We start from the raw sequence: 230686 nt of genomic DNA, 5'->3' as shown, positions 1-230686 counted from the left end.
TCGGATGGAGGGCAGCATGTTGGCTTAGATAGCGCCCTGCGTCATGCTGAGCAAATGCTGGCGGAAGGCGCGGCGATAATCGATGTGGGAGGGGAGTCAACCCGCCCTGGAGCCAGCTTCGTTTCAGAACAAGAGGAGTTAGATCGTGTACTCCCTGTGGTTGAAGCGTTGGTGCGCGAGCTAGATGCACTAGTTTCCGTTGATACGAGCAGCCCCGCTGTTATGCGTGAAGTAAGTGCGCTTGGCGCAGGTATGATTAACGATGTGCGTGCATTAGAGCGAGAAGGTGCGTTAAGTGCTGCGGCAAGCAGTAGCCTGCCAATTTGTGTAATGCATCGCCAAGGTGAGCCTCAGGACATGCAGCAATCGCCGCATTACGATCAGCCTATTGAGCGAGTGGTGGTTGACTATCTGGCTGAGCGCATAGCGTTGTGCGAGCAGGCCGGAATTCGCCGTAGCCGTTTGCTGGTGGATCCTGGCTTTGGTTTTGGCAAAACCATTGAGCATAACTTGCGGCTCTTGAAATACATGAATGAGCTTCAGGCACTCGGGTTGCCAATGTTAGTAGGTATGTCGCGGAAAAGCATGATTGGCAAAGTGTTAGGTCGCCCGGTGGAAGAGCGTCTGGCCGGAGGTCTCGCGCTAGCCGCCATGGCAGTTGAACGTGGTGCTAACATTTTACGTGTGCATGACGTTGGCTCGACAGTAGATGCTGTGAATATGGCCTGGGCGGTGCTTCAAGAAGGCTGTGAGCCGCTCCTAAATAGAGAGGTTACGTCATGACGCGACGTTATTTTGGTACCGATGGTATTCGCGGTACGGTGGGGCAAGCGCCCATTACTGCCGATTTTATGCTAAAGCTAGGCTGGGCAGCGGGTCAGGTGCTGCGTCGTGAAAAAGGCCGTACCCGCGTATTGATTGGTAAAGATACACGCATTTCCGGCTATATGTTTGAGTCGGCGCTCGAAGCTGGGCTATCCGCTGCGGGTGTAGATGTTTCACTGTTAGGGCCAATGCCTACGCCAGGTATCGCTTATTTAACACGCACCTTTCGTGCCGATGCTGGAATTGTGATTTCCGCTTCCCATAATGCGTTTGACGATAACGGCATTAAGTTCTTCTCAGCGGAAGGTAAAAAGCTACCCGATGCAATCGAGGATCGCATCGAGGAAATGCTTGAGGCGCCACTAACAACCGCTGGGGCAGCTCAACTGGGTAAAGCAACGCGTATTGATGATGCTGCTGGGCGCTATATCGAGTTCTGCAAATCGACGTTACCTGATCGCCTTAGCCTGCATGGTCTAAAAGTTGTATTGGATTGTGCGCATGGTGCTACCTATCACATTGCGCCAAACGTATTTCGTGAGCTAGGTGCCGATGTTAGCGTGATTGGCGCTGCCCCTGATGGGTTGAATATTAACCATCAGGTGGGCTCTACCCATCCTGCTGCACTGCGAGCAGCAGTCATACAGCAAGGTGCTGATTTAGGCGTTGCCTTTGATGGGGATGGTGATCGGGTGCTGCTGGTAGATGCTGATGGCCGTGAGGTAGACGGTGACGATATTCTTTATCTGATTGCCCGAGACCGTCACGAGCGGGGGCTGCTTGAAGGTGGCGTAGTGGGCACCCTGATGAGTAATTTCGGGCTTGCTATGGCGCTGGAGCGGCTGGGAATTCCTTTTCAGCGCGCGAAAGTAGGCGATCGTTTTGTCATGGAAATGATGGCGGCTAATGGCTGGGAGCTAGGCGGCGAATCATCGGGCCATATTGTATGTGGACATGTTCAAACGACCGGTGATGGGGTTGTGTCGGCGTTGCAGGTGTTGGCGTTGATGGTGCGAGAGCAAAAGCCACTGCTATCACTGCTTAAGGGGTTAGAAAAGGTTCCGCAGTCCTTGGTCAACGTTAGGCTGCCTGCGGGCACCAATGCAAAAGATGTCATGACAGCACAGCCGTTACTGGAAGCAGTTACTGCGCTTGAAAGTGAACTAGGCGACCAGGGCCGTGTTTTACTTCGACCATCGGGCACTGAACCGCTTATTCGTGTCATGGTAGAAGGCCGGGCTCACCTAGATGTTGACCGTTTGGCACATAAACTTGCTGATCAGGTTCAGGCGTTGCTCAGTTAGCTTGCTAAGCTAGCTTAATAGGCAGTCATGCTCAATTAGCGTTCTCAACTAATTAAGCTGTATAACAGCGGTTGTCTTGACAAGGCCGCTCCTATACCATTTCGCTCCACCTTGAGTGAGGATAATCGATGCGTACGCCATTAATTGCCGGTAACTGGAAAATGAACGGTTCTACGGCGTTGATTCAAGCGTTTGGAGACGCTTTCACCGCGGCTAAGCTGCCTAATAGCATTGATGTTGTGGTTATTCCGCCGTTTCCCTATTTGGAAGCAGCCCGCATTGCGTTCCAAAATACGCCGCTGCAGTTAGGGGCCCAAACGCTTAATCCTCAGCACTCAGGCGCGCATACGGGTGAAATCAGTGGGCGTATGCTTAAAGAGTTTGACGTAGCTTATGTGCTGGTCGGCCACTCTGAACGTCGGCAGCTTTATAAAGAAGGCGACGAGCAAGTGTTTGACCGCTTAGTAGCCGCACTCGATGTTGGCCTAACGCCAATTCTTTGTGTTGGTGAAACCCTGGAAGAGCGCGATGCAGGAAGCACAATGGATGTTGTGTTGCGGCAAGTTGGCTATGCAATGGCGCGTTTAGAGCCAGCACAGCGGCTTAAGATTGTCATTGCCTATGAACCGGTATGGGCAATTGGCACAGGGCGTACAGCAACGCCTGAACAGGCCCAAGAAGTAATGGCGGGTATTCGTGCCTACCAAGCAGGGTTTGATAAAACGCTCGCCGAGCAGCTTAAGTTGCTTTACGGCGGCAGTATGAATGCAAGTAATGCGGCTGAGTTACTTGCTCAGCCGGATATCGACGGCGGTTTAGTGGGCGGCGCTTCGCTCAAAACCGATGATTTCTACGCTATTTGTCAGTCAGCAGGATAATCCCATGCAAGTTGCAATTCTTATGGTTCATGTGGTGATTGCGATCGCCTTGGTTGTGCTCATCCTGCTTCAGCAGGGAAAAGGTGCCGACGCAGGTGCCTCTTTTGGTGGAGGTGCATCGCAAACGGTCTTTGGTTCGCGGGGGAGTGGTAACTTTCTGTCTCGTGCAACAGGCCTTTTAGCCGCTGGCTTTTTTGTTACCTCCATGGCGCTGGCTTATTTTGCAACGCAGGCCGGACAGGCTCCTGAAGCGGGTATTCCCGACTCTCGCCTGATTGAACAACAGCGCAATATTCCAACGCTTGACGATGGCCCTGCAAGTATGGATAATACCGCGCCAGTGCTAGAGGAAAGCAGTGAGTAACATATTGATACTGCTTCTTTAGCCTCCCCTGTTGCCGAAGTGGTGGAATTGGTAGACACGCTATCTTGAGGGGGTAGTGACCGTATGGTCGTGCGGGTTCAAGTCCCGCCTTCGGCACCATCTGTTTTGCTGGCTAGCCAGCTTCCCAGAGTTTTTCAGAAAAAAGCGTTCTGCCATATAGAGTAAATCAGGGTTGGCACCTGAGGCGAAAAAGAGTTCTTGACGAAAGCGGATCAAGTGTCTATTATCGCTCTTCTAGATTGATGCGGGGTGGAGCAGTCTGGTAGCTCGTCGGGCTCATAACCCGAAGGTCATCGGTTCAAATCCGGTCCCCGCTACCATCTTCTAGTAACATGAAAGATTTATGAATAAAGCGTCTATTTAAGCACCTGGTGCATGAAAGCCGCTGATCATGTTGCTAAAGTGGTACTACAGGTTTCTTTCGAAAAGCCCCTTCCTGTGAAGGGGCTTTTTGTTAGTAGCTTTTTTGTTAGTAGCTTTTCGAGAGCCAAGAGTGTCTCCAGAGCGGATGTCTTCCGAATTGCCAGAGACACATTTCCGGGTAACGCCAATCAGCCACCTAGCTTTTCATTCAACTCCTGGCCAGGTGCCTGATGCAACGGCTATAGGAGCTTTGTCTGTGGCCACAAAACACGCTGCGCTTCATGCGCTGATCGAACCTGTCGTAGCCGCTATGGGTTTTGAGCTATGGGGTATCGACCATCTTTCCCAGGGCAAGCATTCGCGGCTGGTAATTTATATCGAACGCGAAAGCGGCGTCAGCGTGGAAGACTGCGCTGATATTAGTCGCCAAGTTAGTGCCGTTATGGATGTGGAAGACCCTATTCCCGGCGAATACCGTTTGGAAGTCTCGTCGCCCGGTATGGCACGTCCCTTATATACCCTGGATCAATTTATTCGCTATCAAGGCCATCACGTTGCACTCAAGCTACGCGTTGCTTTTGATGGGCGGCGTAAATATCAAGGTCTTCTCGCCGGTGTCGAAGGCGATGAGGTACTGCTACAGCTGGATGGCGAAGAGTACTGTTTTCCAATCGAAAGCATTGATTCTGCGCATGTCGTCCCGCAATTCGACGAATAAACGGGTGGCGGCTTCCGGCAGGCTGCCGGGATGATGCACAAAAGGACAGGTTTTCTGGCGAGGCAAACGCATGAGTAAAGAAATTTTAATGGTCGTGGACGCGATCTCTAACGAAAAAGGCGTCCCCCGCGATGTTATTTTTGAAGCGGTTGAAGCCGCGCTAGCCAGCGCGTCACGCAAGCGTTTTGATCAAGAAGAAGCCAATGTGCGCGTCCATATCGACCGTCGCACGGGCGACTACGACACGTTCCGTTACTGGACCGTGGTCGAAGATGACGAATTTGAAACACCGGATTATGAAATTAAAGAAACCATTGCCGAGCAGCGTGATCCGCCGCTTAAACTAGGCGATGTGGTCGAGAAGAAAATTGAAAATGCCGTGTTTGGACGTATTGCTGCGCAAACAGCTAAGCAAGTTATCGTCCAGAAGGTACGAGAAGCTGAACGTGCAGAAGTTGTTCGTCAGTACGCTGACCGTGAAGGCGAGTTGGTGGCGGGTATTGTTAAGAAAACCACCCGCGATGGCTTGATTATTGACCTGGGTGAAAATGCCGAGGCGTTCTTACCGCGTAACGAAATGATTCACGGTGAGCGCTACCGCATGAATGAGCGGGTTCGTGCATTGTTAGTGAAGGTTGATCCAGATGCACGTGGTGCGCAGCTACAGCTGTCACGTACCTGTCCTGAGTTCATCATTGAACTATTCAAAATTGAAGTGCCTGAAATTGCTGAACAGCTAATTGAAATTAAAGGCGCCGCGCGTGACCCAGGCTCACGAGCCAAAATCGCCGTTAAAACTAATGATCGGCGTATCGATCCTGTTGGGGCGTGCGTTGGTATGCGTGGTTCGCGCGTACAGGCAGTGTCGTCAGAGCTGCAAAACGAACGTGTCGATATTGTGCTGTGGGACGATAATCCGGCCCAGCTGGTGATCAACGCAATGGCACCTGCCGATGTGGCGTCTATCCTGGTTGACGAAGATGCCCATGCGATGGACGTGGCTGTTGCGCAAGACAACCTAGCTCAGGCTATTGGCCGCAGCGGTCAGAACGTACGTTTGGCCTCTGAGCTAACTGGCTGGCGTATTAACGTGATGACTGAAGATGAAGCTGAGTCAAAGCGTGAGCAGGAAATTGATAGCCTGGTGGACTCCTTCGTTCAGCACCTCGAAGTGGACGAAGATGTTGCCCGCCTATTAGTAGAAGAAGGGTTTACCACCCTGGAAGAAGTTGCCTACGTGCCGCTTGAAGAGATGCTCGAAATCGAAGAGTTCGATGAAGATTTGGTGGAAGAGCTGCGGGCACGAGCGAAAGACGAGCTGCTGACGATGGCGATTGCCTCGGAGGAAGCGCTAGACGGTGCCCAGCCAGCAGACGATCTGCTGGACATGGACGGCATGGAGCGCCATCTGGCCTTCATTCTGGCTAGCCGTGGCATTGTCACCATGGAAGATCTCGCCGAGCAGTCTGTCGACGATCTGGTCGATATCGAGGAGTTGGACGAAGCGCGCGCAGCGGCACTGATCATGACTGCCCGTGCGCCCTGGTTTGAAGACGATGGCGTATCGGATTCAAACACACAGTAAAAGGTCACGGGCTGAGGAGGGTCACTATGTCAGATATGACAGTTAAAGATTTTGCAGTGAAGGTGGGCCGTGATGTGCCCCGCCTATTGGAACAGATGAAAGAAGCAGGTTTAAAGCATGCGTCAGAAAGCGACGCGGTATCTGAAGACGATAAGCAAACGCTGCTAAGCTTTTTGAAAAAAAGCCATGGCGGCGGCGACAGCGATCCTAGTAAAAACCGCATTACGCTGACGCGTAAAACCCGTAGCCGGATTAAAACCGGTGAGCGTGGAAAAACGATTGAAGTGCAAGTACGTAAGAAAAAAACGTACGTTAAAAGCGCCGAAGAAGATAAGCCGAAAGCTGCTGAGCCTAAGCACTCTGGCCCGCGCCAGTTAGTGGGTGATATGGCAGAAGCGGAAGCCGAGCGAAAAGCACGTGATGTTCGCGAAGCAGAAGAGAAAGTAGTCGCGGCGAAAGCGAAAGCGGCAGAAGACGCTGCACGCAAAGCCGAGGAAGAAAAAGCCAAGGCGAAAGCGGCTGAAGTGCCCAGTATCCCTGTGCCTGAGCTGCAAATCGACGACACGCCGACGCCTGATGATCTTCCGCCCGCACCGCCGAAAGAAGGCCGTACGGATCGCCGTACTGCGCCGCCTAAAAAGGCAGCAGCGAAGAAGAAAGGTCGTGATGACGAGGATGATCGTGGTGATCGCGAAGAGCGTAAGCGCGGTGGCGGCGGTAAGAAAGTAAAACGCGCCGAGCGCCGTGGCGGCCGCCGTGGTGGTGCTAACCAAAGCGGTAACGGCAAGCATGCGTTTCAAAAGCCAACCCAGCCGATCGTGCGTGAAGTTTCGATCCCTGAGTCGATCAGCGTTGCTGATCTAGCCGACAAAATGTCGATCAAGGCCAATGAAGTCATCAAAGCCATGTTCAACATGGGCGCGGCAGTGACCATCAACCAAACGATTGACCAGGATACAGCGGCCATCGTAGCGGAAGAGATGGGCCACAAGGTCAAGCTAGTGAAGGACGACGCGCTGGAAACGGAAATGCTCGAAGGCATCTCCTATGAAGGCGAAGAGATCACGCGTTCTCCTGTGGTTACCGTCATGGGACACGTTGACCATGGTAAAACCTCGCTGTTGGATTATATCCGTCGCGCTAAAGTCGCCACTGGCGAAGCGGGTGGTATTACCCAGCATATCGGTGCTTACCACGTGGAAGACAACCACGGCGGCGTTACCTTCCTGGATACCCCTGGCCACGCAGCGTTTACCGCGATGCGTGCTCGTGGTGCCAAGGCAACGGACGTGGTTATTCTGGTTGTTGCTGCTGACGACGGCGTGATGCCACAGACAATCGAGGCGATCGAGCACTCCAAAGCTGCCGAAGTACCGATGGTTGTGGCGGTGAATAAGATCGATAAGCCGGGTGCTGATTTCGACCGTATTCGTAATGAACTCTCCCAGCATGGCGTGATTTCAGAAGAGTGGGGCGGCGACACTCAGTTCGTACATGTGTCCGCCAAAACTGGCGACGGTATTGAAGAACTGCTGGAAGCCATTCAGCTCGTTTCTGAAGTACTTGAACTCACCGCTGTGCCGTCAGCTCCTGGTAAAGGCGTTGTTGTTGAATCGCGTCTTGATAAAGGCCGCGGCCCGGTTGCCACGGTGCTGGTGCAAAACGGTACGCTGAAGAAAGGCGATATCGTTCTTGCGGGTCTGCACTATGGTCGCGTTCGTGCGCTGACCAACGAGCTGGGCAAGCAAGTTGATACTGCAGGCCCTGCGATGCCGGTCGAAATTCAGGGTCTGGATGGTACTCCGGATGCGGGTGATGACTTCATGGTCGTTGCCGACGAGAAGAAAGCCCGTGAAGTGGCTAACTTCCGCCAAGGCAAATACCGTGAAGTGCGCCTGGCGCGTCAGCAGAAAGCCAAGCTGGAGAACATGTTCAGCCAGATGGGCCAAGACGAAGTGGCCAAGGTCAACATCGTTCTGAAAGCTGACGTTCAAGGTTCGTTGGAAGCGATCAAAGGCGCCTTGGAAGAACTCTCCACGGGTGAAGTTGAAGTTGCTGTTGTGTCGTCGGGTGTTGGTGGTATCACCGGTACCGATGCCAACCTTGCGCTTGCTTCTGAAGCGATTGTGGTCGGCTTTAACGTCCGTGCTGACGCTGCTGCTCGTGAAATCATCGAACGTGAAGGTCTGGATCTACGCTACTACAGCGTTATCTACCAGCTAATCGATGAAGTTAAGCAGGCAATGAGCGGTATGCTTGCTCCCGAGTGGAAAGAAGAGATCGTCGGTGTGGCTGAAGTGCGCGACGTGTTCCGTGCGCCGAAAATTGGTGCAGTGGCTGGCTGTATGGTTGTCGAAGGCACCGTATCGCGCAGCAAGCGTATCCGTGTACTGCGTGACAACGTCGTCATTTACGAAGGTGAACTCGAATCGCTGCGCCGCTTCAAAGACGACGTTCAAGAAGTGCGTAACGGTATGGAGTGTGGCATCGGCGTGAAGAACTACAACGATGTTCAGGTCAACGACAAGATCGAAGTCTTTGACCAAGTGAAGGTCGAGCGTAGCCTGTAAGGCCGCGAGGAGCAATCATGCGCGAATTTAAGCGTACCGACCGAGTCGCCGACCAGCTCCAAAAGGAGCTGGCGGTACTGATCCAACGCGAAGTAAAAGATCCGCGTTTAGGGATGATTACGGTAAGCGGTGCCACCGTTAGTCGTGATCTTGGCTATGCCGATATCTATGTCACCCTATTGGGTGAGCAAGATCCCGCGCGTATTAAGGAAAACCTACAAGTGCTGAAACGCGCTGCGGGTTTTCTGAGAAGCCAAATTGCTAAACGTATCAAGCTGCGTCATGTACCTGAACTGCGCTTTCATTACGATGAAAGCGTGGTGCGTGGCCAGCACCTCTCCTCATTGATTGACGAAGCGGTGTCAACTGACCGTGCTCGCCAGCATGATGATGAGGACGGTAGCGATAACGTCAGTGGTGAGGAGACGCGCTAATGGCACGTCGCCGTCGTGGATTGCCGGTTAACGGCGTACTGCTGCTGGATAAGCCTAAGGGCATTTCTAGTAATCATGCGCTGCAGCGTGTGCGTCGTCTGTTTGAGGCGCAAAAAGCCGGTCATACTGGCACGCTGGACCCCATGGCAACAGGTTTATTGCCTATTTGTCTTGGGGAAGCCACTAAGTTTTCCGCGCACCTGCTAGAAGCCGACAAGATGTACCGCACCCGCGTAGAACTGGGGGTGATCACCGACACCGGCGATGCCGAAGGCACGGTCATTGAGCAGCGAGAGATTCCCAGCTTAACGGCTGAGGATGTCGAGTCAGTCTTAGCTCGCTTTCACGGCGAGATTGACCAAGTGCCGCCGATGTATTCGGCATTGAAGCATCAAGGCAAAAAGCTTTATGAGCTTGCCCGTGAGGGTAAGCACGTTGAGCGTGCAGCGCGGCGAGTAAGCGTGTATGATGCGCGGCTGCTTGCTTTCGAGGGCACTGCCTTTGAACTGGAAGTTAGCTGTAGCAAAGGCACTTATATTCGCACCTTGGCTGAAGATATTGGCTATGCCTTGGGCTGTGGTGCCCACATTAGTCAGTTGAGAAGGCTCAAAACAGGGCCTTTTACCGGCGATGCGATGTGGACGCTGGAAGGCCTTGAGGCCTTGGCAGACCAGGCCACCCGCGAGGCTGAACTAATGCCTGCGGATGTGCTGGTTGATCATTTGCCGTCGCTGACGGTAGATGAAACGGCTTTTGGGCGTCTTGCACACGGTCAGTCGGCTAGTTTAGCGATTGATACGCTTGAGCCTGATGCGCTAGCAAGACTTTATTACGCTGAGACGTTTATCGGCCTTGGCGTTGTAAAAGGAGCTCAGGAAGTAGCTCCCAAGCGGCTGTTAAGTACCGTCGCTATCTCGTAAAGCGTTGCAAGGATGTAGCAATTTGCGCGAAAATTGTACGTGAAGATAGTCGCCTGAGACTGCAAATATGCGTGGTCTCAACCATTCATTTTTTAGGCATATTGCTTACTGGAGAGACAGATGGCATTAACCGCTGAGAAGAAGGCCGAGATCGTCAACGAATACGGCCGCGGCGATAACGATACCGGTTCCCCTGAAGTTCAGGTTGCACTGCTGAGCGCCAACATTAATGGCCTGCAGGACCACTTCAAAACCAACAAACAGGATCACCACTCTCGTCGTGGTCTGATCCGCATGGTAAACCAGCGTCGTAAGCTGTTGGATTACCTAAAGCGTAAAGATTTTGAACGCTATCAGTCTCTGATTCAGCGTTTAGGTCTACGTCGTTAATCATTAACGACAGCGATCAAAACGGGCAGCCCCTTGTGGGCTGCCCGTTTTTTTGTTTCTGGTAGCCGTATGGCGCTACAGCGCCTAGAATGGTGACGAGTCAAAACGACCCAAGCGAAAAGACAAGTAGATATTAATGTTAAAGGAAGTCGCCGTGAATCCGGTAAAAAAAACGTTTCAATACGGTCGTAGCACCGTCACCCTAGAAACTGGGCGTATCGCTCGCCAAGCCACTGGCGCCGTTATGGTGACCATGGATGAAACTGTCGTACTGTGTACGGTTGTGGCCAAGAAAGAAGCGAATCCTAATCAGCCCTTCTTCCCGCTCTCGGTACACTACCAAGAGAAAACCTATGCAGTGGGTAAAATTCCCGGCGGCTTCTTTAAGCGTGAAGGGCGTCCTACTGAGAAAGAGACCCTTACCTCGCGTCTGATTGATCGCCCGATTCGTCCGCTGTTTCCTAAAGGGTTTATGAATGAAGTACAGATAATCTGTACTGTGCTATCGACGGATCGTAATCATGACCCAGATATTGCGGCACTACTGGGCACCTCGGCAGCGTTGGGGATTGCAGGTGTGCCGTTTAACGGCCCAATTGGCGCAGCGCGCGTTGGCTTTAATGAAGAGCAGGGTTACTTCCTCAATCCTACTGTTGAAGAGCTGACCACCTCTGAGCTGGATATGGTGGTTGCCGGTACCGAAAACGCCGTATTGATGGTGGAATCGGAAGCCCAAGAACTGCTTGAAGACGAAATGCTCGGTGCCGTGCTGTTTGGTCACCAGGAAATGCAGGTTGCCGTTAGCGCGATTAAAGAGCTGGTCGCGGAAGCGGGCAAGCCGCGCTGGGACTGGCAGCCAGCTGCAGAAAATGTCGCGCTGAAAACGGCTATTGCCGACGCTTTTGAAGCCAAAGTGGGTGATGCTTACCGCATTACTGACAAAATGGCGCGTCAAGATGCGCTGTCAGCGCTGAAAGATGATGCTGTTGCGCAGCTAGTAGCTGCTGAAGGTGAAGAAGAGACAGAAGGCAAGTTCAGTAAAGATGACGTGAAAGGTGCGTTTTCTGCCCTTGAGAAGCGCGTTGTGCGTTCTCGCGTCGTAAAAGGCGAGCCACGTATAGATGGCCGCGACAACACCACAGTACGCCCGCTGGCAATCGAAGTCGGCGTACTACCTAAGACCCATGGTTCAGCAGTATTTACCCGTGGCGAGACCCAGGCAATCGCGATTGCTACCTTGGGCACCCTGCGTGACTCACAGCTAATCGAGTCTCTGGAAGGCGAGCGTAAAGACCGCTTTATGCTGCACTACAACTTCCCTCCCTACTGCGTTGGTGAAGCTGGCTTCTTTGGCGGGCCAAAGCGTCGTGAAATTGGCCATGGTCGCTTAGCACGCCGCGGCGTTCAGGCGATGCTGCCATCAGAAGACGTCTTCCCCTATACCATCCGTGTGGTATCGGAAATCACTGAATCTAACGGTTCTAGCTCCATGGCGTCAGTGTGCGGTTCCTCACTCGCGCTGATGGATGCTGGTGTGCCGTTAAAAGCACCGGTGGCAGGTATTGCCATGGGCTTAGTGAAAGATGAAGACGGCTATGCGGTATTGACCGACATCTTGGGTGACGAAGATCACCTGGGCGATATGGACTTCAAAGTTGCTGGTTCTGAAGAGGGCGTTACTGCTCTGCAGATGGACATTAAGATTGAAGGCATCAATGAAGAGATCATGGAAAAGGCGCTACAGCAGGCCTATGACGCCCGCATTAGTATCCTTGCTCAGATGAATGACGTTATTAGCCAAAGCCGTACCGATGTGTCAGAAAACGCGCCGTCCATGGCGACGATCAAAATCGCTCCGGACAAGATTCGTGACGTGATCGGTAAAGGCGGCGCAACAATCCGCAAAATTTGCGAAGATACCGGTGCCTCTATTGATCTGGATGATGACGGCACTGTACGCATCTACGCAGAAGACAAAGCGGCAGCCAAAAAAGCCATTGATACTGTGCTGGCAATTACCGCAGAAGCGGAAATTGGCAAGCTTTACAATGGCAAAGTAGTTCGTATTGCGGACTTTGGCGCTTTCGTCAACATCATGCCGGGCACTGACGGCCTGGTTCACATCTCGCAAATTGTTGCTGAGCGCGTTAACAACGTGCGCGATTTCTTAAATGAAGGCGATGATGTGATTGTGAAAGTGTTGGATATCGACAACCGCAACCGAGTGAAGCTCTCAATTAAAGAGATCACTGAGGAAGAGAAAGCAGCGTTCGCCGCTGCCGAGGCGGACGTCGCTAACTAAAGCGATATAGACGTAACGACCGCCCCCGCAGCTTCCAGTTGCGGGGGCGGTGTCGTTTTATAGGCAGTATAGGAAAAGAGAAGAGAGCCATGGAGCAGGAGCAAGCGCCGCGCTGGTGGGCGGTGGTGGCCGTAATGATCGGCATTTTTTTATTGGTGACGGCTGAGCAATTGCCTATCGGGCTATTGTCACAGGTAGCTTCCTCGATGGGCGTCACGCCAGGTATGGCGGGCCTGATGGTGACCGTTCCTGGTGTGGTGGCTGCTTTCTCAGCACCGCTGTTGCCGGTAGCGGTGGGCCGGTTAGATAGACGCATCATGCTCACCTTGATGATGATTGTGATGGTGATTGGCAGCGCACTTTCAGCTGTGGCCAGCAATTTTGGGTTACTACTGGCAGCTCGTGTGTTGGTGGGTATTAGTATCGGTGGTTTTTGGGCCATAGCGGGAAGCATTGCCCCAAGGCTAGTGCCCAGCGATCAGGTTGCCAAGGCCATGACGATTATTTTCGGTGGTGTAGCCGCCGCGTCAGTATTGGGGGTGCCGTTAGGCACATTGCTAGGGGACCTGAGCAACTGGCGAGTAGCCTTTGGGGCGTTGGGTGGGCTAAGCCTGTTAACCGCCATTGCACTATGGTGTTGGCTACCACCACTGCCGCCAAGAGAGCCAGTACGATTGCGTATGTTAGCGCAGCAGTTTAGCAACCGAGGTGTGCGAGTCGCGGTGTTAACCACGGGGTTTGTGGTGGTGGGGCACTTTGCTGCTTATACCTTTATCAGCCCCATTCTTCAGGAGATTAGCGGCGTAGCTCAGCGTCATGTTGGCAGTTTACTGTTGCTATACGGGGCGGCCGGCATCCTGGGTAATGTCGCGGCAGGTATCTTTGCTGGGCGTCACCCTTATCGGGCGGTATTGGCCATTCCTAGCCTTTTATTGTTAGTTGTGGCTATTTTCCCGCTACTGGGTGTTCAACCTACCAGCGGCGTACTGCTGCTAATGATATGGGGGGCTGTTTTTGGCAGCGTGTCAGTCAGTATTCAAACCTGGATTATACGTACGGCACCTAATACCGAGGCTGCTACCGCGCTGATGGCATTTACCTTTAATATGTCGATTGGTTTAGGGGCAATGTTTGGTGGGCGTATCGTCGATGGCACCAGCTTGCCAATTGCTATGTGGGCGGCATCGGTACTGTTTTTGCTTGGGGCTATACTGGTATGGCGAACGCCTTCGAGCATTGTAGGAGAGAAACGTCGCTAGCCCTTAAAAAAAGCCGTAAAAAATAAGCTATTAAAAATGCCCCCGCTAAGTAGCGGGGGCATGACGTTTAAGCGCACTAAACGTGGGGCTTAGGGACGTTCAATCGCTAGTGCAACACCTTGGCCACCGCCAATACACAGGGTGGCAAGACCTTTTTTGGCATCACGCGCAATCATTTCATGCAGCAGGCTGACCAAGATGCGGCAGCCAGAGGCCCCAATCGGGTGACCGAGGGCAATCGCACCGCCGTTAACATTCACCTTGCTGACATCCCAGCCTAGCTCTTTATTAACGGAAAGTGCCTGGGCGGCAAAAGCTTCGTTAGCTTCTACTAGGTCTAGGTCATCTAAGCTCCAGCCCGCTTTTTCGAGGCAGCGGCGAGTGGCCGGTGCCGGGCCAATGCCCATGATCGCGGGATCAACTCCAGCGTTAGAGTAAGCAGCAATACGCGCCAGTGGCTCTAAGCCAAGTTCTTTGGCCTTTTCTGCTGAGCAGAGCATAACGACAGCGGCGCCATCGTTTAAAGATGAGGCGTTACCGGCGGTAACGGTACCGTCTTTCTTGAACGCGGGGCGCATACCGCCGAGTTTTTCTGCGGTTACTTCCCGTGGGTTTTCGTCAGTATCAAACACCACTGGATCGCCTTTGCGCTGCGGAATTTCCACAGGAACGATCTGGCCTTTGAATTTACCGTCGCGAATAGCTTGAGCGGCTTTTTGCTGAGAGGCCGCTGCGAACTCGTCCATCGCTTCGCGAGTGATGCTGTATTTTTCCGCTAGGTTTTCCGCGGTAATCCCCATGTGATAGTTGTTGAACGCATCCCACAGGCCATCGTGAACCATGGAATCAATCGCTTTCCAGTCGCCCATACGTTGGCCGTTACGCGAGTTGGGCAGGATGTGGGGGGACGCAGACATGTTTTCCTGTCCACCTGCGAGAATAACGCTGGCGTCACCGCAACGGATTGCCTGGGTAGCCAAGTGTAGGGCCTTGAGGCCTGAACCACATACTTTGTTGATCGTCATGGCTGGAACGGCATCAGGCAGGCCAGCTTTGATAGCTGCTTGGCGGGCCGGGTTTTGGCCGACGCCAGCGGTTAGCACTTGGCCTAGCAGTACTTCATCAATTTGCTCTGGGGCAACACCGGTAGAGGCGAGAATGTCTTTAATAACCAGTGCACCTAAATCGCTTGCTGGAATACCGGCGAGTGATCCACCAAAGCTTCCTACGGCGGTGCGGCGAGCGGCGACAATAACCACGTCTTGCATATGATGACTCCTTGGGTAAGTAACGCAACGTTCTGAGTGAGGATAGAAAGGCCAATGAGGCGCTGCCTACCCATTGTTATTAGCATGTTGTGTCAAACTTATCTATCAGCATAGGGGAAGGTTGTGCGTTGCGGCAATACGCTTTTTAGGCAAAAAAAACGGGCCGATCAACGGCCCGTTAAATAGGTGCTTATAAATAGGTGCTTACTCAACTGTTTAAGTTACGCTAACTGAACAGGAATCGCGTTGCTGGTGTGGCTAACGTGGTTGCCTTCTTGCAGATAAACAAGCGCCGGCTGATGGTTTTCAAGCTCTGCTTCGGAGTAGTGGGCGTAACTGCAAATAATGATTCGATGTCCTGGCGCAGCTAAATGTGCGGCTGCGCCATTAATAGAAATTAGTCGAGAGCCTTCCTCGCCACGAATCGCGTAGGTGGTGAAGCGTTCGCCGTTTTCTACATTATAGATTTGGATCTGCTCGTTTTCGCGAATACCGGCCATATCCAATAGGTCGCCGTCGATGGCACAGGAACCTTCGTAATTGAGTACCGCGTGGGTAACGCGAGCCATATGCAGCTTGGCTTTAAGCATAATCGTGTGCATAGAAACTCCTAAATAACGTAACTAGCCTACTGGCTAGCATCAGTGGCAGCGCTTGGCAGCTGCACGCTGAGATTGTCAATAAGTCGGGCAGAGCCGAGTTTCGCTGCCGCTAGCAGCATGGCACTGCGAGTTGAACTGCTGACTGCAGCAAGTGTTGCATCACGCAGCTCAAGGTAATCAGGCGTAAAGCCAGCATCATACAGGGCTGTTCTACCCTGTTGTAGTACTTGTTCGACAGGGGTTCCATGCTCTAATGCATCGCGTAGCTCGCATAAGGTGCGATATAGCAGGGGGGCCTTCACACGCTCATACTCGCTTAAATAACCATTACGAGAGGAGAGTGCTAGACCGTCATTGGCGCGCACAATCGGTACACCGATAATGTCGATCGGCATGTGTAGGTCACTCACTAACTTTCGAATGACCGCTAGTTGCTGATAATCTTTTTCGCCGAAACAGGCGACATCTGGCTGCACCAAGTTAAACAGCATGCTGACTACGGTAGAAACGCCATCAAAGTGTCCTGGGCGTGAGCCACCGCAGAGTCCTTCACCTACCTCAGGCACATGTACACGGGTCTGAGCGGCTAAGCCATTAGGGTAAAGCGCACTGACCGTAGGAGCGAAAAGAATATCGCAGCCTGTTTCTGTTAACTGTGCCTGATCTGCTTCAAACGTACGTGGGTAGGCATCTAAGTCTTCACCTGGGCCAAATTGCATCGGGTTCACGAACAGGCTTGAAACAACGATATCCGCGTGTTGGCGGGCCGTGGTCACAAGTGCCAGATGGCCTTGGTGGAGATTGCCCATCGTGGGCACTAAAGCAATACGTCGCCCCTGCTGACGATGCTCGCGGAGCGTGCTGCGTAATTCATTGATATCTCTTAACGTGCGCATAAAGGGATCGCTGTTGTTCCGGGTGGCACTTAAAAACAGTGCTCAGCTGCTGGAAAAGCACGTGTTTTAACCGCTTCATGGTAGTGTTTGAACGCCTCTTGAATGCTGTCGGCGTCGACCATAAAGTTTTTGACGAAGCGCGGTGTACGGCCATGAGTGACGCCTAATACGTCGTGCATCACTAGAATCTGACCATTGGTATCCGGGCCGGCACCAATGCCGATAACGGGTACGTCCAGCGCGTCTGTTACCGCTTTACCGAGGCTGGCTGGTACACACTCCAGTAGAATCACGGAAGCGCCTGCCTCAACAAGTACTTTGGCATCGTTGATGATCTGTTCCGCATGGGCCGCTTCGCGGCCTTGCACTTTATAACCGCCTAACTGGTAGACCGTTTGTGGGGTTAGCCCCAAGTGGGCGCATACTGGAACACCGCGGCGGGTCATTTCACGGATACCGTCGGCCATCCATGCTTCGCCTTCAACTTTTACCAGTTCAGCGCCTGCACGCATTAATGCAGCAGAATCTTCTAACATGCGTTCCGTGGTAGCGTTGCTCATAAACGGCAAATCCACCATTAGCAGGCTATGGCCTTTACCACGCGCTGCACAGCGCGTGTGGTAGCAGATATCCTCAATGGTCACGGGAAGCGTACTGCTGTGCCCTTGTAAGACCATGCCCAAGGAATCGCCGACTAGCAGAACATCGATTCCTGCAGCGCTGGCGGCATGAGCAAAAGAAGCATCGTAAGCGGTCAGGCAACTGAACGTTTCGCCGGCGCGCTTAAACGCCTGCAGAGTGCTCAGGGTGACGGTTTTCATGGCGTGCTCTCGTAGTGTCTAAGTGGGCCGATGCGACGTGGGCAGCCGACCATTATTAACGTTGCATCCTTGCAAGCGTGAAGTGGCGTAGCTGGCAATTGTTACCTGAATGGGGGCTTGGTGTCGAGATTTGTGTCAGACGGTAGCAGTAGCGGTGACATCTGCCTCGCTCAACCGTTGTATATCGCATTGCTCAAGATGTTTTAGCCACTCGGTAAGCGGCTGTTGGTAAAGCAGTATTGGCTCAGAGTGCGTAGCTGACACCAGTTCTTCAAGAGGCGCTAGTACAAAGGCGCGTTCATGCATATGAGGATGAGGAACTTGGAGCCTAGGGTGCAAGATCGTACTTTGACCGTAAAGCAGCAGGTCCAAATCCAGCGTGCGCGGCCCCCAGTGACGCAGCCGCCGACGGCGGTGTCGCTGTTCTAGTCCTTGCAGCTGGTCAAGCAGTGCTAGTGGCGAAAGCGAGGTTTCAAGGGCTGCCACGGCATTAATAAAGTCGGGCTGATCTTGTGGCCCTATTGGCCGCGTTGCGTACAAGGACGATTGAGTCACAAGCTGGCAAAGCGGCAGTTCGTTAAGCTCTCGCAAGGCTTGGCAAACATGAGCAACAGGATTATCCAGATTGCTGCCTAGACCAATATAAGCAAGCGACATTGCGTTCTCACTGCTCTGTTTTACGCGGTTTACGGCGTTTTTTACGGCGACGGTCGCCTTGGCTTGCCGGATCACTACCCACTTTTTGTAGAAGCCGAAGCTGTTCGTGTTCATCGCCTTGTTGGAAGGCGTTCCACCAATCACCTAAACCACGCGGTATTTCGCCCGCTTGTTCACGTAATAGCAGCAGGTCATAGGCAGCTCGGAAGCGTGGATGTTCGCGAGTTTGAAATGCCCGCTTGCCACGTCGAAGAGGAAGGCGTGCTTGTAACTCCCAAATATCGCGCATAGGCATGCCAAAGCGCTTGGGTATCGAAATATGCTGTAACTGACGTGTAACTACCTGCTGCGCAGCGGTTTGCAACGCTGGAATCGAGGGCATGCCTTCTCGCTCAAGCTCTGCTTGACGGTGCGCCACTGGTGCCCACAAAAAAGCGGCTAGCAGGAAGGCGGGCGTGACTGGCCGTCCTTCTGCAATCCGCTTGTCGGTGTTGGTGAGCGCTTGTTCTATCAGATCTTCAGCCCAGGCCGCATCCGCCATGGCTTCTTCCGCTTCGGGAAACAGCATGCCAAACAAGTTGTAATGGCTTAATAAGCGGAAGGTAATTAGGCCATGTCCCGACATGAATAACTTAAGCACTTCATCAAACAAACGGGCGGGCGGAATTTGCAGTAACAAAGGTGCCAAATCATACATCGGCTCTTCGGTAGAAGGCTCAATGGTGAAATCAAGCTTGGCTGCAAAGCGCACTGCGCGCAGCATGCGCACTGGGTCTTCTCGGTAACGGGTAACGGGGTCGCCAATCAGACGCAGGGTACGCGACTCAATATCACGCGCGCCGTTAGCAAAGTCATGAATCGTGAAATCAGCGATATTGTAGTACAGCGCATTTACGGTGAAGTCGCGGCGTAGAGCGTCTTCTTCGATGCTGCCCCATACATTGTCTCGCAACAGCAGACCGTCATCAGACTGCTGGGCGATATGATCGCCGTGCTCGTCCTGTGGTTTACCCCGAAAGGTCGTGACTTCAATGACTTCGCGGCCAAAGCGCACATGCACAATGCGAAAGCGCCGACCAATCAGCCGCGAATTGCGGAACAGATCGCGCACCTGTTCCGGCGTTGCATTTGTGGCAACATCGAAATCTTTCGGCATTTTGCCCAGCAATGCGTCACGAATACAGCCACCGACCAGATAGGCATCAAAACCAGCACCATTGAGGCGGTAGAGTACCTTTAACGCGGCCTCACTGATTTGCTGACGAGAAACTGGGTGCTCGGAGCGCGGAATAATACGGGGACTGAGCGCATCAGCGGCGCTCTCTGGGGAATCGAGCAGGGATTTCAAGTGCTCTCCCGGGCTATGTAGTAAACGGGTAAATCCTTTAAACATGCGGCGATATCGACTCGCAAGGTATCGAAAACAGTATCGATAAACGGTATCGAGAAACGTAGCGAAAAAATGACCGCATGGTTCGCGGTAAGTTGCTGAGTGTAGCCGACCCCTTGAGGCTTGCAAAGCACTCGAATAGGGTTTGTAAAAGACGACTGCTTTAAACGCGGAAAGGGGAGGCTACAAGAGCCTCCCCTATAAAGCAGACAATCAGCGTCCATGCTGCTGTTTTTCTTCATGATGGCACATCGCCCTGAATACGCACCGCAGTCGGTAGGCGTAAGAACCAGTCTGATTCCGACCGCCTCGTATTCAAAACAATAATCCAACCGCGAACTTTTTCTCCCGGCGAATTGTTATTGGTTCCGGGGTGTACACACATGCTGCTATTATTTTTGTTTGAAAGCAGATTCTTTGTGTACGTCGCGTCCTTTTTGGGCACTTGCTGGCTGTTATTATTGTTCGCTGCGCTTATTCTTCTTAGCGCTAGCAAGGTATGAGACTCAAGCCTATTGTTTTTGTTTGTGCTGTTATCTCTACCTGGCCCTGTTGTTTTTGTTTTGGCTCAGGTTGGGGCGGTGTCGTATTGTTTTTGTTAGTGACGTCCGCGCTGCCCATTTTGTTCTTCTTACCCAGTAATAGTGCACTTGCTGTGCCACTCATTGTTTATTCTTTTATTTTCATAGACTTGAAATTTATTGCCCATGACAAGGAACTAATCACAGCCGATAGTGTTACCCATTTTTAACCGATTCTGAGTGCGTGTTGTGTGGGAAGGTAACAGTGTCTAACGTGAGAATTCTGGATATTTCTTATGCAAATCAATCTATTGGACGTTAGTCGTAGAGAGAGTTGGTAGAGTGGTTTATCAGCAAGCTGTGCCGCCGCCTAAGTGGGGCGGCGCGCGGTTTTTTTACGTGGAATGCCTAGGCGCTGGCGCCTCTCCCATAAATTTTTACGACTGATCCCTAATTTTTGGGCTAATTCGGTTTCACTCATTTGATCCTGATGCTCTAGCACAAAATGCTGAAAATAGTCCTCAAGGGAGAGGTCGTCGTCGTCACCGTTTGGCGCTGACGATTCATTGGCTAATGTGGAGCCGTTACCTGTAGAGGAGTGAGGTCGGTTGGTAACAGGACCAAGGCCTAGGTCATCTGGGTGAATTAAATGGCCTTCAGCGAGAATCACGCCTCTTTCTAACGCATTTTCAAGCTCGCGAACGTTACCTGGCCAAGGGTAATCGCGTAGATCTTGTCGGGAGGCTCGTGACAAGCGAAGACCTTGGCGGTCATGACGCTTGCAGGCTTTATCTAGTAGGATATCGGCTATCTTCAACACGTCTTCTTCACGGTCACGCAGTGGTGGCAGTTCTATCTGCATAACATTGAGACGGTAGTAGAGATCAAGCCGAAATTCTCCGCTTTTTGACAGTGCGCGCAAATCCCTGTGAGTGGCGGCAATCAATCGCACATCTACATGGCGTGTTTCTACGGAGCCAATTTTACGGATTTCGCCCTCTTGCAGCACTCGCAGTAGCCGCGCCTGGGCATCTAGCGGTAATTCACCAATTTCATCTAAAAACAGCGTGCCACCGTCGGCAGCTTCGACTAGCCCCGTTCGGGCAGCGCTAGCGCCAGTAAACGCTCCCTTCTCATGCCCAAACAGTTCTGACTCAATTAGCGTTTCAGGTATTGCCGCGCAGTTGACACAAATTAGCGGTGCTTTTGCGCGCTTGCTTTGCTGATGGATGGCACGAGCAACAAGTTCTTTACCTGTACCAGACTCTCCTTGAATTAGTACGGTAACGTCTGCGGGGGCGGTCTTACGAATGCGGGTATAAACCTGCTGCATAGCGGTGCAATCGCCAATCATGGTTTGGCGACCACCCCCTTCATCGGTGATGTCTGGCGGCGTGCCTTGTTGCATCGACTGTTTGTGTAGAATGCGTTCGACGGTTTCTAACAGCTCGGTGTGATCAAACGGCTTAGCAACATAGTCCACAGCCCCTTGCTTAAGAGCATCGACTGCTGAGCGCATGCTGGCATAGCTTGTCATAATGAGTACTGGCGCGGGTGCAGCGGCCTCAATTAGTGCGGTGCCAGGATCACCGGGCAGTCGCAAATCGCTAATCACTAGATCAAATTCGCTAGGAGCCAGCTCACGTGCCTCTTCTGCGCTGGCCGCTTCGCTGACGATATAGCGGTGACGTTCGAGTAGACGCTTTAACGCGCTGCGAATAATCGCTTCATCTTCAACAATCAGTATCCTGGGCATGAGGTAGGTGATCATCCTGTTGGTAAAGCGGTAGCCAAAGCGTAATGGCAGTGCCGCGAGGCTTTCCTGGAGGCGGTGACGCCACCTCTATTTTGCCTTGGTGCTCATTGATAATTTGATAGGCCAACGAGAGCCCAAGCCCAGTTCCTTGGCCCGCAGGCTTGGTCGTGGTGAACGGCTCAAAAAGGCGATGTTTCACGCTAGGGTCAATCCCGTGGCCACTATCGGTAACCCGCCACCACGCATGGCTTGCCTGTTTGCCTGCTTCAATATGAACCGTGCCCTGAGCGTCGCAAGCGTCTTTGGCGTTGCTCAGTAAGTTAACCATGACCTGGGTTAAACGCTGGGCATCGCCACGTACCACGATGTCATCCGGGCAAGCGTTGGTAAAGCTTACATCCTCTCCCGAGCGCGCTAAATGGATCAAGTGCAGCGCATCTGCACTAATGGTGGAAAGCGAGGCAGGAGAGGTTGGCAGCGGCAAGGTCTGTCGGCCACCATGGGCAAATCCAACCAGCGAGTTCACGATTTTGGTAACCCGCTGGGTTAACTGTTGAATTTGGTCGGCCGTTTCCAGCAGCGCAGGATTATCCGTGTCATAACGTAGATTTTGCGCCAGCGATGAAATTCCGGTAATGGGGTTGCCGATTTCATGCGCCACGCCCGCTGCAAGTTGTCCTATAGATGCCAAGCGCGCTGCGTGTACAAGCTCCTCTTCTAGCCACTTCATTTCCGTATGGTCTTCCACCAGAATCACGCTGCCGCCACGGCTGTCGTGGCCGCTTAACACCGCTTTATGCAGGGTGAGGAAGTAATCCTTGCCATGCAGCGATACCGCTTGTTTATACAGCGGTGTTTGACTGGCATTAAGCACGCTTCCCAGCAAATTAGGCCAGGGTGAAGGCAGGCTGTCGCGGCGTGAGCCAATCACGCTATCGCCGCTAATACCGGAAAGTAGCGATAGCGCCTGATTCCACATTAATAGTTCATCATCGTCGCCTAGCACGCACAAACCTACGGGCAGATAGGCAAGCGTTTGCCGGTGATGACGGCGCAAGCCATCCAACTCCCGAGCCAGTCCAGTGAGCCGCGAACGATAGGCTTCAAGGCGGCTTTCAACAAAATGAATATCGTCAGTGACGGGCGCATCGTCATGGCGATAGGGCAAGTAGCGATCAACAATATCCCTTGCGACAGAAGGCCCCATTAAACCAGATAAGTTCGCCTGAATCCGATCGCGCAGGCGGCGTAGGGCATAGGGGCGGCGCTCTTGGGGTGTTAGGTTTAGCGCTGTGAGTGCGCGGTCAACTTCGCGGCTGGCAGCCTCATCACCCAGCGCTTGGGCAAGATACGTGGAAAAATCTCCCGCTGTTGCTGCTTCCAGTGGTAGGCGTTTTGAACGAATGACGGCATCGACGGAGCACGCTTCCGCCGCAGAGCGCTCGCCTTCTGAAATGCGGGTAAATAGCGACACAATGATCAGCAGTAAAATATTAACTGCCAGAGAAACCAGCGTAACGTTGTACCAAAGTGGCGCGTTCACGGACATCAGCGGGGTTAGAGATAGTGAGAACGTGGGGATATCAAACAGTAGCGGCAGCCATAGACCCCACAGCCAAATGATGATGCCTCCCATTAGCCCAGCAACCATGCCCTTACGGTTCGCGCCGGGCCAGTACAGCAATGCCAGCATGCCGGGTAGGCATTGTGCCATGCCGACAAACGCAGCAAGCCCCAGGTTTGTCAGCGAGTGGTACCGGCCGACGCTTTCTGCAAATAGCCATCCGCCTGCAATCACAGCAACGACTAATCCGCGACGTAGCCATAATAGCCAGCCATATAAGTCGCTGCGTGCTTCCGGTGGGCGCGCCACAAGTACCACATGGTTGAGCACCATGCCCGAAAGAGCCAGTGCAATCATCATCATGGTGCCGCTGGCGGCGGCTAGGCCACCGATAAAGGCTAAGGCGCCCACCCACCAGTGTTCTGACATCAAAAAGGCAGCGTAGGCCGCGACGGGAATTGTCTCGTTTACCGATTGGGCGGCCCACCAGATTAAGGGTACTGGAAGCGCCATCAGCATGAGAAACAGCGGTAGTGTCCAGCTGGCTTGAAGTAGGGTGTGGCGAGACAGACTTTCTGCAAAGGTAATCTGAAACAAGTGCGGCATCATGAACGCGGCGGCAAAGAATAGTAGTAACAGCGTGCGCCACTGCGGGGCTTCGAGTTGGGGCGTTGCGGCTTGAACAGCGGCTCCTGGTCCTTCTAACCACTGCTGTAAACCGCTTGGCCCGTCAAACACCCACCAGAGAGCAATGGCACCTAGCCCTAGCATCGCCAGTAGTTTGATGATTGATTCAAACGCAATCACGCTGAGGAGTGTGTCGTGACGATGACGGTGGCTATGTCGCGCTCCAAATAGCACCGCGCAACCTGCAATCACGCCGCAGAATAACAGAGTGACCGCCGCGCTGTAGCGGCTACCGGTGAGTAAGAAGACGGCATCGCTTAAGGTCTGCACCTGTATTCCCAGCAGCGGCATCACCGCTAACAGGCTGATCAAGGTTACCAGGGTGCCCGCCCAGCGGGACCGGTAGCGAAATGCAAATAGATCCGCAAGCGAAGAGAGTTGGTAGGTGCGGGTGATGCGTTGTATGGGTACCAGTAGAACAGGGGCTAGCAAAAAAGCTCCGGCTGCGCCTAGGTAATACGCTAAATAACCAAACCCTGCTTTTGCCGCAAGTTCCACACTGCCATAAATTGCCCACGCGCTGGCGTATACGCCTAGTGCTAGGGTATACACAATAGGGTGGCGGGTAATGCGTACGGGCACCCAGCCACGCTCAACGGCCATGCCGCAGGCAAATAGTAAGGACAGATACCCTAAGCCCAGTAGCACAACCCCCAACAGCTCAACGCTCATCTAACTTCCTTTTTTGCTCAAGCCATAGCGTTAGCGCAATCAGACCGCCCCAAATAGCAAACGGGCGATACCAGGCAACGCTTGGATCTCCCCAGCCGTCCATCAACAACGGCGAAAGCAAATATCCGCCAAAAACTAAAAACAGCATAATCCGATAAACGTACATATTAAGACTCTAATTAATAACGGCGATGGGCGTTGGCAACGAGCCGTTCAACAGACCAATGTGCCATTGCCCAGCGTAGCTGCGTTTCTGGCGACTCTTGAGCCAGTGTGTCAGGTGGCGCTTGATCGAGTAGTTGCAGTGCTTTAAACAGCTGTTGGCGAATACCGGCAGGATCTTCGGCTAATGCAGGAGCCAGATTTTGTTTAGAGAGCTTTTGGCCATCGTGCGTAACCACGAGCGGTAAATGCAGGTAGCGAGGTATTGGTAAGCCAAGCGCTTCTTGTAGCTGGCCTTGCCATGGTGTGTTATCAAGCAGGTCATAGCCGCGCACTATGTCGGTAATGCCTTGATCTGCGTCATCCACGACGACAGCAAGCTGATAAGCCCACAGCTGATCTTTTCGTTTGAGTACAACATCACCCAAAGCGTTAGGGTCTAACTGTTGGAAACCAAAAAGCCGATCCTGCCAAGTAATTGGGCGCTTTGCCAGATCGCTGCGCAGTCGCCAAGCAACCGGCTTGGTAGGATCGCTTACCCCCTCATGGCACCACCCAGGATAAACGGAAAATGCCTGCCACTGTTTGCGCGAACAGCTGCATGGGTAAGCTAAGCCTTTGGCCACCAGTTCATCAAGCGCCTGCTGGTAAGCCTCATAACGGTTATGTTGCCAGCGAATTTCTTCATCCCAATGAAGCCCAAAGGCATTAAGCTGACGTAGAATTGTATCGCTAGCGCCAGGGGGGCAGCGTGGAGGATCACTATCCTCGATACGAACCAGCCACTGGCCGCCTGCAGCGCGGGCATCTAAGTAGCTGCCTAGAGCGGCAACGAGCGAGCCAAGATGAAGCGGCCCTGACGGTGTGGGAGCAAAGCGGCCCCGGTAGTGCGAGGTATGGGTCATGACAGCCCGAATTGGTTGTTCAATTAGCGCTAGCAGTTAACAATGATGATAGGTATAGAGATAAAGGCAAGATGACAAACAAAAACGGACACCTCAAGGGTGCCCGTTGGACGCTTTAGCTTGCAACAAACTAGCTTGTAATAAACTAGCAGCTTGTAGCGTATTAGCGTCGATGGTTAGCCACCGAGCTGTTTTTCTTTTAGCTCTGCCAACGTTTTGCAGTCAACGCATAGCGTTGCTGTGGGCCGGGCTTCAAGACGGCGAATACCGATTTCAACGCCACAGGCTTCACAGAAACCGTAGTCGTCTTCATCGATTTTTTCGATGGTTTCGTTGATCTTTTTTAACAACTTGCGTTCGCGATCCCGAGTACGCAGCTCCAGGCTGAAGCCCTCTTCTTGAGTCGCGCGGTCAGCGGGGTCGGCGTAGTTGTTAGCGTCTTCTTGCAGGTGGCGTACGGTACGATCCACCTCTTCCATGAGATCCTGTTTCCAGTCTAGAAGGAGCTGGCGGAAGTGCGCGAGCTGCTTCTCGTTCATATACTCTTCGCCCGGTGCTGGCTCATACGGGGTGAAGGACTTGGACGCTTCCGGTTTCTTTTCCGCTACTGGCATGGGAGTGCCCCTTACGTATGTGACTGCTGATCGACCATGAGCGTGTGCCACGATCGCACGCCAAAGGGATGCTTGTTTAGCTGAAAACTGCGCGCGATGCAAGCATAATAGTGCATTTTCGACCATGGTCTCGCCTCTTGTGCGGCCTGCGTCATGTTTTTTCTACTGTTAAGTGAAGGAACCGTTATGGGTTGGAATTCACGTGTGAATCACGTTGCGCCTTTTCGTGTGATGCATTTATTAGAAATGGCCCAGGCCCGAGAGGCTGAAGGCCACGATGTAATTCACCTGGAGGTTGGTGAGCCTGATTTTTCGACGCCAGCACCGATTGTCGAGGCGGGCCAACAAGCGTTGGCCTCTGGGAAAACCCGTTATACACCAGCGGCAGGGCTAGCGTCGCTGCGGGAAGCCATTGCAGGCCATTACGCCGAGCATTTTAATGCCCATGTTGATCCCGCACGTATTCTGGTAACTCCAGGGGCCTCTGGTGCGCTGCTGCTGGCTAGTCAATTACTGGTCGAAACAGGTGACCGCGTGTTGATGGCTGACCCTAACTATCCGTGCAATCGTCACTTTATGGCCCTAGCCGGCGCAGATATTGATGCTATTCCCGTGGGACGCCAAAGTGGTTGGCAGTTAACGGCGCCGCTGATTGAACAGCACTGGCAAGCTAAAACGTGCTTAGCCATGCTGGCCTCTCCGTCTAATCCGACGGGACACACGTTAGGCGCTGAGGCCTTAACCGCAGTATTTAACACCGTTGCTGCGAAAGGCGGTGAGGTGATTGTTGATGAGATTTATCAAGGCCTAAATTATGATGATGCGCCGCTATCGGCGACATCACTGTCTGACCAAGCCTTTGTGGTTAACAGCTTCTCAAAATATTTCGGTATGACGGGCTGGCGCTTGGGGTGGTTGGTGGCACCTGAACATGCTGTCGAGCCGCTTACCAGACTGGCGCAAAACGTCTTTCTTGCCGCGCCTACGCCTTCCCAGCATGCGGCGTTAGCTGCCTTTACTCCCCTGTGTCGAGACATTCTTGAAGCGCGCAGAGCAACGCTCAAGCAGCGACGCCAAGTGTTGTTGGATGGGCTAGCGCGGCTGGGGCTTGCGCCAGATATGCCGCCCCAAGGGGCATTTTATCTGTGGTTGGATATTTCCCATTATAGCCGTGACAGCCAAGCGTTCTGTGAACGACTGCTGGTAGAGGAGAACGTGGCGATTACCCCAGGCATTGATTTTGCGGTAGAGGGTGGTGAGCACCATGTACGCATCGCCTTTACTAACAGCGTTGAACGCTTGCAAGAAGCCGTAGAACGCATAGGTCGTTTCGTGAGCCGACTATGACGACTTATCCTGAGTTGGTGCCAGGAGTGCTGTTGCGTCGTTACAAGCGCTTTCTAGCCGATGTGCAGCTGGAGAGTAGAGAGGAAGTGGTTGCCCACTGCCCCAATACCGGATCGATGAAGGCGGTGAATGTGCCTGGTTGTCGAGTGTGGCTGTCGCCGAGTGATAACCCCAAACGCAAGCTGGTTTGGACCTGGGAATGGATTGAGTTGCCGCAGCCAGATGGCTCCCTAGCCCTGGCTTCTGTTCACACCGGTCGCGCCAACCGCATCGTGGAAGAAGCAATTTTAGTCGGTGACATTACCCCCTTGGCAGGCTATCAAACGCTTAAACGGGAAGTGAAGGTTAGTGATGCACGGCTTGATTTCCGGCTGAGCGATCCTGATAAGGGCGAGGCTTTTATTGAAGTTAAGCAGGTCACCCTTAAAGAAGCCGATGGTCATGGTTATTTCCCTGACTCGGTCAGCGTGAGGGGCACTAAGCATTTGCATACATTAACTGCGCTTGCCGAGCAGGGTAAAAGGGCCGTTCTGCTATTTTGTGTTGCCCATGAAGGCATTCACGATGTAGCTCCAGCGGCCCACATTGATCCCATCTATGCGGTAGCGCTAGCTGAAGCGGTAGACGCTGGGGTGGAGGTGCTAGCTTACGGTGTTACGCTGGATTGGAAAGCAGGAGTGCCGGTAGCGGTGCGCCTAGCGCGGCCGCTACCGATGCGAATTTAACGCTCAATATAAAAACGCTGAATAAAGCTGACCCGTTCAGGGCTGGCATTGCGGTCGTAGCGAACGTCCAAGTTAAATCGCATGGGTTCATCGTGACGAAGAGCAAAAGTGGCTAAATGATACGTGGCATCGCCGTCGTGTACCGTGCGAAAGCTTAGCGATTCTTGGGCATCGGCAAGACCTGTCACATGCCCTTGCACGCTGGCATTAACGGCGCGGGTGCCACCATCCTCTTGGCGCTCGCGTACGCTCACATTAACCAGCCCGTGTCCTGCGCTGCGCTGAATGCCGTGCGCTTGGGCAACTTCTGGGGTAAGAAAACTAGTGGCCACGGCGCTGTAATGGATTTCGTAGTCACCTATCCGTGTTAGCTGCTCGGCTGCCGTATGGGCGGCGAGGAGCAGCGAGAAAAGCATTGTGACAAGTAAGGTAGTGCTGCGTAACACTTGATAAACCATGGCAGGCTTCCTCTGTTAGATAGCGTTAGCGGGACGACGTAGGCTAAATTAGCGGCGGCGCACCCTAAAAATGGCAATCTCACCGAACAGGTTAGGCCACCACTTTGATGTCCAGTGTCCTTTGTGATCACCAACCCCTACCGCGCGGTCAACAATCACTAATCCTTTTTCACGGCACAGATGCTCGAAATCGTTAAAGGTGGAGAGGTGGATGTTGGGCGTGTCATACCAAGCATGAGGCAGAGATTTAGAGACCGGCATATAGCCACGTAGGCCAAGATGAATGCGGTGGCGCCAATAAGCAAAATTAGGAAAAGTGATAATGCCTTCTTCTGCAACGCGCAGCATTTCATCGAGCATTTTATCCGGACGACGTAGCGCCTGAAGCGCTTGCGTCATAATGACTTGATCATAGCTGTTGTCGCAGAAACTACCCAGGCCATCATCGAGGTTATGCTCAATAACGTTCACGCCCCTGGCGACACACTGTGTAATGCCGTCGGGGTCGATCTCTAAACCGTAGCCAGTAACACTTTTTTCCTGAGCTAAACGTTCAAGTAGGGCACCATCGCCGCAGGCTAGATCCAGCACGTGTGCGCCCTGTGGCACCCAGTCGTAAATCAGTTCAAGATCTGCGCGCATTACACTCTCTCCTCCCCAGCTGTTTCGACGATATTCAGCTCTCGGGCTACGCGACTCATAAAAGCGCTGAACAGGGCGTGGTAGCGCGGTTCGGGTAGTAAGAACGCATCATGTCCGTGAGGTGAGTCAATATTGGCATAGCTAACGGGCTTGCCTGCGCGGGTAAGTGCATCGACGAGTTCTCGAGAGCGAGAAGGCGGGAAACGCCAGTCAGTGGTGAAGCTAACCACCAGAAAGGGACACTGCGCCGGTGCTAGCGCGTTGGCTAAGTCGCCTGCCTGAGTAGCTGCGGGGTCAAAGTAGTCAAGGGCTTTCGTCATCAACAGATAGGTGTTTGCGTCAAAGGCGGTAGAGAACGTATCGCCCTGATAGCGTAAGTACGACTCCACCTGAAACTCGACATCAAACCCAAAGTTTAGATCGTTGCTGCGTAAGTCTCGGCCAAATTTACTGCCCATGGCATCTTCAGAGAGATAGGTAATGTGGCCCACCATACGGGCTAGTTTCAAGCCGCGTTTGGGAACCGTGTCGTGCTCTGCATACCAACCGTCGAAGAACTCTGGGTCAGAACGAATTGCCTGACGAGCCACTTCATTAAAGGCAATATTTTGCGCGGAAAGCCGGGGGGTGGCGGCAATCACTACTGCATTGGCCACACGCTCAGGATAAGTCATTGTCCACTGAAGCACCTGCATGCCCCCCAGGCTACCGCCCACTGCTGCAGCCCAGCGCTCAATACCCAAACGGTCGGCTAAGCGAGCTTGGCTGGCTACCCAGTCACTGACGGTGACCATAGGGAAATCTGGTCCCCACTGGCGCCCTGTTTCAGGGTTGTGGCTAACGGGACCTGTGCTGCCATGGCAGCCCCCCAGGTTGTTTAACGACACAACAAAGAAACGATTGGTATCGATCGATTTTCCGGGGCCGATATGGGCATCCCACCAGCCTGGCTTGCGGTCTTCGGCTCCATGGTAACCCGCTGCATGGTGGTGCCCTGATAACGCATGGCAAATCAATACAGCGTTACTGCGCGCTGCGTTAAGTGTGCCGTAGGTTTCGTAGATAAGTTCGTACTCAGGCAGCACTTTGCCACAGGCAAGCGGAAGCGGCGTATCAAATTTCGCTACATGGGGTGTGACGAGACCGACGGAGTCCGTCGGCCGGTCTGCAAAAGCGAGAGTGTCTGAATCAGGCATCGAAAGCGCTAGTCCTGCAAAAAATAAATCCTGCTAAAAGGAACCCAAGGGGGAGGGTGCGCGGTTAAAGTCCAACCAACGCGCCAGAGATGCCGGCAGCGCGTATCAATGCCCCCACCACTAAGCCATCCACTAAGTTAATCGCAATAAACACCACGATGGGTGATAAGTCGATCATGCCCAATGGCGGAATAACTTTCCGAACAGGTGCCATAATGGGTTCGACTAACTGCATCACCAACAGTGCACCTGGGTGACTAGCATTCGGCGCTACCCAGCTCAAAATGATCATCACAATCATGGCAAAGAAATAGATCTTTAATATGGCATTGGCTAGCGCAGCAATGCCCGCGATCAGCAAGCCAGGAATAGGCGGCATACCAACGCCAATCACCATAAAAATGGCCACCATACTAACCACTTTCAGCACAAAGCCAGCGGCTAGCGTGGCAAGGTCAAAGCGACCAGCCACAGGACCCAAGAAGCCTTGAAACAGCCCCACGACAGGCTGGGTGATTTTAACCACTGATTGGCTAAGCGGGTTGTAATAATCGGCCCGCGATGCCTGCAGCAAAAAGCGCAGCATCAGTAAGAATAAGTAAATATTAATTAACGAGTTAACGAGCATTAACCCGGCACTGCCCACTTGACTACCCATTGCTGCCTCTCCGTTGCAAAGTTGCGTATTTAGTTGGCGCTCAGTTCCTTGGACATGGCGTCTGCGCGTTGGGCACAGGCTTGCATAGCGTCGGCGATGGTAGCGCGTAGCTGTGCATCTTCCATATGCTGAATTGCTCGTTCTGTTGTGCCACCGGGCGACATAACATTTTGTTTAAGTGTGGCTGGGTCTTTATCGCTGCGCTGGGCCATGGTAGCGGCGCCTAGCGCCGTTTGAATAGCTAGACGTCGCGCCGTGGCAGCAGGCAGGCCAAGTTTGACAGCGGCTTCTTCCATCGCCTCAAACATTAAAAAGAAATAAGCCGGCGCGCTGCCTGAAACGGCCGTAACGGCGTCAAGCAGGCGCTCTTCTTCGACCCACTCAACAATGCCAACGGCTTCCATAAGCTGTGTTGCTAGCGCGCGCTGTTCCTCACTCACCGCGCTATTAGCATATAAGCCGCTAGCACCGATGCCGACTAATGAGGGGGTGTTGGGCATGCAGCGAACCAGCGCGTTCTGGCCGCCTAGCCACTGATCAATGGTGGCTGCATCTAAACCTGCGGCAATGGAAATAATCAGTGGCGCTTGTTGTTGCACACTATCGCGCATTGCTTCACATACACCGCGCATAATCTGTGGTTTTACCGCAAGTACTACCACGTCAGCGTTTGCAATGGCTGCGTTGTTATCGGTATTAGTGTTAATTCCTAAACGCGCTTTAAGGGGCGCTAACTCACTTTCGCTAGGGGCGGTGGCCGTGATGTCGCTAGGAGACACACCACTATCGATGAGGCCGCCGATAATGGCGCTGGCCATGTTGCCTGCGCCAATGAAGGTAATCTTGCTCGCCATGTGGGTATCCTTTTTTCGCAAAAAAGCTGCATTGGGCAGCATGGGGTGTCAGTCGTGGTAACGCTCTTTCAAGCACGCTACTGAGCAATACGCTGTGTGCTACGTGCGCCAAAGATCGCGGTTCCCAAACGTACCAGCGTTGCGCCTTCTAAAACAGCGGCTTCTAGGTCGTCGCTCATCCCCATTGATAGCGTATCCAAGGGGGCGTTAGGTAGTGCTGCCTGAAGGTCTTTCAAAAGTTGGCGCAATGCTGCAAGTGGTACCCGCTGCTCTTCAAGGCTTTTGGCTGGAGCAGGTATTGCCATGAGCCCACGCAGTTTAATATGTGGCAGGGTGGCTACTTCGCTTGCAAGAGACATGACTTCATCAGGCATTACACCCGATTTCGAGTCCTCGCGGCTAATATTGACTTGCAAGCAAATATTGAGCGGAGGTAAATGCTTCGGGCGTTGTTCACTAAGCCGTTTGGCGATTTTTAAGCGGTCAACGCTATGCACCCAGGCGAAGTTCTCTGCCACTGCGCGTGTTTTGTTGGACTGTAGTGGACCAATAAAATGCCACACAATAGCCTCTAAATCAGCCAGCTCAGCTTGTTTTTCAAGTGCTTCTTGTAAATAGTTTTCGCCGAATTCACGTTGCCCATGCTGCCAGGCTTGGCGAATCATGGCGGCGGGCTTTGTTTTACTAACGGCTAGCAGCGTTGCACTATTGAGGGGGCGTTCAGCCATTTTTAATGCGTTATTCAGGCGTTCGCGTGCCTGGTCGAGTGACGTGGGAAGCGCATTGTCTGTCATACTCAAGCACCTTACCGCTGCTGGGAAAAGAGAGATGGATATTACCGAACTGCTAGCATTCTCGGCAAAGCAGAATGCATCTGACCTGCACCTTTCTGCCGGTCTTCCTCCTATGATACGTGTTGATGGCGATATTCGTCGGCTTAATGTACCCGCGATGGACAATAGTGACGTTTGCCGCCTGATTTTTGACATTATGAATGAGCAGCAGCGTCGAGACTATGAAGAGCATTTAGAAGCCGATTTTTCATTTGAAGTATCCGGGGTTGCTCGGTTCCGTGTTAATGCATTTCATCAAGCTAGGGGGGCTGGCGCGGTGTTTCGTACTATTCCTAATGACGTGCTTTCAATGCGCAATTTGGGAATGGGAGACGTGTTCGAGCGACTGGCCATGCTGCCAAGGGGGTTAGTGTTGGTGACTGGGCCGACGGGCTCAGGCAAAAGCACCACACTGGCGGCCATGATTGATTATATTAACGACCACCGGTTTGAGCATATTTTAACCATCGAAGACCCTGTCGAGTTTGTGCATACCAGCAAGCGCTGTTTAATCAATCAGCGTGAAGTGCATCGGGATACGCGCAGCTTCACTGCTGCATTGCGCGGTGCGTTGCGTGAAGATCCGGATGTTATTTTGGTTGGCGAACTAAGGGATCTAGAAACTATTCGTCTGGCGCTGACGGCTGCTGAAACCGGCCACTTGGTGTTTGGTACGCTGCATACAACATCTGCGGCGAAAACGATTGACCGCATTGTCGATGTGTTTCCCGGCGAAGAGAAATCGATGGTGCGCTCAATGTTGTCTGAGTCGCTGCAGGCGGTAATCTCCCAGACATTATTAAAACGCCAGGGTGGCGGGCGTATCGCTGCGCATGAAATATTAATTGCCACTGCTGCAGTACGAAACTTAATCCGTGAAGATAAAGTGGCTCAAATTTACTCTGCTATTCAGACCGGAGGCAATCTTGGCATGCAAACGTTAAATGCATCGCTTGCGAAGCTTGTTAAAGAGGGTGTGGTGAGTATGGAAGATGCGCAAGCGCAGGCCAAAGGCACACTCGCGTTAAGCGATGACTAACATGCGTGTGCCATGTTGGGTAATGCTGACCCAGGTTAAGAGGCGTAAATGCCACCCAAAACCCGCGGACCGTTGGCGCCGGTGACGGAAGGTAAATTGCCGGGCAGGCCGTGTAAACGTTGATGGGCTAGCCAGGCAAAAGCACCTGCCTCGATCCAGTCTTCGGGCCATCCAAAGTCGGCAGAAGACTTAAACACCGCGTTAGGCAGCTGAGTTGCAAGTCTTGCCATTAAATACGTGTTGTGAGCACCGCCGCCGCAAGCCATTAATGTGATGTCATTGTGGCTTAACGGCAGTTGCTGGATTCCCTGGGTAACGCTTATCGCGGTTAGCTCTGCCAACGTTGCTTGTACGTCGTTAGCCATTTCATGGCCCGTTAACTGTTTTTCTAGCCACGCCAAGTGGAAAAGCTCCCTCCCGGTACTGCGCGGTGGCAATTGTTGAAAAAATGGCTCGCTAAGCAGGCGATTTAATAGCGCTTGGTCAACCTGTCCGCTAGCCGCCCATGCGCCATCGTGATCAAAACGTCCGTTGTGATGCTTTGCAAACCAGGTATCCAGCAGCACATTGGCAGGCCCTGTATCAAAACCAATCACAGAAATGTGGATGTCGCTGGGTAGCCACGTCAGATTGGCAAAGCCCCCTAGGTTTAAAACAAGCTGCTCACCTTCTTGGCGACCAAACAGAGCTTGATGGAAGGCTGGTGCTAACGGTGCGGCTTGTCCGCCTGCGGCTAAGTCTCGTCGGCGAAAGTCAGCCACCACGGTGCAGCCGGTTAACTCGGCCAGCAGGCTAGGGTTATCAAGCTGCAGCGTATAGGCGGGGCCACCATGATGGCCACTTGGAGCATGTTCGATAGTCTGACCGTGGCTACCGATGGCGTGAATGTGTTCAGCGGTGATGCCCTCTCGGTCCAACAGTGCTTTTACGGCGTCAGCTTGTAGCCTGCAAAATGCGCTTTCAGCTTGTGCAAGCTCTGCAAAGCTCACCCGCTCAGCATGGCACAGGGTTAATAATAGGTGATGGAGCGGCGGTGGCATTGGTGCCGCATGTGTAGCAATAAGCACAGGAGGTGAATCAGGCCCTATCGCAACCAGTGCGGCATCGACACCATCCAGGCTAGTGCCCGACATTAAGCCAATATAGTACGACGGCAGTGCAGTGGGGGGCATTTTCATAAAGCGGTTCATCCAAAACGTAGTGAAGGCTCAACCAGCGCGATAGGTCATGGTAACATCGCCTATTACTCAATAACTGACGCCTATAACGGCTATATATTACATGGAGAGAGGCAATGAGTGAGGTGGATCAGGCGTTAGCGCTACTGTCGCGAGGTACGCATGAAATCCTGGTAGAGGATGAGCTAAAGAAAAAGCTGGCGTCTGGCCGTAAGCTACGTATTAAAGCAGGGTTTGATCCGACAGCCCCTGATTTGCACCTGGGCCACAGTGTACTACTGACAAAAATGCGTCAGTTCCAGGATCTCGGCCACACGGTTATTTTTCTGATCGGCGATTTCACCGGACGTATAGGTGACCCCACGGGAAAGAACGTCACGCGCAAACCGCTCACCGAAGCTGATGTAAAGGCTAATGCCGAGACCTATAAAGAGCAGGTATTTAAAATCCTTGATCCCGAAAAGACTGAGGTGCGCTTTAACGCTGAATGGTTTGGTGAGCTAAGCGCCGCCAAAATGATTGAGCTAGCGGCGCAAAGCACGGTGGCACGGATGTTGGAACGTGATGACTTTGAAAAACGCTATAAGGCGAATCAATCAATCGCGATTCACGAGTTTCTCTACCCGCTCGTCCAAGGCTACGACTCTGTCGCGCTTGAAGCAGATGTTGAGCTTGGCGGCACCGATCAGAAATTTAACCTGCTGATGGGCCGGGAAATTCAAAAGCACTTCGGGCAAGAGCCTCAGGTTGTGATTACCATGCCGTTGCTCGAAGGGTTGGACGGCGTACAGAAGATGTCCAAGTCGTTGGGTAACTATGTAGGTGTCGATGAAGCGCCTGGCTCTATGTTCAATAAATTAGTATCGATGCCCGATAGTTTAATGTGGCGCTACTTTGAGCTGCTTTCTTTGAAATCCAACGAAGAGATTGAGGCACTCAAGCAAGGCGTAGAACAAGGGGCTAACCCGCGTGACGTGAAAATGGAGCTAGCCCGTGAGCTTATCGCTCGTTATCACGGAGAGGAAGCGGCCGCTAATGCGCACAAGTCAGCGGGTAATCAGTTAGCGGAAGGCGAGTTGCCGGAAGACCTGCCTGAAGTAGAGGTGGATTTTGAAGGCAATGAGCAGGCGCCTATCGCGGCAGTACTCAACCGCTCTGGCCTTACCAAGAACAGTGCCCAAGCCAAAGATATGTTGAAAAACGGTAGTGTGAAAGTAGATGGGGATGTTGTTGCCCAAGACACGATGCTGGCGACGGGTAGCGCCTACGTTATCCAGGCAGGTAAGAAACGTTATGCTCGTGTGACGCTTACCTAACGTTTTCGATAACTTTCTCAAAAAACCACTTGCCAAGACGGCAGCGAATCCGTAAAGTACGCATCCGCTGCCGGGGACGCACAGCGTTACCAGCGGTGATAGAAGGTGAAAACCTTCGGTTTGTCAGGAAGTTAGCGCAATAAAAGAGAAGGCATCGTTATCTCGCTTTCTTAACCCGCCCGCTTCACTCACTGAAAACAGTGATTGACAAACACCAGGAAATGCGTAGAATACGTCTTCCTCGCTGAGGCAAACCAGTTCATCGGTTAGCCGGCTGATAAGACAGCCTCACAGCGAAATAGCTCTTTAACAATTTGATCAGGTAATTCATGTGGGCGCTTGCCGATGAGGGTGATAAATCACCAAATATCAAGGCAAGCGGTCATGACAATGTAAATTGAAATGAATTCGTTTGAACCTTGAGCCAAGTTTGATGCGCTTTTGTTGTTCGTCAACATTATGTTGTCGGGTGACGAGTAAGCATCACAATGATTTTAAACTGAAGAGTTTGATCATGGCTCAGATTGAACGCTGGCGGCAGGCCTAACACATGCAAGTCGAGCGGTAACAGATCTAGCTTGCTAGATGCTGACGAGCGGCGGACGGGTGAGTAATGCATAGGAATCTACCCGGTAGTGGGGGATAACCTGGGGAAACCCAGGCTAATACCGCATACGTCCTACGGGAGAAAGGGGGCTCCGGCTCCCGCTATCGGATGAGCCTATGTCGGATTAGCTAGTTGGTGAGGTAATGGCTCACCAAGGCAACGATCCGTAGCTGGTCTGAGAGGATGATCAGCCACATCGGGACTGAGACACGGCCCGAACTCCTACGGGAGGCAGCAGTGGGGAATATTGGACAATGGGGGGAACCCTGATCCAGCCATGCCGCGTGTGTGAAGAAGGCCTTCGGGTTGTAAAGCACTTTCAGCGAGGAAGAACGCCTAGTGGTTAATACCCATTAGGAAAGACATCACTCGCAGAAGAAGCACCGGCTAACTCCGTGCCAGCAGCCGCGGTAATACGGAGGGTGCAAGCGTTAATCGGAATTACTGGGCGTAAAGCGCGCGTAGGTGGCTTGATAAGCCGGTTGTGAAAGCCCCGGGCTCAACCTGGGAACGGCATCCGGAACTGTCAAGCTAGAGTGCAGGAGAGGAAGGTAGAATTCCCGGTGTAGCGGTGAAATGCGTAGAGATCGGGAGGAATACCAGTGGCGAAGGCGGCCTTCTGGACTGACACTGACACTGAGGTGCGAAAGCGTGGGTAGCAAACAGGATTAGATACCCTGGTAGTCCACGCCGTAAACGATGTCGACCAGCCGTTGGGTGCCTAGCGCACTTTGTGGCGAAGTTAACGCGATAAGTCGACCGCCTGGGGAGTACGGCCGCAAGGTTAAAACTCAAATGAATTGACGGGGGCCCGCACAAGCGGTGGAGCATGTGGTTTAATTCGATGCAACGCGAAGAACCTTACCTACTCTTGACATCCTGCGAACTTGTGAGAGATCACTTGGTGCCTTCGGGAACGCAGAGACAGGTGCTGCATGGCTGTCGTCAGCTCGTGTTGTGAAATGTTGGGTTAAGTCCCGTAACGAGCGCAACCCTTGTCCTTATTTGCCAGCGGGTAATGCCGGGAACTCTAAGGAGACTGCCGGTGACAAACCGGAGGAAGGTGGGGACGACGTCAAGTCATCATGGCCCTTACGAGTAGGGCTACACACGTGCTACAATGGCCGGTACAAAGGGTTGCGAGCTCGCGAGAGTCAGCTAATCCCGAAAAGCCGGTCTCAGTCCGGATCGGAGTCTGCAACTCGACTCCGTGAAGTCGGAATCGCTAGTAATCGTGAATCAGAATGTCACGGTGAATACGTTCCCGGGCCTTGTACACACCGCCCGTCACACCATGGGAGTGGACTGCACCAGAAGTGGTTAGCCTAACGCAAGAGGGCGATCACCACGGTGTGGTTCATGACTGGGGTGAAGTCGTAACAAGGTAGCCGTAGGGGAACCTGCGGCTGGATCACCTCCTTAAACGATGCATCATCCCTCGCGGTAAGCGCTCACAATGAATTACCTGATCAGAATGCTGTGTGATACGCAGTGATAAGCGTTTTCTTCATATTGAAAAAAGAGAAAAGATCTTTTTTTAAAGAGTTCTTTTAAAGAGTTCTTTTAAAGAGCTTTGTTTTAAAGACCCTTCTTTTTTTAACGTGAAAAAAGCAACCGCTTATCACTGCGCATAGCAGTCGCTCTTTAACAATGTATATCATGCTGACATAAACGTTTTAAAACGTTTATACGTAATTGTTTTGTGATACGTCTCAAGCGTATCCGGCAATCGTTATCATTGCGAACCCCAGACTCCTTCGGGTTATAGGGTCAAGCAATGAAGCGCACACGGTGGATGCCTAGGCAGCCAGAGGCGATGAAAGACGTGGTAGCCTGCGATAAGGCTCGGCGAGGTGGCAAACAACCTGTGACCCGGGCATCTCTGAATGGGGAAACCCACTCATCATAAGATGAGTATCTTACGCTGAATATATAGGCGTAAGAGGCGAACCAGGGGAACTGAAACATCTAAGTACCCTGAGGAAAAGAAATCAACCGAGATTCCCCTAGTAGCGGCGAGCGAACGGGGACCAGCCCTTAAGCATGTGACTGATTAGACGAACGAGCTGGGAAGCTCGGCCGTAGCGGGTGATAGCCCCGTAGTCGAAAATCTGATCATGTGAAATCGAGTAGGTCGGGGCACGAGAAACCTTGACTGAAGACGGGGGGACCATCCTCCAAGGCTAAATACTCCTGGCTGACCGATAGTGAACCAGTACCGTGAGGGAAAGGCGAAAAGAACCCCGGAGAGGGGAGTGAAATAGATCCTGAAACCGTGTGCGTACAAGCAGTAGGAGCAGACTTGTTCTGTGACTGCGTACCTTTTGTATAATGGGTCAGCGACTTATATTCAGTGGCGAGGTTAACCGTTTAGGGGAGCCGTAGGGAAACCGAGTCTTAACTGGGCGACACAGTCGCTGGATATAGACCCGAAACCGAGCGATCTATCCATGAGCAGGGTGAAGGTTGAGTAACATCAACTGGAGGCCCGAACCAGGATCTGTTGAAAAAGATTTGGATGACTTGTGGATCGGAGTGAAAGGCTAATCAAGCTCGGAGATAGCTGGTTCTCCTCGAAAGCTATTTAGGTAGCGCCTCACGTATCACCGCCGGGGGTAGAGCACTGTTTCGGCTAGGGGGTCATCCCGACTTACCAACCCGAGGCAAACTCCGAATACCGGTGAGTGCGAGCGTGGGAGACACACGGCGGGTGCTAACGTCCGTCGTGAAAAGGGAAACAACCCAGACCGTCAGCTAAGGTCCCGAAATCCTGGTTAAGTGGGAAACGATGTGGGAAGGCTCAGACAGCTAGGAGGTTGGCTTAGAAGCAGCCATCCTTTAAAGAAAGCGTAATAGCTCACTAGTCGAGTCGGCCTGCGCGGAAGATGTAACGGGGCTAAACCAGGTACCGAAGCTACGGGTTCATCCTCTGGATGAGCGGTAGAGGAGCGTCGTGTAAGCCAATGAAGGTGAATTGAGAAGTTCGCTGGAGGTATCACGAGTGCGAATGCTGACATGAGTAACGATAAAGGGAGTGAAAAACTCCCTCGCCGGAAGACCAAGGGTTTCTGTTCGACGCTAATCGGAGCAGAGTGAGTCGGCCCCTAAGGCGAGGCCGAAAGGCGTAGTCGATGGGAAACGGGTCAATATTCCCGTACCGGACATGATTGCGATGGGGGGACGGAGAAGGCTAGGTGAGCCAGGCGTTGGTTGTCCTGGTGAAAGTGAGTAGGCTGGTGTCCTAGGTAAATCCGGGATGCTCTAAGGCCGAGACACGAAACGAACTGACCACGGTCAGGAAGTCATTGATGCCACGCTTCCAGGAAAAGCCTCTAAGCTTCAGATCATGTGCGACCGTACCCCAAACCGACACAGGTGGTCAGGGTGAGAATCCCAAGGCGCTTGAGAGAACTCGGGTGAAGGAACTAGGCAAAATGGTGCCGTAACTTCGGGAGAAGGCACGCCGGCGTAGGGTGACGAGACTTGCTCTCCAAGCCCGAACCGGTCGAAGATACCAGGTGGCTGCAACTGTTTAGTAAAAACACAGCACTCTGCTAACGCGCAAGCGGACGTATAGGGTGTGACGCCTGCCCGGTGCCGGAAGGTTAAATGATGGTGTTAGCCGTAAGGCGAAGCTCTTGATTGAAGCCCCGGTAAACGGCGGCCGTAACTATAACGGTCCTAAGGTAGCGAAATTCCTTGTCGGGTAAGTTCCGACCTGCACGAATGGCGTAATGATGGCCACGCTGTCTCCACCCGAGACTCAGTGAAATTGAAATCGCCGTGAAGATGCGGTGTACCCGCGGCTAGACGGAAAGACCCCGTGAACCTTTACTATAGCTTCACACTGGACGCTGATGTTGCCTGTGTAGGATAGCTGGGAGGCTTTGAACCTCGGACGCCAGTTCGAGCGGAGCCAACCTTGAAATACCAGCCTGGCATCATTGGCGTTCTCACTCAGGTCCGTTATCCGGATCGAGGACAGTGTGTGGTGGGTAGTTTGACTGGGGCGGTCTCCTCCCAAAGAGTAACGGAGGAGCACGAAGGTACCCTCAGCACGGTCGGACATCGTGCAGTGAGTGCAAGAGCATAAGGGTGCTTGACTGCGAGACAGACACGTCGAGCAGGTGCGAAAGCAGGTTCTAGTGATCCGGTGGTTCTGTATGGAAGGGCCATCGCTCAACGGATAAAAGGTACTCCGGGGATAACAGGCTGATACCGCCCAAGAGTTCACATCGACGGCGGTGTTTGGCACCTCGATGTCGGCTCATCACATCCTGGGGCTGAAGTCGGTCCCAAGGGTATGGCTGTTCGCCATTTAAAGTGGTACGCGAGCTGGGTTTAGAACGTCGTGAGACAGTTCGGTCCCTATCTGCCGTGGGCGTTGGATGTTTGAGAAGGGCTGCTCCTAGTACGAGAGGACCGGAGTGGACGCACCTCTGGTGTTCCGGTTGTCACGCCAGTGGCATTGCCGGGTAGCTATGTGCGGACGGGATAACCGCTGAAAGCATCTAAGCGGGAAGCCCCCTTCAAGATGAGACATCCCTGAGGCCTAGAGCCTCCTGAAGGGCCCAGCGAGACCAGCTGGTTGATAGGCACGGTGTGGAAGCGCTGCAAGGCGTTGAGCTAACGTGTACTAATGGCCCGTGAGGCTTGACCCTATAACACCCAAGGGGTCTGGTCGCAGTGATAACGAAACGAGTGTGACAACACTCAGAAAACCGGATACGCGGATTAAGCCCACCGTGACACACGACAGGCTTAAGACAAAAGAGACGACACAAAACACTGTCAGCATGATATGCATTACCTGTTACGCCTGACGACCATAGCGAGCGTGAACCACCTGATCCCATGCCGAACTCAGCAGTGAAACCGCTTAGCGCCGATGGTAGTGTGGGGTCTCCCCATGCGAGAGTAGGTCATCGTCAGGCACTTATTAAACAAAAAACCCAGCCACCCGGCTGGGTTTTTTGTTGGTGCCTACCACACCGTCATTCCCGAGTCACCACACCGTCGTTCCCGAGTGAGGTTATCGGGAATCCATCTTGACCTTGGCTTGCTGAAGCCCAAAACCCCAACTCAACATGGATTCCCGCTGAGGGCCTGCGGGAATGACAAGGGCAGTTCACTCACGCCTTGGGGGGCTTTTTTGCGTAATAATTTCCTGCTTCTTTCTTATTTATTCCTTTAAACAGCTGTTTTAAAAAATTAAATAACAAGAGGTTACTGTGCTGAGCTGGCATGACTGGCGCCTAGCACCTACTATATTGTGACATGTATAGTGAAGCACCATCTCAGGAGGAGAAGCGATATGAGTACCCCGTTAATGAAGAAGCTTGCAGTAGCATTACTAATGGCCTTAATGATGGGCGGTCTGGCTGCTTGTGACAATCAAGGCCCTGCAGAAGAAGCAGGTGAAAATATCGATGAGAGTATGGAAGATGCAGGCGAAAGCCTCGAAGATATGGGCGAGAATATCGAAGAATCTGCAGAAAACTAAGCAAGCTATTGGCTTACCCTAAAGCAGTGTGTCGATCTTTGCTGATAAAAAAACAGCCGCTATTTAAAAGCGGCTGTTTTGCATTTTGAAGTAATTAAGCAATGCGCTAGATTTAGGGGATTAGGCTTCAGGATTTTGCTCAATGCCTTGAAGGTACCATGGTGCCTGATCACGCATAGTGCGCGTGAGATGCCATGTTTCATTAAACTCAGTCTGTTCGCCGTTCTCTTCTAAAATACCGTGGAAAATAACAGTCGCTTCTGCATGACTGTCGTATTCGCTAATGTCGCCTAGTTCTGCAAACAGCTTAATAACCTCAGTGCGGTTATTAGCAGGCTGCTCGGCGCGTTCTTGACGTAGCAGGTTGTATAACTCTGGCGTTACATATTCTTGGATTTGGTTCAGATCATTATTGTCCCAGGCACGCTGTAGTGTCATAAAGTGCTCTTTTGCGCCGCCTAGGAACCGTTCTTTATCAAACCAAGCAGGCGTGCTTTGCAGGCCACTGGCTAGGCTGCCAGGCGTAGCTGAGAAGTTAGATGGAGCTGCTGCTGTTTGTTGTTCCCGCTGATAGCCTGCTGCTGTTGCCGGGGCTGGCCGACGCTGCCTCATAAAAGCGCGTAAAGCAAAGACCACCAAAGCAATAATGCCAGCCATTAGCAGCAAATCCATAAGGCGTAGCTCGTCAAAGGCGCCGCCGAAGAAGAGCGCAGCCAATAAGCCACCTGCTAACAGGCCACCTATCATACCTCCCATTCCACCACGTCGTGCGGCGGCAGCTGCTTGGCCTTGCTGTTGAGTGCCCTGCGCTTGTTGTTGCGTAGGAGTGCTAGCGGGCTGATCTGCAGAGCGTGATACGCTACCCATATTACTACCGCCGCCCAAGCGACGCGCTTCAGCGTACTCGACGGCTGCGCTAAAGCCCATAACGCTAACCAGTAGCATGACAAAAAATTGCCGTAACATGTTGATTCTCCATTAATGGTGCAAAGGCAAGGTTATGCGCCCAACCAGCGGCGCGTAGAAAAAAAGAAGTGGTTAGTTTACCGTGTAAGTAGGTAAGTAAGTTATTCTGATAACACATATAAAGACAAAAATAGGAATAAAAAGTGCGCCTACATCATGATCGAAGTCTGCTGTTAATCGTCGACTTTCAAGCTGGTCTGTTACCTGTCATTGAGGGCGGCACAGCCGCAATAGAAGAGGCGTCGTGGTTGGCGGGTATTGCCAATGCGTTGCATATCCCTGTTTGGCTAACCGAGCAGTACCCTGAAAAACTTGGCGGTACATCAGCCAGGCTATTAGACGAGCTGGGGGAGCACAAAATATGGCAAAAGCATCACTTTAGTGTGATGGAGGAGCCACCCTTTGCTCAGGCGTTAGAAGCACTCTCACCGAAGCAGGTGGTCATTTGTGGGACAGAGGCACATATCTGCGTGCTGCAGAGTGCGCTTGGTTTACTAGAAGCGGGCTATCAGGTGTTTTGGCTAAGTGAGGCGACGGCGAGCCGTCGTAAGGAGGAGGCACGCCTTGCCCGAGAGCGTGCCTGTGCCAATGGTGCAGTGGCTGTCAGTGCTGATATGGTGGCTTATGAGTGGCTTTATCAGTGCGATACGCCACTATTTAAAGAGGTTCATCAACGCTTTCTCAAGCCGCGATCAGCGCGCCCTGTGACATTCTTCTAACAGCCGCTATATTCGACGCTTACCATGTTCAGCGGTCGCTTTCTCGCCGAGTGAAAACTAGCGTGTCGCCTTGAGAGGCCGCTGGATCAAACCGATACCCAGCTACATCAAAGGCAGTGAGCTGGTCAGGATCGTTTATGCGCTGCTGAATAATCCATGCACTCATCAAGCCGCGCGCCTTTTTGGCGTAAAAGCTGATGATTTTGAAGGAGCCGTTTTTCTCGTCTTTGAAGACGGGTGTAATGACGCGTGCGCTTAATTTCTTCGTATCGATCGCCTTAAAGTACTCGTTGGACGCCAGATTCACCAATACGTTTGAGCCACTTTCCTCAATGGCGTTATTAAGCGCGTGCGTTAACGTTGGTTTCCAGTGCGCATAAAGGTCGTTACCAGCGTCGTTGGGTAGTTTGGTGCCCATCTCCAGCCTATAGGCTTGGATTAAGTCTAGTGGGCGTAATAAGCCGTATAGCCCTGATAGAATGCGCAGGTGCTTCTGGGCAAATCGATTATCGTCATCACTAAAGGTGTTGGCTTTTAGTCCTGTGTACACATCCCCTTGAAACGCCTGAACCGCTGGTTTGGCGTTATCCAACGTGAATGGTGGCTGCCAGTCGGCAAAGCGTGCAGCATTTAAGCCTGCCAGTTTATCGCTTATGCCCATTAAGTCGCTAAGCTGTTGAGGAGAGTAGCCGCGCAGAATATCAATCAACGGCTTACTGTGCTCAAGGAAGTCAGGTTGGGTGACTTTTTCTGTGGTTGAGGGGGTTTCAAAGTCCAGCGTTTTGGCGGGGGAAATAACGCTCAGCATGGCGTGCTCCTTATGCCGTGACAGAAAATAGAAAAGCATTATACCAAGCCTCGGCGATGGCCGAGGCTATCGGCTTGATAGCGGAACACGTGATTAGGGGCAGGGGTTAGGCATCCGACGGTGAATGTCGTCGATAGCGGCGAGCACTTCTTCATCCAGCTTAAGGCTCTCGCTGTCGAGGTTGCTTTCAAGCTGATCCATTGTAGTGGCGCCAATGATGTTGCTAGTTAGAAAACGGCGGGAGTTGACAAAGGCCAATGCCATTTGGGCAGGGTCTAGGTCATGCTTCTTAGCAAGTTGAACGTAAGCCTGCGTTGCCGCTTCTGCTTCTGGCGAGGTATAGCGTTGAAACCGCTCATAAAGCGTCAAACGCCCTTTGGGCGGCTTAGCACCGTCAAGGTACTTGCCTGACAGCACGCCAAAGCCTAGCGGCGAGTAGGCGAGTAAACCCACGTCTTCACGGTGAGCGATCTCAGCGAGCCCGACTTCAAACGTACGGTTAAGCAGGTTATAGGGGTTTTGAATAGACGCTACCCGAGGCAACCCTAACTGCTCTGATAGCTGCAGCATGCGCATGACACCCCACGGCGTTTCATTGGAAAGGCCAATGGCGCGTATTTTACCGGCATCTACCAGTTCCTTCAGCGCTGACAGCGTTTCTTCAAGCGGCGTCGCATCTTCTTGTTCAGCGTGGGTATAGCCCAGTTTGCCAAAGAAGTTGGTTTTACGGTCTGGCCAGTGCAACTGATAAAGGTCGATATAATCCGTGTTGAGTCGTGCAAGGCTGGTATTAACGGCCTGATGCAGATGGTCGCGGCTCATTTTAGGGCCGCCACGAATATGATCTAACCCAGGGCCTGCGGCTTTGGTGGCAATAATGACATCGTCTCTAGCGCTACGTGCTTTCAACCAGCTGCCAATGTAAGTCTCTGTTAGCCCTTGCGTTTCAGCCTTTGGTGGTACCGGATACATTTCAGCGGTGTCGATAAAATTGATGCCAAAAGCGACCGCGCGATCAAGCTGCTCATGGGCCTCAGCTTCACTATTTTGTTCGCCGAAGGTCATGGTGCCTAAACAGAGCCGGCTGACTTCAATCCCGGTTCTACCCAGTGGTCGGGTTTGCATTATCGTCTCCTCAATGAAGCGAAATTGCCTCAGGATATTCACTGATGAACGCCGTGAATAATGGCGCGTGAGAGGCATGTTAGCGAGGCGCTACAAAAGCAGCAAATCAATAGGGTTGAGTCGGCGCAAAGGCAGGCGTATGCTTGCCAGCCCATCGACCAGCCTAGTGCTGGTTAATCGTATGGTTAGCGGTCAAAAAGCGGGAACGATAGCTAGCCGAAGATCTCAACAGATAGGCAGGGTGGTTTGCCATGCCGCAGGCATCAACTTTGTTTACCCGGTTAGAGTTTCGCCTAGCCGAGCAGCTGTTTCACACGCGTTGGTTATTGCCGCGTTCGCCGCGCACACAGCGTTTGACGATGCGCTTGCTTAAACGCTGCGCAGAAGCGGGACACCCCGATGCTCAGTCGATCTATGGGCATATGCTGTTTCATCGCAGCCTGTCGCCGCAGGATAAGGCGCGTGGCGCGCGTTATGTGTTAGAAGCGGCTCAAGCTGGCGATATAAAATCACAGTACCAGGCAGCGCAGATTCACGAGCACGGCTGTGTTCAGTACCCACGGCGTGAGGATTACGCGGTGACATGGTATGCCCGTGCCGCCCAATCGGGCCATTATCTGGCCGCAGAACGGTTGGCGCGCGCCTATCGGTTAGGTGAGCTAGGCTTGGCAATAGACGACGAGCAGGCGGCCTATTGGCAACGCTTGGCGGATCGTCAGGCAACAACGGGAATGGCGGCAGCCTAGTAGAGACGTCAGTGGTCTGGCCGCTGAGATCAGTGAATGAGGAAATCAGTGTCCGAGACGCTACCTACAGTGCTAGATATTGAAGCGTCCGGATTCGGTCGCGGCAGCTACCCTATTGAAGTTGGCATTGCTCGTGCCGACGGTAGCTGCTGTGCGTTTCTTATTCAGCCACTGGATGAGTGGGTACATTGGGATCCTAAAGCTGAGCTTTTGCACGGCATTTCCCGTGAGCGTTTACAGCGAGAGGGCTATCCTGTACGTCAAGTGGCACATTGGTTAAATGACGAACTCCGTGAACTTGGAAAGGCCTACAGCGACAGCTGGGGCTATGACAATACGTGGTTGTCGCTGCTGTTTCATCATGCGGGGATGCTGCCGCGCTTTCGTTTAGAGGCATTACGTATTTTGCTCAGCGAAGAGCAGCAAGCGCTATGGAGCAGCACAAAAGAAGCCGTCATCGCTGAGCGTGGTATCCATCGTCATCGCGCTGGTGAAGATGCACGTCTGTTACAACTCACCTATCAACGTACGCTTGTGCTGACGGAAGACGCTAAGCGCTAATCGGCTGCTTTTTAATGCCGCTGTCAGAGAAGCACATTATAGTGCCTATCTTTTTAGGCCAAACTAAGTTGGGCTTCTAATGCAGCCAATAGTTGGCTAGGTGTGGATGCATCCATCAACATATCGCGGGTCGTTTGAGCTAAGAAGCCGTGGCTGACGGTGCTGTCCAAAAAGGTAAGAAGTGGGGCATAAAAACCATCGGTATCAAGTAGACCCATGGGTTTGTCGTGAAGCCCTAAATAGCCCCAGGTCCAAATTTCAAACAGTTCCTCAAACGTACCTATCCCGCCAGGTAAGGCAATAAAAGCATCAGCGTTGGCCGCCATAGTGGCTTTGCGTTCGTGCATATTTGGCACGCGTATGAGTTCCGTTAAACCAAAGTGTGCCTGCTCGCGCTCGACAAGGTGGTCTGGCATTACACCAATTACCTTGCCGCCTGCTTCCAGCGTCGCGTTAGCAAGCTCACCCATTAAACCGATGCGCGCACCACCATAAACAAGGGTATGGCCGCGGTCTGCAATGGCAGTGCCAAGCGTATTGGCGGCCTGGCGAAAAGCGGTTGTATTTCCTTCTCGCGAGCCGAGATATACACAAATTCGTGCCATAGTAAGCATCCTTATTACTGATCAGCTGCTGATGAGTAAGCGGTTAATGTTAAGCCGTTAGTGAGAGGAGTGTTAACTTAGGCAGCGCTGAACATCGTAGTGTTCGTCCATCCATTGTCCGATGACGTTATTGCCGCATAAATGGTGAGCATATTGAGTATGCAGGCAGCGAACCTGTTGCCAGTTGCTAATGCCGCCGACGCCGCGTTCGGTCAGCACGTCGGTATAATCTAACTGAGTGACCTCATCCCGCTGTGCATCGCTCATATATGCCCAGCGTGCTTTAACGTAATCACGATGGCTTTGCTGGTAAGCGTCTAGAAATTCGGGCTCCTCCTGAAGGCGTTGTTCTAGTGACTTAATGACACCAACGGCTTCAATGCGGGAAATTTCGATTTTCAGCAGATCAGAGCATAGCCAGTAAAGAGTTGGAAACGGTTTGCCATCGACAATGGGGGCCATGCGCAGCACTAGCGGAGTGCCTTTAGTGTCGGTCGCAGCAACGGCTTCAATACCGCGCGGGGCACGTCCAAGTTGTTGAGTGATAATAGCTAGCTGGCGCTCATTGGGCGCCTGGTCGGTACGAATTACCATTGCGGTGATGTCTCACTTTCGGTCATCTTGGACAAACTTATTTGAGCGGCCAACGGCGCGGAAAAAACAACGGTTTAACTGCTCGGGGGTGGCAACATAACGCCACTTCTCTTCGCAGTATTCTGCAGCTCGCGCCATTAATACATCATAAAGTCGGTTGAACGGGGCATCATAATCGTAGGGGTCTGCGCCGAACAAGCGGATATGCGGGTAGTCAGCAAAGCGATCTATAAAGTAGCGCTCAAGGTCGGCTTCAACGGCGCGATGCTGCGCCGTATTGTCAGGGTCGATCCAAAGGTTATAACGGATTGCCATGAAAATCTCCCAGCGCCCCGCCAAGCAGAGGGTGTCTTAAGCAGGCGTTGGCGCGCTGTGTAAGTGGGCGGATAGCGCATCGCGCAACTCGCCTTCAATAGGGACCGCGCGTTTTTCATGATGGTCGTATTGTACCAGTACGGTATGCCCTAGATTAGTAAGCGTACCATGCTGCCGGGCTTCTTGAGTCACCGTAAACGAGCTGGTACCTAAACGCGTCAAGTAGGTACGTAGTTCGATGTCGTGGCCGTAGAACAGTTCAGCGCGATAGTCGACTTCCATCCGGGCCATAATCAAGCGCCACTGTTTGGGGTTGAGGTCTGGCGTAAACAACCTGAATAAGTCGTTACGTGCTAGCTCAAACCAAGCGGGCAGACGGGTATTGTTAATATGGCCTAGGGCATCGGTGTCGTAAAAAGCCGGCTCAATCATACGGGTGAACATCAGGGTATCCTTATTGTTTGTTAGCTTGTTTATTCGCCATTTAGGCTAACCAGAATTACCCCTAGCGAGCGCTTGGTCAAGTAGCACGACGCTGATACCAAGCGGTTAATTGCATCCATCCCAGCAACCATAGGGTCGCGGCAGCAAAGCCTGCCAATGTGCCCCACAAAAGCCCTAGTGTGTTGTACGTATAGGAAACACATAGCGTATAACTCAGCAGCGAACCCAGCCCTATTGGGTAGTGTTTGATAACCGTTGCTACGGGAGCCACCCCATGATTGAGGTGCAGGATAAGCAAAAATGGCAGCATCGTGACAGGAAAGGCCGCCAATGTCCCTGCCCAAGCGGGTGGTAGCCAGTGTGCAAGTCGTGTAATCACGAAAATAATGACGGTGGCCAAACAGGCGCGCGCCGCTAAGGCGGATAGTGAAAAAGCACGACTGGCAGGGCTCTTTACATCAGGAATAGTGCGGAATAACACACTAAACACGGCGATGGCACATAGGGTCACAAGAGTGCCACTTAAACGCGTAAAACTGAATTGAGCAAGCACCGTGCTGACCGCGAACCATGCGATAAAGCCGCCGAATAAACCGCCCACAACGCCTTTAAATCCTGGTTGTCGGCCTGCCACCAAATAGCCAGCCCCAAGTGCCATTGTTGCAGTAAACCCAGCGAGTGTATGCACTGCGCTTTGGGTCGCAAAAAGAGGGGAAATTTCTAAACCAATAAAAAACAGGGCTAACGCCGTTCCAAGCGGATAGCCCGCTAACAGACCCGCTATACGTGGGCTGGCGCGCACTGCAATAGCGCCTAGCCCTAGTACCATGCTAATTGATAGGCCTAGTTTCGCCAGCTGCCAAGTGAGAGGAACCTCTATCATGGAGTGTTTTCCTTGCGGCTATTAAACCGTTACTATTGTTGTACAGTTGTTTGATCGACCTGCTTTGGCGCTACCGCTATTTAACTAATACCAGTTTACTATTAACAGACTAACTATTGCCTGTATGAGAGGCTGTTTCTCCCGTGACGCGATCAATCGATTCACGCACACACGCGCTTTCCCCACCTCCCAAGCCTGCCGGCTGTGAGCTGTGCCAGCGGGCGTCGCCACTGAGCAAACACCACTTAATACCGCGCACCCTGCATAACAAGCCGCGTTATCAAAAACGTTACAGCCGTGAAGAGCGTCTAACCGCGATAGTGTGGCTTTGCCACCCGTGTCATAAGCATATACATCGTCTGTATAGCGAGCGCGAGTTAGCAGATCGTTTTGCCAGTCTAGAAGCGCTAATGAGTGATGATGACATACGCGCGTTTGTCGATTGGCTAGCCACCAAGCCCGCAGGCTTTAAGCCAAAGTCGTCGGTGCGCAAGCGCCATTAACTGCCCCAGCGCCAACTACACTAAGCGGAGCCCTTGTTGATCACGCCAGGCAGCTTCCAAGGCATTTTCTAGCGGCGCTTTTAGATGGGTTGGCAGTGCATCATGCGCAGCTTGAAGTGTCTCAAATGACCGATTACGTAGCCAACAGTAGGCCCAAGCACAGGCTTCGGCGTCGCTTTGCGGGGTGGGACGAGCTGGCATTTGGTTGAGCAAAAACACCGCAGTGCGTGGTGCCCAAAGTGGCATTTCGCCTTGCTCGTCGAGACTCCACTGCTCAAGTGTGGCACCGCTTGGCGTTGCATCTGGAGTACCTAACTTTGCGACCCGTGCCGTTTCAGCCAAAATAAGCGCTAGTTGATCAGTGTCGGCTTGGCCGAGCGAACGCCACTGCCGCAACAACGCAGAAAGCCCGGCGCGCATCTTGGTATAAAAGTCATCTTGCGGCATGCTCAGTCGTTACTCCCGAGAAGATAAGTGAGATCAGTTATGGCGTTTGATTTTGTCACGCCCATTGAAAGGCGCTCTCCCAAAGGGCGCGCTTCCAAAGGGCATTATGCCTCGCAAAAGTGGCACCGCTACGATGCAAATGTACTGCCGTTGTGGGTAGCGGATATGGACTTTCGCTCACCGCAGGCGGTGATTGATGCGCTACATGACCGCGTTGAGCACGGTGTCTATGGCTATGGTGAAGTGCCTGCTACATTAACAGATACTCTTTGCCAATGGAGCGCTCGCCACTATGGATGGTCTATTCAACCCGAATGGCAGCAGTGGCTGCCAGGGGTTGTGCCTGCGTTGCACTTTGCAGCCATGGCGCTAACCAAACCTGGTGATGGAATCCTCACGATTGCCCCGATTTACCCACCATTCCTGGCCGTTGCCGAGCGCACAGGACGGCAGGCCCAGCAAGCGATGTTAGCTGAGCCGACCACCCCTGGCGAGCCTTGGCAGTTGGATATTGACGCGTTAGAAGCCGCAATAACACCGCAAACCCGCCTGTTGCTGTGGTGTCATCCGCATAACCCAACAGGGCGCGTATGGAGTGATCATGAGCTGACCAAGTTGGCCTCGGTCATTGAGCGGCATGACTTATGGGTCGTCTCTGATGAGTTGCACTGCGATCTGCTGTTAAACGAGGGAGCTTCTCATCGCCCCTTGGCTGTCATGTTCCCTGAACTGGCCAAACGAATCATTACGCTGTGGGCGCCGTCAAAAACGTTCAATCTTGCGGGGCTGACCAGTGCCTGTGCGGTAATCCCGGATGCTGCGCTGCGTAAGCGCTTTGCGGCGGCCACAAAAGGCTTTTTGCCGGACGGAAATGTGTTGGGGCTAGTGGCGGCTGAAACGGCTTACCGCGAAGGTGAGCCATGGCGTCAGGCGCTGTTAGCAGTGCTGCGAGAGCATCGCGCTACGCTGCAAGCGCGAGTAGCGCTATGGCCTGGGGTGACCATGAGCGCGCCGGAATCCACCTACCTTGCGTGGCTGGATATGCGCGCAGCAGGGCTAGGCGATTCGCCCGCCAAGGCGTTATTGGAGCGGGCGGGCGTAGCGCTTTCTGATGGGGCGGCGTTTGGCTGCCCTGGTTTCGTGCGGCTTAATTTTGGAACCACTGCTTCTCAGTTAGAAGCGGCATTGGCGCGCATGGATGCGTTGTTAAAAGTCTGATCAGTACGAATCAGTACGAATTCATCAGTACGAATTCATCAGTACAGCAGAGCAAATAGCTTGCGCCGATAGGTAACGGTTAGCGGATGATCGGCACCCAGAGCGTCGAAGACTTGCAGTAAGGTTTTACGGGCCGCGTCGTCGTTATAGGCGCGGTCATCCTTCATCAAGCCCAGTAGCCCCTCAAGGCCGGCTTCGTAATGGCTATCGGCAACTTGACGCAGAGCACGCTGATACCGCGCCTCACTGTCGTTGCGATCACCTAACGCGGCGATGTCTTCGACAGAGAGTGCCTGCTCGCTAAATTCGATGCTGGCTCGTACGCCGCGGGCGGGTGCCGCATCGCGCTCTTCAGGGGGTAAATTGTCGAGCACGCTGCGGGCATCATCGCCGCGTTTCTCAGCCACCAGTGCACGTGCAAGGCCAATCTGATAGGCGTAGTGCTCAGGATACTGGCTAATTAAGGTTTGATAGATTTCGCGCGCGCCTGCTGCATCGCCCGCTGCTAATGCCTCTTCGGCTTGATCTTCTGGACTAGGCGGTGCTTCACCTGGGGCAGGGAAGTAACGGTTTAACCACTCGCGCACTTCCTTTTCAGGTAATACGCCTTGGAAACTATCGACCAAACCACCTTGGCTAACGAGCTTAACATCGGGTGCTGAGCGTACGCCTAACTGACTAGCGATTTCCGGATTAACGTCAATATCCAGTTTGCCAAGCAGGAAGGCACCCGCGTACTCAACGGCTAACTTTTCCAACACCAATAGCAGGGCATTGCCACTGGCGTTTGAAGGCGAATAACAGCCCAGTAGCACGGGCACTTGCATTGATGCTTCAAGCACTTGCTGAATATTGCCAGCGTTAAGCTCAATAATCACTTCTTCGGGTGTCACGGAAGGGCGAGCTGTGCCCGCTTCTTCGTTGCCGGTATTAGCGGGTTCCGTAGTTAACGGATTGCCGGTACGGGGGTCAATAATGGACATGGCTAAGCTCTGCATCGCTTGAAAAGGATTACTACATGATATGCAGGCAATAGAAGAAGGATTCAAGGAAACGAAGGCAAATAAAGTAAGGCAGGTCGATGATCATTGGTACAGAAGCATCATGATGAAACGTAAATGCTCGCCAACTTGGCTACCCCTTTTGGCTAGTGGCAAAACGTCGCAGGTGTTTTTATATCTTTTCAGCTACTCTAATCGCATGAGGTTATTTGCTTAGAGGTTTTTGTTATGAAAAATAGTATGAATTATAGGTCTGGGTTTTCCTTTCGTGGGGCAGCTCTGGTCACGCTAGCAGGCTTAGCCATGAGTATGGCCACTATCGCTCAAGGGGAAGAAGCAGAAGCCTATCGAGAAACACAGCTTGGTTTGTATGTAACAGCCAAAGAAGCTTATGACTTATTACAGCAAGACGAGAATGCACTGTTAATTGATGTGCGTGATCCTGTCGAAATCAAATTCACAGGGTTTGCCGCTCCTACTGATATTCATGTGCCTTGGGTGCTAGCAGACCGCTCTGAATTCGACGCAGATAAAAAGACATGGCCTATGGTGCGCAACCCTGATTTTGCTGAACAAATTAAAGCTGCACTTGAAGCGCATCAAGCAAACGACGATACCCCCATCATTGTGATGTGCCGTTCAGGAGCAACACGCAGTGCACCAGCCGCTGATCTCATTGCAGAAATGGGGTTTTCAGACGTGTACTCCGTCAGCGATGGCTTTGAGGGTGGCACGCTGGCTGAAGGCGATTCAAAAGGCGTGAGAGCACGTGATGGTTGGCGTAATTCGGGGCTGCCCTGGAGCTATGAAATTGACCCAGATGTGGCATGGCACGAATGAAAAGCGGGTAAAGACAGGCACTTTAGTCAAGATCACACCCTATAACGAAAGACAAACAACGAGCAATCTACCTTCAAGGAGATAACGATGCGTAAAACATTACTCATGTCAGGTGCATTCGCGTTAGCGCTACCCCTGGTTGCTGTTGCAGATAACCATGGTGATGAGGGCGAAAAAGCTCTAATGATTCTCACCAGTGATGCACTGCAAACCCAAACGATGGCGATGATTTTAGGCAATGCTATGCGACAGCAGGGCACAGATCTCCACATTTTATTGTGTGATGCTGCTGGTGACCTGGCCGTAGATGGCTATGAAAGCGAAGAAGCAGTAAATACCCCGCCGAGCAACCCAGCAGGGCAAGTTAAGCCAGAAGGTATGCTGAAAATGCTGATGGGCGAGGGTGTTGGTGTGGATGTCTGCGCCATTTACCTGCCTAACACCGATCACAGCGAAGAAGACCTGTTAGAAGGTGTTGGTGTGGCTGCTCCTGGCCCGATAGCTGAAATGATGCGCGACCCTGCTATTCCGGTTTACAGTTTCTAACTATTAGCGCTATCGCTCGCAATAAAAGCCGCTGTTATCGAAAGATAACGGCGGCTTTTTTATTAGTGTGGCAGCTATAAGCATGCCGCCCGACCCTTCGATGTCAATGCAACTCCCCGAAACCACCGTACTGACGGCTTGGTCTCCTTTTGCAATACAATAAGACTTAACACAGTAAAATTGTCACCATCTATGACATTCACGGCAAATGGCTTGCCCTATGCTGGCATGGATAGCGTTATTAGCATAAGAAGAGTAAAAGCTAATATAAGTAGTGCGTTTTAAATAGCGTGTTAATAGTTCTGGATCGTTTGTTAAGCTTGCTAATAAGATATGTATAACAGACGTATGTCTGTTAGCCATACGTCAATGTTATTTACGTCTTCCTCAAATTACCGTTTTCTCTGTTTCATGTTTCAACTCGATTTCTACCACGCATTTTCGCTCGATAGAGGGCTTCATCAACTCGCTGGGCGATTAATTGGGAATTTTCTTGGGGGGCTCGTTCTGCGACACCAAAACTGGCGGTGACAGTTCCAATTTTTTCAAAATGGTAGGCAGCGACTGCCTGCCTTAGCTTTTCAGCAATATTTTTAGCGGCCTCCAATTGGGTTTGCGGCAGTATTATCATGAACTCTTCTCCTCCCCACCGACCATGAAGATCAATGCCGCGAATAGTGTCATTGACTAGCTTTGTAACCGTTTTCAAAACCTCATCACCCGCGTTATGACCAAATTGATCATTGACCTGCTTGAAATGGTCGAGATCGTACATAATCAGTGAAAACGGCGTGTCGTAGCGGGCTGTGCGTTCTACCTCATACGCTAATAAACGGCTGATCTCTTGCCGGTTGGTAATGCCGGTAAGGCCGTCAGTAATCGCCATCGTACGGACACGCTCTTCAGCTAGCTTGCGCTGAGTGATATCTAACAGTATCCCTGTCCATAAAATGGAGCCATCGACTTCCTTTTTGGCTGCCGAGCGGCTCTCTATCCAGCGAATAGAGCCATCTCCGTGGAGAATGCGGAACTCTGACTGAGCGTGCGCTAACTGCTTGGCGGTTTTTTGAATATTGGCTTCTACCATCGCGGCATCTTCGGGAAGTATGCGCGACATAATGGGGGCTGCTCCTGAACGATAAAGCTCCTCTAATGAAAGGCCTCCCAGCTCGACAGCCCCTTCACTAAAGTAAGGGAAGCTGCGTGTACCCTCTGGGGTCATGCGGTATTGATAAAGTGCGCCAGGAACCTGAGAGGCGATGCTTTGAAGCAGCTCTTCTTTATGCCGCAATCGTTCTTCCGTTAGTTTGCGTTTTGTAATATCACGAGCAATGCAGAAAATCAGGTTTTCTCCCTGATAAAGAACGCTATTGTTGCTGAGTTCTACATCGATAATAGCGCCGTCTTTGCGACGTTGCTGCGTATTAAAATGTTCGCCTGAATTATCGACAGTTAGCAACATCTGCTGTAGTTCACACTGGGAAAATTGTGTATCCCAGTCCCATACATAAAGTTCTTTCATCGCTTCGACGGTATAACCGAGCATATCGGCATAACACTGGTTCACACGGTACACGCTACCATTTTGTCTGAGTACCACCATGCCATCCCCAGACTGTTCAAACAGCGCGGACCAAAGTACAGCTTCTTCTGTTGGTTTTTTCATACTTAGATTCTGAATAATAAAGACTTTAATATTTGAATAATAAAAAAAAGTTTAATCTTAAATGGACGTCATATCAGCATATTATTGACGAAGCGTGTCATTTATTACGCTTGTCAGTGTAGGCACTTTTAATTAATCATGTGAAAAAAATTGCTTATAAACTATTCAGCAACAATCATCGACAGTATTGCCTAAAGTGATTTACCACTCTCCATTATCGATACGCATCTTATCTTTGACACCATAGTTGTAGAGGTAGCACCAAGCGCTGCCATGCCGAGTCTGGAAGATCTCACGGCAATAGGTGCCTGTTAACGGGGCGTGATGGCAATACTCTTCTAGCTGGTCAAGCAATGCCAACTGGTCGCTGTTAATTGCATAGACTTCTACTAATGCACCTTGGGAGGCTTTCTGCTTCGCTCCTGGGTAGGGGCCAAGGTCATACAGTGTCAGAGCGGTCAGGTAGTCATGACCTAACAGCGCTGCGCCGCCCAACCAGTGGTGGTTGCGTTGCCCACGTTTCAAGGTGCCATATACCGCGACGCGGGGGCACCGGGCTATGTCGCGCTTTAAGTTATCCATAAGAGTGCTCTTCAATGTAACGCGACCTGAAAAGAAAGATATAGCTGCTATTCATTCATGAGTTCCTTGCTTGTCATGCTGGCGTAGAGGATAAGATGCTAAGAATAAATTATGTGGTGCCGCCTGCTTTATGGAAATTAAATGATGAAAAAATTGATTAATCGTTTGCCCATGTACGTGAAATTTGCCCTAGTACTGACGTTACCACTGCTTGCCTTGGCGTGGTTTACAGTAAACGGGGTGCTTGACCGGCAAGCGGCGGTAAAGGAACTGCAACGGCTGCAAACGATGACAGCGTTGGCACAACATGCCGGTGATTGGATACATGAAATGCAGCGTGAACGGGGTATGTCATCCGGCTATTTAGCAAGCGAAGGTGAGGCGTTTGGGGAGCGCTTGAGCCAGCAACGTGCCGCAACCGATGTGGCTGCTGAGGCGTTTATTCAACAGCGTGAGGAACTAGACGGCAAAACGTTAAGTACAGCCGCCAGTGGCCAGCTTGATCAACTTATTCAACAGTGGCAGCGAACGGCTGAATTACGCCGTGAGGTCGATCAGTTATCCGTAGGGATGACATTAGCACTTAATCATTACACGGGTATTAACCACCAGCTGATGAGCTTAGTGGGATCACTTGCTCAGCAAACCAGTGAGGGGGAGATCAGTCGTCAACTTGCTGCGTATTTTAACCTTCTTCAAGCGAAAGATTTAGCGGGCATTGAACGTGCCATGCTATCGGCAGCGTTTAGCGCGGATGGTATGAGCTTTGAAATGCTGAACCGTTATCTCTCCTTATTGGGTGAAGAGGTTGCCTTTCTAACTGGGTTTCGCGCATTTGCTGCAGCAGAAACTCAAAAGCAGCTTGATGATGCCTTGAGCGGCCCGGAGATTGAGCGCTTGATTGAACGACGTGAGCTGGCTATTCAGCAGTACAACGTGGGCGGTTATAACGTTGATCCTAACGAATGGTTTGAGTGGCAAACTGTTAAAATAGGTCGCCTGAAAGCGCTTGAGAACAGCGTAGCCGAGGGAATAATTACAACTACAGCGGACATGCAACGTGCCGCTCAAAATGCCCTGTGGCGTTATATTATCATCTCGCTCTTAGCCACCATACTGGCTGTTGTGATGGCGATATTAATAGTGCGTACCCTGACTCGCCCTTTAACTGCCGCCCTGGCTAATATCTCTTCGCGCGGCAATGATTTAACGCAGCGGCTAGCGGTGCCGGGTTCAGACGAGCTTTCTCGACTTTACCGAGCCTTTAATGATGCTTCGGGAGATACGGAAGCGCTCATTGGAGAAATTAAGCGCAACGCGCAGTCGGTGGAGCTGGCCAGTGGTGAAATCGCCCAAGGTAACCAAGATTTAGCTCAGCGCACGGAAGAGCAATCGGCCTCGTTGGTGCAAACGGCTTCTAGCCTTGAAGAAATTACCGCCACCGTTCGTCAAACCGCTGAGAATGCCCATGAAGCGCAACGCATGACGAAGGAGGTTGCATCAGAAGCTGAAGACGCCTCTTCCATTGCGCAAAGAGCCCAGGAAGCCATGCGGCATATCCATGAATCCAGTGACCAAGTAACCACGATCATCGCGGCGATTGACAATATTGCCTTTCAAACTAATTTGTTGGCGCTGAACGCGTCTGTGGAAGCTGCCCGTGCCGGTGAGCATGGCCGTGGGTTTGCGGTTGTTGCCAGTGAAGTGCGCAAGCTAGCCAGCCGTAGTGCAGAAGAAGCGAACCAAATACGCCACTTAATTGATAACAACATCGCTAAAATTAACGAGGGCGAAAGCTTAGTAACGTCTACTAGCAGTACCTTGACGACCATTTCTGAGCGTGTTCAAAAGGTTGCACGGCTGATGGAAGAGATGGCTTCCGCTACGAATGAACAGTCCGCCGGTGTTGAGCAAATTAATAGTGCCATGGGTCAGTTAGAAGAGGTTACCCAGCAAAACGCAGCGCTTGTGGAAGAAGTCGCCGCTGCTAGCCGCTCGCTAGATGAACAAGCAGAAGAAATGTCCGGGAGAATCAGTAAGTACCACGTCGGGTCAGCCCCTTCGGAAAGCACCCCGCTTCTCAAGGCTGACTATCGTACCCAGCAGGCTTTTTAGTATCTCCTATACTCTGGGTTCATTTATTGTTTTTTAAGGTAATTTGCTATGAAAAAAAATGATTTACCCTCGGCAGCGGGCGATGTAGCGGAGCAGTATCCTGACATTTGGGAGGCTTATGCAGCGCTAGGTAAGGCCTGTGCTGAAGTTGGCCCGCTAGATGCGCGCAGCCGCCGCTTGATTAAGCTATCGCTGGCGATAGGTGCCCGTTCCGAAGGGGCGGTCCACTCCCATGTTCGCCGTGCCCTGGAGGAGGGTTTAAGCTCTGAAGAGCTTAAACAAGTTGCCATGTTGGCGATTCCTACGGCTGGGTTTCCGGCCGCTGTGGCAGCCTTGACCTGGATTGAGGACATTACCGATCCTCAGTAGCGGTTCCCCGCAATACTCGCCATGTGCGTATGTACATAAACACACAACCCGGGCCTAGGCCCGGGTTGTGTGCGTTTGTGACAGGATTGATGAACGTTGAGATTTTCCTGTTCTATAGATCTTACTGTTCTTTAGGTCTTACTGTTCTTGAGAGATTGCGTTTCGATATCTCTGTCGACAGAAGAAACATAGTACTCGTCGTCGAAGGCCCCTTCAGGTTCCTTGAGCCACACTAGGCAAATCACCCAGCTAATGAACGCGCCAGCAGCGATGATGTAGAAGAACTGCGAGGGGGTGACAAATGTAAAGATAGTCAGGTACACCACAGCACCCACGTTGCCGTAGGCACCTGCCATGCCTGAAATTTGCCCTGTGATGCGGCGTTTGATGGAGGGAATAATACCGAACGTCGCTCCTTCAGCTCCCTGCACGAAAATCGACGTGCCGATGGTCACTGCAATGGCCAGAATCAACGGCCAGCTTGAATTGAGCAATGCCATCATTAAGAAACCTACGCTAATGCCGAACATGTAGCACAGCATCACAAAACGCCGGTTACCCATGCGGTCAGACACCATACCGCCCATGGGCCTAGCCACAAGATTGACGAACGCAAACGATGCTGCGATCAGGCCAGCCGTGGCGGCATTGAGTCCCCAAGTCTCCTCAAAGAACATAGGCAGCATGGATACGACTGCCAGCTCCGCGCCGAAGTTTGCAAAGTAAGTGCTGTTAAGCGCAGCCACACTATTGAAGGAGTACTTATCATCTTCAGGTACTCCCTTGCGCAAAATTGGCAGGTTAACCCGCAGAATTTGTACAATTTGGTAGATCACAATCACGACGATAACGAGGTAGGCGATGGTGGCGCCAGTGACCGATAAGTAGCCCATGTACTGGATACGCCACACCAAAATGGCGAGTACGCCAACGAGTGGAATGGTCCAGATGATCAGCTTGATCATATCGGCCCAAGAGCTCACTTCCATGGCTGCCGTTTTACGTGGTTTGCGATGGGAGCTGGCATCAGGACCATCAGTGATCGCGAACCAGTAATAGACGCCGTAAGCCGCCATCACGATGGCACTTTGAGCAATTGCCCAACGCCAGCCGTCGGGCCCGCCGTACATGCTTAGAGCAATGGTCGGGAGCGACATGGCCGCTACTGCGGAACCAAAATTGCCCCAGCCAGCGTAAAAGCCCTCGGCAAAGCCGATGTCCTTGGGCTTGAACCACAGCGCGGTCATATGGATACCTACCACGAAGCTGGCACCGATCGAACTCAGCACTAAGCGGGCGACCAGTAGCTGGGTCATGCTATCCCCGAAGGCGAATGCCAGTGCCGGTATCGACATTGTCACCATTAGCACTGAAAACACGCGACGCGGACCGAAGCGGTCCAATGCCATGCCAACAATAATACGCGCAGGGATGGTCAACGCGACGTTGCAAATGGCGAATAGCTTGAGGTCGTCCGGGGTCAGCCAGTCGACGCTCTTGAGCATACTCGACGCCAGCGGCGCCATGTTGAACCACACGTAAAAGGTAATAAAAAAGGCGATCCAGGTCAGGTGCAAAGCCCGGATTTCAGGGCTGCGAAACTTGAATACAGAGGAAACTTTCATGGGCGTCTCATCCTGTGTCCCAAGGGTGGTTTAGGGCTGCTCAAGGACTGGGCAGGATCAATAAAGGACATTCGGCGCGTCGAGCCAGGAAAGAGCTGACACTGCCGAACGTCATGTAGTCGAGTTCATCGACAAAATACGTCAACGACTTGGCGATGATGCCACCGTCTGGTTGATGGCTATGACGGGCAATCACCAGCAGGTCTGGCGAGAGTTTCTGAGTTGCTTGCAGCAGCATCTTGCGGGCATCTCCCTCGGCTAGCAGCAGCTCTGCTTCGAAACCCTCGCCGGTAGCGAATGTCACGCCTTCTTGAAGGTGCTGTTTAAGCTCGTCACGCTCTTGTTGAAAGAGCGTTTCGTTGTTGTCGGTAGCGTCGAGAGGGTTTTCAACGACACCGACGAGTACCAGCAGGGGTTGGTTACAGCGGAACATATTGACGACTTGAGCAAGCGCCAGCTTAGCGTTTCGCGAACCGTCGTAGGCGATCATGATTTTCATGGTGTCCTCCCGCAGTGGGGTAGGGGATCAAGACCCGGCGCTTAGCGCCGGGCGTAAAGATTAGGGGTTCTGAACATAGGTCAGGGGTTTTTAACGTAGGCACCCTTGCGCAGGTAGAACCACCAGTTAATAACAAGGCAAATCGCGTAGAAGGCCGCGAAACCATACATAGCCAGTTCCGGTGTGCCGGCTTGAATTTGTTCGCCCATGACCCGAGGGGCGATGAAAGCGCCATAGGCGGCAACGGCAGAGGTCCACCCCAGTACCGGGCCTTTCTGTTGCTGATCGAAAATCACGCCTATGCTGCGGAAGGTTGAACCATTGCCAATGCCGCTGGCGGCGAATAGCACAATGAACAGCAGAAGGAATATCCAGAAGAATTGGTTGGGGTCAGTGGCGTTATAGGCCAGCATCATCACATAGCCGGTGGCCATAGAGGCGACCACCATAACCGCAGAGATAAGTTGGGTGACGATTGAGCCGCCCACCTTGTCGGAAATCCAACCGCCCAACGGGCGTATCAGTGCACCTACAAAGGGGCCTATCCAAGCCCATGTTAAGGCGCTGGGGGCCTCTGGATTGGCTACGCGGGTGAGTGAGCCATCGGCGGCCACTTCCATCATATTGCCGAAGATAACGTTAATAGAGAGGGGCAGTGCCGCAGAGAAGCCAATAAAAGAGCCGAAGGTCAGGATGTAGAGAACCGTCATTGACCAGGTGTGCTTATTGGAAAATATCGCGAACTGCTTCTGAATATTGGGCTTAATGTCGCCTGGAATCAGGCGCAGCAACACCAGAGTTAGCACAATGGTTAGCGGCAGAGCAATCCACATATTAAGCCAACCGAGAGCCAGCATGCCGATGATCGCAGTCACTAAACCTACGCCATAGAGCCCTAATATTTTACTGAAAGCCGCCAGCGGAGAGCCGGGGTTGGGGGTAATGGTGCGCAGGTTATTCATTCCAAACCAGCCGGCGAACGCTAAAGGAATCAGGAATACGAGCCAGATAAAGCCAGCATTCTGAATCCATGTGTCGGTACCTGCTTCGATGCGGCCAATTAAGGTGCCACTGGCGCTTTGCAGCTCTAGCGGAGCACCAGCAAGAGCGCCGAAAATACCAACGGTCATTACCAGCGGGATGACGATCTGCATGGTGGTAACGCCAAAATTGCCTAGCCCCGCATTCATACCCAGGGCATAGCCTTGCTGCTTACTGGGGTAGAAGGTAGAAATATTGCTCATTGAGCAAGCAAAGTTACCGCCCCCGATGCCAGAGAGTAGTGCCAAGGCTTGGAATACCCAGAACGGCGTGCCTGGGTTCATAAGTGCAAGCCCAGTACCCGCGGCAGGGATCATCAATAGGGCGGTCGTTAAGAAAATGGTGTTACGCCCGCCAGCAATACGGATCATAAACGACGCTGGAATACGCAGTGTGGCACCAGCAAGTCCGGCAAGCGCCGTTAGGGAAAAAAGTTGATTAATCGTAAATGTAAAACCGAGGTTTTGCATTTGAGTGGTGATCATTCCCCACATCATCCAGACAGCAAAGCCCATCAGCAGGCTAGGGATGGATATCCACAGGTTGCGGTTAGCGACCCGTTTGCCTGTTTGTTCCCAGAAGTGGGCGTCCTCGACATCCCACTTCTCAATGTCGGCGTTTCTTTTGCTCATGGCGGTTTCCCCTTGGCATTAAACCTTTCTGCAAACAGCTATTAACCGGCAAGATACGCCTGAGAGGAGAGTAGGGAAACCAGGGGAAAAGGCTCGAAAATCAGCGACATACCACTTGAGAGGTAGTCGCTGAGAGAGATAAGCTAATTGATTTTAAAGAGAAAAAATCAGAGGGGGTAAAATTAAAACAGTGTAAAAGTACCCAAGAAGTCTTTGGAGGTAACCACTCAGAGTCGGCTAGTGATCCAGTCCTTCTTGCACTGCCCAAACAGCGGCTTCGACACGAGAGCGTAGGTTAAGCTTTTTGAGTAGATGCTTAACGTGGACCTTGACGGTTCCTTCGGTAATATCCAATTTGCGTGCGATGAGCTTATTAGATAACCCGCCCGCCAGTTGCTGGAGAATTTCTCGTTCGCGCTGCGTCAGGCTGTGAACGTCGGGGGTAGTGGGCGCATTGCGTTGATTACGCAGCGCTTCGGCCAGCAATGCGGTTAGGCTTTCACTAATCACCATACGTCCTAGGGCTGCTTGGCGCAGTTGGCGAACCATGTCTTCTGGTTCCATATCTTTTAGTAGATAGCCGTCTGCCCCGGTGCGTAGCGCAGAGACAACATCGTCTTCGTGATCAGAAACAGTAAACATTACCACTCGGCCGCTGTAGTTAGCTTCTCGTAGGCGGCGTAAAGCCTCTAACCCGTTCACGCCCGGCATGTTTAAATCCAGTAATACCAGGTCGGGTTCCATGGAAAGCGCCAGCGCAATGCCCTCTTCAGGGTTGCCTGTTTCGCCAACTAACTCAAGGTCATCTTCAAGCTCTAGCAGCTGAGCTACGCCACGGCGTAGCAGTGGATGGTCATCGATGATCAGCAGACTGGCAGGTGAATCGTTAGCGGTTGTCAGCGTCATTATGAAGCCCCAGTACCAAAATGAGAGTCGGAGTCAGCCGCAGTGGGCTGCTGTTGGATCAAGCGAGCAGTTAATGGGGTAAAGACAAGCTCTATGCGGGTCCCCCCGGTGGGGCGGTTAGCAATGCTTAGTTCTCCATTCAGGGTGGTCGCTCGGTCACGTATAATCACCAACCCATAGTGCATCGGTGGCGAGCTATCGTCTTCCAGCCCGATACCGTCATCTTCAACACGTACAAGCAGCTGAGCATCGGCAAAGCGCACGGTAACCGCCGCCCAATGAGCTTGGGCATGCTTATGAGTATTGGCCAGCGCTTCACGAATGATTTGCAGCACGTGAATATCTTCATTGGGGTTCAGTAAATAAGGCGGTACATCGTAGTTCAGTTCTACGGTCGCCCCCATTCGCTGGGTAAATTCATCAACGGTTTGACGCAAGGCAGATTGAAGGCCTGGCCCTTCAAGCTTAAGCCTGAAGGTAGTTAGCAGTTCACGCAGTTGGCGATAGGCGCTGTTTAAGCCGACACGTAGTTCATCAAACACGGCTGCTTGAGCCTCTTTTGTGGCATCTTTTTGCTGCATGCGTTCGAGTCGAGCGACCTGCATCTTGAGGTACGATAACGACTGAGCCAATGAGTCGTGCAGCTCTCGGGCGATGATGGTTCGTTCGTTAATCAGCGTGACATGCTGCTCCTCTTCGATGCGTCGCTGAAGGTACACTGCCGTGGCGAGCTGGTCGGCTAAAATAGTGAGCAGCCGACGCGTACTATCGTTGAGGCGTTCGTTTGGATACCACACCTCCAGAGTGCCTAGCAGCGTGTCACCTACGCTGATAGGTAACAGCAAGCATTGTGCTTGGTCGCTGGCCATGATCTCTAGCGGGCGGGGGTCTATCAGACAAGCATGGCAATGTTGATCGCGACAATACTCTGGCCGAGTGCGTGAATGGGTTTCTAAAACGGGCATTTCCCGCTGATCAAAAGGGTCGTTCAGAGATAGTCGTATCGGCCCAAGCGTCAGCAGTTCTTCTAATTCACGTAGCATAGGCGCTGCGCTGGAACACAGGTCATTACCGCCACCATAAAGTGAACGACTGGCATCATGCATCACCCGCATCGCCTGGTTGCTGCGCTCAAGCTCCAGTTTCTTGCGCGATACCTTGTCTTCCAGCGCGGCATAGCTAGAGGCCAACTCAGCAGACATCGTGTTGAAGGTGTCGCCAAGTAAAGCCAGCTCGTCGCTGCCGCGAATCTGCGAGCGCGGTGTAAAGTTACGTTGTGCTGCCTCCCTGGCGAGCACCATCAGCTGACGCAATGGCAACACCAAATTGTGGCGAACGTCGTAAAGTGAAATCAACACCACAATGGCGATCAACACAAGAAAGAGCACTTGCATCAAGCCCAGCAGCCTTACCTTCGCTTCGGTGCTGTTCTCAAGCTGCGTTACGAGGATCTCAATGTCGCTGACTAGGGTGGCGATCATGCTATGGAAAGCATCCAACGCGATACCATCACCAGTAGGAGCATCTTCAAGAGCAGGGCTAAGCGTGCGTTGCCAGTAGGTCTGAATTTTTTCTAGCTGATGACGAGCCTCATGGTGCTCATCAAGGGGGATGCTTTGTTCCAACGCGGCGCTGTATAACCGCTGATCGAAACGGGCCACTAAAGTTTCGAGCTGTTCTACGCTGTTGAGCCGCTCTTCATTCGTCTCTTGTGGGCCATACTCAACGCGCTGCAATGCTCCCATAATCTGGTAGGCGTTCATGCGTAAAGACCCAGCAACGTTAATGGCAGCAGCATCGCCACGGGTACTGTTGGACATTGCCATGGTTAGGGTGATGCTAATTAGTGCCATCCCGCTAATTGCTAACAGAGACGCAATAATGCGAGCTACGAGGGAGCGTTGCAGTAATTTCATGACGGTTTCGAAAACGCACAAGTGCTAGAAAAGTGTGGCATTGACTGGCTCTCGATATGGGGGCTATTACTTTGGGGTTAGCCCGTCTACCTCCGATGCTTTTTGACCTAAACCCGGCATTTAACGACAATTCTGGCACGTCTTCTGATGTCTTCATACCCTCGCCGGGAAACACCATGCTTTCACCTACGCCACCTTCGTCACTGAAGACATCAAAAGAGCCAGTCAATGGCTACCAGATGCTGGTAGCCATGCTATTGATGCCGCTGGCCAGCGCGTTAGCGGTAGCCAGCTGGACACTGTATACCCTGCTCGCTATTCATCCTGTCTACGTGCTGTTACCGCTGGGTAGCGGTGCCCTATTGGCCTGGCCTGCATGGCGGTTGGCTCGCCGCAACAGCACGTGCCGCCTGATGCAATGGCTGCTGTTGGGGCTGGCGCTGGTGCTCATTGGGTTTGGGGTGGCCAATCAACCTGGTGAATTTCTGCTGGTAGGAGGGGGGTTAGGGGTGGGAGGTGCTGTTATTGCCACTGGCATCGCCCATGCCAACGGTTGGATGCCTGGCTGCCTGAAATGCTTATTAATAGGACTCTTCCTGGCCATCGCGGCAGGCGTGGGATTTTCTTTACGCATGGAACCCTTAGTGGTTCAAGCCTATGGTTGGCGGGCCGCACCTCTGAGCCTGCTCATTCCATTAATCATGATAATGCTGCTGTTATGGCTGTTTGTCGAGTCACCTGAATAATGCCATCAACTCATTTAACCAACTAACGATAAGGCGCTTTTTATGACCATAGCGACATTTTCCGATCTACTGCAAGAAGCGCGTCAGCAAGCGAAGCCCCAGCGGTTGCTATTTGTGTTCGTTCACGCTGAGCTGCCCGATTTTCCTGATGCTGAACAGCGTCGCCGTTTCGAACAGGGCGAGGGCGGTGTGCTGGTGCCTGTCGTCTGCGTGGACAAGTCGATAGATGAACTGAGCAGTATGGCGGCGTTGGTTGAGGAGTCTCGGCGTACTGGGTTTGAATGGGATTTGGTATTTGCGGCGGCCATGGACGACCCTGCCGATGATGCCGACGTTGAACGTCAGCTTCAGCGAATGACCGAGTCGTTACAAATGGGCAACATTACCTCGTTCATTGCTTTCGATCATCAGGGCGATGCCGTTAACGTTGGCTGAGGATGTTCCGTGGAGCACTATTTTGTCATCAAGCATCTGCATGTCACGGCTGCGGTGTTGAGTATTACGCTTTTTGTCGTGCGCGCATGGTGGTCAGTGCGAGAAAGCCCTCGGCTCAACGCGCGCTGGGTTAGGGTGCTGCCCCATCTCATCGATACTGCTCTGTTGGGGCTGGGGGTCACCTTACTCATGCTGCTCTCTATATGGCCCTGGCAGCTTCCTTGGCTTGGCGCCAAACTGCTGGCATTACTGGCGTATATCGGTATTGGTACCTTTGCGATTAAACGTGGGAAAACACCCCAAACGCGCGCGGTTGCCGCCCTGGTAGCTATCGTTTTATTTGCCTATATGGTGGGGGCCGCTATTCGCCACAGCCCACTTTCCTGGTTAGCGTGACGTTATCCGCGCCTCTCCTGATGCATATCAGGGTTAAGCGCCCTCACAGTGCTTAGCATCGAACTCGGTCGTTTACATAGACCCCTGTGGTGTTCGCCATTGATTCCTTTATGTAGGAGTGCGTTTAGTGTCATTGCTACCGTTTGCTGTTCCAAGGCCATCTGCAGTGCTGCCGCTACCGATAAACCTTGAACATTTGATTCGTCTTCTTGATCCGAAGGTGCCTTTTATTATCAAGCAGCGTGTGGTCGAGTCTTTACTTAACCATACGTTTGCTGAGCCTCTTCAAGAAGGGGAGTTCGATGTTTTAGAAGGGCGGCGTATTACGCTAGCCATTGCCGATTTAGGGATAGCGCTCAGCTTGACGTTGGAAGCCCAGCGTTTGGTCGTGTGCCGTGAACTTGGCGAGGCAACTATTCGTGGTGGCTGGCGCGAATTTTTGTGTCTGGCGACGCGTCGCGAAGACCCCGATAGCCTGTTTTTTCAGCGCCGCTTAGTCATTGAAGGCGATACGGAGCTGGGACTGACGCTGAAGAACCTACTTGATGGACGTGAAGAGAGTTTCGCCCAAGGGCGCTTGGGGGAGGTGTTAATAGGGCTAGAGAGGTTTGCGCGCAGGGCATAATGTCATCGTCTCCAGCCTCGCTGGATGTTTAATAGGTGGCCTCGGTCCTTCGCCAAGGCCACTTGTTATCAAGCCGCGTCGAGGGGACGTGAGGGGCCGAAGTGCTCAAAGTGGCGGCGGTCTGCGCTAATGCCCAGCTCAGACAGCGCACTATTAATGGCGGTCATGAAACCCTGGGGGCCAACAAAATAGCAGCGTGCCATAGGCCCAGGCAGGTAGTCGGCTAATAAGGAGCGGTCAATACGTCCGTTATGATCGGCACGGTTTCCGCGTTCATGAATAGTGACCGCCTGAAGACGTTGGGGGTAGGCCGCTTTTAAAGCGTCAAGCTCGCCATTGAAAGCGTGGTGATCGGCGTCTAGGGCAGCGTGTAAATAGACAACCTGACGCCCTAGCGCCAGCGCATGGCGTGCTATGGGTAGCAGGGGTGTTTGACCGACGCCTCCGCTGGCAAGCAGCAGCGGTTCGTCACCTTCTACCAGCGTCAAATCACCTGCGGGGGGAAGCAGCTCTAGGCTATCGCCTAGTTGCAGGACATCGTGGAAATGACGGCTGGCTTGCCCCTCTGCTTCGCGTTTAATCGAGATGCGATAGCTCCGACCATTGGGAATATCCGATAGGCTGTAATGGCGATAGACCTGTTCACCGTTGATGGTCAGGCGCACACCGATATATTGGCCAGGCTCATGGTCAGCCACGCTGCCACCATCTTCGGGTTCCAGAATAAACGAGCGGATTAAGATGCTCTCCTGCTGGGTGCTGGCAATCTTAAACCGGCGTGTGCCCCGCCAGCCGCCGGGTCGTTGCTCGAATTCACGGTAACGCTGGTCTTCAAGATCGATTAAAAGAGCAGCGAGTTCGTTATAAAGTGCTCCCCATGCATCGGCAATGGCGGGGGTAACGGCATCGCCAAGGACATCACCAATGGCTGCTAATAAGCATTCACCCACAATGGGGTACTGCTCTGGAAGAATACCCAAAGAAACATGTTTACTGACCACAACGGCCAACGTGGCGCGTGCTTGAGCAGGGTTATTGCGTAGTTTTACATAGGCCAATACCGCGTTAGCTAAGGCGCGTGGCTGGCCTCCGCTTTGCTGATGAGTCTCATTAAAGAGCGGTTTGACCTCAGGGTAGCGGGTAAACATTAACGGATAAAAATGCTGAGTAATGGCGTCCAGATGTTCTGCAACCACGGGCGCCGTCGCATTAATCAGCTTTTCCTGTTCAAGTGTTAGCACGGGTAATACCTCTTTTCTTTAAGATGCTTTATAAATGCATCTTAAGGTCTAGAAGGAATAAATGCCACCTGTGTCGCCAAAAGATGCATTTTTGATACCTGTCATGGTTTTTGAAGATTGCAAAGCGCACAATGCTATTTCCAAGTAATTCAGTCGGGATTCTGCCATGCCAACGATTACCTCATCCCAGCCAGCCTCCACGTGTAAGCAGCTCCCCTTGGTGCGACTGGCGTTTCGTCCTTTCTTCCTACTGGCCGCGCTGTTTAGCGTGCTATCTCTGCTGGTGTGGTTAGCTTTTTGGCACGGCAATATGTTGTTACGCCCCTACGGCGGGCTGATTTTTTGGCATCAACATGAAATGCTATTCGGCTTTGCGGCAGCAGTGGTTGCAGGTTTTCTCTTGACCGCTGTGCGCAACTGGACCGGGATACCGAGCTTAAATGGCGGCCCGTTGATCGCGTTAGTGGTGTTATGGCTGTTAGGTAGGCTGCTAATGGCCTTTCCGATAGTCTTTTCTGTAGCGTTACCGAGGTGGCTGATAGTGATCGTCGACCTCGCCTTTCTTCCCGTCGTTGCTATCGTTATGGCGACGCTAGTAGTGACCGCAAAACGTTGGCGTAATTTAATTTTTGTCCCCGTGCTTATGCTATTTGCGATGGCGAATCTGGCGATGCACGTGGGGGTGGTCAACGGCGATCCCGAGATGATTCGCCAGGCTGCCTACTTAGCGGTGCTGTTGATCACATTGATGATGACCTTAGTGGGCGGGCGGGTCATTGCCATGTTTACTGCTAATCGTCTCAAGCGCCCCAAACCAGCGCCTATTCCACTACTTGAAGTGGCTACACTGGGCAGTACCGGCGGTGTTGTACTCTTGCAACTGGCCATCTTGCTAGGTGTTGCCGTTCCTGTTGCATTCATGGGTGGAACAATGCTCTTCGCGGCCTTGGCTAACACGCTACGGATGGCACGCTGGGGTGGGCTGCATAGCTGGCGCGAACCGTTGCTATGGGGATTGCATGGCAGCTATGCCTTCATCCCGTTGGGGCTTGTCATGTGGGTGTTAGCACTGATGGGGCTAATACGCACTGAACTTGCGATTCATGCCCTGAGCATTGGGGGAATGGGTGTCATGATGCTAGCCATGATGGCTCGGGTGTCACTCGGCCATACCGGTCGGCCAATACGCACCTTGCCGGGCATCGGCGTAGCGCTAGGGTTAATGCTAATAGCGGCCGTTATGCGCTCCCCTGTGTTGGCGCTGTTTCCCCAGATCACCCACTGGACTTATACGCTAAGCATCACCTTCTGGTGTGTGGCCTACGTTATCTTTCTGGCGCACTACACGTTGCCGTTAATGCGGGCGCGCGTCGATGGGCAGGAGGGCTAGGTTTTCAAAGGCTGGTTTTCAAGGACTGGTTTGTAAGGACTAGTTTTGAAGGACTGGTTTTGAAGGACTAAGCGCTGAGGGTAGGAATACGCATAAGACGCGCCAGTTCAGGTTGCTGGTTGCCCAGCAGGTCAGCCAGCGTATAGCGGTCGAGGACGTCTAGAAACGCGGATAATGCCTCTTTAAGAATCGGTTGAAGACGACAGGCGGGAGTAATGATGCAGGCATTATCGCTATGAAAGCACTCGACTAATGCCATGCCATGCTCCATCTCGCGCACCAGCTCTCCCAGACCAATAGTGGCGGGGTCACGCGTTAACAGTAAACCGCCATTTTTGCCACGAATAGCCGTGACGTAGTGTTTCTGGCTAAGCTCCTGAACGATTTTCATCAAATGATTGCGCGAAATTTGAAAGGTGTCGGCAATTTCATGAATGGTGGAGCGCTCTTCTCCCTTAGCGGCAAGAAAGATCAATACGCGTATTGAATAATCAGTAAATCGAGTGAGCTGCATGGAGGTTACGTGGCTCCGAGAGTAGTCAAGCTGATAAAGAGTATGTTGTATGAATGTTCAGTAGGTTGCAATCTTGTTGAGGTGAAATGTCGGGTGGCCCTGCCATACGGCAAGGCCATTTAAACGGAAAAGCGACCTTGGCGTGATGGCGCTTTTCCGTTGCGTTAGCTAGCGACGGTGCGGGTATTGTCCATGCCTGGTCGGCCATACCAGTAGCCGTCGCAGATCTCTGCATCCACCACGCTTAATGGGTCAGGGGGAGGCAGCCTATTTTGGCGGGCTTGGTCGAAGGCCTTAACTATCTCTGCCATACCTTCCGCCCGTGGGCTAAGGCGTGCTACTGACACGCCCATGGCGGCCATGTCCGGTAGTTCGTAACGAAGATCCTGACAGGCGCTTGAGAGGGTTTGTATGCCGTTGAGGGTGAAAACATCGCGAGACTCTTGGGAACGTAGTACTAAGCCTTCAGGATACTTTTGGCAAACAAATTTGCAGCGATCTTTGGGCGTTTGATGGCGTCGCGCGGTAAAACAGCGTGATGACCAGGCGAGTGGCAAGTGGCCGTAGGCAAACACCTCGCAGGGCTGGCTGACACCTGCCTGATGGCAGTCGGCGATCAGCTGGGCCAAGTCCTTTTTAGACATTTCTACCGGTGCTTGCCAGCGCTGCATCCCAGTGCGCTTCATAACGCCCAGCGTTGCGGGGTTATAAAGATTCAGCGCAGCCCCAGCGATAAACGGTAGCCCAGCACACGAAAGGCGTTGTAAGGCGCTTTGGTCGTTGGCTTCTACGATGAAGTCGCCGTTGTCGCAGAGCTTGCGCAAGTCGCGCAAATCGGCCTCAGATTCAATCAATGTTTGGCTGGCGAGCACCACTTGCTTGCCCGCTTGGGTAAGCTCGCGCCCAATGCCAAGCCAGTCGTCCAGTTTCATATCGCGACGCCTGGAGCAGACGGTCTCGCCTAGGGTAACGATCTCCACCGGCCAGTCGGCTGCTTCGCGGTAGAAATTGGCGTAGCGCTCTCGTGTCCAGTAGAACAGTACCGGGCCCAGGGACAGTTGCAGAGTCGGGGTAGACATGGAGAGCTCCTATTTCCAGCGTCGCTCGTAGGCGCCTAAGGTAGTGGTAGCACCTTCGGAAAGCTCGGCAAGGCCAGCCATCCAGGCATGTTCTGGTTGAAAGCGTCCAGGCGCATCTTCAAGACGGTCCAGTGCTTGACGCCAAATGCCGGCTACTTTAGACACATACGCGGGACTGCGCTGGCGGCCTTCAATTTTAACTGCGCTAATACCCAGTTCACGCAATTCGGGCAACAGTTCCAGGGTGTTGAGGCTAGTGGGTTCTTCAATGGCGTGATAGGTCTCACCGCCCACCTCAAAGCGGCCTTTGCACAGGGTGGGGTAGCCTGCGCGTTCACCTTCCGCGTAGCGGTCAATAAGCACATTGTTAAGCCGCGATTCTAGACCTTGGGGCGTCTCTTCCCAGCGAACATGCGCCGCAGGTGAGCAGACGCCTCGCGTGTTGGGTGAATCGCCGGTGAGGTAGGAAGAGAGGTAGCAGCGGCCTTCCGCCATAATGCATAAGCTACCAAAGGCAAACACTTCGAGTTCCACTGGCGTTTGCTTGGCTAAGTCACGTACCTGGGTGATAGATAACACTCGGGGCAATACGGCACGCGTGATGCCAAAGTGGTCATGGTAGAAACGTAGTGCTTCATGGCTGGTTGCCGACCCTTGTACCGACAGGTGTCGAGCCACGTTAGGGTGGCGCTGGGCAGCGTAATCAAGTAGCCCCATATCGGCTAGAATTAAAGCATCGACGCCTAGGTCGGCCGCCTGATCCACGGCGCGGGTCCACTGTTGCCAGCCATCGGGTTGGGGGTAGGTGTTAATCGCGCAAAGTATTCGTTTGCCGCGTTGATGGGCGTAGTCGATCCCTTCGCGGGCGCGCTTGTCGGTGAAATTTAGCCCAGCAAACTGGCGCGCATTCGTCGCATTTTGAAAACCGAAGTAAACGGCATCGGCTCCTTCATCCACCGCACGCTTCAAGGCGGGCAAGTTGCCAGCAGGGCATACAAGCTCCATTGCGAAGACTCCTTAAGATGAAAACCTGAGCATAGTAGTCGCCTATTGTTTGCCTCCCTTTGACTCAGGTCATTATGAGAAGGCTTTCAAAGGGGACGGAACGCCGCAGGGCCATGCGATGGATGCAGGTTTTTTTAAAAACGTATACTGTATGAATATTAACCAGCGCTTGCTGCGCCTACCGCTAGAGACCCCGTTAATTATGCAAGACGAGCCGTTGTTCAACCGCCCCCTGGTAGAAAAGTATGACCGGCCAGGACCCCGCTACACCTCCTACCCGACGGCGCCACAGTTTCATGCGGCGTTTGCCGAGGATGACTATCGCAGCGCCGCCGAGCGCAGTAATCAGGCTGAAGAACCAAAGCCACTGTCGGTTTATGTACATATCCCGTTCTGCAAAAGCCTGTGCTACTACTGCGCCTGCAATAAAATCATTACTCATAACACCGAGCGGGCAGCGGAGTATCTTCAGTGGCTAAGGCAGGAGATTAGCGTTCAAGGAGCGCTGTTCGATAGCACGCGACGAATGACGCAGCTTCACCTAGGGGGCGGCACGCCCACTTATCTGAGTAACGCTCAGTTGGGCGAGTTGATGGCGACATTGGATGATGCCTTTCATTTTGCCGCGCCTGAAGAGCGCGAGTTTTCGCTAGAAGTAGACCCGCGCACAGTAACCCCCGAGCAGGTGTATGAACTGTTCGCACTAGGGTTCAATCGGTTGAGCTTCGGTGTGCAGGATTTCGATCACGAGGTGCAGCAAGCGGTCAACCGCGTGCAGAGCGAAGAGCAGGTGGTCTCGCTGGTTAAGGCCGCCCGTGACGCTGGCTTTGAATCAGTCAGTGTGGATTTGATCTATGGCCTACCGCTACAGACGGTGGCCAGTTTTGATACCACGCTGAGCAAGATTATTGACCTACAGCCAGATCGCATAGCCGCTTATAGCTACGCTCATTTACCGGAATTGTTCAAGGCTCAGCGATTGATCCGCCCTGAGGATATGCCGCCGCCAGAGCGCAAGCTGGAGCTGTTGGAGCTAACGATTAATCGCCTGACCGCTGCTGGTTACGTCTACATCGGTATGGACCACTTCGCTTTGCCGGATGACGAGCTGAGCGTGGCCCGTGAAAATGGCACGTTGCAGCGTAACTTTCAGGGCTATTCGACCCACGCCGACTGCGACATGATTGGGTTAGGCATCACCTCCATCGGCAAGGTGGGGGATACCTACAGTCAAAACGTGAAAGAGACGGCCCAGTACCAGCACCGACTGGACGAGGGGCGTTTACCGGTCTTCCGTGGCTATCGCCTCAGCGATGACGACATCCTACGTCGTGATGTCATCAATACCCTGATGTGTCACGGCCATCTTGAGTTCGCTGCTATCGAGGCTCGCCACGGCATTGAGTTTGGCAGTTACTTCGCCAAGGCATTGAAGGAGCTGGAAGAGATGGCCGACGATGGCTTGATTGCCTTGCGCAACGATGAAGTCGAGGTGTTGCCGGCGGGCCGGTTAATGATCCGCAATCTCGCCATGGCGTTTGATGCTTACCTGACGCCGAAGGAAAATCGCTACTCGCGGACCGTATAATGACATGGGTAGCCAGTGTCTATTCCTTAACGTTTTCTGCTCTATCACCTTGGGGGTAGATGGGGTGTATATGGAGGTAATCACGCAGTAATTCTAGTGTCGATCGCGCAGACTCCTCTCTATGGAACCCGCCTGACGGGTAATGCAAATTTCCGAGGAGCCTGGAGATCGACCATGAGTCACTTCATAGATCGGCTGAATTTCTTCCGCAAGGCCCGCGAGCCCTTCGCCAACGAACACGGTGAACTGCGCAGCGAATCCCGCCAATGGGAAGATAGTTATCGTGCCCGCTGGCAGCACGACAAAGTGGTCCGCAGCACCCACGGTGTTAACTGCACCGGTTCGTGTAGCTGGAAAATTTACGTTAAAAACGGTCTGGTAACCTGGGAGACCCAGCAGACCGATTACCCCCGTACCCGCCCCGACCTGCCCAACCATGAGCCGCGTGGCTGCCCGCGCGGTGCCAGCTACTCCTGGTACATGTATAGCGCTAACCGTCTTAAGTACCCATTGGTTCGTAAGCCACTGCTGGCGCTATGGCGCGAAGCGCTTAAGGCACATCCCGACCCGGTCGATGCGTGGGCGTCGATTGTTGAAGACCCCGCCAAGACCAAGCAGTACAAGCGTGCTCGCGGCATGGGTGGCTTTGTGCGTGGTGACTGGGACGAGCTAAACGAGCTGGTGGCGGCTTCGAACGTTTACACCGCCAAACAGTATGGCCCTGACCGGATCATCGGCTTCTCGCCAATTCCCGCCATGTCGATGGTCAGCTATGCGGCTGGCAGCCGCTACCTGTCGTTGATCGGTGGCGTCTGCATGAGCTTCTATGACTGGTACTGCGACTTGCCGCCCGCGTCGCCCATGACCTGGGGCGAGCAGACCGACGTACCTGAATCTGCCGATTGGTATAACTCCGGCTACATCATCGCTTGGGGTTCCAACGTCCCTCAGACGCGTACCCCGGATGCCCACTTCTTTACCGAAGTGCGCTACAAAGGCACCAAAACCGTCTCGATTACGCCGGACTACGCTGAGGTCTCCAAGCTCACCGACGAGTGGCTCTCTGCCAAGCAGGGCACCGACGCCGCGCTAGCTATGGCCATGGGGCATGTCATTCTCAAAGAGTTCCACCTCGACAACCCCAGTGCCTACTTCACTGACTACGTGCGTCGCTATACCGATATGCCGTTCCTGGTGGAACTAGAAGCGCGTGCGGATGGCAGCTTCGCGCCGGGCCGCCAATTGCGGGCCAGTGATTTTGATGCCGCCCTGGGTCAGGAAAACAACCCTGAATGGAAAACCGTTGCCTGGGACGAAACCCGCGATCAGCTGGTAGTGCCGCGTGGCTCTATTGGTTTCCGCTGGGGTGAAACCGGTGATGAAATCGGTAAATGGAACCTGGAATCGCTGGATGCTGCGGGCACTGAGATCAAGCCGCTCCTCAGCTTAGCAGCTCACCACGATAGCGTTGCACGCGTGGCGTTCCCTTACTTCGGTGGCATTGAGCACGAGCACTTTGAGCACGTCAAAGGGTCTGGTGTTGGCGCTGCCGATGACCTGCTGTTCCACAATTTGCCCGCCAAACGTTTGAAGAAGGCGGATGGCAGCGAGATGCTGGCGGTCACCGTCTTTGACCTGATGTGTGCTAACTACGGCATCGACCGTGGCTTTGCCGGTGATGGCGAAGATGATGGCGCGACCTCGTTTGACCAGGTTCGTCCCTATACCCCCGCATGGCAGGAAAAAATCACCGGTGTTTCGGCAGAGCAGTGCACCCGTATTGCCCGTGAATTTGCTGACAACGCTAACAAAACCAACGGTCGTAGCATGATCATCGTCGGTGCCGGTATGAACCACTGGTACCACATGGACATGAACTACCGTGGTCTGATCAACATGCTGGTGATGTGTGGCTGTATTGGTCAGAGCGGTGGTGGTTGGGCCCACTACGTGGGTCAGGAAAAACTGCGCCCGCAGACTGGCTGGACGCCACTGGCCTTCGGCCTAGACTGGCAGCGCCCGCCGCGCCACATGAACTCTACCTCATTCTTCTATAACCACTCTTCCCAGTGGCGCTATGAAAAGCTTGAGATCAAAGAGATTCTTTCACCGTTAGCCAAGGCTGAGGATTACCCAGGCAGTTTGATCGACTTTAACGTGCGCGCTGAGCGTATGGGTTGGCTGCCGTCAGCACCTCAGTTGGACACTAACCCGCTACGCCTCGCCAAAAAAGCCGAAGCTGCGGGTATGTCTACCGCCGACTATGCGGTGCAGCAGCTCAAGAGCGGTGAACTACGCTTTGCAGCGGAAGATCCGGATGCGCCAGAGAACTTCCCGCGCAATATGTTCATTTGGCGCTCGAACCTACTGGGCAGCTCCGGTAAAGGCCACGAGTACATGCTCAAGTACCTGCTGGGTACTCGCCATGGCATTCAAGGCAAAGACTTGGGCGACTTCGGTGGTCAGAAGCCTGAAGAAGTCGTGTGGCGTGACGAAGCGCCAGAAGGCAAGCTCGACCTGCTGGTGACGCTGGACTTCCGCATGTCCACTACCTGCCTGTACTCGGATATCGTATTGCCCACGGCGACCTGGTACGAGAAGGACGACCTCAATACCTCTGATATGCACCCGTTTATCCACCCGCTGACCGCCGCCACTGATCCGGCGTGGGAATCGCGCAGCGACTGGGATATTTACAAGGGTATTGCTAAAGCGTTCTCTAAAGTGTGTGTCGGCCACCTGGGCGAGGAAACCGATCTGGTTACCCTGCCGATGCAGCACGACTCGCCAGGAGAGTTGGCTCAGCCAGCGGTGATGGACTGGAAAAAGGGCGAATGCGCGCCGATTCCTGGTAAAACCATGCCCTCGCTGATCGAAGTTAAGCGCAACTACCCCGAAACCTATGAGCGCTTTACCTCTGTAGGGCCGCTGCTGGAAAGTATTGGCAATGGCGGCAAGGGCATTGCCTGGAATACCGACGATGAAGTCGAGCTATTAGGAAAACTTAACCATCGCAAGCTGGATGGCCCGCATAAAGGGCGGCCGCTGATCGACAGTGCGATCGATGCCGCTGAAATGATTCTGACCCTCGCGCCGGAAACCAATGGTCAGGTGGCGGTAAAAGCCTGGGATGCGCTCTCCAAAATTACCGGGCGCGATCATACCCACCTGGCAACGCCGAAGCATGACGAGAAAATCCGTTTCCGCGACATCGTTGCTCAGCCACGCAAGATCATTTCCAGCCCCACCTGGTCGGGTCTTGAGGATGAACACGTCTCCTATAACGCGGGCTATACCAACGTCCATGAGCTCATTCCATGGCGCACCGTGAGCGGCCGTCAGCAGTTCTATCAAGATCATGCCTGGATGCGTGCTTTCGGCGAAAGCCTGCTGGTCTATCGTCCGCCTATCGATACCAAGGCGGCCAAAGGCTTCACGCTGCCTGCTGATAACGGCTTTAAGAGCAAGGCGCTGAATTTTATTACGCCGCACCAGAAGTGGGGCATCCACTCCACGTATTCCGACAACTTGATGATGTTGACACTTAACCGTGGTGGCCCGGTGGTGTGGCTGTCCGAGGCAGACGCTGCCTCGATTGATATTGAGGACAACGACTGGATCGAGGTTTATAACGCCAATGGCTCTATTGCGGCGCGGGCGGTAGTCAGCCAGCGCGTCAAAGACGGCATGGTGATGATGTATCACGCTCAGGAGCGCCAGGTAAACGTGCCCGGCTCTGAGATTACCGGCACCCGTGGCGGCATCCATAACTCGGTTACCCGGGTGTGCCCCAAGCCCACCCATATGATCGGTGGCTACGCGCAACTCTCTTACAGCTTTAATTACTACGGCACTGTCGGCTCTAACCGCGACGAGTTCGTGTTGGTACGCAAGATGAAACACGTTGACTGGCTGGATGGCGAAGGCAATGACAGCGTTCAGGAGGCCGTGAAATGAAGATTCGTTCCCAGGTAGGCATGGTCCTCAACTTAGATAAGTGTATCGGCTGCCACACGTGTTCGGTGACCTGTAAAAATGTCTGGACCAGCCGCGAAGGTATGGAGTACGCCTGGTTCAATAACGTTGAAACCAAACCCGGCATTGGCTACCCCAAAGAGTGGGAGAACCAAGCTAAATGGAAGGGCGGCTGGATGCGCCGTACCGATGGTCGGATTGAGCCACGCATCGGCGGCAAGTGGCGTGTATTGGCGAATATTTTCGCCAATCCTGATCTGCCCGATATGGACGACTACTACGAGCCGTTCACGTTCGATTACCAGCACCTGCATACCGCCAAAATCGGTGAGCATCAGCCGGTGGCACGCCCTCGTTCGCTGATTTCTGGCGAGCGTATGAAGAAGATCGAATGGGGTCCCAACTGGGAGGAGATCCTCGGTACTGAGTTCGCCAAACGACGTAAAGATGCCAACTTCGACAAGGTGCAGGCGGATATTTACGGCCAGTTTGAAAACACCTTCATGATGTATCTGCCGCGCTTATGCGAGCACTGTTTAAACCCCACCTGTGTAGCTTCGTGCCCAAGCGGTGCGATCTACAAGCGGGAAGAGGATGGCATTGTTCTGATCGACCAGGACAAGTGCCGCGGCTGGCGGATGTGTATTTCTGGCTGCCCCTATAAAAAGATCTACTACAACTGGAAAACCGGTAAGTCCGAGAAGTGCATCTTCTGCTATCCGCGTATTGAGGCGGGTCAGCCGACCATCTGCTCTGAGACCTGTGTCGGCCGCATTCGTTACCTGGGCGTGCTGCTGTATGACGCTGACCGTATTGAAGAAGTCGCCAGCTCGCCGGACGAGCGCGACCTTTACCATCGTCAGTGCGACATCTTCCTTGATCCCCATGATCCGGAAGTCATTGCCCAAGCGAAAAAAGATGGCATTCAGGACAACGTCATCAAAGCGGCTCAGGCATCGCCCGTCTACAAGATGGCTATTGACTGGGGGTTAGCGCTGCCGCTGCATCCTGAATACCGCACGCTGCCGATGGTGTGGTACGTGCCGCCGCTATCGCCGATTCAGTCTGCCGCTGAAGCCGGTCACGTAGAGTTCGACGGCATCCTGCCCAAGATTGAATCGCTACGTATTCCAGTGAAGTACCTGGCGAATTTATTGACCGCCGGTGAGGAAGAGCCGGTAGTGCTGGCGCTCAAGCGCTTAATGGCGATGCGCGTTTACATGCGCGGTAAGCATGTGGATGGCGCGCCGAATGCCGAGGTATTAGATGCGGTGGGGCTCAGCGTTGCTCAAGTGGAAGAGATGTATCGCTACTTGGCGATTGCCAACTACGAAGATCGTTTCGTTATTCCCACCAGCCACCGCGAAATGGCCACCGAAGCCTTCCCCGAACGGGGTGGTTGTGGCTTCACCTTTGGTGATGGTTGCCACGGCGAGAGCCAGCCGAACCTGTTTAATGGCCGTAAGCAGACCAGCGTTTTGGTGAAACCGGCAGAGGTCTTCGACCCGCAGCCCCAATTTGAGGAGACTCGTCATGACTGATGCTGCCATTCCAACGCCAGTCTCATCGGCCCCGCTAGAGGCAATGTTAGACGCACCGAGCGAGCCTTTGCAGGGCATGCGTAGCCTACGGGTACTTGCCCGCCTGCTCGACTATCCGACTCAAGCGCTGCAGGACGCCTGCGGCGAACTCATCGAAATTCTCAATGCTGAGCGCCGCCTGGGAGCGGCCCTCAAGTCCTCATTGATGGAGTGGTGCCAGCGCCTTCATGAAGGCGATCTGCTGGAGCTGCAGGCCGAGTACGTGGCGATGTTCGACAAAGGCCGCGCCACGTCTTTGCTGTTGTTCGAGCATGTGCACGGTGAATCCCGCGACCGTGGTCAAGCCATGGTGGATCTCATGGCTGAGTACAGCGCCGCTGGTTTTGAATTGGACGCACGGGAGCTACCCGATCATTTGCCGGTGTTTCTTGAATACCTTTCGATGTGTGACGACGCGGAGATTGGCCGCTGGCTGGGCGAAATACGTCATATCCTGGCGTTGCTTACCGCTCGGTTGGAAGAGCGGGGGTCTGATCACGCCCTGGTGCCGCTATCGCTCTTGGCGTTAGTGGGCGCTGAAGGCGATGTAGAAGAGCACCGTCTCCAGGTCAAAAAAGAAGCACCCGACAACACTCCCGAAGCGCTAGATGCAGTATGGGAAGAAGAAGCGGTGCGCTTCTCTGCTAGCTCAGACGAGGATTGTGCACTGCAGTCTGCCGAAGGCCGTCGTCTGGCCGAGCGCAAACATACGGTTCAGAGCCAGCCGGTACGCATCATGCCTGCTACCAACGCACACCATGCCAATCGTTAAAGGAGAATCATCATGTTAGACGCGATTGCGCTTTATCTAAATCACCTAATCTACGGTTACTACCCTTATCTGGTGGGTACGGTGTTTTTGATCGGCAGCCTAATGCGCTACGACCATGGTCAGTTCACGTGGAAGACCGGTTCTAGCCAAATGCTGTCATCAAAAAACATGCGTCTGGCTAGCAACCTGTTCCATATCGGCATCATCGTCATCTTCTTCGGCCATTTGGTCGGCATGCTGACGCCGCATTGGGTCTACGAGCCTTTCCTTCATGCTGGCACTAAGCAACTGCTGGCCATTGTGATCGGTGGTATTGCCGGCGCCATGTGTGTAGTGGGAGGCGCTATGTTGCTGTATCGCCGTATCGCTAATGCTCGGGTGCGCGCCTCTTCCAGTGTGATGGATACCGCCATCCTGGGGCTGATTGTTTTCCAGGCGTCATTAGGCATGGTCACCATTTTCTTCTCGTTGGGCCATATGGACGGTGAAATGATGGTCACGCTAGCCAGCTGGGCCCAGGCAATCGTCTTCTTCGGCGGCGGCGCTGCCAGCTATATGGAAGAGGTCTCTTGGATCTACAAGCTGCATATCTTCGTGGGCCTGACCATCATCCTGCTCTTCCCCTTCACCCGTCTGGTTCACGTCTGGAGCGTGCCGTTCGGTTATATCACCCGTCGGTACCAGCTGGTTCGCCGTCGCGGCTGAAAACTGGCCTGTGTTTGCCCAGGCGTAGAGGAGAAACAATATGCAGATGATTGATATTGAACAGCTACCGGGGGGCGTTACCCCACCGCCGGTGCGTGTCGGCAACGTCGCTATCGATGAAGAAACGATAGCGTTAGAAATGCAGTACCACCCCGCCGATACGGCGGGGGAGGCCCAGGTTCAGGCTGCCCGTGCCCTGGTGGTTAAAGAATTGCTGCGCCAACGCGCTATTGAACGAGGTTTGCTGTCAGCTGAAGACCACGCAGAAGCTCAAGAAGACGCTGCGATGGCTGCCTTGCTTGAACAGGAGCTACCGGTTCCTGAACCGGAAGAGGCCGATTGCCGACGCTTCTTTGATACCCATCGTGAGCGCTTTAGCGAACCATCCCAGCTGCGCGTTAGGCATATTCTGCTGGCAGCGGCGCCCGATGATTCACAAGGGCGCGACGATGCCTGCCAGCTGGGTGAGAAGCTGATTAAACAACTCACGGAGATCCCAGAACGTTTTGCTGAGTTTGCCCAACACCACTCCGCGTGCCCCTCGAAAGAGATGGATGGCGACTTGGGCTGGCTGGTGACGGGGCAGACCGTCCCAGAACTGGACCGAGCTTTACAACACTTACCCGAAGGGCTTCACGAGCGCCCCTTAGCTTCCCGTTATGGCTGGCACGTTGTCAGTATCGACGAGCGGCGTGAAGGGCGAGCGTTACCGTTTGAGCAGGTGGCTGACCGGGTACGTCATAGTTTGCGTGAGCAGGCGACCCGACGGGCGTTACGCCACTATTTGCTGGCGTTGGAAAGCGAGATCGGCGTCGAAGGCATTGTTCTGGATGACGATGCCGGCGGCAGTTTGATGCAATAGAAAAGCAAGAGGAGAGTGTGATGTCCCATGTGCCTGTCGATGCCCTTTTTAGCCCGCTTAACATCTCGGTGCTAACAATTTCTGATACCCGCGGGTTTGACGAGGATGGCAGCGGCGATTTGCTGGCTGCGCACCTGAGTGAATGTGGCCACAACTTAATGGAACGGCGCATCGTACCTGACGATATTTATCAGGTTCGCGCGGTAGTGTCGGAGTGGATCGCAAGGGCTGACACCCAGGTAATCCTGGTTAACGGCGGCACTGGCTTCACCCCCAGGGATACCACCCCAGAAGCGCTGACGCCGCTGTTTGATAAAGCCATTGACGGATATGGCGAGCTGTTTCGGCATTTCTCTTTGCAGACGATAGGAACGGCCACCATCCAATCGCGGGCGGTCGCAGGCGTTGCCAATCAAACGCTGATATTTGCGATGCCTGGCTCACCTAAAGCGTGCGCTATGGCGTGGGATAAAATTATCTCATTGCAATTGGATTCCCGTACTCGGCCCTGCAACTTTGCCGCGATGGTCCTACCTTTAGCGACGCCATGTAGCAGCCGTCATGCTACGCATAATGAGGCGGAGCGCGTATGAACTGTCAGTGTGGCGACATCGTAACGCCAGGATTGTTAGCGCTCTTTGAAGCACGCCAGCGGCTTATTGACGCTGCTACGCCACTTAACGGCGTAGAAACGGTTTCTCTTGAACAGGCGCCAGGGCGCGTGCTTGCTGAGGCAGTCGTTGCGCCTCTTGATATGCCTGGGGTCGACAATAGCGCGATGGATGGTTATGCGCTGCGCTTGGCTGACTACCCATCGGCTCGCCAGGGGGAAGGGTTGCCCATTGTTCAGCGCGTACCGGCCGGGGCAGGCGTGATGTTGCTTTCCCAAGGCGGCTGCGCGCGTATCTTTACCGGTGCACCGGTACCCGTTGGTGCCGATGTTGTGGTGCCGCAGGAGCGCGTCACGCTTGATCATCACGGGCATATTCATATCGAAGGCACGTTGGCTATGGGCGCTAATATTCGCCGCCAGGGCGAAGAAACCCGTGAGGGTGACCTGCTACTGGCAGTAGGCGAGTACCTCACCCCGGCATCGATTGCGCTGTTGGCAAGTCACGGAATAAGTGACGTTACTGTTAAACGACGTTTGCGTGTGGCACTACTCTCCACCGGCGATGAGCTGATCGCCCCTGGTGCCCGACGATCGCCTGGGCAGGTCTTCGACAGCAACCGGGCAATGCTCAAGGCACTGCTAGCGCAGGCGCAGTGTGAGGTAATTGATCTTGGCGTCATTGCGGATTCGCCCGCGCCGCTACATCAGGCGTTTGATGATGCACAGCACGCTGCAGACGTGCTGATGTGTACGGGGGGAGTGTCGGTAGGCGAAGAAGACCACGTTCGGCCCGTTATCGAACAGCGTGGTGGGCTGCATTTTCATGGTGTCGCGATGAAGCCAGGCAAGCCCTTTGCGTTTGGCTATTTAGGTGCCGATCCTTTAGCAGCTACCCCACTAATCGCGTTACCTGGCAATCCCGTCGCTTCGTTGGTTGGTTGGCAACTATTGGCATTACCGTTTGTTCACGCCATGCAGGGCAGAAAAGTAGCGGCGTTGCAGTGTTACCCAATAAAAGCCGGTTTTGCCCAGCGCGGCCCCCGGGGGCGGTGCGAGTTATTGCGCGTGGTGGTGGACGGTAGTAGCGGGGAACCTGTCGCGACATTAGCGGGTGGGCAGGGGTCGCATATGCTCACTGCCGCCAGCCAAGCCGACGGCTATCTGATGATTAACCCCGACACAGAGGTAACGGAAGGGAGTACCTACCACTATTACCCCATTAATCAGTTCGCCGCGTGAGCTTTGCTACCGTCTGCGGCGGCTGAGGTTGTTTGCTTGCTTATTCAAGGAGAGGGCATGTCGTTACGTCAAAAACCGCGCACCTTGGTCTATGCCTGCTCTGGCTGCTCTGATGTTGCGCAACTGGCCAATAGTGTTGCACTGCGCCTTGATCATGCGGGGGAAGCGGAAATGTCCTGCATTGCAGGCGTTGGCGGCGGGGTGCCCGGTCTTGTACGAACTGCCCAAAGTGGACGACCGATCATAGCGATTGATGGCTGTCAGATGCACTGCGCTAGCCATTGTCTGGCGAATGCAGGGGTGTCGCCCACCAAACATGTGAAGCTTTACGAGAGTGGCCTTCGCAAGCGACGCGGCCAGTTTTATGACGAGCAAATAATCGACGACGTCACCGCAGAGGTGCAAGCACTGATTGCTCGGTTCCCCGTTAATGCCAACGCCCACGTAGAGGAGCCTAAAAAATGAGTACGTTAGTCGATGGGTTTGGCCGCACGGTAAGCTATCTTCGCCTATCGGTGACTGATCGCTGTGACTTTCGCTGCGTTTATTGTATGGCGGAGGAGATGACCTTTCTACCCCGTGCCAAACTGCTCACCCTGGAGGAGTTAGCGACCCTTTCTCAAGCGTTTGTCGAGCTGGGGGTAGAGAAAATCCGCCTAACCGGGGGGGAGCCACTGGTACGTAAGGGCATACTCACACTAGTCGAAAAGCTGGGCGAGCTTGAAGGCTTGCATGAGCTAGCCATGACCACCAACGGTTCAGGGCTGGTAAAACATGCTGGAGCGTTGCGCCAAGGTGGGCTCGATCGGGTCAACATCAGCCTCGACTCACTCAAACCCGAGCGCTTTAAGGCGTTAACCCGGACGGGAAATCTGAACCACGTCATCGACGGTATCCGAGCAGCCCGCGAGGCAGGGTTCAGATCCATCAAGCTCAATGCCGTATTGCTGAAGGGGCGCAATGACGATGAAATTCTAGATCTCGTCAATTTCGCACGTGATGAAGAAGTGGATATTAGCTTTATTGAGGAGATGTCGCTGGGCGCAATTAGCGAGCATCATCGCGGCGAAACCTATCTTTCCAGCGATGTAGTACGCGAGACGATCGAACAGCACTACCCGCTCCTGCCGACCACTGAAACGACCCTGGGGCCCTCCCGTTACTATCGCATGCCGGGTAGTTCGTCGCGCATTGGGTTTATTTCTCCCCATAGCCATAATTTTTGTGGCACCTGTAATCGGGTGCGGGTGACAGCGGAAGGGCGTCTGCTGCTTTGCTTAGGTAATGAGCACTCGGTAGACTTGCGCGCCATCATGCGCCGCTATCCGGGCGACACCCAGCGCCTAAAAGCGACCATTGTGGCGGCGATGACGAAGAAGCCTGAGCGTCATCACTTTACGACTGATGGTGACGTTCAAATAGTGAGATTTATGAATGCCACCGGTGGCTAGGGTCGCCTGGCCCGCCTTCCATCTTCCTTGTGTGCTAACCCGCTTTCCTGTGTGCTAACCCGCTTTCCTGTGTGCTAACCCGCTACTCACCGCAACGTCTCCGCCCTTCCTTGTCAGCCCTTCATGACGCTTGATTCGACTGCTCCTGTTTAGAGTGCTAACAATATTATACTTTAGAGTGGTTTTTCATAAAAATTTTGCTATTTCAATTCGTTAAGTTGTTAAGGTGCCCTGTTACTGGGCAAGATCAGTTAATAGGCGTTTTAGTTGCGTATACATGGTAGTGTCATTTATATCTACGGCAGCTTAGGTGGGACGAAAGCGGCTTGCTTGTACAGCGATCGACGTTAATGCTGTTTATTACGCATCACCAGAATTAATAACGTTGATATTAATTATTACTATAAAAATAAACGGGCAGTCAGCTTATTCATGCTATTCAATGTTTTGTCTGATCCCCAAGCGCTCAATGCCATTCAGGGCAAGCACGATATTCTGCTTGTTTTTATTTCATGGTTAGTCGCATTGGCGGCATCTTATGCAGGTTTGGATACCATCAAACTGGTACGCAAGGTGACTCATTCACTTTGGCGTAGCGTATGGCTGTTTGCAGGTGCCAGTGCCATGGGGTTAGGCGTCTGGAGCATGCACTTTATTGGTATGCACGCCTATCAGCTTGATTTTCCAGTGACTCATGCGCCAGTAGCTACTCTACTTTCGATACTACCCGCTATTTTAGGTAGCCTGAGTGCTATGGTGGTGCTTTCTCGTCCTGCACCTTCCCATCATTCTTTATGGTTGGCGGGGGTGGGGTTAGGGATGGGTATTGGGGCGATGCATTATAGCGGCATGGCTGCGATGCGCATGCCGGCCGAGCTGTATTACTCTTTGAATCTCTTCTTAATATCACTACTTGTTGCGGTTGTGTTGGGTATGGCAAGCGTCTATGTATACAGGCTTTGCCAGCAGGAGTGGGGCATACAGCGTTCAAGGCGCTGCGCTTTCATTGCAGCGCTTTGTGTCTCTATTGCAGTGAGCGGAATGCACTACGTAGCCATGCAAGCTGCTTGGTACGTACCGGATGGCCGTGTCTTAGTGTTGCCCATGCACTCGCACTCTCGGTGGCTTATTTATCTTATCGGTGTCGTGGCGGTATTAACCGCACTACTCACCCTGGTAGCAACCGGGGTTCAGCGCCGTCTGCATGCTAGTCAGCGCCATGAATATATGACGCAAACGCGGCTGCTAGAGGTAATATCTGCCCTTCAAGATAGCGTCGTTTTGCTTGATAACCGGGCACGCGTACGCTTGTGTAATGCAGCCTTCGAGCGGTTGGTAGGTAGTACTACTAATCAGTTGGTAGGAGCATCAATTGCGCATCTTAACTACGCTCAAGATAGTCAAACACTGAACGTGGAGATTCGCCAAGCGCTTGAGAAGCATGGCGAATGGAGTGGGATGATTAAGGCGATACGGGCTAATGGTCTAGGGTTTCCCGCTTGGCTGAGCGTTACGTGTGTGAACTATGCTGATAGCAATGAGCGTGATTATGTGGCGCTTCTTAGCGACCGCTCAGAAGAGCAACAGGCAGAGCAGCGTATACGCTATCTTGCCTACCATGACATGCTGACAGAACTGCCCAACAGGCGAGCTTTGCAGGCGCGGATTGAAGAGCTTGGTGCTGCTGAAAAAGCCGTTCATCAACAAGCATTTTTAGCGCTGCTGGATATTGACCGCTTTAAACTGCTGAATGACAGTTTAGGCCAAGATATTGGTGATGAGTTGCTGCGTCAATTGAGCAAGCGACTTCAGCAGTGGGCAGAGAAGGGGCTATACGCCGCGCGGTTAGATGGTAACGAGTTTGCTTTATTGGGGGCATGTTCAACCAACGATGGCGCTATCGCCCAGAGTGAAGTCTGCTCTCTAATAGATAAGGTGCTGGCCTCGTTGACCGCCGACTATGACCTACAGGGGCATACCTACCCTTGTAAGCTTAATGTAGGTGTACTGATTTTTAACCCCGTTAAGCGTGAGGGCAGCGCCCCCCTGTTTAAGCGAGCAGATCTTGCTCTCCTGGTAGCGAAACGTCTTCGTGACAGTCAGCCGCAGTTCTTTCGTGCGGAGCAGGAGCGAGAACTTGAAGAGCGTCTGATGATGGAGCGTGAGTTACGTTTTGCAATCGAGAATGATGAGTTATGTCTGCATCTACAGCCGCAAGTGAACGGTCAGCATGACGTCATTGGGGCCGAGGCCTTGCTGCGGTGGCAACACCCTCAGCGGGGGTTGGTGTCACCCGGTCATTTTATCGCGTTGGCCGAGGAGACCGGACTGATCTTGCCCCTAGGAGAGTGGGTGCTGAAAGAGGGCTGCCGCTTGCTAGGCAAATGGCATCAAGACGCGCAATTACAGCACTTGAAGCTTTCATTGAATGTTAGCGCGCGCCAATTCCAGCAGCCTGACTTTACTGACCAGGTGTTATCTATCATCGAGCAATATGATGCGCCACCAGCGCGGTTAACGCTGGAGTTGACCGAGTCGCTCCTGCTGATTGACCCAGAGGGGACGATCAATAAAATGCAGCAGCTACAGCGCATGGGTGTCAGCTTTGCATTAGATGACTTTGGCACGGGATACTCATCACTCTCTTATCTAAAACTTCTACCGCTGGATACGCTGAAAATCGATATCGCTTTTGTCAGGGATTTAACCCTTAATAGGCAGGCGAGACCAATTGCTGGGACGATAATTACATTGGCAGAAAGCCTAGGGTTGGGAGTAATTGCAGAAGGTGTAGAAACAGAAGATCAGCGCTTAGTGCTAGCCAACTTGGGGTGTCATGTTTATCAGGGTTTTCTATTCGGCCGTCCCACTCCTGTGGATGTATTTACAAATACATTAACGCGCCCGCTAACCCGCTTTTTAGATTAGTGTTCTTGAAGCTTGTTTACTAATGTTTTTTCTGTGTAGCGCTTTACTCTTAGATTTGAAACATGACCACTTTGTTTCTGCCATCTCGCTTGCCGACGTAAAGCATTTGATCTGCCTGTTTGATCAGCGACTCAAGTGTGGTCTTTTCGTTATGCGCCACTGCAATACCAATGGTGATGCTCAAGCACAGTTCACTCATACCTTCCTTTAGCGGTAGCTCGGCAACCTGCTTTTTTAATTGCTCCGCCACCATTTGAGCATCCTCAGGTCCTGTGTTGGGTAAGGCCATCACAAATTCTTCACCCCCGAAGCGCCCGATCACATCCATAGGGCGAAGAGACTGCGAGCACACTTCTGCAATTTTAGTCAGTACCCAGTCGCCATGGCTGTGGCCCCAGGTATCGTTGATCTTTTTGAAATGATCGACGTCGATCATGAAGAGACTGAACGGCATGTTTTCATGTTGCGAGCGGTGTAACAACGCGGTAGCTAGCTTAATAAAATGGCCTCTATTATTGAGTCCCGTTAAAGCATCGCGCTCAGCGAGTGTGCGCAACTGGGTTTCCAGGGATTTTCGGTGGGCTATTTCCTTGAGCAACTTGCAGTTTTGATGGCGCTCTTCGTGAAGTAGCGAAAACTGCTTGCGCTGGAGGCTCTCTAAGCGCAGTAGAGCAAAGAAGCCCACCGCATTGGCCATAATCAGCAAAAGTGCGATACGAAGCGTGGTCATGGGTGTGATGTCTGCAAATAACACCGCAGAGACGATAAAGCCTGCACTTAAATAGAGGCTTGCAAGTGTTACTACTTTCAGCAAATTGGGAATTAAGAGATAGAAAGCCATGGTAGCTACTACCACCGCTGTTGTCTGAGTAGACAGGCTATCGGGACGTAAGGGAACGATTAAAATAATGCCTGTTGCCAATACCCATAGTGGTAAAGCGTGTAACCAAGCGCTGTCTGCATAACCTCCCCAACGATAAATGATTAAAGCCAGCGACAGGCATAAAACCACCACCACACACCGCATGGCGACCAACAGATAATATTCTTTGGTTAAGCCAAGCAGGCTGTAGTCAGAGATAGAAAACATACCAAAGATACAGGCTGCAACAATTAATGAAAGGCAGGCTTCAAACTGTACCCTTGAGGTGATGGATCTTTGGTAAGTTACTTCTTTGCTATCTTCGCAAAACTGGCCAGTCAGCCAATGTACTTGATCTGGCGTCGGTCTTGATGCCAAGGCTCGGACTCCCTTTATAGAAAGCGATTTCTTCAGAATTCGCCCCGCGTTTTGCTGATAAGGGGTCGTCTGAAACCGTCTATGGTAATTTGCTGCTTCGTCTAAATTAACCTGCTTCCATCGGGAAATAACAGTATTTCAGTGGTTGGTTTCATGGTTTCCCCAAAATAGTGACAGCCCCTGACCCCAGTGTAGCTCCTGGCAATCATTTGGTGGTGAAACTCGGCTCTATGCCTATGAGATAAAGCGATGAAAAAGTGTGATTGGTTTGTATAAAGTTATTGGTAACCACTAGAACGATCTTTATGCCCTCACATTGTTAGGTGTGGCATAGAAAAAGTACGTTTAATGAATTACTTAAGATTTGAAGAAGAGGCCTAGGTAAGTCTGGCTTGTTAGGGGCGCATCAAATTTTCCAGTTCATCCGCTCGTTGGGTAGTTTCGTTGAGCAAGCATGAATTGGCGCTGATGCGTGCCATTGTTCCTCCTTCTGGGTCGGCATAGAAACCACAATTAGCTTCTTTGTATGTAATCCATGCCCGTTGGGCGGTGAGCAACTGGTCGCGCCGTTCACTGCTCAACTGGCGACGAAGCTGCTGGTAGTTGTCATTGAGCCTCTGATCTTGATGCTCATATTCGTTCGATATGCAGGTGACCATATCGAGCGTGCTAATGGCTTGCTGCATACACACCTCATACGAGTGCGATTTTTCGTTACTGACTGCGACAGTGCTCACTAGTAGTAGTGTCGCGATGAGTAGGGGGCGACGGATGTCTAGACATTGCATAGCACTATTTATCTCTTTTGATGATGGAGTGTGTTTATGGCTAGAAGAGAGCGTTATCTTTAACAGCCACAAGACGCTTGAGGAATGAAAGGCTCAGCGCTTTGCTGCGGACGACGGTTCAGTGAAAGACGTCGGCTGGATTAATCCCACAGCTTCTATTATTAAAATAGCCAATTATTCTGAGGCTGGTACATAGTTATTTTGAGGCTGGTGCATAGTTTAGTGATCAACAGGCACGCCATCGGCGCAGCTTTAGGGCAAAAAAGAAAAATGAATGGGGTGGGGAATAAAATGGGGTGGGGAATAAATCGCCTGACGGTCGTTAGAAGAAATTGTTCATAAAATAGAGAAAGCTAATGTATTGCATGCTCGTCACAAATGTGTCGCGGGGAATTAGCAGGCAAACAAACACGAAAAAGGCAGATCAGTAAGTAACTGATCTGCCTTTCAAAATATTGGTAGCGGGGACCGGATTTGAACCGATGACCTTCGGGTTATGAGCCCGACGAGCTACCAGACTGCTCCACCCCGCATCAACGTGCTGCGTATTCTACGCATATTTGGCGCGAAGTCAACCCCATGCATAAAACGCTTCTATGCTTGCTTGCGACTTTCATCGTGCTGCAACATTGTCATAGTAAAGCTATGCTTCCAATAGGGATAAAAAAAAGCTTACTGTCAGTGTGTCGTCATATTAACAATACGATGCGCTGTGAATACTAAAGCGCTACGGCGCTTATTTAGAAGGGTTTGTGACACCACGCTAGTGCTCAGTGTCCAAGCTTTTCGTCATGTCAGGGAGGTAGTCAATGGCTAATCAAGTCCCCGTCGCCTGGGTAACCGGTGGAACTGGTGGAATCGGAACGTCAATTTGTCATTCGTTGGCGGATGCGGGTTATTTGGTGGTGGCGGGATATCATAATCCCGAAAAAGCCAAAACCTGGCTGGAAGCTCAGAAAGCCGCCGGTTATGACAACATTGCGTTATCGGGTGTTGATCTTTCCGACCATAATGCCTGCTTGGAAGGCGCCCGCGAGATTCATGAAAAGCATGGGCCGATCAGTGTGTTGGTCAACTGTGCTGGTATTACTCGTGATGGAACTATGAAGAAGATGTCCTATGAGCAGTGGCATCAAGTAATTGATACCAACCTTAATAGCGTCTTCAATACATGCCGCAGTGTGATTGAGATGATGCTGGAGCAAGGTTATGGGCGCATCATCAATATTTCTTCTATAAATGGGCGTAAAGGTCAGTTTGGGCAGGTGAACTATGCAGCTGCTAAAGCGGGCATGCATGGGTTAACCATGTCGTTGGCGCAAGAAACTGCAACCAAAGGCATTACCGTCAATACGGTATCGCCTGGTTATATTGCGACCGATATGATTATGAAAATTCCTGAGCAGGTGCGTGAAGCCATTCGTGAAACCATTCCAGTGAAGCGTTATGGCACGCCAGAGGAAATCGGTCGGCTGGTAACGTTCCTGGCAGATAAAGAGTCTGGCTTTATTACCGGCGCTAATATTGACATTAACGGTGGTCAATTCATGGGCTAAACCGCCCTGGGCTATGACGCTGTTTTCTTCACAAGAGTTGTATTTAAAGGGGAGGCTGATCGCCTCCCGTTAACGTCTTTGGGTGATAAGAAGCTATGGGTGAGGCACCCTTGCGAGGTGATTAAACAGGTGATTAAACTCCTCTGCTTCTTTACGCCACAGTGGGTCAGGCATCGGGCCTAGTGCCATTAGTGACGCTAATATATCTATAATCTCATCCGAGCGGTTGCGTTCGTTATTGATTCCCTCATTTAACCGCTCTACTTGAATAGCCAACCTGAGTGGTTCATCACGCTGTTTGACACTGCCAAGTGCCAGCAGTGACAAGTGCACTCTTAAACGCGCCAGGCTATCTTCCAATTCGGCATGTTTTTCGGCCGATAGGGGGATTGAGGTGGTTAGCCGTGCATGATTGCGCTGTTGATGTGCCTCCGTAAAGATAGTGGGCAGCCCCTCGCTCAATACTTCTTTGGCATCAATTGCGTGTGGCTGTTCGCCAGCCAGCGCTTGTTGATCAGCAGCAAGATGGGCATTTATCAGCGGTAACGCGGTTTGCCATTGTTGCACGGTATGGGCAATTTCCAGACGGCTTAAACGTTCACGCTTGGCTCTTATAATACCGCTGAGACGGCGCTGCATGCCGTCACTGCGCCGGTTACGCGGCAACGGTTCAAGCTGGCTAATGCTGTTGAGGTAGGTGTCAAGGATCGCAGACTCTTTAGCTTGGGTCGGCTGCCAGCTATCCATTTCGTCAATCAGTATTTGCAGTTGATCAAGTGTTTGCTGCTGTCGCGCTGCCTGCTCATGCTTGTGGGCGTCACGCTGAGCAAATAACTGGTCGCAGGTATGGCGGAAGGCTTTCCATAGAGCTTGTTCTTCGCCTTTAGGGGCGCGGCCTAGTGCACGCCACTGCTGCTGTAGCTGTTTTGTATGCGTAATGCGGGCAGCCAAGGGCTGCTCGGTGTCGTCTAGTAAGCGTTTCGCTTGTTCGATAAGCAGGCGCTTTTGGCTAGCGATCTGTTCCGCTCGCTGGTCAATCAGCGCTTGAAGACGATGACGAATGGCGCCAAAGCGACGGCCAACGGTTTCTGACTGATCTCGCGGCACCGGGGAGTAGTGGCGCCACTGATGGCGGGCTTTGTCTCGGATTTCGCGCAATATGTCAGGGTCGGCATCTTCTGCGGGCTGATCAAGCAGTGTTTCAAGCTGTTCGCACAGCGCTTCACGGCCTTTAAGGTTGGCGTCACGCTCTTGATTCAGCTGTTCTCGCCAGGAAGCCAGTCGTTCATGAATGCGATCAGAGGCTGCGCGAAAGCGTGCCGACTGTTCGCGGTTAGCAGCGGCGTCGCCGAGGGATTTCCACTCTTTTACCAACTGGCGATGATGGCGATCTAAAGCAGCTTCCGCCATGTGGTGATCGTCAGCCAGTGCTTCAATACTCGCGCAGAGCTGCTCGCGTTTAGGGCCGGCCACAAAGCCGCGCCAATCACGCAGTTCTGCTAACCGTGCGCTTAGCTGTTTCACGCGTGCTTTTAGCGGCTTGGCTTCTTCACCCGTTAGTTCCTCAACCGATGGCTTGAGACGTTGATAGAGGCGGCTGGCGCTCTTGAAGGCGCCGCGTTCTAGCAAGTGCTCAAAATTGTCCACGTCGGCGCTGAGCGCATTAAGTGTCGCGGCTGGACTGGGCTTGCTAGCGTCGTCAGCAACTTTTAATGCTTTTGCATGTGTCAGTAGTGCCGGCGGCGTTAAGTGCTTAGGCCAAGCGCACTGCTTGACGTACTTGGCAACGGCTGCATTATCCTGATTGGCAATGGCTGTTTCTATGTCTGAGCTAACGGCCTGCCAGCGCTGCCATGCTTCCATGCACGCTTCGTAGCGTTTCAGTGCGTTACTATAGCGTTGCTGGGTGGTGTCGCCTGGTGGGTGTTGGTCTGATAGGGATTGCCAGCGTTGGCTTAATAGTTGGCGCTGCGCCCGCAAACTATCGATATCTTGAACCGTGAGTTGTTCTGCGTGGGTTAGTCCTTCTAACGTTTCTTCAATGCCTTCTAGCAATTGGTCACGGGTACGCTCGATCTCTTCACGATGAGCAATACTCTGTAGGCGCGCTTGTTCTTGTGTCTCATGATGGTGCAGTGTTTTTCGACAGCTGAGTAATGCTTGATGGAAGCGCTGCTCCTGATCCACGCTAGGCGGATGAGAAAGACGCTGCCATTCCCGCTCTAAATGACGGAAACGGCCGCCATACAAGGGTTCCCAAGGTGCTCTGGCGTGCTGCTCAAGCTGGGCGAGCAGATGTTCTCGCTGTGCCTGCTGTTCCGCTAGCCACTCCGCATCATTGCGCAACTGGGTGAGCTTTTCTCGTGCGTGACGAATGACTTGACGGTCACGCCGTGCTTCCTTTAGCAGTTTTTTGAGGTTCTCCTCACTTTCTATACGTTGGGCCGCTTGATGGCGCACTGCGGCCACGCCATTATGGCAGGCTTGATGAACAAGGTCGTTCTCATCGGTTAATTGTTCTAATGCGGTGAGCCGCAGATTGAGATTATCTCCCTGAAGCGCTATTGCGTTAAGCAGGCGTGGCTCCGATAGTTCTGCCACGATGGCCTGCCGTTTTTGCAGATCGGTGTGTCCCTGAGTGCCGCATAGGCGCTGGCAAATAGCATTAAACCAAGCCTCATCTTGATGATGCTTCGGCAGCGCGTTGACGAGCTCCGTTAAGTCATCAAGGGCCAGTAGGGCAGCAAGTTGGATAGTGCTGTCGTTATCCTGCGCTAGTTGTTTTAGCGCGAGTTGCTGTTCTGGTTGTTGCGGGTCAAGCTGGTCGAGTGCCTTGAGACGCACCTCGGGATCTGGGTGTTGCCACCGAGGAGCGAACAGGCGTCTTAACAGTCCGTGCATGGATCATCCTGCAGAGAGGCGCGTAACGTGAAAAAAATGAACTGCCGATGACAGATAGTTGCAGTCATCGGCGCTGTCGCTTAGCTTTGCTGTAGGCACTGTGATGGTTAATACTTCTTCACAGCGCCTAGCGCGAGATTGCGCTACCTTTATCTTACCTGAACATGACATGGAGTTCGGCCATGAGCCTCAACGCCAATAGTGCCGACATTGCCTTCACCTTTAAAGGTGGCATGCTGCCAATGACCGTCATGGAATTGAGCAGCGCTGACCCAGAGCATATACGGTGTCAGCTAGCTGGCAAGTTGTCACAATCTCCCGCCTTCTTTCAGCATACACCGGTTGTGCTAAGCGTGGAAAAACTCGATGAACCTCACTTAGCGCTTGAGCGCATTTGTGCGGTGTGTCGCGACCACAAATTGCTTCCCGTTGCGGTACGGGGCGGTGCGGAGCCAGTACGTCAATCTGCTTGGGCATTAGGGCTTGGTTGGTTTGCCCCCGTTGAAGAGGGGCGAAATAGGGTGTTGGAGAGCGTTGGTTCTTCAGCAGACCCCAGTGCCTCAGTAGGAAAAAAAGCGCCGTCTGTTGAGCAAGATGCCAGCGGGGCGATAGCAACACGCTTATTTCGTGGAACAGTTCGCTCTGGCCAGCAAGTAAGTGCGTCAGAGGGGGACCTGGTGGTGATCGGCGCAGTCAATGCGGGAGCTGAAGTATTGGCGGCCGGTAGTATTCACGTTTATGGTGCGCTCCGTGGCCGTGCTTTAGCGGGTATCCACGGCAATACCCACGCGGGCATCTATTGCCGAGAGCTAGAAGCAGAGCTTCTTTCAGTGGCAGGTAACTATAAACGCTTAGAAGACATCGACTCTCAGTTACTTGGTCGTGCGGTTGAAGTGCATTTTGCTAAAGAGCAGTTGGAAATCAAGCCGCTGGGATAGCCCGAACGCATGAGTATGGATTGATGCTTCATGCCTAGCGACGTCGCAAGCGCTATACGTTACAGTGTTGTGTTGTTGACATTGATGTTTCCGTTGTGCGTGAAGCGACCCTTGAAACGCGCTCGCGATGAACGACTTCAAGAAGGAAGTGACTCTTGGCCAAAATTATTGTAGTGACCTCCGGCAAAGGGGGGGTTGGTAAAACCACCAGTGCTGCTGCCATTTCAACAGGACTTGCCCTGCGTGGTAAAAAAACCGTGGTTATTGATTTCGATGTCGGTTTGCGAAATCTTGATCTGATCATGGGGTGCGAGCGCCGCGTTGTTTATGACTTAGTGAATGTCATTCAGGGCGAAGCCGGTCTTAATCAGGCACTGATACGCGATAAACGCGTTGAAAACCTATTTATTCTGCCCGCCTCGCAGACCCGTGATAAAGACGCACTAACACAAGACGGTGTTGAGCGAATACTGGAACAGCTCAAGCAAGATTTTGACTTTATCTTGTGCGACTCCCCGGCGGGTATTGAGCGAGGCGCGCAGCTCGCCATGTATTTTGCCGATGAGGCGATTGTGGTGACCAATCCTGAGGTTTCCTCAGTACGTGACTCTGACCGTATTTTAGGATTGCTTGGTTCCAAGACGCGGCGCGCTGAACAAAGTTTGGACCCTGTTAAAGAACATCTGCTTATTACCCGTTATAACCCTTCCCGTGTTACCTCGGGGGATATGTTAACGCTTGATGATATTCGTGAAATTCTTGCCATTGACTTGCTCGGACTGATTCCTGAATCCGAAGCGGTACTGCGTGCATCGAATCAGGGGGTGCCCGTGACCCATGATGATTCGAGCGATGCTGGGCAAGCATATCTCGATACTGTCTCGCGATTGTTAGGGGAGGAAATGCCATTACGTTTCCATGAAATGCAGCGTAAAGGCTTGCTAAGCCGCATGTTTGGGGGTAGTCGTCGATGAAACTGCTGGAGTTCTTGAAGCGTGAGCGCAAGAAATCCGCCTCGGTGGCCAAAGAACGATTACAAATCATCGTGGCGCATCAGCGTAGTCAGCGTGGTCAGCCTGACTATATGCCGCTGCTTGAGCGCGAACTGCTAGAAGTTATTCGTCGTTATGTCCATGTTGATGACGACGCAATTCAAATTTCGCTTGATAGTGAAGATAATTGCTCAGTGTTGGAGCTAAACGTAACGCTGCCGAAAAGCTGATCGCAATCCCGTCAGACGCGACAGCATAGGCGATACTCTAAGAGGAGCGGCGAGAGGCACTGTGGGTATGCTAGGCTTGGGTTTTTGTACCCCCATCTGGCAAGTGGTTGGTCGCTTGTCGGTAGGAAATCACGCTCAAGGGAGTATCCATCCATGGCGCCACCTAATGCCGCCCCTGTCAGTTTTCTCTGGCATGACTATGAGACATTTGGTGCCGATCCGCGTCGCGATCGGCCCGCTCAATTTGCCGCATTACGCACTGACGCCGAGCTAAATGAAATCGGTGAGCCTATAGAGCTCTACTGCAAACCTGCCGATGACTACCTGCCGCATCCTGCTGCTTGCTTGATTACGGGTATAACACCGCAAAAAGCGCAGCGGAAAGGCTTGCCTGAGGGGGAGTTTGCCCGCCAAGTTCAAGGCTTTATGAGTGAGCCAGGCACCTGTGTGGTGGGCTATAACAGCCTTCGCTTTGACGATGAAGTTTCCCGCCATCTATTTTATCGCAATCTTCTTGATCCTTATTCCCGTGAGTGGCAGAACGGCAATTCCCGTTGGGACTTGATTGATGTTGTGCGCGCGTTTTATGCCCTGCGGCCGGATGGTATTGAGTGGCCGCAGCGGGAAGATGGTGCGCCTAGCTTTAAACTTGAACACTTAACAGCGGCCAATAATATTGCCCATGAAGGCGCTCATGATGCGGTGGCAGATGTACGTGCTACGATTGCCCTGGCGCGCTTGTTGAAAGCTCGAAATCCACGGCTTTTTGACTATCTGCTGGGGTTGCGCGGCAAACGTGCAGTAGCTAAACACCTGGATTTGCCCAGCGCTAAACCGCTTTTACATATTTCTCGTCGCTACCCAGCTAGCCGTGGTTGCAGCGCGTTGGTGATGCCGTTGGCCGAGCATCCCACCAACCCTAATGGGGTTATTGTTTACGATTTAAGCGTTGATCCTAGTGATCTGCTAGCCATGAGTGCTGAACAAATCCGGGAGCGTGTCTTTGTCAGTCAGCAGGATCTTTCCGAGGGAGAGGTGCGTATACCGCTGAAAGTCATCCACATTAATCGCTGCCCGGTAATCTTTCCGGCGACAGCATTAAAAGATGCGGATGGCCCACACAAAGGCGGCTACGGCACGATTGTTGAGCGGTTAGCGATTGATATTGATGCCTGCCGCGCGCATTGGAAAATACTGCGTGAGGCCAGCGGCGTGGCTCAAAAAGTCGCTGAGGTGTTTAACGCGGGATACGAAGAGGAGCCTCAAGACCCTGACTTAATGCTTTATTCCGGTAGCTTTTTCTCTGCCGCTGACCGCCAGCAGATGGAGCGAGCTCTGGCGATGAATCCTTGGGATTTAGTCGGTCAACGCTTTGCTTTTCAAGACCCGCGCCTAGAAGAAATGCTATTTCGCTACCGTGCGCGCAGCTACCCTGAAACGCTTGAGGGGGAAGAGCGTGAGCAGTGGGAGGCGTTTCGCTGGATGCGTATTAATGATCCGGCCTTGTCAGGCTTTACGCTGAAAGCATTTGCGCGTGAAATAGAGCGTTATAACCAGCAGCCCTTGTCAGATCATGAGCGCCAGGTGTTGGAAGAGGTGGTGATGTACGTTGAGGCAATGATGCCAGCTCAGGCATTTGATGCCTGAGCTGGTGGGTTTGGTTTAGCTAAATCAGTACTTAGCGTGGGTCGGTAAACGGCACGCGTGCTTCTCGGTAGGGAGTGATATCACTGGGCGAATCGCCAGGGTTATAGCGAATATCTAACTGGTGTGATTGAAGAGTAGGCCACAGTGCTTGCAGTTCTCGCACGCTAACATCCAACGCTAGTGTGGCAAGTTGTTCACGGCGATCAAAGCGCACGTCCTCCAGTGCTGTGGCTTGCCAGTAGCGGTTTGCCATGCCCTGTAAGCTCGTGTCTCGTTGGGTCAAGCGAGAATGAACGGCTTGACGATGTGGTGCTAACGCTTCCTCGGTTAGTGTGTTCAGGCGCTCGCCTGCTGCTGCCATAAAGGCGTCCATGCGCTCGGCGATCACACCGCTTTCAACATCCGGCGACTGCACTACCAAGGCAATACCCGGCGCTTCTAGCAGGGGGGAATAGCCCGCATTAACAATATAGCCAAGCTGCTCCTCGGTACGCAGTTGCTGATAAAAGGGTGTGTCCAACCACTGAGCCAACACGCTAAGGCGTGCCTGCTCTTCAGCGGTCTTGTCGCGGCCCTGCAAATAACGCAGCACAAGTGACTCCTCACGGGTGCTGTGCGGGTGGAGCACGGCAGACTCATTGCTTACCTGGAGCGGTTCAAGCGTTGGAATGTCTTCACGAGTGAGGCGCGGCGTTAACGCTCCGCGTATTACATTAGCTTGCTTACGCGCTAGATCTTGGTCCAGATTACCAACGGCCATTGCGTCAATGTATAGCGCATCTAAAAACCGTTTTCGGAAGTTTTCCAAATGGTGACGCTCTAACCGCTGGCTGGCGTCAAGTAATTCAGCCGTTGACCACTGAGGGGTCAATAATGCTTCGCCCAGTGCACGGCTTGCTTGGCCATAAAGCGATGCTTGGGGAGCATTGCGCCACTCGCGCTGAAATTGATAACGCACACGTTCAAAAGCGCTGGGGGAAATATCGGCGTGCTTAAGCTGCTCAATCGCCTGCTCTATCAGTGGCGTTTGGCCATCCCGCCAGCCTGAAAACGACAGCGTCATACCACGTCCGTGAGCATAGGCACTGAACGATTGGCCAGCCAACCAGGCTGGATATAACGACTCGTTTAGACTGTCATTTAACCAACCCGCTAAGAGACGGGTAAGGACCGCTTCTTCTGGTGAGTAGCTGGCGCTGGGGTGTTGAAGGCTTACTCGCCACTCAACGCTTGGGGTGTTAAAGCGGCTATCTTGCATGTGCCATGCGGTAAACGAAGGCACATCAATCAACGTCTCAGGGCGCTCGTCTTGCCCCGCCTTGAGGGTGAGGTCGCTGGCGATAAAAGGGTTGGGTTCAGGTAGCGCTAAACCACCAAGTGTTTGGCCTGGCTGGGTGGGGGGGAGTTCTTTCCACTGGGTGTTGAACCAGGGGGAGATGGTGTCACTTTCTACATCCGGCGCCGAGTAGAAGCGCAGAATGTTGTCTGGTGTCAGCGCATCGAGATACACCTGCTGGCGCTCACTATCCATGCCATCCATCCGATAAGGCGCATACTGCACATCATCCACTGGATAGCGAGAAAGACTCATGGCTAAGCGAGTGGCTTCCTGCTGCGGTGCGCCATGCTGCTGAAAACGAAATGCTTGTTCATTTAGGTTTTGTTGTTCTTCGTAACGCCATTCAGCCAATCCTTCCTTACGTATTTGCTCAATGGCAGCAAACAGCGTGGCCTCGATATCGTCCAGCCGCTGCGCACCAGCAGGCGTTAAGCTAATGGAAACAGTAAACAGAGCTTCATTGCCGTCTCCTCGGCCCACTCCCGCCGAAAGTGCATCTGCAAGACCTTCTTTGCGTAGCGCTGCCAATAAACTGCCGTCACCTTCATCGCCAAGCAGATGAGAAATTAGCTGAGTTGGTTTGGTACGGTAGTCGTCGGTAGGATCAGGAATCGGGAAATAGAAGCGTAGCTGACGGCGATCCTGTAATGACTGACGTTCAATGTAGCGAGGCAGCGTGTCTGGATCGACCAGCGGTGCGTCAATGGTTGGAACGCTTAGGTCGTTATCAGGAAGGCTGGCAAAGCGTTCCACTACCAGTGCTTCAAGGGTATCAAGCGGCTGAGGGGCAACAATAGCCAACTTCATTACGTTGGCATCATAGTAGCGATGATAAAAATCAATCACTCGCTCGCGCAGGGTGGCCTCACCTTCCGGTGGGCTTGCCAGCGTGTCACGGCTGCCAACTGCAAAGCCCGTGGTGGCATTATCTGGGTTGAGTAACTGGTTCAGTACATCGTTTTCACGGCGGGATTCATCGCGAATGCGAGCCATGTACTCAGAGTGAACAATATTCCGTTCGCTTTCCAACTGGTCGGCGTTAAACAGCGGTGAAAGGAAAAATTCGCTAAAACGATCCAATGCGCCCGGCAGCGCTGAAGGCTCAATATCAAAAAAATAGTTGGTATCTTGCTGGGCGGTAAACGCGTTGTGGGAGCCTGCATTATCCGAAATATAGCGCTGATAGGCATCAGACTGAGGGTACGGTTCAGTGCCCAAAAACAGCATATGCTCTAAGAAGTGGGCTAGCCCTTGCAGGTCGTCAGGGTCTTGAGCGCTGCCAACGCGAACGTTCATCGAGGCAGCAGCTTTATCGGCGTCTGGGTCGCTCACAAGTAACGCTTGAAGGCCATTTTCTAGCGTCAGCACGCGGTAGTCGCGTTCATCAAAAGGGCTGACGATAGGGGTAATGGCGTCTTTTACAGGGGTGTCTGGAGTAAGTGCCGTATTTTCAGCAAAGGCGAAAGAGGGCACGTACCAAGCAACGCCTATGACAACGCCGATAAGGGCCTGCCGTGCAGCGTAGTGGTTGGGCAGAGGTTCATTAGATCGCAACATTACGGCTCCTATGACACAGCCCAGCGCAGCATTGGACCCACCGGATGGGCGCAAGACAATGACTGATAGGCAGGGTTATTAACATGTTTTGATACCGGAAAAGCGCCTAACAGTTCCAATGGCGCGGGCATTAATAATGAATTGAGTGATTCAGCAGGGGTTGTTGGATCCAGCCAGCGCGTTAGGGCGTCTGGGGGGATGACAACGGGTAAGCGGTCTGTAAGTGAAGAAAGGCAAGCGTTGGCTGGCACGCTGATTAGCGCCGTCGAGTCAGTAAAGGCGGTGAGCGTTGTGTGGTAGCGGCACCATAACGCGCCCAATAAGAGTGGCCCCCGATTAACGTGGGTGACTAAATAGGGTTGTTTGCTGTGTGCTTGTATTTTCCAGATATAAAATCCGCTAACGGGAATGACGCAGCGTCGAGCGCTAAACGCTTCGCTAAACATGGCACGTTGGTTAAGGGTTTCTGCTCTGGCGCAATGGGGGGCGTGGTCGAGTACTTTTAGCCAAGGAGGGGTAAGCCCCCAGAATAATGGCTGAAGCTGGTGGCGGCCCTGTTCAAGGCGTATTGCCGAGACAGGCTGGCGGGGCGCTAGGTTAGGCGATTCGATCAGTGGTTCAGCATTAGTAAGCGAGGGTACAAGGCGTGATAGCGCGAGGCGCTGTACGTGAAGGCGTCCCGTCATGCCTGTCTCCTTATGCGAAATAGGGGGAGTGATGGTGCAAAATGGCGGGGTGGCACAACATTAGGTTAAATGTCGTGTTTTAGTGTCGAAAACAGTGTTCGATGTAAGGTATCCTAGCGTATCCCTTGCTCACGCTAAAGCGCGATGAGGCCTCCTCCTGTTTGCCGCTGACCTTAAGAGATCGCCATGGCCCGTCCTAGACAGCATGCGCCCGATGCCCTTCACGCGCAGGTCATGCACGCTTGTGATGAGTGGTTGGCTAAGCAGCCAGTCCATGGTTTATCACTGCGTGCCCTGGCCAGAGAAGTGGGTTGCGCGCCAAGTACGCTGCTGAAATTATATGGCAGCTTTAATAACTTATTGCAGTACGTCAACGTTGAAACGCTGGCACGCTTACAGCATACCATTACTAGCCTGGCAGAAGATGATCCGGAGCCATGGCTGCGCTCGTTAGCACTTGCTTATTGGCGTTTCGCTGAACAGGGTTGCTATCGCTGGCAACTGTTATTTGATTATCCTCTCGCCCAAGAAGGTGAATTGGACCAGCGCCAGAGCGACCTGATTGAAGCGCTGTTCACTCAAGTAGAAACATCGCTAAAACAGTATCAGCCAGCATTAGACGACCTGGAGGCACGACGCCTTGGTCGTACTCTTTGGGGAAGTGTGCATGGCTTGGTACAACTTGGGCTAAATGAGCGCCTAGGTTATTGGCAAGGGCAGCAGCTAAAGGTGGATGAACTACTGGATCAGCTAATGAGCACAGTGCTGGCTGGCCTTCGCCACCGGGAGGCAGGGACGTGACGTGGTGGTTGAAAATGATTCGCTGCTTACTGCGTCGCGTTATCTATGTGGTTATGCGGATATGCTACCGCTTCTCTGTTCATGGGCAAGACTATCTGCCTAAAAACGGCGCGGCGTTAGTGGTGTGTAATCATGTCAGTTTTATGGACGCGCTGGTGCTTGGCGGCGGTAGCCCCAGGCCGCTGCGGTTTGTGATGGATCAGCCTATTTTTGAGTCTCGCTGGCTAAAGTGGTGGTTTCAGCTAGTGGGCGCGATTCCGATTGAGTCAGAGCGGCACAGCCCTGGGGCGTTGCGTCGGACGCTGGATGAAGTAAGCCAAGCGTTGCGGGCAGGTGACGTTGTGATGGTCTTCCCTGAAGGGCGGATAACCCCTGACGGCGAAATTCATAACTTTCGGCGCGGACTCGAAACTATTCTTGCCCGCGATAATGTGCCGGTAATTCCCGCTGGTTTAGCGGGGTTGTGGGGGTCTTGGACGTCACACTACGGTGGCAAAGCGCTCAAAAAATGGCCATCGCGTTTTCGTGCCCCGGTCAGTCTTCACTTTGGCCCACCTGTCTCAATTCATGAGGTAGAAGGTGTTTCGTTGCGTCGCTATTTAGAAACCCGGGTGAGGGCGCTGAAGGCGGCAGGCGATAGCGAAATCGCCCACCGTTAAACGATATCTGCTATATCACCTCTGTCTCAGCCACAAAGTCGCACCGTCTGGCGCAATAGTAGATTAGCGACGTGTAAGGCGCAGCTTTTGCCAGCAGCGTGCCGAGGTGATTAGGTTGTCGCGGATTTCTAAAATCTCCATCCGCGTATTGCCGATCTGTAAACAGGCAGGCCCTTCCGGAAATGCTTCCAGGTGCTCAAGAATTAAGCCATTCAGGGTCTTAGGGCCATCGGTAGGCAGTTGCCAGCCCAGCATTTTATTGATTTCTCGGATGTTGGCCGTGCCTTCAATCACATGGCTGCCATCATCTTGCTGATGGATCTCTTCATCCTCTGAGACGTCGGTAGTAAATTCCCCGACAATTTCCTCAAGAATATCTTCGAGCGTTACCAAGCCTTCTACGTCGCCGTATTCATCTACCACGATGCCAATGCGGCGCTTCTGTTTTTGGAAGTTCAACAGTTGGGTATGCAGCGGCGTGGATTCTGGAATGAAATACGGTTCCCGCGCTTCTTGGACAATTGCCGCTTTGGTGACTTCGCTGCGCGATAAAAAACGCGCTGCGTTGCGTAGGTGCAACATGCCAATAATATTGTTGATATCGCCTTTGTATACGGGTAATCGAGTGTGCTGACTGGTGCGGATCTGGGTCAGGATATCTTCCAGCGTGTCGTCGAGGTCGATGCCCAGCACTTCGTGCCTTGGCACCATGATGTCGTTAACCGTGACATTCTCAAGGTCAAGAATCGACAGCAGCATAGCACGGTGACGATAGGGAATAAGTGTGCCTGCTTCATGGACGACGGTGCGTAGTTCATCGCGGGTTAGGCTGTCACCACCGTTCTCAACGCTTTTAACGCCCATCAGGCGCAACAGGCCATTAGAGATAACGTTGACTAGCCACACCAAGGGATAAAGTAGTTTGAGCAGTGGCTCCAGACCCAGCGAGGTGGGGTAAGCGATTCGCTCAGGTTTGATGGCCGCGTAGGTTTTAGGCGTGACTTCGGCAAAAATAAGAATCGTAATCGTCAGCAGTGCAGTAGAAATAGCGGGGCCTGAAACATCACCAAAGAAGTGAATAGCGATGATGGTAGCAATCGAGGCGGCTAAATTATTGACGAAGTTATTGCCAATTAGGATAACGCCAATCAATCGGTCGGGGCGTGTTAACAAGCGCATAACACGTTTGGCGCGGCGATCACCGCTGTTCGCTTGGTGGCTAAGTCGATAGCGGTTTATCGACATCATGCCTGTTTCAGAACTGGAGAAAAAGGCAGACAGCAGTATCAGTATGGCTAGCAGGCCGAACAGTAACCCCAGGGGGAAGTCGTCGCTCAAGTCGAAAGTTCCTTTGTGGCGTATTAGGCTCGATTTGTAGAAGTATGGAAGTGGCCTGTCAAGACCACTGTTATCAACGCCAAGCTAAGTCAGTGCTGATAATGCGATAAGCATGTGTTTAGCGATTGAGCAATATTTCCAGTACAAACTTACTGCCAAAGTAAGCAAGCAGTAACAGTACGCACCCACCTAGCGTCCAGCGCACAGCACGCATGCCGCGCCAGCCAAAACGATATCGACCCACTAAAAGCGTGGTAAAAATAATCCAGGCGCCCAGCGAAAGTACCGTTTTATGTACCAAATGCTGAGCAAACATATTGTCGAGGAAAATGAGCCCGCTGATGATCGAGAGTGTTAGCAACAGAATGCCCGACCATACCAGTTCAAACAGTACTCTTTCCATGGTCGTCAGCGGTGGTAACGATTGCACAATGCCGCGAATATGGTGATGGCGCAGTGCTTGGTTCTGCAAGCCGACTAATACCGCTTGAATCGCTGCAATCGCCAAAACGGCAAAGGCCAGAGCAGAGCTGACGGCGTGTAGTAAAATGCCGGGTGTTAAGCCGCTGTGACTGCCCTGGCTAGGAAGCCAAGTGGCAACAATAAGCGCGATACCCGCGAGAGGGAATAGCACAATGCCAGCGTTAAGCACAGGCTTAAACAAGCTGGCGACCAACACCACATTAACAGCCACAGCCATCAAAAGCGTAGCGCTGGTAGTGAAGCCGGGAAGTAGCCCCGGGGCTGCACTAACAAGCTCTACAACCACTGGGATATGCAGCAAAAGTCCCAGTGCACCGAGTAAGCGCACCATACCCTGGCGGGGTGGTACGCGGCGAAATAAAGTCATGCCCTGCCAAATAGCAGCGGCAACATAAAGAATAAAAGCGATCGTGGCGAAAGGGAGCGCCTGCATGATGCTATCCGTGCGCCTTGCAGCGCGTTGTTGAGATCAATGTTGTAAAGACAAGGCTATAAAAACCGGCATTGTGAAAATCAGCAATGCGAAACCGTTCAATCTAGAACAGTCTGCCTACTATAACCAATCATAGCGGCGTCGCACAGCCATCGATAACCAACGTTGACGACCATGGAGACTCGCGCGGCGAGCGCGTATAATCGCTTACACATTCGTCCGGTGAGACCGCCCGGCGACAACGACGGAGGCAGAGGCCCCATGTTTCAGAATCTGAGTGAGCGTCTTTCCCAGACGTTGAAGTCGATCAAAGGCCAAGCGCGGCTAACTGACGACAACATTAAAGACACCCTGCGCGAGGTGCGTAAAGCCCTGTTAGAGGCCGATGTTGCCTTGCCGGTGGTGAAAGCATTTATTGAGCGGGTACGCGAACGTGCTGTTGGTCAGGAAGTCTCGAAGAGCCTTTCGCCAGGCCAACAATTTGTCAAAATCGTCCAGCAAGAGCTGGAAGCGATTATGGGCGAAGCCAATGAAGGCTTATCCCTGAAAAGTTCGCCTGCGGTTGTGTTGATGGCCGGCCTGCAGGGGGCGGGTAAAACCACCTCTGTTGCCAAGCTGGCGCGTTACCTGCGCGAGCGCGAAAAGAAAAAAGTGCTGGTAGTCTCTGCCGATGTCTACCGCCCAGCGGCCATCGATCAGCTTGAGACGCTGGCAAAAGAAGTTCAGGTGGATTTCTTCCCCTCTCGTTCCGATCAAAAACCGGTGGATATTGCCACGGCGGCGATCAAGCACGCCAAAATTCAGTTTCATGATGTTGTCCTAGTCGATACCGCGGGGCGGCTAGCCATCGATGAAGCGATGATGGCCGAAATTCAGGCCCTGCATAAGGCCATTTCACCGGACGAAACGCTGTTTGTGGTTGATGCCATGACCGGCCAGGATGCGGTGAATACAGCGAAAGCATTTCACGATGCTCTGCCGCTGACCGGGGTGATTCTTACCAAGGCTGACGGTGACGCCCGTGGTGGTGCGGCGCTTTCGGTTCGCCATATTACTGGCAAGCCGATCAAGTTCATGGGGGTTGGTGAGAAGGTAGACGCCCTTGAGCCTTTCCACCCGGATCGCGTGGCATCACGGATTCTGGGTATGGGCGACATGCTGTCGCTGATCGAAGAAGCCGAACGCACGGTAGATAAAGATAAAGCCGCTAAACTGGCCAGTAAGGTCAAAAAGGGCGATGGCTTTGATCTGGAAGATTTTCGTGATCAGTTACAGCAGCTCAAGAAAATGGGTGGCATGGGCGGCCTGCTTGGTAAGTTACCCGGCATGGGGCAAATGGCAGAAATGGCCCAAGGCCCCGGCCCGGAAAAAGAGCTTGGCAAGCTAGAAGCGTTGATTAACTCTATGACGCCAAAAGAGCGCCGCAAACCAGATATTATCAATGGTTCGCGCAAACGTCGTATTGCTGCGGGTGCTGGCCTGCAAGTGCCGGATCTAAATCGTCTGCTAAAACAGCATAAGCAGATGCAGAAAATGATGAAAAAAGCGGGCAAAAAAGGCGGCATGCAGAAAATGATGCGCGGTATGTCCGGCATGATGGGCGGCGGCGGGCCGGGTGGATCAGGTGGTCCCGGTGGCATGGGCGGTATGGGTGGCCCTGGCGGCCTTCCTTGGCGTTAAGCCACTGTTGGCAATGTCGCAACGTGCTTGGCAAGGTTGACGGCTTATGAGTTTTCTGGCTGTCAGGCTTTCCAAGCCGAGCGCATTTGCGTAGAATGCGGCCTCTTCATGCGTGGGTGTTGGCAAAAAATGCGCAAGCATCGGCTTACTATCTGCCAGTGAAGATCCTGATGGTACGCAGCAAATCACTGATTTTGATCTGCGGTACCGAGAAAATAGTATGACGAGTGTTCTGTTAGCGATCTGCGCTATTTCACACTCTCGTAACCTCAACCGAAGGATAGTTATCGTATGGTTACCATTCGTTTGGCACGTGGTGGCGCCAAAAAGCGTCCCTTTTATCACCTGACTGTTACTGATTCACGCAACGCCCGTGACGGTCGTTTCATCGAGCGTATCGGTTTCTTCAACCCGGTTGCCCGTGGTCAAGAAGAGCGTCTGCGCGTTGATCTTGAGCGTGTTACTCACTGGCAGAGCCAAGGCGCACAGCTGTCTGGTCGCGTTGCTGAGCTGGTTAAAGAAGCGCGTAAACAGGCTTAAGCCTTTTAGTGCGTGGCTGTCAGTAAGTGATAGTAGGTGATGTTGTCGTTGTAATTTGTTGGAGCGGTCGTCGATGACGCGTTTTGAAACTAGCCATACAGACGACGCACATGTGGTGCTTGGTAAGCTAACTAGCCCTCACGGGATTAAAGGTTGGCTTAAGGTCTACTCCTATACCAATCCCATAGACAGCATCATGGAATACCCCGAGTGGTGGGTGCGCCAAGGTGAAACCCTTACGCGCATGACCGTTATTCAGGGTCGTCGGCAAGGCAAAGGTCTTGTGGTGCAGCTAAAAGGTATTGATGACCGAACGGCAGCCGAAGCGCTGGCGCAAACGGACATCGTGATGCCGAAAGAAGCATTGCCTACGCTTTCCGATGATGAGTATTACTGGCATGAGCTTGAAGGCTTAACCGTCTTTACTCAGTCAGGCGATCGGCTAGGGCAGGTTAGTTACCTGTTTGAAACCGGCGCAAACGATGTCATGGTGGTGCGCGGTGATAACGACGCAATCGACAAGCGTGAGCGACTGTTACCTTTCTTACCCGACGATGTGATTGTTGAAATCAGCCTCGACGATGGCCGTATGGTCGTTAATTGGGACCCTGAGTTTTGAAAACAGGCCTGAGTAAGCAGTTGTTGAGCGAGCTCACAGTAACTGATTCAACCGTTACTGCAGCAGACGGCGAAGAAAGCAGCCAGACGGATGCTCCCGCGATGTGGATTGGCGTGGTGTCGCTGTTTCCAGAAATGTTTGATGCGATTACTCAGCAAGGTGTGGTCGGTCGAGCGGTAGAGAAACAGCGTATTGCCCTGGAGTTTTGGAATCCGCGCGACTACGCCACTGATCGCCACCGCAGCGTGGACGATCGCCCTTACGGCGGCGGCCCCGGTATGCTGATGAAGGTAGACACGCTACGTGCGGCTATCTTTGATGCTCGGCAACGAGCAGAGCAAGCGACGGGACAATCGCCCACCGTGATCTATCTCTCGCCCCAAGGGCGTAAGCTGGATCAGCAGGGTGTTCAAGCGCTCGCCTCAGCAGGCCCCTTAGTTGTGGTCGCTGGTCGTTATGAAGGCATTGATGAGCGCGTGGTAGAGAGTGACATTGATGAAGAATGGTCAATTGGTGACTATGTGCTGAGCGGCGGTGAGTTGCCTGCAATGGTGCTAATTGACGCGGCGGCACGGCTGGTACCCGGTGTATTGGGCCACCAGGATTCCGCTATCGAAGACTCGTTCAATGACGGTTTGTTAGACTGTCCGCACTATACCCGTCCTGAAACGATCGACGGGCGACAAGTGCCTGATGTGCTGTTAAGCGGTAATCATGCGGCTATCAAGCGCTGGCGGTTAAAACAGTCATTAGGCCGTACATGGCAACGCCGTCCTGATCTGTTAGCAGGACGCACGCTTGATGCCGAGCAGCAGCGGCTTCTAGACGAGTTTATCGAGGAACACGCTTTGTCAGCGAAGTAGCTGTTTGTCAGCTAATCAAGACAGAGCGGCGGTGCAGGGCGAATAAGGCAGATCATCTACTAGATAGAGACAGTCAGCCTACGTACCTGCGTCACCCATAACGACTCCCGCGTGGCTCGTTTCGAGCGCCGGGATCACGGTTTGCCCCTCCCACAACTGCGTGGCAAGCCATTACGTTATTCAGGAGTATGAAAATGAGCAGCAAGAACAAGGTGATCCAGGCGATCGAATCCGAGCAAATGGGTAAAGAGATTCCGGCCTTTGCACCGGGCGACACCATTGTCGTTCAGGTTAAAGTAAAGGAAGGTACCCGTGAGCGTCTGCAGGCGTTTGAAGGTGTGGTCATCGGTAAGCGTAACCGTGGCCTGAACTCCGCGTTCACCGTACGTAAAATTTCACACGGTGTTGGTGTTGAGCGTACCTTCCAGACCTACAGCCCGCTGGTTGACTCTATTGAAGTCAAGCGTCGCGGCGACGTTCGTCAAGCCAAGCTGTACTACCTGCGCGAGCGCAGCGGCAAGTCGGCGCGTATCAAGGAAAAGCTGGCTTAACGGCCACTTTTTCACGGGCGCACGCTGTTTTTGACAGGCGTTGTGCTCGGATACTAAAACCCCGTCACCGCTTTGCGGGGCGGGGTTTCTGTTTGTGTGGTGCCACCGTCAAGAGGCCATTAGCCTATGAGCGTGATTGATGCCTATCTGGATGCCTTATGGTTAGAACAGGGGGCAAGCGACCATACGTTAGCGGCTTATCGTCATGATTTAACCGCTTGGCAGCAACAGCTCGAAAGCGCTGGGGAAACACTGTTAACCCCTTCGCCTGAGCGTTTCAGTGAATGGTTGGAAGCGCGCCGAGAGCAAGGTTATCAACTACGCAGCAATGCACGGCTGCTTTCGTCGCTGCGCAGCTTTTATCGTTGGGCGCGGCTTTATGGGCATATTGCCAACGACCCATTAGCTAATGTAGCGCTACCGCCAGTGCGACCCAGCCTGCCGAATACCTTGGAAGAGGAGGAAGTGGAACGTCTCTTGCTTGCTCCTGATACCAATACTTTGCTTGGGATACGTGATCGCACCATGCTTGAACTGCTGTATGCCTGTGGGCTGCGTGTGTCGGAATTGGTGGGATTGACGGGCGATGCGATCAACCTTCGCCAAGGGGTTGTCCGCGTAAGAGGCAAGGGCGATAAAGACCGGCTGGTCCCGATGGGAGAAGAAGCAGCCGAGTGGATCGAGCGTTATTTGAAGACGGCGCGCCCTGCATTGATGCAAGATCCTACGCGGCCGGCGCTATTCCCTGGCCGAGCAGATGAAGCCATGACCCGGCAAACGTTTTGGCACCGTATTAAAGTTCATGCGATAACTGCAGGAATTACCCGTCCTCTGTCGCCGCATACGTTGCGCCATGCGTTTGCGACCCATTTATTGAATCATGGGGCTAATTTGCGGGTCGTACAGCTGTTGTTAGGTCATAGCGATCTATCGACAACGCAAATTTATACGCATGTTGCCCAGGCGCGCTTGGAGCAGCTGCATGCCGAACACCATCCGCGAGGTTGAAGATACAATGCATCAACGTAGGTCTTTAGTTGCTAAATCCTGTGTTCCCTGGCTGGCGTTGACGGGCTTGTTACTGCCCGTTGTGGCCAGTGCCGACGCCGTTGCAGAACGTTTGGCGGAAACTTTACAAGTTAATGGCCAATCAATGCCGGTGGAGCAAGTAAACGCAACGCCGATGGATGGGGTGTACCACGTTATTCTTGATAGTGGGGAGTCTTTCTACTCCAATGCCGATGGCAGCCACTTTTTGGTAGGGGACCTCTACCAAAATGCGGATAATAGGTTGATTAACTTAACCGAGCAGGCGCAAAACCAGGAAAGAGCGGAGGTGCTTGCTTCTATTCCAGCGAGCGAGCGAGTCGTTTTCCAAGGCGTAAATGAGCCTAAAGCCACGGTTATTGTATTTACTGATCCAACCTGTCCTTACTGCGTGCGTCTGCATGAGGCGATTCCAGAGCTTAACGAACGTGGTATCGCTGTACACTATATGGCGTTCCCGCGTGCAGGTATGGGCAGTGGTGCCGCGACGACGCTTGAGCAAGTATGGTGTTCAGAAAATCGCAGCGAGGCTATGACGCAAGCCAAACAAGACCAAACGTTAGCAGCTTCGGCTAACTGCGATAACCCCGTTGCCGAACAGTACGAATTAGGTAAAGTGCTGGGGGTGCAGGGTACGCCCGCCATTGTGTTGCCTAACGGGCAAATGGTACCTGGGTTTGTACCCCCCGACCGGCTCGTTAGCATGTTAGGCTTGAACGACGAATAACGTCACTTAAGTGACGAACGATAGCGCTGAGACACTGATTTAAGAGGCGGCACCTGGAGTGCCCATCACGAAAGGGGAAGTATTTTGAAACCGGTAAGAGTAGGCATTTGTGGGTTAGGTACGGTCGGTGGCGGTACATTCAACGTATTAACACGTAACGCTGATGACATTAGCCGTCGTGCAGGCCGCCCGATTGTGATTGAGCAGGTTGCCCACCGCAGTATTCATCCTGACTGCGATATTACCGGCATTAATGCGACCTCTGACGTGTTTGAGGTGGCTAACAACCCCAATGTGGATGTGCTGGTAGAGTTAATCGGCGGTTATGACATCGCCCGTGAATTGGTGCTGACCGCTATTGAGAACGGCAAACACGTCGTGACTGCCAACAAGGCCTTGATTGCGGTTCACGGTAACGAAATTTTCCGTGCCGCTCATGAGAAAGGCGTTATTGTTGCCTTTGAAGCAGCCGTTGCGGGCGGTATTCCGGTCATCAAATCGTTACGCGAAGGCCTGGGTGCTAACCGCATCGAGTGGGTAGCGGGCATCATTAATGGCACCGGCAACTACATCCTCACGCACATGCGTGATGAAGGCCGCGCGTTTGAAGATGTGTTGGCTGAAGCGCAGGCGTTAGGTTATGCCGAATCTGATCCCACCTTTGATGTGGAGGGTATCGACGCTGCCCATAAGTTGACCATTCTGGCATCCATTGCCTATGGCGTGCCGCTGCAGTTTGAAAAAGCCTTTACCGAGGGGATTTCCCGCATTACCGCCGAAGACGTTGAGCAGGCCGATAACCTGGGCTACGTGATTAAACACCTGGGCATTTCTAAACGAACTGATCAAGGGCTGGAACTGCGGGTTCACCCGACGCTGATTCCTAAAGAGCGCTTGCTGGCCAATGTGCACGGCGTTAAAAATGCGATTGCTGTGATGGGCGATGCAGTTGGCCCAACGCTTTATTATGGCGCTGGGGCTGGCGCTGAGCCAACGGCTTCTGCGGTGGTCGCTGACCTGCTAGACGTGGCGCGTGACATCACTACCGATCACCACTACCGGGTGCCATATCTGGCCTTTAGCGGCATTGATGAAGATGTGAGCCAACTGCCTATTATGCCGATGGAAGACATCACCACGGCGTATTATCTGCGTCTGCTGGCGGTGGATCGTCCCGGTGTATTGGCACGTGTCGCCACCATCCTGGCTGAGCAGGGCATCTCTATTGAGGCGCTGATCCAGAAAGAAGCGACCGAAGGTGAACTGGTGCCGATCATTCTGCTGACGCACCGCACCAAAGAAAAGCAGATGAACGAAGCGATTCGTGAGATCGAGTCCATGGCGGATATTGCTGGCCCGGTGACCCGTATCCGCGTTGAAAGTCTGGACGAAGGAGAGTAACCCATGCGTTATATCAGTACGCGCGGCCAAGCGCCCGCGCTCTCCTTTGAAGAAGTAGTATTGACGGGTATGGCCAGCGACGGCGGGCTTTACGTGCCGGAAACACTGCCCGAGTTTTCCAAGGAAGAGCTGGCCAGCATGGCCGGTCTTTCCTACGCCGAGATTGCGTTTCGGGTGATGAAGCCGTTTGTAAATGGCGAAATTGACGATGAGACGTTCCGTCGCTTAGTGACAGAAGCCTATGCCACGTTCAACCATGACGCCGTCGTGCCGCTTAAGCAGCTAGATGCTGGTCACTTTCTGCTAGAGCAGTTCCACGGCCCGACGCTTGCGTTTAAGGACGTTGCGTTGCAGCTGCTTGGGCGGCTGCTAGACCACTTTTTGAAAAAGCGTGACGAGCGTGCCGTAATTATGGGCGCGACCTCTGGAGACACGGGTTCAGCGGCCATTGAAGGCTGTCGCCACTGCGATAACCTCGACATTTTTATTCTTCATCCACATAACCGTGTATCAGAAGTTCAGCGCCGCCAGATGACCTCGGTGCTGGCTGATAACGTGTTTAATATCGCCATTGAAGGTAACTTCGATGACGCCCAGGCAATGGTCAAGGCCAGCTTTGCCAACCAGGACTTCCTGAATGGCACGCGCTTAGTGGCTGTGAACTCGATCAACTGGGCGCGCATTATGGCGCAGATCGTTTACTACATTGCTGCTGGCGTTGCATTGGGTGCACCCCAGAGGGAAGTTAGCTTCTGCGTTCCGTCGGCTAATTTCGGTAACGTGTTTGCCGGTTATATGGCCTATAAAATGGGCTTGCCGGTTAAGCAGTTCATTATCGCCACTAACTCCAACGACATTCTGCATCGTACGCTGACGGCCAACGACTTTTCCAAAAAAGAGTTGGCAGCGACGCTTGCGCCTTCGATGGATATTGTTGTCTCGTCAAATTTTGAGCGTTTACTGTTCGATGCTTACGACCGTGACGGTGCCGCTGTGGCAGCGCTGCTAGAGCGTTTCCAGCAAGAGCCTACGGCGCTTGCCGATGCACCGCTGGCCAAGCTGCGTGAAAAGTTTGCCAGCCACAGTGTGGATGATGCGACCATTCTTGAAGTCATTCGTGAAGCTCACCACCGTACTGGGGAAATTCTTGACCCCCATACGGCGACTGGCTACCGCGCTGCAGAGCGCGCACGAGTAGATAACACGACGCCGGTGATTACACTGGCGACCGCGCATCCAGCGAAGTTTGCTGAAGCCGTGGTCAAAGCAGGCTTCCAGGGCGTGCCGTTGCCCACTCATATGGACGACCTGCTGGAGCGCGAAGAGCGTTACACAGTGTTGCCCGCTGAGCTAAGCGCCGTGCAGCAGTTTGTCGCTGATAATCGGCGCTGAGGAGTCATGGCCGACGAACCAGCACTCGCGCAGCAGAACGCCAATCAGCCACGCTTAGAGCCTCGTCCACTGGACGAGGCCGTGTATGTACGTGCCCAGGCGGAAGGCTTAAGCGAGCTACAGGCACGGCTATTGGCCTCACGCCTACCGGGTTACACGGGAGAGCTTGCACCGTTGGTGGCGCCAAGCCTGCGTTACTTAGCGCACCCCGAAAAGTTAGCCGATGGCCGCCGCGCCGCTGAACGGATCGCCCAAGCAGTGGCAGAAGGGGAGTCTATCGGCATTCTCACCGATTACGACGTGGATGGTATCACCTCCCACGTGGTGATTCGGCGCACGTTAGTGGAGCTGTTTGGCGTACCCGAACACAAACTACATAGTTTGATTGGGCACCGTATCCACGATGGTTATGGCATTAGCTTGCCGCTGGTGGAACGCACGCTTGGTTTAAAGCCGCTGCCCACGCTGGTGATTACCGCCGACTGCGGTAGCTCAGATGAGCCGCGGATTGCACGACTCAAAGCCGCCGGTATTGATGTGGTGGTCAGCGACCATCACGCGCTGCCGTTGGAAGGCCCGCCGCCTTCCGCCTACGCCTGTGTTAACCCAACACGCAGTGATTGTGACTATCCCGATAAAACCATTGCGGGGTGCATGGTGGCGTGGCTTTTGATGTCGCTTGCCCGCGGGGTATTGATTGAATGGGGAGCGCTGCCTGACGCGACGCCCAAGCTATCGCCGTGGCTCTCTTATGTCGCACTAGGCACCGTAGCGGACTGTGTTTCACTGGGCGGTAGCCCCGCTAACCGTGCCGTGGTGAGCCACGGGTTAACACTGATCAACCGCATGGATGCTGCCTGTTGGCGTGCCATGGCAGCGCGGCTCGGGGCGGATAGCGTGCCGTTTAATGCCGAAACGCTGGCGTTTCAAATGGGGCCCAGAATCAACGCCCGTTCGCGGCTAGATGACCCCTACGCGGCGCTGCACTTTATGCTGGCGGAAAGCGACAGTGTCGCCAATCGCCAGCTAGAGGTGCTCGACCAGGACAATCAGTCCCGTAAGGCGATCGAGGCGGACATGGCAGAAGAGGCACGTACGCTTGCTGCTCCTGCGCTGGAAGCCAATGAGCCTGTGGTGGTGGTGCTGCTAGAAGACGGCCACCCAGGCGTACAGGGAATTGTCGCTTCACGGCTGGTGCAGGCCTATGGCCGCCCTGCATTGGTGCTGACTCGCGCGGCGGCGCCCAATATGTTGACCGGCTCTGGCCGCTCGATTGATGGCCTGCATCTGCGCGATGCGTTGCAACGCACCTTTGAGCTAGCCCCCGAGGCGTTACCACGCTTTGGCGGCCACAGTGGGGCGGCCGGTGTCGGCGTGCCAAGAGAGCAGCTAGCGGCCTTTAAAGCCGCCTTTTTACAGGCAGTTGGCGAGCAGCTGGGCGATACGCCGCTTTACCCGCGGCTGTGGACAGATGGCGAGCTTTCTACCGCTCAGCTGTCTCTGGTAACGCTTACCCAGGTCGAAGCCCTTGGCCCTTACGGGCGTGAATTTGACCCGCCCCTGTTTGAAGGGCGATTTATTGTTGAGGCGCTACGCCCGGTCGGCGCTGAAGGTTCGCATCTGATGATGGAGCTTTCCATGGGCGCGGTGACCAGTAAAGCGATCTGGTTTCGCGCGTTAACGCCAGGAGAGCTGCCCTCGTTTGGCGTGGGCGATACGTTGCACTGCGCCTATAAGCTTAATCGCAATCGCTGGCGAGGGCGTGAAACTCTCCAATTGATGGTCGAGCACGCTAGCCCAGTTTAATCTTCTTTGCTATTCGCGGGTTTTAGTCAGTGGGCAACATCATTTGATGGTTGAATAAGACAGGAAACTTGGTATGTCAGGCTTACTTAGTGGTAGCAATGTGGCTGCCAAACCGTCACGTATCCTGTTTTTTCCCTTGGGTTGGGTGCTTGCGCATACTGTGCGTTGTATCGAGATAGCCAACGTGCTGCGTCAGCGCGGGCACGAGGTGTTTTTCGCCGGTGATGACCCTAACCATCCCAGTTCTCGCTTGGGCCTTGTTCAAGACGCGGGGTTCCCTCTTCTCTATGCTCGGGAGCCGAATCTTCCCGACATATGGTCACGCTTTCAGCGTCTTGGTTGGAAAGCCTCCTTTTGGGATATGGTGCACCTACGCTATTGGGCGCCTCTGAGCAAGATTGTTGAGTCCCAGCTGCAGGCTATCGAAAAGGTCAAACCTGATCTAGTGGTGGGTGATGCCACGGTAAGTGCCAGTACCGCTGCGTACATTGCCGGCGTACCGTGTGCTGGTGTCATGAATGGCTATGCCGCGAGACTGCTAACGCCGCCAACGCCGACCTACTATGCTGCTAAAGGCTTAGATCGCTACTTATTATCTGGTATCCGACGGCGACTTTATCAGAAGTATCAGCGGCCAGACCAAAATGCCTTTGACATGCTCTATAACATGCCAATGATTTCGCCTGATTTACCAGGGCTCTACAGCTTGCCTAAACGGTTTCGCGACTATCATATGGTGGGGCCGATCTCACCTGATCTAGCGGCGCCGTTACCTGACTGGTTTGATGAACTCCAAGATGGTACGCCCAATGTTTATATCACCATGGGTTCAACAGGATTGTTGGAGCACTTTTTGTGTAGCACTTACCCCACGTTGGGAGCGCTGCCCTATCGTTTTATGGTGACCACTGGTGGTCAGGTGAGCGAAGAGGTGATGAACGCTGCCCCGAGTAATTTCCGTTTTACGCGCTATGCGCCTGGCTCGCAGCTTTTGGCTCATGCCCGAGCAATGCTATATCACGGTGGGAATGGCAGTATGTATCATCAGTCATTAGCGGCTGGTGTGCCAATGCTGGCGCTGCCCGCCCACTATGAGCAGCGTCTCAATGCTCAAATTGGCGTGCGCCAAAAATTCGGCTTGCAGATGTCAGTGCGTAGAATTAATCCCAATAAATTGGTGCGACAACTAGAGCGATTAATGCATGAACCAGTATTTCGTCAATCTGCTCAACGCTTTTCAAGCGCCGTACAGAACGCAAATGGGGCAGCCAATGCCGCCAATGTACTAGAGAGTGTTATGGGAGGTTGATGAGATAAGAGCCATTGAGCGTCGGAAATACGTTCTCCCTTACCGGTGATGCCTTTTAAGGCCACTGACGTTGCAGAGTCTCTTGGAATCAGTGCTCGAACAATTCTACAAAAGGACACCCTCATGCGGGACGATCTTCCTAAAGATCCGCATAAATACTATGAAGATATGATGGCCATGCTACTTGGCACGCTGTTTGTTGCTTTAGGAGTGGCATTTTACACCCATTCAGTATTGATTACTGGCAGCACCGCGGGGCTGGCATTACTGCTGAATTACGTGACTGGTTGGGGATTTGGCTTCTGGTTTTTTGCCATTAATTTGCCGTTTTACTATTTGGCGATTAAGCGTATGGGGTGGAGTTTTACGCTGCGCACGTTTGCGGCGATTGGCTTGGTGTCGCTGTTTTCTGAACTCACCCAAGGCTGGGTACAGTTTGCCAATGTTCCATCGCTGTACGCTGCGTTGATGGGGGGCGCTTTAATGGGCATAGGCATGTTGATGCTGTTCCGGCATCGAACCAGCCTAGGGGGAATTAATATTCTCGCGCTCTACCTGCAAGAAAAGCACGGCCTGCGAGCAGGCTATGTGCAGTTGGGCATCGACGGACTAATTCTGCTGGTGGCACTAACCCAACTTCCGTTAGACCGCGTGGGTTACTCTGTGTTGGGGGCTCTGACGCTGAATTTGATTATTGCCTTGAACCACAAACCAGGGCGGTACATCGGAGTTAGTTAAACAGAACCAATGATAGTAAGCCGCTGAAGAGTTTTTGCAAAACAGGGTAGATAGCCTCCGATGCCTCAAACCGCCTATTCCTGTTAAAGTAGGCGTCGTTAAATTTAGTTAAAAAGTATGTCCCGCGAATAAGAGTCGATTTCCAAACATATAAATAGTAGGGCAGGGGACAATGCACCACGATAGTGTTTTATCCAAAGCGATAACAACAAACAACTCGAATGGCCACCAGGGGCTTTCTGAGGCATTGAACAGTGCTAAGTGTTTGGAACCTCCGGTCAAGGTAACGCCTGTTTCAGCCAGCAAAGGCATCGTGCATCGGCTGCGTTTGGCGCAGCACAATTTACTTTCTGTCTGGCGGGAAGAAGATTACTCAATACGTACCTCGCGCATGTCGTTGATGAAGCAAGACTATGTCTTGTGTAATAGCCCCGATACGGTTCGTCGTGTTTTCCTTGAACAACATGACAACTATGATCGTAAAAGTCCGCAAATGCGTCGTGCTCTGGAACCGCTACTTGATGATGGGTTGTTTGTCAGCGATGGCGATTTGTGGCGCCAGCGTCGACGCCAGTGTGCGCCATCGCTAACGAATGGCCTGTTGCCCGGTTTCTGTACCACCATGACCGCCTCGGCGGAGGAGACTGCCAAGCGCTGGGCCCAACATCCATCGGACGCGCCCATTGATATGCTGACTGAGATGGCTCATTTGACCGCGCGTATCATTGGCCGAACGATTTTTGGGGATGACACCACAGACGAAGAAGCTGAGCAGGTGGTGGCTGGTTTTACCGAATACCAGCGTCATTCTGAGCACTTAGATATGGCCAATATGCTGGGATTGCCATTTTTAAGTTTGCTAGGTAATCCACTACGAAGAGCACGTACGCGTTATTCGGCAAAACAAGTGCATGAAATTATTGACCGCATCATTGATCGTCATACGTATAGATCAGGGCAAGGACAGCATAGCCTGATTGAGAGCTTTATGACGTCTATGAAGGATGGTGGAGATAATAGCTGCCCGATGGGCCGAAAAGCAGTGCGTAATGAAGCGATTGTCATGTTTATGGCAGGACATGAAACAACCGCCAATGCACTAGCATGGTGTTGGTATTTACTCGATTATGACCCTCATGCTATGGCGCGCCTGCAGCATGAACTTGATGAAGTGCTCGATGGTAGAACACCGTGCTACGAAGATGTCGCTAATCTGCCCTACACCATGGCGGTATTTGAAGAAGCCATGCGGCTATATCCGCCTGTACCTATGCTAAGCCGACAAGCGCGGGGAGACGATAAGGTGCGCAATCGAGATGTGCGTCAAGGCACCGTTTTGTTGGTGTCTCCTTGGTTGTTGCACCGGCATCGTAAATTATGGGAAGCACCCGATCATTTTGTGCCAGAGCGTTTTCTTCCAGAGTCTCCACGTCCAGACAAATTCGCCTATCTACCCTTTAGCGTAGGCCCTCGGGTTTGTCTCGGAAAACGCTTCGGACTTTATGAGGGGGTTCTCTGCTTAGCGACATTGGCACAGCACTTCACGCCAAAACTAGTTTCAGGCCACCAAGTGAGCATTGAATGTCGGCTGACATTACGCCCACAAGGCGGCCTACCCATGATGCTACAACCACGGTGATATTGCTTATCAAGCGTTAAGCCAGAACCACCAGACGATGGCAGCGATCAGGCCAAAACCAGCCAAGTTAACCAGAATACTCATACGCTTTGCTCCTGTGTTGCAGTGGTGTCTGAGTGGCTGGCAGCGCTTTTGCGCTGGGTTTTCCACAGCCGAAGGCGGTTGGCGTTGCTGACCACGGTAATCGAGGACAGCGACATGGCCGCCCCGGCAATCATCGGCGAGAGCAGCATGCCGGTCAGCGGGTAGAACACCCCGGCGGCAATCGGGATGCACAGCACGTTGTAGCCAAAGGCGCCGACCAGGTTCTGCTTGATGTTGCGCAGAGTGGCCTGACTGATCTCGATGGCATCTGCCACCCCATGCAGCGAACCGCGCATCAGCGTCATACCGGCACTTTCAATCGCCACATCGGTTCCCTGGCCAATGGCAAAGCCAACGTTGGCACGTGCCAGGGCAGGGGCGTCGTTAATGCCGTCGCCGACCATGCCGACCACTTCACCGGCCTGCTGCAAACGCTCGATTTCAGCGTGTTTATCTTCTGGCAATAGTCCGGCGCGGTAGTCATCAATGCCCACCTCGCGGGCAATCGCAGCAGCCGTGTGCTGATTATCACCGGTCAGCATCACGACTTTGAGGCCATCGTTTTGCAGCCGTTTGATGGCCGCCTTGGTGTCGTCGCGCAGCGGGTCGCTGATGCCGAACAGCGCCGTTAGCTGGCCGTCAACCGCCAAATAGACCAGAGTGCGTGCCTTATCTTCGAGTTCGCGAGCAGTGTCCTTTCCACCGGTCAGGTCGATGCCCGCATTCTCCAGCAGGCGTGCATTGCCTAGCAGTAAGGCCTTGCCGTCGGATGTTTCGGCCTTGACGCCACCGCCGGTGACGCTGTCGAAGTTGCGGATCTCAGCTGCTTTTGCGTTGGCGTCTTCGCCATGGGCGGTGAGCGCCGCTGCCAGCGGGTGCTCCGAGCCACGCTCCAGTGCCATCACATAGCCAAGCGCGGTCTCTTCATCGCCCTGAAGGGTATGCGCCTCGGTGACGCTGGGCTTGCCTTCAGTCAGCGTGCCGGTCTTGTCGACCACCAGCGTGGTCAGCTTGCTGGCGGTTTGCAGGGCTTCGCCATTGCGCACCAGCACGCCGTGCTCAGCGGCCTTGCCGACCCCTATCATGGTTGAGATAGGTGTGGCCAGACCCAGCGCACAGGGGCAGGCGATAATCAGTACTGTGGTGGCGGTGACCAGCATATGAATTACCCGTGGCTCGGCACCAAAGTTAAACCATACCAACGCCGTCAGCACGGCGATAATCATCACCGAGGGAACGAAAATACTCGATACCTTGTCGGCCAGTTCACCAATCGGTGGGCGTGAGTTCTGAGCGTTGGCCACCTGCTCGGTGATCTGCCCAAGCCGAGTGTCAGCACCCACTCGGGTAGCCTGATAAACAAGCCCGCCCTTGCCGTTGACAGTGCCTGCACTGACTTCATCTCCGGCTGCTTTTTTCACTGGTACCGGCTCGCCGGTCAACATGGATTCATCAATATGGCTGGTGCCTTCGAGCACCTCGCCATCCACCGGCAGGCGCTCGCCAGGGCGCACACGGATATGGTCACCGCTGCGTACGGCGTCAATCTCGATTTCCTGCTCCTCACCGTCGCGGATCACCCGGGCGGTACGGCTTTGTAGATCCAGAAGGCGCTTCAACGCATCGCTGGTGCGGCCACGGGCTTTCAGCTCCATGGCGTTGCCCAGCAGAATCAGGCCAATCACCATGGCTGAAGCTTCAAAGTAGATGCCGTGAGCGACCTCTGGCAGCCAGGGTGCAAAGGCAACCACGGCCATAGAATACAGCCAAGCGGTGCCGGTACCCATGGCGACCAAAGTGTCCATATTGGCCTGGTGATGCTTGAAATTTTTCCAGGCGTTAACAAAAAAGTGACGACCAGGAAAGGCCATGACCGCGAGGGTAAGAAGCCCGATCACCAGCCAGAAAAGCCGCCCACCACCCACAGGGTGAGGGTGGTAGACAAACATGCTGAGCATCAGGGGCAGAGCCAGTGCCAGGGCATAAGCGCTGCCTTTCAGGCGTTGCTTATACTGCTTGGCTTCCTGTTCGGCGCGGGTTTTTTCCGCTTCGCGCATATCGACAATCGGCTCAGCGCTATACCCGACGGAATCCACCGCATCAACCAACGCCTGTGAATCTGCATGGCCAAATACCTGCGCAGTATGAGTGCCGAAGTTGACGCTGGCGGTTTCAACCCCTGGGGTGTTTTCCAGTGCTTTCTGCACGCTTTTGACACAGCTGGCGCAGGACATGCCGCTGATGGCTAGACGAATCTGCTGGTTACCTGAGCCACTGCGTGATGTCTCTGTCGCTCCCTGGCGACTATCAGCATCAACGCGAGTGTCGCTGTCAACAGCGGTGTCAGCTTCGCTAGGTGAGACGCTGTTTTCATCTGCCGCTTTTTCCAATGACACGTCGCCAGGCGGGTAACCTGCGTCGTGTAGCGCGCTGTTAAGCGTTTCATCCGTTAGCGTGCTGACGACTTCCAAGCGCTTGTCAGCGGGGATGCCGACTACCTCTGCATTAGGGTCCTTGGCCTGGATCGCTTCGCGCATGCGTTTTACACAACCCTGGCAGTTCATGCCTGGCACGGTACGAATCAGCGTTTGTGGTTGCAAGTCGTGTGACTGCATGGTGCCTCCTCGGGAAAGCTTTCGATTAATCGGCACAGGCTATGTCCGTCTGGGGTACCGTCTGGCATGTCCTGCCAACTTTCGAGTGCCTGTTCCATTCGCTGGGCTAGCGCCTCTAGCTCAGCAATGCGCTCACGAATTTGCGGTAGCCGGTGAGAGAGTAAATCGCGCACCAGTGGGCAAGGTGAGTCACCCTGATCAGCGTGAGCCAGAATGTCGCGAATCTCTGCCACGCTAAAGCCAAGCTTACGCGCCCGTTGGATAAAGTTCAGACGCTCTAAGTCAGTCGCTGAAAATAGCTGGTAGCCGTTATCAGGGTGCCGGGTTGGCGCCAGCAACCCCTCGCGGGTGTAATGACGAACCGTTTCAGCGGTAACGCTGCCGCGTTTGGCAAGCTCGCCGACCTTCATCGCTCCAGACTGCATAACGTCCTCTGCGTGGAAGTAGGAATGTTTTTTAGTGTAAAACCTATGGGTAACACATAGGTCAAGCGGTATCGGGACCATCAGTCGGAATGACTAAAACACTGATTTAAAACACTCGTTCGACTAATGTATAAGACAAAACCGAAATAAAACGCTCGTTTGCCCTTGATCCCAAGCGGTCATTGGGCGAAAACTGACGTGGTAAAACAAAGAAGGTGGATGGATGTATCCATCGGATCATTGGGAAGAGAGGCCCACTATGCATAATAAATTTAAAAAGCTTACCTTGGCGGCCGCAGTCGCATCCGTCGCTTTTGCCAGTCAGGCGCAGGCCGGTGGATATCAAATCAACGAACAGAGCGTTAGTGGCCAAGGCTATGGCCATGCTGGGCGTAGCTCAAATGTGCATGATGCAACCATTGTGTACGGTAACCCGGCGGGTATGTCGTTTTTAGACCGGGCCCAAATCACGGCGGGTGGCACGTTCCTCAACGTAAATAGTGACATCTCTAATGTACGTGCTTCACAGAGTAGCCCTGCTTTCCTGCAAGCAACAGGAGGCGCAACAGATACGTTGCCAGTGGCAGGTTCTAACGACGGCGATATGGTGCCAGGTACGCTAATCCCCTTTGCCTTTTATGCCCATCCTGTTAACGAACAGCTAGCGTTTGGTTTTGGGGTATATGCACCCTTCGGCTCGAAAACTGACTATGAAGATGGTTTCCAAGGCCGTAACCAGGGTAATTACACCGAAGTGAAAGTGATGACGGCTCAGCCAACGGTGTCTTATCGCTTCAACGAGCAGTGGTCTGTGGGGGCTGGCCTTACCTATAACCGAGTAGAGGGTGAACTTCGCCGTCAGGTGCCCGTGGCAACACCGCTGGGCCTTTCTGAAGTGGATTCACGTGTGGAAGGCGATGATGAGGCCTGGGGTTATAACTTGGGTGTTATCTACCAACCTGCACCTGAAACAACATTTGGTTTAACGTACCGCTCTAAAGTAGATTTCAATCTTGAGGGCAGCTTTACGGCGAACTCACCCGTGCTGGATCAATTAGGCATAGGCACAGTGACGGATACCGCGGCGCTGGATTTAACAACGCCGGAAACTATCAACTTCTCGCTTACCCAGCAAATGAGCGACAACCTCAAACTGATGTTTGGGGCCTCTTGGGCACGTTGGAGCCGCTTTGACCAGATTCTGGTTACTGGCACTGAGCGTGGTGAGATTACTAACGAGCAGCAGAACTACTCCAATGCGTGGGCATTTTCCACCGGTGGTGAGTACCAGTTAACGCCGACGCTGGCACTACGCGCTGGGGTGGCGCTAGACTTTACGCCCACCCAGGATGAAACTCGCAGTGTGCGTATTCCCTCTGACGACCGTCGGATTTTCTCGATTGGTGCAGGCTGGAGCCCCACGCCTGATCTAACCTTGGACGTTGCCTACTCGTACCTTACCGAGCGCAGCACCCAGATTGATCAAAGCAAAACTGACAGCTTCACCGTGGCCGGTCAGCAAACGCCACCGATTACCTCCAACTACTCAGCAGACTATAAAAACGAAGCCCATGGTTTCGGTGCTCAGCTTACTTATCGCTTCTGATAGACGGTGCGTTAGCGCTATTTTGTAGATCGTTAAGAGTGACTAGCCCGGCGTAAGCCGGGTTTTTTGCGTGGCGAGCTTTTTCGGGATGGGTGCGGTAAGCGTTGGCTTTCGTTACAATGCGTCTCAGAATTCCGCCGCTGGGGCGGCTGGCGTTGGCATTTTTTAAGCCTGGGCGTCTAGCTGTCCCAGCGGCGCCTGTCTCTTTTGAACCGTGCGATACTGACCAAGGCTAGGCGATCCATGTTGGAAACAAATCCGATTCATAACCAGATCAAGGACCTGTCTGAGCGGACAGACGTTCTTAGGGGGTATCTTTGACTATGCCGAACGTAAAGATCGGTTAGAAGAAGTCTCCCGCGAGCTTGAAGATCCCAACGTTTGGAACGACCCAGACTACGCTCAAAAGCTGGGTAAAGAGCGTGCATCATTAGAAGCCATTGTGGCCACCATCGATGAGCTTGACCAGGGCTTGGCTGACAGCCGCGACCTGCTCGAACTTGCTGAGATGGAAGATGACGAAGGCACCGTTGATGAGGTGCGCAAAGAGCTTGATGGCCTGCAAGCAGCACTGGAAAAGCTCGAATTTCGCCGCATGTTTTCTGGTGAAATGGATGCTAACAACGCTTACCTCGATATTCAGTCCGGGTCGGGCGGCACCGAAGCTCAAGATTGGGCGAATATCCTATTGCGTATGTACTTACGCTGGGCTGAGAGCCACGGTTTCAAAGCAGAGATTGTCGAAATTTCCGCAGGTGAAGTGGCGGGTATCAAATCAGCGTCGCTGCATATACAAGGCGACTACGCCTTCGGCTGGCTGCGCACCGAAACTGGTGTTCACCGTTTAGTGCGTAAGAGTCCGTTTGATTCGGGCGGCCGTCGTCACACCTCATTTGCATCGGTATTTCTGTCGCCGGAAATCGACGATAGCTTTGAGGTTGATATTAATCCCTCTGACCTTCGGGTAGATACCTACCGCTCCAGTGGTGCGGGTGGTCAGCACGTTAACACCACCGACTCAGCGGTGAGGATTACCCACGAGCCTAGCGGCATTGTGGTGGCGTGTCAGAATCAGCGCAGCCAGCACGCCAACCGCGACTTCGCTATGAAGCAGTTAAAAGCGAAGCTGTGGGAACATGAAATGCAAAAGCGCAATGCGGCTAAGCAGGAAGCGGAAGACTCTAAAGCTGATATCGGTTGGGGTAGCCAAATTCGCTCATATGTACTGGACGATCAACGCATCAAAGACCTGCGCACCGGCGTTCAGTCCAGCAACTGCGACAAAGTGCTCGACGGCGATTTAGATCAGTTTATCGTCGCCAGCCTAAAGCAGGGTTTGTAAGAAGCCTCTGATTAATGTGATGAGCGCAGACCAGACAAGGCAAAAATCAACGAAAAAGCGCAGTTTACGGGTTGTAAATGAGCATTTTGAGGCGATTTTTAACGCAGTATGGTCAAGCGCAATAGTTAATCAGGGGGTTCGTCATCTTTTTAGCGTTTGAACATGAACAGGGTGCCCAATGGCTAACCAAGACGCGTCTTCTCTCGATAACGAAAACCACCTAATCGCTGAGCGCCGTGCCAAGCTCGCGGCTCGCCGTGAGCGCGCCGCTGAGCAGGGTAAGAGCGCTTTCCCGAACGATTTTCGCCGTGACAGTCTCACGGTTGAGCTACACAACCTGCTAGGCGAAAAGGATAAAGCGGAGCTTGAAGCGCTTGATCATCAAGCGTCGGTGGCTGGGCGCGTCATGCGTCAGCGTGGCCCATTTATCGTGATTCAAGACGTGGCCGGCCAGATCCAGCTGTATGTGGACAAAAAAGGGCTGCCTGCCGACCTGCTTGAGGACATCAAGGGATGGGATATCGGTGACATCGTCGCCGCACGTGGCCCTGTGCATAAGTCGGGTAAGGGCGATTTGTACGTGATGATGAGAGAGGCGCAGCTGCTGACCAAGAGCCTACGCCCGCTGCCGGATAAGTTTCACGGCCTGACTGACCAGGAAGCGCGCTATCGTCAGCGCTACGTTGACCTGATCATGAACCCGCAGTCACGTAAGGTGTTTGAGACCCGCGCGGCGGTGATTAGCTCCATGCGTCGTTTCTTTGAAGCCCGCGGCTTTATGGAGGTTGAAACGCCGATGCTGCAGCCAATCCCAGGCGGCGCGGCGGCACGGCCGTTTATTACCCACCATAATGCGCTGGATATTGATATGTATCTGCGCATTGCGCCTGAGCTTTACCTCAAGCGCCTAGTGGTGGGTGGTTTCGAGAAAGTGTTTGAAATAAACCGTAATTTCCGTAACGAAGGGCTATCTACGCGGCATAACCCTGAGTTCACCATGGTCGAATTCTATTGGGCCTACGCGGATTATCGCGATCTGCTCGATATGACTGAAGCCATGCTGCGCACTGCGGCCCAAGAAGTGCTGGGCACCACCACTATTGTGTATCAAGGCGCTAGCTACGACTTCGGCCAGCCTTTCCATCGCCTGACGCTACGCCAAGCGATTTTGGATCATGGCGACGGCATCACCGATGCAGATCTGGAGTCGCTGGAAGCCGCACAAGCCGTTGCAGCAACGCTGGGTATTAAAGTAAAGCCGAGCTGGGGGCTGGGTAAAATTCAGACCGAGATCTTCGAAGAGGTGGCTGAGCACAAGCTGGACCAGCCGACGTTCATCACCGAATACCCAGCAGAAGTAAGCCCGCTGGCGCGCCGTAATGACGCCAACCCATTTGTTACCGATCGGTTTGAGTTCTTTGTTGGTGGCCGAGAAATTGCTAATGGCTTCTCGGAGCTTAATGACGCCGAAGATCAGGCTGAGCGCTTCCGTGAGCAGGCAGCCGAGAAAGATGCCGGTGATCTGGAAGCAATGTATTTTGACGCTGACTACGTGCGCGCGTTGGAGTATGGCTTACCGCCAACGGCGGGAGAGGGAATTGGTATTGATCGCTTGGTGATGCTGTTTACCGATAGCCCCTCTATTCGGGACGTACTGCTGTTCCCAGCGATGCGTCCCGAAGTCAGCGAGTAACGGCTTCGCAGTCTACCGAAAGACGCCTTTAGACAATGGCGTGCGGCACAAAGCAGCTCGAGTCCTTGGTAATTCTGCCAACGTCTTCACGAATACCAATGCCGCACGCCCTGTCACCCACTACCCAACTGCCGATCAGGGCATGCCGTTCGCCAAAGCGCGGTAGTGGGTGGTAGGCCTGCAGAATACGCGGGTTGTCGGTATAGGGGCCATCAACGGCTTCGTGCTGGCCACTCGTGGTTATCAGCTCAATATTGCTCCCTTCCCGAGAGAAAAATGGTTTGCGCACCCAGCCGGGGGCCAGCGACGTGCCATCACTGGTGTCAAAATACGCCGGTAGCAGATTAGGGTGGCCCTCATTCCATTGCCAGAGCAACGGCAGAATACCCTTATTGCTGAGGATCGCTTTCCACGGTGGTTCGAACCAGTGGGTTTTCATTTTGGGTAGCAGCTCACCAAAAGCGTCATCACTCATTTCTTCCCAAGGGTAGAGCTTAAACAGCGCACGGATGGGCCGATTTTCCAAGTCTACAAAACAGCGGTGATCTGTGTCGGGTTGATAGCCGATATCTTCGATATGAACAAAAGGAGCGTTAAGACCTGCCTGTAAAGCACAGTCTTGCAAATAGGCAACTGTAGCGCGATCTTCTTCATGGGCTTTGATAGAGGCGAAGTGTAGTGACGGAGGTGCCGATGTGTCCCGCTCAAGGCGCTGCCCAATGTGGGCGAAGGCTGCAATCAGACGCTCTTGAATCGAGTTGAATTGATCGGCATGAGCAGGCAGCAGGCGTTGTTCGATCACCTGCTCAAGCCACAGCCACTGAAAGAAGCCAGCCTCGTAAATGCTGGTGGGCGTATCGTAGTTAAGCTCTAGCAGTTTGGCAGGCCCATTACCGCTGTAGGCAAAGTCCATACGCCCATACAAGTGAGGTTGTCCACTGCGCCAGGAGTCACGAATAACACCCCACATCCTTTCAGGAATGTTCAGCTGATGGAGAAGAGCATCGGACTGACAAACCCTGTCCACGGCATCCATACACATCTCGTGTAGCGCTTCGGTGGGGTCTTCGATGTCTTGTTCAATCTGTTCCAGCGTGAACTGGTAATAGGCATCCTCGGTCCAGTAGGGCTCCCCTTCAATCGTATGGAAGTGAAACCCTAGCTGGTGCGCCAGCTCGCGCCATTGAGGGCGTTCAGGGATGGCAACGCGCAACATAAAGCGGCTCCTTGCTAGCACAGGTGAGGGCGACGGAAGAGGTTAAGCGAACTAAGGTTAGCTTAGGAGCCAAATCCACCCCGTGCGCTGGAGCGCGAACCGAACCCAGAGCGTTGAGTCGCTCGCTGATTGGACTGCATTGTCGATGATCGGAAAGCCTGATTACGTTGTTCCACCCGTGACGAAGCGGAAGACGATGCAGCGTTCCAGTCGCCGCGATTCTGGCGGGTGCGGTAGACCGGCTCTTGATACAGGCTTTGTACCCTTGCGCCATTGCGGTTAGCCATCATGTTGCCAACCATATAGCCCATCAGCGCGGGGCCAAACCAACTGCCACCTTGGCCCTGCTGAGCCGATTGAGGTGGTGGCTCACAGGCCCCTTCGCCATGTACCTGTTCGCAAGCTTCTAAGGAATCAAAGCGCGGAACCGCTTCAACGGCTGCGGTAAACGCCGCCTCACAAGCGGTACGCGTGTAAAGCTCGTCTGCTACGCACTCATCTACGTTCTGGTAGGCCTTAGGTTCGGAGAAGTTGACGTCCGACAGCGTGTCTTGCGGCGCGGATGACTGCCCGCAGCCGGCTAACGCGGCTGTGCCGGCCGCGCCCATTAAAGCCAGGGTCAGCCGAGAACTGCGTTTGCGGCGAGGTGGCTGGTTAGATGATTGCATTGAAACCTCCCGTTACCAGATCATGGACGCTGCGTTGAGCAGGCCAACCGCGATAGCGACGGTAGCCGCGAAAATGCCGTATGCCATATGGCCATCGGTAATATGTCCGGAAAGGCTCTGACCTTTGCTTTTCAGTACCAGCTTGATAGCAAAGAAGGTAACGATTTGTACGATAAAGGCGATGATGCCCCAGGCGATAAAATCAATGAAGCTCACGCTGTTCGCCATAGCGCTGTAGAGCGGTATGGTAAAGCCTAGTGTGGCGCCACCAAAGGCGGTTGCTGCAGCGGCGTTGCCTTCTTGAATCAACTTCCATTCGTGATGAGGGGTAATCTTGCTGTATGCGACCATGAACGCTACCAGCAGGATGGCCGCGGTGATCAGGTAGGCGAAAAACGCTGGTAGGCCTGCCAAGTACATACCGATATTGCCCATTATCGTTTCCTTTTTTAGTCGTCAATCGTAGGTGGTAAATCGTACGCCGTGGTTCGCAATCAGTGTGCTTCGATAATCAGCGCACTGATATCAATGCCCAGGCTAGTGACTAACTGATAGCTGCCTTCCAACTCATCGGCTTCAGCGCTTAGTAGGATATATTCAAAGCGCTCTGAGGCTTGATCATGGCGCTCATAAAGCATGCAGTGGTGCATGACGTGGGATATACCGCTGCCATCGGCGCGGGTCACCGTTTCTTCAAGCACTACCGGTGCTGACCATTCGCTATTTTCAGCGCCCCAGACGCGTTGATAGCGTTTCAGGTCGTCTTGAGTCTCACTGTCGGTTTCCAGCGTAAAGCGCTGTTGGCCGAGTGGATGAGACGGCCTCTGGCTATCCGGTTGATTGATCAAACCATCAAACTCAAGGTTAGAAACGTGTTGCGACGACAAGAAGTCGAACAGTTTGTATTCAAACACCTTGCCATTGGCAATAGAGGCCTGAATCCAGGTGTCATTTTCCAGGTAAAAGCGCGCGAGCTGTTCACCTTGGCCGAGTTCGACGACGCCGACCGCGGCTATTTCTTGGGTCTCACCGCTCCAGCTGGCATCAAAATTCAGGCTATCAAACGCTTTCAGCGACAGCATATTGAGCGACACCATGCCACCAAGCCGCAGGCCGTTAAAGTCGTCTGGGGTCATGCCTGCTGGCAGGCCGCTAGAACGCTGGGCAGTTTCGCTGGTGTGTTTTTGTTGCACGCTTTTACTGTTGGCACGAAATAACGATTTAAGTGAACCAAGCATGGTAATAAATCTCCATAAAGCGGCTGGGTGTCATGACAGCAAAGATGAAAAGTGGGCCGACGTCAGACGCTCATAGGCCATGTAATACAGCACATCGCCGTCACTCAGCTCACGGGAAGACGGTGGGTTGAGCATATTCGCTTCGTCACTAATGGAGGTGACGCCAAGCAAGGTGGCATTATGCGCTTCCTTGGCTAAGGCGAATAATTGGCCAAACGTGCTGCCTTTGGGAATGTCTTGCAGCTGCGTTTGGTACTGAGTGGCCCCATGGTTCACGGCGAGCAGCTCATTAACGACGCGGCTAATGCCAGCATCGGTGGCTGATCGCACCAGCATTTCTAGCGCCATGGCTTCAGTGCATTCGATGCCAGGTAGCGTGCGCCGCAACATCGCTGCGGTATTAGGGTTTTCGCAGTGGGCAACGATGTGGCAACCAGGAGATTTCAGGCTATAAGCGGAAAGCGCTACGGTGGCCACGCGTTCATCGCTGCCATCATAGATAATAATACGGCTAGCATTTTCAACACCGGCGCGTTTGAGCAGCGCCATATTGGCGAAGCTATCACCCTTGACGAATTTTAGATCGCCCGGGCGTGGGTTGTTGATGTCTTTGGTGACACACAGCACGATTTCATCGGGTAGCTGCCGATCAGCTTTGAGAATATCAATGATCTTTTCAGTGGTTTCTCCATGCCAGCCGAGCACTACCGTGTGACCAGTAAGATCGCTGTAATCGCCTTTTCCTTGCATTTGCTGCCTCCAAAAGTTGCCCACCGTAACGGTTGCCTTACCGATCAGGGCAGCAAATAGTGAAATGCCGCCCGGAATTAGGTAAAACACAGCGATCAGCTGTCCAGCAGTTGAGCTTGGTGAGAAATCCCCATAGCCCACGGTAGACGCTGTAACGACGTAAAAATACAGCCACAACGACAGTGAACCCGTGACCTCTTCGCCGGTGAGCCCCATGAGCAGCCACGAGGTTGTCATATGAGCCAGCGCCAACAGCAGCAGAAACGTCCAACTGACGTTAATAGTAGAGGCTTTTAAAACTTTCAGTAGCCGTTGTAGCACTGGCATGGCGTCACTCTTCCTTGTGTTCAGGCGGTAGTGTTAACGCTGGCACTCAGTTGCCAGCATTTTGCTTGGCTTTTAGGCGAGCAAGTACATCGCTTCCTGAGGTTTGCTGTTTGCCGATACCCGCTTGAGAAAGACGCGCTTCCAAGTCGGCCCCAGACTCCTGGGCTTGCAGTGATTCGCCAATTTTGAGCTTTTCAGCCTGCAGTGCCTGGCGCTCTTTAATGCGTTCCAGAGAGGCAACAGCGCTGCTCATGCTGGCATTTTGACCAGCGTGTTGAGATGCCACGGCAGCCTGCGCCTTTTGTGCAGCTTCAGTCGCCTTAACGTGAGACATCTGCTGCTCAACGCGGCGGATTTCACCTTTCGATTTAGCAATAGTCGACTTTAATGCTTCGATGGTGCCATCGTACTGGGTGACATTGGCCTGAGCGATTTCGCGCTCACTTTCCAAGCGGGCAATTTCGCCGGCAACTTCCTCAGCTAGGCTCTGTTCACCTTTCTCAAGTGCAGCCATAGCGCTTTTTTCATACTCAGCCATCTTATCGGACAGTGCATCGACTTCTTTTGCAGCAAGATTGCGTCTGGCCATGATGGTAGTAAGCTCTTCATTAGCTCGATTCATTGCCGTTTTAGCGTCACGTAGTTCTTGTTCCATGATACGAATCCCCTGACTATCGACAATCGCTTCGCCGGTTTCAGTGGCTTTGCCGCGTAGGGCGGTAAACATTTTGCGTAGTAACATTGGGTAACTCCTTAAGACGAACCAATCCGACGCTTGCACGCAGGACGAACAACCGGTTGATACTGAATCACATGAGCAATCAGTCGATTAAATCGGCAATTTCCAGTGCGGCCTGAGCACAGGCTTCAACTTCCGCACTGATCGCTTCGAGCTTGCAATCTGCAAATAGTTGGCCATAAACCACGTAGTAATCTTCGTCACCAAGGGTGTGAATGCCAACACTGACCAGAGGTAAGGCCATGCCCAAACGTAGCAAAGCATCATTGAAGGTGTTGATATCTTCAACAGCGCTGGTAGGGGCCACTTCGCTCATTACCAGCCACTCTTCGTCGGAATACGTTAGGGTAACAGGTAAGTCACCGTAGTCCTTGAGCGTAAACACCAGTGAGTCATTATCTTGGTCGAGTGCGATATCAGCGTTAGGCCAATTCAGCTCATTCTGTTCCACGCTGAGTTTAATCGCTTCGAGTCGTGTTTGAGTGTTCATTGAGCGTATCCTAATTTGCTTTCCAACACAGGCTTGTAACGGCCTGTGTTGCTAAGTAACAGTATGTCGTTAAACCTAAATACTGCCTCATTTTACGCATTGAAACGATATTGCGTCTGCACCGATGGCAAACTAATCCGTTAGCACCCATAATGATCAACGTTTCGACGGCGAGGAGAATCCCATGAAACTGCTAAATCGCTCTGCCCTGAGCGTCAGGCCGACCCAGACCTTCGTGGACTGGATCAATGCGCTCGAACCCACCATGGGAGACGACGACCTGACCCTGGACGACGTCGAACGTGAAAGCACGGTGTACCTTATCCCCGAGATGGATACCCCAGAAGCGCTTGAGACGTTCGTGCGTGAGCGCTACGCAGAAATCCTGGAGACCGAGCTGCGTGCTTGGGAAGAGGATGAGCGCCAATGGCCGGAAAAGCTCGACTGGTCACTGTTTCAAGCATTTGTTCGCATTGAGCATAGCTATCTTGCGATTGATCTTGACGATGAAACCGCACTTGAGATTTCTGACGTTGATGACGCACTGCTGCTCGATAACGAGCAAGACTAGCGTATTGGCGTCTTGATATATGCGCATTGTAGAACCGGCTCCGGCCGGTTTTGCTGTTTTTAATGGTGCTGTTTAGGAACTGTCCACCATGAGATTGTTTGAAACTCGTGCCGGTGACGATGGTTTGCCAGGGTCTGCGCGTGCGCTAGCCGTGCTGGCGCTAGTCACAGGCACGTTGATGGCGGTGGTTGATACCACCATGATCAACCTAGCTCTCCCGACGATAGCCGCTGATCTTAATGTGCCTGCCTCCAGAGCGGTATGGATCACTAATTTATTCCAAGTGGTCTGCGCGGCGTTCTTATTAGTGTTTGCAGGCATAAGTGAGCTGATTACCCGCAGGCGGCTCTATTTGTTCGGTTTGGCTACCTTTGTTTTCGCGGCGTTAGGGGCGGCGCTGTCGCGTAATTTAGAAACGCTACTGGTATTTCGAGCTTTACAGGGGTTAGGGGCGGCGGCCACCCTGTCCATTGGCCCGTCGCTGTATCGGGCAATTTTTCCGTCACGCTTGTTGGGCAGCGCGCTGGGGCTCAGCGCGTTAGTGGTGGCCGGTGGCTACGCGGCAGGGCCAACATTAAGCGGCGTTATCCTCTCGTTTGCCGACTGGCCTTGGTTGTTCGCACTTAATGTTCCCCTTGGCGTGTGCTCCTTATGGCTTGCCTATCGCGCATTGCCCCGCGATAAACCGCGCCAGGGCAGCTTTGATGTGCTGGGTGCGTTGCTCTCTATGCTGATGCTAGCGAGCTTCTTTCTCGCCATGGATGCGGTGGGCCACGCTGCACCGCTATGGCAAAGCGGTGGCTGGGCAGTGGTAGCTGTGCTGGCTTGTGCGCTGTTTATTCAACGCCAGCGCTACGCATCTTATCCGCTGCTGCCGCTGAGCATCTTTGCTGAAAGGCGCTTTACATTAGCCGTTTCAGCCTCGGGCTTAGCGTTTATCGGCCAAGGGTTAACGTTTGTTGCGCTGTCATTTTTTTACCAGGAGCAGATGGGGTTCTCGCCGCTGGAAACGGCGTGGTTGTTCACCCCTTGGCCGCTAGCGATTATGGTGGTCGGCCCCCTGGCAGGCCGCTTAGCTGACCGAGTCAATCCCAGTGTGCTTTCAAGCGCAGGCTTAATGCTGCTGATGATGGGATTAGTGGCGCTCGCGCTGGTGGATGAATCCACTGGAGTAGCAGGCAGTCTGTGGCGCACCGCTTTATGTGGTATTGGGTTTGGTCTATTTCAGCCACCGAATAACCGCGAAATGATGGGTAGCTTGCCGCCTGAGCGTAGCGCTAATGTCTCTGGCGTGATGAGCACCACTCGTACCGTTGGCCAATCGTTTGGCGTGGCATTGGTGGGGGCAGCACTGGCGTTGGGTTCTCCAATGCAAGTTACCCTATGGTTAGGGGCGGGCACCACGCTGCTAGCGCTGGTAGCCAGCCTTTCTCGAGTGGCGTTAGCTCAGCGTGCTCTCAATGAGCGGCGGGCATCGTCTGTTAGCAAGTAACGGCGTACAATAAGGCAATGGCTGACTGAAGGAGAGAGTACTCATGGCGATGCAGACACAGATTGAGCAGAAGTTAGCGGCGTTAACGCCCGACGTGCTGCACGTAGAAAACGAAAGCCACATGCATAACGTGCCGGCTAATTCTGAGACGCACTTTAAAGTGACGCTAGTCAGCGACAACTTTGATGGCATGATGCCGGTAAAGCGGCATCAGCAAATTTATGCACTGCTCGCCGATGAGCTGTCTGGCCCAGTACATGCGTTGGCGCTACATCTGTACACCCCAAAAGAGTGGCAGGCACGTGGTGGCGAACGCCCTAACTCGCCTAACTGCCGTGGCGGTGGGCAGTGACACCAGAGGCTGTTCGCAGACAATATTTGGAGGCGATGGGCATCACTGTCTGGGCATCCAAATATCAGCTACCCCATGCGTGCCCCACAGAGGCGTGCGAGTGGGAGGATGCGCCGGTTGCCACTCCACCACGAGAGCGGCTTCACGCGCTATTGGACGATGCACCTGCACCGCGCCCGCGTAGCCAGTCACCGGTTATCAATAGCGCTTCCAGAGCGGCTAGTACTGGCTCCTCTTCGGCCCCTGCGGCAGTGCGCGCGCTGCTTGGTCAACCGCCTGTACCTGACAGCAAGCCAGCCGTAGCCACGGTTACTTCGACACAGGAAAATTTTACGGCTGAAAGTTCTGTGCAGGAAAGTTCTGGGCAGGAAGGTTCTGTGCAGGAAGGTTCTACACAGGAAAGTTCTTTACAGATAAGTTCTGTGCAGGGGAGTTCTACGCAGCAAGAACAGGCTGTTAGCAAAGCTAAACCGTTAACATTCAGTCTTTCTTGTGTTTGTGTGGGCGGGCGCTGGTTAAGTCTCCATGAGGGTGAAATAACGCCTGTTGAGCAGCAGCTACTGGCCAATATGCTACGAGCGGCGGGAGTGTTGAGCGGCGAGATGCCTGTGGTGACATACTTTAAATGGCCACCGATGGCGAATGCCTTTACACCAGAAGAGCCATTGGAAGAAGCACAGGACGGGATGGCTGCCTTTATTGCAGGTGCTGCAGGCAGGCAAGGGTGGCAGTTGGAGCGCCTGCTATGGTGGGGCGCTGACGAATTACCCGACGATTCACCCCTGGTGCGGGTTATGGCGGTTAGCCAGCAGCATAGCCAAACGTTGTCGCTGCCCGTGTGGCAAGGTCCTGCTCTGAATACAATTGCCCAGCATGGGAGTACCAAACGTGAGCTTTGGCCTGAGCTTGCCTCGCTTGGCAAACAGTGGCGTAGTGAGGCCAACTGCTAGTGATACGCCAATTAAGTATTGCTGACAGCGCTGAGCTACAGGCATTAGAAGCACAAGCTAACAGTGGTATAGGCTTGCCGCATCTTCGCAATGCGTTAGCAGACGCGAATTCACAGGTAATTGGTTACTGGCAGCAAGAACCATTGATTGGCTATGCCATGGTGGCTCGTTTGCCGTTTGAAGCAGAGCTTCAAGCGATTGGGGTGCTTCCCCAGGAGCAAGGCCAGAGAGTCGGCTATAAACTGCTTAGCGAAGTGGTTGCCTGCGCAAGGCAGTGGCAAAGCGAGCGCTTATTGCTGGAAGTGCGGGTAAGTAATCAGCGCGCAATAAAGCTCTATCGACATTATGGGTTTCATGAAGATGGACGTCGACGAAACTACTACCCGGCTGCACAGGGCGGGGCCGGGCGAGAAGATGCGTTATTGATGTCGCTGTTGCTTTAAGAAATGCTATCGCTGTCCATGTTTTCAAACTTGCTGAGCACGCCCTGTAGCCGACGCTCCCACTCCTCACGCTCCTGTTTAAGCTGGGCGTTTTCGCTACGCAGCTCTTCATTTTCAAGCTTCATCAATTCCAACGCCTCTACGGTGTCGGTGACTTTCTGTTCCAACTGGTTAAATAACTCAAGGCTCATGCCTACCTCCAGCAATGTCGACAGGCACATTGCCTGTCATAACGGGGATGAAATCGTAATTCAGTTGGGCGAGCGTAACGCCGCTGCAAGATGGCGGCAAGCGCAGTTTACACGGGTTTACGAACGTAGAGCCGGGCAGCGCTTTCCCCAGCTTGAGTTTCTCGGTACAGCTGCCAATTAGCAGGCACCTCCGGAGAGAGCGAATTTTCAGTTTCTAGGTAGATCATGGCTTCGTCGGTCAGCCAGTTATTTGCTTCTAACATAGCGCAGCAGGACGCTGCCAAGCCTTGATAGAAGGGCGGATCAAGAAAAATCACGTCACTAGGTTGACTAGGTTGATCAAGAAATATCAGAGCATCGGAATTGACCACCCGGCCATTGCTAGCTCCAAGAGTGATAATATTTTCACCAATTAGCGCGGCTACCCGAGCATCACGCTCGATAAACGTAACGTGATTAGCGCCTCGGGAGAGGGCTTCAAAGCCGAGTGCTCCCGTGCCTGCAAAGAGATCTAACACACGTTTGTTAAACAAGTGTTGGCCAAGCCAGTTAAACAGCGTTTCACGCACGCGATCAGGGGTTGGGCGTAGCCCCGGGTGGTCAAGCACTGGCAGTTGGCGACGACGAAAATCACCGCCGATAATGCGTAGCTTACCTGGCGGCTTGGCAGGCCCACGCCGCGCTGCTGAAGAGCGAGAAGTAGCGGAACGAGAAGAAGTAGAGGAGCGAGAAGAGCGTTGTCGTTTCATAACATGGATTGTAGCGGGCTACTTATCCAAAGTCTTGGTCTGCGATGGTAGGATAATCGCAATGTTCACCTATTAAGTCGGATGACACCTATGTTCGGTTTTTTCAAACGTAAGAAAAAGCACGACTCCCAGCAGGAGCAGCAAGATCAGCAAGCGCTTTCACAAGAGGCGCATGGTGACGCAGAGCCTACTAAAGAGTCTAAGCTAGAGCATAAAACAGAGCAGGGCACGCCAACGGAGGAAGCCGTTGCTTCAGCAACATCAGCCGCTGAGCTCGCGACGACTGTCGAAGAAGAGGCTGAAAAAGCATCTGCTAGAGAGCAGGTGCAAGAGCCTGAGCCTGAGCCTGCAGTAGAGGCTGTTTCAGAACCAGAACCAGAACCAGAACCAGAACCAGAACCAGAACCAGAACCAGAACCAGAACCAGAACCAGGACCAGAACCAGAACCAGAACCAGAACCCGCCGCAATGCCTGCACCTAAACCGGCTCTTCAAGAGAAGCCAGTGGCAGAAAAAGGGGAAAAGAAAGGCTGGTTCGCTCGTATTAAATCAGGGCTAGGCAAAACCCGCGCCAATCTAACGGATGGCATTGCAGATCTGTTTTTAGGCAAAAAGCAGATTGATGATGAGCTGTTGGAAGACCTTGAGACCCAACTGCTTATGGCGGATGTCGGCATTGAAGCCACTAGCGAGATTATTGAGCGCCTTGAGGCGCGCGTTTCGCGTAAAGAACTGAATAATCCTGAAGCGCTATATCGTGGTTTGCAGGAGGAGCTGGCAACAATGCTAGCGCCGGTAGCGACACCGCTAAATTTTGAAAAACAGAGCGATGGGCCTTTTGTCATCCTCGTGGTAGGTGTTAACGGCGTAGGTAAAACGACGACAATCGGCAAGCTGACCCAACGTTTTCAACGTGAAGGTAAAAGCGTCATGCTCGCTGCCGGTGACACTTTCCGGGCAGCGGCGGTTGAACAGCTTAAGGTGTGGGGTGAGCGTAACAACGCGCCGGTAATTGCGCAGCATACTGGTGCTGATAGCGCGTCAGTGATCTACGATGCGGTGGCAGCTGCCAAAGCACGTGGCGTGGATGTGCTGATTGCCGATACAGCAGGGCGGCTGCACAACAAGAGCCATCTGATGGAAGAACTAAAAAAAGTGCATCGGGTCATGCAGAAACTGGATAGCACCGCTCCCCATGAGGTGATGTTAGTGCTGGATGCGGGCACTGGGCAAAATGCCATTTCTCAGGCCAGTACATTTAACGACGCCGTGCCGATCAGTGGTATTACTCTGACCAAGCTGGACGGTACCGCTAAAGGTGGGATTATTTTTGCATTGGCGAAGCAGCTAAAAACACCGATTCGCTTTATTGGCGTGGGCGAAGGGCTTGATGATCTTCGCCCCTTTGAGGCAGATGACTTTGTTAACGCGCTGTTTGACCGGCAAGGGGATGATGGCCGCGCATGATCGCTTTTGAACATGTGGGTAAGCGCTATGGAGGGCGCTTTGAGGCGCTGGCACACCTAAACTTTCGCGTTGCAAGAGGCGAAATGGTGTTCCTGACGGGGCATTCTGGTGCTGGTAAAAGCTCGCTGTTGCGACTAATAATGCGTCTCGAAAAGCCTAGCCGTGGTCGTGTAGTGGTGGCTGGGCATGATATTGCCGAGCTTCATGCCAGCCAAGTGCCGTTTTACCGTCGGCAGATTGGTGTAGTGTTTCAAGATCATCAACTGCTGTTTGATCGCAGCGTGTTTCGCAATGTATCTCTGCCGCTGGAAATCCAAGGAGTAGAGCCACGTGAAGCAGCGCGGCGCGTTCGTGCAGCTTTGGATAAAGTCGGGCTTTTACACCGTGAAAAAGCGTTACCGGTAGAGCTTTCCGGCGGTGAGCAGCAGCGAGTGGGAATTGCGCGCGCAGTGGTTAATAAGCCAGCTCTGCTTCTTGCTGATGAACCTACCGGTAACCTTGACCCACAGCTTTCTGCCGACATTATGGCGCTGTTTGAAGACTTCAATCGTATTGGAACTACTGTGATGATTGCCAGTCACGACCTGGCGTTAATCGCACGGCTGCGCCACCGTATTTTACGCCTGCGCGATGGACGTTTGGTGGCAGATGAGGGCGCCGTATGAAACGTGCTGCGACACCCCGTTCTACAGGTGTAGCTCCCAAGGGTAAGCGACAAGCGGCCAGAACCTCCAGTGAGCCATCCGCCGAGCGGCGTGGGGCGCGTTCACATCAAACACGCTTTAGCAGCCGCTTACGCGCCTGGGGGCGCCATCATCGTGCCATGGCGATGGATAGCCTTTATCGCCTGATACGTTACCCTGTGGGCAATCTGCTCACCATGCTGGCCATTGCTATTGCGTTAGTCTTACCCGCGGCACTTTGGTTAACCTTAGATAGCGCCAAACTGCTAGACGCAGAGCTGGATGAGAGTGCAACCCTCACGGTTTATCTGGAAACGACCGTAGACGCTGCGCAATCTGCGCGTATTGACGAAGCCGTTAGGGCAGATGAGGGCGTCGCAACGACGCGCCTTATTAGTGCAGCACAAGGGATGGCTGAGTTTCAGCAGTCGCTAGGGATTGAAGATACCTTAGCGGGCCTTGACGATAATCCCTTGCCTGCCAGTATTGTCATCTACCCGCAGAGTGTTGAGCCTGCGGCTATGGCGCAATTGGCACAGCGGTTGGAAGCTTTCTCTGGGGTAGACGAGGTGCGTGTAGACCTCGCATGGGTAGAGCGTTTACGTCATTTAGCAGACCTTGGGCGACGGGTAGCGCTCGCGCTTGGTGTGCTGTTTGGCTGTGGAGTGCTGCTAGTAGTGGGCAACACGATTCGCCTAGCAGTTGAGAGTCGGCGGCGGGAAATTGAAGTGGTGATGCTGATAGGCGCAACTCATGCGTTTGTGCGCAGACCCTTTCTTTACAGCGGGGCCTGGTACGGTGTGGGTGGCGGTCTTTTGGCGTTGGGATTGTTGGGGCTTGGTAACCACTGGCTGTCGTTGCCTGTGGCGGCCTTGGCTGCAAGCTACGGCGCGAGCTTCGTATTGCCGCAGTTAGACGTGACAGGCTCTACAATTCTGCTATCTTGCAGTACACTACTGGGCTGGCTGGGAGCGTGGCTGGCAGTTACACGCCATCTCTCTAGCATACGCCCGCGTTAGTTATGTTTGTTATGCGGTCATTAACGGGAATTTCTACCCCGTTTTGTGTCTTATGCAGTGAATGCATCGGTCATATGAACCTTATGCTTAGGCTAAGGTCTTAGAGTTAACAGTACACCAACCACGATAGGTTTTAAGGGAGACCACCTGCACATGAGCACTAGTCTTCTACCGGTGGGTCAGCTCTCTCCAGGTCACGATCTGGGCGGCTACATCAAGGCGGTTAACGGAATTCCCGTACTAAGCATTGATGAAGAGCGTGAGCTTGCATTCCGCCTCCACGATGAAGGTGATCTGGAAGCTGCGCGTCGTCTGGTGCTTTCGCACCTGCGTTTTGTTGTGCATATTGCTCGTAGTTATTCAGGTTACGGTTTGCCACAGGCTGACTTGATTCAAGAAGGTAACGTTGGTCTGATGAAAGCCGTTAAGCGCTTTGACCCCAATCAAGGGGTTCGCTTGGTGTCTTTTGCCGTGCATTGGATCAAAGCGGAAATTCACGAGTTTGTGCTTCGCAACTGGCGAATCGTCAAAATTGCCACTACCAAAGCGCAGCGCAAGTTGTTTTTTAATCTGCGTAGCGCCAAAAAACGTTTAGCCTGGCTGAATAATGATGAGGTCAATGCGATTGCAAAAGATCTCGATGTGAAGCCAGAAATAGTGCGCGATATGGAAGGACGTTTGTCGGCTTACGATGCGGGCTTTGATGCCTCTCCTAGTGACGACGAAGAGAGCACCTATCAAGCACCGGCGTACTTTTTAGATGATGCTTCAGCCGATCCGGCAACGCTGTTAGAAGACAGCAACTTTGAAGAGGATTCAACGCGTCGCTTGCAGCTAGCTTTGAAGGGGCTTGATGAGCGTTCGCGGGATATTTTGCAGCGTCGCTGGCTGACCGATAATAAAGCGACACTGCACGACTTAGCTGATGTGTATGGCGTTAGCGCTGAACGCATTCGTCAGCTCGAAAAGAACGCTATGAAAAAGTTGCGTCAGAAAATGGGCGACGCTATCGCCGCTTAATTTAAGTATATATATTGGGTAAGTAGGCTAGATAAACGCCCCGAAGGCAGAGCGCTTTCGGGGCGTTTTTATTGGTTGGCTGGCTGGCTTGATATGTCAACGCTTGCTAAGCCGGTTGCACGGTTTCTCGTAACAGTTGGCTAGATAGAAGTGCCCACTGATCTTCCCAATACTCTGTTGGTAAGCGTTTGAAGTCACTACGCACATATTGAGAAATACGTCCTTCTGCCTGGGCGATCAGCAGGTTAGCTGCGGCGGATGCAGGAATGCTTGTGCGCAAGCCTTCACGCAGTTCAGCCTCCCGTAGCACCTGTTTTAGTTGAGTTTCCAGGCGCTCGAAAAGCTGGTGTACCCGCTGGCGTAGCCGCGCCGTTTCGCCGGTAAGAACATCGCCACCCAATACCCTGGCAAGCCCAGGGTTTTTCTCGGCAAAGCCCAGTAGTAAGGTCAAAATCGTGCTGCAGCGCGATGTAGCATCGGGGATATCTTCCAGGATGCGGGTAATGCGCGCAAAAATGCTTTCTTCAATAAAGTCGATTAGACCCTCAAACATACGCGCTTTACTGGGGAAGTGGCGATACAGCGCTGCTTCGGAGACGCCTACCTGGCGGGCAAGTGCAGCGGTTGTGATGCGTTTACCGCTATCCTCTTCCAACATAACGGCTAAGGCTTGCAGGATTTGCTCGCGGCGGCGAGGTTTTTGTTCGTCACTCATGACGTTATCCCTCCGTCGCGGTTAACCTGCGTCAGTAATCAGGGTGCCTACCCCAGCATTGGTAAAGATTTCCAGGAGTACGGCATGGGGAACGCGACCATCAATGATATGGGCGCTGTTGACGCCGCCTTTCACCGCGTCCAGCGCGCAGCGAATTTTCGGCAGCATGCCGCCGTAAATAGTGCCGTCAGCGATTAGGCTATCGACTTGAGTGGTTGAAAGACCAGTCAAGACTCCCCCCTCGCTATTCATTAAGCCTGCGACGTTGGTTAGCAGCATTAGCTTTTCAGCGTTCAGCGCTTCGGCCAGCTTGCCTGCTACTAAATCGGCGTTAATGTTGTAGCTATTACCTTCACCGTCAACGCCGATAGGCGCGATTACCGGAATAAAGTCTCGGGCAGCGAGCATCTCGATAAGGTCGGTGGAGATAGACTCCACTTCACCCACGTGACCAATATCGATGATTTCCGGTGCGGTCATCTCAGGGCTTTGGTGCTCTACTTTTAACTGGCGGGCGCGAATTTGTGCGCCATCTTTTCCGGTTAAGCCAATTGCTTTGCCGCCGCTTTGGTTGATCAGGTTAACAATGCTTTTATTGACCAAGCCTCCCAGCACCATCTCCACAACGTCCATGGTTTGGGAGTCGGTCACACGCATGCCGTTCACAAAGCGTGATTCAATATTCAATTTTTCCAGTAGGCTGCCAATTTGTGGCCCACCGCCATGTACCACGACTGGGTTAATGCCGACTTCTTTCATAAGCACGATGTTACGCGCGAATGAATCGATCAAGGTGTCTTCGGTCATGGCGTTGCCGCCATATTTAACGACGACCGTTTTGCCCGAAAACTGTTGGATGTAGGGGAGGGCTTCTGACAAAACCTCCACAACGACCTGGGGGTCGCGGCTAGTTGAACTCATGACGTTGTCCCTTTTGCTTTTTTCCGTCGCTACGTTTATCGCGACCGTTATTACAGCGCGAGCATTGGCTTTTCCATGCGGCGTGTTGTTTTGCGTTTTATCTCGTTTTACTTATGTCGTGTTCATCTTGCTGTTTATCCACCCTGTTATGTGTACTTACCCTGCTGGGATTTCAGGGATCGTCAGTGCTGGTGAAATCTCCGCCAGCGCATTGGCAAACCGCGCTTTTATTCGGCTAAGTGCCGCGGCATCGCTACCCTCAAAGCGCAGTACTAGTGCAGGTGTGGTGTTGGAGGCTCGACACAGTCCCCAGCCATCGGCATAGTCCACGCGAATGCCATCAATCGTGGTTTTGATACCTTCGCCGAAGTCGCCCTCTCTAGCAAGCTTCTTGATAAGCGCAAATTTTTCTTCATCAGCGACCGCGATATTAATTTCAGGTGTACTGATATCTTGTGGAAACTGCTCAAATAATTCATCAGCACTGCCGGGGTAGCGGGCGAGAATTTCAAGCAGGCGAGCCGCCGCGTAGAGGCCGTCGTCAAACCCGTACCAGCGCTCTTTGAAAAAAATATGCCCACTCATTTCACCGCCCAGCGCAGCACCGGTTTCGCGCATACGCGCTTTGATGAGTGAATGGCCAGTTCGCCACATCTCTGGTTCGCCGCCAGCGTGGCTAATGGCACGCGCTAAGTTACCGGTGCACTTAATGTCGAAGATCACCTTAGCGCCTGGGTTGCGTGACAACATATCTGCTGCGAACACCATCAGTAGGTGATCAGGGTAGATCATGCGGCCACTTGGCGTGACAACCCCTAAGCGGTCGCCGTCTCCGTCAAAAGCCAAGCCAATATCGGCACCTGTTTCATTAACGCTGTGGATCAAGTCGCGTAGGTTTTCAGGTTTGCCTGGGTCGGGGTGGTGGTTCGGGAAGTGGCCATCAATCTCGGCAAATAACGGGGTAGTTTTTACCCCCAGGCGCTCGATAAGCTGTGGGCCAAGCTCTCCGGCAACCCCATTGCCACAATCCACCACGGCACTCAGTGGGCGCTCAATGTGAATATCGCTAATAATTCTTTCAAGATACGCTGCGCGTAGGTCGTGCTGGCGAACACTGCCTTGGCCGCTGGTTAGGTCGCTTGCTTGAATTCGCTCATAGAGGGCGGTGATAGCATCGCCGGAGAGCGTTTCACCCGCTAAGACGATTTTAAAGCCGTTGTAGTCAGGTGGGTTGTGACTGCCGGTTAGCATTACCCCGGAGGAGCTTTCAGGCAGTGTGTGGGTGGCGAAATAAAGCACAGGTGTTGGCACCATGCCGATATCAATAACATCCCGCCCAGAGGCTGTTAAGCCGCGAATCAGCGCTGCTTGCAAATGTGGCCCGGAGAGTCGTCCATCACGCGCAACAATGACCGTTTGCTCACCACGAGCGGCGGCTTCAGAGCCAATAGCCCGGCCAATGAGTTCAGTGGTGGTCTCACTCAGCGTATCGTCCACAATACCGCGAATGTCGTAAGCACGAAATATCGACGCAGGTACGTTCATTGTTGCTCCTAGATTGACGGTAAAACAGCCTTGGTTTACTGGCGACCTGTGCTACCAAAACCTCCGCTGCCGCGGGTGGAGTCGTCAAAGGCATCGACAATGGCAAGCTCCGCCTGCACGACCGGGACAAGCACATATTGAGCAAGGCGCTCAAAGGGCGATAGCGTAAAGCTGCTTTGCCCACGGTTCCAAACCGATACCATTAGTTCGCCCTGGTAATCAGAGTCGATCAGTCCAACAAGATTACCCAGTACGATGCCGTGCTTATGGCCTAGCCCGGAGCGAGGCAAGATCATGCCTGCTAAGCCAGGATCTTCTATGTAAATGGCAAGGCCTGTCCGCACGAGCTGACAGTCGCCGGGAGCAAGTACCAGTGGTTCATCTAGCAGTGCTCGCAAATCCATCCCCGCTGAGCCTGTTGTTGCGTAAGAGGGGAGGTAGTCGTGCAGGCGTTCATCCAAAACTTTGCACTGCAAGCGTGGGCGAGAACCGCTCATGATAATTCTCCGGAGGATTGAGAAGGTGGTTGAGAAGGTGGTTGAGATAGTCGTTGAGATTGAAGCTGGGATAGTCGTTGAGAAGGCAGCAGTGATAGGGCGTGACGAATAATTAGCGCGGCTAGCTGCGTTTTAGGCTGCGGTGGGGCGTCCAGTTGGTTGGTGCCCGTCGCTGTGCGCCACAGCAGTAACGCCGCATTGTTATCGCTACCAAAGCCAAGACCCTGCCGGGAAACATCGTTGGCTACGATCATATCCAGCCCTTTGCGGGTTAGCTTATCTTCTGCGTAGTGCGCGACCTCCTGGGTTTCAGCAGCAAACCCCACTACCAAGGGGCGTTGGTCAGTAGGCAGCGCGGCCACATCGGCAATAATGTCCGGGTTTTTGACCAGCGTCAGCGTTAGCGTATCGCTGTCGTCAGTTTTTTTGATTTTGTGCTCGGCCGCGCTGGCGGCGCGGTAGTCGGCGACCGCAGCACAGCCAATAAATAGGGCTGCATGAGGCGCTAGTGTTAACGCTTCATGGTGCATTTGCACGGCGGTTTCCACATCAATCCGCTCAACGCCATTGGGGGTGGGTAGAGTAACCGGACCGCTTATCAGCGTCACCCGTGCCCCCTGGTTTGCTGCTTGCGCGGCTAGCGCATACCCCATCTTCCCCGAGCTGTGATTGGAGAGATAGCGCACAGGATCTAGCGCTTCGCGGGTAGGACCTGCGGTGATGACGACGTGTGGCGCAGAAGTTGGCGCTGGTGATTTTGCAGCAGAAGCAAAGTGCTGAGCTAAGAAATCAACAATAGCGTCTGGTTCGCTCATTCGTCCGGGGCCTACGTCGCCACAGGCTTGGTCGCCTGCAGCGGGACCAATGAGTTGCCAGCCGTCGGTGGCTAACTGATTCACGTTGCGCTGGGTTGCAGGGTGACGCCACATGGCCTGATTCATGGCTGGGGCGATCAGCTTGGGGGCTTCCGAGGCCAGACACAGAGTGGTCAGCAGATCGTCTGCCATGCCATGCACCAAGCGTGCGATTAAGTCGGCTGTGGCTGGGGCGATCAGAATCGCATCTGCCCAGCGGGCTAGCTCGATATGGCCCATGCCTGCTTCCGCCTCAGGATCAAGTAGCGAGGTGCGTACGGGCTCCCCTGACAGTGCTTGAAGCGTTAACGGCGTGATAAACGCTTGGGCACCCTCGGTCATCACCACGCGAACCTCACAGCCCGCCTGCTTTAGTAACCGAACAATCAGCGCGCTTTTGTAGGCCGCAATACCGGCGCTAACACCGAGCAGCAGGCGTTTGCCAATCAGCGATGTTGATGGACTTGGCGATAATAAGGCCATGATGGGCAGTCCCATGTAGCGTTTGTTAAAGGTGTGTACCATACCATTTGGCCAGTTATTTTGGCATGCTCAGCCAGACGTTGGAAAAGCCAATAAGGGTGCGCAGTGGCAAGCGCGGGCGGTGCTGTCAGCATGGGCAGGGAGGCGGCGATGGGGATCAATCACTGGCCAGAGGGTGAGCGGCCACGAGAGAAGCTGTTGAACATGGGTGTGCAGGCGCTCTCAGACGCTGAGCTTCTGGCCATTTTTTTACGCGTCGGCGTTCAAGGGCGCTCGGCAGTCGATTTGGCCCGGGACCTGCTGGCCAGCTTTGGTGGGTTAAGGCAGCTTTTGGAAGCAGATCAGGATCAATTTTGTGCAGCCAGGGGGCTTGGAAGTGCCAAATTCGCTCAGCTTCAGGCGACCCTTGAGCTTTCCAGGCGGCACATGGCGAGCCAGCTTGCCCGCGGCAATGCGCTCACCTCTCCGGCGTTGGTGCGTCATTACCTAAGCTCTCAGCTGCGTCATTTGGGTCATGAAGAGTTTGCGGTGCTTTTTTTGGATACACAGCATCGAATTATTCGCTATGAATCCCTATTTCGCGGTACCCTAGACAGCGCATCCGTTTACCCCCGCGAAGTTGCCAAGCGTGCGCTCGAACTACACGCTGGTGCTGTCATCCTGGCACACAATCACCCGTCGGGTGTTGCTGAGCCAAGCGATGCTGATCGACGTATCACTGAACGCCTAAAAGATGCCCTCGCGCTTTTTGATGTGCGGGTACTTGATCATTTTGTGGTGGGGGACGGTGACGTGGTTTCGTTTGCCGAGCGCGGCTGGCTATAGCAATTAATGAAAATAGTGCGACGTCAAATTCTCGCTGTTTATCTAAGTAAATTGTCCGAAAAGTGCCTTTTTTGGCATTTTTAGGCGTTTTTGCTTGCTGGTAGCCGGGTGCTCTGGTATAAAGTGCCACCTTTAAACTTGGGTTGAATAACGGATTTGGGTACAGCTAGGCGGTTAACTGCGTCGACTCCCTCCCTGCTCCGGTCTGCCCGACAGTTTTGAACAACTCGCCAAGCGGTTGGAGGCTCTCATGTCCAAAGTATGTCAGGTTACCGGCAAGCGTCCGGTAACTGGTAATAACGTTTCTCACTCCCAGCGTAAGACACGTCGTCGTTTCTTGCCGAACCTGCACACCCATCGTTTTTGGGTTGAAGCTGAAAACCGCTTCGTCAAGCTGCGCGTTTCCTCTAAAGGAATGCGTATTATTGACAAGAAAGGTATCGAAACGGTTCTGGCTGATATCCGCAAGCGCGGCGACGCCATCTAAGCTAGCATTTTGGGAGAGTTAAACCATGCGCGATAAGATCAAGCTGGTGTCTAGTGCCGGTACAGGCCACTTCTACACCACTGATAAGAACAAGCGGAACACACCGGATAAGTTCGAATTTAAGAAATACGACCCGGTCGTCCGTAAGCACGTTATCTACAAGGAAGCCAAGATCAAGTAATCGCGATTACAATGATCGGCTTTCACCGCAGGCGAGTGCCTGTTGAAAAACCCGGCCCTCAGCCGGGTTTTTGCATGTCTGATAGTTAGCCACTTATTGTGTATGATTGGTTACACATGCCCCTATACCCCAGCACTGCACTGGCGACAGTGTGGTTGTCACTGTGCTGTCATCATAGGCTTTCATCATGCCCGAATTGCCTGAAGTTGAAACAACGCGGCGTGGCGTTGCCCCTTATATCGAAGGGCAAGAAATTACCGAGGTGTTGGTAAGGCACTCTCGTTTGCGCGTACCAGTGCCCGAGGATCTAGCCGATCGACTAATAGGCGCGCGGATTGGCGTATTAAAGCGCCGTGCTAAGTACCTGCAAATTCCCGTGATGCGGTCTGAGCGTGAGGCCACGTTGCTGTGGCACTTAGGCATGTCGGGTAGCCTGCGGATTGCCAAGGTTGGTGATTTGCCCAAAAAACATGACCATGTTGATGTGGTGACGGCCAATGGCCATGTGCTGAGGTATCACGACCCGCGGCGATTTGGTTTTGTTGACTGGCAGCAGGGCGATGGTAGTTTGGATACGCGCCTAGCGCACCTTGGTCCTGAGCCGTTAGATGATGCGTTTAACGGGCGTTGGCTCTATAACGCCTCCCGTAATAAACGCGTTGCGGTAAAGCCTTTTTTAATGGATAACCGCGTGGTGGTGGGTGCGGGTAATATTTACGCTGCTGAAGCGCTGTTTATGGCAGGTATCGACCCGCGTCGCGCCGCCGGGAAAATTTCCCTAGCCCGTTATCAGCAGCTGGCCATTGCGGTAAAAGAGGTGCTGTCGGCGGCGATTACTCAGGGCGGTACCACGCTGCGAGATTTTGTCAGTGGCCAGGGCGAGCCAGGCTACTTTGCCCAGCAACTGAACGTTTATGGACGCCATGGGCAACCCTGCCTGCGCTGTGGCGTTGAGCTGCGACGTATCACGCTTGGTCAGCGGGCCAGTGTATTTTGCCCTGGATGCCAGCGGTAGTAGCTACTCTTTGATGTTAACTGTTTTGCCTATGTTTTCAGAGTCTATGGGCTTTCAGAGTCTATGGGCTTTGTAAGATTGCTCTTTTGGAGATTGTTGTGACTCAACGCCTGCGCCTGAATAAAAATGCCGATCGCCGTCTGAAAGCGGGCCATCTGTGGATCTACTCCAATGAAGTAGATATTAAAGAAACGCCGTTGAAAAACTTTGTTGCGGGTGAGTCTGCGCTGGTCGAAGCCTCAAACGGCAAAGTCCTTGGGGTAGCCTACATTAACCCGCATTCACTGATTTGTGGTCGAGTAATGTCGCGTGACCCAGAAATGCGCCTGGATCGATCGCTGTTCGTGCACCGTTTCAATCAGGCGTTGGCGCTGCGTCAGCGTCTGTTTGATAAGCCGTTCTACCGTTTGATCCACGGTGAGGGCGACTTGCTACCAGGGCTGGTTATTGACCGTTTTGGCGATGTGCTGGTGGTGCAGCTGAATACCGCAGGTATGCAGGCGTTAGCGGAAGAGATTGTCGATGCGTTGGAGAAAGTTGTAAAGCCCAGCGCCATTGTATTCCGCAATGATACTGGCGGTCGTCGCCAAGAAGGCCTGGAAGCTCACGTTGAAGTAGTAAAGGGCATCCTTCCTGATGAGGTTCTGTTGGAAGAAAACGGGGTCACTTTTGCGGTACCTGTGTTGAATGGTCAGAAGACAGGTTGGTTCTTTGATCATCGCGTTAATCGCGCGTGGCTGAATAGCCAAGTGGCTGGTAAGCGTGTGCTAGATGTATTCAGCTACGTGGGCGGCTGGGGGGTGCAGGCGGCTGCTAGCGGTGCCTCGGAAGTACTATGTGTCGATGCTTCTGCCCCCGCACTGGATCAGGTAGCTCGCAATGCCGAGCTAAATGGTGTGCAAGAACAAGTTGCGGTAGCAGAAGGTGATGCTTTTGAAGCGCTAGCGGCACTGAAAGCCGATGGCGAACAGTTTGACGTTGTCATTCTTGATCCACCGGCGTTTATCAAAAAGCGTAAGGATATTCCCAATGGGGAACGCGCTTACTCACGCCTGAATCGTGAAGCGATGCGTCTGCTGGGCCGTGATGGCTTGCTGTTATCGGCCTCGTGCTCCATGCACCTTGCACCTGAGCGTTTGATTGATGTGGTTCGTGGCGCCGTTCGCCACCAAGACCGCCACGGCCAGGTGATTTTTCAGGGCCACCAGGGGCCCGATCATCCCGTCCATCCAGCGATCCCGGAAACATCGTATTTGAAGGCGTTGGGTGTGCGGGTATTCCGCGATTAAGTCGAAGACACTTCTTAGCGAGCGTGTGAAAAATAATCGATAACATCAAGGAGTAACCACAAGGAGCAGCACTATGGAGTGGGCATTGCCGAATCCCTTTGTGATTGAGCTTAAGGTGACGCCGGAGGCCATTGATGCCTACCAGCACGTCAACAACAGCGAGTATTTGCGCTGGGTAGAGCAGGTCAGTTGGGCTCACTCTGAAGCTCTGGGGCTATCCCTTGATGATTATCAGTTGCTAGATCGTGCCATGGTGGTTCATCGCCATGAGTTGGACTATCTGGCTCCCGCGTTTGTCGATGACAAACTGCAGTTGGCGACGTGGATTGTGGCTTGCGATGGGCGTTTTAGCCTCACTCGTCGGTTTCAGCTTAAACGTGTGGAGAGCGGTAAAACGCTGCTAAACGCACGCACCCGGTTTGCGTGTGTGGCTCTCTCAAATGGGCGGCCTACACGGTTACCCGATGAGTACCAGCGTATTTACGGGGCAGCGGTGGTGGCAGAGTAGGCTGTACCATCACGCTTGTGACGCGGCATTCGTTGATTACCACTCTCTGGGCATTGTAGGCAGTAGCGACTACCCAAGGCTATCTGTGTCGTGTATGTGTCTAAATCCGACGTGGTGACTTCTTTTCGACGTGATTTATCATGTTTAAGCCTAACTCCCTTCCCGAGCGCCATGGTTCGCATAAAGTTCAACCCACCCGACGGCGACAGCAGTCAGCGGCTGACCGGCATCGAGCTGATTCAACATCGCAGCGCCTAGGAAGTCTAGCAATGGCAGCACACGCTCACCGCCACACCGAGTGCCAGACAGTTCGGCGAGCCACCGGCCCTTAACGGGTACACCTATGGCATCGCATGGCCAAAGCATCCCAGCCTCAACCTGGAAATCGCCCTGGGTCGAATTATCTTCTAGCGACTAGGTAGCTAAGATCATTGCATATTGGCAAGCTACTCATGGCGAGAAAAATATCCGAATGCAGAACAATATTCTTAAAAAGCATATGCACTGCTGAATAAAGAATTTCCAGCGGTCTACCGCCAGCGTTAGGCTTAACACCATTATTCATATTGGCCAAGCAAGCGCCTGTTTCTAACAGGCGCTTTTGGCGTTGCTAGAAGGTGAGCTATGTCCACGATTTCTGCAGTAGCACCGGCAAACTACCGCGTGCCATTGTTTTCAACAGCAGCCATCGTGCTGGGCGCGGTGATCATCGGTGTGGTATTTGGTGCCAATGTCGGCCTGTTGATGATTGTTGGAGGGTTGTTGGGGCTGGTGCTGTATCACGCGGCATTTGGCTTTACGGCTGCTTGGCGGGTGTTTATTACTGAGCGGCGAGGCCGTGGTTTGCGCGCCCAAATGGTGATGTTAGCGATCGCTGTCGTGCTGTTTTTTCCTGCATTAGGGGCGGGCACGCTGTTTGGTACTGAGGTGCGAGGCTTTGTATCACCGATTGGTATCTCGGTGATTTTTGGGGCCTTTATATTCGGTGTTGGCATGCAGCTGGGTGGCGGTTGTGCATCGGGCACGCTGTTTACTGCGGGGGGCGGTAATGCACGGATGTTGATCACGCTACTGTTCTTTATCGTTGGGTCGGTGATTGGTTCGGCGCATTTTACATGGTGGCAGAGCTTGCCAGCGTTTCAGCCTGTTTCGTTGGTAAAGGTGGCAGGTGCTGGCGGTGGAATCGCGATTAGCTTGGTGCTATTTGCAGCGATTGCGGCGTTTACCGTGGTCATGGAAAAGCGTCGTCATGGTCACCTAGAGCAAGCGCCATTAGTCGATAAGCCTGGTAGTCAGCGCTGGTTAACTGGCCCATGGCCGTTGATCGCTGGTGCAGTGGCGCTAGCGCTACTCAATTTCGCGACATTAGCTTTGGCTGGTCGCCCCTGGGGCATTACCTCTGCGTTCGCGTTGTGGGGTGCGAAAGGGTTTGAACTCGTTGGTGGTGATGTTAGCCAATGGGGCTACTGGCAAGCACCCGGTAATGCAGCAGCGTTAGAGGCCAGCGTGTGGAGCGATATTACGACGGTGATGAACGTTGGCATTATGTTAGGAGCACTGGCCGCTGCGAGTTTAGCGGGTCGTTTTGCGCCTAATTTCCGTATTCCGCTTAAATCTGTTCTGGCGGCGGTGATTGGTGGTCTGATGCTGGGCTACGGTGCGCGCTTGGCGTTTGGTTGCAACATTGGCGCTTACTTCAGTGGTATTGCCTCTGGCAGCTTGCATGGCTGGGTTTGGATGGTGGCGGCGTTTGCCGGCAACATGGTGGGCGTAAAACTGCGCCCGTTCTTTTTTGATGGTGTTGAAGGGCGGAGACCGGTTGCCAAAACCTGTTAGAGGTTGATCAGATACGATGCTTTTTGTAGGCGCCTTGGTAGTCACCAAGGCGCTTTTTTGTTGTCTTTAGTTATGTCCCTCCCACCTTTGTCGTACTAGCATGTTACATTACGCACAAACGCCGCCAACGCCCTGCGTTGCTGCATTGCAATAGCAATCGACATAAAAAGAGAGTGCCTATGTCCACGATGAGTAAACGCCCCTTATACATTCCTTATGCCGGTCCTTCTTTGCTTGAAATGCCGCTATTGAACAAAGGCAGCGCGTTTACTCAAGAGGAGCGACTAGCCTTTAACTTGATCGGTTTATTGCCACAAAAAGTTGAGTCTATTGATGAACAGCTGTCGAGGGCATATCGCCAGTATCAGCAGTGTCATAGTGATCTTGAAAAGCATATCCATCTGCGTGCTATTCAAGACGATAATGAAACGCTTTACTTCCGTTTAGTTTCCCAGCATCTGGAAGAGATGCTACCGATTATTTACACCCCTACGGTCGGGCAGGCGTGTCAGGAGTTCTCTAATATTTATCGCAATCACCGGGGGCTGTTTATCAGCTATCCAGATCGCGAGCACATGGACGATATCCTGCGCAGTGCCACCAAAGATAACGTGAAAGTCATTGTTGTCACTGATGGGGAGCGGATTCTAGGCTTGGGTGACCAAGGCATCGGTGGAATGGGTATTCCTATTGGTAAATTAGCGCTTTACACCGCTTGTGGAGGTATTAGCCCCGCCTATACGCTGCCGATTATGATTGATGTGGGTACTAACAATCAGGCATTGCTGGACGACCCTATGTACATGGGTTGGCGTCATGAACGGGTTAGTCAAGAAGAGTATGATGCGTTTATGGCGGAATTTATTACTGCTGTAAAACGTCGTTGGCCGAACGTATTGCTTCAGTTTGAAGACTTTGCCCAAGCGAACGCAGTGCCGCTATTAGAACGCTACCGAGATGACTTGTGCTGCTTTAATGACGATGTGCAAGGTACTGCCTCGGTGGTGGTCGGCACCTTGATGGCGGCATGTCAGGCTCGTCAAGAAACCATCGCTCAGCAGCGTGTGGTGTTTGTAGGTGGCGGTTCGGCGGGTTGTGGCATTGCTGAGCAGGTAGTTGTGTCTATGCAGGCAGAGGGGCTGACTGAAAGCGAAGCTCGAGCGCGGATATTCGTTGTCGATCGAGATGGGTTGATGACTACTGATCAGCCCTGGCAACGAGACTTTCAACGCCGCTTGGCACACTCGCCTGAGCTGGTCGCTAGCTGGAATAGCCAGGGGCTTGAAGACACGATTGCCCAGATCAAACCGACAATTCTCATTGGTGTATGCGGTAAGCGCGGTATTTTTACCGAACAAGTGGTGCGTACGATGCACGCTGGGTGCGAGCATCCAGTGATTATGCCTCTTTCCAACCCTACCTCTCAGGCAGAAGCGGTTCCTGAAGATGTGATTCGTTGGACCGATGGCCAAGCGCTGGTCGCCACGGGCAGTCCTTTCGCCCCTGTGGTATATAACGGACGCACTTACCCGATTGCTCAGTGCAATAACGCCTATATCTTCCCTGGTATTGGCTTGGGTGTGATTGCGGCGGGTGCTAATCGTGTCACTGATGAAATGCTGATGAGTGCTTCTCGGGCTTTAGCCCGCGAAGCGCCTTTGGTCAAAGAGGGCAAAGGTGCACTGTTACCGCCGCTGTCGCGAATTCGTGATATCAGCAAATCAATTGCCTTTGAAGTGGCTGCTCAGGCCCAGCAAAATGGTGTGGCGCTTAAAACTAGTGGCACTGAACTGCGTGAGCGTATCGAGAAAGCATGTTGGTCGCCAGAATACCGCACCTATCGTCGTAGAGCTTTCTAATTAAATAAAATCTAAAGTAGCATGCAAAAAAAGCCCCCACCGAAGTGGGGGCGATGCAAGCATTGGTAGGTGTTACTTTCTACGCTGCGCCGATCATCTTGCGCAGCACGTAGTGAAGGATACCACCGTGGCGGTAGTAAGCCAGCTCATTGACGGTATCAATTCGGCACTTGGCATCAACGGTGCGCTCCCCATCTTCATTTTTGATGACAATTTTCACAGTGCCACCTGGGCTTAAATCGCTCAAGCCAGCAATTGAGATTTCTTCATCACCTGTCAATCCAAGCGTTTCACGGCTTTCACCTTCAGGGAACTGCAGCGGTACCACGCCCATGCCAATTAGGTTTGAACGGTGAATACGTTCATAGGACTCGGCAATCACCGCGCGTACACCCAATAAGCGGGTGCCTTTGGCTGCCCAATCCCGTGAAGAGCCTGTGCCATACTCTTTACCAGCAATCACCACTAGAGGAGTTCCTTCCTCTTTATATTTCATGGCGGCATCGTAAATCGCCATTTGCTCGCCGCTGGGTACATGGCGGGTTTCACCACCGACAACCCCGTCCAGCATTTCGTTTTTAATGCGCACGTTAGCAAAGGTGCCGCGCATCATCACTTCATGATTGCCCCGACGAGAGCCATAGGAGTTGAAATCAACAGGCTTGACGCCGTGCTCCTGAAGATAGCGCCCAGCAGGGCTGTCAGGCTTGATAGAGCCCGCTGGGGAGATATGGTCGGTGGTCACCGAATCGCCCAGCATGGCTAACACGCGTGCGTTTTTAACATCTTCGATAGCGTCTGGCTCGCGCTCCATGCCTTCAAAAAATGGCGGATGCTGGATGTAAGTTGATTCAGGCCACTGGTATACCTTACTTTCAGGGACGTTGATTGCTTTCCAGGTATCGTCGCCCTCAAATACCGCGCCATACTCTTTACGGAACATCTCGGTGTTGACTTGCTCAACGGCATTGGCGATATCTGCCTGAGAAGGCCAGATATCTTTGAGGTAAACCGGGTTGCCTTCGCTATCCTGGCCGAGTGGCTCGGTGGTTAAGTCGCACTGCACATTACCGGCTAACGCATAGGCGACCACCAGGGGCGGTGAGGCGAGCCAGTTTGTTTTTACCAGCGGGTGTACACGGCCTTCAAAGTTGCGGTTGCCTGAAAGTACCGATGCTACGGCAAGGTCGCCGCTATTGATTGCTTCTTCGATTTCGTCGGGAAGTGGACCGGAGTTGCCGATACAGGTCGTGCAGCCATAACCCACTAGGTTAAAGCCTAGCGCGTTCAAGTCATCGCTTAAGTTAGCAGCTGCCAAATACTCGGTTACTACCTTCGAACCGGGGGCAAGGGAGGTTTTTACCCAGGGCTTCGTGGTGAGCCCCTTTTGGCGAGCATTACGGGCCAGCAGGCCGGCTGCCATCATGACGCTGGGATTAGACGTATTGGTACACGAGGTAATGGCCGCGATTACCACCGCGCCTGGGTCGAGGCTGAAGTCTTGGTCGTTGAGCTTAACGTCTTGGCTGGTGTCATGTTTAAAACTGCGCTCAACCCCGACTGCCGTTTGTCCGCCTTCTGAAGAGAGTTTCCCTTTTGCGGTTGAGTCGGCGGCGGTGTCCTCTTTCATAAACTTGTCGAATGCAGCGGCCATGTCTTTGAGCGCCACACGGTCTTGAGGACGTTTTGGGCCGGCAAGGCTTGCTTCAACCTCACTCATATCGAGACTGAGAGAGTCTGTAAAGATCGGTTCATCGCCTGGCTCGCGCCATAGGCCCTGGGCTTTACTATATGCTTCTACTAAAGCTAGTTGTTCATCTTCACGGCCGGTCAGGCGCATGTAGTTGATTGTTTCGTCGTCTACCGGGAAAAAGCCGCAGGTCGCGCCATATTCCGGTGCCATATTGGCGATAGTGGCACGGTCAGCTAAGGGTAAGTCGTTAAGGCCATCCCCATAGAATTCAACAAACTTACCCACCACGCCTTTTTTGCGCAGCATTTCAGTGACCGTGAGCACAAGGTCGGTGGCGGTAATGCCTTCACGCAACTTGCCGTTTAGCTTGAAGCCAATGACCTCAGGAATCAGCATCGAGACCGGCTGACCAAGCATCGCCGCTTCCGCTTCGATACCGCCCACGCCCCAGCCAAGTACGCCCAGGCCGTTGATCATGGTGGTGTGGGAGTCGGTGCCAACTAAGGTGTCGGGATAGGCAAACGTCTGCCCATCTTCCTCTTTCGTCCATACAGTTCGGCCCAGGTACTCTAGGTTAACCTGGTGACAAATGCCGGTGCCGGGAGGTACAACGCTAAAGTTGTCGAACGCTTGCTGGCCCCAGCGTAGAAACTCGTAGCGCTCGCCGTTACGCTGCATTTCGATATCGACGTTTTCTTGAAATGCCGCGGCGTTGCCGAATTTATCGACCATCACCGAGTGGTCGATCACAAGATCAACCGGAGAAAGCGGATTAATACGCGCGGGATCTTCGCCCAACTTTTCAACCGCAGCGCGCATAGAGGCAAGATCAACCACCCCAGGCACGCCGGTGAAATCTTGCATGAGTACGCGAGCAGGGCGGTAGCCGATCTCACGGCTTGATTTGCCCTCTTTTTGCCAGTCCACTAACGCCTGAATATCTTCTTGGTCAACACTTTCGTCGTCACCAAAGCGCAGCTGGTTTTCGAGTAGAATTTTGAGCGTTTTGGGTAGCCGATCGATATTACCGAGCGCATCGGCGGCTTTTGGTAGGCTGTAGTAATGATACGTGTGGTTGCCCACGTCTAGGGTAGTGAGCGTATCGGGTATCTTGCCCATTGTTTTCTCCTCTAATTGCTTGGCCTTGAGCGAATTGCTGTTGACAGCGTGTTCATGGCGACTCACTTGGCGCGATGGTCACGGCTTTTTTTCAATGTGGCGTATCCTTAGTATGGCTGATCTTCTTAATAGCACATGGGTGTTTCACCCTTGGCTTTCAAGTCGTCTTCACCTAATAGCGAAGGTTAACCCTTGTAATTGCTTGTACTTGACGCCATTTCAGGCAGACTCTCTTGCAAACGATATCTGCTCAATTATGACAAAGGTGGTGTCATGGAAACGCGTCATGAACGTTTAATTATTCTTGGTTCCGGCCCTGCAGGATATACGGCAGCGGTGTATGCAGCCCGTGCTAATTTAAAGCCGCTGCTCATTACCGGCCTGCAGGCAGGTGGCCAACTGACCACCACAACCGATGTCGATAACTGGCCGGGCGACGCTCAAGGTGTTCAGGGGCCGGAGTTGATGGAGCGCATGAAGCAGCACGCTGAGCGCTTTAATACAGAAGTACTGTTTGACCATATCAATGAGGTCAGCTTAGGTGAAAAACCGTACACCTTGAAAGGGGATAGCGGAATTTACACCTGTGATGCGCTGATTATTGCCACCGGTGCCAGCGCACGCTACCTGGGCTTGCCAACCGAGCAGCAATTTATGGGGCAAGGGGTGTCTGCTTGTGCCACCTGCGATGGCTTCTTTTATCGCAATCAAGAAGTGATCGTGGTGGGGGGCGGTAATACGGCTGTTGAGGAGGCACTTTATCTCTCAAATATCGCCTCAAAGGTTACCTTGGTGCATCGTCGCGATACCTTACGCGCCGAGAAAATCCTGCAGGATAAGCTGCTCGAAAAAGTTGAAGCAGGCAAAATTGTTCTTGAGTGGTTCTATGAAGTGGACGAGGTGTTAGGCGATAACACCGGGGTCACTGGCGTACGCGTTAAGTCGACTAAAGACGGTTCCAGTAAAGAGATTCACGCGCCAGGGTTGTTCATCGCTATCGGCCACAGCCCTAATACGGGGATTTTTGAAGGCCAGCTGGAAATGAACGGTGGCTATATCAAGGTGAAATCAGGCCTTGAGGGCAATGCAACAGCTACTAGCGTGCCGGGTGTGTTTGCCTGCGGTGATGTGATGGATCATATCTATCGCCAAGCAATTACTTCTGCTGGCAGTGGCTGCATGGCAGCGCTAGATGCTGAGCGCTATTTAGATGGCATTGCCTGATTGACTGCCATTGTTAGTAGTTGGCATTAACAATTATCACTATTCACTACCGCCCATCGAGTTTTGTCTAACTAGATCACGCTATTAGATCAACAATCGATGGGCGTTTCATCAATACGCAGCCGACCTAGTCTGCTCAGCACAAGCTTTCTCCCTCGGGTGTTTTCCGCGCAAAGATTAAAACTGCCGTTAAAACCGTTTGTGTGACCAAGGGTGCTGTAGCTTACTCGGCGTGTGCCGCGGCTATACGATATGGCTGTCGTTGCCTGTGCTGGAAATACCCGCACAATGTCATTGCTGCGGATGTGATTAATGGAATCTCCTTTAACGACCAATAGAGCATTGCTCCAATCGCGTGTGCAAGCGCTTTTAGCAGCGTTTGCTGGGCAAATGGTGGTGGTTATACGCTGCGTAATTGCTGTGTTGCGTGCGAGAGAAAAGGCTGTCTGCAATCTGTTAATATCAGCTGTTACCGCTGTATTGCGGCCAAGTGCCTGAAAATTTGGAATTCCCCAAGCGGCTAATGCTGAAATAAGCAGTAGTGTAATGACCAGTTCGAGAAGGGTGAAACCTTGGGTGCGCGTAAGAGGTACGCCATGAAGAGAAGGTGGCATGGTGGCTCCCAGTTTGTTTTTTTTACAGCCTACCTCGCATTGTTCTTTTTTTATGTAAGCCAAAGCGGACAAACGTTGTGAGCAATTTCTTAATTATTGGTGGTGGCGTGATCGGAATGATGACGGCACTGCAATTAGCAGATGCTGGACAGCACGTCACGATCGTAGAGCGCGGTATTTGTGGACAAGAGTCTTCCTGGGCTGGCGGAGGGATTGTCTCACCACTTTATCCATGGCGGTACGCGCCGCCGATCTCACAGCTGTCGCGCTGGTCTGAAGGCGTATACCCCACGTTGTCGCTGCGCTTGCTAGAAGAAACTGGCATTGATCCTGAATATCGACAAAAGGGACTGCTCTATCTCAATGTTGACGATGCGGAAACAGCACTTGGGTGGGCGCGTCAGCTTGGCAAGCCACTGGAGCGTGTCAGCGCTGACTTTGTTCATCAAAAGGAGCCTAAGGTGGTTTCGGCGCAGGATGGCGCACTGTGGATGCCAACGCTAGGCAGTGTGCGTAATCCTCGCCTAGGGCAAGCGCTGCGCGCTCGGCTTTTGGCTATGCCTAACGTGGTGCTTAATGAAGGCTGCGAGGTAAGTGGTTTTATAACACGTGACCGACAGGTGCTGGGCGCTAAGACGGCGCAAGGGGAGCAACGTGCAGAAAAAGTAATTGTGTGTGGTGGAGCCTGGACAGCCAAGCTGTTAGAAAACTTAACGATTCGCCTACCGGTACGCCCAGTAAAAGGCCAAATGATTGCTTATCAAGCGCCGCTAGGGTTGGTGCAGCGCGTAGTGTTAAAAGATGGCCGTTACATTATCCCACGTGGCGATGGTTTGCTGCTGGTAGGTTCAACCTTAGAAGAGGCGGGCTTTGATAAAGCGACCGACAGTGAAGCGCTAGCGTCACTTAAACAGACCGCAGAAAGCATAGTGCCTACGCTGTCAGATTACCCAGTCGCTTATCATTGGGCAGGATTGCGTCCAGGTTCGCCAGACGGTATTCCATTTATTGGTGCGCTACCGGAGTGGTTCAATATTTACGTGAACGCAGGCCACTACCGCAATGGGTTAGTGCTTGCACCAGCGTCTACCCACGTTTTGGTTGATCAGCTATTAGGGCGTGAGGCACTTATCGACCCAACACCCTTTCAGCCGACACCAGACCGGTTAATGACGTATTAGCATAGTGAATGATGGAGATCGTCTATGGTTAGCGTTGCTCATCACGTTTCTGCTTGTCTTGTTGCTCTTGCAAATACCGATCGCGATGAGCGCTTGAACAAAACCACTGTTCGCTTTCGCGCAGGGCTTCCTCTTCTGGAACATGTACGTCGCACCAACGGCAGCGCACCATCTGGCCGCCTTCATGGCGTTTTGGTTCGCTCTCTTGGTGGGTAAGTCTGCGCTCTCGGTAGAGGCCATAAAGCTTCAGGCCCACATAGAACAGCACGGCAAAAATAATCAGCCGAATGATCAAAAGGTTCATCCTCTATGACTCCCATGGTGGGATGTAATAATCGCTAGAATAGCATGAGTGCCGGCTAACCTTTGCCTGTTGGCAGTCCTTGCGGGACAATGTATTTAGGTAAACGGCAACGTATTCCAAAGATTCTCAAGAGATTTTAACGCCCATGCAAGACTTAACGCTGGTAATGGCCCAACTCGACCCTCTAGTGGGAGATATTCCCGGCAATGCTGCACGCGCCATTGAAGCGGTGCGCGAAGCGAGGATCGAACATGGGGCGGATATTGTTGTCTTCCCAGAGCTTTTCTTGTCAGGCTACCCGCCGGAGGATTTGCTGCTTCGTCCATCGATGGAAGCTCGCTTACGTGAAGCGCGGGCTAAAATGGCAGAAAAAATCTCCCGGGATGTGCTGGTGATTATTGGCTACCCCGGCGTACGTGAAGGGGAGCGCTACAACCTAGCAGGTGTACTGTACAACGGCCAATGGGAAGCAGAATACGCCAAGCAGGCGCTGCCTAATTATCAGGTGTTTGACGAGCAGCGCTACTTTACGCCGGGTACCCAGCCATTAGTGTATGAGCACAAAGGTGCCAAGCTAGGGCTGCTGATTTGTGAAGATCTCTGGGAAGGCGCGCCTGTCAATGCTGCCCGTGAAGCCGGTGCAGAAGTGCTGATCAGCTTAAACGCCTCTCCCTATCATCAGGATAAGCCCAACGAGCGTCTGCGCCTGTTAGCGCTGCGCGCCCAGGAGGTGAGTCGCCCGATTGTATACGTGAACACCATCGGTGGTCAGGATGAGCTGGTTTTCGATGGCGGCTCTAGCTGTGTGGATGCCCAAGGCGAACTCAAAGTGCTGGCTCCTTACTGGCAGGCAGGCTTAATGCCGGTTCAGTTACTGCAAAAAAATGCTGATACCTGGGAGCCTCAGGCGGGTGAAATTGAGCCGGATACTTCGCCGGAAGAGAGCCTGTATTGCGCCCTAGTCACAGGACTACGGGATTACGTCAACAAAAGCGGTTTCAAAGGCGTTGTGCTGGGGCTTTCTGGAGGCATTGATTCGGCACTTTCTCTGGCTATTGCCGTTGATGCACTCGGCCCGCAGCGGGTTCAGGCGGTGATGATGCCCTACCACTATACGGCAGATATCTCGAAACAGGACGCTGCCGAACAGGCTGACATATTGGGCGTTCATTATGACGTAATGCCCATCGAGCCGATGGTCGACGCGTTTATGGGCACGTTAGCGGAAAGCTTTGCTGGCACTGAGCGGGACACCACCGAAGAGAATCTGCAGTCGCGCTGTCGCGGTGTTCTGTTAATGGCGATTTCCAACAAGAAAGGTCTCATGGTGTTGACCACCGGTAATAAAAGCGAAATGGCGGTGGGTTACGCCACGCTCTATGGCGATATGGTGGGTGGTTATAATGCTATTAAAGACGTTTATAAAACCTGGGTGTACCGTTTGGCTCGCTGGCGCAACACCCAGTCTCTGGCTATTCCTGAACGGGTGATTGAGCGCCCACCCAGTGCAGAGCTGGCTCCCGACCAGCAAGATAGTGACTCCTTGCCTGATTACGACGTGCTAGACGCCATTCTAGTGAGCTACATTGAAGGTGATATGAGTGCTGAAGCGATTATCGCCGCTGGGTTTGATGAGGAAGATGTTTACAAAGTGGTGAAGCTGGTTGACCGCTGTGAATATAAGCGCCGCCAAGCCCCTGTTGGAGTGCGGGTCACGCCCCGAGGGTTTGGGCGTGACCGACGTTACCCGATTGTGAATGGTTGGCAGCCAGGCGATTAAGGCGCCAGTTTCTGCTCAAATTGCTTAAAAACTGTCCCAAGAAGACTCGGCGGTCTGGCGCTTCAAAACGGGTATATTAGGAGCGTTATGCGCCGTTGGGTCTTGCGTTCTACCGCGGCTTACCACTGCTTGCATATAAGTGTGCTGTTGACCTGCGGGCAGTTTGAAAACGCTCATGGCGTCTAGCAGTTGATGAGCGTTCTGGCGCAGATGATTCGCAGCATTAGCGCTCTCCTCTACTAGTGCAGCGTTCTGCTGGGTTACTTGATCCATCTCAGTGATCGCTTGGCCAACCTCTTGAACACCGGTGCTTTGTTCGGCGCTGGCATGGCTAATTTCCTGCATAATTCTGGTAACTCGCCCAATAGCAGCTACGATATTTTCAGTTGATCGACTGGCTTCCTCTGCCCGCGCGTTACCGTTATTAACACGCTCTAAGTTATTAGAAATCAGGTCGTTTATTTCACGGGCGGCATCAGCGCTGCGTTGAGCAAGATTCCGTACTTCTTCTGCCACTACTGCGAACCCTCGGCCATGCTCGCCAGCACGGGCAGCTTCTACAGACGCGTTTAACGCAAGAATGTTGGTTTGAAAAGCGATAGCATCGATGGTGGATATAATGCCGGCAATTTCTTGTGAGCTTTTATTGAGCTCGTTCATGGTCGTCACTACCTGACGTACAGCTTCGCCGCCTTCAGTAGCTGTTTTCGAAGCGCTGGCCGCTTCCTGGCTTGCTTGTTGTGAATTGTCTGCGTTGAGCTTGACCGTACTATTGAGCTGCTCCATCGCTGATGCTGTTTCTGCTAATGCACTGGCTTGCTGCTCGGTACGTGAAGAGAGATCGTTATTCCCTTCGGCAATTTGTTCGCTATTAGAAGCTACAGCGTCTGCTGAAGAGCGAACTTGCGCCACAATGGATTGTAACTGTTTTGACATGGCAACCTGCGATGCCATGATGCTACGAGTGTCGCCTGCTTTAAGAGTTGGCTGATTGGTCAGCTCACCGCGACCAATAGCTTCTGCAAAGGCCTTCACTTCGTAAGGTTCTGCACCGAGTTCGCGCAGCAGTTGGCGTGATAAAAACAGCGCAATGGCTCCCCCAATCACGACAGCAAATAGTGTTAACCCAAGCATTTGCATTTGAAAACCAGAGGCAGTGCTCCGGGCCGCCGCCGTTGAAGCGTTATTAATTTGCTCTTGTAAATTAATAAATTGATTAATCCGATTAAGCCACTCAGCGTAAGCAGGGCCAGCCTGCTCAAGTGTTATAGCTTGGGCACGGGTAAGAGTATCAGAGGTTCTGGCATCAAGTACTTGCTGAGTAAGGGCTTCTACTATATCGGCCTGGGTGCTAATAGAAGACAAGATACTTTGCTCTTGTGGCGTTGTATCTGTATCACTGATCACTCGTTGCATACCTTCAATGGCTGTATCGTAATTAACAGCCAGTTGCCGCATCTCTTCATTAAGTGTTGTTAAGCGGCTAGCATCCGTCGTCATAACGATGTCACGTAGCGCAATGGCGCGGTCATGAACGCTGCCTCGCATATCAACTGCAAAACGCTGCTTAGCGCCATTTACATCATTAATAGAGGTGAGCCCGCGGTTAATTTGGTTAACCTGATAAATACCTATTGCTGTTAAAATAACAAGTAATATCAATAAGGTAGAGAAGGCGAAGGCTAGGCGTGTGCTGATAGTCGTCTTTGATAATCGAGATTTGGAGGCGATCATTCCATTAGCTCCGAGCAGGCACTTTGTTATTAAGGTAGGAGTAATGTACCTTTTGCATAATTTTTGTACAACATTTATTAAGCTTTTGACGATGCGCCAGAGTGTGAATAACGTCTAAATAAAAGCATTTCCTAACAAGAAAAAACCACGCCGAAGCGTGGTTTTAAAGTAAAAGTCAAATAGCTTTATACGCATCAGCGCTGTATGAGATGTCTATTAATTATCAGCGTTGTCATGTTTAGGTACAAAACGATTGCCTCGTAGCTGCTCATGGTCTGGTGCATTTTCTCGCAGAACGACAAGCACTTCATCTGCGCGATCCTTCATACCAAGCCCTTGATAACCTTCTACCATGGTTGCCAACGCATCACGCGTTGCGTTGGACTCCGGATAGTTTTCAATCACCCAGCGGCCGCGTTCAATAGCGGCTAAGAAGGCGCCACGGCGCAGGTAGTAGTCTGCGACATGTAGTTCATGGCGGGCCAGCAATTCACGTAAATAGACAATACGCTGTTGGGCATCAGGGGCGTATTCGCTTTGTGGAAAGCGTTGGATTAATTCGCGGAAGTCGTTGTAAGCGTCCCGTGAGGCGCCCAAGTCGCGCTTGGAGATATCAATCAGGCGCAGTCTCTCAAGGCTAAATCGTCCCGCTTGCCAAGCAGAAAGGCCGCGTAAATAGTAGGCGTAATCCACCTGCGGGTGATCAGGGTGCAGGCGAATGAAGCGACTAGCAGCAGCGCGAGCCTCTTCCCAGTTGCTGTTTTCGTAGTAGGCGTAAATCAGCTCAAGCTGGGCTTGTTCGGCGTGGGGGCCAAACGGATAGCGGGTATCGAGCGCTTCAAGCCGCTCAATGGCAATAGGAAAACGGTTGCTATCCAGCGCTGTGCGCGCAAGTTCATAGAGTTCACGTTCTTGCACACCCTCGAATTCATCGTCTTCTTCAGGGGTGGCGTTATTACTGGCACAGCCTGCCAGAAGAGCAAGGCTTAAGGCTAGGGCGCCAAAGCGGTTGGCAGCGGAAAAAGCGCGCATCATCATCCTCGTTGCAAACAAGCCTCAATCACCGAAAAGCGACGATGGCCATAAGTAGAAATGGTAGAATAGGTCGCAGTTCACCCACTATAAATCACCTAGACGCAAAACGCAGGCTTAGCGACACGTCAGTGCCGTTTGAAAAGTTAAGCAGTGTCAAATAGCGACAACGCTGTTGGTGTCCTAAAAAGCCGTTTGTGTCTTAAAGAGGTTATTCATGTCTCGTATTGTTGAAGCCACGCAGCGGGTACCCGCGACATTAGCAGGCGCGCGTTTAGACCAAGCCGCAGCTGAGTTGTTCAGCGATTATTCCCGCGAACGGTTGAAAGCGTGGATCAACGCCGGTGAGCTCACTGTTGACGGCGCTAAAGTAAAGCCGAAGGCCAAGCTGCACGGCCATGAAACATTAGCACTAAAAGCGACCATCGAAGACGATACGCGTTTCGAAGCTCAGGATATTCCGCTTGATATCGTGTATGAAGATGACGCGGTGATGGTTATCAATAAGGCCGCTGGAATGGTGGTACATCCTGCTGCGGGCAACCCTGATGGCACGCTGTTAAATGCACTGCTTCATCATCATGCTGCGCTGGCGGAAGTGCCGCGCGCTGGGATCGTACATCGTCTGGATAAAGACACCACTGGCCTGATGATGGTGGCAAAAACGTTGCCCGCACAAACGGCGTTGGTTGAACAGTTGCAGGCACGTAGTGTCTCCCGCCAGTACGATGCGGTAGTGATTGGTAAACCAGTGTCGGGTAGCACCATTGATGCGCCGATTGGTCGACACCCAAAAGACCGTAAGCGCCAAGCAGTTACGGCATCTGGAAAACCGGCGGTAACGCACTTTCGCGTGGTAGAGCGTTTTCGTGCACATACGCATGTGCGTTGCACGCTTGAAACCGGGCGTACCCATCAAATTCGTGTTCATATGGCCCATGCCCGCTACCCGCTGATTGGTGATCCGCTTTATAGTGGTCGTGCAAAGTTGCCGCCGGGCGCTGCTGCGCCGTTAAAAGAGATTCTACGTGAATTTCCGCGTCAGGCGCTGCATGCTCGGAAGCTCAGTTTTGTGCATCCGGTGAGTGGAGAAACGCTTACTTTTCATGCTGATTTGCCCGATGATCTACTGATGTTGTTGGACTACCTGCGCGAAGATAGCGAGACCATGAGATGAGCGATGCGATTGATCTAAAGCCCACGTTATTGTTGCCTGACTGGCCGGCCCCCGCGAATGTGCGGGCGTTTGTGACTACTCGGGAAACAGGGCCGAGCCAGGATGATTTTGCAGCCTTCAATCCAGCGACCCATGTAGGCGATAATGCAGATCACGTCGCGCTATGTCGGCGTTTGCTGCACAAAGAAATCGGCGATGATCGACCGCTACTGTGGCTTAACCAAACCCATGGCGCACGGGTCCAGCAGGCGTATCAAAGCGATATACCGGAAGCAGACGCAGCGATTGCTAACAGCAACGACTATGCCTGTGTGGTGTTAACCGCAGACTGCCTACCGGTGCTGTTTTGTAATCGCCAGGGCACCCAAGTCGCGGTTGCGCACGCAGGCTGGCGAGGGCTGGCGGGTGGTGTATTGGAAGCGACCGTTGCTGCTATGAATTGCGACCCTGATGACGTGTTGGTATGGCTGGGCCCGGCTATTTCGAATGCTCAGTTTGAGGTTGGGCCAGAGGTGTATGGTGCCTTTGTTGCGGTACACCCTGAGACGGCTGATGCGTTTGACCACAGCCCCTATCGTCTTGGCCACTATATGGCGGATCTTTACCGCTTGGCGCGCTTTCGTTTAGAAGCATTAGGGCTCCATCACATCAGCGGTGGTCATTTCTGCACTGCCTGCGAGTCGCGTTTTTACTCCTACCGCCGAGACAATGGCAATACGGGACGCATGGCAAGTGTGATCTGGATCAATTAAGCAGCGCGATTCCTTCAAGCTTGTGTTGCGCGCCTCTTGAAATGCGTGGAACTGACGCCATTTAACTTGTCAAGCTAAACGTTTTTAGCATATTAAAGACAAGTTATTGGGAAACACCGTGGGTCCAAACGCACGGCACCCCCAGGAGGAATTCCATGCGATTCGATAAATTTACTGCCAAATTACAGGCCGCTATTTCTGAGGCGCAATCCCTTGCCGTTGGGCACGGCCATAATCAGCTTGATCCCGCGCACTTACTGCTTGCGTTACTCGATACCAAAGACACTGGCATCAAAGCCCTGGTTGAAAAAGCCGAGGGCAGTAGTTCACGCCTGCGCGACGGTTTGCAGCAGCAGCTTGATGACTTGCCGAAAGTCAGCCAGTTCGACGGAGATGTACAGCCATCCCGCGACTTTATCAAGCTATTCAACTTAACTGACCGAGAAGCGCAGAAGCGTGGCGACCAGTTTATCGCCAGCGAATTAGTGCTATTAGCAGCTCTGGAAATGAACAGTGCTGTCACCAAGTTAATGAAAGAGGCGGGGCTGAACCGGAAAGGCTTGGAAGCTGCAATCAACAGCTTGCGCGGTGGTGCAACGGTCGATGACCCCAATGCCGAAGACCAGCGCGAAGCGCTTAACAAATACACCATGGATCTTACCCAGCGTGCGTTAGATGGCAAGCTGGATCCGGTGATTGGCCGCGACGATGAAATTCGCCGCACCATTCAGGTGCTGCAGCGTCGTACCAAAAATAACCCGGTGCTGATCGGTGAGCCAGGGGTGGGGAAAACCGCCATTGTCGAAGGCTTAGCGCAGCGCATTGTGAATGGCGAAGTGCCCGAAGGCCTGAAAGACAAACGCGTACTTTCGTTGGATATGGGCTCGCTGCTGGCAGGCGCTAAATTCCGTGGTGAGTTTGAAGAGCGCCTAAAAGCGGTGCTTAAAGAGCTCTCCCAGGAAGAGGGGCGGGTCATCCTGTTTATTGATGAGCTGCACACCATGGTGGGCGCAGGTAAAGCCGAAGGTGCGATGGATGCAGGTAATATGCTTAAACCTGCGTTGGCGCGTGGTGAGTTGCACTGTGTGGGCGCAACAACGCTGGATGAGTATCGCAAATATATTGAAAAAGATGCCGCGCTGGAGCGCCGCTTCCAGAAGGTGCTGGTCGATGAGCCGTCTGAAGAGGATACGGTGGCTATTCTGCGCGGTTTAAAAGAGCGTTACGAAGTCCACCACGGCGTGGATATTACCGATTCAGCGATTATTGCGGCGGCGAAACTCTCTACCCGCTATATCACTGATCGGCAGTTGCCCGACAAAGCCATCGACCTGATTGACGAGGCGGCGTCTCGTATCCGCATGGAGCTGGACTCTAAGCCTGAAGAGATGGATCGTTTGGATCGTCGTCTAATCCAGCTGAAAATGGAGCGCGAAGCGCTTAAGAAAGAGACCGATGAGGCCACTAAGAAACGCCTCGAAGCGCTGAATAACCAGATTCACGAGCTAGAGCGTGAGTACGCTGACTTGGATGAAATCTGGAAAGCTGAAAAAGCCAGTATTCAGGGTGCAGCCCAATTCAAAGCAGAGCTTGAGCAGGCGCGTATTGACCTTGAACAAGCGCGTCGCCAGGGCGATTTAGGGCGTATGTCGGAAATTCAGTACGGCAAAATTCCGGCGCTGGAGAAGAAAATTAGCGAAGCGGGTGAAGGCGAGGCTGATACAGCCAGCCACCAGCTGCTGCGCTCAAACGTGACCGAAGAAGAGATTGCCGAGGTGGTTTCCCGCTGGACCGGTATTCCGGTCTCCAAAATGTTGGAAGGCGAACGGGACAAGCTGCTGCGCATGGAAGAAGCACTGCACGAGCGGGTGATTGGCCAGCATGAAGCGGTAGAAGCCGTGGCGAATGCGGTGCGTCGCTCACGTGCCGGGCTGTCTGATCCGAATCGGCCTAACGGCTCGTTCCTGTTCCTCGGCCCCACTGGGGTAGGTAAAACAGAGCTATGTAAGTCGCTAGCTAACTTCTTGTTTGATACAGAAGAAGCGATGGTGCGTATCGATATGTCAGAGTTTATGGAGAAGCACTCCGTGGCTCGGTTGATTGGTGCGCCCCCAGGCTATGTGGGCTATGAAGAGGGTGGTTACTTAACTGAAGCGGTACGTCGTAAGCCTTACTCAGTGCTGTTACTGGACGAAGTGGAAAAAGCGCATCCGGACGTGTTCAATATCCTGCTGCAAGTGCTGGAAGATGGTCGCTTAACCGATGGTCAAGGCCGTACGGTCGATTTCCGCAACACAGTGATCGTAATGACTTCTAACATGGGCTCGGACATTATTCAGCGCATGGGCGGAGATGATAACGACTACGAAGCAATGAAAAGTGCAGTGATGGAGGTGGTGGGTAACCATTTCCGGCCTGAATTGATTAACCGCATTGATGAAGTGGTGGTGTTCCACGCCCTTGGTCAAGAGCAAATTCAGGCGATTGCCGGTATTCAGTTAGCGCGTTTGAAAGTGCGCTTAGCTGAGCATGATTTGAGCTTGGATATCAGCGATGATGCGATGGCACAACTGGCAGTCGTCGGTTTCGACCCGGTGTATGGTGCAAGGCCACTGAAGCGGGCAATCCAGAGCCGTATCGAGAATCCGTTGGCACAAGACTTATTGGCGGGCAAGTATGCGCCAGGCGATACCATTCATATCAGCGCCAATGAAGGCAAGCTAGTGTTTGGGTAATTAACAAGCAAGTATCAATAAGCTTGTATCGTCCGTACGGTTGTGCAAACAACAAGCTTGCGCAATGAAATAGGGCAAAAGCCCCGTTAGCTCTGCTAGCGGGGCTTTTTTAATGGCTTCTTGCGACGTTTGTTGCGTTTGTCTTGATCGGAGGTTGACAGGTTGAGGGCGCTAATGGAATCTTGTGGGTTCCTGATTTGCGGGCGCGGAACCAACGGGCAACCCCTAATCCCCGCGCGAAGGGTAGGCGACAGCCTTTACCCGCCGAAGGACTTCCGGGCTTGGGCTAACCGCCCGACCTGGCCAACGCCCCGACACGGCAAACCGTCGTGTAAGGGAGTCGCTGGTGTATTGCATAATATGTCAGTGCTTCCGATGAGAGTGCAGGCCCTAACCGGGCCATATGCCAGGGTTTGGCATCAGGTGCCGGCATGGGCCGGCAGCGGCATACCGCCGCACTCGACACCGCAGGATGTCCTGCGGATCGCACTCGAGACCTCCAGGGGAGAAACACAGTGGAACTGCTTTCCGGCGCAGATATGATCGCCCGCTTCTTGCAAGATGAGGGCGTTGAATACATTTATGGTTATCCCGGTGGTGCAGCACTGCATATTTATGATGCGCTGTTCCGTCAGGACAAAGTGAAGCACATTCTAGTGCGTCATGAACAGGCGGCGACTCACGCTGCAGATGGCTATGCCCGTGCTTCAGGCAAACCAGGGTGTGTGCTTGTTACATCAGGTCCCGGTGCTACCAACGCGGTTACCGGCATTGCAACGGCCTATATGGATTCCATTCCTATGGTTGTGCTGTGTGGGCAGGTAATGAGCCACCTGATCGGTGACGACGCCTTCCAGGAAACCGATATTATCGGTGTGACTCGCCCTATCGTGAAGCACAGCTTCTCAATTCGGCATCCGTCTGAGATTCCAGAAGTGCTGAAAAAAGCCTTCTATCTTGCGGCAACTGGTCGCCCAGGCCCGGTTGTGGTCGATATCCCTAAAGATATGACCGCGCCGACCGAGCGTTATGAGTACATCTATCCGAAAAAGGTCAAGATGCGCTCTTATAACCCGGTAACTCGGGGGCATACCGGTCAAATTAAAAAAGCCGTTGAGATGATGCTGAAAGCCAAGCGCCCAGTGTTCTATACCGGCGGTGGCGTGGTAACTGGCAAGGCAAGCGAAGGTTTGACCGATTTGGTCAAACAGCTCGGCTTCCCCATTACCACAACGTTGATGGGCATTGGTTCTTATCCGCAAAGTGACCGGCAGTGTCTGGGCTGGTTGGGTATGCACGGCTCGTACGAGTCCAATATGGCCATGCATCATGCGGATTTGATCATCGCGATTGGCGCGCGTTTTGATGACCGAGTGACTAATAACACGTCGAAGTTTTGCCCTACGGCAAAAATTATTCACGTGGATGTGGATCCAAGCTCGGTGTCTAAAACCGTGCGTGCCGATGTGCCTATTGTGGGGCCTGCGGCTAGCGTCATTAATGAAATGATCAGCTTGGTTCAAGGCCAGACAATTTCGCAGCCTGAAGCGCTGACCGAATGGTGGCAGAAAATTGACGGCTGGCGTGCCGAGCGTGAAGGCAAGCTATACGAGCCCTCTAAACCAGGCGAAGTGCTGAAGCCTCAGGAAGTTGTTGAGGCGCTGTGTCGTGTTACGCGTGGTGAAGCCTATGTAACAACGGATGTTGGCCAGCACCAGATGTTTGCTGCTCAGTATTACAAGTTCGACAAGCCGAATCGGCTGATCACCTCGGGTGGTCTAGGCACAATGGGCTTTGGCTTCCCGGCCGCGATGGGCATCAAGCAAAACTTCCCGGACGACGACGTGGTATGCGTTACCGGAGAGGGCAGCTTCCAGATGATGATGCAGGAGCTTTCTACCTGTAAGCAGTACGGGGTGGGCGTCAAAATTGTAAACCTCAACAATGCATCGCTTGGCATGGTGCGCCAATGGCAGGATTTGAACTACAAATCCCGTCATGCGCACTCTTATATGGAGTCGCTGCCGGACTTCCATATGCTCATTGAGGCTTACGGATTTACCGCGATCACCGTGAACACCCTTGATGAATTGGAGCCGGCGCTAGAGCGCGCCTTTGCTAACAAGCATGAATTGGTGTTCCTGGATGTGAAGGTCGATCCTTTTGAGCACGTCTATCCGATGCAGGTGCCATTAGGTTCCATGCGTGACATGCTGCTGTCTAAAACGGAGCGTACCTGATGCGTCATATCATCTCGATTCTGATGGAAAACGAACCGGGTGCGCTGTCACGTGTAGTCGGGCTGTTCTCCCAGCGTAACTTCAACATTGAAACGCTGAACGTTGCGCCGACTGAGGATCCGTCGCTGTCACGTCTGACGGTGACTACCGTGGGTGATGACCGGGTCATTGAGCAAATCACCAAGCATCTTAATAAACTGATTGATGTGGTGAAGCTAGTCGATCTGACGGAAGGCAACCACATTGAGCGTGAATTGATGCTGGTGAAAGTAAAAGCGCTAGGCGCAGCCCGCGATGAAGTGAAGCGTACGGTAGATATTTTCCGGGCGCAGATTGTCGACGTAACGCCAAGCCTTTATACCGTTCAGATTACCGGTGACGCCTCTAAGCTGGATGCCTTTCTGCAGGCCATGGCGCCGGTAGGCATTCTCGAAGTGGCGCGTACCGGGGTATCTGGTATTGCTCGCGGCGATAAAGTGCTATCACTGTAAACGAAGCATGCTAGCTGAGTAAGTCGTTGAAAAAGCAACTGAGAAAGCCGTCCGTACCTAGGGCGGCTTTTTTTATGGTGTTATTTCACGCTTGTTAGCGTGGCGTCACGGTCGCCCAGAAGGCATCAATCATCGGGTTTTTGAGTCGTCGATTAAGCACGCAAACTCCAACATCGTAGTGGGGTAGCTCCGGTTTCACGTTGAGCACCTGCACGCGTTCGGCCAGCGGGCTGTTATCTAGCACGATTTTTGGTACCACGCCCACGCCAAACCCCAGCCCTACCATGCTAACAATGGCTTCGTGTCCGGCCACTTGGGCATAAATACGCGGCGTTATACCCATCGCTTTAAACCACGTATTGGCATATTCCCTTGAAAGCCCTGCCTCTGAAAGAATCATCGGTACGTCACGCCATTGCTCAGCTGTTGAGCTCTCTGGCTGGTTTGGCAGCCAGTCGTGGGCTTCTCTAGGTGCAATAAACAGTAGCGGCGAGCGAGTAAGTGATTTGAAGGCCAAGGCGCTGGGTGGAATCCGCGGGCGGGGGGTAATGGCCATGTCGTCGGCGCCTTCCAGTACCCGCGACATGGCGTCAGCGGGGTCACCGGTATGCAGCTTTAGCTCGATGCCTGGGTGGCGGGTGCGTACATCGCTTAATAGCTCATAGAGAAAGCTATAGCTCGCAGTTACCGAGCAGTAAATGCTTATTTCTCCGCGTAGTTGTGCCGCCGTGGCGGCCAGTGTCCGCTTCTGCATTTCCCACTGTTCTAAGGTCTCTTTTGCATAGTGCTGAAACGCTAGGCCTTGGGGGGTGAGTGTGACATGGCGATTATCGCGCTCAAACAGGCGTGTGCCTAGCTCGGCTTCAACCTGTTGAATTGAGCGGCTCAAGGTGGATGGGCTGATATGACAAAGCTCGCTAGCACGGCCAAAGTGCAGTGTCTCGGCTAGTGTTATCACATGCTTTAGTAAGCGAAAATCCATAGTAAGCCCACTGTTAAGATTTATGTTTCATAATTAGAAATAGTATGTTGCAAATATAGCGTTTTACGCAATGGTGTCAGTGGCGTACAGTGACTTCAACGCCAAAGCCCAGTGCTGCAAAAGACGGCACGGGTGGCCATCAACGCTGATACGACATCTATAAATTATCCCTATATAACGATCATGTTTTGATCAAATTCGATTTTGGAGTCTCGCTATGCACGTTTATTACGATAAAGATTGTGATCTGTCCCTCATTCAAGCCAAGAAAGTCACGATTGTTGGTTATGGCTCGCAAGGCCATGCCCATGCCAATAACTTGAAAGAGTCGGGCGTCGACGTCACTGTTGCGCTGCGCAAGGGTTCCTCTTCTGCAGCTAAAGCAGAAGCCGCAGGCCTGAAAGTGGCAAGCGTACCGGAAGCGTGTAAAACCGCAGACGTTGTCATGATTCTAGCGCCGGATGAAAACCAAAAAGCGATCTACGAGCAGGAAGTAGAGCCGAACTTGAAAGAAGGTGCGATCTTAGCCTTCGCCCACGGCTTTAATATCCACTACAACCAAATCGAGCCGCGTAAAGATCTTGATGTCATCATGATTGCGCCGAAAGCACCGGGCCACACGGTACGCTCTGAGTTCGTTAAAGGTGGCGGTATTCCTGATCTGATCGCTATCCACCAAGATGCGTCTGGTAATGCCAAAGAATTAGCGCTTTCCTACGCGGCAGGCGTCGGTGGTGGCCGTAGTGGCATTATCGAAACTACCTTTAAAGATGAGACCGAAACGGACCTGTTTGGCGAGCAAGCAGTTTTGTGTGGTGGCGCGGTTGAGCTGGTTAAAGCTGGCTTTGAAACGCTGACTGAAGCAGGCTACGCGCCGGAGATGGCTTACTTCGAGTGTCTGCATGAACTTAAGCTGATTGTTGACCTGATGTACGAAGGCGGCATCGCCAACATGAACTACTCCATCTCCAACAATGCGGAGTACGGTGAGTATGTGACTGGCCCTGAAGTGATTAACGATGAGTCTCGTGCAGCAATGCGCAACGCACTCAAGCGCATCCAAACGGGTGAGTATGCCAAAATGTTCATTCAGGAAGGCAATACTAACTACCCGTCTATGACAGCTCGTCGTCGCTTGAATGCTGAGCACGAAATTGAGCAAGTTGGCGCTAAGCTACGCGGCATGATGCCGTGGATCGCTGCCAACCAGTTGGTTGATAAGTCGAAAAACTAAGCAGTTAGCGTGTTAATACGCTAGTTAGAGCCTCGGGGCGCGCACTGTCGCGCCCCGAGGCGTTTAGCGTTGCATACTGTAATTGACTGGCTGAGTGAGCCTCACCGTGTAGAATGAAAAGAGATCACTGTTCTTGTGACTTCACTTCAAACGGATGATATTTATGACCCAGGATGCTCGCGATCAAGAGCGTAAACAGTCCCCGCAGTCAGTGCCTCAAGAAGGCCAGAAAACGGAAGGCAGTAGTGCTGGAGGTCAAGACGACGCTAGTCACGAAAAGGTAAATAATGGCTACACCAGTCATGACGACGTAAGTAATGAAGATCTAGCGAGCGTTTTTCTGCGTGAAACTGAAGTCGTTGAAGAAGCGGTCGAGGACGGTAAGAAAATTCGCCGAAAAGGCATTTACTTATTACCTAACTTGTTTACTACATCTGCGTTGTTTTCAGGGTTCTTTGCGGTAGTGGCTGGCATTAACGGAGAATTCACTTCGGCGGCAGTGGCAATTTTTATCGCCATGGTGCTTGACGGGCTTGATGGCCGTGTTGCCCGTATGACCAATACCCAAAGCGAGTTTGGCGCAGAGTACGATAGCCTTGCCGATATGATCTCGTTCGGTATGGCACCTGCATTGGTGGCCTTCACCTGGATTTTACAAGACATCGGTAAAACTGGTTGGGTCGTGGCGTTTCTTTACGTGGCTTGTGCCGCACTGCGATTGGCACGCTTTAATGTACAGATTGGTAGTGTTGATAAAAAGTGGTTTATCGGTTTGCCAAGTCCATCCGCTGCAGCTTTAGTGGCCGCTAGTGTGTGGACCTTCCATAGCTTTGATGCAGATGCGGTAGGCTTTAAACTGCTTATGTTGTTTGTAGTAGGGGCAGCGGGTGTGCTGATGGTTAGCAATATTCGTTATTACAGCTTCAAAGACCTCGATTTCAAAAAGCCTGTCCCGTTCGTTGTGCTTCTAGCGGTGGTACTAGGGTTCGTAATGATCTCTGTTGAGCCTTCTGTGATGCTGTTGCTGCTTTTTGGTGCTTACGTGTGCTCAGGCCCCGTATTGGCTGTTATGCGCAAAGCTAAACCTAAAAGTTAAAGTTTATTCACGTTTTCTCAAAAAACCACTTGCCAAGACGGCAGCGAATCCGTAAAGTACGCATCCGCTGCCGGGGACGCACAGCGTTACCAGCGGTGATAGAAGGTGAAAACCTTCGGTTTGTCAGGAAGTTAGCGCAATAAAAGAGAAGGCATCGTTATCTCGCTTTCTTAACCCGCCCGCTTCACTCACTGAAAACAGTGATTGACAAACACCAGGAAATGCGTAGAATACGCCTTCCTCGCTGAGGCAAACCAGTTCATCGGTTAGCCGGCTGATAAGACAGCCTCACAGCGAAATAGCTCTTTAACAATTTGATCAGGTAATTCATGTGGGCGCTTGCCGATGAGGGTGATAAATCACCAAATATCAAGGCAAGCGGTCATGACAATGTAAATTGAAATGAATTCGTTTGAACCTTGAGCCAAGTTTGATGCGCTTTTGTTGTTCGTCAACATTATGTTGTCGGGTGACGAGTAAGCATCACAATGATTTTAAACTGAAGAGTTTGATCATGGCTCAGATTGAACGCTGGCGGCAGGCCTAACACATGCAAGTCGAGCGGTAACAGATCTAGCTTGCTAGATGCTGACGAGCGGCGGACGGGTGAGTAATGCATAGGAATCTACCCGGTAGTGGGGGATAACCTGGGGAAACCCAGGCTAATACCGCATACGTCCTACGGGAGAAAGGGGGCTCCGGCTCCCGCTATCGGATGAGCCTATGTCGGATTAGCTAGTTGGTGAGGTAATGGCTCACCAAGGCAACGATCCGTAGCTGGTCTGAGAGGATGATCAGCCACATCGGGACTGAGACACGGCCCGAACTCCTACGGGAGGCAGCAGTGGGGAATATTGGACAATGGGGGGAACCCTGATCCAGCCATGCCGCGTGTGTGAAGAAGGCCTTCGGGTTGTAAAGCACTTTCAGCGAGGAAGAACGCCTAGTGGTTAATACCCATTAGGAAAGACATCACTCGCAGAAGAAGCACCGGCTAACTCCGTGCCAGCAGCCGCGGTAATACGGAGGGTGCAAGCGTTAATCGGAATTACTGGGCGTAAAGCGCGCGTAGGTGGCTTGATAAGCCGGTTGTGAAAGCCCCGGGCTCAACCTGGGAACGGCATCCGGAACTGTCAAGCTAGAGTGCAGGAGAGGAAGGTAGAATTCCCGGTGTAGCGGTGAAATGCGTAGAGATCGGGAGGAATACCAGTGGCGAAGGCGGCCTTCTGGACTGACACTGACACTGAGGTGCGAAAGCGTGGGTAGCAAACAGGATTAGATACCCTGGTAGTCCACGCCGTAAACGATGTCGACCAGCCGTTGGGTGCCTAGCGCACTTTGTGGCGAAGTTAACGCGATAAGTCGACCGCCTGGGGAGTACGGCCGCAAGGTTAAAACTCAAATGAATTGACGGGGGCCCGCACAAGCGGTGGAGCATGTGGTTTAATTCGATGCAACGCGAAGAACCTTACCTACTCTTGACATCCTGCGAACTTGTGAGAGATCACTTGGTGCCTTCGGGAACGCAGAGACAGGTGCTGCATGGCTGTCGTCAGCTCGTGTTGTGAAATGTTGGGTTAAGTCCCGTAACGAGCGCAACCCTTGTCCTTATTTGCCAGCGGGTAATGCCGGGAACTCTAAGGAGACTGCCGGTGACAAACCGGAGGAAGGTGGGGACGACGTCAAGTCATCATGGCCCTTACGAGTAGGGCTACACACGTGCTACAATGGCCGGTACAAAGGGTTGCGAGCTCGCGAGAGTCAGCTAATCCCGAAAAGCCGGTCTCAGTCCGGATCGGAGTCTGCAACTCGACTCCGTGAAGTCGGAATCGCTAGTAATCGTGAATCAGAATGTCACGGTGAATACGTTCCCGGGCCTTGTACACACCGCCCGTCACACCATGGGAGTGGACTGCACCAGAAGTGGTTAGCCTAACGCAAGAGGGCGATCACCACGGTGTGGTTCATGACTGGGGTGAAGTCGTAACAAGGTAGCCGTAGGGGAACCTGCGGCTGGATCACCTCCTTAAACGATGCATCATCCCTCGCGGTAAGCGCTCACAATGAATTACCTGATCAGAATGCTGTTGATACGCAGTGATAAGCGTTTTCTTCCTATTGGAAAAAGAGAAAAGATCTTTTTTTAAAGAGTTCTTTTAAAGAGTTCTTTTAAAGAGCTTTGTTTTAAAGACCCTTCTTTTTTTAACGTGAAAAAAGCAGCCGCTTATCACTGCGCATAGCAGTCGCTCTTTAACAATGTATATCATGCTGACATAAACGCTTCTTTGAAGTGTTTATACGTAATTGTTTTGTGATACGTCTCAAGCGTATCCGGCAATCGTTATCATTGCGAACCCCAGACTCCTTCGGGTTATAGGGTCAAGCAATGAAGCGCACACGGTGGATGCCTAGGCAGCCAGAGGCGATGAAAGACGTGGTAGCCTGCGATAAGGCTCGGCGAGGTGGCAAACAACCTGTGACCCGGGCATTTCTGAATGGGGAAACCCACTCATCATAAGATGAGTATCTTACGCTGAATATATAGGCGTAAGAGGCGAACCAGGGGAACTGAAACATCTAAGTACCCTGAGGAAAAGAAATCAACCGAGATTCCCCTAGTAGCGGCGAGCGAACGGGGACCAGCCCTTAAGCATGTGACTGATTAGACGAACGAGCTGGGAAGCTCGGCCGCAGCGGGTGATAGCCCCGTAGTCGAAAATCTGATCATGTGAAATCGAGTAGGTCGGGGCACGAGAAACCTTGACTGAAGACGGGGGGACCATCCTCCAAGGCTAAATACTCCTGGCTGACCGATAGTGAACCAGTACCGTGAGGGAAAGGCGAAAAGAACCCCGAGAGGGGAGTGAAATAGATCCTGAAACCGTGTGCGTACAAGCAGTAGGAGCAGACTTGTTCTGTGACTGCGTACCTTTTGTATAATGGGTCAGCGACTTATATTCAGTGGCGAGGTTAACCGTTTAGGGGAGCCGTAGGGAAACCGAGTCTTAACTGGGCGACACAGTCGCTGGATATAGACCCGAAACCGAGCGATCTATCCATGAGCAGGGTGAAGGTTGAGTAACATCAACTGGAGGCCCGAACCAGGATCTGTTGAAAAAGATTTGGATGACTTGTGGATCGGAGTGAAAGGCTAATCAAGCTCGGAGATAGCTGGTTCTCCTCGAAAGCTATTTAGGTAGCGCCTCACGTATCACCACCGGGGGTAGAGCACTGTTTCGGCTAGGGGGTCATCCCGACTTACCAACCCGAGGCAAACTCCGAATACCGGCGAGTGCAAGCGTGGGAGACACACGGCGGGTGCTAACGTCCGTCGTGAAAAGGGAAACAACCCAGACCGTCAGCTAAGGTCCCGAAATCCTGGTTAAGTGGGAAACGATGTGGGAAGGCTCAGACAGCTAGGAGGTTGGCTTAGAAGCAGCCATCCTTTAAAGAAAGCGTAATAGCTCACTAGTCGAGTCGGCCTGCGCGGAAGATGTAACGGGGCTAAACCAGGTACCGAAGCTACGGGTTCATCCTCTGGATGAGCGGTAGAGGAGCGTCGTGTAAGCCAATGAAGGTGAATTGAGAAGTTCGCTGGAGGTATCACGAGTGCGAATGCTGACATGAGTAACGATAAAGGGAGTGAAAAACTCCCTCGCCGGAAGACCAAGGGTTTCTGTTCGACGCTAATCGGAGCAGAGTGAGTCGGCCCCTAAGGCGAGGCCGAAAGGCGTAGTCGATGGGAAACGGGTCAATATTCCCGTACCGGACATGATTGCGATGGGGGGACGGAGAAGGCTAGGTGAGCCAGGCGTTGGTTGTCCTGGTGAAAGTGAGTAGGCTGGTGTCCTAGGTAAATCCGGGATGCTCTAAGGCCGAGACACGAAACGAACTGACCACGGTCAGGAAGTCATTGATGCCACGCTTCCAGGAAAAGCCTCTAAGCTTCAGATCATGTGCGACCGTACCCCAAACCGACACAGGTGGTCAGGGTGAGAATCCCAAGGCGCTTGAGAGAACTCGGGTGAAGGAACTAGGCAAAATGGTGCCGTAACTTCGGGAGAAGGCACGCCGGCGTAGGGTGACGAGACTTGCTCTCCAAGCCCGAACCGGTCGAAGATACCAGGTGGCTGCAACTGTTTAGTAAAAACACAGCACTCTGCTAACGCGCAAGCGGACGTATAGGGTGTGACGCCTGCCCGGTGCCGGAAGGTTAAATGATGGTGTTAGCCGTAAGGCGAAGCTCTTGATTGAAGCCCCGGTAAACGGCGGCCGTAACTATAACGGTCCTAAGGTAGCGAAATTCCTTGTCGGGTAAGTTCCGACCTGCACGAATGGCGTAATGATGGCCACGCTGTCTCCACCCGAGACTCAGTGAAATTGAAATCGCCGTGAAGATGCGGTGTACCCGCGGCTAGACGGAAAGACCCCGTGAACCTTTACTATAGCTTCACACTGGACGCTGATGTTGCCTGTGTAGGATAGCTGGGAGGCTTTGAACCTCGGACGCCAGTTCGAGCGGAGCCAACCTTGAAATACCAGCCTGGCATCATTGGCGTTCTCACTCAGGTCCGTTATCCGGATCGAGGACAGTGTGTGGTGGGTAGTTTGACTGGGGCGGTCTCCTCCCAAAGAGTAACGGAGGAGCACGAAGGTACCCTCAGCACGGTCGGACATCGTGCAGTGAGTGCAAGAGCATAAGGGTGCTTGACTGCGAGACAGACACGTCGAGCAGGTGCGAAAGCAGGTTCTAGTGATCCGGTGGTTCTGTATGGAAGGGCCATCGCTCAACGGATAAAAGGTACTCCGGGGATAACAGGCTGATACCGCCCAAGAGTTCACATCGACGGCGGTGTTTGGCACCTCGATGTCGGCTCATCACATCCTGGGGCTGAAGTCGGTCCCAAGGGTATGGCTGTTCGCCATTTAAAGTGGTACGCGAGCTGGGTTTAGAACGTCGTGAGACAGTTCGGTCCCTATCTGCCGTGGGCGTTGGATGTTTGAGAAGGGCTGCTCCTAGTACGAGAGGACCGGAGTGGACGCACCTCTGGTGTTCCGGTTGTCACGCCAGTGGCATTGCCGGGTAGCTATGTGCGGACGGGATAACCGCTGAAAGCATCTAAGCGGGAAGCCCCCTTCAAGATGAGACATCCCTGAGGCCTAGAGCCTCCTGAAGGGCCCAGCGAGACCAGCTGGTTGATAGGCACGGTGTGGAAGCGCTGCAAGGCGTTGAGCTAACGTGTACTAATGGCCCGTGAGGCTTGACCCTATAACACCCAAGGGGTCTGGTCGCAGTGATAACGAAACGAGTGTGACAACACTCAGAAAACCGGATACGCGGATTAAGCCCACCGTGATACACGACAGGCTTAAGACAAAAGAGACGACACAAAACACTGTCAGCATGATATGCATTACCTGTTACGCCTGACGACCATAGCGAGCGTGAACCACCTGATCCCATGCCGAACTCAGCAGTGAAACCGCTTAGCGCCGATGGTAGTGTGGGGTCTCCCCATGCGAGAGTAGGTCATCGTCAGGCACTTATTAAACAAAAAACCCAGCCACCCGGCTGGGTTTTTTGTTGGTGCCTACCGCACCGTCATTCCCGAGTCACCACACCGTCATTCCCGAGTCACCACACCGTCATTCCCGAGTGAGGTTATCGGGAATCCACCTTGACCTTGGCTTGCTGAAGCCCAAAACCCCAGGTCAACATGGATTCCCGCTAAGGGCCTGCGGGAATGACGAGGGCGGCTCGGAGGGCTGGGGGGAGTCATCGTCAGTGACTTATTCGAAAAAGTCCCCCAGGGCTTTGAACTGCACCCCGAGAGTTGGACACATAATCTAACCTTCGGGGTGTTTTTATGTTTAGAAAATGTAAGGATTAGCGGCAGATCGCTTCCAGCGCCTCTATTAAGCTATCCATTTCATCATCTGTGCCGATGGTGATGCGCAAGAAGTTGTTGAGCATGTCAGTATTAAAATGACGTACCAAAATTCCCCGCTCGCGAAGGCCTGCAAACAGCTGAGCGCCTTCAAAATCAGGATGTTGAGTAAGCACGAAGTTAGCTTTTGAAGGTAAAACCTCAAAGCCTAGTTGTTCAAGTCGCTGACGTGTGCGCTCGCGCGTTGCGATGACGTTATTCCGGCAGGCATCAAAGTGGTCTTTATCTTTTAGTGCTTCAATTCCTACCAAACTTGCCAAGCTATCGACGGGATAGGAATTAAATGAGTCTTTAACCCGCTGAAGACCATCAATAAGCTCCGGTGAACCAATCGCGTAGCCTAAGCGTAAACCAGCTAAGCTGCGCGATTTAGAAAACGTCCCAGTGACTAGCAAGTTAGGGTAACGCTTAATTAAGGAGACAGCGCTTTCTGCGCCGAAATCAACATAAGCCTCATCAATTAATACAACCCGGTTCGTCACGCGTTTAAGCAGCGACTCAATGGTATCGAGTGAGTGCGCATGGCCAGTTGGCGCATTTGGGTTAGCAAAAATAACACCACTGCGCTCTGAGGCATTCGCTAGAGCATCAACATCGACTTCCCACTGGTCATTCAGTGGATGCTTGCGAAGAGTGATGCCATAAAGGTTGGCATAAACAGGATAAAAGCTATAGGTAATTGAGGGAACATCAAGCGGTGCGTCGTGGCAGAAGAAAGCCTGAAACGCAAACGCGAGTACTTCATCAGACCCATTACCGACGAAGGTTTCTGCTACGCTAACATTATAGCTTTCTGCTAACGTTGTACGCAGTGCGTGTGAAGTTGGGTCAGGATAGAGGCGCAAATGATCGGTAGCATAGTTGCGTAGTGCCTCGCTTACCCCTGGCGCTGGGGGGTAAGGGTTTTCATTGGTGTTGAGTTTAGTAACCTGTTCACGGGGCTGTTCACCAGGCACATAGGGGGTAAGTCCCCTAACGGCTGGACTCCAGTATTGGCTCATGTGGGTAACCTAATTGTCCTGACAGAATACCTCCATGGTCGCCTGATGGCTGCCGGAGCGCAAGCATTCACCAAGCATTCAATTAGGGAGGGGTGGGCGTCGCACCTTGTAGCGGTTATGCTGTCATAAGCGCGCGAAAGAAATGTATGTCCAACACGATAAGGAGACACTCAATGCAATTTAGGAGTTTGCTAGCCGGCTCGGCTATGTTGGCACTGCTGGCGGGCTGTGCATCTGGCCCAACGGACCAGGGTGAAGACGCTGGGATGACTGCTTCTCAGACTAATTACCAAGGTACGCTGCCTTGCCGCAACTGTGATGGTATCGATCTGGATGTAACGATGATGGGCGAAGAAATGAGTGCTCCTGAAGAAAGGACGTTCACCTTAAACGCCACTTACCGTAATCATCCTCAAACACCGCCAGACGAAAACTATGAGGGAAACTGGGAAGTATTGTCAGGCACCCCCTCTGATCCAGATGCTACTGTCTATGAGTTAACCCCGAATGGCGATGGTCAGATCTACTACTTCCAGCGTATTAATGAGCGCACGCTAGAGCTGATCGACCCAGAGCGTCGTCGTTTCGAAAATGGTGAGATGCTGCAGTTACAGCGTCAATAAAGTATGAAGCGACGCTCAAAGGCGGCCATTGGCCGCCTTTTGCATTTCTAGCCATTTGGCGTATGACGTTCAGTGGCGATATAAAGGGCGATCACAACAGGAGCAATAAGGCGGTGGCGAAAGCAAAAAGTGCCTTTGTATGCACCGAATGTGGTGCAGAGTATCGAAAGTGGCAAGGCCAGTGCTCCAGCTGTCAGGAATGGAACACGCTGAGCGAGATTCGTTTGGCCAGTGCGCGTCCTGGCAATGGAGCTGCAACGGGAAGAACAGGGTATGCAGGGGATTTATCCCGTGAAGTGATAGATCTTGGTAATGTGGATCTAAGTGAGGTCCCCCGCCTGACGTCGACCTTTGCTGAGTTTGATCGTGTGTTAGGCGGCGGCCTAGTGCCAGGGTCTGCCGTATTGCTAGGGGGGAATCCAGGTGCTGGTAAGTCCACTTTACTGTTACAAACCGCCTGCAAGCTTGCCCAACAGCGGCGTATTCTCTATGTCACCGGGGAGGAGTCGCTTTCTCAAGTGGCAATGCGTGCCCACCGCTTACAGCTGCCTACTAATGGGTTAAAGATGTTAGCGGAAACCAGTGTTGAAACAATTCTAGCGGTGGCCGAACGAGAAAAACCCGAAATTCTAGTGATCGATTCTATACAGACCATGCATCTTGAAGATATTAGCTCAGCGCCGGGCGGCGTTGCCCAAGTGCGTGAGTCTGCAGCAGCGCTGACACGCTTTGCTAAGCAAACGAACACAGTATTGTTGCTAGTAGGCCACGTGACGAAAGATGGCACGCTGGCTGGCCCTAAAGTATTGGAGCATATGATTGATGCCTCATTGCTGTTAGAAGGTGGGGCTGACTCGCGCTTTAGAACATTACGTGGTCAAAAAAACCGCTTCGGTGCGGTGAATGAGTTGGGTGTGTTTGCAATGCTTGAGCAGGGTTTAAAAGAAGTTAAAAACCCCAGCGCGATTTTCCTATCACGCCAAGAAGAACAGGCGCCTGGCAGTTTGGTTATGGTGGTGTGGGAAGGAACCCGACCAATTTTGGTAGAAGTGCAGGCGTTAGTCGATGAATCTGCACTGGGTAACCCTCGCCGTGTAGCCGTTGGCGTTGATCAAAACCGACTGGCTATGCTGCTAGCCGTGTTAAATCGCCATGGTGGTCTGTTTACTGGTGATCAAGATGTTTTCCTAAACGTGGTTGGGGGTGTGAAAGTGCTTGAAACCAGTGCCGACCTGGCGGTACTGCTGGCGGTGGTTTCTAGCTTACAGAATCGCGCACTACCAAAAGAGTTAGTGGTATTTGGCGAGGTGGGGCTATCAGGAGAGATACGGCCAGTGCCAAGTGGACAAGAGCGCATTGCTGAAGCGGCTAAACACGGTTTTTTACGGGCAATTGTGCCGCGTGGAAATGCGCCTAAACAGGCGCCAAAAGGCATGGAGGTCATTCCCGTCGATAAACTGAGTGATGCCCTGGACGCGCTATAGCGTAAGCTACGCTAAGGAATAACACCATGGTTAAGGAGAAACGTTATGAGCTCGATTCGGTTAACTCAATATAGTCACGGAGCGGGTTGTGGCTGCAAAATTGCCCCAGACGTGCTGGATGGAATTCTTGCTAAAGCGGGCCCTGCGGCGGGCCACAAGCGGCTCATTGTTGGCAATCAAGGGCGCGAAGACGCAGCGGTATATGATTTGGGTGATGGTCGCGGCATGATTGCGACCACCGATTTCTTCATGCCGATTGTCGATGATCCCTTTGATTTTGGTCGTATTGCTGCCACTAACGCGATTAGCGATGTATATGCTATGGGTGGCACGCCGGTCATGGCATTAGGAATTTTAGGTTGGCCGCTAGATAAACTCAGTGCTGAAATAGCGGGTGATGTTGTTGCCGGTGCCCAGGCTGTCTGTCGTGAACTAGGTGTGGCGTTAGCGGGAGGACACTCAATCGACGCCCCTGAGCCGATGTTTGGTTTAGCGGTTAATGGTTTGGTCGATTTAGCGCATTTAAAGCTCAACAGCCAAGCAAAGCCTGATGACCTATTATTTCTAACCAAGCCACTTGGCGTGGGGCTATTAACTACGGCCGAAAAACGTGGTTTGTTGGAAGCTGGGCACCACGGCCTTGCCCGCGAAACGATGCTCAAGACCAACCATATTGGTGTTGAGTTAGCTAAGGTGAAAGGCGTTAACGCCATGACGGATGTCACAGGGTTTGGCCTTGCTGGACACTTAGCTGAAATGTGCAGCGCAAGCGGTGTGATGGCGCAGATCGATTTTCGCCGCTTACCCCGTTTAGCAGAAGCCGAAGCTTACCGTCGACAGGGGGCTGTTCCAGGAGGTTCTCAGCGTAACCGCGATGCGTTGGGTAAAGCGCTACCTGTGATGGACGATGCTCATTGGCAATGGCTGTGCGACCCTCAGACGTCAGGTGGTTTGTTGGTGAGTGTTGATCCTGCTTGGGAAGATGATGTTGAGCGCATTGGTCGAGAGCATGGCATTACGTTGGTACCGTTTGGCACTATGAAAATTTCTCAGGGCGACGTTTTGATAGAGGTTATTGGATGACCTTAGCCACTGTACCGGCCTCGTTAAACTTAATCGCGAAAGAAACGCCGCTAATCGATGTGCGTGCTCCAGTTGAGTTTATTCAAGGGGGGTTGCCTGGCGCGGTTAACTTACCGCTAATGGTGGATGATGAGCGTCATCACGTTGGCATTGCTTATAAACAACAGGGGCAGCAGGCGGCAATTGGCCTAGGTGAGCGTTTAGTTAGCGGTAAGACTAAGCAAGCACGTGTTGCTGCGTGGCAGGCGTACGTAGTGAGCCACCCAGAGGCTATTATCTACTGTTTTCGCGGAGGACTACGTTCGCAAATTGCACAGCAGTGGCTAGCCGAGTCAGGTATAAGCAGGCCACGTATTGACGGTGGTTGGAAAGCGTTGCGTCAACGGCTATGTCAGCGCATTGATGAAGCATCCAACCAACCGATGTTAGTGGTGGCGGGGCTGACCGGCTGCGCAAAAACTATGCTTATTAATCAATTGAGTAACGGCATTGATCTGGAAGCTTTTGCCAATCATAAAGGATCGGCTTTTGGCCGACAGCCAGAAGAGCCGACGACCCAAATTAATTTTGAGCATGCTTTGGCTAAGCGTTTAATTGGTCTGTCAGGAAAATTGGTGATAGAGGATGAGTCGCGACAAATCGGCAATGCCAATATCCCGCTTCCCTTCTGGCAAGCTATGCAACGTGCACCGCGCATACGTATTGAGATGCCCCTAGATTGGCGCTTAGAGCAGTTGCGTCGCGACTATATCGAAGCACTTGAACGGAATTATATCGCTCGTTACGGCCAGCAAGAGGGCTGGCGGCGTATGCAGCGCCAGCTGGCTAATGCCTTAGAGCGTTTGGCTAAGCGGCTAGGAAATGCTCGTTTGCAGCGTCTGCAGCGGTTGCAGGCCATGGCCTTTGGTGCCCATGCGCGAGGCAATATCCAAGCCCATGAGGCATGGCTTGCGCCACTACTAACAGAATATTACGACCCACTTTATCGCTATCATCTTGAAAAAAATCGAGATAGTCGCCCTATGCAGTTGCACGTTGGCGATTGGGAAAGTTGTTTAGAAGCCGCTAAGCAATGGAGCACCTAGCGGCGTTTTATTCACCAACGGCTTGGCTTATGCAGCGGCTTATGCAACTTTCAGCCATTGGGTCATCACGCGGTCTAGTAGGGGCGCTAACTGATGAAAGCGGGAAGCATCGTCCAAAATCTGCTCATTGGTTTGTATAAAACGCCCTGCCGCGGCCGTTTTGGGCTGTGGTCGCTCACTTGTATGAAGTAGTGGAATCACGCTGGTGAGGGTAGTCTCAAAGTGGCATAGCAAACCGATCACCCGCCCTGCGTCCCAGGAAAACCCTTGTAGCGGTGCAGCCGCACTACCTCCGAGCGGAAGTGCACTTTCCGGTAAGCTAAATACGAAGCGGTGCCACATAAATGCCTCGAAGTGTTCGGGCAGGTCAAAAGTGCTTTCTGGGGCCAATGTTATTGGGTGCCAGCCGATTTCAGGGTAGGTGCCCGGTGCAATAACCGCATCTAGCGCTTGTGCTATCCACAGTGCGCCTAAACCAATACCTAATACGGGTTTTTGACCATCGAGATAACGATGAATTAGCTTTCGCTCAGCTTTAAACCAATCGGGGGGATCATTCACGAAAGGCTCGGGGCCATCCAGTATAATTAATGCATCGCACTCACCGAGCCGCGGGGTTAATTCGCCTGCGTAAAGGTGAAACACGGTATAACTATGGCCCATACTTTCAAGCCAGTCAGTTAGACGAGCTGGGCCATGGTCAGGGCCGTGCTGTAGCAGATGGATATGCATGGTAATCTCCTCGCCGGCCGATGTTAATAGCGCGATAGGGATCTCCTGCCGCGTTTGTGCGACGATAACGTATCGCGTTCATTTCACCAATATTGTGACCCAGGAAATCAGCATGGTGGCTAAACCCCTAGGATTTTACCAGCGGCTTCAACAGTTGCCGTTGCCCGCTCAGCAAGCGTTTATGGCTGCCCTTTGTGAGCGCCTGCTACCTAACTACGCGCTTTATCAACAAACCACGGGCCTAGGTGATGAGCATACGCTGCGTACCGTGTTGAGTTTGGTATGGGAGCGATTAAGTGTTCCAAACGCGAGTATCGACTTTGCTCGGCAGGCGGAAAAGCTGGCGGAGTGCGAACCTCCGGAAGATGATGAAAGCTTTGGCGCGCGCCGAGCGTTAGATGCCGTTGTCTCTGTATCCGCGCTGTTAGATACGTTGCAAGGTGAGTCGCCTGAAGCTGTGCTGGATGTCAGTCGCACCTCGCGGGCGGGGGTGCGCGCGTTTATCGAGCTAACCGAAGGTGAGGAAGATGCCCAGGCGCTTGCGCTGATCATTCGCGACCATCCCTTGATGGCCGACGAAAACGATTTCCAGGACGCTGTTTTGGACGCCGTGAGTGAGCCAATTAATAAAGCTTCCCTCAAAGAAATTCGTCAGCTAGGACGTAATAACGGCATTAGTAATCTAGGTTTAACCTTAGACGAGGGCGAAGAGTAACTGGCAACGCTGGTTAAAACCGCAGGCCCGCCGTCACCATCATGCCGGCGGTGCCGAAGATAATCAGATCTGATTCTACGCGCCCCCATTGCACGCCAATACTGGGTAGAAGCGCAGGCGCTACCCCTAAATGATTGAAGGGAATTTTGTCGCGGTATTCACCTTTATAGCCACGCAATAGTCCGCCAGTCAGCTTGGCGCGCACGTTGAGCCCTTCAGCAACTTGCCAGAGAGGAAACTCACGACCCGTATAGAAGTACCAGGTCGGTTGATCAAAAGAGTTTTTAAACCATGCCGCCCCTGTTAACCAGCGGTTAGGATTATGCAGCTCAATACTGATCAAGCTCTGCTGATTGGTGTGCTCGGGGTCAGGGTCGAAGTGGCGTGTGAGTAAACTGGTTTGTACCAGCGTGTGATCGAGAGCCAACACTGGCGGCCAATCAGGCAAAGAAAAGGCTGAGACAGTGGTGCTCAGCCATATTCCTGCTATCCCACCCAACCATTGATAAGAACGAGGCATGTAGTGCTCCTGCGAAGGGGGGAGTTGCTAAGGTGCCTCATTAAAGGCGCATTTCAATGCCGCGCTCGGCCATATAGCGTTTTGCTTCAGGTATGGTGTACTCACCAAAGTGGAAGATACTTGCTGCCAGAACCGCATCGGCACCGCCTTTCAGTACACCATCGACTAGGTGGTCTAAGTTTCCCACACCGCCAGAAGCAATCACCGGCACGCTGACGGCTTCAGAAATAGCATGGGTAACCCCCAGGTCGAAACCCACTTTAGTACCATCTCGATCCATACTGGTTAGCAGTAACTCGCCAGCACCAAATTCCACCATCTTTTTGGCCCACTCGACGGCATCTAGGCCCGTCGGACGTCGTCCACCGTGGGTGAAAATTTCCCAGCGCGGCGTTTCGCCTTCTTTAGACACCTTCTTAGCGTCAATCGCCACCACAATACACTGGCTACCAAAGCGCTCAGCCGCTTCGCGGACAAATTCTGGGTTGGTCACTGCCGCTGTATTGATTGAGACTTTATCAGCACCAGCATTGAGCATGGTACGAATATCATCGCAGCTACGGATGCCGCCCCCAACCGTGAGGGGAATAAACACTTCACCAGCTATGCGCTCTACCATATCGACCGTTGTGTCACGGTTTTCGTGGCTGGCGGTAATATCGAGGAAGGTGATTTCATCGGCACCTTGTTGATTGTAGCGCTGAGCGATCTCAACCGGGTCGCCAGCATCACGGATTCCTACAAAGTTAACGCCTTTCACTACGCGCCCAGCATCGACATCTAAGCAAGGGATAATACGTTTCGCTAAGCTCATTTTTGGCCTCCGCTAAGCTGGTCGCTTAAGCGCTGGGCTTCTGCTACATCTAGGCTGCCTTCATAGATCGCGCGGCCGGTAATGGCGCCTAAAATGCCACTGTCCGCGACATCACACAGCGCACGAATGTCATCTAAATTGGTGACACCGCCGGAAGCAATCACCGGTAAGCCGCCTTCACGAGCTAGCGCAGCAGTGGCTTCCACATTGACGCCTTGCATCATGCCGTCGCGGGCAATGTCGGTATAGACAATGCTTGAGACGCCGTCATTGGCAAAGCGCTTGGCAAGTTCAGTCGCTTTTAACGTGGATACTTCCGCCCAGCCGTCGGTAGCTACATAGCCATCTTTAGCATCTAAGCCAACAATGATGTGGCCTGGAAATGCACGACACATTTCGCCGACGAAGTCGGGTTCTTTGACCGCTTTCGTACCAATAATAACGTAAGACACCCCGGCATTTAGATAATGCTCAATGGTTTCCGCGGAGCGGATACCGCCACCAATTTGAATGGGTAGGTTAGGGTAGGCACGGGCAATCGCAGTAACAGCATCACCATTTACTGGCTTGCCTTCAAAGGCGCCGTTTAGGTCAACTAAGTGCAGGCGGCGAGCGCCCGCTTCTACCCAGCGGGCAGCCATGGCAACGGGATCATCACCATAAGAGGTTGCATCTTCCATGCGGCCTTGCTTCAAGCGCACACACTGGCCGTCTTTGAGATCAATCGCGGGAATTACTAACATAGTGAAACCTCTCAGGGCGTCCAGGTGACAAAATTTTCTAGCAGGCGCAGGCCCGCGCGGGAGCTTTTTTCAGGATGGAACTGCACAGCGAAGGTGGCATCGCGACCAATCGCTACATGAGCGCAAACCTTGCCGTACTGGGTGGTGCCGAACACTTGGGCATCTTCAGCCGCATTGACGTAGTAGCTGTGCACAAAATAGAAGTGTTCGTGATCGTCAATGCCTGCCCATAGCGGGTGGTCGTGATGCTGTGCCACGAGATTCCAGCCCATGTGCGGTACTTTCAGGCGCTGCTCATAATCATCACGCATATTGGCCGGAAAACGGTCGACGCTGCCATGGAAAAAGCCCAGGCAATCTACGCCGCCGTTCTCTTCGCTACGTTCCATCAGCATCTGCTGGCCCACGCATATGCCCAATAGTGGTTTGGCTTGACGGGTAAGAATGTCGTCGACTAAACCGCGTAGTTCGGTACGTTCCAGCTCGCCCACACAGTCCCGAATAGCCCCTTGGCCGGGGAGCACTAGGCGTGTTGCACCTAAAATGCGCCGGGGGTCGCGAGTGATAATCACATTTTCGTGAGTAACGTGCTCAAGCGCTTTTGCCACAGAGTGCAGGTTGCCCATTCCATAATCAATTACTGCGATGGTCATAAAGCGCTCCTTGTTATCGTTAGCGAGCTATCGCTAGCCGTAATGCTCGGCATTATAGGCTCCCTTTAGTAGACGGCATTTGCCCCGCCATACGTGGGTCTTCTGCCACTGCCATGCGCAGCGCGCGACCAAACGCTTTAAAAATAGTTTCAGCCTGGTGATGCGCATTAAAGCCTTTTATATTATCGATATGCAGTGTTACACGCGCATGATTGACAAAGCCTTGGAAAAACTCCCAAAACAGTTGGGTATCCATACGGCCAATGGTATCGCGGGTGAAGTCGACATTCATATAAAGACCTGGGCGGCCAGAAAAATCGATGACGACTCGCGATAGTGCCTCATCAAGCGGCACGTAGGCATGCCCATAGCGATAAATGCCGCGCTTATCGCCTATCGCTTGATGAAACGCTTGGCCTAGCGTAATGCCTAGGTCTTCAACCGTATGGTGATCATCGATATGTAGGTCGCCCTTTGCGTCAATATCGAGATCCACCATCCCATGACGAGCCACCTGATCAAGCATATGATCAAGAAACGGAACGCCGGTGTCGCTGCGGAGGCGGCCTTCACCATCAAGGTTGACGCTGACCGTAATCTGCGTTTCGTTGGTGTCACGGCTTACCGTGGCAATACGCGCTGACATGTTACATCTCCTGCGCTGATGCGCACTCTGAAGGGGGATGGTGGATCGTTGGGTAATGTTATCACCGCTGGATCAATGCATAACTTATGACCAAAGCGGCCATTATAGTGAATCGGTGCCCCCATCCGCTACAATGCGCGAAAGGTAGCCGCCTTTGCTGGCGGTAGAATAGCAGCCTTGCTGCTTTGGCAAAGAGGATTTCACCATGCCGGTGACACTGCACTACGTCGACCAGGCTCGTTGGGAAGCAGAAGAGCAAGTGCGTATTGACCTAATACGCATTTATGAAGATGCACCCCAAGAGCGAATGCCCACACCAACGGTCACTCCTTTTATTGAGCAGCACTTGAAAGGGCAGCATTTTTTTGCCTGTGCACATTTTAACGATCGCTTGCTTGGTGCCGTTGCAATAAAAGAAACAGACGACCGCGCGTGGTGGCTCTCAGAACTGTGCGTGCGTAAACCCACCCGGCGGCGCGGTGTAGGCACGCGATTAATGGCACTTCTGGGCGAACAGGCAAAACAAGAAGGGCGTGTACTGCGCATCGAAACGTCGTCGCTACCGTTAGCTGATCGTGTACTGCTTTCCAAGCTTGGTTATCGCCCTATCGCTAACGAATCAGCCGCGCAGACGGATGCACCCATCACCAGTGATTTTGTTGAGTTAGACCCACAAGGAAAAGGGTAATGAAGCAGCTACTCCGTATTTTGCTGGCCGCGGTAGGTATTTTAGCGATCGTCGCCGTTGCCGCAGTGGTGTATGTCACCACCTTTCTTGACCCGGAAGACTTCAAGCCTCGGCTAACCGCTGTGGTAGAAGAACAAACTGGCCTAAACCTAGCGTTGGAAGGCCCTATTACATGGTCATTTTATCCGCGTATTGGGGTTAGTGTTGAGCAGGCAAGAGCATGGTTGCCTGAGCAATCTCAGGATGACAGTGCGTTTGCTGCCATTAATCGGGCTGAAGTTAGCGTGGCTTTCGCCCCCTTATTGCGCGGCGAAATCGCTGTCGATGGATTAACCCTAGACGGTATGCGTCTGAACCTTGAAAAGAATGAGCAAGGGGAAGGGAATTGGCAGCCGTTACTAGAGCGTCTTGCTGAACAGGGCAACGAAACAGCGGAAACCGTTCTGGCGCCCGCAAGTGCTGGCCCTAACGCAGATGCTGGTAATTTATCGGTTGTATTGAACATCGCCAGTGTTGAAGTGAAGAATGCTGACATTCGCTTTCGTGATGAGCAAAGCCAAGCGCTTTGGCGAGTGCAGCCGCTCAATATTTCAGGCACCAATGTTAATCCTGTGCGTTCTTTTCCGTTAAAAACCATGTTTACACTGACTAAGCATAATCGCTTAGATGCAGAAGTGCTGGAGCGCACACCCGACCTGGCCAGCGAAGTTAATCTCGAAACCCGTCTTCGTTTAGGCTTAAAAGATGAGCAGTTGGTTTTTGAAAACACTCAGTTGACGACCCGTACGCGACGCGCTGGAGAAAGTGATCCGCAGCAGCTCAGCTTGAAAGCAGCTGAAATCGTTGCCCGGATGGGGGAGCAACAACTGACGATTCGCGAGGGTGTCGTAGACGCGGGTTTACGTCATCCAGAAAACTGGCAGGGTAGCCTCGCGCTATCGTTGGCATTTGGTTTAGAAAGCGACTTTGCGGCTCAAACCGCCCAACTTAAAGATGCTCAATTAACCGGACCAGATGGGCTGAGAGTCAGTGGACACCTCAATATCGCGCAGCTACTTGATGCTCCTCGCTATAGCGGCCAACTAACCGCAGCTCCCTTTACACTGCGTCCGTGGCTATCACGGTTAGGGGTTACGCTGACAACAGCTAGCGAAGTTGCCTTAAGTGATGTGGCAATGACCAGTCCGATTGAAGGTGACACGGCGCAGGTTGCACTACCGCGGCTCTCTTTAGTGGTTGATGACAGTACCTTCACAGGCAACGTTTCCGCTGCGCTAGACGGAACTCAGCTTACCTTTAATCTAGAAGGCGACCAACTGAATATTGATCATTACCTGCCTGGTCCTGAAACGGCGCAGCAAGCTAGCCGAGGTTTACTGCGCAACGCCTTCGCTCAAACCGACGGGGCGCTATTACCTCAGGCATGGCTGAGTACGCTATCGCTAGAGGGGGACTTAAGCGTTGATCAGCTTATCCTGTCTGGATTAGTGTTCGATGAGACCTCGCTAAGCTTACGTGGAGAGAACGGTAACCACCAACTAACGGCCTTTGAGTCGCGTTTCTATGGGGGCGAGCTTAGCTCGACAGGTCGTCTTGATGCCACTGCTGACGTGCTCGAATGGCAGCTTTCTCCACGTGTCAGTGATGTTCAGGTGGCACCACTCATCGAAACGTTTAGCGAGGAAGCGTCACCATTGCGAGGCCGCTTTAACTTAGAAGGAGCGCTGACAACTCAAGGCAATCGCCGTGACGTGCTCACGAGTAATCTTAACGGAGAGCTAAGTGCACGGCTGAACGATGGCGCTATTCTGCAAACGAATATCTCCCAGCAATTGTGTGAGGTAGTGGCGCAGCTAGAGGGCGAAGGCACCCTACGAGAGTGGGAGCCTGACACACGCTTTGAGCGATTTGACGCAACCTTTCAAGTACGCAATGGTGTTGTGAACAGCGACGATCTGCTGATCACTCTTCCAGGCATTGATGTGCAGGGGGAGGGGGAGCTCAATCTCAATACGCTGAACTTCACCACGGAAGCGAATGCGAGGTTGGTCGATACCGCTGATGCTGCCTGTAATGTGAACCCGCGTTTAGAGCAGCTGCCGCTCCCGGTACGCTGTGAAGGCCATGTAGGCGACGATAAAACCCAATGGTGCCGCTTTGATCGCTCTGCTTTCCAAGCTGCGGTGGTAGACCTCCTGCGTAATGAAGCTGGCAGCCGAGTTGAGGAAGAGCTGGAAGAACGGCTAGGCGACTCGCTTGATCGTATTGATGAACGTTTAGGAGAAGGCGCTGGTCAGGAGTTGCGTGAAGGGATCCGTCGTCTATTTAATTAAGCATGTAGATAAGCTTTGTATTCAACCAATAAGTGTCGCGCCGGTCCCAACGCCGGCGCTTTTTTTGGTGCTAGTGACCGCTGTGAAAAGATTGCCTACCTGCTAATGGCTGTTAACAGTTTTACTGTTTTAAGGAGTTTTTATGGCCGACATGCCAACGCCGTGTCTTACGGCGGAAGAGTTTCAACGCCGCCTGCTTACTTGGTTCGATCAGTATGGTCGGCATGACCTGCCTTGGCAGTCGCCTCGCAGTGCCTACCGGGTTTGGGTATCTGAAATTATGCTCCAACAAACCCAGGTCACTACCGTCATTCCCTATTTCAAGCGTTTTATGACGCGTTTCCCTACGTTAGAAGCACTGGCAAATGCTCCCCAAGATGATGTGCTGCATCTTTGGACCGGGCTTGGTTACTATGCCCGTGCTCGTAACCTGCACAAAGCGGCTCAAGTGGCGTTCGCAGCTTATGGGGAAGAACTACCCACCGATAGCGTAGAAACGTTGATGGCGTTGCCAGGCATAGGGCGTTCCACTGCTGGCGCGATTATCGCGCAAAGTGCTGATAAACAGGCAGCGATTCTAGATGGCAATGTAAAGCGCTCTCTGACCCGCTTACATGCCATCGCTGGCTGGCCAGGTAAGCCAGCGATAGAACGCTCACTGTGGGCACTGGCCGAGTATTACACGCCTGATACCCGGCTTGCTGACTATACCCAGGCCATCATGGATTTCGGCGCCACGCTCTGTAAACGCAGCAAGCCGGATTGCCCAATTTGCCCGTTTAACGACGCATGTCGCGCCTATGCCGAAGGTGAGCCGCAACGCTATCCGGAATCCAAGCCCAAAAAGGCCCTGCCGACCCGTGACACTATCATGCTGATGTTGCAAGACAGTCAAGGACGGGTGTGGTTAGAGCAACGACCACCCAGCGGCCTGTGGGGAGGCCTATGGAGCCTGCCTCAATTTGAACGCCATGGTGAGCTTAACGACTGGCTTGCCGATCATGTCGTTTCCCCTAAACGCCATGCGCCCCTACCCAGCTTTACCCATACCTTTAGTCATTTTCGCCTATCGATTACGCCTCAGCCGGTTAGTTGCGATAGGCTGAGTGGTGTAAGAGAGGGCGGCGTATGGTATGACATCAACCACCCCCCGGCGCTGGGCTTGGCAGCTCCGGTTAAATCGCTGCTGAGCCAGTTAGTGCCATTTACCCTCGATCCAACGCCAGGTCCGTCACACTAACCTCTTCCGCGTTATTACTTATTTTCGCGTACTGTTATTCATAAAGGAGTACACCATGAGCAACACCGTTTTCTGCCGCAAGTACCAGCAAGAGTTAACGGCTCTGCCATTTCCGCCGTTGCCGGGTAAGCAGGGCCAAGAAATTCAAGCCACAGTGTCTAAGCAGGCCTGGGAAGAGTGGCAAGCACTACAAACGCGCCTGATTAATGAAAAGCATCTCAACATGTTAGAACCCGAGGCACGCGCCTACCTGATGGATCAAATGCAGCGTTTTCTAGATAATGAGACTACGGATCAAGCAGAAGGTTACGTACCGCCAACCCAGGCGTAAGCAATTAGTGAAGATTGTGAGAAGGGATGAATGCAGCGCAATCTTACAGCTGGCGCGGCTTCTGGCCGTTTTTGGTAGCGCCAATAAGTTCCCTAAGCACGTGACTCGCAAGAAAGTTTCACGAAAGTGTTGACGAAATGCTGAGTTTTTAGTTTAATACGCACCGTTGGCAGCGGCCAGATAGCTCAGTTGGTAGAGCAGGGGATTGAAAATCCCCGTGTCGGCGGTTCGATTCCGTCTCTGGCCACCAAACGTTGGGGTATCGCCAAGTGGTAAGGCACCGGTTTTTGGTATCGGCATTCCCAGGTTCGAATCCTGGTACCCCAGCCATTGCCAACAAGATTTCTTGTTGATTGTAGAGCTTAACAGCGAAGCAATCATGTTCTCAAGAAAGCGTGAAGCGCCGACATAGCTCAGTTGGTAGAGCAACTGACTTGTAATCAGTAGGTCCCGGGTTCGACTCCTGGTGTCGGCACCACTAAAAGTGGTTTAAAAGCAAAGCGTTAGAGAATTAGATAAAGCCGTCCGAAAGGGCGGCTTTTTCGTTTTTGTCCATAAAGTGTCCAACGGTTGGACACTTTGAACAAGTGGTTTCTAGCCCTGCGTGGCGATTGGATTAAACTTTGCTGCCTCCTCCAAGTGATCCGGTGCAAAGTGGGCATAGCGCATGGTCATTGTGATCGACTGATGCCCTAGTATTTGCTGTAACACCAGAATGTTTCCCCCGTTCATCATAAAGTGACTCGCGAAGGTGTGACGTAGCACGTGGGTTAACTGTCCTTCCGGTAGTTCTATCTTGAGTTCCTTAATAGCTCGGGCAAAGGCTTTGTAGCGATTGCCGAAAAGGCGTCCGAGTTTCCGCCGTTGGCGTAGCTGCTTGGCCAAGTCGTGGTCTATGGGTACGGTTCGGGTTTTGCCCGACTTAGTGCCAATGAAAACGATGCGATCCTTGCGGACGTTCTCCGCTCTGAGTGACTGGGCTTCGCCCCAACGTGCGCCTGTGGATAGGCATATCACGGTGATGTAGTAGCAGTCGTCGGTCTCCTGGGCGCGAAGGTGATCAAGCAGTAGGTTGATTTGATAACCGTCGAGATAGCCCTTCTCTGTTTCGTCAGTGCGTACCTTGCGGACTTTTTGAAGGGGGTTGCCGTATGACCATAGTGAGAGGCGCTCAAGCTCTGAGAAGACCGCTTTTAGATAAGTGTGCTCATGGTTAATGGTGTTGGCTTTGACTTCTTTTAGGCGTTTAGCGCGATACTCGACCCACTGTTGAGCCGTAAACTTTTTAGCGAGTGGGTTTCCAAGTGCATCGGCCAGCTTGCGAAGCGAGCGGACACGATCCCTAGAGCTTTTTAGCGTGTGGCCGTGATGCTCATACCACTGCTCGACGAGATCCTGTAAACGGCGTCTATCACCTGTTTGGGTGACATAGCTGTCAGGGCTTGCCAAGATGCGGCGTTCCAGGGCTAAGGCTTCTGCTTTGGAGGGCCGCACTTTACGTATGCGCTTGCCATGCGCACCAAAGGGGCGGACATCCACTTGCCAGCCGTTTTCTACTTTTTTAATAGCCATGTTTACGCAGCCTTACCTACCAATCTCCGCTCTATCAATTTCTGTTCTACGATCTGTCTGAATTGGCCGGAGTCGACGCCTCGTCGTCGGTAATATTCTGCGAGGTCTTCCCACATGCCCGAGCGTTGGAGAAAGCGAACAGCTTCATGGGTGCGGAAACCCTGGCGGGCGTAAATGCTAATGAGGTTGCCAAACGCCAGGGTTACGTTCTTTTCGTTGCCAAGCCCGGGCGCTTTGCGGGCGCGTTTGTACATGAAACCAGGCTCATGGCAGTAGAAGCGGGCGTCTTCCTGCATGACTTGCCACGCGGGATCAATAAGGTTGCGACGAACATCCAGTCGATAGGATTGCATGGCAGTACGCCAGAGGCCGGAGAGGTGCGGTACTACGTCTATGAAGCGGTTGAAGCCGTGGGAGGCATCTAACACTTCACCGGTATCGACATTGCAGGGAATGCCTTGAGCATATTCACGAAGGACGGATTGATGGAAGCGTAATTCGATACGCCAAACGGGGGCTTCTGGGTTATAGGTGGAATTTAGGTCGTCATCGACAGCGTGTTGCCAGATACCTTCCCAAAAGTGCATTTTGTCGCGGTGTTTGGCTTCAAGTGTCTTGTTATAGATACAGCATTGGAGCGCCCCAGCCGTACCAAACATGTAGGTTTCACCGCGGCCATAGGTGGTCGCAATATTGCCGTGGGCGAACTCTAAGGTATCAATGCCGTCTATGCGCATGATTTTCTTGGAACGAGTCACGAAGTGTTGCATAAAGTCGCTAGGTGGCTCCCAGCCTTGTACGTCTAACGCCAGGTGTATCGCACAGCCTATAGGTTCAACATGAGAGAGCATGTGAGCCGCAATGTTGTACATGAAGTCTTGGCACTGCTGAGGGCTGCGCTCCTGGATGAAGTGAGGGGAAAGCTCGATTTTTAGGTGGGTGCCAATGTTCTCGATTTTGACGTGACGTGCCTGGAAGAAGACGATTACGCCTAGTTCGTTATTCTGGAGTCGATAGCGGAAGCCAGAACCGGCTGCGCCGGCACCTACTGCCCAATCTACATCAAAGAGACGCATGGTTGCGCCTTTGCCCTCGTTGTAAACGTTAATGATCTCATCAAATTGGGTAAGGCACGGCTTGCCTTGGTAAAGCTGGCGAACGGTATCGACGCCAGCATTCAGAAGATGAATTTTGTGCATTTCACGCTGCCCAGCGGAGCTAATCAGCAGCTTGCCAAATTGATCTTCTTCTCCTCGCTGTAACGATGCCAACGAATAACGATTCCAACGTTCCATGGCCTATTCCCTGTAAATTTCTAAATGTCGCAATGTGCTGTAGTGAGCCAATAGCTCAAGTTGGATGATTACTCTGCGAGACGTGTTACAGGGAGGGTCTCGACCTCGTGACGCCAGCTTGTAGTCATCAGACCTGCCACGGTTTGAGCGGCGTTATGGTCGGTGACGAGCTGGTTAGCGTCATAGCGAGGCAGCACAGTTGCCTGTAACAGCACATGTAGATTGGTACGTTGGCGGGAGTTGGATTCGTTCTGGAATAGACGACCGGCAACGGGAACGCTCTGTAAGCCTGGAACGCCCGAGACCTGTTGTTGGTCGTTTTGGGACGAGAGGCCGCCTAGAAGAAGCGTTTGGCCGGAACGTATCTGAACGGTGGTATTGATCTGCCGTTGATTCGTAATAATGTCAGAGGCTAGCACAGAATCAGTCAGAGAGTCAGCCGAGGTAGTGATATCCATGATCACTAAACCAGAGGCAGTGACCACAGGGAGCACGTTTAAACGTATACCAATATCGCGGCGTTCAATCGTCTGGAAAGGGCTATTAACGTCGGCGGATTCACCAGTGACGCGACCAGTAACAAACGGCACATTCTGACCGATGGAGATCGTGCCACGCTTACCGGAGAGGGTAAGTATTTGCGGTGTGGATAACACGTTAGAGCTTGAATCGCGCTGTAACGCGTTGATGGCAAAAGCTAGAACGTTGCCGTCGAAGATCCCGAAAGTACCGCCCGACGATGCTAAAGAGGTGCCAAGATTGGCAGTGTTAAACCCACCTGCGACACGGGAACCGGTAGCACGACCGAGAGCAACACCAAGATCGAAGGTATCACCATCCGTGGTTTCAAAAATTACCGCTTGGATGAGTAACTGAGGATGGGCAACGTCCACTTGAGGGATGAAACCTTGAAGCTGTTCAAGCTGCTTTTCTGGTCCCTTAGCTAAGATAGCGTTGGAAGCGTGAAGCACCTGTACCCGAGGTGGGGTAATGCCGTCCTGAGCGTTCTGAGTGAGAAAACTGGTGATCAGTGGGGCAATGTCATCGGCGCGCACGTTGTCGAAAGAAAACAGGTGTGTTGCCTGCGGGACTGGTGGCGGGGTAAGCGTGGGTGCGTTGACGATCGCGTCAGCGGGATCAGCCGATGCTAAAGAAACACCTGGTGTTTTTTCAGTCGGTGATGCCGTTGCGCGTTGGCTAGCAGTTGCAACGGTGGGCGGGTTACCTGGCAGTATGGTGTAACCGTGTGAACTCAATACACCTTGAAAGAACTCATCAAGCTGGTGATCGGGCACATCCGGTGCATAAACGGTGAGCGTTCCGGTAGCGGTGGGATGAATGGCCAACGGGGAATCTGTTTGTTCTACGTACCAACGCACAAAGTCACGGATATCGGTGTCTTGCATCTGTATCGGTGTGGCGTTGGCGGTACTGGTGAGTGTGGCGAAGGCAAAAGCGGCAACGGTATTAACAGCGAACTTCAGCATGGGTAACTCCATTTTCTACGCGGACGAGGCAAGCATTCACAGGGACGATGGAGAAGCCTTGGCGGGCGAGATCGTCAGTGGTGGATGTGTTGCGGTCGCTATCAATGAGGCGGTAGTTAGTGTGGTCGCCAAACTGGCTAAAGCTGGCGATGCGGGTGGTGCTTAGGTTGGGAAGTTCTAGCGGTGCAGCGGGGGGCGGTTGATCCTGGGCGCGAGCATTAACGCGATCAGCCACCAAAACGGATACCGTGAGTAGGCAGCCGAGACCAAACGAGGCGAACGAAAGAAACGGACGGTTGAAGCGTTTCCAGTAGATACGGGTCATTTTCATATAGAACCTCGCGTCATGGGGTACGCGGTGCATGCCATGGGTGTACCAAGGCGGCAGCACGGAGTACGTGCCGTGGGGGTAGTGATCAGAGAAGGCTTGTTTGGTGTCGTAGGCGGGGTAAAGCGCACGGCCTGTGTATGTCCAGCGTTCAACGGTGAGGCTTTGTGGGGAGTCGCCATACTTAACAATGCCGAGGTGGACTTTCGGCAACGGTATTTTTGAGCCCATGAACAGCGAATAAATAGCGCCGATAAAGGGGATAGAGACCCGATCCAGGCGACGGCAGTAAACAACGTGTTCCGCCAGGGCAACACGGGCTTGCTTGTCCATGATCGACAAGTCTTGAATCAGAAAAATAATGTCCCAGCCCAATTTACGGGCATGGAGAAACCAGTTGATAACGTCTTGGCGGCTTTTATCGTTCCAGGATCGGGCATTAAACCAAGTGCCGCACTCATCCAGGACGAGTAAGCCGTTCTTGTTTTCGTCGTAAGCGTCGGTACCGGTGCCAATAGATTCCAGGTCAGCCAGAACGGGTTTATCAGGAATGCGATAGCAGCGGGTTTCTTTGGCTTTTTCACCAATGAGCTTATCTAGGTTTAAATCTAGGTTCGTAGCGACCTTACAACCGTGGGTAAGCTTGTCCTTGATCTTACCGACAGCGACCAGGGTTTTACCGGCACCCAATTTGCCGGTGACAACGTAAACGGCCATTAGATAACGGGCCTCCCTTGTTCCCAGTCGATCAACTGGCGTTTCTGCTGGAAGACCCAAACAGCTACCTTGCTGCTGTAAATAGCCGCGATGCAGGCTTCAAAGTTGTTGGGCTTAATAGCGCCGATGCCCTGGGCAAGGTCGCTGGGAAGGGTGGCACTAATGCCGCTGATAATGGCGGCAAACGTGACGGCCAAACCCACCAAAAGTGAGATATAGAGCGTTGTCCAGATCAAGATTCCCGCTAATCGATTGGTAAAGCGGGAGGCGATGCGGGTAACAATCCATTCAATAACACGGGTAGCAAACGCCATGATGGCACCCATGCCAAGCATTGCAGGTAAGGCCATTTATGCAGTCCTCATACCAGAGCGGAAGAAGGTGTCTATGACACTGACGACCGTCCAGAAATAGACGATCCAGGAAAGCCAAAGCTTGATGGTGTTGAACGCTTGGCAAGAAATTTCCATGGGGCCAAACGGGAGAGGTGAGCAGCTGCCAGAGGGGAGAGAGGGCAAACGGGACGTTATCTGGTTAGCGATATCGGAGCTTGAACCATCACCGATCTCATCCATTAATGTGTTTACGTCGTCGTTATAGAGCTGTTGTTCTTCGGCTAAGCCGTCGAGGGTTTGATCGACGCCAGAGGAGTTGAATAGATCGTTACCATCACCGAGGTCTTCTGTGAATTTTTCGGCAAGCTTGTTAACCATGCCGTTAGAAATGCTTTGAATACAGCCGAGTAAGCCTTTGTCACTGGTGGCAGCGGTATGTCCTTCCTCGGTTTGTTGGCTGTCGGGGTAGCAGGTGCCCAAGCCAAGGGCGTTGGTGATCGTGTTGCCCAGGCCGTCGAACATACCTTTGGTTTCTTCGGTCTGTTCGCCAATGGCACCCGTCACATCATTTGAAACGGCGTCTAGCCCTGCCTGGTTGGATTCGCCCGCAGAACCAATTGCCTCAATAATGCCGGATTCATCAAACTCGAAATCGGGAACGGAAGAACCACCGCCAGTTGAGCCACCGGAATCACTGCCCCCAGTATCACCGCCAGTGGAACCACCGGAACTACCACCACCTGTTGAACCGCCGGACGAACCACCAGAGCTACCACCCGATGAACCACCGGAATCACTGCCCCCAGTATCACCACCGGAATCGCCGCCAGACGATCCACCAGAGTCACCACCACCGGTAGATCCGCCGCTATCGCTTCCACCAGAGTCACCACCAGAGCTATCACCCGATGAACCACCGGTATCATCGCCACCAGTATCATTACCACCGGCATTAGGGTGAGAAACGGTGTTGCCATTGCTGTCTATATAAGAAAACAAATCGGGAGCAGTATCCCAATTAACTAAATAGGACTTATCGCCAATAGTTACGCAATTAGAATTATCAGAACAAGAACCAGGTAAAAGATTAAGATATTCTGGAATAGATGGATCAGAAGTTTCAGATGATAAAGCAGAATGACTAAAAGGATTGCCAGTAGACACGGCAACCCAATCAGCTTGGCATTTAGTAGAACCGTCAGATGAATCTAAATAACAAAATTCTGTAGTATTAGGGGCAGCAGAAACAGAACAACGCCCACCTCCCACGGTATAAGAGCCATCCGAACTCATAGATGAAACACTTATAGTAGAAGACCCTGAATGCTGGGAGCCGCATTGTTCGTCAGTTAAAGGATATGTATTAAATTCACCGTTAAACAATTCGTCAACGGCATCATCAACATTTGCAGATCTGTCACACCACAAATAAACACCATCATAGTTATAAAACCATTTATCTTGGGAGCTATTATAAGTCCTGTGAGAAAATATATATTTATCAACCTGCGCTGTATATCGACTCCAACGAGACATGTTGTGGTATCTCTTACCACTAGGAGAACGATACCTAAAAGAACATCCAGCAAAATCCGAAGATTTTGAAAGACGAGAACTCCAACTACTAAAAGTATTTTCAGTAATAACAAATGGAGTATAAGAACCATGATCAATGGGAGGATCTTCAGAATAAGAATAATCAGAAAACACCATTAAAAAAGGCGCGGTAAGAGTTAATAGAGCAGCTTTTTTAATCATGTTTCCCTCCCGATATAAAAAGGGGCGTTTCCGCCCCTTGGTTGATCCCTGCTGAGCGGTATTAAGAAGCGCGGTTGGCAAACTTCTTGAAAAGCTTGATACCAATCAGCGCGGCGGTGATGGAAGCCACTACCGGCCATGCATAACCGGCCATATCTGCACCGGCGGATTGAACTTCACTAAAGGCAGCCGCAGCGCCGGTCGCATCTTGGGCGTGAGCAGCTGCCGAACCCATTAGCAGAGCAGCACCGCCAGCAATCTTGGTTTTTGTACCGTTGAAGGTGGCTGAAAGAGTTTTGATAAGGGTTTGCTTGGTCATGTGACTGACTCCATAAAGCGTTTTACCGTAAGAATGATGTGTCCGAAGGCCCAACCGAGGGCGTAGGACGTGAATAAGGAACCAACAACAAACGTAAGACTGGGATCGTTCATCGTTGGCCCCCATTTACCGCGCCGATCCCGAAGGCCAAGACGAGGCCGACGCAATAAACCAGGAGCCACAGACCAGCGAGTTCACTAGTGTCCATGGCTCAAAATCCTATTTTTTATCGCTGTTAGTAGCCGGCTGTTGCTGTGGGCTACCGGTGGCGTTGGGTTTGCGGGCGGCAATAACGTGAATGGTGGTTTTGCCACCCGCCGATGCGGCCGAGGTGCGCAGTTCAATATCAAGTTCCATGCTGCAAGGCATGTGGGGGGCTGAGGCGTGGAGCTGGTCGAAGATTTCATAAGGCGCGGTCATGACGCTGACCTGGTTGCCTAAGACGTTTTCGTTGTCAGCAGAAGCCGACTGCATAACGGTGATTTTTGCGCCTTTAACGCCGTTATCCATGCTGTAACGTGATGCGCCGATAACGTGGGCTTGAATAGTGTTGATCATGGTCATAATTCCTTTTCGTTAGCGTTGGGTTCTGGCGGCTTGCGTTAGGCAGTAGTCCGCGAGAATGGCTAGCTCAGTGGTTTCAGGTGTAATGCCATCGACGACTAATAGGCAGTATTCAGCCTGGGCGTAGTACGTCGCGGCGCGTGCATAGTCCCTACCGTGTAGGCACCGCTGGCCCCGCTCCCTCAAAGCTCTGGAATCGAGGCAGGGGGTTGTCCCCTTCGCCCTATCCGTGCCCTTCGGTCGTTCCGCACGGCAGCCCACCCCGGCACGGCTGTCAACCGCTCGTGCCTCGGGTATGACAGCCGCACCGGTGAGGGCTCTAGAAGCCGTGCGACCGAAGGGCGACGGATGACGGGCAGGGGACATATTTTTAAGCCTCGTTGCCGTGGGGAGCGGGGGAGGCGTCACCGGCAGGAGCTTTCAGCGGTGCCTTGTCGCCGCGTTCTAACTGGGTAATGCCGTACTCAATCAGCAGTTCCCCCAGTGCCGAAGGGGTCAGGCTGTTGGTGCCTGCCTGGATTAAATAACGGCTGTGAATCTCTTGGTCGAGAAACACGCGGATGGGCTGTTTTTTAGCCATGTGCATAACTCCGAAAGGGCTAAAGGCCGTTGTGGATAACGGGCGACGCGTTAGCCGTGGGGGTTTGGATAGATGCGCAGGAACAACAATGACCGATGAACAGGGGGAGGCATCGGTGGTTGAAAGGGCGCAGTGATCGGCCAGGGAAAGGCCGTAGTACTCGGCGAGGTAGGCCAGGGCGTGTTGCAGGTGCTTGAAAACGATGCTGTATCTCTGGTCTTCATCGTGGACGGAGACGCGGGTAATGGTGCTGTCATCCAGGTTTAAGGCGAGCATGTGCGCGGCAGGTACATTGATGAAGAAGAACCCTCCTGCTGAAACAATGTGGTGATGCAGTACCACGCCACCAGGGGCGCTTTCACCGTCAAACAGGAGCTTTTGAGTAGCGATGGTGAGGCCGTTAGATTCCAGCAGGGTGCAGGAGGCTGCCAGCGTGATGATAGGGGCTAGAGCGGTCATTAGTTCCAGTCCTCCGATTGCAGGCACTCAGCGGTAAAGAGCGCGACGTTCACGAGGCGACGACGACCCACCTTGATAATGGGGAGGTTCCCTTGGTTCATCTGGCCGCGAACGGTGTCGGGGGATAGGCCAGAAAGCTCTGAGAAACGCTCGATCGTCATAACGGGCACTTGAGGTGCTGAGACGTGGGGCGTGCTGCTCGTTTCCATGCTGTACCTGCTCGCTGTGGCATGTTGTGGTATCTTCAGAACAGAACTGCTTATTGCAGAACTTTACCTAGGCGGTGTACCAATTAATTGGTATCCGATGAAATTAGTATACGAAGAAGTTGGTATATGTCCAGTGACCTAGCCCAAAAAATGCGAGAAATTCGTGAGGTCGAAACTTCAGGCCGCGCAGAATTTGCACAACTTATTGGTTTTAATAAAAAAACTGTTGAGAGCATTGAGCAGGCTGGAAGAGCGCCCAAAGGAGAAATGTTGGAGGCTATTTGCAAGCAGTGGCCGAAATACACCCTTTGGCTAATGACAGGCATGACAGACGAAACGTGCGGACAAATAAGCCCCGATATAGAGAGGGCACGCAGCACGTTGAAGAAAACGGGAACGGATACCGACTAGCACAAAGGGTTGTGGATAGATGGTTCCAGGGAGGAAGGGGTTGTGGATAAAGGTCTAAAGTGGATTATAAGCTTGGCTTTGATAGCTAGTAGTAATGCAAGTGCTATATCGCTAGAAAATAATATTAAAAGTCATGAATTTAAAGGAAATGTTTTTGATTTTTTGCTTTCTTTAGAAGTTGGTCTTGTTGATAAGAACCTTATTGTCTTATCTGTTGATGATGAAACAATTCGAGAAGGATGCTCTAAAGATATGTTCATTATGCATAGAGAGCTTGATGACGGAGAGAGGCATTATGTGTGTGCAGATGAGGTGCTTATTAATATCGCCACGGTTACTTTGACTGGTAGTGATATTGAAGGTGTTAGATGGGGGCTAGAAGAAAGACAAAGAATCAGCAATGCCTTTAATAAGGAAGCAGCTGGTTTTTTATGTGATTCTCAAGCTATAGAAGACATGATCTTAAGAGATATTCAAAGTATAAGATATAAGTTTGAGTATAATGGTTTTTATTTTAGTGTTGGTAGTTGTAATAGTAATCTTTTTGAAAAATTAAATCTTTATTTTAATAGCTTAGAAAATCAGTTATAAAAGGCTTAAGAGATTTGTCAAAAAATATATATTTAATTTTATTTTTAAGCTCGGTCTGTGGTTTGATTTGGGGTTTTTTCTTCGATGAATATGTTTTTAGTTCGGGAGACTCGCTTTATAAGTTAAGTGCTGCTTCAATAGCAGGCTTGTTAAGTTTAATGGCTATAGAAAATAACCGAGAGCTAAAAAATAAGGATAAAGAAAGAAGTGACTTAGATGAGGTTGTTAGAGAGGTTTTTAATATTCTTATTTGTTTTGATAAGCTCAAGGTTTATTCTTGCAAAAAAATTATTAATATGAAGGAGTATTATTTAGAAGAGGCGAAGCAAGATAAGCTGTATTCGAAGTTAAAGACTTTGGATGGAAAGAAAGAAGGAAGAGAGCAAGAGGTTTTTGTAATCAAAAAAAGCTTATCACAATGTGAAAGTAATAAAAAAGAGTTTTTTCTTAAAATAAATAGAAATGGTGAAGATGAAACTGAAGCTCTTGTTAATATATATGAATCAAATAATAAAATGAATATAGCATTTAAAAAAATAATAAAGAATCATGGGGTCAATGAAGATAGTGTAGATAAATATATTAGCTATTTCAATGGGTTTACTATGAAGTGTGGCGAGGGAGTTGAATTTATAGAAAATGAATTTGCTTATCTGCTAGACCGAGAAGCCACGGTATTGGAAAAAAGTAGGATAATGGAATTAAATTTCAACGATAGCGGTTTTCCTGAAAAAGAAGATTATAGTTATAAGTTAATAGAGGAGATTTCAGTTTTAGAGAGGTTTAACCCCTTTTTAAAATCAGTGTCATATAGTCTTTTTCTTCATAAATGCTATTCAGAAATAACATTTTTCTTCTTTGTAGGTGTGATTGGCTTGATGTGAAAAAGTGTCCACAGAAACATGCTTTAGTGTGCTGGAATGAATTTTAGAGTGTGTATAAGCTATTGATTTATATTTTAATATGCCAGTGTGAGACACTCAGTAAGGTTCTTGTAATCAGTAGGTCCCGGGTTCGACTCCTGGTGTCGGCACCACTAAAAGTGATTTAAAAGCAAAGCGTTAGAGAATTAGATAAAGCCGTCCGAAAGGGCGGCTTTTTCGTTTTTGTCTATAAAGTGTCTACCCCGTAATAAAACGATGCTGTCGAAATACCACCTTTTAATAAAGATGCACTGCCTCAAACACTGCCACTGGTTTGCCATTGGCGTTTTTGAGTGACAGCACGCTACCATCTACTTGCCACGCGTTTACTTGCTGCAGGACATTGAGCATTACCTGCTCGTTACGCATCTGCGTCTCGGGGCAGGCCATCATTGTGGTAGCTACTTGTTCAAACACTAACCGTTTGCCGCTAAGACGGTAAGTGCCAAGCAAAGTGTTGCAGCCAGTTGATCCGGCTAGCCGAGATTTTTCTTCATGGAGTACAAGGTGAGGCTCGCGGAAGTTATCAGTGGTGGAGGCGGGTTGATCGCCAAGCGTGACCAATTTCCAATAGGTATTGGTTAGCGTTTCATTAGGCTTTGTTGTTTGGTGAGTTGCCGAGTGTGATTGGCATCCACTGGCTAGCAGAATTATCATCACAGAGGCGATGAGGGGCATTTTGTTCATAAGGCATTTCTCTAGATTTTTCATTACGTAAAGGATAAACAGGGCGCCAAGTTTTCGCTACTTTAAATTATATTAATTAATAGCTCATAAAATATTGATTAAGTCTGACTTTTGTTTTTATAAATATTAAAAATGACGCACTTTATGCATCACTGCTTGATTACCCCTTTTAGTTGACTAACCTAAAATTTCTTGAGCAATAAAAGCTTTCATATGATGCGAAGATAATATGATGGCAAGTAAAATGCTGAGTTCTATCTGCCGTTTCCTCAAGGAAAAAGACTCTTATTAATAAGTATGAGTTTTTGTCGAGTGGTAATAAGCCAAGGAGAGTAGCGCGATGTTTCATCACTCTGGAAAACTACAGTATCCCGTTAAAGTCGATAAGCCTAACCCTGAGTTTGCTATGTTGCTACAACAAGCAATTGGCGGTATTGAAGGCGAAATACGGGTCGCCATGCAGTATTTCTTTCAGGCAATGGGCGCGCGTGGAGATGATCGTATTCGTGACATGCTTATGTCCACGGCAACGGAAGAGCTCTCGCATATCGAAATGTTGGGACATGCGGTAGCGCTAAACTTAGAAGGGGCGCCCGTTTCTTATCAAGAGGCGACTGCCAAAGACTCCGTTATGAATGCCATCTTAGGCGGAGCTAATCCTCGTCATCTCTTGTCGTCCGGGCTTTCAGCGATGCCGGTAAATTCAAATGGCGTGCCCTTTGATATGAGCCATGTGTACGCCACCGGCAATATTGCTGCAGATATGCTGGCTAATGTCACAGCAGAGGCAGGTGGCCGAGTATTAGCATCACGGCTGTATAACTGGACTGATGATCATGGCATGAAAGATTTTTTATCTTTCTTAATCGCTCGTGATACCTATCATCAGCAACAGTGGTTGGCTGTTATTGAAGAGTTGGGTGGTATTGAGAAACAGCTACCAATTCCTAATTCGACGCCAGAAGACAATGAGGCGATGCAGCACTCTTATTATTACTTAAATACTTTGCTGGATAAGGAAGCCCCACAAGGGCGCTGGTCGCAAGGTCCTTCATTGGATGGACGCAGTGAATACAGCGTGCGTAACCAGCCTGCACCGGAAGGCCAAGAACCTAGCCTAGGCCAAGCAAAAGAGAAATCTGGCGCGCAAAAAGAGCAAATTGATCCCGCTAAATAAACGTTACCATGCTGCTTGTTAATAAGGAAGCTGCACGATGGAAACCAAGTATTTAGAAAATTGGTTACGCGATGCTCATGCTATGGAAAAGCAAGCAGAAGAAATGTTGAAATCACAGGCTAAACGCTTAGAGCATTACCCAGCGCTGCGGGCTAGGATTGATCAGCATCTGGAAGAAACCACCCATCAAGCTGACAAGCTTGAGCGTTTAATGACCGAACTGGGTATTGATACGTCAGCACTTAAAGACATGGGGGGTAAGCTTTCTGCCTTTGGTCAAGCGCTGGGTGGAATGATGGCTGGTGATGAAGTGGTAAAAGGGGGTATCGCCAGTTATGCCTTTGAATGCTTCGAAATTGCCAGCTATAAAGCGCTGATCGCAGCATCTTGATGAAACCACCCGCTCTTTTTTAGCCCGTGCCGATGATGACAATGTCCAAGCTAAGAAGTAAATCTGATTGAACCGGCCCCCGTTGTTTAACGGGGCCGGTGCTGTTTAAAGTGCCTTTATGTTTAAAGCGCCTTTACCTTGCTAAACTATCCCTTAGTTTTGAGCCTCTACCAACCCCGGTATTGTTTACTGGGGTTTTTAAACGTATGAGAAATTACCCACTCTTTAAGGAACGTGTAACGAGGTTATGAATTAAAGGAAAGTGCCTTATAGATGTTCTCGCTGTATTTTAGAAGATCAATTTTTAGAAAAAACGCGAAAATAGTTTTCATAATCATCAAGCTGTGCATGAACGTAAAAGTGTGTTTCATCACACGTGAAGGCAGTATGAGTATAAATTTCCGTATCTCAGTCATCACGCTTGAAATGGCTTTTCGTAAGGGTTTCAGCACGTGCCGATGTGAAGTCACCTGTCACTTACTATAGTACTCTCATGCACTGCGGTGAATGTCAGTCCCGTTTCATTAATTCGAAAACGCCCTTGGTCGTTGCTTTGTCCGTTGGCGCATACAGGTAAGCAGTTGTCCACTCTTCGCGTTGATCACCAGGTAAGTCAGGTGTTGCTGCATAGGAGCACTATTTACCTGCCGACATACCCACACTAATGGGCGACTGTAAACCCATCGTTGGGGAGGCGAGAGTCAGGTAGTGGTTTAAAAATGCAACTTTTTGCTTTTCTTTTAGTATGATTAAAAATATTTAATTTCTTTGTTTGATATTCTATGCCATATAAAATTAGTTAAATTAATTTGTAGACATTGTTGATGCTTTCACCGGTATCCTTAAGTTTTTAAGGTGTTTTAATTATTTTAAATTTATTGAACTTGCATACGAATATTTTGTTTTTTTAATTTTAATGGCTTATCAAGCTATTTTGATATTTATGAGATTTCGTATACTAAAGTATGGTGTTTGGTTTTAACAAAAGTTAAATTATATGTTTATAATTTATTTTGATAGCTTAAGTTAAGAGTTATTCTTGTTTAATATTTTATAGTTGACTATATTTTTTAAGCGCTGACGACGTGTTTTTTATACGGATTGTTGTGCAGTCTCGTTGGTTTGGATAGCTATTGTCTAACTAATTGTTTAGCTAAATTTATCTAACTAATTTTATCTAACTACAATGGAGTGTAGAGATGAACAAATTGGCTGTAAGTGATTGCTCCCCTTTAACGAGTAATGGTGACATTGGCGGAGTGATTAACGGACATCGTAACAGCATAAATGTGGGAGATATTTTAAATTTGTACGGGAAAGTTGGTAGTTCTTCATTTGAAGAGTTATCACAGCTGAAGCAGAAAACTGTCGAGCTAAAGAAAAATCAACAGTTTTTCTCGGTATGCGAGGGGCGTGCTGATATTTTTGTTTTAAGAGAGGGGTGGGCTAGTCTTTCCCATGCAGCAGGTGCTAGAGGGCAAGATATTTGTAATGTTTTTATGCCTGGCGATATTATTGGCCTGCGCGAAAGTTTTTTTGAAAATCATGATGTTGTTATCCATTCGGTGACTGATTGTGAGTTTCTAAAAGTTTCTGCTGAAGGGTTACATAAATTATTTAAAAATAATGATGAAATTAGGAACGCAATTATATCCTATGTCATGATTAATGATAATATTACGTTGGAGCGTTTAAGGAGCTGTACTCATCATCGTTCTGAAGGGCGCGTTGCGCACTTTTTGCTTGAAATATATTTTAGGTTTAAGTTTAAAGGACTTTTAGAAGGTGATGTTTTTGATTTTTCCATAACGCAAGAGGTGGTGGGTGAGCTGCTTGGTATCACAAGTGTTCATGTTAGCCGTTGTATGACAGCGCTTGAGCAAAAGAAGTATATTCGAAAAACGCGTAATAGTATTAAGCTTTTAGAGCCAGAAGAGATGGCTAGAAACACGGGATTTGATAGAGATTTTATTTATGGGTGTGTGTGTTTGAATTAACTATAATCAAAGTTTGTTGATTTTTTGTTTTAGGTGTTATGTGATTTTTAAGAGTGGTGGTTGGATTTCATAACACACGTTATAAATCGACTTGTATAGGTTGCAAGAAGTAAACTTTTAGCTATCCTACTGTTTGCGTTATATGAAGATGAAGACATAGAGTTTGTTTTCCAATGATCTGAAATTTAATCATACAAGGAGTGGATTAGATGACAGTCAGCAATTACCCCCTCACTACCATTACTGCCCATAAGCAGTACAGTGAAATGACGGATATGCCCTCAGCACAACGTTCAACAGTGCGAGATGCTTACCCAACTCGCTTAGCCTCAGCTCCAGCTTCACTAACCCAGCCGCGCCGTGATGCGGTGGTGAAAGGGCGTGAGCTGTCAGGGCCGTTGTCTCAAGAACAGCTTGATGAATTTGAGCGCAAAGGTTTTTTGTTTATTCCCAACCTTATTTCGGGTGAAGAGCTTGAAGCGCTTCGTAAAGAAATGAAGTCACTGATGAACAACGATGCTTATCGTGATAAGGAATTCAGTGTTACTGAGCCAGAAAGCCACGAAATTCGTTCGCTGTTTGCCGTGCATAAGCTTTCTGAACGATTAGGCCAGCTGGCGAGTGATGAGCGGTTAGCAGGTGCTGCCCGGCAAATTATTGGTGATGATCCTTACGTGCATCAGTCACGGATTAATTATAAGCCAGGCTTTGCGGGTAAAGGGTTCAATTGGCACTCTGACTTTGAGACGTGGCACGCAGAAGACGGTATGCCGAACATGCACGCCGTTAGCGCCTCGTTGATCTTAACTGACAATCATGAGTTTAACGGCCCACTGATGCTGATTCCCGGTTCTCATCTGGAATTTGTGCCCTGCTTGGGAGAAACGCCGGAAGATAACCATAAAAGCTCGCTTAAAGCACAAGAGGTTGGCGTTCCTAGCCCTGAAGCGTTAACTCAGTTGGTGTCTAAATACGGCATTGAAGCGCCAAAAGGCAAAGCAGGAGGCTTGTTGCTGTTTGACTGCAATACACTGCATGCGTCTAACGCTAATTTGTCGCCTGACCCACGTAGTAACGTATTCTTTGTGTTTAATCGTCCGGATAATCGCTGTGTTGCTCCGTTTGCTGCACCGAAGCAGCGCCCTAGCTTTCTGGCGCATGGGGCTGACGATCGTTGGGCGCCCGACGCATAATCTAACGTATCACTAGTGGTATGTATGAAAAGCTGTGGAAGAGATTGTGGAACATACGCATAGCTAGGGTAGACTGTTGCGCCTGTCGTTGCGAATGCGGCACGCATAATGAGAAGGAGAAGACCCGCCATGCGTTTTGTTCCACAGTTTACCGATGGCCAGGAGTTTCCCCACGCGTTGGGCAAAGTCGTCTGCGTCGGCCGCAATTATGCCGACCATGCCAAGGAATTGGATAACCCGGTTCCCAGTGAACCTCTGTTATTTATGAAACCCGCCACGAGCGTGGTGGATTTGAGCAAACCCCTTAATCCGCCGTTTTCCAGGGGGGATGTGCATTATGAAGTCGAACTCGCGCTGTTAGTGGGAGAGACCCTAACCCACGCTACCCAAGATGAAGCTGAGCGTGCTATTGCAGGCATCGGCTTGGCGATGGATTTAACACTTCGTGATGTACAAACCAAGCTAAAAGAGAAAGGCCACCCCTGGGAAATTGCAAAGGCGTTTGATGGTGCTTGCCCGCTATCATCATTTTTGCCGCTAACCCGTATACCCAATTGGAATGCGTTAGCCTTCACCCTTGAAATTGATGGTGAAGAGCGTCAACACGGGGAGGGGGCTGATATGATCTTTGCGATACCAACGCTGGTAGCAGAGATGAGTCGCCACTTCACACTAGAACCTGGCGACGTTATTTTGACAGGTACGCCTGCGGGTGTTGGTGAATTGCCGCGTGGTGCCTCGCTGCGCTTAACGCTGACCGGCGGGTTAGACATTACCACTAGCGTTGTAGAATAGGTGATGGCGCTAAGTAGTTAAGTGTCAGTAGTTAAACGCAAGCAATTAAGCAAAAGGCCACTGACATTGTCGGTGGCCTTTTCGTTGCCGTGGTTAACGTTCGGTGCCTTAGTGCTACTCTAAGTAGGTGTAGCCCTCTAGGCCTTCGCTCAGGCTAGCGGCAAATGTTGCCTGCTCTTGGGTAGAAAAACCGCTAGTGATCAGTTGCTCGGTGAGTTTTTGCTTTAGCACTCGTGCATCAAAATTCACATAGGCTAAAACATCGGCTACGGTATCGCCTGCCTGTAAGTTAGAAAGTACCCACTCGCCATCCTTTCCTAGTGCAGCATCGACTGAATCGGTATCGCCGAATAGGTTATGCAAGTCGCCGAGAATTTCCTGATAAGCACCGACCAAAAAGAAGCCTAACCAACGTTCGTCGTCGCTTGCCCATTCAGGCAGAGGGAGCGTGCTTTCCACGCCCTGGCCATCCACATAGCTATCAATACGGCCATCAGAGTCGCAGGTGATGTCCTGAATCACTGCGCGGCGGGTAGGGGGCTGGTCTAGGCCGCTTAGTGGCAGAACAGGAAAAATCTGCTCGATTCCCCAAACGTCTGGCACCGACTGGAAGAGTGAGAAGTTGACGAACAGCTTATCGGCCAACTTTTCAGCGAGCTCATCCATAATTTCCCGGTGGGCGCGGTTACGGGTGTCGAGCTGTCCGCGTAAGCGTGCACAGGCAGCCATATAGAGCCGCTCGCCTTCGGCGCGGGCATTGATATTACTTAATCCCAGTACGAAGCGGTCTTGCAACTCACTTACCGCTTGCAGAAGATCGTGCCAAGCTTCCACTAGAACGCGAGGCTCTTGGCTCTCGGCTAACTGCTCAAAAACTCGCCAGAGTGCTTCTACCTGGGGGTCTTCCTGGGAGGAGCGCTCTGGCGGCGAAGCATTTACGCGCTCTTCACCAATCACGTTAGTGATCAACACCGCATGGTGAGCTGTTAGGGCGCGGCCTGATTCGCTAATCAGGTGAGGCTGGGGAAGATCAGCTTCCTGACACAGCTGTGCAAAGGCACTAACTACGTTACGCGCATACTCCTGCATAGAGTAGTTGGCCGAGCAGTAGCTGCGTGAACGAGTGCCTTCATAGTCGATTCCTAAACCACCGCCAACATCGACGGTATCAATCGGCGCACCCAGGCTCATCAGGTTTTGGTAGAAACGGGCGCATTCCCGAAGGCCGCGCTGAATGTCGCGAATATTGGCAATTTGCGAGCCAAGGTGGAAGTGCACCAGCTGTAGACTTTCTAGCGCATTTTGATCGCGCAAGGTCGCGACTACATCAAGGATTTGGCTGGCTGTCAGGCCAAACTTTGATTTCTCGCCACCCGTGTTTTGCCATTTACCTTTACCCACTGAAGCTAGCCGTGCCCGCAAGCCAATGCGCGGTGTGACATCCAGCTCACGAGCCTCTTCTAAAATAAGCTCCAGCTCTGAAAGCTTCTCTACCACCAGGTAAACGCGGTGCCCTAGCTTTTCACCCAGCAGCGCTAGGCGCACGTATTCACGGTCTTTATACCCATTACAGACGATGAGCGAGGAGCCGCCATCAGACAGCGCCAATACTGCCAATAGTTCTGGCTTACTACCGGCTTCCAATCCTACACGGCCATTGCCACGTTCGGAGGTAGCGAGTATTTCTTCCACCACGCGGCGCTGCTGATTGACCTTAATTGGATAAACCGCCGTATAGCCGCCCTGGTAGTCGATATCCTGCATCGCGATATCAAATGCACCGCACAGTTGCTCTACTCGGTCGTGCAGAATATCGCTAAATCTGACTAACACTGGCAACCGCAGCCCTGCAGCTTGCAGCTGGCGCACAAGCCCACTAAGCGGTAGGGCTGGCCCTTCAGCGTCACTGCCTAGCGGACGAACCAACGCGTGTCCGTGGTCATCCACGTCAAAGTAGCCGCTACCCCATTGGTCGATATTCCATGTGCGTCGGGCGCGCAAGGCCGGGGTGCTGGTGGTCACCGATTCAATCATCAAGGAACCTCTGGGAGCGGAAGTGCGCCAAATGCGATGCGCGCTTTTAAAATGGTCCGGAAACGCTCAGGGTCATGAGGCGTTAGGTCATGGGCAGGTGGATCAACATAAACGACCAGCAGGCGCGATAGCCAATACCGCAGCGCGGTCATGCGCAGCATGATCGGCCATAGCGTACGTTCATCTGCTGTGAGAGGGCGACGCGCCTGGTAAGCGCTAAGAATGGCCTCATAACGATCAGCGTTTAAGGTGCCATCCTCATTAGTTGCCCAATCGTTAATGACAATAGCCAGATCAAACAGCAAATCACCTGTGCAACCATTGTAAAAATCGATAATGCCGCCTAGCTGGTCGCCTTCAAACAGCGTGTTATCACGGAACAAATCGCCGTGAAGAGCTCCTTGAGGTAGCTCGCCGTGCTGGCTAAACGCACTTTCGAAGTCATCAACCTCATCTTTCATCAGCGTCTGATCATCAGGGCTAATATACGTTAGCACCTTGTGATGCACTGCTCGCAGCCAGTGAAGATCGCGCGGATTGGGTCGATGGCCAGGAAAACGTTGGGAGACAACATGCAAATGCCCCAGCGTATTGCCCAGCGCTTGGCATTGGGCAAGGTTAGGCGCACTAGGGTGCTTGCCCGGCAAGCGCGGAAATAGCAGCGCAGGTTTGCCCGCCAGACTGTGTAGCGCGATACCTTCACGGTCATGAATGGTACCGGGCACCGGTAAACGGTGTTCGTCCAAATAATCCAACAAATCGACGAAAAACGGCAACTCCTCATGCTCGCCCTGCTCAAACAGGGTTAGCACCAGCTCACGACGATCGGTGGTTACAAAAAACGTTGAGTTTTCTGTACCGCCAGCTACGCCTTGTAGCGAAACGAAGCTGCCTACATCAAATTTTTCTAAAAACGCGGCGACCTGAACGTCGCTCAGCGGAGTAAATACAGCCATGAGAATCTCGCCCAGGTTGCTAAGCCCTTTATTGTAGCGGCTTGCAGGGTCAGTTGGCAGCGTTGTGTGAGGTTGAAATGCGTTATTCGTAGCGGTTGTTTCTGCAGCCAGTGACGTGAACGCGTATCATAGCCAATAGACTTTCTTACTGTGTTGCTAACAATGGAATTGGTTATGGCCCGTGCCCCTATCGTGCTTGTCGATGGCTCCTCGTACCTATATCGCGCCTTTCACGCGCTACCACCGTTAACGACCTCTAGCGGCCAGCCCACAGGAGCTGTGAAAGGCGTCTTGAATATGCTCAAGCGTCTGATCAAAGATTATCCCGAAAGCCCAATGGCTGTGGTGTTTGATGCGCCAGGAAAAACCTTTCGCGATGAGATGTATAGCGACTATAAAGCCCACCGGCCGCCCATGCCGGACGATTTGCGCAGCCAAATTAAACCGCTACATGCCTGTGTAAAAGCACTAGGCTTACCGCTTCTGTGTATTGAAGGGGTGGAAGCCGATGATGTGATTGGCACGCTGGCTCACCATGCCACCCAGGCTGGCCGTGATGCGGTGATCTCGACCGGCGATAAAGATATGGCGCAGTTGGTAAACGCCCATATTACGTTGGTTAATACCATGAAAGAGGAAACGCTCGACGAAGCGGGTGTTAAAGAAAAATTTGGTCTCCCTCCAGCGCTGATTATTGATTTCTTGGCCCTGATGGGTGACAAGGTTGATAACATTCCCGGCGTGCCGGGGGTGGGCGAAAAGACTGCCATTGGTCTATTACAAGGCATGGAAGGTGGTTTAGAGACAATTTATGGTGATCTGGAACGCGTCAAAACGCTTAGTTTCCGTGGCGCGAAAACGTTACCGAAGAAGCTTGAAGAGCACCGTGAGCAGGCCTTTCTCTCTTATCAGCTAGCAACCATTAAGACCGACTGTGACCTGCCCGTGGGGCTGGATGACTTGGATATTGCGCATCCAGACCGCGAAGCGCTGGTGGAACTCTATAAAGAGATGGAGTTTAAGCAGTGGTTGGCTGAGCTGCTGGCAGGCAACGACGAGGGTGTTGATGACGTTAAGGGTGGCGAGCCCGCGCCTAATAATGCCGATATTGATACGGCCGATAATACCGCGACCGCTAGCCAGCGCGATGACCATATCATTGTAGAGCAAGCTGAGTTTGAGGTGTGGTTAGCGCGTCTGAAGAAAGCCGAGCGTTTTTGCTTCGATTTAGAAACCACTAGCTTGAATTATATGGACGCCGATATTGTAGGCGTTGGTTTGGCACTTGAAGCCGGTGAAGCCGCCTATATCCCCCTGGCCCACGACTACCTGGATGCGCCCGCGCAGCTTGATCGCCAACAGGTACTACAGGCGTTGAAGCCGCTACTGGAAGATCCTAAAAAAACCAAGATCGGCCAGAACCTTAAGTACGATATTTCCGTGCTAGCAAACTATGATATTGGTGTGGTGGGCCCGCTGGCCGACACCATGCTCGCTTCTTACGTACTGAACTCCACCGCCACTCGCCACGACATGGATTCGCTGGCGCTGAAGTATCTGGGCGAAAAAACCATCTCCTTCGAAGAGATCGCAGGAAAAGGGGCGAAGCAGCTCACGTTTAACCAGATTGCCTTAGAGCAAGCGGTTCCTTATGCCTGTGAAGATGTGGATATCACGTTGCGGCTGCAAGACATACTGCGTCCCCAGGTTGAAAGGGAAGGGCGTTTAGCAGAGGTGCTGGATCACCTTGAATTACCACTGATTAACGTGCTGTCGCGGATTGAGCGCAATGGCGTGGCGTTGGATGCCGAGCGCCTCCACGAACAGAGCCAGCAACTAGAGCGACGTATTCGCGAGCTTGAGAGTGAAGCGTTTGAGCTAGCAGGTCGTGAGTTTAACCTTGGTTCACCCAAGCAGTTGGGGCAGATTCTGTTCGAAGAGCAGAAGATTCCGGTGATCAAGAAAACCCCCAAAGGCGCGCCCTCAACCGCCGAAGCAGTGCTAGAAGAGCTGGCGCTAGATTATCCGTTGCCCAAGGTGATTATGCAGCACCGTGGGTTGGCAAAGCTGAAATCTACCTATACCGATAAGCTACCGCGCCTGCTCAATAAAACGACGGGGCGGGTGCATACCAGCTATCACCAAGCGGTAACAGCGACAGGGCGTCTCTCGTCATCTGACCCTAACTTGCAAAACATACCGATTCGTACAGAAGAGGGGCGCAAAATCCGCCAAGCGTTTGTGGCGCGTCCAGGCTATCGCATTGTGGCGGCCGACTACTCGCAAATTGAGCTGCGCATTATGGCGCACCTGTCTGAAGATAAAGGCTTGTTAAGTGCTTTTGCAGAAGGGCGAGATATCCACACCGCAACTGCCGCTGAAGTGTTCGGTACCGCGCTTGAAAAGGTTTCTGCCGATCAGCGGCGCAGCGCCAAAGCCATCAACTTTGGCCTGATTTACGGCATGAGTGCCTGGGGCTTGTCACGCCAGCTGCATATTGACCGCAACCAGGCGCAAACTTATATCGACCGCTATTTTGACCGTTATCCTGGCGTTGCTAGCTATATGGATCGTATTCGCACCCAGGCCGCGGAAGATGGCTTTGTAGAAACCGTGCTAGGGCGGCGTTTGTACCTACCCGAGATCCACTCGCAAAACCGCAACCGCCGTCAGGGCGCTGAGCGCACTGCGATTAATGCGCCCATGCAGGGCACGGCAGCAGACATTATTAAGCAGGCGATGATTGATGTTGATGCTTGGCTTGCTGAAGGCGATTTCGATGCACTCATGGTCATGCAGGTACACGATGAGCTAGTGTTTGAAGTGGCCGACGCGCAAGTTGAGGCGTTTATCGAGCAGGTCCAAACACGAATGCAAGCCGCCGCGACCCTAAACGTGCCACTGATTGTTGAAGCGGAAAGCGGTGCTAACTGGGATGAAGCCCACTAGTATTAAGCCCGCTAGGCTAAGTAAGGCTTAAACGTTACGGGCTCGTAATCGATAATCCAACACAAAACACCTGCAGCTAAGCTGCAGGTGTTTTTTTAGTACAGGCTTGTGGCCCAAAGGGCCACAGCGCTTAACGCCAGCTCACGCGATCAAAAATACGGATCGCTTCTGGGTTATTCTCGCCCAAGATGCTGATGTTGATATCGTCTTTGGTGAAATCACCCCAAGATTCGAGCACCGGATTTTTCTTGATGCCTTCAACAACAGGGAACTCGTAGTTGCGATCAGCCAGTACTTCCTGAGCTTCGTCAGAGGCTAAGAACTCCAGGAAGCGAATGCCGTTTTCTGGGTTCTGTGCGTTAGCCACCAAGCCTGCACCGCCAACGTTAACGTGGGTGCCGCGATCATCCTGATTGGGGAAAATCATCCCTACTTTGCGTGCCGCTTCGCGGTCAGCGTCGTCATCAGAATGTAGCAGACGAACGTAGTAGTAGTGGTTCGCAACTGCCAAGTCACACTCGCCGCTTGCAACGCCAAGAATCTGGTCGGTATCACCGCCTTCTGGATCGCGTGCCATGTTGCTCACAACGCCTTCAGCCCACTCTTGCGCGCCTTCTTCGCCGTGATGCTCAATCATTGAGGCGAGCAGCGACTGGTTGTAAATGTTGTTGGAAGAACGGATACATACTTGGCCTTCAAACTGCGGGTCGGCCAGATCTTCGTAAGTAGCAATTTGGCTAGGGTCAAAGTTCTCGCGGTTGTAGAAAATAACCCGTGCACGCTGGCTAAAGCCAAACCACAAACCTTCAGGGTGACGCATTGATTCTGGCAGGCGCTCGTTAAGCACGTCCGAGTCTACGCTTTGAAAAAGGCCATCCTGCTCGGCGCGCCATAGGCGACCCGCGTCAACGGTGAGCATTACGTCAGCAGGACTCGCAATGCCTTCACGCTGCATGCGCTCCATCAACTGGTCGGAATCGCCCTCTAGTACGTTAACCTCGATCCCGGTCTCTTCTGTGAACGCTTTGTAGAGAATCTCGTCAGAATCGTAATGGCGAGCGGAGTAAATGTTGACTTCGTTGGCGAGCGCGCTACCTGCAAAAGCAGAACCTGCCATGATGGCAGCTACGGTAGCCGTGAGACGTGCTTTTTTCATAACAAACACCCTGAATGTTTATGATAATAAGTTGCATTAGCGACATCGCGTATTGAAACGCTTCTCCCGGTTGGCGTCAAGTTAAATGCTAATGAAACGCATCCTCTATTTAGTAAGAAGCGTGCATCTCTGCTCAATAGAAAATAGAATGCAAATAACTTTCAACCGTGTTCGCAGCGGCATGCGTTTATCATGTCGCGGGTGGACGAGACAATGGTGAAATAATGACGGCAACTGTGTCACTTTCCGATGTGTCGGCTCCTGCATCAGCATTGTCGCTTCGTGGTGTTCAGCACACGTTTGCGGCGAATAAAGTGGTAAAAGGCATTGATCTTGATATCGCTCCAGGCGAAGTAGTGTGCTTGCTTGGCCCTTCTGGCTGTGGCAAAACCACACTGCTTAGGATTGCTGCGGGGTTAGAGGTTGTGCAGGAAGGATCGGTGAGTCTTGATGGTCTTTCTATTGCGGCACCGGGTAAGCGTCATGTTCCGCCGGAAAAGCGTAATGTAGGCCTTGCCTTCCAAGACTCTGCCCTATTTCCACACCTTAGCGTGCTCGAAAACGTTACCTTCGGTCTGAAAAGTTTGCCTTCAAGTCAGCGTCAGGAGCGTGCACTTGAGCTGCTAGCTCAACTCGGCATGGCCGACTATGCAGAAAGTTATCCGCATATGTTGTCAGGTGGGCAGCAGCAGCGTGTGGCACTGGCGCGTGCCCTAGCTCCTACGCCTAAATTGATGTTGCTGGATGAGCCATTTTCTAGCCTGGATGCGCGGCTACGGGATCGTATCCGAGACGATACGCTGCACGTGTTGAAAAAGCTCGGCTCAGCAACCCTGCTAGTGACTCATGACCCTGAAGAAGCCATGTTTATGGCAGATCGCATTGCACTGATGCGGGATGGTAAAATCGTCCAGACAGGGACCCCCCGCGAGCTTTATTGCGCGCCAGTAGACCCCTTTGTCGTCACGTTTTTCGGCGAAGTGAATGAATTAAGCGGTGTCGTTAAGGGGGGCTTTGTGGCTACGCCCGTCGGTCCGGTGGATGCCAGCTGGCTGCCAGAAGGTAGCCATGCTCAGGTGATGATTCGTCCCGAAGCATTACGTATTAGAGAGCGTGATGTGCCTGCGGAACCGCATAATCATAGCCACGTGGTTATGGCTAAGCTGCTGGGGCGCTCAAGCCTCATTCACTTATGTGCCCATGGTAACGACGGACAAGAAGCCCACCTTCACGCCCGTGTGCCTGGGGTATTCTTACCCCAGGAGGGGCAGCCGATTGATATCGACTTAGACCACTCCCAGGTGTTTATCTTTCCGGCTTAATCTATCGTTTTTGGCGGCTGGCGGTTTCAACGGCTAGCCGTTTTCATTACTCGGCCTGGCTACCAGGACGTGCCCGGCGCATTGCCAAGCTGAGTAAAATCACTGGTAAAATGCCAACCACCACTATCGTCAGCGAAGCAGTGGATGCCTCTGCTAGGCGTTCATCTGAGGCTAAGCTGTGGGCACGCACTGCTAAGGTGTCAAAGTTGAAAGGCCGCAAGATGATCGTGGCGGGTAACTCTTTCATCACATCGACAAATACCAAAATCCCGGCTGCTAGCAGACTGCTCCGCATCAGCGGCGTATGAATCCGACGTAGCGTGCCGCCAGCGGTTTGGCCTAACGTGCGAGAGGCAGCGTCCATGCTAGGCGTTACCTTGCCAAGGCTCGCTTCTACCGCATTAAACGAGACAGCTAAAAAGCGCACCACATAGGCGTAAATCAAAATAAACGCTGAGCCGCTAAATACCAGACCAATGATTTTTCCATAGTGTTCGTGTAGCCACATGTTCAGCGAGTTATCTAGCCAGGCAAATGGAATGAGGATGCCAACAGCTACCACCGAACCGGGAATGGCATAACCCATCGCGGCGATACGCGTGAAAAATCGTGCGCTTGGTGAATTGTTGAGCCTTACCCCATAGCTCAATAACACGGCTAACCCTACTGCGATTAATGCGGCAATGGTCGCAAGGCTAAGGCTATTCACGGCAAAGCCAATAAACCGCGTGCCGAACAGGCTATCGCCTGTTTTAATCGCCATATTGAGCAAAATGCCGCTGGGTAGTAAAAAGCCAATAACAATGGGCAGCAAACACGCAAGAGTAGCCCCTAGTGCATGCCATCCATGCAGACGATATTCTGGTAGCTGCTGATACCGGTTGGTGGTATGGAAGTAGCGCCGCTTACCCCGCGAATAGCGCTCTAAAAGAACCAGCACTATGACAAAGGTTAGCAAGCAGGCCGCTAGCTGAGCGGCGGCCACAGGCTCACCTAAGCCAAACCACGTGCGATAGATGCCGGTGGTGAAGGTATCTACGCCAAAAAACTGTACTGCCCCAAATTCATTAAGCGTTTCCATTAGAACCAGTGAAACACCTCCCACTAACGCTGGCCGGGCAAGAGGCAGCGCTACGCTAGCAAATAAGCGCCAAGGGCCACGCCCTAATGTGCGACCTACATCTAACACGCAGACCGATTGCTCAAGAAAAGAAGCCCTAGCTAACAGGTACACATATGGGTAAAGCACAAATGTAATCAGGGTTGCTGCACCGCCCAATGAGCGCACATTAGGGAAATAGTAGTCGCCCACTTGCCAGCCAAGCCACTCGCGTAGCGCGCTTTGTAACGGCCCCGCTACCTGGAAAAAATCTGTATAAGCGTAGGCAATGACATACGTCGGTACCGCTAGTGGCAGCAACAGTGCCCATTCAAATAGACGCTTGCCTGGAAAACGGCACATAACGACCAGCCACGCGGTACCAGCCCCCAAAATTAGAGTGCCAATGCCAACCCATAGCACCAGCCAAAACGTATTAGAGAGATAGCGTGGCAATACAGTGCTTGCTAGGTGCTGCCAAACGCCTTCTGTCGGCACAAAAATATGGCTAAGAACCACAATAATGGGCAGTGCGACAACGAGGGCGATCAAAAATAGGGCGATTGACCAAGGGTTAAGCGACAGCGAAAAGCGTGAGGCAAAACCTGAAAACAGGGCCGATGGTGAGCGGCGAGCTGGCGTAGACACGTCGTTGTCTCCTTGGATGAGGGGCAGCTTGGCTCGTCAATGCGAAGAAATAGCAGCTGCAAATAGTATCACTTGCGTTAGGCGGCTGCAGCCAACATTACTGCTAACAAAAAAATCCCCCCGCTAGGCGGGGGGATGTTAGGCGTTTAGCGCTAATAGCATGTGGTTACGAATAACCCACCAACATGCTTGGCAGTCCCGTAATCAAGCTAGGGAAAAGCGCCATCAGTATGCAAGCGAAGAGAATTATGATTACAAAGGGTACGACTGCTTTGTAGAGATCAACAATTTCTACTCCTGGTGGTGCTACACCCTTTAAATAGAACAGTGCATAGCCAAAGGGTGGCGTTAGGAAGGAGGTTTGCAGCACTACCGCTACCATGACGACGAACCACAGCACATCCACATCCATTTGTGCAATGATGGGCAGCATAATGGGGAAGCTTAGCAGCACGATGCCGGTCCAATCGAGGAACATACCGAGGATAAATACCAGGAACAGCATCAACAGTAGGGCACCAACAGTTCCGCCTGGAACGGCTAGTACAAAGTCACTAATCACCGTCATGCCGCCGCCAATCGAGAACACCCCGGTAAACGCTGTGGCCCCGACGAGCACTAGCATTACCATGGTTGTCGTTTTACCAGCTTCGATCAGTGTGTTGTAACAGGTAGACACCTTGCGGTCGCCGAAGATTAAAAACAGCAGGAAGGCGATAAACACACCAATAGCAGATGCTTCAGTGGCCGTTGCTACACCGGTAAACAGAGCCCCCAGTACGCCGAGAATTAACGACATGGGTGGAACAACGTACTTACCCAGCATAATCAGCAGCTGTTTTGTGCTGACTTCTGCCCGTTCTGCCGCAGGCACTTTAGGGCCATAGCTGGGTTTTAGCCAGCAAATCACCAGCACGTATAGTGCATACATCACTCCCAGCATCAGGCCGGGAATCAACGCACCAGCAAAGAGTGCACCCACGGAGACAGGCGAATAGCTCGCCATCAAAATTAGCATAATGCTGGGGGGAATCAAAATGCCCAAGCAGCCGCTGGCCATGATAACGCCTGCGCTTAACTCTTTGTTATAGCCATATTTCAGCATTGGCACCAGGGCAATCATGCCCATAACGGCAATCGACGCGCCAACAATACCGGTGGTAGCTGCAAGTAATACAGATACAACGACCACGGTAAGGGCTAGTCCACCGCGAAGGTTCGCTAGCAGTAGTCGCATCGCATCAAACATTTTTTCGGTGACGCCCGAATCATTAAGAAAGCGCGCCATCAAAATAAACAGCGGGATAGCCACTAATACATAGTTGTCCATAGCGTTGCCATAGACGTTGTTAATGATGATCCCCAGGGTGTTGATGCCAGGCCCTAAATATGCGCCGATGACTGCCATGCCACCCAGTACAAAAGCAAGCGGATGACCCATAAACAGGCCAACTAAAAGCCCACCAAACATCACCAGCGTCAGTAGTTCTGCACTCATGCGGATTTCTCCTCACGCAGTTGCATAATGGCGCGCAGAACGATAGCAACCGCCTGCAACAAAATAAGCACAGCAGCGACCACGATAACGCCTTTCACTGGGTACACCGGGATTGAGACCATACCGTAGGTCGTTTCGCCACGGCTAAACGAACGCTCAAAAAACCGCCAGCCATAGGTCAGCAGCAGCCAGATGAACGGCACAAAGAAGATTAAATAGCCGAGCAGGTCTAGTACGGCCTGCTTTTTGCGTGATAGCAGACGCTTAATAACGTCGACTTCCACGTGGGCATGATGACGTAACCCATAAGCGGCCATTAGCATAAAGTGCGCGCCAAACAGCATCTTGGTGACATCAAACGCCCAGTCGCTAGGGCGGCCAAAGAAGAAGCGCGACACGATGTCGTAAAGCACTATCAGAGTAATGATGGCAATTAACGGTGCGATGATGCGGCCCAGCAGCTCGTTAATTGCATCGATCGCCTTGGCAATCGCATTCATGGAAGGTCTCCGCAGCTAAGCACCAACCGCCCCAGCCGTGCTGGGGCAGTACTTGAACGCCTTATAGGCAGGCTTCGATCTCTTCCAGTGAAGGCAGGTTATCCATGGTGCGGCTCATGTTGAATGGCGCGGTAACATCCCGCCATGCTGCGTAGTCTTCTAGGTAGCTAATCATGGAGTGGTAAACTTTTGCATGATCTGGGTGCTCACAAGCACCGCGAACGATCACTTCATTGGTAATTTCTTGAATGCGCGCCAGATCTTCTTCAGAGAACTGGTTAATGGTGACGCCCGCATCAATAAACTTCCGCGTAGCCTCAGTAGACTCACGCTCTGACCAGGAAAGTGACCATGCCATGGTGGCTTCAGCGGCAGTTCTTAGCTTCGCTTGGGTCTCTTCAGACAGGGCGTCCCAGGAATCTTTGTTGATCATAACGCCGAAAACGCTCGCCGACTGGTGCCAACCAGGTGTCGCCCAGTAGTCGGCAACTTCGGCAAAGCCTGCGTTAAAGTCAACGCCTGGAGTAGAGAACTCACCGGCGTCGATCACGCCGCGTTCAATCGCTTGGTACACTTCGCCACCGGCTAGCGTAACCTGCGAGCCACCTAGCTCTTCGAGAACTCGGCCCTGGTCACGTCCAGATAGGCGCAAGCGCTTACCCTCAAGGTCTGCGATACTTTCGATTGGCGTACGGCCCATGAAGCCAGATTCATTGTTGGTAATACCGTAAGGCAAATACACCATATTGTATTGACCGTAGATCTCTTGGTAGAGCTCAAAACCGCCCCACTGCTGAATCCAGTTCAAGTAATCAACGCCATTAAATAAGCTAGTAGTGGTGGCAAGTGGAGAAAATGCCGGGTTCAAACCTGCCCAGTAGCCCGGCCAATCACCAGCAGCTTGAATAGCACCGGTTTCGGTAGCATCGAAGACTTCAGTGCCGGGCATTAGCGTGCCCCCAGCGCGGAAATTAATCTGTACCTCGTCGCCTGCCAGCTGGTTTACAAGCTCTGCCCAGTGCTGATCAATCTTAATCAGGTCGAGGTTTTCTGGCCAGGTAGTGGTCATTGTCCACTGTTCTTGCGCTTGAGCAGTAGAGGTGAGTGCGGCGAATGCGACACCAGCGGCGAGGCTAGTTAAGGCAAATTTAGTCATCTTTTTCATTGCGAGTTTCCTGGTACTTTGGCGGTTGGCGTTATTAGTGTTCATTACCTGAAAGCAGGAAAGTGCAGCGGGTATGGCTTACGTTTACGTAAAGTAAATACCGCTAGACTGCATCGCTAAGCTAGCACACTCCACCTACTGCAGCGCAATATCAGTAATCCAAAGAGTTTAACGTCCTATACGAAGCTTCTTTGAAAAATTAAAATCATTAAAAACAGTTATTTGTATACTTTTTGATGCCTTTTTTGACCATATGGTTAGTTCTAAAAGCGTTGAAAATCACGCCAACCTACAACCAAAGTTGTAAGCAAAAGACATTCTAAGGAGATGCTATGCGCGTGGGCTGCCGCGTTGAAAAACCAATGACGGTCATGAAGCAAGTATCGGCCTTGGATCATCATGCCGTCCGTCTGCAGCGCCGGCGCTGGCGGACACTGGTATGGCTCTACGGGCCACCTGAAAAGGCTCGCCACCAGGCGCAACGGCTATGGGACGTGCGAATGTGGCAGGCGCCGTTATGGGTGGGGGCTGAGCAAGAGACGTCGGTGTCGCCCTGTTTACCAGCCAGTAAAGCGCGCACACGGCTCGGTGCGGAACATCAGCTAGTTGTCCTAGATGCTAGTGGTAGCCAGGGATTAGATCCAGATGCGCTTGGAGCCTTGGCAGGCACCGTGAGTGCTGGTGGGTTATTGGTGATCATTACGCCAAGCCGCTGGGGTGAACAGCCTGATCCTGACTATGCCCGCTTTGCCGATTACCCGTGGCGCTGGGCTTCATTGAGCGCTCATTACCTTAAGCGGTTAGCGCTTCAACTGACGGGTGAGAGCACTATTGTTCGCTGGGAAGTTGACGGTCACCTCACGCTGCCCAAACTAGCTA

General features: G+C 52.4%; 206 protein-coding genes, 6 tRNA genes and 6 rRNA genes (2 of these 218 running past the window's edge). 123 read left to right on the top strand and 95 right to left on the bottom strand.

Going from position 1 to position 230686, the window contains the following annotated elements:
• From folP to M0220_RS06115, 14 genes are all read left to right on the top strand, one after another.
• Nucleotides 1–783, top strand: partial view of a dihydropteroate synthase gene (folP, locus tag M0220_RS06180; protein WP_264018954.1) — the 3' portion only. The gene continues 135 nt to the left of window position 1, outside the view; the window shows 783 of its 918 coding nt (coding positions 136–918); its start codon lies beyond the left edge, outside the window; its stop codon occupies nucleotides 781–783.
• Nucleotides 780–2129, top strand: a complete 1350-nt coding sequence (glmM, locus tag M0220_RS06175) for a phosphoglucosamine mutase (protein WP_264018953.1) — start codon at nucleotides 780–782, stop codon at nucleotides 2127–2129. The genes folP and glmM overlap by 4 nt, the downstream gene beginning before the upstream one ends.
• Nucleotides 2130–2257: 128 nt before the next feature.
• Nucleotides 2258–3007, top strand: a complete 750-nt coding sequence (tpiA, locus tag M0220_RS06170; protein WP_030074118.1) for a triose-phosphate isomerase — start codon at nucleotides 2258–2260, stop codon at nucleotides 3005–3007.
• 4 nt (nucleotides 3008–3011) lie between these two features.
• A complete protein-coding gene (secG, locus tag M0220_RS06165; protein ID WP_030074117.1) occupies nucleotides 3012–3371 on the top strand; it encodes a preprotein translocase subunit SecG in 360 nt (119 codons plus the stop codon).
• Between the two features lie 33 nt (nucleotides 3372–3404).
• Nucleotides 3405–3491, top strand: a tRNA-Leu gene (locus M0220_RS06160).
• Nucleotides 3492–3635: 144 nt separating this feature from the next.
• Nucleotides 3636–3712: transfer RNA gene (locus M0220_RS06155), tRNA-Met, on the top strand.
• 299 nt (nucleotides 3713–4011) lie between these two features.
• On the top strand, nucleotides 4012–4473 hold the full coding sequence (gene rimP / locus M0220_RS06150; RefSeq protein ID WP_030074116.1) for a ribosome maturation factor RimP: 462 nt from the start codon (nucleotides 4012–4014) through the stop codon (nucleotides 4471–4473).
• Nucleotides 4474–4543: 70 nt separating this feature from the next.
• Nucleotides 4544–6058, top strand: coding sequence for a transcription termination factor NusA (gene nusA / locus M0220_RS06145; RefSeq protein ID WP_030074115.1), 1515 nt, complete (start codon nucleotides 4544–4546; stop codon nucleotides 6056–6058).
• Nucleotides 6059–6084: 26 nt separating this feature from the next.
• Nucleotides 6085–8628, top strand: coding sequence for a translation initiation factor IF-2 (gene infB, locus M0220_RS06140; RefSeq protein ID WP_030074114.1), 2544 nt, complete (start codon nucleotides 6085–6087; stop codon nucleotides 8626–8628).
• Between the two features lie 17 nt (nucleotides 8629–8645).
• A complete protein-coding gene (gene rbfA, locus M0220_RS06135; RefSeq protein ID WP_030074113.1) occupies nucleotides 8646–9062 on the top strand; it encodes a 30S ribosome-binding factor RbfA in 417 nt (138 codons plus the stop codon).
• Complete coding sequence (gene truB / locus M0220_RS06130) at nucleotides 9062–9982, top strand: tRNA pseudouridine(55) synthase TruB (protein ID WP_264018952.1); 921 nt, start codon at nucleotides 9062–9064, stop codon at nucleotides 9980–9982. Before rbfA ends, truB begins: the two co-directional genes overlap by 1 nt.
• Nucleotides 9983–10102: 120 nt before the next feature.
• Complete coding sequence (gene rpsO, locus M0220_RS06125; RefSeq protein ID WP_009723734.1) at nucleotides 10103–10372, top strand: 30S ribosomal protein S15; 270 nt, start codon at nucleotides 10103–10105, stop codon at nucleotides 10370–10372.
• A 136-nt stretch (nucleotides 10373–10508) separates the two neighbouring features.
• On the top strand, nucleotides 10509–12674 hold the full coding sequence (pnp, locus tag M0220_RS06120) for a polyribonucleotide nucleotidyltransferase (RefSeq protein ID WP_030074111.1): 2166 nt from the start codon (nucleotides 10509–10511) through the stop codon (nucleotides 12672–12674).
• A gap of 89 nt (nucleotides 12675–12763) precedes the next feature.
• Nucleotides 12764–13933 (top strand): MFS transporter, encoded by a 1170-nt coding sequence (locus tag M0220_RS06115; protein WP_030074110.1) that lies wholly within the window; start codon nucleotides 12764–12766, stop codon nucleotides 13931–13933.
• Between the two features lie 89 nt (nucleotides 13934–14022).
• Here the strand turns inward: M0220_RS06115 and M0220_RS06110 are convergent, their stop codons facing one another.
• From M0220_RS06110 to dksA, 11 genes are all read right to left on the bottom strand, one after another.
• On the bottom strand, nucleotides 14023–15201 hold the full coding sequence (locus M0220_RS06110; RefSeq protein WP_030074109.1) for an acetyl-CoA C-acetyltransferase: 1179 nt from the start codon (nucleotides 15199–15201) through the stop codon (nucleotides 14023–14025).
• Nucleotides 15202–15422: 221 nt separating this feature from the next.
• Nucleotides 15423–15803, bottom strand: coding sequence for an aspartate 1-decarboxylase (panD, locus tag M0220_RS06105; RefSeq protein WP_030074108.1), 381 nt, complete (start codon nucleotides 15801–15803; stop codon nucleotides 15423–15425).
• Nucleotides 15804–15829: 26 nt separating this feature from the next.
• The gene (gene panC / locus M0220_RS06100) at nucleotides 15830–16699 is read right to left on the bottom strand and encodes a pantoate--beta-alanine ligase (RefSeq protein ID WP_264018951.1); all 870 of its coding nucleotides are present in this window, start codon (nucleotides 16697–16699) and stop codon (nucleotides 15830–15832) included.
• Nucleotides 16700–16728: 29 nt separating this feature from the next.
• Nucleotides 16729–17520, bottom strand: coding sequence for a 3-methyl-2-oxobutanoate hydroxymethyltransferase (panB, locus tag M0220_RS06095; RefSeq protein WP_264018950.1), 792 nt, complete (start codon nucleotides 17518–17520; stop codon nucleotides 16729–16731).
• A 135-nt stretch (nucleotides 17521–17655) separates the two neighbouring features.
• Nucleotides 17656–18177 (bottom strand): 2-amino-4-hydroxy-6-hydroxymethyldihydropteridine diphosphokinase, encoded by a 522-nt coding sequence (gene folK, locus M0220_RS06090; RefSeq protein ID WP_030074105.1) that lies wholly within the window; start codon nucleotides 18175–18177, stop codon nucleotides 17656–17658.
• 7 nt (nucleotides 18178–18184) lie between these two features.
• The gene (gene pcnB / locus M0220_RS06085; RefSeq protein ID WP_030074104.1) at nucleotides 18185–19570 is read right to left on the bottom strand and encodes a polynucleotide adenylyltransferase PcnB; all 1386 of its coding nucleotides are present in this window, start codon (nucleotides 19568–19570) and stop codon (nucleotides 18185–18187) included.
• An 888-nt stretch (nucleotides 19571–20458) separates the two neighbouring features.
• Nucleotides 20459–21844 (bottom strand): sigma-54-dependent transcriptional regulator, encoded by a 1386-nt coding sequence (locus tag M0220_RS06080; RefSeq protein ID WP_030074103.1) that lies wholly within the window; start codon nucleotides 21842–21844, stop codon nucleotides 20459–20461.
• Entirely contained in the window at nucleotides 21822–24767 is a 2946-nt protein-coding gene (locus M0220_RS06075) for an ATP-binding protein (RefSeq protein WP_264018949.1), read from the bottom strand. The genes M0220_RS06080 and M0220_RS06075 overlap by 23 nt, the downstream gene beginning before the upstream one ends.
• A complete protein-coding gene (locus M0220_RS06070; protein ID WP_030074101.1) occupies nucleotides 24757–24933 on the bottom strand; it encodes a hypothetical protein in 177 nt (58 codons plus the stop codon). Before M0220_RS06070 ends, M0220_RS06075 begins: the two co-directional genes overlap by 11 nt.
• Nucleotides 24934–24946: 13 nt before the next feature.
• On the bottom strand, nucleotides 24947–25834 hold the full coding sequence (gene gluQRS, locus M0220_RS06065) for a tRNA glutamyl-Q(34) synthetase GluQRS (protein WP_264018947.1): 888 nt from the start codon (nucleotides 25832–25834) through the stop codon (nucleotides 24947–24949).
• 176 nt (nucleotides 25835–26010) lie between these two features.
• Nucleotides 26011–26448 (bottom strand): RNA polymerase-binding protein DksA, encoded by a 438-nt coding sequence (gene dksA / locus M0220_RS06060; RefSeq protein ID WP_009723720.1) that lies wholly within the window; start codon nucleotides 26446–26448, stop codon nucleotides 26011–26013.
• A 186-nt stretch (nucleotides 26449–26634) separates the two neighbouring features.
• Here dksA and M0220_RS06055 point away from each other — a divergent pair, with 186 nt between their 5' ends.
• The gene (locus M0220_RS06055; RefSeq protein ID WP_030074099.1) at nucleotides 26635–27795 is read left to right on the top strand and encodes an aminotransferase class I/II-fold pyridoxal phosphate-dependent enzyme; all 1161 of its coding nucleotides are present in this window, start codon (nucleotides 26635–26637) and stop codon (nucleotides 27793–27795) included.
• Complete coding sequence (sfsA, locus tag M0220_RS06050) at nucleotides 27792–28520, top strand: DNA/RNA nuclease SfsA (RefSeq protein WP_264018946.1); 729 nt, start codon at nucleotides 27792–27794, stop codon at nucleotides 28518–28520. Before M0220_RS06055 ends, sfsA begins: the two co-directional genes overlap by 4 nt.
• On the opposite strand, the gene M0220_RS06045 is transcribed toward sfsA, so the two are convergent.
• The 6 genes from M0220_RS06045 to M0220_RS06020 all read right to left on the bottom strand — a co-directional run bounded on the left by M0220_RS06045 (nucleotide 28517) and on the right by M0220_RS06020 (nucleotide 33122).
• Nucleotides 28517–28978 (bottom strand): DUF4426 domain-containing protein, encoded by a 462-nt coding sequence (locus tag M0220_RS06045; protein WP_030074097.1) that lies wholly within the window; start codon nucleotides 28976–28978, stop codon nucleotides 28517–28519. The genes sfsA and M0220_RS06045 overlap by 4 nt on opposite strands.
• Nucleotides 28979–29026: 48 nt before the next feature.
• On the bottom strand, nucleotides 29027–29620 hold the full coding sequence (gene metW, locus M0220_RS06040; RefSeq protein WP_030074096.1) for a methionine biosynthesis protein MetW: 594 nt from the start codon (nucleotides 29618–29620) through the stop codon (nucleotides 29027–29029).
• Complete coding sequence (gene metX / locus M0220_RS06035) at nucleotides 29620–30816, bottom strand: homoserine O-succinyltransferase MetX (protein WP_030074095.1); 1197 nt, start codon at nucleotides 30814–30816, stop codon at nucleotides 29620–29622. The genes metW and metX overlap by 1 nt, the downstream gene beginning before the upstream one ends.
• A gap of 64 nt (nucleotides 30817–30880) precedes the next feature.
• Nucleotides 30881–31474 (bottom strand): YggT family protein, encoded by a 594-nt coding sequence (locus M0220_RS06030; protein ID WP_009723714.1) that lies wholly within the window; start codon nucleotides 31472–31474, stop codon nucleotides 30881–30883.
• A 29-nt stretch (nucleotides 31475–31503) separates the two neighbouring features.
• Nucleotides 31504–32328: a pyrroline-5-carboxylate reductase gene (gene proC / locus M0220_RS06025; RefSeq protein WP_030074094.1), complete on the bottom strand. Its 825-nt coding sequence runs from the start codon at nucleotides 32326–32328 to the stop codon at nucleotides 31504–31506.
• Nucleotides 32329–32405: 77 nt separating this feature from the next.
• Nucleotides 32406–33122, bottom strand: coding sequence for a YggS family pyridoxal phosphate-dependent enzyme (locus tag M0220_RS06020; protein ID WP_264018945.1), 717 nt, complete (start codon nucleotides 33120–33122; stop codon nucleotides 32406–32408).
• A 34-nt stretch (nucleotides 33123–33156) separates the two neighbouring features.
• Between M0220_RS06020 and M0220_RS06015 the strand changes: the two genes are divergently transcribed.
• On the top strand, nucleotides 33157–34200 hold the full coding sequence (locus tag M0220_RS06015) for a type IV pilus twitching motility protein PilT (RefSeq protein ID WP_264018944.1): 1044 nt from the start codon (nucleotides 33157–33159) through the stop codon (nucleotides 34198–34200).
• A 35-nt stretch (nucleotides 34201–34235) separates the two neighbouring features.
• Here M0220_RS06015 and M0220_RS06010 read toward each other — a convergent pair whose 3' ends face one another.
• Entirely contained in the window at nucleotides 34236–35378 is a 1143-nt protein-coding gene (locus M0220_RS06010) for an anhydro-N-acetylmuramic acid kinase (RefSeq protein WP_030074091.1), read from the bottom strand.
• A gap of 116 nt (nucleotides 35379–35494) precedes the next feature.
• Here M0220_RS06010 and tyrS point away from each other — a divergent pair, with 116 nt between their 5' ends.
• From tyrS to M0220_RS05985, 5 genes are all read left to right on the top strand, one after another.
• Entirely contained in the window at nucleotides 35495–36694 is a 1200-nt protein-coding gene (tyrS, locus tag M0220_RS06005) for a tyrosine--tRNA ligase (protein WP_030074089.1), read from the top strand.
• Between the two features lie 496 nt (nucleotides 36695–37190).
• A 16S ribosomal RNA gene (locus M0220_RS06000) occupies nucleotides 37191–38723 on the top strand.
• Nucleotides 38724–39069: 346 nt separating this feature from the next.
• Nucleotides 39070–41962, top strand: a 23S ribosomal RNA gene (locus M0220_RS05995).
• Nucleotides 41963–42119: 157 nt separating this feature from the next.
• Nucleotides 42120–42235, top strand: a 5S ribosomal RNA gene (gene rrf / locus M0220_RS05990).
• Together the 16S, 23S and 5S rRNA genes form the textbook arrangement of a ribosomal RNA operon.
• A gap of 380 nt (nucleotides 42236–42615) precedes the next feature.
• Nucleotides 42616–42804, top strand: coding sequence for a hypothetical protein (locus M0220_RS05985; RefSeq protein ID WP_030074632.1), 189 nt, complete (start codon nucleotides 42616–42618; stop codon nucleotides 42802–42804).
• Between the two features lie 120 nt (nucleotides 42805–42924).
• On the opposite strand, the gene M0220_RS05980 is transcribed toward M0220_RS05985, so the two are convergent.
• Nucleotides 42925–43770 (bottom strand): Tim44 domain-containing protein, encoded by an 846-nt coding sequence (locus tag M0220_RS05980; protein WP_264018943.1) that lies wholly within the window; start codon nucleotides 43768–43770, stop codon nucleotides 42925–42927.
• 143 nt (nucleotides 43771–43913) lie between these two features.
• On the opposite strand from M0220_RS05980, the gene M0220_RS05975 reads away from it, so the two are divergent.
• The gene (locus tag M0220_RS05975; protein ID WP_030074628.1) at nucleotides 43914–44489 is read left to right on the top strand and encodes an isochorismatase family protein; all 576 of its coding nucleotides are present in this window, start codon (nucleotides 43914–43916) and stop codon (nucleotides 44487–44489) included.
• Between the two features lie 28 nt (nucleotides 44490–44517).
• Here M0220_RS05975 and yaaA read toward each other — a convergent pair whose 3' ends face one another.
• Together yaaA and M0220_RS05965 are read right to left on the bottom strand one after the other, a co-directional pair.
• Entirely contained in the window at nucleotides 44518–45297 is a 780-nt protein-coding gene (gene yaaA / locus M0220_RS05970) for a peroxide stress protein YaaA (RefSeq protein WP_264018942.1), read from the bottom strand.
• Between the two features lie 93 nt (nucleotides 45298–45390).
• Nucleotides 45391–46422: an NADP(H)-dependent aldo-keto reductase gene (locus M0220_RS05965; RefSeq protein WP_030074623.1), complete on the bottom strand. Its 1032-nt coding sequence runs from the start codon at nucleotides 46420–46422 to the stop codon at nucleotides 45391–45393.
• A 251-nt stretch (nucleotides 46423–46673) separates the two neighbouring features.
• Here M0220_RS05965 and M0220_RS05960 point away from each other — a divergent pair, with 251 nt between their 5' ends.
• Nucleotides 46674–47168 (top strand): tetratricopeptide repeat protein, encoded by a 495-nt coding sequence (locus M0220_RS05960; RefSeq protein WP_030074621.1) that lies wholly within the window; start codon nucleotides 46674–46676, stop codon nucleotides 47166–47168.
• Between the two features lie 48 nt (nucleotides 47169–47216).
• Nucleotides 47217–47729: a hypothetical protein gene (locus M0220_RS05955; protein ID WP_030074619.1), complete on the top strand. Its 513-nt coding sequence runs from the start codon at nucleotides 47217–47219 to the stop codon at nucleotides 47727–47729.
• Nucleotides 47730–47782: 53 nt separating this feature from the next.
• Here M0220_RS05955 and M0220_RS05950 read toward each other — a convergent pair whose 3' ends face one another.
• The 5 genes from M0220_RS05950 to M0220_RS05930 all read right to left on the bottom strand — a co-directional run bounded on the left by M0220_RS05950 (nucleotide 47783) and on the right by M0220_RS05930 (nucleotide 50570).
• Nucleotides 47783–48334 (bottom strand): LOG family protein, encoded by a 552-nt coding sequence (locus tag M0220_RS05950; protein ID WP_030074617.1) that lies wholly within the window; start codon nucleotides 48332–48334, stop codon nucleotides 47783–47785.
• 72 nt (nucleotides 48335–48406) lie between these two features.
• Nucleotides 48407–48928 (bottom strand): DUF501 domain-containing protein, encoded by a 522-nt coding sequence (locus M0220_RS05945; protein ID WP_264018940.1) that lies wholly within the window; start codon nucleotides 48926–48928, stop codon nucleotides 48407–48409.
• 12 nt (nucleotides 48929–48940) lie between these two features.
• Nucleotides 48941–49243 carry a hypothetical protein gene (locus tag M0220_RS05940; protein WP_030074612.1) on the bottom strand — a complete coding sequence of 101 codons (303 nt, stop codon included), beginning with the start codon at nucleotides 49241–49243 and terminating at the stop codon, nucleotides 48941–48943.
• 36 nt (nucleotides 49244–49279) lie between these two features.
• Complete coding sequence (locus M0220_RS05935; RefSeq protein WP_030074610.1) at nucleotides 49280–49687, bottom strand: acyl-CoA thioesterase; 408 nt, start codon at nucleotides 49685–49687, stop codon at nucleotides 49280–49282.
• Nucleotides 49688–49763: 76 nt separating this feature from the next.
• Nucleotides 49764–50570 (bottom strand): hypothetical protein, encoded by an 807-nt coding sequence (locus M0220_RS05930; protein WP_030074608.1) that lies wholly within the window; start codon nucleotides 50568–50570, stop codon nucleotides 49764–49766.
• A gap of 143 nt (nucleotides 50571–50713) precedes the next feature.
• Here M0220_RS05930 and M0220_RS05925 point away from each other — a divergent pair, with 143 nt between their 5' ends.
• Complete coding sequence (locus M0220_RS05925) at nucleotides 50714–51073, top strand: hypothetical protein (RefSeq protein ID WP_264018939.1); 360 nt, start codon at nucleotides 50714–50716, stop codon at nucleotides 51071–51073.
• A 15-nt stretch (nucleotides 51074–51088) separates the two neighbouring features.
• On the opposite strand, the gene M0220_RS05920 is transcribed toward M0220_RS05925, so the two are convergent.
• The gene (locus M0220_RS05920; protein ID WP_030074604.1) at nucleotides 51089–51520 is read right to left on the bottom strand and encodes a hypothetical protein; all 432 of its coding nucleotides are present in this window, start codon (nucleotides 51518–51520) and stop codon (nucleotides 51089–51091) included.
• 39 nt (nucleotides 51521–51559) lie between these two features.
• Here M0220_RS05920 and M0220_RS05915 point away from each other — a divergent pair, with 39 nt between their 5' ends.
• Nucleotides 51560–52738 (top strand): MalY/PatB family protein, encoded by a 1179-nt coding sequence (locus tag M0220_RS05915; RefSeq protein ID WP_264018938.1) that lies wholly within the window; start codon nucleotides 51560–51562, stop codon nucleotides 52736–52738.
• 38 nt (nucleotides 52739–52776) lie between these two features.
• Here the strand turns inward: M0220_RS05915 and M0220_RS05910 are convergent, their stop codons facing one another.
• A complete protein-coding gene (locus M0220_RS05910; RefSeq protein WP_264018937.1) occupies nucleotides 52777–53721 on the bottom strand; it encodes a co-chaperone YbbN in 945 nt (314 codons plus the stop codon).
• A gap of 258 nt (nucleotides 53722–53979) precedes the next feature.
• On the opposite strand from M0220_RS05910, the gene M0220_RS05905 reads away from it, so the two are divergent.
• Nucleotides 53980–54579, top strand: coding sequence for a rhodanese-like domain-containing protein (locus M0220_RS05905; RefSeq protein WP_232222409.1), 600 nt, complete (start codon nucleotides 53980–53982; stop codon nucleotides 54577–54579).
• 87 nt (nucleotides 54580–54666) lie between these two features.
• On the top strand, nucleotides 54667–55125 hold the full coding sequence (locus tag M0220_RS05900; protein WP_030074594.1) for a hypothetical protein: 459 nt from the start codon (nucleotides 54667–54669) through the stop codon (nucleotides 55123–55125).
• A 409-nt stretch (nucleotides 55126–55534) separates the two neighbouring features.
• On the opposite strand, the gene M0220_RS05895 is transcribed toward M0220_RS05900, so the two are convergent.
• A complete protein-coding gene (locus M0220_RS05895) occupies nucleotides 55535–56791 on the bottom strand; it encodes a sensor domain-containing diguanylate cyclase (protein WP_051690207.1) in 1257 nt (418 codons plus the stop codon).
• Nucleotides 56792–56992: 201 nt separating this feature from the next.
• Nucleotides 56993–57373, bottom strand: coding sequence for a gamma-glutamylcyclotransferase family protein (locus M0220_RS05890; RefSeq protein WP_030074590.1), 381 nt, complete (start codon nucleotides 57371–57373; stop codon nucleotides 56993–56995).
• A 141-nt stretch (nucleotides 57374–57514) separates the two neighbouring features.
• On the opposite strand from M0220_RS05890, the gene M0220_RS05885 reads away from it, so the two are divergent.
• Entirely contained in the window at nucleotides 57515–59488 is a 1974-nt protein-coding gene (locus M0220_RS05885; RefSeq protein ID WP_030074587.1) for a methyl-accepting chemotaxis protein, read from the top strand.
• Between the two features lie 48 nt (nucleotides 59489–59536).
• Complete coding sequence (locus tag M0220_RS05880; protein WP_264018936.1) at nucleotides 59537–59857, top strand: carboxymuconolactone decarboxylase family protein; 321 nt, start codon at nucleotides 59537–59539, stop codon at nucleotides 59855–59857.
• A 131-nt stretch (nucleotides 59858–59988) separates the two neighbouring features.
• On the opposite strand, the gene M0220_RS05875 is transcribed toward M0220_RS05880, so the two are convergent.
• The 5 genes from M0220_RS05875 to M0220_RS05855 form a co-directional block, all read right to left on the bottom strand.
• A complete protein-coding gene (locus M0220_RS05875) occupies nucleotides 59989–61482 on the bottom strand; it encodes an MFS transporter (protein ID WP_264018935.1) in 1494 nt (497 codons plus the stop codon).
• Between the two features lie 40 nt (nucleotides 61483–61522).
• Complete coding sequence (locus M0220_RS05870; RefSeq protein ID WP_030074581.1) at nucleotides 61523–61981, bottom strand: universal stress protein; 459 nt, start codon at nucleotides 61979–61981, stop codon at nucleotides 61523–61525.
• An 80-nt stretch (nucleotides 61982–62061) separates the two neighbouring features.
• On the bottom strand, nucleotides 62062–63654 hold the full coding sequence (locus M0220_RS05865) for an MFS transporter (protein ID WP_030074579.1): 1593 nt from the start codon (nucleotides 63652–63654) through the stop codon (nucleotides 62062–62064).
• A 237-nt stretch (nucleotides 63655–63891) separates the two neighbouring features.
• A complete protein-coding gene (gene narL / locus M0220_RS05860; protein ID WP_030074577.1) occupies nucleotides 63892–64560 on the bottom strand; it encodes a two-component system response regulator NarL in 669 nt (222 codons plus the stop codon).
• A complete protein-coding gene (locus M0220_RS05855; RefSeq protein WP_264018934.1) occupies nucleotides 64560–66476 on the bottom strand; it encodes a type IV pili methyl-accepting chemotaxis transducer N-terminal domain-containing protein in 1917 nt (638 codons plus the stop codon). Before M0220_RS05855 ends, narL begins: the two co-directional genes overlap by 1 nt.
• A 176-nt stretch (nucleotides 66477–66652) precedes the next feature.
• On the opposite strand from M0220_RS05855, the gene M0220_RS05850 reads away from it, so the two are divergent.
• From M0220_RS05850 to ubiT, 4 genes are all read left to right on the top strand, one after another.
• A complete protein-coding gene (locus M0220_RS05850) occupies nucleotides 66653–67222 on the top strand; it encodes a hypothetical protein (protein WP_232222408.1) in 570 nt (189 codons plus the stop codon).
• A 42-nt stretch (nucleotides 67223–67264) separates the two neighbouring features.
• Nucleotides 67265–67657, top strand: coding sequence for a ribonucleotide reductase subunit alpha (locus M0220_RS05845; protein WP_264018933.1), 393 nt, complete (start codon nucleotides 67265–67267; stop codon nucleotides 67655–67657).
• A 9-nt stretch (nucleotides 67658–67666) separates the two neighbouring features.
• Entirely contained in the window at nucleotides 67667–68053 is a 387-nt protein-coding gene (locus M0220_RS05840; protein WP_264018932.1) for a SirB2 family protein, read from the top strand.
• Between the two features lie 127 nt (nucleotides 68054–68180).
• Nucleotides 68181–68678, top strand: coding sequence for a ubiquinone anaerobic biosynthesis accessory factor UbiT (ubiT, locus tag M0220_RS05835; protein ID WP_051690206.1), 498 nt, complete (start codon nucleotides 68181–68183; stop codon nucleotides 68676–68678).
• Between the two features lie 68 nt (nucleotides 68679–68746).
• Here ubiT and hmpA read toward each other — a convergent pair whose 3' ends face one another.
• Nucleotides 68747–69919 carry an NO-inducible flavohemoprotein gene (hmpA, locus tag M0220_RS05830; RefSeq protein WP_264018931.1) on the bottom strand — a complete coding sequence of 391 codons (1173 nt, stop codon included), beginning with the start codon at nucleotides 69917–69919 and terminating at the stop codon, nucleotides 68747–68749.
• 166 nt (nucleotides 69920–70085) lie between these two features.
• Here hmpA and M0220_RS05825 point away from each other — a divergent pair, with 166 nt between their 5' ends.
• Nucleotides 70086–71309: an NnrS family protein gene (locus M0220_RS05825; RefSeq protein ID WP_264018930.1), complete on the top strand. Its 1224-nt coding sequence runs from the start codon at nucleotides 70086–70088 to the stop codon at nucleotides 71307–71309.
• Nucleotides 71310–71376: 67 nt separating this feature from the next.
• Here the strand turns inward: M0220_RS05825 and M0220_RS05820 are convergent, their stop codons facing one another.
• The 3 genes from M0220_RS05820 to ubiU form a co-directional block, all read right to left on the bottom strand.
• Nucleotides 71377–71823: an Rrf2 family transcriptional regulator gene (locus tag M0220_RS05820; protein WP_030074561.1), complete on the bottom strand. Its 447-nt coding sequence runs from the start codon at nucleotides 71821–71823 to the stop codon at nucleotides 71377–71379.
• 164 nt (nucleotides 71824–71987) lie between these two features.
• Nucleotides 71988–72902, bottom strand: a complete 915-nt coding sequence (locus M0220_RS05815) for a U32 family peptidase (RefSeq protein ID WP_030074559.1) — start codon at nucleotides 72900–72902, stop codon at nucleotides 71988–71990.
• Between the two features lie 9 nt (nucleotides 72903–72911).
• Entirely contained in the window at nucleotides 72912–73907 is a 996-nt protein-coding gene (ubiU, locus tag M0220_RS05810; RefSeq protein WP_030074557.1) for a ubiquinone anaerobic biosynthesis protein UbiU, read from the bottom strand.
• A gap of 202 nt (nucleotides 73908–74109) precedes the next feature.
• Between ubiU and hemN the strand changes: the two genes are divergently transcribed.
• The 11 genes from hemN (at nucleotide 74110) to M0220_RS05755 (ending at nucleotide 89620) form a co-directional block, all read left to right on the top strand.
• The gene (hemN, locus tag M0220_RS05805; RefSeq protein WP_264019196.1) at nucleotides 74110–75495 is read left to right on the top strand and encodes an oxygen-independent coproporphyrinogen III oxidase; all 1386 of its coding nucleotides are present in this window, start codon (nucleotides 74110–74112) and stop codon (nucleotides 75493–75495) included.
• Between the two features lie 174 nt (nucleotides 75496–75669).
• Nucleotides 75670–79452 carry a nitrate reductase subunit alpha gene (locus tag M0220_RS05800; RefSeq protein ID WP_030074553.1) on the top strand — a complete coding sequence of 1261 codons (3783 nt, stop codon included), beginning with the start codon at nucleotides 75670–75672 and terminating at the stop codon, nucleotides 79450–79452.
• Nucleotides 79449–81011 carry a nitrate reductase subunit beta gene (narH, locus tag M0220_RS05795; protein ID WP_030074550.1) on the top strand — a complete coding sequence of 521 codons (1563 nt, stop codon included), beginning with the start codon at nucleotides 79449–79451 and terminating at the stop codon, nucleotides 81009–81011. The genes M0220_RS05800 and narH overlap by 4 nt, the downstream gene beginning before the upstream one ends.
• Complete coding sequence (gene narJ / locus M0220_RS05790) at nucleotides 81004–81822, top strand: nitrate reductase molybdenum cofactor assembly chaperone (RefSeq protein ID WP_264018929.1); 819 nt, start codon at nucleotides 81004–81006, stop codon at nucleotides 81820–81822. Before narH ends, narJ begins: the two co-directional genes overlap by 8 nt.
• Nucleotides 81823–81834: 12 nt before the next feature.
• Nucleotides 81835–82527: a respiratory nitrate reductase subunit gamma gene (gene narI, locus M0220_RS05785; protein WP_030074546.1), complete on the top strand. Its 693-nt coding sequence runs from the start codon at nucleotides 81835–81837 to the stop codon at nucleotides 82525–82527.
• Nucleotides 82528–82567: 40 nt separating this feature from the next.
• On the top strand, nucleotides 82568–83389 hold the full coding sequence (locus M0220_RS05780; RefSeq protein ID WP_030074544.1) for a peptidylprolyl isomerase: 822 nt from the start codon (nucleotides 82568–82570) through the stop codon (nucleotides 83387–83389).
• Nucleotides 83390–83409: 20 nt separating this feature from the next.
• A complete protein-coding gene (moaB, locus tag M0220_RS05775; protein ID WP_030074542.1) occupies nucleotides 83410–83982 on the top strand; it encodes a molybdenum cofactor biosynthesis protein B in 573 nt (190 codons plus the stop codon).
• On the top strand, nucleotides 83979–85241 hold the full coding sequence (locus M0220_RS05770) for a molybdopterin molybdotransferase MoeA (protein WP_264018928.1): 1263 nt from the start codon (nucleotides 83979–83981) through the stop codon (nucleotides 85239–85241). The genes moaB and M0220_RS05770 overlap by 4 nt, the downstream gene beginning before the upstream one ends.
• A gap of 57 nt (nucleotides 85242–85298) precedes the next feature.
• The gene (locus M0220_RS05765) at nucleotides 85299–85706 is read left to right on the top strand and encodes a putative zinc-binding protein (protein ID WP_030074536.1); all 408 of its coding nucleotides are present in this window, start codon (nucleotides 85299–85301) and stop codon (nucleotides 85704–85706) included.
• Nucleotides 85703–86692 (top strand): GTP 3',8-cyclase MoaA, encoded by a 990-nt coding sequence (gene moaA, locus M0220_RS05760; protein ID WP_264018927.1) that lies wholly within the window; start codon nucleotides 85703–85705, stop codon nucleotides 86690–86692. The genes M0220_RS05765 and moaA overlap by 4 nt, the downstream gene beginning before the upstream one ends.
• 432 nt (nucleotides 86693–87124) lie before the next feature.
• Complete coding sequence (locus M0220_RS05755; RefSeq protein WP_264018926.1) at nucleotides 87125–89620, top strand: bifunctional diguanylate cyclase/phosphodiesterase; 2496 nt, start codon at nucleotides 87125–87127, stop codon at nucleotides 89618–89620.
• A gap of 49 nt (nucleotides 89621–89669) precedes the next feature.
• Here M0220_RS05755 and M0220_RS05750 read toward each other — a convergent pair whose 3' ends face one another.
• From M0220_RS05750 to M0220_RS05740, 3 genes are all read right to left on the bottom strand, one after another.
• Nucleotides 89670–90860 (bottom strand): GGDEF domain-containing protein, encoded by a 1191-nt coding sequence (locus tag M0220_RS05750; protein WP_264018925.1) that lies wholly within the window; start codon nucleotides 90858–90860, stop codon nucleotides 89670–89672.
• A 395-nt stretch (nucleotides 90861–91255) separates the two neighbouring features.
• On the bottom strand, nucleotides 91256–91546 hold the full coding sequence (locus M0220_RS05745) for a lysozyme inhibitor LprI family protein (protein WP_264018924.1): 291 nt from the start codon (nucleotides 91544–91546) through the stop codon (nucleotides 91256–91258).
• 558 nt (nucleotides 91547–92104) lie between these two features.
• Nucleotides 92105–92181, bottom strand: a tRNA-Met gene (locus M0220_RS05740).
• 276 nt (nucleotides 92182–92457) lie between these two features.
• Between M0220_RS05740 and phbB the strand changes: the two genes are divergently transcribed.
• A complete protein-coding gene (gene phbB / locus M0220_RS05735; RefSeq protein WP_030074446.1) occupies nucleotides 92458–93204 on the top strand; it encodes an acetoacetyl-CoA reductase in 747 nt (248 codons plus the stop codon).
• A 93-nt stretch (nucleotides 93205–93297) separates the two neighbouring features.
• On the opposite strand, the gene M0220_RS05730 is transcribed toward phbB, so the two are convergent.
• Nucleotides 93298–96105 carry a DUF349 domain-containing protein gene (locus tag M0220_RS05730; RefSeq protein ID WP_264018923.1) on the bottom strand — a complete coding sequence of 936 codons (2808 nt, stop codon included), beginning with the start codon at nucleotides 96103–96105 and terminating at the stop codon, nucleotides 93298–93300.
• A 182-nt stretch (nucleotides 96106–96287) separates the two neighbouring features.
• Here M0220_RS05730 and minC point away from each other — a divergent pair, with 182 nt between their 5' ends.
• The 4 genes from minC (at nucleotide 96288) to sbcB (ending at nucleotide 99912) form a co-directional block, all read left to right on the top strand.
• Entirely contained in the window at nucleotides 96288–97043 is a 756-nt protein-coding gene (minC, locus tag M0220_RS05725; RefSeq protein WP_030074444.1) for a septum site-determining protein MinC, read from the top strand.
• A gap of 155 nt (nucleotides 97044–97198) precedes the next feature.
• The gene (gene minD / locus M0220_RS05720) at nucleotides 97199–98017 is read left to right on the top strand and encodes a septum site-determining protein MinD (protein ID WP_030074442.1); all 819 of its coding nucleotides are present in this window, start codon (nucleotides 97199–97201) and stop codon (nucleotides 98015–98017) included.
• A complete protein-coding gene (minE, locus tag M0220_RS05715) occupies nucleotides 98014–98265 on the top strand; it encodes a cell division topological specificity factor MinE (protein ID WP_016915987.1) in 252 nt (83 codons plus the stop codon). Before minD ends, minE begins: the two co-directional genes overlap by 4 nt.
• Nucleotides 98266–98418: 153 nt before the next feature.
• On the top strand, nucleotides 98419–99912 hold the full coding sequence (gene sbcB / locus M0220_RS05710) for an exodeoxyribonuclease I (RefSeq protein WP_264018921.1): 1494 nt from the start codon (nucleotides 98419–98421) through the stop codon (nucleotides 99910–99912).
• 31 nt (nucleotides 99913–99943) lie between these two features.
• On the opposite strand, the gene M0220_RS05705 is transcribed toward sbcB, so the two are convergent.
• Nucleotides 99944–102808: an insulinase family protein gene (locus M0220_RS05705; RefSeq protein WP_264018920.1), complete on the bottom strand. Its 2865-nt coding sequence runs from the start codon at nucleotides 102806–102808 to the stop codon at nucleotides 99944–99946.
• A gap of 8 nt (nucleotides 102809–102816) precedes the next feature.
• Complete coding sequence (locus M0220_RS05700; protein WP_030074438.1) at nucleotides 102817–103494, bottom strand: SOS response-associated peptidase; 678 nt, start codon at nucleotides 103492–103494, stop codon at nucleotides 102817–102819.
• A 186-nt stretch (nucleotides 103495–103680) separates the two neighbouring features.
• Here M0220_RS05700 and M0220_RS05695 point away from each other — a divergent pair, with 186 nt between their 5' ends.
• Both M0220_RS05695 and M0220_RS05690 read left to right on the top strand, forming a co-directional pair.
• Nucleotides 103681–104295, top strand: a complete 615-nt coding sequence (locus M0220_RS05695; RefSeq protein WP_030074436.1) for a TetR/AcrR family transcriptional regulator — start codon at nucleotides 103681–103683, stop codon at nucleotides 104293–104295.
• A 14-nt stretch (nucleotides 104296–104309) separates the two neighbouring features.
• Complete coding sequence (locus tag M0220_RS05690; RefSeq protein ID WP_404813854.1) at nucleotides 104310–104954, top strand: 1-acyl-sn-glycerol-3-phosphate acyltransferase; 645 nt, start codon at nucleotides 104310–104312, stop codon at nucleotides 104952–104954.
• A 63-nt stretch (nucleotides 104955–105017) separates the two neighbouring features.
• Here M0220_RS05690 and M0220_RS05685 read toward each other — a convergent pair whose 3' ends face one another.
• Together M0220_RS05685 and M0220_RS05680 are read right to left on the bottom strand one after the other, a co-directional pair.
• Entirely contained in the window at nucleotides 105018–106292 is a 1275-nt protein-coding gene (locus M0220_RS05685; RefSeq protein WP_264018918.1) for an HlyC/CorC family transporter, read from the bottom strand.
• Between the two features lie 118 nt (nucleotides 106293–106410).
• The gene (locus M0220_RS05680) at nucleotides 106411–107208 is read right to left on the bottom strand and encodes a cytochrome C assembly family protein (RefSeq protein WP_030074430.1); all 798 of its coding nucleotides are present in this window, start codon (nucleotides 107206–107208) and stop codon (nucleotides 106411–106413) included.
• 261 nt (nucleotides 107209–107469) lie between these two features.
• Between M0220_RS05680 and ffh the strand changes: the two genes are divergently transcribed.
• The 13 genes from ffh to M0220_RS05615 all read left to right on the top strand — a co-directional run bounded on the left by ffh (nucleotide 107470) and on the right by M0220_RS05615 (nucleotide 121520).
• The gene (gene ffh, locus M0220_RS05675) at nucleotides 107470–108888 is read left to right on the top strand and encodes a signal recognition particle protein (RefSeq protein WP_264018917.1); all 1419 of its coding nucleotides are present in this window, start codon (nucleotides 107470–107472) and stop codon (nucleotides 108886–108888) included.
• Nucleotides 108889–109179: 291 nt separating this feature from the next.
• Nucleotides 109180–109428 carry a 30S ribosomal protein S16 gene (gene rpsP / locus M0220_RS05670; protein ID WP_009724081.1) on the top strand — a complete coding sequence of 83 codons (249 nt, stop codon included), beginning with the start codon at nucleotides 109180–109182 and terminating at the stop codon, nucleotides 109426–109428.
• 73 nt (nucleotides 109429–109501) lie between these two features.
• Nucleotides 109502–110047 (top strand): ribosome maturation factor RimM, encoded by a 546-nt coding sequence (gene rimM / locus M0220_RS05665; RefSeq protein WP_030074426.1) that lies wholly within the window; start codon nucleotides 109502–109504, stop codon nucleotides 110045–110047.
• 101 nt (nucleotides 110048–110148) lie between these two features.
• Nucleotides 110149–110910 (top strand): tRNA (guanosine(37)-N1)-methyltransferase TrmD, encoded by a 762-nt coding sequence (gene trmD / locus M0220_RS05660; protein ID WP_030074425.1) that lies wholly within the window; start codon nucleotides 110149–110151, stop codon nucleotides 110908–110910.
• A 194-nt stretch (nucleotides 110911–111104) separates the two neighbouring features.
• Nucleotides 111105–111461 (top strand): 50S ribosomal protein L19, encoded by a 357-nt coding sequence (rplS, locus tag M0220_RS05655; protein WP_009724084.1) that lies wholly within the window; start codon nucleotides 111105–111107, stop codon nucleotides 111459–111461.
• 126 nt (nucleotides 111462–111587) lie between these two features.
• Nucleotides 111588–112469 carry a site-specific tyrosine recombinase XerD gene (gene xerD / locus M0220_RS05650; RefSeq protein WP_264018916.1) on the top strand — a complete coding sequence of 294 codons (882 nt, stop codon included), beginning with the start codon at nucleotides 111588–111590 and terminating at the stop codon, nucleotides 112467–112469.
• Nucleotides 112444–113235, top strand: coding sequence for a DsbC family protein (locus M0220_RS05645; RefSeq protein WP_264018915.1), 792 nt, complete (start codon nucleotides 112444–112446; stop codon nucleotides 113233–113235). Before xerD ends, M0220_RS05645 begins: the two co-directional genes overlap by 26 nt.
• 84 nt (nucleotides 113236–113319) lie before the next feature.
• The gene (locus M0220_RS05640) at nucleotides 113320–114636 is read left to right on the top strand and encodes a homoserine dehydrogenase (RefSeq protein WP_030074419.1); all 1317 of its coding nucleotides are present in this window, start codon (nucleotides 113320–113322) and stop codon (nucleotides 114634–114636) included.
• A 3-nt stretch (nucleotides 114637–114639) separates the two neighbouring features.
• On the top strand, nucleotides 114640–116028 hold the full coding sequence (gene thrC / locus M0220_RS05635) for a threonine synthase (protein ID WP_030074418.1): 1389 nt from the start codon (nucleotides 114640–114642) through the stop codon (nucleotides 116026–116028).
• Nucleotides 116029–116034: 6 nt separating this feature from the next.
• Nucleotides 116035–117834: a single-stranded-DNA-specific exonuclease RecJ gene (locus tag M0220_RS05630; RefSeq protein WP_264018914.1), complete on the top strand. Its 1800-nt coding sequence runs from the start codon at nucleotides 116035–116037 to the stop codon at nucleotides 117832–117834.
• 73 nt (nucleotides 117835–117907) lie between these two features.
• A complete protein-coding gene (locus tag M0220_RS05625; RefSeq protein ID WP_264018913.1) occupies nucleotides 117908–119143 on the top strand; it encodes a glycosyltransferase in 1236 nt (411 codons plus the stop codon).
• A 123-nt stretch (nucleotides 119144–119266) separates the two neighbouring features.
• On the top strand, nucleotides 119267–119881 hold the full coding sequence (locus M0220_RS05620) for a YitT family protein (RefSeq protein ID WP_264018912.1): 615 nt from the start codon (nucleotides 119267–119269) through the stop codon (nucleotides 119879–119881).
• 172 nt (nucleotides 119882–120053) lie between these two features.
• Complete coding sequence (locus M0220_RS05615; RefSeq protein WP_030074410.1) at nucleotides 120054–121520, top strand: cytochrome P450; 1467 nt, start codon at nucleotides 120054–120056, stop codon at nucleotides 121518–121520.
• Nucleotides 121521–121600: 80 nt separating this feature from the next.
• On the opposite strand, the gene M0220_RS05610 is transcribed toward M0220_RS05615, so the two are convergent.
• Both M0220_RS05610 and M0220_RS05605 read right to left on the bottom strand, forming a co-directional pair.
• Nucleotides 121601–124219 (bottom strand): heavy metal translocating P-type ATPase, encoded by a 2619-nt coding sequence (locus tag M0220_RS05610; RefSeq protein ID WP_264018911.1) that lies wholly within the window; start codon nucleotides 124217–124219, stop codon nucleotides 121601–121603.
• Entirely contained in the window at nucleotides 124186–124629 is a 444-nt protein-coding gene (locus M0220_RS05605; RefSeq protein WP_030074406.1) for a MerR family transcriptional regulator, read from the bottom strand. Before M0220_RS05605 ends, M0220_RS05610 begins: the two co-directional genes overlap by 34 nt.
• A gap of 274 nt (nucleotides 124630–124903) precedes the next feature.
• Here M0220_RS05605 and M0220_RS05600 point away from each other — a divergent pair, with 274 nt between their 5' ends.
• The 3 genes from M0220_RS05600 (at nucleotide 124904) to lysS (ending at nucleotide 129285) form a co-directional block, all read left to right on the top strand.
• A complete protein-coding gene (locus M0220_RS05600; protein WP_030074404.1) occupies nucleotides 124904–126250 on the top strand; it encodes an OmpP1/FadL family transporter in 1347 nt (448 codons plus the stop codon).
• A gap of 243 nt (nucleotides 126251–126493) precedes the next feature.
• Nucleotides 126494–127592 (top strand): peptide chain release factor 2 gene (prfB, locus tag M0220_RS05595; RefSeq protein ID WP_156963086.1). Its coding sequence is split into 2 segments (ribosomal slippage): nucleotides 126494–126568 and nucleotides 126570–127592, totalling 1098 coding nucleotides; the frame shifts between segments, so codons are not numbered across the junction.
• A 178-nt stretch (nucleotides 127593–127770) separates the two neighbouring features.
• Nucleotides 127771–129285 (top strand): lysine--tRNA ligase, encoded by a 1515-nt coding sequence (gene lysS, locus M0220_RS05590; RefSeq protein ID WP_030074401.1) that lies wholly within the window; start codon nucleotides 127771–127773, stop codon nucleotides 129283–129285.
• A 28-nt stretch (nucleotides 129286–129313) separates the two neighbouring features.
• Here lysS and M0220_RS05585 read toward each other — a convergent pair whose 3' ends face one another.
• From M0220_RS05585 to M0220_RS05555, 7 genes are all read right to left on the bottom strand, one after another.
• Nucleotides 129314–130501 (bottom strand): glutathionylspermidine synthase family protein, encoded by a 1188-nt coding sequence (locus M0220_RS05585; RefSeq protein WP_264018910.1) that lies wholly within the window; start codon nucleotides 130499–130501, stop codon nucleotides 129314–129316.
• 62 nt (nucleotides 130502–130563) lie between these two features.
• Complete coding sequence (locus tag M0220_RS05580; RefSeq protein WP_030074397.1) at nucleotides 130564–131169, bottom strand: DUF1190 domain-containing protein; 606 nt, start codon at nucleotides 131167–131169, stop codon at nucleotides 130564–130566.
• A gap of 12 nt (nucleotides 131170–131181) precedes the next feature.
• Nucleotides 131182–131604 carry a DUF350 domain-containing protein gene (locus tag M0220_RS05575; RefSeq protein WP_030074396.1) on the bottom strand — a complete coding sequence of 141 codons (423 nt, stop codon included), beginning with the start codon at nucleotides 131602–131604 and terminating at the stop codon, nucleotides 131182–131184.
• Nucleotides 131605–131663: 59 nt separating this feature from the next.
• A complete protein-coding gene (locus M0220_RS05570) occupies nucleotides 131664–132407 on the bottom strand; it encodes a DUF2491 family protein (RefSeq protein WP_030074394.1) in 744 nt (247 codons plus the stop codon).
• A 30-nt stretch (nucleotides 132408–132437) separates the two neighbouring features.
• Nucleotides 132438–133484, bottom strand: coding sequence for an ion channel (locus M0220_RS05565; RefSeq protein WP_030074392.1), 1047 nt, complete (start codon nucleotides 133482–133484; stop codon nucleotides 132438–132440).
• A gap of 46 nt (nucleotides 133485–133530) precedes the next feature.
• Nucleotides 133531–134226, bottom strand: a complete 696-nt coding sequence (locus tag M0220_RS05560; protein ID WP_030074391.1) for a PspA/IM30 family protein — start codon at nucleotides 134224–134226, stop codon at nucleotides 133531–133533.
• Nucleotides 134227–134305: 79 nt separating this feature from the next.
• A complete protein-coding gene (locus M0220_RS05555; protein ID WP_030074389.1) occupies nucleotides 134306–134713 on the bottom strand; it encodes a DUF2170 family protein in 408 nt (135 codons plus the stop codon).
• A 184-nt stretch (nucleotides 134714–134897) separates the two neighbouring features.
• Here M0220_RS05555 and M0220_RS05550 point away from each other — a divergent pair, with 184 nt between their 5' ends.
• The 5 genes from M0220_RS05550 (at nucleotide 134898) to rimI (ending at nucleotide 138521) form a co-directional block, all read left to right on the top strand.
• Nucleotides 134898–135284 carry a hypothetical protein gene (locus tag M0220_RS05550; protein ID WP_030074387.1) on the top strand — a complete coding sequence of 129 codons (387 nt, stop codon included), beginning with the start codon at nucleotides 134898–134900 and terminating at the stop codon, nucleotides 135282–135284.
• An 88-nt stretch (nucleotides 135285–135372) separates the two neighbouring features.
• Nucleotides 135373–136776, top strand: a complete 1404-nt coding sequence (locus tag M0220_RS05545) for an MFS transporter (protein WP_264018909.1) — start codon at nucleotides 135373–135375, stop codon at nucleotides 136774–136776.
• A gap of 43 nt (nucleotides 136777–136819) precedes the next feature.
• The gene (locus M0220_RS05540) at nucleotides 136820–137128 is read left to right on the top strand and encodes a BolA family protein (protein ID WP_030074384.1); all 309 of its coding nucleotides are present in this window, start codon (nucleotides 136820–136822) and stop codon (nucleotides 137126–137128) included.
• 35 nt (nucleotides 137129–137163) lie between these two features.
• Nucleotides 137164–138078: a hypothetical protein gene (locus M0220_RS05535; RefSeq protein WP_264018908.1), complete on the top strand. Its 915-nt coding sequence runs from the start codon at nucleotides 137164–137166 to the stop codon at nucleotides 138076–138078.
• The gene (gene rimI, locus M0220_RS05530; RefSeq protein ID WP_264018907.1) at nucleotides 138078–138521 is read left to right on the top strand and encodes a ribosomal protein S18-alanine N-acetyltransferase; all 444 of its coding nucleotides are present in this window, start codon (nucleotides 138078–138080) and stop codon (nucleotides 138519–138521) included. The genes M0220_RS05535 and rimI overlap by 1 nt, the downstream gene beginning before the upstream one ends.
• Here rimI and zapB read toward each other — a convergent pair.
• Together zapB and rsmD are read right to left on the bottom strand one after the other, a co-directional pair.
• Nucleotides 138518–138712, bottom strand: a complete 195-nt coding sequence (gene zapB / locus M0220_RS05525; protein ID WP_264018906.1) for a cell division protein ZapB — start codon at nucleotides 138710–138712, stop codon at nucleotides 138518–138520. The two genes, rimI and zapB, sit on opposite strands and share 4 nt — an antisense overlap.
• Before the next feature lie 107 nt (nucleotides 138713–138819).
• Nucleotides 138820–139461 carry a 16S rRNA (guanine(966)-N(2))-methyltransferase RsmD gene (rsmD, locus tag M0220_RS05520; RefSeq protein ID WP_264018905.1) on the bottom strand — a complete coding sequence of 214 codons (642 nt, stop codon included), beginning with the start codon at nucleotides 139459–139461 and terminating at the stop codon, nucleotides 138820–138822.
• A gap of 90 nt (nucleotides 139462–139551) precedes the next feature.
• Here rsmD and ftsY point away from each other — a divergent pair, with 90 nt between their 5' ends.
• The 4 genes from ftsY (at nucleotide 139552) to rpoH (ending at nucleotide 143650) form a co-directional block, all read left to right on the top strand.
• Nucleotides 139552–140928, top strand: coding sequence for a signal recognition particle-docking protein FtsY (gene ftsY / locus M0220_RS05515; RefSeq protein WP_264018904.1), 1377 nt, complete (start codon nucleotides 139552–139554; stop codon nucleotides 140926–140928).
• The gene (gene ftsE, locus M0220_RS05510; protein WP_009724117.1) at nucleotides 140925–141593 is read left to right on the top strand and encodes a cell division ATP-binding protein FtsE; all 669 of its coding nucleotides are present in this window, start codon (nucleotides 140925–140927) and stop codon (nucleotides 141591–141593) included. The genes ftsY and ftsE overlap by 4 nt, the downstream gene beginning before the upstream one ends.
• Entirely contained in the window at nucleotides 141590–142630 is a 1041-nt protein-coding gene (gene ftsX / locus M0220_RS05505; RefSeq protein ID WP_264018903.1) for a permease-like cell division protein FtsX, read from the top strand. The genes ftsE and ftsX overlap by 4 nt, the downstream gene beginning before the upstream one ends.
• A 153-nt stretch (nucleotides 142631–142783) precedes the next feature.
• Nucleotides 142784–143650, top strand: a complete 867-nt coding sequence (gene rpoH, locus M0220_RS05500) for an RNA polymerase sigma factor RpoH (protein WP_030074371.1) — start codon at nucleotides 142784–142786, stop codon at nucleotides 143648–143650.
• 106 nt (nucleotides 143651–143756) lie between these two features.
• Here the strand turns inward: rpoH and slmA are convergent, their stop codons facing one another.
• The 5 genes from slmA to coaBC form a co-directional block, all read right to left on the bottom strand.
• The gene (gene slmA, locus M0220_RS05495; protein ID WP_030074368.1) at nucleotides 143757–144365 is read right to left on the bottom strand and encodes a nucleoid occlusion factor SlmA; all 609 of its coding nucleotides are present in this window, start codon (nucleotides 144363–144365) and stop codon (nucleotides 143757–143759) included.
• A gap of 21 nt (nucleotides 144366–144386) precedes the next feature.
• Nucleotides 144387–145286: an acetylglutamate kinase gene (gene argB / locus M0220_RS05490; RefSeq protein ID WP_264018902.1), complete on the bottom strand. Its 900-nt coding sequence runs from the start codon at nucleotides 145284–145286 to the stop codon at nucleotides 144387–144389.
• A 156-nt stretch (nucleotides 145287–145442) separates the two neighbouring features.
• Nucleotides 145443–146831 carry a phosphomannomutase/phosphoglucomutase gene (locus M0220_RS05485; RefSeq protein WP_264018901.1) on the bottom strand — a complete coding sequence of 463 codons (1389 nt, stop codon included), beginning with the start codon at nucleotides 146829–146831 and terminating at the stop codon, nucleotides 145443–145445.
• A 35-nt stretch (nucleotides 146832–146866) separates the two neighbouring features.
• A complete protein-coding gene (gene dut, locus M0220_RS05480; RefSeq protein WP_030074362.1) occupies nucleotides 146867–147328 on the bottom strand; it encodes a dUTP diphosphatase in 462 nt (153 codons plus the stop codon).
• On the bottom strand, nucleotides 147325–148665 hold the full coding sequence (gene coaBC / locus M0220_RS05475) for a bifunctional phosphopantothenoylcysteine decarboxylase/phosphopantothenate--cysteine ligase CoaBC (protein WP_264018900.1): 1341 nt from the start codon (nucleotides 148663–148665) through the stop codon (nucleotides 147325–147327). The genes dut and coaBC overlap by 4 nt, the downstream gene beginning before the upstream one ends.
• A 150-nt stretch (nucleotides 148666–148815) precedes the next feature.
• Between coaBC and radC the strand changes: the two genes are divergently transcribed.
• The 6 genes from radC to M0220_RS05445 all read left to right on the top strand — a co-directional run bounded on the left by radC (nucleotide 148816) and on the right by M0220_RS05445 (nucleotide 152970).
• Complete coding sequence (gene radC, locus M0220_RS05470; RefSeq protein WP_030074358.1) at nucleotides 148816–149490, top strand: RadC family protein; 675 nt, start codon at nucleotides 148816–148818, stop codon at nucleotides 149488–149490.
• 250 nt (nucleotides 149491–149740) lie between these two features.
• Nucleotides 149741–149977 carry a 50S ribosomal protein L28 gene (rpmB, locus tag M0220_RS05465; protein ID WP_009724126.1) on the top strand — a complete coding sequence of 79 codons (237 nt, stop codon included), beginning with the start codon at nucleotides 149741–149743 and terminating at the stop codon, nucleotides 149975–149977.
• Between the two features lie 25 nt (nucleotides 149978–150002).
• A complete protein-coding gene (rpmG, locus tag M0220_RS05460; RefSeq protein WP_009098622.1) occupies nucleotides 150003–150158 on the top strand; it encodes a 50S ribosomal protein L33 in 156 nt (51 codons plus the stop codon).
• 187 nt (nucleotides 150159–150345) lie between these two features.
• Complete coding sequence (gene mutM / locus M0220_RS05455) at nucleotides 150346–151173, top strand: bifunctional DNA-formamidopyrimidine glycosylase/DNA-(apurinic or apyrimidinic site) lyase (protein WP_030074357.1); 828 nt, start codon at nucleotides 150346–150348, stop codon at nucleotides 151171–151173.
• A gap of 98 nt (nucleotides 151174–151271) precedes the next feature.
• Nucleotides 151272–152462 (top strand): class I SAM-dependent rRNA methyltransferase, encoded by a 1191-nt coding sequence (locus M0220_RS05450; RefSeq protein ID WP_030074356.1) that lies wholly within the window; start codon nucleotides 151272–151274, stop codon nucleotides 152460–152462.
• 73 nt (nucleotides 152463–152535) lie between these two features.
• A complete protein-coding gene (locus M0220_RS05445) occupies nucleotides 152536–152970 on the top strand; it encodes an acyl-CoA thioesterase (protein ID WP_030074355.1) in 435 nt (144 codons plus the stop codon).
• A gap of 150 nt (nucleotides 152971–153120) precedes the next feature.
• Here M0220_RS05445 and M0220_RS05440 read toward each other — a convergent pair whose 3' ends face one another.
• Complete coding sequence (locus M0220_RS05440; RefSeq protein ID WP_264018898.1) at nucleotides 153121–153336, bottom strand: hypothetical protein; 216 nt, start codon at nucleotides 153334–153336, stop codon at nucleotides 153121–153123.
• Between the two features lie 258 nt (nucleotides 153337–153594).
• Between M0220_RS05440 and M0220_RS05435 the strand changes: the two genes are divergently transcribed.
• Nucleotides 153595–154806 carry a YeeE/YedE family protein gene (locus tag M0220_RS05435; protein ID WP_264018895.1) on the top strand — a complete coding sequence of 404 codons (1212 nt, stop codon included), beginning with the start codon at nucleotides 153595–153597 and terminating at the stop codon, nucleotides 154804–154806.
• 179 nt (nucleotides 154807–154985) lie between these two features.
• On the top strand, nucleotides 154986–156665 hold the full coding sequence (locus M0220_RS05430; protein ID WP_264018894.1) for an NAD-dependent malic enzyme: 1680 nt from the start codon (nucleotides 154986–154988) through the stop codon (nucleotides 156663–156665).
• Between the two features lie 79 nt (nucleotides 156666–156744).
• Here M0220_RS05430 and acnA read toward each other — a convergent pair whose 3' ends face one another.
• Nucleotides 156745–159477, bottom strand: a complete 2733-nt coding sequence (gene acnA, locus M0220_RS05425) for an aconitate hydratase AcnA (protein WP_264018893.1) — start codon at nucleotides 159475–159477, stop codon at nucleotides 156745–156747.
• 273 nt (nucleotides 159478–159750) lie between these two features.
• Between acnA and trxB the strand changes: the two genes are divergently transcribed.
• Nucleotides 159751–160701 carry a thioredoxin-disulfide reductase gene (trxB, locus tag M0220_RS05420; protein ID WP_030074350.1) on the top strand — a complete coding sequence of 317 codons (951 nt, stop codon included), beginning with the start codon at nucleotides 159751–159753 and terminating at the stop codon, nucleotides 160699–160701.
• A gap of 89 nt (nucleotides 160702–160790) precedes the next feature.
• Here the strand turns inward: trxB and M0220_RS05415 are convergent, their stop codons facing one another.
• Nucleotides 160791–161378 carry a GspH/FimT family pseudopilin gene (locus M0220_RS05415; RefSeq protein WP_318784691.1) on the bottom strand — a complete coding sequence of 196 codons (588 nt, stop codon included), beginning with the start codon at nucleotides 161376–161378 and terminating at the stop codon, nucleotides 160791–160793.
• Between the two features lie 14 nt (nucleotides 161379–161392).
• On the opposite strand from M0220_RS05415, the gene thiO reads away from it, so the two are divergent.
• On the top strand, nucleotides 161393–162496 hold the full coding sequence (gene thiO / locus M0220_RS05410) for a glycine oxidase ThiO (RefSeq protein WP_030074348.1): 1104 nt from the start codon (nucleotides 161393–161395) through the stop codon (nucleotides 162494–162496).
• 28 nt (nucleotides 162497–162524) lie between these two features.
• Here the strand turns inward: thiO and M0220_RS05405 are convergent, their stop codons facing one another.
• Nucleotides 162525–162800 (bottom strand): PP0621 family protein, encoded by a 276-nt coding sequence (locus M0220_RS05405; protein WP_264018892.1) that lies wholly within the window; start codon nucleotides 162798–162800, stop codon nucleotides 162525–162527.
• A gap of 145 nt (nucleotides 162801–162945) precedes the next feature.
• Here M0220_RS05405 and M0220_RS05400 point away from each other — a divergent pair, with 145 nt between their 5' ends.
• Nucleotides 162946–164580 (top strand): NAD+ synthase, encoded by a 1635-nt coding sequence (locus M0220_RS05400; protein WP_030074346.1) that lies wholly within the window; start codon nucleotides 162946–162948, stop codon nucleotides 164578–164580.
• 24 nt (nucleotides 164581–164604) lie between these two features.
• On the opposite strand, the gene M0220_RS05395 is transcribed toward M0220_RS05400, so the two are convergent.
• Nucleotides 164605–166314, bottom strand: coding sequence for a methyl-accepting chemotaxis protein (locus M0220_RS05395; protein ID WP_035536918.1), 1710 nt, complete (start codon nucleotides 166312–166314; stop codon nucleotides 164605–164607).
• A 216-nt stretch (nucleotides 166315–166530) separates the two neighbouring features.
• Nucleotides 166531–167346, bottom strand: coding sequence for an outer membrane protein assembly factor BamD (locus M0220_RS05390; protein WP_030074344.1), 816 nt, complete (start codon nucleotides 167344–167346; stop codon nucleotides 166531–166533).
• Between the two features lie 217 nt (nucleotides 167347–167563).
• Between M0220_RS05390 and rluD the strand changes: the two genes are divergently transcribed.
• From rluD to ilvN, 5 genes are all read left to right on the top strand, one after another.
• Nucleotides 167564–168523, top strand: a complete 960-nt coding sequence (gene rluD / locus M0220_RS05385; protein ID WP_030074343.1) for a 23S rRNA pseudouridine(1911/1915/1917) synthase RluD — start codon at nucleotides 167564–167566, stop codon at nucleotides 168521–168523.
• Nucleotides 168520–169275, top strand: coding sequence for a peptidoglycan editing factor PgeF (gene pgeF, locus M0220_RS05380; protein WP_030074342.1), 756 nt, complete (start codon nucleotides 168520–168522; stop codon nucleotides 169273–169275). The genes rluD and pgeF overlap by 4 nt, the downstream gene beginning before the upstream one ends.
• 155 nt (nucleotides 169276–169430) lie before the next feature.
• Nucleotides 169431–172010, top strand: coding sequence for an ATP-dependent chaperone ClpB (gene clpB, locus M0220_RS05375; protein ID WP_030074341.1), 2580 nt, complete (start codon nucleotides 169431–169433; stop codon nucleotides 172008–172010).
• A gap of 515 nt (nucleotides 172011–172525) precedes the next feature.
• Nucleotides 172526–174250 carry an acetolactate synthase 3 large subunit gene (locus M0220_RS05370; protein ID WP_030074340.1) on the top strand — a complete coding sequence of 575 codons (1725 nt, stop codon included), beginning with the start codon at nucleotides 172526–172528 and terminating at the stop codon, nucleotides 174248–174250.
• Nucleotides 174250–174741 (top strand): acetolactate synthase small subunit, encoded by a 492-nt coding sequence (gene ilvN, locus M0220_RS05365; RefSeq protein ID WP_030074339.1) that lies wholly within the window; start codon nucleotides 174250–174252, stop codon nucleotides 174739–174741. Before M0220_RS05370 ends, ilvN begins: the two co-directional genes overlap by 1 nt.
• Nucleotides 174742–174835: 94 nt before the next feature.
• Here ilvN and ilvY read toward each other — a convergent pair whose 3' ends face one another.
• On the bottom strand, nucleotides 174836–175723 hold the full coding sequence (gene ilvY, locus M0220_RS05360; RefSeq protein WP_030074338.1) for an HTH-type transcriptional activator IlvY: 888 nt from the start codon (nucleotides 175721–175723) through the stop codon (nucleotides 174836–174838).
• A gap of 217 nt (nucleotides 175724–175940) precedes the next feature.
• Between ilvY and ilvC the strand changes: the two genes are divergently transcribed.
• From ilvC to rrf (M0220_RS05335), 5 genes are all read left to right on the top strand, one after another.
• Complete coding sequence (gene ilvC, locus M0220_RS05355; RefSeq protein WP_264018891.1) at nucleotides 175941–176957, top strand: ketol-acid reductoisomerase; 1017 nt, start codon at nucleotides 175941–175943, stop codon at nucleotides 176955–176957.
• Nucleotides 176958–177120: 163 nt separating this feature from the next.
• Entirely contained in the window at nucleotides 177121–178053 is a 933-nt protein-coding gene (pssA, locus tag M0220_RS05350) for a CDP-diacylglycerol--serine O-phosphatidyltransferase (RefSeq protein ID WP_030074337.1), read from the top strand.
• Between the two features lie 496 nt (nucleotides 178054–178549).
• Nucleotides 178550–180082, top strand: a 16S ribosomal RNA gene (locus M0220_RS05345).
• Nucleotides 180083–180430: 348 nt separating this feature from the next.
• Nucleotides 180431–183322: ribosomal RNA gene (locus tag M0220_RS05340) — 23S ribosomal RNA — on the top strand.
• 157 nt (nucleotides 183323–183479) lie between these two features.
• Nucleotides 183480–183595: ribosomal RNA gene (rrf, locus tag M0220_RS05335) — 5S ribosomal RNA — on the top strand.
• 345 nt (nucleotides 183596–183940) lie between these two features.
• Here the strand turns inward: rrf (M0220_RS05335) and hisC are convergent.
• Nucleotides 183941–185002, bottom strand: a complete 1062-nt coding sequence (gene hisC / locus M0220_RS05330; protein WP_030074643.1) for a histidinol-phosphate transaminase — start codon at nucleotides 185000–185002, stop codon at nucleotides 183941–183943.
• Nucleotides 185003–185175: 173 nt separating this feature from the next.
• On the opposite strand from hisC, the gene M0220_RS05325 reads away from it, so the two are divergent.
• The 4 genes from M0220_RS05325 to mnmH all read left to right on the top strand — a co-directional run bounded on the left by M0220_RS05325 (nucleotide 185176) and on the right by mnmH (nucleotide 189277).
• On the top strand, nucleotides 185176–185625 hold the full coding sequence (locus M0220_RS05325) for a copper resistance protein NlpE (RefSeq protein WP_264018890.1): 450 nt from the start codon (nucleotides 185176–185178) through the stop codon (nucleotides 185623–185625).
• A gap of 113 nt (nucleotides 185626–185738) precedes the next feature.
• Nucleotides 185739–187109, top strand: a complete 1371-nt coding sequence (radA, locus tag M0220_RS05320; protein WP_264018889.1) for a DNA repair protein RadA — start codon at nucleotides 185739–185741, stop codon at nucleotides 187107–187109.
• A 45-nt stretch (nucleotides 187110–187154) separates the two neighbouring features.
• The gene (gene selD, locus M0220_RS05315; RefSeq protein ID WP_264018888.1) at nucleotides 187155–188192 is read left to right on the top strand and encodes a selenide, water dikinase SelD; all 1038 of its coding nucleotides are present in this window, start codon (nucleotides 187155–187157) and stop codon (nucleotides 188190–188192) included.
• Complete coding sequence (gene mnmH / locus M0220_RS05310) at nucleotides 188189–189277, top strand: tRNA 2-selenouridine(34) synthase MnmH (protein WP_264018887.1); 1089 nt, start codon at nucleotides 188189–188191, stop codon at nucleotides 189275–189277. The genes selD and mnmH overlap by 4 nt, the downstream gene beginning before the upstream one ends.
• 39 nt (nucleotides 189278–189316) lie before the next feature.
• Here mnmH and M0220_RS05305 read toward each other — a convergent pair whose 3' ends face one another.
• Nucleotides 189317–190009: a type 1 glutamine amidotransferase gene (locus M0220_RS05305; RefSeq protein ID WP_030074652.1), complete on the bottom strand. Its 693-nt coding sequence runs from the start codon at nucleotides 190007–190009 to the stop codon at nucleotides 189317–189319.
• A 112-nt stretch (nucleotides 190010–190121) separates the two neighbouring features.
• Here M0220_RS05305 and M0220_RS05300 point away from each other — a divergent pair, with 112 nt between their 5' ends.
• On the top strand, nucleotides 190122–190724 hold the full coding sequence (locus M0220_RS05300) for a YjaG family protein (protein ID WP_264018886.1): 603 nt from the start codon (nucleotides 190122–190124) through the stop codon (nucleotides 190722–190724).
• Nucleotides 190725–190737: 13 nt separating this feature from the next.
• Here M0220_RS05300 and M0220_RS05295 read toward each other — a convergent pair whose 3' ends face one another.
• The 5 genes from M0220_RS05295 to hisB are packed head-to-tail and all read right to left on the bottom strand — an operon-like array spanning nucleotide 190738 to nucleotide 194100.
• On the bottom strand, nucleotides 190738–191244 hold the full coding sequence (locus M0220_RS05295; protein ID WP_264018885.1) for a hypothetical protein: 507 nt from the start codon (nucleotides 191242–191244) through the stop codon (nucleotides 190738–190740).
• Between the two features lie 40 nt (nucleotides 191245–191284).
• The gene (gene hisF / locus M0220_RS05290; protein ID WP_030074655.1) at nucleotides 191285–192058 is read right to left on the bottom strand and encodes an imidazole glycerol phosphate synthase subunit HisF; all 774 of its coding nucleotides are present in this window, start codon (nucleotides 192056–192058) and stop codon (nucleotides 191285–191287) included.
• On the bottom strand, nucleotides 192055–192801 hold the full coding sequence (gene hisA, locus M0220_RS05285) for a 1-(5-phosphoribosyl)-5-[(5-phosphoribosylamino)methylideneamino]imidazole-4-carboxamide isomerase (protein WP_030074657.1): 747 nt from the start codon (nucleotides 192799–192801) through the stop codon (nucleotides 192055–192057). Before hisA ends, hisF begins: the two co-directional genes overlap by 4 nt.
• A gap of 11 nt (nucleotides 192802–192812) precedes the next feature.
• Entirely contained in the window at nucleotides 192813–193454 is a 642-nt protein-coding gene (hisH, locus tag M0220_RS05280) for an imidazole glycerol phosphate synthase subunit HisH (RefSeq protein WP_030074659.1), read from the bottom strand.
• Nucleotides 193455–193506: 52 nt separating this feature from the next.
• Nucleotides 193507–194100: an imidazoleglycerol-phosphate dehydratase HisB gene (gene hisB / locus M0220_RS05275; RefSeq protein ID WP_030074661.1), complete on the bottom strand. Its 594-nt coding sequence runs from the start codon at nucleotides 194098–194100 to the stop codon at nucleotides 193507–193509.
• Nucleotides 194101–194305: 205 nt separating this feature from the next.
• Here hisB and M0220_RS05270 point away from each other — a divergent pair, with 205 nt between their 5' ends.
• The 7 genes from M0220_RS05270 (at nucleotide 194306) to M0220_RS05240 (ending at nucleotide 199170) form a co-directional block, all read left to right on the top strand.
• On the top strand, nucleotides 194306–194788 hold the full coding sequence (locus M0220_RS05270) for a GNAT family N-acetyltransferase (RefSeq protein ID WP_264018884.1): 483 nt from the start codon (nucleotides 194306–194308) through the stop codon (nucleotides 194786–194788).
• The gene (locus tag M0220_RS05265) at nucleotides 194788–197121 is read left to right on the top strand and encodes an AsmA family protein (RefSeq protein ID WP_264018883.1); all 2334 of its coding nucleotides are present in this window, start codon (nucleotides 194788–194790) and stop codon (nucleotides 197119–197121) included. Before M0220_RS05270 ends, M0220_RS05265 begins: the two co-directional genes overlap by 1 nt.
• A 142-nt stretch (nucleotides 197122–197263) precedes the next feature.
• On the top strand, nucleotides 197264–198361 hold the full coding sequence (gene mutY, locus M0220_RS05260; RefSeq protein ID WP_264018882.1) for an A/G-specific adenine glycosylase: 1098 nt from the start codon (nucleotides 197264–197266) through the stop codon (nucleotides 198359–198361).
• A 55-nt stretch (nucleotides 198362–198416) separates the two neighbouring features.
• Nucleotides 198417–198692 (top strand): oxidative damage protection protein, encoded by a 276-nt coding sequence (locus tag M0220_RS05255; RefSeq protein ID WP_030074668.1) that lies wholly within the window; start codon nucleotides 198417–198419, stop codon nucleotides 198690–198692.
• 174 nt (nucleotides 198693–198866) lie between these two features.
• A tRNA-Phe gene (locus M0220_RS05250) sits at nucleotides 198867–198942 on the top strand.
• Nucleotides 198943–198947: 5 nt separating this feature from the next.
• A tRNA-Gln gene (locus tag M0220_RS05245) sits at nucleotides 198948–199022 on the top strand.
• A 72-nt stretch (nucleotides 199023–199094) separates the two neighbouring features.
• Nucleotides 199095–199170, top strand: a tRNA-Thr gene (locus M0220_RS05240).
• Between the two features lie 116 nt (nucleotides 199171–199286).
• On the opposite strand, the gene M0220_RS05235 is transcribed toward M0220_RS05240, so the two are convergent.
• From M0220_RS05235 to M0220_RS05190, 10 genes are all read right to left on the bottom strand, one after another.
• Nucleotides 199287–200264 carry a phage integrase gene (locus M0220_RS05235; protein WP_264018881.1) on the bottom strand — a complete coding sequence of 326 codons (978 nt, stop codon included), beginning with the start codon at nucleotides 200262–200264 and terminating at the stop codon, nucleotides 199287–199289.
• A 2-nt stretch (nucleotides 200265–200266) separates the two neighbouring features.
• Nucleotides 200267–201559, bottom strand: a complete 1293-nt coding sequence (locus M0220_RS05230; RefSeq protein ID WP_264018880.1) for a hypothetical protein — start codon at nucleotides 201557–201559, stop codon at nucleotides 200267–200269.
• A gap of 68 nt (nucleotides 201560–201627) precedes the next feature.
• Nucleotides 201628–203046: a secretin N-terminal domain-containing protein gene (locus M0220_RS05225; RefSeq protein ID WP_264018879.1), complete on the bottom strand. Its 1419-nt coding sequence runs from the start codon at nucleotides 203044–203046 to the stop codon at nucleotides 201628–201630.
• On the bottom strand, nucleotides 203027–204091 hold the full coding sequence (locus M0220_RS05220) for a zonular occludens toxin domain-containing protein (protein ID WP_264018878.1): 1065 nt from the start codon (nucleotides 204089–204091) through the stop codon (nucleotides 203027–203029). The genes M0220_RS05225 and M0220_RS05220 overlap by 20 nt, the downstream gene beginning before the upstream one ends.
• The gene (locus M0220_RS05215; RefSeq protein WP_030074677.1) at nucleotides 204091–204441 is read right to left on the bottom strand and encodes a DUF5455 family protein; all 351 of its coding nucleotides are present in this window, start codon (nucleotides 204439–204441) and stop codon (nucleotides 204091–204093) included. Before M0220_RS05215 ends, M0220_RS05220 begins: the two co-directional genes overlap by 1 nt.
• A complete protein-coding gene (locus M0220_RS05210; RefSeq protein ID WP_264018877.1) occupies nucleotides 204442–206184 on the bottom strand; it encodes a hypothetical protein in 1743 nt (580 codons plus the stop codon). It lies immediately after the preceding gene.
• A gap of 61 nt (nucleotides 206185–206245) precedes the next feature.
• Nucleotides 206246–206503, bottom strand: coding sequence for a major coat protein (locus tag M0220_RS05205; RefSeq protein WP_264018876.1), 258 nt, complete (start codon nucleotides 206501–206503; stop codon nucleotides 206246–206248).
• A 219-nt stretch (nucleotides 206504–206722) separates the two neighbouring features.
• Nucleotides 206723–207061: a hypothetical protein gene (locus M0220_RS05200; protein ID WP_125745653.1), complete on the bottom strand. Its 339-nt coding sequence runs from the start codon at nucleotides 207059–207061 to the stop codon at nucleotides 206723–206725.
• Nucleotides 207062–207437: 376 nt separating this feature from the next.
• Entirely contained in the window at nucleotides 207438–208106 is a 669-nt protein-coding gene (locus M0220_RS05195) for a hypothetical protein (RefSeq protein WP_264018875.1), read from the bottom strand.
• A complete protein-coding gene (locus M0220_RS05190) occupies nucleotides 208106–208315 on the bottom strand; it encodes a helix-turn-helix domain-containing protein (protein ID WP_264018874.1) in 210 nt (69 codons plus the stop codon). The genes M0220_RS05195 and M0220_RS05190 overlap by 1 nt, the downstream gene beginning before the upstream one ends.
• A gap of 126 nt (nucleotides 208316–208441) precedes the next feature.
• Between M0220_RS05190 and M0220_RS05185 the strand changes: the two genes are divergently transcribed.
• From M0220_RS05185 to M0220_RS05175, 3 genes are read left to right on the top strand one after another with little or no spacing between them, the layout of a single operon-like run.
• Nucleotides 208442–208726 (top strand): helix-turn-helix domain-containing protein, encoded by a 285-nt coding sequence (locus M0220_RS05185; protein ID WP_035537000.1) that lies wholly within the window; start codon nucleotides 208442–208444, stop codon nucleotides 208724–208726.
• Nucleotides 208727–208768: 42 nt separating this feature from the next.
• Nucleotides 208769–209317 (top strand): hypothetical protein, encoded by a 549-nt coding sequence (locus M0220_RS05180; RefSeq protein WP_264018873.1) that lies wholly within the window; start codon nucleotides 208769–208771, stop codon nucleotides 209315–209317.
• A 14-nt stretch (nucleotides 209318–209331) separates the two neighbouring features.
• Nucleotides 209332–210201 carry a hypothetical protein gene (locus tag M0220_RS05175; RefSeq protein WP_264018872.1) on the top strand — a complete coding sequence of 290 codons (870 nt, stop codon included), beginning with the start codon at nucleotides 209332–209334 and terminating at the stop codon, nucleotides 210199–210201.
• Nucleotides 210202–210477: 276 nt separating this feature from the next.
• On the opposite strand, the gene M0220_RS05170 is transcribed toward M0220_RS05175, so the two are convergent.
• Nucleotides 210478–210927 carry an META domain-containing protein gene (locus M0220_RS05170; protein ID WP_051690214.1) on the bottom strand — a complete coding sequence of 150 codons (450 nt, stop codon included), beginning with the start codon at nucleotides 210925–210927 and terminating at the stop codon, nucleotides 210478–210480.
• Between the two features lie 340 nt (nucleotides 210928–211267).
• Here M0220_RS05170 and M0220_RS05165 point away from each other — a divergent pair, with 340 nt between their 5' ends.
• From M0220_RS05165 to M0220_RS05145, 5 genes are all read left to right on the top strand, one after another.
• The gene (locus M0220_RS05165) at nucleotides 211268–212104 is read left to right on the top strand and encodes a manganese catalase family protein (protein WP_264018871.1); all 837 of its coding nucleotides are present in this window, start codon (nucleotides 211268–211270) and stop codon (nucleotides 212102–212104) included.
• Nucleotides 212105–212141: 37 nt separating this feature from the next.
• Nucleotides 212142–212495: a YciE/YciF ferroxidase family protein gene (locus M0220_RS05160; protein ID WP_404813847.1), complete on the top strand. Its 354-nt coding sequence runs from the start codon at nucleotides 212142–212144 to the stop codon at nucleotides 212493–212495.
• A 1199-nt stretch (nucleotides 212496–213694) separates the two neighbouring features.
• Nucleotides 213695–214492, top strand: a complete 798-nt coding sequence (locus M0220_RS05155) for a Crp/Fnr family transcriptional regulator (protein ID WP_264018870.1) — start codon at nucleotides 213695–213697, stop codon at nucleotides 214490–214492.
• A 209-nt stretch (nucleotides 214493–214701) separates the two neighbouring features.
• A complete protein-coding gene (gene thpD / locus M0220_RS05150; protein WP_030074702.1) occupies nucleotides 214702–215685 on the top strand; it encodes an ectoine hydroxylase in 984 nt (327 codons plus the stop codon).
• Between the two features lie 129 nt (nucleotides 215686–215814).
• Nucleotides 215815–216480 (top strand): fumarylacetoacetate hydrolase family protein, encoded by a 666-nt coding sequence (locus tag M0220_RS05145; RefSeq protein WP_030074704.1) that lies wholly within the window; start codon nucleotides 215815–215817, stop codon nucleotides 216478–216480.
• 114 nt (nucleotides 216481–216594) lie between these two features.
• Here M0220_RS05145 and speA read toward each other — a convergent pair whose 3' ends face one another.
• Complete coding sequence (speA, locus tag M0220_RS05140; protein WP_030074706.1) at nucleotides 216595–218514, bottom strand: biosynthetic arginine decarboxylase; 1920 nt, start codon at nucleotides 218512–218514, stop codon at nucleotides 216595–216597.
• On the bottom strand, nucleotides 218514–219470 hold the full coding sequence (locus M0220_RS05135; RefSeq protein ID WP_264018869.1) for a homoserine kinase: 957 nt from the start codon (nucleotides 219468–219470) through the stop codon (nucleotides 218514–218516). The genes speA and M0220_RS05135 overlap by 1 nt, the downstream gene beginning before the upstream one ends.
• A 174-nt stretch (nucleotides 219471–219644) precedes the next feature.
• On the opposite strand from M0220_RS05135, the gene polA reads away from it, so the two are divergent.
• Nucleotides 219645–222419 carry a DNA polymerase I gene (gene polA / locus M0220_RS05130; protein ID WP_264018868.1) on the top strand — a complete coding sequence of 925 codons (2775 nt, stop codon included), beginning with the start codon at nucleotides 219645–219647 and terminating at the stop codon, nucleotides 222417–222419.
• Nucleotides 222420–222549: 130 nt separating this feature from the next.
• Here polA and M0220_RS05125 read toward each other — a convergent pair whose 3' ends face one another.
• On the bottom strand, nucleotides 222550–223575 hold the full coding sequence (locus M0220_RS05125; protein ID WP_030074712.1) for a Fe(3+) ABC transporter substrate-binding protein: 1026 nt from the start codon (nucleotides 223573–223575) through the stop codon (nucleotides 222550–222552).
• Between the two features lie 224 nt (nucleotides 223576–223799).
• Between M0220_RS05125 and M0220_RS05120 the strand changes: the two genes are divergently transcribed.
• The gene (locus tag M0220_RS05120) at nucleotides 223800–224897 is read left to right on the top strand and encodes an ABC transporter ATP-binding protein (RefSeq protein WP_030074714.1); all 1098 of its coding nucleotides are present in this window, start codon (nucleotides 223800–223802) and stop codon (nucleotides 224895–224897) included.
• Between the two features lie 46 nt (nucleotides 224898–224943).
• Here the strand turns inward: M0220_RS05120 and M0220_RS05115 are convergent, their stop codons facing one another.
• The 4 genes from M0220_RS05115 to dctP all read right to left on the bottom strand — a co-directional run bounded on the left by M0220_RS05115 (nucleotide 224944) and on the right by dctP (nucleotide 229807).
• Entirely contained in the window at nucleotides 224944–226644 is a 1701-nt protein-coding gene (locus M0220_RS05115) for an ABC transporter permease (RefSeq protein WP_030074716.1), read from the bottom strand.
• Nucleotides 226645–226810: 166 nt separating this feature from the next.
• Nucleotides 226811–228142 (bottom strand): TRAP transporter large permease, encoded by a 1332-nt coding sequence (locus M0220_RS05110; RefSeq protein WP_198023743.1) that lies wholly within the window; start codon nucleotides 228140–228142, stop codon nucleotides 226811–226813.
• A complete protein-coding gene (locus tag M0220_RS05105) occupies nucleotides 228139–228642 on the bottom strand; it encodes a TRAP transporter small permease subunit (RefSeq protein WP_009724886.1) in 504 nt (167 codons plus the stop codon). The genes M0220_RS05110 and M0220_RS05105 overlap by 4 nt, the downstream gene beginning before the upstream one ends.
• A 61-nt stretch (nucleotides 228643–228703) precedes the next feature.
• A complete protein-coding gene (gene dctP / locus M0220_RS05100) occupies nucleotides 228704–229807 on the bottom strand; it encodes a TRAP transporter substrate-binding protein DctP (RefSeq protein ID WP_030074720.1) in 1104 nt (367 codons plus the stop codon).
• A gap of 332 nt (nucleotides 229808–230139) precedes the next feature.
• Here dctP and M0220_RS05095 point away from each other — a divergent pair, with 332 nt between their 5' ends.
• Nucleotides 230140–230686, top strand: partial view of a tRNA(Met) cytidine acetyltransferase TmcA gene (locus M0220_RS05095; RefSeq protein WP_030074722.1) — the 5' end (the start) only. It continues 1655 nt past the right edge of the window; 547 of the gene's 2202 nt are visible here — the first part of the coding sequence; it begins with the start codon at nucleotides 230140–230142; its stop codon lies beyond the right edge, outside the window.

The organism is Halomonas qinghailakensis, assembly GCF_025820815.1.
Taxonomy (GTDB): domain Bacteria; phylum Pseudomonadota; class Gammaproteobacteria; order Pseudomonadales; family Halomonadaceae; genus Vreelandella; species Vreelandella qaidamensis.
Note: the sequence above shows the minus strand (reverse complement) of the source record. Positions and strands in the feature narration are given on the sequence as shown.

Bases quoted from the DNA above. Each gene is read 5' to 3' on its own strand.
- truB (WP_264018952.1), top strand. From the start codon at position 9,062: ATGGCACGTCGCCGTCGTGGATTGCCGGTTAACGGCGTACTGCTGCTG.
- panB (WP_264018950.1), bottom strand. From the start codon at position 17,520: ATGAAAACCGTCACCCTGAGCACTCTGCAGGCGTTTAAGCGCGCCGGC.
- narI (WP_030074546.1), top strand. From the start codon at position 81,835: ATGTTAGACGCGATTGCGCTTTATCTAAATCACCTAATCTACGGTTAC.
- zapB (WP_264018906.1), bottom strand. From the start codon at position 138,712: ATGAGCCTTGAGTTATTTAACCAGTTGGAACAGAAAGTCACCGACACC.
- M0220_RS06020 (WP_264018945.1), bottom strand. From the start codon at position 33,122: ATGACAGACAATGCGCTTCCCACGTCACTCGACCAGGCACGCGAACGC.
- M0220_RS06075 (WP_264018949.1), bottom strand. From the start codon at position 24,767: ATGAGCGTTGAGCTGTTGGGGGTTGTGCTACTGGGCTTAGGGTATCTG.
- M0220_RS05160 (WP_404813847.1), top strand. From the start codon at position 212,142: ATGGAAACCAAGTATTTAGAAAATTGGTTACGCGATGCTCATGCTATG.
- M0220_RS06115 (WP_030074110.1), top strand. From the start codon at position 12,764: ATGGAGCAGGAGCAAGCGCCGCGCTGGTGGGCGGTGGTGGCCGTAATG.
- M0220_RS05545 (WP_264018909.1), top strand. From the start codon at position 135,373: ATGAGATTGTTTGAAACTCGTGCCGGTGACGATGGTTTGCCAGGGTCT.
- M0220_RS05235 (WP_264018881.1), bottom strand. From the start codon at position 200,264: ATGGCTATTAAAAAAGTAGAAAACGGCTGGCAAGTGGATGTCCGCCCC.
- hisC (WP_030074643.1), bottom strand. From the start codon at position 185,002: ATGAGCCAATACTGGAGTCCAGCCGTTAGGGGACTTACCCCCTATGTG.
- M0220_RS05200 (WP_125745653.1), bottom strand. From the start codon at position 207,061: ATGATCAACACTATTCAAGCCCACGTTATCGGCGCATCACGTTACAGC.
- metX (WP_030074095.1), bottom strand. From the start codon at position 30,816: ATGCCTGATTCAGACACTCTCGCTTTTGCAGACCGGCCGACGGACTCC.
- M0220_RS05170 (WP_051690214.1), bottom strand. From the start codon at position 210,927: ATGAACAAAATGCCCCTCATCGCCTCTGTGATGATAATTCTGCTAGCC.
- M0220_RS05945 (WP_264018940.1), bottom strand. From the start codon at position 48,928: ATGGTAATTCGTACCGACCAGGCGCCCAATGAGCGCCAGCTAGCTATT.
- M0220_RS05120 (WP_030074714.1), top strand. From the start codon at position 223,800: ATGACGGCAACTGTGTCACTTTCCGATGTGTCGGCTCCTGCATCAGCA.
- M0220_RS05890 (WP_030074590.1), bottom strand. From the start codon at position 57,373: ATGGATAACTTAAAGCGCGACATAGCCCGGTGCCCCCGCGTCGCGGTA.
- M0220_RS05615 (WP_030074410.1), top strand. From the start codon at position 120,054: ATGCACCACGATAGTGTTTTATCCAAAGCGATAACAACAAACAACTCG.
- rpmB (WP_009724126.1), top strand. From the start codon at position 149,741: ATGTCCAAAGTATGTCAGGTTACCGGCAAGCGTCCGGTAACTGGTAAT.
- M0220_RS05600 (WP_030074404.1), top strand. From the start codon at position 124,904: ATGCATAATAAATTTAAAAAGCTTACCTTGGCGGCCGCAGTCGCATCC.
- coaBC (WP_264018900.1), bottom strand. From the start codon at position 148,665: ATGGCCTTATTATCGCCAAGTCCATCAACATCGCTGATTGGCAAACGC.
- M0220_RS05880 (WP_264018936.1), top strand. From the start codon at position 59,537: ATGAAAAAAAATGATTTACCCTCGGCAGCGGGCGATGTAGCGGAGCAG.
- mnmH (WP_264018887.1), top strand. From the start codon at position 188,189: ATGACCTTAGCCACTGTACCGGCCTCGTTAAACTTAATCGCGAAAGAA.
- hemN (WP_264019196.1), top strand. From the start codon at position 74,110: ATGCAAGACGAGCCGTTGTTCAACCGCCCCCTGGTAGAAAAGTATGAC.
- tyrS (WP_030074089.1), top strand. From the start codon at position 35,495: ATGAGTGAGGTGGATCAGGCGTTAGCGCTACTGTCGCGAGGTACGCAT.
- M0220_RS05610 (WP_264018911.1), bottom strand. From the start codon at position 124,219: ATGCAGTCACACGACTTGCAACCACAAACGCTGATTCGTACCGTGCCA.
- M0220_RS05695 (WP_030074436.1), top strand. From the start codon at position 103,681: ATGGCCCGTCCTAGACAGCATGCGCCCGATGCCCTTCACGCGCAGGTC.
- hisB (WP_030074661.1), bottom strand. From the start codon at position 194,100: ATGTCAGCGCGTATTGCCACGGTAAGCCGTGACACCAACGAAACGCAG.
- rpsP (WP_009724081.1), top strand. From the start codon at position 109,180: ATGGTTACCATTCGTTTGGCACGTGGTGGCGCCAAAAAGCGTCCCTTT.
- M0220_RS05630 (WP_264018914.1), top strand. From the start codon at position 116,035: ATGGCCGACGAACCAGCACTCGCGCAGCAGAACGCCAATCAGCCACGC.
- M0220_RS05325 (WP_264018890.1), top strand. From the start codon at position 185,176: ATGCAATTTAGGAGTTTGCTAGCCGGCTCGGCTATGTTGGCACTGCTG.
- minC (WP_030074444.1), top strand. From the start codon at position 96,288: ATGAGCCTCAACGCCAATAGTGCCGACATTGCCTTCACCTTTAAAGGT.
- dctP (WP_030074720.1), bottom strand. From the start codon at position 229,807: ATGAAAAAGATGACTAAATTTGCCTTAACTAGCCTCGCCGCTGGTGTC.
- M0220_RS05755 (WP_264018926.1), top strand. From the start codon at position 87,125: ATGCTATTCAATGTTTTGTCTGATCCCCAAGCGCTCAATGCCATTCAG.
- M0220_RS06015 (WP_264018944.1), top strand. From the start codon at position 33,157: ATGGATATTACCGAACTGCTAGCATTCTCGGCAAAGCAGAATGCATCT.
- M0220_RS05125 (WP_030074712.1), bottom strand. From the start codon at position 223,575: ATGAAAAAAGCACGTCTCACGGCTACCGTAGCTGCCATCATGGCAGGT.
- lysS (WP_030074401.1), top strand. From the start codon at position 127,771: ATGGCTAACCAAGACGCGTCTTCTCTCGATAACGAAAACCACCTAATC.
- selD (WP_264018888.1), top strand. From the start codon at position 187,155: ATGAGCTCGATTCGGTTAACTCAATATAGTCACGGAGCGGGTTGTGGC.
- M0220_RS06010 (WP_030074091.1), bottom strand. From the start codon at position 35,378: ATGAAAATGCCCCCCACTGCACTGCCGTCGTACTATATTGGCTTAATG.
- trxB (WP_030074350.1), top strand. From the start codon at position 159,751: ATGGAAACGCGTCATGAACGTTTAATTATTCTTGGTTCCGGCCCTGCA.
- pcnB (WP_030074104.1), bottom strand. From the start codon at position 19,570: ATGTTTAAAGGATTTACCCGTTTACTACATAGCCCGGGAGAGCACTTG.
- slmA (WP_030074368.1), bottom strand. From the start codon at position 144,365: ATGAGTGACGAACAAAAACCTCGCCGCCGCGAGCAAATCCTGCAAGCC.
- M0220_RS05555 (WP_030074389.1), bottom strand. From the start codon at position 134,713: ATGAACACTCAAACACGACTCGAAGCGATTAAACTCAGCGTGGAACAG.
- M0220_RS05190 (WP_264018874.1), bottom strand. From the start codon at position 208,315: ATGGAAACGAGCAGCACGCCCCACGTCTCAGCACCTCAAGTGCCCGTT.
- pssA (WP_030074337.1), top strand. From the start codon at position 177,121: ATGACCCAGGATGCTCGCGATCAAGAGCGTAAACAGTCCCCGCAGTCA.
- trmD (WP_030074425.1), top strand. From the start codon at position 110,149: ATGTGGATTGGCGTGGTGTCGCTGTTTCCAGAAATGTTTGATGCGATT.
- M0220_RS05195 (WP_264018875.1), bottom strand. From the start codon at position 208,106: ATGACCGCTCTAGCCCCTATCATCACGCTGGCAGCCTCCTGCACCCTG.
- M0220_RS05585 (WP_264018910.1), bottom strand. From the start codon at position 130,501: ATGTTGCGCGTTGCCATCCCTGAACGCCCTCAATGGCGCGAGCTGGCG.
- M0220_RS05550 (WP_030074387.1), top strand. From the start codon at position 134,898: ATGAAACTGCTAAATCGCTCTGCCCTGAGCGTCAGGCCGACCCAGACC.
- M0220_RS05980 (WP_264018943.1), bottom strand. From the start codon at position 43,770: ATGTTACGGCAATTTTTTGTCATGCTACTGGTTAGCGTTATGGGCTTT.
- M0220_RS05165 (WP_264018871.1), top strand. From the start codon at position 211,268: ATGTTTCATCACTCTGGAAAACTACAGTATCCCGTTAAAGTCGATAAG.
- M0220_RS05255 (WP_030074668.1), top strand. From the start codon at position 198,417: ATGAGCAACACCGTTTTCTGCCGCAAGTACCAGCAAGAGTTAACGGCT.
- M0220_RS05780 (WP_030074544.1), top strand. From the start codon at position 82,568: ATGCAGATGATTGATATTGAACAGCTACCGGGGGGCGTTACCCCACCG.
- pgeF (WP_030074342.1), top strand. From the start codon at position 168,520: ATGAGCGATGCGATTGATCTAAAGCCCACGTTATTGTTGCCTGACTGG.
- M0220_RS06055 (WP_030074099.1), top strand. From the start codon at position 26,635: ATGGGTTGGAATTCACGTGTGAATCACGTTGCGCCTTTTCGTGTGATG.
- secG (WP_030074117.1), top strand. From the start codon at position 3,012: ATGCAAGTTGCAATTCTTATGGTTCATGTGGTGATTGCGATCGCCTTG.
- sbcB (WP_264018921.1), top strand. From the start codon at position 98,419: ATGGCGCCACCTAATGCCGCCCCTGTCAGTTTTCTCTGGCATGACTAT.
- M0220_RS05445 (WP_030074355.1), top strand. From the start codon at position 152,536: ATGGAGTGGGCATTGCCGAATCCCTTTGTGATTGAGCTTAAGGTGACG.
- M0220_RS05960 (WP_030074621.1), top strand. From the start codon at position 46,674: ATGCCGCAGGCATCAACTTTGTTTACCCGGTTAGAGTTTCGCCTAGCC.
- ilvY (WP_030074338.1), bottom strand. From the start codon at position 175,723: ATGGATTTTCGCTTACTAAAGCATGTGATAACACTAGCCGAGACACTG.
- dksA (WP_009723720.1), bottom strand. From the start codon at position 26,448: ATGCCAGTAGCGGAAAAGAAACCGGAAGCGTCCAAGTCCTTCACCCCG.
- M0220_RS05400 (WP_030074346.1), top strand. From the start codon at position 162,946: ATGCAAGACTTAACGCTGGTAATGGCCCAACTCGACCCTCTAGTGGGA.
- folK (WP_030074105.1), bottom strand. From the start codon at position 18,177: ATGTCGCTTGCTTATATTGGTCTAGGCAGCAATCTGGATAATCCTGTT.
- M0220_RS05930 (WP_030074608.1), bottom strand. From the start codon at position 50,570: ATGATAGAGGTTCCTCTCACTTGGCAGCTGGCGAAACTAGGCCTATCA.
- rpsO (WP_009723734.1), top strand. From the start codon at position 10,103: ATGGCATTAACCGCTGAGAAGAAGGCCGAGATCGTCAACGAATACGGC.
- metW (WP_030074096.1), bottom strand. From the start codon at position 29,620: ATGCGCGCAGATCTTGAACTGATTTACGACTGGGTGCCACAGGGCGCA.
- M0220_RS05940 (WP_030074612.1), bottom strand. From the start codon at position 49,243: ATGGCAATCCGTTATAACCTTTGGATCGACCCTGACAATACGGCGCAG.
- proC (WP_030074094.1), bottom strand. From the start codon at position 32,328: ATGGCGAGCAAGATTACCTTCATTGGCGCAGGCAACATGGCCAGCGCC.
- M0220_RS05895 (WP_051690207.1), bottom strand. From the start codon at position 56,791: ATGAAAAAACCAACAGAAGAAGCTGTACTTTGGTCCGCGCTGTTTGAA.
- M0220_RS05680 (WP_030074430.1), bottom strand. From the start codon at position 107,208: ATGCAGGCGCTCCCTTTCGCCACGATCGCTTTTATTCTTTATGTTGCC.
- mutY (WP_264018882.1), top strand. From the start codon at position 197,264: ATGGCCGACATGCCAACGCCGTGTCTTACGGCGGAAGAGTTTCAACGC.
- M0220_RS05230 (WP_264018880.1), bottom strand. From the start codon at position 201,559: ATGGAACGTTGGAATCGTTATTCGTTGGCATCGTTACAGCGAGGAGAA.
- rluD (WP_030074343.1), top strand. From the start codon at position 167,564: ATGTCTCGTATTGTTGAAGCCACGCAGCGGGTACCCGCGACATTAGCA.
- M0220_RS05910 (WP_264018937.1), bottom strand. From the start codon at position 53,721: ATGTCCATTATTGACCCCCGTACCGGCAATCCGTTAACTACGGAACCC.
- ftsY (WP_264018904.1), top strand. From the start codon at position 139,552: ATGTTCGGTTTTTTCAAACGTAAGAAAAAGCACGACTCCCAGCAGGAG.
- rplS (WP_009724084.1), top strand. From the start codon at position 111,105: ATGAGCAGCAAGAACAAGGTGATCCAGGCGATCGAATCCGAGCAAATG.
- M0220_RS05800 (WP_030074553.1), top strand. From the start codon at position 75,670: ATGAGTCACTTCATAGATCGGCTGAATTTCTTCCGCAAGGCCCGCGAG.
- dut (WP_030074362.1), bottom strand. From the start codon at position 147,328: ATGAGCGGTTCTCGCCCACGCTTGCAGTGCAAAGTTTTGGATGAACGC.
- panD (WP_030074108.1), bottom strand. From the start codon at position 15,803: ATGCACACGATTATGCTTAAAGCCAAGCTGCATATGGCTCGCGTTACC.
- ftsE (WP_009724117.1), top strand. From the start codon at position 140,925: ATGATCGCTTTTGAACATGTGGGTAAGCGCTATGGAGGGCGCTTTGAG.
- M0220_RS05820 (WP_030074561.1), bottom strand. From the start codon at position 71,823: ATGCAGCTCACTCGATTTACTGATTATTCAATACGCGTATTGATCTTT.
- narJ (WP_264018929.1), top strand. From the start codon at position 81,004: ATGACTGATGCTGCCATTCCAACGCCAGTCTCATCGGCCCCGCTAGAG.
- M0220_RS05295 (WP_264018885.1), bottom strand. From the start codon at position 191,244: ATGCCTCGTTCTTATCAATGGTTGGGTGGGATAGCAGGAATATGGCTG.
- M0220_RS05560 (WP_030074391.1), bottom strand. From the start codon at position 134,226: ATGTTACTACGCAAAATGTTTACCGCCCTACGCGGCAAAGCCACTGAA.
- M0220_RS05850 (WP_232222408.1), top strand. From the start codon at position 66,653: ATGCTTTCACCTACGCCACCTTCGTCACTGAAGACATCAAAAGAGCCA.
- xerD (WP_264018916.1), top strand. From the start codon at position 111,588: ATGAGCGTGATTGATGCCTATCTGGATGCCTTATGGTTAGAACAGGGG.
- infB (WP_030074114.1), top strand. From the start codon at position 6,085: ATGTCAGATATGACAGTTAAAGATTTTGCAGTGAAGGTGGGCCGTGAT.
- sfsA (WP_264018946.1), top strand. From the start codon at position 27,792: ATGACGACTTATCCTGAGTTGGTGCCAGGAGTGCTGTTGCGTCGTTAC.
- M0220_RS05570 (WP_030074394.1), bottom strand. From the start codon at position 132,407: ATGCTTGGTTCACTTAAATCGTTATTTCGTGCCAACAGTAAAAGCGTG.
- gluQRS (WP_264018947.1), bottom strand. From the start codon at position 25,834: ATGACCCATACCTCGCACTACCGGGGCCGCTTTGCTCCCACACCGTCA.
- M0220_RS05265 (WP_264018883.1), top strand. From the start codon at position 194,788: ATGAAGCAGCTACTCCGTATTTTGCTGGCCGCGGTAGGTATTTTAGCG.
- M0220_RS05950 (WP_030074617.1), bottom strand. From the start codon at position 48,334: ATGGCACGAATTTGTGTATATCTCGGCTCGCGAGAAGGAAATACAACC.
- M0220_RS05215 (WP_030074677.1), bottom strand. From the start codon at position 204,441: ATGGCCTTACCTGCAATGCTTGGCATGGGTGCCATCATGGCGTTTGCT.
- M0220_RS05185 (WP_035537000.1), top strand. From the start codon at position 208,442: ATGTCCAGTGACCTAGCCCAAAAAATGCGAGAAATTCGTGAGGTCGAA.
- M0220_RS05220 (WP_264018878.1), bottom strand. From the start codon at position 204,091: ATGGCCGTTTACGTTGTCACCGGCAAATTGGGTGCCGGTAAAACCCTG.
- M0220_RS06080 (WP_030074103.1), bottom strand. From the start codon at position 21,844: ATGCCCAGGATACTGATTGTTGAAGATGAAGCGATTATTCGCAGCGCG.
- M0220_RS05565 (WP_030074392.1), bottom strand. From the start codon at position 133,484: ATGCCAGTGCTACAACGGCTACTGAAAGTTTTAAAAGCCTCTACTATT.
- thrC (WP_030074418.1), top strand. From the start codon at position 114,640: ATGCGTTATATCAGTACGCGCGGCCAAGCGCCCGCGCTCTCCTTTGAA.
- M0220_RS05430 (WP_264018894.1), top strand. From the start codon at position 154,986: ATGTCCACGATGAGTAAACGCCCCTTATACATTCCTTATGCCGGTCCT.
- narH (WP_030074550.1), top strand. From the start codon at position 79,449: ATGAAGATTCGTTCCCAGGTAGGCATGGTCCTCAACTTAGATAAGTGT.
- ftsX (WP_264018903.1), top strand. From the start codon at position 141,590: ATGAAACGTGCTGCGACACCCCGTTCTACAGGTGTAGCTCCCAAGGGT.
- narL (WP_030074577.1), bottom strand. From the start codon at position 64,560: ATGACGCTGACAACCGCTAACGATTCACCTGCCAGTCTGCTGATCATC.
- M0220_RS05300 (WP_264018886.1), top strand. From the start codon at position 190,122: ATGGTGGCTAAACCCCTAGGATTTTACCAGCGGCTTCAACAGTTGCCG.
- minE (WP_016915987.1), top strand. From the start codon at position 98,014: ATGAAACTGCTGGAGTTCTTGAAGCGTGAGCGCAAGAAATCCGCCTCG.
- M0220_RS05305 (WP_030074652.1), bottom strand. From the start codon at position 190,009: ATGCATATCCATCTGCTACAGCACGGCCCTGACCATGGCCCAGCTCGT.
- M0220_RS05870 (WP_030074581.1), bottom strand. From the start codon at position 61,981: ATGAAAATCATGATCGCCTACGACGGTTCGCGAAACGCTAAGCTGGCG.
- M0220_RS05135 (WP_264018869.1), bottom strand. From the start codon at position 219,470: ATGGCTGTATTTACTCCGCTGAGCGACGTTCAGGTCGCCGCGTTTTTA.
- M0220_RS05965 (WP_030074623.1), bottom strand. From the start codon at position 46,422: ATGCAAACCCGACCACTGGGTAGAACCGGGATTGAAGTCAGCCGGCTC.
- clpB (WP_030074341.1), top strand. From the start codon at position 169,431: ATGCGATTCGATAAATTTACTGCCAAATTACAGGCCGCTATTTCTGAG.
- rpmG (WP_009098622.1), top strand. From the start codon at position 150,003: ATGCGCGATAAGATCAAGCTGGTGTCTAGTGCCGGTACAGGCCACTTC.
- tpiA (WP_030074118.1), top strand. From the start codon at position 2,258: ATGCGTACGCCATTAATTGCCGGTAACTGGAAAATGAACGGTTCTACG.
- ilvC (WP_264018891.1), top strand. From the start codon at position 175,941: ATGCACGTTTATTACGATAAAGATTGTGATCTGTCCCTCATTCAAGCC.
- hisF (WP_030074655.1), bottom strand. From the start codon at position 192,058: ATGAGCTTAGCGAAACGTATTATCCCTTGCTTAGATGTCGATGCTGGG.
- M0220_RS05435 (WP_264018895.1), top strand. From the start codon at position 153,595: ATGTCCACGATTTCTGCAGTAGCACCGGCAAACTACCGCGTGCCATTG.
- M0220_RS05210 (WP_264018877.1), bottom strand. From the start codon at position 206,184: ATGATTAAAAAAGCTGCTCTATTAACTCTTACCGCGCCTTTTTTAATG.
- phbB (WP_030074446.1), top strand. From the start codon at position 92,458: ATGGCTAATCAAGTCCCCGTCGCCTGGGTAACCGGTGGAACTGGTGGA.
- M0220_RS05145 (WP_030074704.1), top strand. From the start codon at position 215,815: ATGCGTTTTGTTCCACAGTTTACCGATGGCCAGGAGTTTCCCCACGCG.
- M0220_RS05645 (WP_264018915.1), top strand. From the start codon at position 112,444: ATGCCGAACACCATCCGCGAGGTTGAAGATACAATGCATCAACGTAGG.
- M0220_RS05900 (WP_030074594.1), top strand. From the start codon at position 54,667: ATGCGTAAAACATTACTCATGTCAGGTGCATTCGCGTTAGCGCTACCC.
- M0220_RS05770 (WP_264018928.1), top strand. From the start codon at position 83,979: ATGAACTGTCAGTGTGGCGACATCGTAACGCCAGGATTGTTAGCGCTC.
- mutM (WP_030074357.1), top strand. From the start codon at position 150,346: ATGCCCGAATTGCCTGAAGTTGAAACAACGCGGCGTGGCGTTGCCCCT.
- moaA (WP_264018927.1), top strand. From the start codon at position 85,703: ATGAGTACGTTAGTCGATGGGTTTGGCCGCACGGTAAGCTATCTTCGC.
- M0220_RS05605 (WP_030074406.1), bottom strand. From the start codon at position 124,629: ATGAAGGTCGGCGAGCTTGCCAAACGCGGCAGCGTTACCGCTGAAACG.
- ffh (WP_264018917.1), top strand. From the start codon at position 107,470: ATGTTTCAGAATCTGAGTGAGCGTCTTTCCCAGACGTTGAAGTCGATC.
- M0220_RS05985 (WP_030074632.1), top strand. From the start codon at position 42,616: ATGAGTACCCCGTTAATGAAGAAGCTTGCAGTAGCATTACTAATGGCC.
- M0220_RS05535 (WP_264018908.1), top strand. From the start codon at position 137,164: ATGGGCATCACTGTCTGGGCATCCAAATATCAGCTACCCCATGCGTGC.
- M0220_RS05705 (WP_264018920.1), bottom strand. From the start codon at position 102,808: ATGTTGCGATCTAATGAACCTCTGCCCAACCACTACGCTGCACGGCAG.
- M0220_RS05440 (WP_264018898.1), bottom strand. From the start codon at position 153,336: ATGCTTTGGCCATGCGATGCCATAGGTGTACCCGTTAAGGGCCGGTGG.
- glmM (WP_264018953.1), top strand. From the start codon at position 780: ATGACGCGACGTTATTTTGGTACCGATGGTATTCGCGGTACGGTGGGG.
- M0220_RS06110 (WP_030074109.1), bottom strand. From the start codon at position 15,201: ATGCAAGACGTGGTTATTGTCGCCGCTCGCCGCACCGCCGTAGGAAGC.
- M0220_RS05105 (WP_009724886.1), bottom strand. From the start codon at position 228,642: ATGAATGCGATTGCCAAGGCGATCGATGCAATTAACGAGCTGCTGGGC.
- M0220_RS06045 (WP_030074097.1), bottom strand. From the start codon at position 28,978: ATGGTTTATCAAGTGTTACGCAGCACTACCTTACTTGTCACAATGCTT.
- M0220_RS05765 (WP_030074536.1), top strand. From the start codon at position 85,299: ATGTCGTTACGTCAAAAACCGCGCACCTTGGTCTATGCCTGCTCTGGC.
- M0220_RS05745 (WP_264018924.1), bottom strand. From the start codon at position 91,546: ATGCAGCAAGCCATTAGCACGCTCGATATGGTCACCTGCATATCGAAC.
- M0220_RS05110 (WP_198023743.1), bottom strand. From the start codon at position 228,142: ATGAGTGCAGAACTACTGACGCTGGTGATGTTTGGTGGGCTTTTAGTT.
- argB (WP_264018902.1), bottom strand. From the start codon at position 145,286: ATGAGTTCAACTAGCCGCGACCCCCAGGTCGTTGTGGAGGTTTTGTCA.
- M0220_RS05815 (WP_030074559.1), bottom strand. From the start codon at position 72,902: ATGTCTACCCCGACTCTGCAACTGTCCCTGGGCCCGGTACTGTTCTAC.
- M0220_RS05905 (WP_232222409.1), top strand. From the start codon at position 53,980: ATGAATTATAGGTCTGGGTTTTCCTTTCGTGGGGCAGCTCTGGTCACG.
- M0220_RS05690 (WP_404813854.1), top strand. From the start codon at position 104,310: ATGATTCGCTGCTTACTGCGTCGCGTTATCTATGTGGTTATGCGGATA.
- M0220_RS05155 (WP_264018870.1), top strand. From the start codon at position 213,695: ATGAACAAATTGGCTGTAAGTGATTGCTCCCCTTTAACGAGTAATGGT.
- yaaA (WP_264018942.1), bottom strand. From the start codon at position 45,297: ATGCTGAGCGTTATTTCCCCCGCCAAAACGCTGGACTTTGAAACCCCC.
- rimM (WP_030074426.1), top strand. From the start codon at position 109,502: ATGACGCGTTTTGAAACTAGCCATACAGACGACGCACATGTGGTGCTT.
- M0220_RS05625 (WP_264018913.1), top strand. From the start codon at position 117,908: ATGTCAGGCTTACTTAGTGGTAGCAATGTGGCTGCCAAACCGTCACGT.
- M0220_RS05875 (WP_264018935.1), bottom strand. From the start codon at position 61,482: ATGAAAGTTTCCTCTGTATTCAAGTTTCGCAGCCCTGAAATCCGGGCT.
- acnA (WP_264018893.1), bottom strand. From the start codon at position 159,477: ATGGGCAAGATACCCGATACGCTCACTACCCTAGACGTGGGCAACCAC.
- M0220_RS05225 (WP_264018879.1), bottom strand. From the start codon at position 203,046: ATGCTGAAGTTCGCTGTTAATACCGTTGCCGCTTTTGCCTTCGCCACA.
- speA (WP_030074706.1), bottom strand. From the start codon at position 218,514: ATGATTGAATCGGTGACCACCAGCACCCCGGCCTTGCGCGCCCGACGC.
- thpD (WP_030074702.1), top strand. From the start codon at position 214,702: ATGACAGTCAGCAATTACCCCCTCACTACCATTACTGCCCATAAGCAG.
- rbfA (WP_030074113.1), top strand. From the start codon at position 8,646: ATGCGCGAATTTAAGCGTACCGACCGAGTCGCCGACCAGCTCCAAAAG.
- pnp (WP_030074111.1), top strand. From the start codon at position 10,509: ATGTTAAAGGAAGTCGCCGTGAATCCGGTAAAAAAAACGTTTCAATAC.
- M0220_RS05920 (WP_030074604.1), bottom strand. From the start codon at position 51,520: ATGCCGCAAGATGACTTTTATACCAAGATGCGCGCCGGGCTTTCTGCG.
- polA (WP_264018868.1), top strand. From the start codon at position 219,645: ATGGCCCGTGCCCCTATCGTGCTTGTCGATGGCTCCTCGTACCTATAT.
- M0220_RS05580 (WP_030074397.1), bottom strand. From the start codon at position 131,169: ATGCAATCATCTAACCAGCCACCTCGCCGCAAACGCAGTTCTCGGCTG.
- M0220_RS05485 (WP_264018901.1), bottom strand. From the start codon at position 146,831: ATGAACGTACCTGCGTCGATATTTCGTGCTTACGACATTCGCGGTATT.
- M0220_RS05620 (WP_264018912.1), top strand. From the start codon at position 119,267: ATGCGGGACGATCTTCCTAAAGATCCGCATAAATACTATGAAGATATG.
- M0220_RS06030 (WP_009723714.1), bottom strand. From the start codon at position 31,474: ATGGGTAGTCAAGTGGGCAGTGCCGGGTTAATGCTCGTTAACTCGTTA.
- ubiU (WP_030074557.1), bottom strand. From the start codon at position 73,907: ATGGAGCTTGTATGCCCTGCTGGCAACTTGCCCGCCTTGAAGCGTGCG.
- M0220_RS05825 (WP_264018930.1), top strand. From the start codon at position 70,086: ATGCCAACGATTACCTCATCCCAGCCAGCCTCCACGTGTAAGCAGCTC.
- M0220_RS05915 (WP_264018938.1), top strand. From the start codon at position 51,560: ATGGCGTTTGATTTTGTCACGCCCATTGAAAGGCGCTCTCCCAAAGGG.
- rpoH (WP_030074371.1), top strand. From the start codon at position 142,784: ATGAGCACTAGTCTTCTACCGGTGGGTCAGCTCTCTCCAGGTCACGAT.
- hisA (WP_030074657.1), bottom strand. From the start codon at position 192,801: ATGTTAGTAATTCCCGCGATTGATCTCAAAGACGGCCAGTGTGTGCGC.
- moaB (WP_030074542.1), top strand. From the start codon at position 83,410: ATGTCCCATGTGCCTGTCGATGCCCTTTTTAGCCCGCTTAACATCTCG.
- M0220_RS05845 (WP_264018933.1), top strand. From the start codon at position 67,265: ATGACCATAGCGACATTTTCCGATCTACTGCAAGAAGCGCGTCAGCAA.
- M0220_RS05730 (WP_264018923.1), bottom strand. From the start codon at position 96,105: ATGCACGGACTGTTAAGACGCCTGTTCGCTCCTCGGTGGCAACACCCA.
- M0220_RS05855 (WP_264018934.1), bottom strand. From the start codon at position 66,476: ATGAAATTACTGCAACGCTCCCTCGTAGCTCGCATTATTGCGTCTCTG.
- panC (WP_264018951.1), bottom strand. From the start codon at position 16,699: ATGCGCACGTTAAGAGATATCAATGAATTACGCAGCACGCTCCGCGAG.
- M0220_RS05395 (WP_035536918.1), bottom strand. From the start codon at position 166,314: ATGATCGCCTCCAAATCTCGATTATCAAAGACGACTATCAGCACACGC.
- rsmD (WP_264018905.1), bottom strand. From the start codon at position 139,461: ATGAAACGACAACGCTCTTCTCGCTCCTCTACTTCTTCTCGTTCCGCT.
- hisH (WP_030074659.1), bottom strand. From the start codon at position 193,454: ATGACCATCGCAGTAATTGATTATGGAATGGGCAACCTGCACTCTGTG.
- M0220_RS05575 (WP_030074396.1), bottom strand. From the start codon at position 131,604: ATGGGCAATATCGGTATGTACTTGGCAGGCCTACCAGCGTTTTTCGCC.
- M0220_RS05205 (WP_264018876.1), bottom strand. From the start codon at position 206,503: ATGACCAAGCAAACCCTTATCAAAACTCTTTCAGCCACCTTCAACGGT.
- radC (WP_030074358.1), top strand. From the start codon at position 148,816: ATGGGGATCAATCACTGGCCAGAGGGTGAGCGGCCACGAGAGAAGCTG.
- M0220_RS05700 (WP_030074438.1), bottom strand. From the start codon at position 103,494: ATGACGGGACGCCTTCACGTACAGCGCCTCGCGCTATCACGCCTTGTA.
- M0220_RS05885 (WP_030074587.1), top strand. From the start codon at position 57,515: ATGATGAAAAAATTGATTAATCGTTTGCCCATGTACGTGAAATTTGCC.
- M0220_RS05935 (WP_030074610.1), bottom strand. From the start codon at position 49,687: ATGTTCACCCGTATGATTGAGCCGGCTTTTTACGACACCGATGCCCTA.
- ilvN (WP_030074339.1), top strand. From the start codon at position 174,250: ATGCGTCATATCATCTCGATTCTGATGGAAAACGAACCGGGTGCGCTG.
- M0220_RS05270 (WP_264018884.1), top strand. From the start codon at position 194,306: ATGCCGGTGACACTGCACTACGTCGACCAGGCTCGTTGGGAAGCAGAA.
- M0220_RS06070 (WP_030074101.1), bottom strand. From the start codon at position 24,933: ATGTACGTTTATCGGATTATGCTGTTTTTAGTTTTTGGCGGATATTTG.
- M0220_RS05865 (WP_030074579.1), bottom strand. From the start codon at position 63,654: ATGAGCAAAAGAAACGCCGACATTGAGAAGTGGGATGTCGAGGACGCC.
- M0220_RS05540 (WP_030074384.1), top strand. From the start codon at position 136,820: ATGGCGATGCAGACACAGATTGAGCAGAAGTTAGCGGCGTTAACGCCC.
- M0220_RS05405 (WP_264018892.1), bottom strand. From the start codon at position 162,800: ATGAACCTTTTGATCATTCGGCTGATTATTTTTGCCGTGCTGTTCTAT.
- M0220_RS05390 (WP_030074344.1), bottom strand. From the start codon at position 167,346: ATGCGCGCTTTTTCCGCTGCCAACCGCTTTGGCGCCCTAGCCTTAAGC.
- nusA (WP_030074115.1), top strand. From the start codon at position 4,544: ATGAGTAAAGAAATTTTAATGGTCGTGGACGCGATCTCTAACGAAAAA.